Origin of the sequence: Polaribacter cellanae, assembly GCF_017569185.1 — a bacterium.
In the GTDB taxonomy this organism is placed as follows: Bacteria; Bacteroidota; Bacteroidia; order Flavobacteriales; family Flavobacteriaceae; genus Polaribacter; species Polaribacter cellanae.
In genome coordinates this window covers 1,230,001-1,460,686 of record NZ_CP071869.1, presented here as the reverse complement: position 1 = coordinate 1,460,686, position 230,686 = coordinate 1,230,001, and the positions used below count along the sequence as shown (strand labels likewise).

General features: G+C 30.5%; 209 protein-coding genes, 2 tRNA genes, 1 rRNA gene, 3 pseudogenes and 1 CRISPR repeat array (2 of these 216 running past the window's edge). Of the genes and pseudogenes, 120 read left to right on the top strand and 95 right to left on the bottom strand.

Annotation, left to right across the window (positions count from 1 at the left end; translation table 11 throughout):
• From J3359_RS06630 to J3359_RS06615, 4 genes are all read left to right on the top strand, one after another.
• Positions 1-30: the 3' portion of a citrate synthase gene (locus J3359_RS06630; protein ID WP_208079931.1), read on the top strand. Its footprint begins 1,257 nt before the window's first position; 30 of the gene's 1,287 nt are visible here — the last part of the coding sequence; its start codon lies off the left edge, out of view; its stop codon occupies positions 28-30.
• 173 nt (positions 31-203) lie between these two features.
• Positions 204-1,118 carry a dimethylarginine dimethylaminohydrolase family protein gene (locus J3359_RS06625; protein ID WP_208079930.1) on the top strand — a complete coding sequence of 305 codons (915 nt, stop codon included), beginning with the start codon at positions 204-206 and terminating at the stop codon, positions 1,116-1,118.
• 161 nt (positions 1,119-1,279) lie between these two features.
• A complete protein-coding gene (gene ctlX, locus J3359_RS06620) occupies positions 1,280-2,212 on the top strand; it encodes a citrulline utilization hydrolase CtlX (protein WP_208080425.1) in 933 nt (310 codons plus the stop codon).
• Between the two features lie 3 nt (positions 2,213-2,215).
• Positions 2,216-2,893, top strand: a complete 678-nt coding sequence (locus tag J3359_RS06615; protein ID WP_208079929.1) for a PrsW family intramembrane metalloprotease — start codon at positions 2,216-2,218, stop codon at positions 2,891-2,893.
• Positions 2,894-3,098: 205 nt separating this feature from the next.
• Here J3359_RS06615 and pafA read toward each other — a convergent pair whose 3' ends face one another.
• Positions 3,099-4,736 carry an alkaline phosphatase PafA gene (gene pafA, locus J3359_RS06610; RefSeq protein ID WP_208079928.1) on the bottom strand — a complete coding sequence of 546 codons (1,638 nt, stop codon included), beginning with the start codon at positions 4,734-4,736 and terminating at the stop codon, positions 3,099-3,101.
• 108 nt (positions 4,737-4,844) lie between these two features.
• On the opposite strand from pafA, the gene J3359_RS06605 reads away from it, so the two are divergent.
• The 5 genes from J3359_RS06605 to J3359_RS06585 all read left to right on the top strand — a co-directional run bounded on the left by J3359_RS06605 (position 4,845) and on the right by J3359_RS06585 (position 8,781).
• Positions 4,845-5,585: an MlaE family ABC transporter permease gene (locus tag J3359_RS06605; RefSeq protein WP_208079927.1), complete on the top strand. Its 741-nt coding sequence runs from the start codon at positions 4,845-4,847 to the stop codon at positions 5,583-5,585.
• A 4-nt stretch (positions 5,586-5,589) separates the two neighbouring features.
• Positions 5,590-6,357 (top strand): ABC transporter ATP-binding protein, encoded by a 768-nt coding sequence (locus J3359_RS06600; RefSeq protein ID WP_208079926.1) that lies wholly within the window; start codon positions 5,590-5,592, stop codon positions 6,355-6,357.
• Between the two features lie 59 nt (positions 6,358-6,416).
• Positions 6,417-6,489 (top strand) — tRNA-Lys (locus tag J3359_RS06595).
• A gap of 243 nt (positions 6,490-6,732) precedes the next feature.
• Complete coding sequence (locus tag J3359_RS06590) at positions 6,733-7,230, top strand: CIA30 family protein (protein WP_208079925.1); 498 nt, start codon at positions 6,733-6,735, stop codon at positions 7,228-7,230.
• A 63-nt stretch (positions 7,231-7,293) separates the two neighbouring features.
• Positions 7,294-8,781 carry a DUF389 domain-containing protein gene (locus tag J3359_RS06585; RefSeq protein ID WP_208079924.1) on the top strand — a complete coding sequence of 496 codons (1,488 nt, stop codon included), beginning with the start codon at positions 7,294-7,296 and terminating at the stop codon, positions 8,779-8,781.
• Positions 8,782-8,836: 55 nt separating this feature from the next.
• Here the strand turns inward: J3359_RS06585 and J3359_RS06580 are convergent, their stop codons facing one another.
• From J3359_RS06580 to J3359_RS06560, 5 genes are all read right to left on the bottom strand, one after another.
• Positions 8,837-9,919, bottom strand: coding sequence for a mannose-1-phosphate guanylyltransferase (locus J3359_RS06580; protein ID WP_208079923.1), 1,083 nt, complete (start codon positions 9,917-9,919; stop codon positions 8,837-8,839).
• On the bottom strand, positions 9,909-10,526 hold the full coding sequence (locus J3359_RS06575) for a SprT-like domain-containing protein (RefSeq protein ID WP_208079922.1): 618 nt from the start codon (positions 10,524-10,526) through the stop codon (positions 9,909-9,911). The genes J3359_RS06580 and J3359_RS06575 overlap by 11 nt, the downstream gene beginning before the upstream one ends.
• A 104-nt stretch (positions 10,527-10,630) precedes the next feature.
• Entirely contained in the window at positions 10,631-11,311 is a 681-nt protein-coding gene (locus J3359_RS06570) for an SDR family NAD(P)-dependent oxidoreductase (protein WP_208079921.1), read from the bottom strand.
• A gap of 23 nt (positions 11,312-11,334) precedes the next feature.
• Entirely contained in the window at positions 11,335-12,858 is a 1,524-nt protein-coding gene (locus tag J3359_RS06565) for a right-handed parallel beta-helix repeat-containing protein (protein WP_208079920.1), read from the bottom strand.
• Between the two features lie 109 nt (positions 12,859-12,967).
• Positions 12,968-14,008, bottom strand: a complete 1,041-nt coding sequence (locus J3359_RS06560) for a glutaminyl-peptide cyclotransferase (RefSeq protein ID WP_208079919.1) — start codon at positions 14,006-14,008, stop codon at positions 12,968-12,970.
• Positions 14,009-14,270: 262 nt separating this feature from the next.
• Here J3359_RS06560 and J3359_RS06555 point away from each other — a divergent pair, with 262 nt between their 5' ends.
• The 3 genes and pseudogenes from J3359_RS06555 (at position 14,271) to J3359_RS06545 (ending at position 17,321) form a co-directional block, all read left to right on the top strand.
• Positions 14,271-14,525, top strand: a complete 255-nt coding sequence (locus J3359_RS06555; RefSeq protein ID WP_208079918.1) for a type B 50S ribosomal protein L31 — start codon at positions 14,271-14,273, stop codon at positions 14,523-14,525.
• A 296-nt stretch (positions 14,526-14,821) separates the two neighbouring features.
• Complete coding sequence (locus tag J3359_RS06550) at positions 14,822-16,345, top strand: FMN-binding glutamate synthase family protein (RefSeq protein ID WP_208079917.1); 1,524 nt, start codon at positions 14,822-14,824, stop codon at positions 16,343-16,345.
• Between the two features lie 3 nt (positions 16,346-16,348).
• A pseudogene (locus J3359_RS06545) lies at positions 16,349-17,321 on the top strand (YpdA family putative bacillithiol disulfide reductase).
• 164 nt (positions 17,322-17,485) lie between these two features.
• On the opposite strand, the gene J3359_RS06540 reads toward J3359_RS06545, so the two are convergent.
• On the bottom strand, positions 17,486-18,091 hold the full coding sequence (locus J3359_RS06540) for an outer membrane beta-barrel protein (RefSeq protein ID WP_208079916.1): 606 nt from the start codon (positions 18,089-18,091) through the stop codon (positions 17,486-17,488).
• A 39-nt stretch (positions 18,092-18,130) separates the two neighbouring features.
• Entirely contained in the window at positions 18,131-19,069 is a 939-nt protein-coding gene (locus J3359_RS06535) for a helix-turn-helix transcriptional regulator (protein ID WP_208079915.1), read from the bottom strand.
• A 121-nt stretch (positions 19,070-19,190) separates the two neighbouring features.
• On the opposite strand from J3359_RS06535, the gene J3359_RS06530 reads away from it, so the two are divergent.
• From J3359_RS06530 to cas2, 8 genes and pseudogenes are all read left to right on the top strand, one after another.
• Positions 19,191-21,551: a TonB-dependent receptor gene (locus J3359_RS06530; RefSeq protein ID WP_208079914.1), complete on the top strand. Its 2,361-nt coding sequence runs from the start codon at positions 19,191-19,193 to the stop codon at positions 21,549-21,551.
• Between the two features lie 14 nt (positions 21,552-21,565).
• Complete coding sequence (locus tag J3359_RS06525; RefSeq protein WP_208079913.1) at positions 21,566-22,801, top strand: DUF4374 domain-containing protein; 1,236 nt, start codon at positions 21,566-21,568, stop codon at positions 22,799-22,801.
• A gap of 126 nt (positions 22,802-22,927) precedes the next feature.
• Positions 22,928-24,049 carry a PepSY-associated TM helix domain-containing protein gene (locus J3359_RS06520; RefSeq protein WP_208079912.1) on the top strand — a complete coding sequence of 374 codons (1,122 nt, stop codon included), beginning with the start codon at positions 22,928-22,930 and terminating at the stop codon, positions 24,047-24,049.
• A 759-nt stretch (positions 24,050-24,808) separates the two neighbouring features.
• Entirely contained in the window at positions 24,809-25,024 is a 216-nt protein-coding gene (locus tag J3359_RS06515) for a hypothetical protein (protein WP_208079911.1), read from the top strand.
• Between the two features lie 18 nt (positions 25,025-25,042).
• Positions 25,043-26,055: pseudogene (locus J3359_RS06510) on the top strand (IS110 family RNA-guided transposase).
• 276 nt (positions 26,056-26,331) lie between these two features.
• Entirely contained in the window at positions 26,332-30,903 is a 4,572-nt protein-coding gene (gene cas9 / locus J3359_RS06500) for a type II CRISPR RNA-guided endonuclease Cas9 (RefSeq protein WP_208079910.1), read from the top strand.
• 8 nt (positions 30,904-30,911) lie between these two features.
• Positions 30,912-31,805 carry a type II CRISPR-associated endonuclease Cas1 gene (cas1, locus tag J3359_RS06495; protein ID WP_208079909.1) on the top strand — a complete coding sequence of 298 codons (894 nt, stop codon included), beginning with the start codon at positions 30,912-30,914 and terminating at the stop codon, positions 31,803-31,805.
• A gap of 5 nt (positions 31,806-31,810) precedes the next feature.
• Positions 31,811-32,149: a CRISPR-associated endonuclease Cas2 gene (gene cas2 / locus J3359_RS06490; RefSeq protein ID WP_208079908.1), complete on the top strand. Its 339-nt coding sequence runs from the start codon at positions 31,811-31,813 to the stop codon at positions 32,147-32,149.
• A gap of 406 nt (positions 32,150-32,555) precedes the next feature.
• Here cas2 and J3359_RS06485 read toward each other — a convergent pair whose 3' ends face one another.
• On the bottom strand, positions 32,556-32,822 hold the full coding sequence (locus tag J3359_RS06485; RefSeq protein WP_208079907.1) for a hypothetical protein: 267 nt from the start codon (positions 32,820-32,822) through the stop codon (positions 32,556-32,558).
• 94 nt (positions 32,823-32,916) lie between these two features.
• Here J3359_RS06485 and J3359_RS06480 point away from each other — a divergent pair, with 94 nt between their 5' ends.
• Both J3359_RS06480 and J3359_RS06475 read left to right on the top strand, forming a co-directional pair.
• Entirely contained in the window at positions 32,917-33,306 is a 390-nt protein-coding gene (locus J3359_RS06480) for a hypothetical protein (RefSeq protein ID WP_208079906.1), read from the top strand.
• 61 nt (positions 33,307-33,367) lie between these two features.
• Entirely contained in the window at positions 33,368-34,045 is a 678-nt protein-coding gene (locus J3359_RS06475; RefSeq protein ID WP_208079905.1) for a tRNA1(Val) (adenine(37)-N6)-methyltransferase, read from the top strand.
• Positions 34,046-34,094: 49 nt separating this feature from the next.
• On the opposite strand, the gene J3359_RS06470 is transcribed toward J3359_RS06475, so the two are convergent.
• Positions 34,095-35,465 (bottom strand): saccharopine dehydrogenase family protein, encoded by a 1,371-nt coding sequence (locus tag J3359_RS06470; RefSeq protein ID WP_208079904.1) that lies wholly within the window; start codon positions 35,463-35,465, stop codon positions 34,095-34,097.
• Between the two features lie 73 nt (positions 35,466-35,538).
• Here J3359_RS06470 and J3359_RS06465 point away from each other — a divergent pair, with 73 nt between their 5' ends.
• The 9 genes from J3359_RS06465 (at position 35,539) to J3359_RS06425 (ending at position 42,374) form a co-directional block, all read left to right on the top strand.
• Complete coding sequence (locus J3359_RS06465; RefSeq protein WP_208079903.1) at positions 35,539-35,919, top strand: DUF423 domain-containing protein; 381 nt, start codon at positions 35,539-35,541, stop codon at positions 35,917-35,919.
• A gap of 87 nt (positions 35,920-36,006) precedes the next feature.
• Positions 36,007-37,617 (top strand): phosphoenolpyruvate carboxykinase (ATP), encoded by a 1,611-nt coding sequence (gene pckA, locus J3359_RS06460; protein WP_208079902.1) that lies wholly within the window; start codon positions 36,007-36,009, stop codon positions 37,615-37,617.
• A gap of 88 nt (positions 37,618-37,705) precedes the next feature.
• A complete protein-coding gene (locus J3359_RS06455) occupies positions 37,706-38,932 on the top strand; it encodes an Nramp family divalent metal transporter (RefSeq protein ID WP_208079901.1) in 1,227 nt (408 codons plus the stop codon).
• Between the two features lie 89 nt (positions 38,933-39,021).
• Complete coding sequence (gene pxpA, locus J3359_RS06450; protein WP_208079900.1) at positions 39,022-39,750, top strand: 5-oxoprolinase subunit PxpA; 729 nt, start codon at positions 39,022-39,024, stop codon at positions 39,748-39,750.
• Entirely contained in the window at positions 39,743-40,474 is a 732-nt protein-coding gene (gene pxpB, locus J3359_RS06445; RefSeq protein WP_208079899.1) for a 5-oxoprolinase subunit PxpB, read from the top strand. Before pxpA ends, pxpB begins: the two co-directional genes overlap by 8 nt.
• Positions 40,467-41,318, top strand: coding sequence for a 5-oxoprolinase subunit C family protein (locus J3359_RS06440; RefSeq protein ID WP_208079898.1), 852 nt, complete (start codon positions 40,467-40,469; stop codon positions 41,316-41,318). The genes pxpB and J3359_RS06440 overlap by 8 nt, the downstream gene beginning before the upstream one ends.
• 104 nt (positions 41,319-41,422) lie before the next feature.
• Positions 41,423-41,809, top strand: a complete 387-nt coding sequence (locus J3359_RS06435; protein ID WP_208079897.1) for a YtxH domain-containing protein — start codon at positions 41,423-41,425, stop codon at positions 41,807-41,809.
• A gap of 3 nt (positions 41,810-41,812) precedes the next feature.
• Complete coding sequence (locus J3359_RS06430; RefSeq protein WP_208079896.1) at positions 41,813-42,160, top strand: hypothetical protein; 348 nt, start codon at positions 41,813-41,815, stop codon at positions 42,158-42,160.
• 13 nt (positions 42,161-42,173) lie between these two features.
• Positions 42,174-42,374: a hypothetical protein gene (locus J3359_RS06425; RefSeq protein ID WP_208079895.1), complete on the top strand. Its 201-nt coding sequence runs from the start codon at positions 42,174-42,176 to the stop codon at positions 42,372-42,374.
• Positions 42,375-42,654: 280 nt separating this feature from the next.
• Here the strand turns inward: J3359_RS06425 and J3359_RS06420 are convergent, their stop codons facing one another.
• Positions 42,655-43,695 (bottom strand): helix-turn-helix domain-containing protein, encoded by a 1,041-nt coding sequence (locus tag J3359_RS06420; RefSeq protein WP_208079894.1) that lies wholly within the window; start codon positions 43,693-43,695, stop codon positions 42,655-42,657.
• A 158-nt stretch (positions 43,696-43,853) separates the two neighbouring features.
• On the opposite strand from J3359_RS06420, the gene J3359_RS18280 reads away from it, so the two are divergent.
• The 6 genes from J3359_RS18280 (at position 43,854) to J3359_RS06390 (ending at position 48,912) form a co-directional block, all read left to right on the top strand.
• Positions 43,854-44,036, top strand: coding sequence for a hypothetical protein (locus J3359_RS18280; RefSeq protein WP_243765994.1), 183 nt, complete (start codon positions 43,854-43,856; stop codon positions 44,034-44,036).
• Positions 44,037-44,132: 96 nt separating this feature from the next.
• Positions 44,133-45,026, top strand: coding sequence for an IS1595 family transposase (locus J3359_RS06410; RefSeq protein WP_208079893.1), 894 nt, complete (start codon positions 44,133-44,135; stop codon positions 45,024-45,026).
• Positions 45,027-45,054: 28 nt separating this feature from the next.
• Positions 45,055-45,504 carry a ferritin-like domain-containing protein gene (locus J3359_RS06405; RefSeq protein ID WP_208079892.1) on the top strand — a complete coding sequence of 150 codons (450 nt, stop codon included), beginning with the start codon at positions 45,055-45,057 and terminating at the stop codon, positions 45,502-45,504.
• Positions 45,505-45,977: 473 nt separating this feature from the next.
• Positions 45,978-47,984 (top strand): hypothetical protein, encoded by a 2,007-nt coding sequence (locus J3359_RS06400; RefSeq protein ID WP_208079891.1) that lies wholly within the window; start codon positions 45,978-45,980, stop codon positions 47,982-47,984.
• A 1-nt stretch (position 47,985) separates the two neighbouring features.
• Positions 47,986-48,426, top strand: a complete 441-nt coding sequence (locus tag J3359_RS06395; RefSeq protein WP_208079890.1) for a hypothetical protein — start codon at positions 47,986-47,988, stop codon at positions 48,424-48,426.
• Between the two features lie 324 nt (positions 48,427-48,750).
• Entirely contained in the window at positions 48,751-48,912 is a 162-nt protein-coding gene (locus J3359_RS06390) for a DUF1328 domain-containing protein (protein WP_208079889.1), read from the top strand.
• Between the two features lie 160 nt (positions 48,913-49,072).
• Here the strand turns inward: J3359_RS06390 and J3359_RS06385 are convergent, their stop codons facing one another.
• The 5 genes from J3359_RS06385 to J3359_RS06365 all read right to left on the bottom strand — a co-directional run bounded on the left by J3359_RS06385 (position 49,073) and on the right by J3359_RS06365 (position 56,926).
• Complete coding sequence (locus tag J3359_RS06385; protein ID WP_208079888.1) at positions 49,073-50,077, bottom strand: App1 family protein phosphatidate phosphatase; 1,005 nt, start codon at positions 50,075-50,077, stop codon at positions 49,073-49,075.
• 82 nt (positions 50,078-50,159) lie between these two features.
• Complete coding sequence (locus tag J3359_RS06380; protein WP_208079887.1) at positions 50,160-52,607, bottom strand: sodium-translocating pyrophosphatase; 2,448 nt, start codon at positions 52,605-52,607, stop codon at positions 50,160-50,162.
• A gap of 120 nt (positions 52,608-52,727) precedes the next feature.
• Positions 52,728-53,255: an inorganic diphosphatase gene (locus J3359_RS06375; RefSeq protein ID WP_208079886.1), complete on the bottom strand. Its 528-nt coding sequence runs from the start codon at positions 53,253-53,255 to the stop codon at positions 52,728-52,730.
• A 121-nt stretch (positions 53,256-53,376) separates the two neighbouring features.
• Positions 53,377-55,878 (bottom strand): DUF5686 family protein, encoded by a 2,502-nt coding sequence (locus tag J3359_RS06370; RefSeq protein WP_208079885.1) that lies wholly within the window; start codon positions 55,876-55,878, stop codon positions 53,377-53,379.
• Positions 55,879-55,948: 70 nt separating this feature from the next.
• Positions 55,949-56,926 carry a pyruvate dehydrogenase complex E1 component subunit beta gene (locus J3359_RS06365; RefSeq protein WP_208079884.1) on the bottom strand — a complete coding sequence of 326 codons (978 nt, stop codon included), beginning with the start codon at positions 56,924-56,926 and terminating at the stop codon, positions 55,949-55,951.
• Positions 56,927-57,151: 225 nt separating this feature from the next.
• Between J3359_RS06365 and J3359_RS06360 the strand changes: the two genes are divergently transcribed.
• The 5 genes from J3359_RS06360 (at position 57,152) to J3359_RS06340 (ending at position 62,596) form a co-directional block, all read left to right on the top strand.
• Positions 57,152-57,898 carry an electron transfer flavoprotein subunit beta/FixA family protein gene (locus J3359_RS06360; RefSeq protein WP_208079883.1) on the top strand — a complete coding sequence of 249 codons (747 nt, stop codon included), beginning with the start codon at positions 57,152-57,154 and terminating at the stop codon, positions 57,896-57,898.
• Between the two features lie 245 nt (positions 57,899-58,143).
• A complete protein-coding gene (locus J3359_RS06355) occupies positions 58,144-59,106 on the top strand; it encodes an electron transfer flavoprotein subunit alpha/FixB family protein (protein WP_208079882.1) in 963 nt (320 codons plus the stop codon).
• Positions 59,107-59,520: 414 nt separating this feature from the next.
• Positions 59,521-60,135, top strand: coding sequence for a bifunctional nuclease family protein (locus tag J3359_RS06350; RefSeq protein WP_208079881.1), 615 nt, complete (start codon positions 59,521-59,523; stop codon positions 60,133-60,135).
• A gap of 12 nt (positions 60,136-60,147) precedes the next feature.
• Complete coding sequence (locus J3359_RS06345) at positions 60,148-61,575, top strand: NupC/NupG family nucleoside CNT transporter (RefSeq protein WP_208079880.1); 1,428 nt, start codon at positions 60,148-60,150, stop codon at positions 61,573-61,575.
• Between the two features lie 196 nt (positions 61,576-61,771).
• Positions 61,772-62,596 (top strand): thymidylate synthase, encoded by an 825-nt coding sequence (locus J3359_RS06340; protein WP_208079879.1) that lies wholly within the window; start codon positions 61,772-61,774, stop codon positions 62,594-62,596.
• 66 nt (positions 62,597-62,662) lie between these two features.
• On the opposite strand, the gene J3359_RS06335 is transcribed toward J3359_RS06340, so the two are convergent.
• Positions 62,663-62,959 (bottom strand): isoamylase early set domain-containing protein, encoded by a 297-nt coding sequence (locus J3359_RS06335; RefSeq protein WP_208079878.1) that lies wholly within the window; start codon positions 62,957-62,959, stop codon positions 62,663-62,665.
• Positions 62,960-63,262: 303 nt separating this feature from the next.
• On the opposite strand from J3359_RS06335, the gene J3359_RS06330 reads away from it, so the two are divergent.
• Positions 63,263-63,751, top strand: coding sequence for a dihydrofolate reductase (locus J3359_RS06330; RefSeq protein ID WP_208079877.1), 489 nt, complete (start codon positions 63,263-63,265; stop codon positions 63,749-63,751).
• A gap of 272 nt (positions 63,752-64,023) precedes the next feature.
• Here the strand turns inward: J3359_RS06330 and J3359_RS06325 are convergent, their stop codons facing one another.
• Together J3359_RS06325 and J3359_RS06320 are read right to left on the bottom strand one after the other, a co-directional pair.
• Positions 64,024-65,271: a transposase gene (locus tag J3359_RS06325; protein ID WP_496559661.1), complete on the bottom strand. Its 1,248-nt coding sequence runs from the start codon at positions 65,269-65,271 to the stop codon at positions 64,024-64,026.
• A gap of 231 nt (positions 65,272-65,502) precedes the next feature.
• A complete protein-coding gene (locus J3359_RS06320; RefSeq protein ID WP_208079876.1) occupies positions 65,503-65,937 on the bottom strand; it encodes a DUF6146 family protein in 435 nt (144 codons plus the stop codon).
• A gap of 100 nt (positions 65,938-66,037) precedes the next feature.
• On the opposite strand from J3359_RS06320, the gene J3359_RS06315 reads away from it, so the two are divergent.
• A complete protein-coding gene (locus J3359_RS06315; RefSeq protein ID WP_208079875.1) occupies positions 66,038-66,595 on the top strand; it encodes a DNA-3-methyladenine glycosylase I in 558 nt (185 codons plus the stop codon).
• Positions 66,595-67,350 carry a hypothetical protein gene (locus J3359_RS06310; protein WP_208079874.1) on the top strand — a complete coding sequence of 252 codons (756 nt, stop codon included), beginning with the start codon at positions 66,595-66,597 and terminating at the stop codon, positions 67,348-67,350. The genes J3359_RS06315 and J3359_RS06310 overlap by 1 nt, the downstream gene beginning before the upstream one ends.
• Before the next feature lie 75 nt (positions 67,351-67,425).
• Here the strand turns inward: J3359_RS06310 and J3359_RS06305 are convergent, their stop codons facing one another.
• Positions 67,426-67,632 (bottom strand): hypothetical protein, encoded by a 207-nt coding sequence (locus J3359_RS06305; protein WP_208079873.1) that lies wholly within the window; start codon positions 67,630-67,632, stop codon positions 67,426-67,428.
• Positions 67,633-67,754: 122 nt separating this feature from the next.
• On the opposite strand from J3359_RS06305, the gene J3359_RS06300 reads away from it, so the two are divergent.
• From J3359_RS06300 to J3359_RS06275, 5 genes are all read left to right on the top strand, one after another.
• Complete coding sequence (locus tag J3359_RS06300) at positions 67,755-68,432, top strand: SDR family NAD(P)-dependent oxidoreductase (protein ID WP_208079872.1); 678 nt, start codon at positions 67,755-67,757, stop codon at positions 68,430-68,432.
• A gap of 111 nt (positions 68,433-68,543) precedes the next feature.
• Positions 68,544-68,930: a pyrophosphohydrolase domain-containing protein gene (locus J3359_RS06295; RefSeq protein ID WP_208079871.1), complete on the top strand. Its 387-nt coding sequence runs from the start codon at positions 68,544-68,546 to the stop codon at positions 68,928-68,930.
• 185 nt (positions 68,931-69,115) lie between these two features.
• Positions 69,116-74,934: direct repeats of the CRISPR family, unit length 46 nt; unit sequence CTTGTGAATTCTCACGTAAAAATACAATTTGAAATCAATTCACAAC.
• A gap of 569 nt (positions 74,935-75,503) precedes the next feature.
• Complete coding sequence (locus J3359_RS06285; RefSeq protein ID WP_208079869.1) at positions 75,504-75,863, top strand: hypothetical protein; 360 nt, start codon at positions 75,504-75,506, stop codon at positions 75,861-75,863.
• An 86-nt stretch (positions 75,864-75,949) separates the two neighbouring features.
• On the top strand, positions 75,950-76,660 hold the full coding sequence (locus tag J3359_RS06280; protein WP_208079868.1) for a DUF2490 domain-containing protein: 711 nt from the start codon (positions 75,950-75,952) through the stop codon (positions 76,658-76,660).
• A gap of 11 nt (positions 76,661-76,671) precedes the next feature.
• On the top strand, positions 76,672-77,493 hold the full coding sequence (locus J3359_RS06275; RefSeq protein WP_208079867.1) for a carbonic anhydrase: 822 nt from the start codon (positions 76,672-76,674) through the stop codon (positions 77,491-77,493).
• Between the two features lie 195 nt (positions 77,494-77,688).
• Here J3359_RS06275 and gcvP read toward each other — a convergent pair whose 3' ends face one another.
• Entirely contained in the window at positions 77,689-80,574 is a 2,886-nt protein-coding gene (gcvP, locus tag J3359_RS06270) for an aminomethyl-transferring glycine dehydrogenase (RefSeq protein ID WP_208079866.1), read from the bottom strand.
• A gap of 165 nt (positions 80,575-80,739) precedes the next feature.
• On the opposite strand from gcvP, the gene J3359_RS06265 reads away from it, so the two are divergent.
• Complete coding sequence (locus tag J3359_RS06265; protein ID WP_208079865.1) at positions 80,740-81,561, top strand: UbiA prenyltransferase family protein; 822 nt, start codon at positions 80,740-80,742, stop codon at positions 81,559-81,561.
• Between the two features lie 138 nt (positions 81,562-81,699).
• Positions 81,700-83,592 (top strand): phosphoglycerate dehydrogenase, encoded by a 1,893-nt coding sequence (gene serA, locus J3359_RS06260; RefSeq protein ID WP_208079864.1) that lies wholly within the window; start codon positions 81,700-81,702, stop codon positions 83,590-83,592.
• Between the two features lie 223 nt (positions 83,593-83,815).
• Here the strand turns inward: serA and J3359_RS06255 are convergent, their stop codons facing one another.
• Entirely contained in the window at positions 83,816-85,003 is a 1,188-nt protein-coding gene (locus tag J3359_RS06255) for a C40 family peptidase (protein WP_208079863.1), read from the bottom strand.
• A gap of 108 nt (positions 85,004-85,111) precedes the next feature.
• Here J3359_RS06255 and kynU point away from each other — a divergent pair, with 108 nt between their 5' ends.
• The 12 genes from kynU (at position 85,112) to J3359_RS06195 (ending at position 94,998) form a co-directional block, all read left to right on the top strand.
• Positions 85,112-86,410: a kynureninase gene (gene kynU, locus J3359_RS06250; RefSeq protein WP_208079862.1), complete on the top strand. Its 1,299-nt coding sequence runs from the start codon at positions 85,112-85,114 to the stop codon at positions 86,408-86,410.
• A 36-nt stretch (positions 86,411-86,446) separates the two neighbouring features.
• Entirely contained in the window at positions 86,447-86,983 is a 537-nt protein-coding gene (locus J3359_RS06245) for a DUF6557 family protein (RefSeq protein WP_208079861.1), read from the top strand.
• Positions 86,984-86,997: 14 nt separating this feature from the next.
• Positions 86,998-88,479 carry an FAD-dependent oxidoreductase gene (locus J3359_RS06240; protein WP_208079860.1) on the top strand — a complete coding sequence of 494 codons (1,482 nt, stop codon included), beginning with the start codon at positions 86,998-87,000 and terminating at the stop codon, positions 88,477-88,479.
• 47 nt (positions 88,480-88,526) lie between these two features.
• Complete coding sequence (locus tag J3359_RS06235; protein WP_208079859.1) at positions 88,527-89,048, top strand: DUF1697 domain-containing protein; 522 nt, start codon at positions 88,527-88,529, stop codon at positions 89,046-89,048.
• 89 nt (positions 89,049-89,137) lie between these two features.
• Positions 89,138-89,545, top strand: coding sequence for a RidA family protein (locus J3359_RS06230; RefSeq protein WP_208079858.1), 408 nt, complete (start codon positions 89,138-89,140; stop codon positions 89,543-89,545).
• A 45-nt stretch (positions 89,546-89,590) separates the two neighbouring features.
• The gene (locus J3359_RS06225) at positions 89,591-90,283 is read left to right on the top strand and encodes a phytanoyl-CoA dioxygenase family protein (RefSeq protein ID WP_208079857.1); all 693 of its coding nucleotides are present in this window, start codon (positions 89,591-89,593) and stop codon (positions 90,281-90,283) included.
• Between the two features lies 1 nt (position 90,284).
• Positions 90,285-91,727: an aldehyde dehydrogenase gene (locus tag J3359_RS06220; RefSeq protein WP_208079856.1), complete on the top strand. Its 1,443-nt coding sequence runs from the start codon at positions 90,285-90,287 to the stop codon at positions 91,725-91,727.
• Positions 91,720-91,872 (top strand): DUF6500 family protein, encoded by a 153-nt coding sequence (locus tag J3359_RS06215; protein ID WP_208079855.1) that lies wholly within the window; start codon positions 91,720-91,722, stop codon positions 91,870-91,872. Before J3359_RS06220 ends, J3359_RS06215 begins: the two co-directional genes overlap by 8 nt.
• A gap of 147 nt (positions 91,873-92,019) precedes the next feature.
• Positions 92,020-92,292 carry a GIY-YIG nuclease family protein gene (locus tag J3359_RS06210; protein ID WP_208079854.1) on the top strand — a complete coding sequence of 91 codons (273 nt, stop codon included), beginning with the start codon at positions 92,020-92,022 and terminating at the stop codon, positions 92,290-92,292.
• An 86-nt stretch (positions 92,293-92,378) separates the two neighbouring features.
• Positions 92,379-93,158: an SDR family oxidoreductase gene (locus J3359_RS06205; RefSeq protein WP_208079853.1), complete on the top strand. Its 780-nt coding sequence runs from the start codon at positions 92,379-92,381 to the stop codon at positions 93,156-93,158.
• A gap of 113 nt (positions 93,159-93,271) precedes the next feature.
• On the top strand, positions 93,272-93,805 hold the full coding sequence (locus J3359_RS06200; RefSeq protein WP_208079852.1) for a 3-hydroxyanthranilate 3,4-dioxygenase: 534 nt from the start codon (positions 93,272-93,274) through the stop codon (positions 93,803-93,805).
• A gap of 62 nt (positions 93,806-93,867) precedes the next feature.
• On the top strand, positions 93,868-94,998 hold the full coding sequence (locus tag J3359_RS06195) for an amidohydrolase family protein (protein ID WP_208079851.1): 1,131 nt from the start codon (positions 93,868-93,870) through the stop codon (positions 94,996-94,998).
• 84 nt (positions 94,999-95,082) lie between these two features.
• On the opposite strand, the gene J3359_RS06190 is transcribed toward J3359_RS06195, so the two are convergent.
• From J3359_RS06190 to J3359_RS06160, 7 genes are all read right to left on the bottom strand, one after another.
• Positions 95,083-95,706: a hypothetical protein gene (locus J3359_RS06190; RefSeq protein ID WP_208079850.1), complete on the bottom strand. Its 624-nt coding sequence runs from the start codon at positions 95,704-95,706 to the stop codon at positions 95,083-95,085.
• A gap of 23 nt (positions 95,707-95,729) precedes the next feature.
• Positions 95,730-96,149, bottom strand: coding sequence for a DUF2141 domain-containing protein (locus J3359_RS06185; protein WP_208079849.1), 420 nt, complete (start codon positions 96,147-96,149; stop codon positions 95,730-95,732).
• Between the two features lie 151 nt (positions 96,150-96,300).
• Positions 96,301-98,478 carry a TonB-dependent receptor gene (locus J3359_RS06180; RefSeq protein WP_208079848.1) on the bottom strand — a complete coding sequence of 726 codons (2,178 nt, stop codon included), beginning with the start codon at positions 98,476-98,478 and terminating at the stop codon, positions 96,301-96,303.
• Between the two features lie 100 nt (positions 98,479-98,578).
• Positions 98,579-99,211 carry a GyrI-like domain-containing protein gene (locus tag J3359_RS06175; protein ID WP_208079847.1) on the bottom strand — a complete coding sequence of 211 codons (633 nt, stop codon included), beginning with the start codon at positions 99,209-99,211 and terminating at the stop codon, positions 98,579-98,581.
• 15 nt (positions 99,212-99,226) lie between these two features.
• Positions 99,227-100,144: an AraC family transcriptional regulator gene (locus tag J3359_RS06170; RefSeq protein WP_208079846.1), complete on the bottom strand. Its 918-nt coding sequence runs from the start codon at positions 100,142-100,144 to the stop codon at positions 99,227-99,229.
• Positions 100,145-100,495: 351 nt separating this feature from the next.
• Positions 100,496-100,804, bottom strand: a complete 309-nt coding sequence (locus tag J3359_RS06165) for a hypothetical protein (protein ID WP_208079845.1) — start codon at positions 100,802-100,804, stop codon at positions 100,496-100,498.
• Complete coding sequence (locus J3359_RS06160) at positions 100,797-102,101, bottom strand: NAD(P)/FAD-dependent oxidoreductase (RefSeq protein ID WP_208079844.1); 1,305 nt, start codon at positions 102,099-102,101, stop codon at positions 100,797-100,799. Before J3359_RS06160 ends, J3359_RS06165 begins: the two co-directional genes overlap by 8 nt.
• Before the next feature lie 229 nt (positions 102,102-102,330).
• On the opposite strand from J3359_RS06160, the gene J3359_RS06155 reads away from it, so the two are divergent.
• From J3359_RS06155 to J3359_RS06140, 4 genes are all read left to right on the top strand, one after another.
• On the top strand, positions 102,331-103,008 hold the full coding sequence (locus tag J3359_RS06155; protein WP_208079843.1) for a hypothetical protein: 678 nt from the start codon (positions 102,331-102,333) through the stop codon (positions 103,006-103,008).
• A gap of 50 nt (positions 103,009-103,058) precedes the next feature.
• A complete protein-coding gene (locus J3359_RS06150) occupies positions 103,059-103,901 on the top strand; it encodes a hypothetical protein (RefSeq protein ID WP_208079842.1) in 843 nt (280 codons plus the stop codon).
• 30 nt (positions 103,902-103,931) lie between these two features.
• Positions 103,932-104,387 carry a hypothetical protein gene (locus tag J3359_RS06145; RefSeq protein WP_208079841.1) on the top strand — a complete coding sequence of 152 codons (456 nt, stop codon included), beginning with the start codon at positions 103,932-103,934 and terminating at the stop codon, positions 104,385-104,387.
• A gap of 291 nt (positions 104,388-104,678) precedes the next feature.
• Positions 104,679-105,134, top strand: coding sequence for a hypothetical protein (locus J3359_RS06140; protein WP_208079840.1), 456 nt, complete (start codon positions 104,679-104,681; stop codon positions 105,132-105,134).
• Between the two features lie 9 nt (positions 105,135-105,143).
• On the opposite strand, the gene J3359_RS06135 is transcribed toward J3359_RS06140, so the two are convergent.
• Positions 105,144-105,668 carry a hypothetical protein gene (locus J3359_RS06135; protein ID WP_208079839.1) on the bottom strand — a complete coding sequence of 175 codons (525 nt, stop codon included), beginning with the start codon at positions 105,666-105,668 and terminating at the stop codon, positions 105,144-105,146.
• 194 nt (positions 105,669-105,862) lie between these two features.
• A complete protein-coding gene (gene dnaK, locus J3359_RS06130; RefSeq protein ID WP_208079838.1) occupies positions 105,863-107,773 on the bottom strand; it encodes a molecular chaperone DnaK in 1,911 nt (636 codons plus the stop codon).
• 253 nt (positions 107,774-108,026) lie between these two features.
• Here dnaK and J3359_RS06125 point away from each other — a divergent pair, with 253 nt between their 5' ends.
• Both J3359_RS06125 and J3359_RS06120 read left to right on the top strand, forming a co-directional pair.
• Positions 108,027-108,368 (top strand): DUF2853 family protein, encoded by a 342-nt coding sequence (locus J3359_RS06125; RefSeq protein WP_138536036.1) that lies wholly within the window; start codon positions 108,027-108,029, stop codon positions 108,366-108,368.
• 90 nt (positions 108,369-108,458) lie between these two features.
• Positions 108,459-109,883, top strand: a complete 1,425-nt coding sequence (locus tag J3359_RS06120; protein WP_208079837.1) for an L-serine ammonia-lyase — start codon at positions 108,459-108,461, stop codon at positions 109,881-109,883.
• A gap of 71 nt (positions 109,884-109,954) precedes the next feature.
• Here J3359_RS06120 and J3359_RS06115 read toward each other — a convergent pair whose 3' ends face one another.
• The 3 genes from J3359_RS06115 to yaaA all read right to left on the bottom strand — a co-directional run bounded on the left by J3359_RS06115 (position 109,955) and on the right by yaaA (position 111,439).
• Positions 109,955-110,359 carry a PIN domain-containing protein gene (locus J3359_RS06115; RefSeq protein WP_208079836.1) on the bottom strand — a complete coding sequence of 135 codons (405 nt, stop codon included), beginning with the start codon at positions 110,357-110,359 and terminating at the stop codon, positions 109,955-109,957.
• 7 nt (positions 110,360-110,366) lie between these two features.
• Complete coding sequence (locus tag J3359_RS06110; protein ID WP_208079835.1) at positions 110,367-110,606, bottom strand: hypothetical protein; 240 nt, start codon at positions 110,604-110,606, stop codon at positions 110,367-110,369.
• 74 nt (positions 110,607-110,680) lie between these two features.
• Positions 110,681-111,439 carry a peroxide stress protein YaaA gene (gene yaaA / locus J3359_RS06105; protein ID WP_208079834.1) on the bottom strand — a complete coding sequence of 253 codons (759 nt, stop codon included), beginning with the start codon at positions 111,437-111,439 and terminating at the stop codon, positions 110,681-110,683.
• Between the two features lie 149 nt (positions 111,440-111,588).
• On the opposite strand from yaaA, the gene J3359_RS06100 reads away from it, so the two are divergent.
• On the top strand, positions 111,589-112,704 hold the full coding sequence (locus J3359_RS06100) for a DUF2914 domain-containing protein (protein WP_208079833.1): 1,116 nt from the start codon (positions 111,589-111,591) through the stop codon (positions 112,702-112,704).
• On the opposite strand, the gene J3359_RS06095 is transcribed toward J3359_RS06100, so the two are convergent.
• Entirely contained in the window at positions 112,701-113,111 is a 411-nt protein-coding gene (locus tag J3359_RS06095; RefSeq protein WP_208079832.1) for a hypothetical protein, read from the bottom strand. The two genes, J3359_RS06100 and J3359_RS06095, sit on opposite strands and share 4 nt — an antisense overlap.
• Positions 113,098-113,679, bottom strand: coding sequence for an RNA polymerase sigma factor (locus J3359_RS06090; RefSeq protein ID WP_208079831.1), 582 nt, complete (start codon positions 113,677-113,679; stop codon positions 113,098-113,100). The genes J3359_RS06095 and J3359_RS06090 overlap by 14 nt, the downstream gene beginning before the upstream one ends.
• A gap of 140 nt (positions 113,680-113,819) precedes the next feature.
• Between J3359_RS06090 and J3359_RS06085 the strand changes: the two genes are divergently transcribed.
• The 3 genes from J3359_RS06085 (at position 113,820) to J3359_RS06075 (ending at position 116,947) form a co-directional block, all read left to right on the top strand.
• Entirely contained in the window at positions 113,820-114,203 is a 384-nt protein-coding gene (locus J3359_RS06085) for a DUF6249 domain-containing protein (protein ID WP_208079830.1), read from the top strand.
• Between the two features lie 81 nt (positions 114,204-114,284).
• Positions 114,285-115,604, top strand: a complete 1,320-nt coding sequence (locus J3359_RS06080; RefSeq protein ID WP_208079829.1) for a hypothetical protein — start codon at positions 114,285-114,287, stop codon at positions 115,602-115,604.
• 17 nt (positions 115,605-115,621) lie between these two features.
• Positions 115,622-116,947: a M28 family peptidase gene (locus tag J3359_RS06075; protein WP_208079828.1), complete on the top strand. Its 1,326-nt coding sequence runs from the start codon at positions 115,622-115,624 to the stop codon at positions 116,945-116,947.
• Between the two features lie 215 nt (positions 116,948-117,162).
• On the opposite strand, the gene J3359_RS06070 is transcribed toward J3359_RS06075, so the two are convergent.
• Positions 117,163-117,792, bottom strand: a complete 630-nt coding sequence (locus tag J3359_RS06070) for an HmuY family protein (RefSeq protein WP_208079827.1) — start codon at positions 117,790-117,792, stop codon at positions 117,163-117,165.
• A gap of 49 nt (positions 117,793-117,841) precedes the next feature.
• A complete protein-coding gene (locus J3359_RS06065) occupies positions 117,842-119,890 on the bottom strand; it encodes a TonB-dependent receptor plug domain-containing protein (RefSeq protein WP_208079826.1) in 2,049 nt (682 codons plus the stop codon).
• A gap of 99 nt (positions 119,891-119,989) precedes the next feature.
• Between J3359_RS06065 and J3359_RS06060 the strand changes: the two genes are divergently transcribed.
• The 7 genes from J3359_RS06060 to J3359_RS06030 all read left to right on the top strand — a co-directional run bounded on the left by J3359_RS06060 (position 119,990) and on the right by J3359_RS06030 (position 128,538).
• On the top strand, positions 119,990-120,889 hold the full coding sequence (locus J3359_RS06060) for a DUF6607 family protein (RefSeq protein WP_208079825.1): 900 nt from the start codon (positions 119,990-119,992) through the stop codon (positions 120,887-120,889).
• Positions 120,890-121,018: 129 nt separating this feature from the next.
• Entirely contained in the window at positions 121,019-123,433 is a 2,415-nt protein-coding gene (locus J3359_RS06055) for a TonB-dependent receptor (protein WP_208079824.1), read from the top strand.
• Between the two features lie 11 nt (positions 123,434-123,444).
• Positions 123,445-124,932 (top strand): ankyrin repeat domain-containing protein, encoded by a 1,488-nt coding sequence (locus J3359_RS06050; protein ID WP_208079823.1) that lies wholly within the window; start codon positions 123,445-123,447, stop codon positions 124,930-124,932.
• 3 nt (positions 124,933-124,935) lie between these two features.
• A complete protein-coding gene (locus J3359_RS06045) occupies positions 124,936-125,409 on the top strand; it encodes a DUF2271 domain-containing protein (protein WP_208079822.1) in 474 nt (157 codons plus the stop codon).
• A gap of 21 nt (positions 125,410-125,430) precedes the next feature.
• Positions 125,431-127,626: a PepSY domain-containing protein gene (locus J3359_RS06040; protein WP_208079821.1), complete on the top strand. Its 2,196-nt coding sequence runs from the start codon at positions 125,431-125,433 to the stop codon at positions 127,624-127,626.
• An 11-nt stretch (positions 127,627-127,637) separates the two neighbouring features.
• Positions 127,638-127,991 carry a DUF6686 family protein gene (locus tag J3359_RS06035; protein WP_243765993.1) on the top strand — a complete coding sequence of 118 codons (354 nt, stop codon included), beginning with the start codon at positions 127,638-127,640 and terminating at the stop codon, positions 127,989-127,991.
• A 58-nt stretch (positions 127,992-128,049) separates the two neighbouring features.
• Positions 128,050-128,538, top strand: a complete 489-nt coding sequence (locus tag J3359_RS06030) for a YdeI/OmpD-associated family protein (protein ID WP_208079820.1) — start codon at positions 128,050-128,052, stop codon at positions 128,536-128,538.
• 74 nt (positions 128,539-128,612) lie between these two features.
• Here J3359_RS06030 and J3359_RS06025 read toward each other — a convergent pair whose 3' ends face one another.
• Both J3359_RS06025 and J3359_RS06020 read right to left on the bottom strand, forming a co-directional pair.
• Complete coding sequence (locus J3359_RS06025; RefSeq protein ID WP_208079819.1) at positions 128,613-130,079, bottom strand: magnesium chelatase ATPase subunit I; 1,467 nt, start codon at positions 130,077-130,079, stop codon at positions 128,613-128,615.
• Positions 130,080-130,233: 154 nt separating this feature from the next.
• Positions 130,234-131,355, bottom strand: a complete 1,122-nt coding sequence (locus J3359_RS06020) for a vWA domain-containing protein (protein WP_208079818.1) — start codon at positions 131,353-131,355, stop codon at positions 130,234-130,236.
• Between the two features lie 227 nt (positions 131,356-131,582).
• On the opposite strand from J3359_RS06020, the gene J3359_RS06015 reads away from it, so the two are divergent.
• Together J3359_RS06015 and J3359_RS06010 are read left to right on the top strand one after the other, a co-directional pair.
• Positions 131,583-134,213, top strand: a complete 2,631-nt coding sequence (locus J3359_RS06015; RefSeq protein WP_208079817.1) for a zinc-dependent metalloprotease — start codon at positions 131,583-131,585, stop codon at positions 134,211-134,213.
• 62 nt (positions 134,214-134,275) lie between these two features.
• Entirely contained in the window at positions 134,276-135,151 is an 876-nt protein-coding gene (locus J3359_RS06010) for a TIGR01777 family oxidoreductase (protein ID WP_208079816.1), read from the top strand.
• Positions 135,152-135,203: 52 nt separating this feature from the next.
• Here the strand turns inward: J3359_RS06010 and J3359_RS06005 are convergent, their stop codons facing one another.
• Genes J3359_RS06005 through rsfS form a run of 7 tightly spaced genes read right to left on the bottom strand, consistent with a single transcriptional unit; the run spans position 135,204 to position 140,552 of the window.
• Positions 135,204-135,827: a YceI family protein gene (locus J3359_RS06005; RefSeq protein WP_208079815.1), complete on the bottom strand. Its 624-nt coding sequence runs from the start codon at positions 135,825-135,827 to the stop codon at positions 135,204-135,206.
• Between the two features lie 5 nt (positions 135,828-135,832).
• Positions 135,833-136,099 carry an acyl-CoA-binding protein gene (locus J3359_RS06000; protein WP_208079814.1) on the bottom strand — a complete coding sequence of 89 codons (267 nt, stop codon included), beginning with the start codon at positions 136,097-136,099 and terminating at the stop codon, positions 135,833-135,835.
• Positions 136,100-136,756: a phosphatidylserine decarboxylase family protein gene (locus J3359_RS05995; protein WP_208079813.1), complete on the bottom strand. Its 657-nt coding sequence runs from the start codon at positions 136,754-136,756 to the stop codon at positions 136,100-136,102. It abuts the gene before it with no gap.
• A 3-nt stretch (positions 136,757-136,759) separates the two neighbouring features.
• Positions 136,760-137,554 carry a phosphatidate cytidylyltransferase gene (locus J3359_RS05990; RefSeq protein ID WP_208079812.1) on the bottom strand — a complete coding sequence of 265 codons (795 nt, stop codon included), beginning with the start codon at positions 137,552-137,554 and terminating at the stop codon, positions 136,760-136,762.
• A 1-nt stretch (position 137,555) separates the two neighbouring features.
• Positions 137,556-138,140 (bottom strand): LUD domain-containing protein, encoded by a 585-nt coding sequence (locus tag J3359_RS05985; protein WP_208079811.1) that lies wholly within the window; start codon positions 138,138-138,140, stop codon positions 137,556-137,558.
• Between the two features lie 22 nt (positions 138,141-138,162).
• A complete protein-coding gene (gene ftsH, locus J3359_RS05980; protein ID WP_208079810.1) occupies positions 138,163-140,151 on the bottom strand; it encodes an ATP-dependent zinc metalloprotease FtsH in 1,989 nt (662 codons plus the stop codon).
• 32 nt (positions 140,152-140,183) lie between these two features.
• Positions 140,184-140,552 (bottom strand): ribosome silencing factor, encoded by a 369-nt coding sequence (rsfS, locus tag J3359_RS05975; protein WP_208079809.1) that lies wholly within the window; start codon positions 140,550-140,552, stop codon positions 140,184-140,186.
• An 87-nt stretch (positions 140,553-140,639) separates the two neighbouring features.
• Between rsfS and J3359_RS05970 the strand changes: the two genes are divergently transcribed.
• A complete protein-coding gene (locus J3359_RS05970) occupies positions 140,640-141,371 on the top strand; it encodes a biotin--[acetyl-CoA-carboxylase] ligase (protein ID WP_208079808.1) in 732 nt (243 codons plus the stop codon).
• On the opposite strand, the gene J3359_RS05965 is transcribed toward J3359_RS05970, so the two are convergent.
• The gene (locus tag J3359_RS05965) at positions 141,368-141,757 is read right to left on the bottom strand and encodes an SRPBCC family protein (RefSeq protein WP_208080423.1); all 390 of its coding nucleotides are present in this window, start codon (positions 141,755-141,757) and stop codon (positions 141,368-141,370) included. The two genes, J3359_RS05970 and J3359_RS05965, sit on opposite strands and share 4 nt — an antisense overlap.
• Positions 141,758-141,767: 10 nt before the next feature.
• Positions 141,768-142,409 (bottom strand): orotate phosphoribosyltransferase, encoded by a 642-nt coding sequence (gene pyrE, locus J3359_RS05960; protein ID WP_208079807.1) that lies wholly within the window; start codon positions 142,407-142,409, stop codon positions 141,768-141,770.
• A 7-nt stretch (positions 142,410-142,416) separates the two neighbouring features.
• Between pyrE and J3359_RS05955 the strand changes: the two genes are divergently transcribed.
• Together J3359_RS05955 and J3359_RS05950 are read left to right on the top strand one after the other, a co-directional pair.
• Positions 142,417-143,013: an NUDIX hydrolase gene (locus J3359_RS05955; RefSeq protein WP_208079806.1), complete on the top strand. Its 597-nt coding sequence runs from the start codon at positions 142,417-142,419 to the stop codon at positions 143,011-143,013.
• Between the two features lie 55 nt (positions 143,014-143,068).
• Positions 143,069-144,961, top strand: a complete 1,893-nt coding sequence (locus J3359_RS05950) for a SulP family inorganic anion transporter (RefSeq protein ID WP_208079805.1) — start codon at positions 143,069-143,071, stop codon at positions 144,959-144,961.
• 28 nt (positions 144,962-144,989) lie between these two features.
• On the opposite strand, the gene J3359_RS05945 is transcribed toward J3359_RS05950, so the two are convergent.
• The 9 genes from J3359_RS05945 to J3359_RS05905 all read right to left on the bottom strand — a co-directional run bounded on the left by J3359_RS05945 (position 144,990) and on the right by J3359_RS05905 (position 156,413).
• Positions 144,990-145,637 carry a hypothetical protein gene (locus tag J3359_RS05945; protein WP_208079804.1) on the bottom strand — a complete coding sequence of 216 codons (648 nt, stop codon included), beginning with the start codon at positions 145,635-145,637 and terminating at the stop codon, positions 144,990-144,992.
• A complete protein-coding gene (locus J3359_RS05940) occupies positions 145,637-146,335 on the bottom strand; it encodes a PleD family two-component system response regulator (protein WP_208079803.1) in 699 nt (232 codons plus the stop codon). The genes J3359_RS05945 and J3359_RS05940 overlap by 1 nt, the downstream gene beginning before the upstream one ends.
• Positions 146,332-148,932: an ATP-binding protein gene (locus J3359_RS05935; protein ID WP_208079802.1), complete on the bottom strand. Its 2,601-nt coding sequence runs from the start codon at positions 148,930-148,932 to the stop codon at positions 146,332-146,334. The genes J3359_RS05940 and J3359_RS05935 overlap by 4 nt, the downstream gene beginning before the upstream one ends.
• A complete protein-coding gene (locus tag J3359_RS05930; RefSeq protein ID WP_367890388.1) occupies positions 148,929-150,158 on the bottom strand; it encodes a DNA cytosine methyltransferase in 1,230 nt (409 codons plus the stop codon). The genes J3359_RS05935 and J3359_RS05930 overlap by 4 nt, the downstream gene beginning before the upstream one ends.
• A gap of 107 nt (positions 150,159-150,265) precedes the next feature.
• Complete coding sequence (locus J3359_RS05925; RefSeq protein WP_208079801.1) at positions 150,266-152,482, bottom strand: xanthine dehydrogenase family protein molybdopterin-binding subunit; 2,217 nt, start codon at positions 152,480-152,482, stop codon at positions 150,266-150,268.
• Positions 152,479-152,943, bottom strand: a complete 465-nt coding sequence (locus J3359_RS05920) for a (2Fe-2S)-binding protein (protein WP_208079800.1) — start codon at positions 152,941-152,943, stop codon at positions 152,479-152,481. Before J3359_RS05920 ends, J3359_RS05925 begins: the two co-directional genes overlap by 4 nt.
• Positions 152,944-153,165: 222 nt before the next feature.
• Positions 153,166-154,911 carry a M14 family metallopeptidase gene (locus J3359_RS05915; RefSeq protein ID WP_208079799.1) on the bottom strand — a complete coding sequence of 582 codons (1,746 nt, stop codon included), beginning with the start codon at positions 154,909-154,911 and terminating at the stop codon, positions 153,166-153,168.
• 6 nt (positions 154,912-154,917) lie between these two features.
• Entirely contained in the window at positions 154,918-155,373 is a 456-nt protein-coding gene (gene coaD, locus J3359_RS05910; protein ID WP_208079798.1) for a pantetheine-phosphate adenylyltransferase, read from the bottom strand.
• Positions 155,374-155,435: 62 nt separating this feature from the next.
• Positions 155,436-156,413 carry a D-alanine--D-alanine ligase gene (locus tag J3359_RS05905; RefSeq protein WP_208079797.1) on the bottom strand — a complete coding sequence of 326 codons (978 nt, stop codon included), beginning with the start codon at positions 156,411-156,413 and terminating at the stop codon, positions 155,436-155,438.
• 93 nt (positions 156,414-156,506) lie between these two features.
• Here J3359_RS05905 and J3359_RS05900 point away from each other — a divergent pair, with 93 nt between their 5' ends.
• Entirely contained in the window at positions 156,507-157,064 is a 558-nt protein-coding gene (locus tag J3359_RS05900) for a PASTA domain-containing protein (RefSeq protein ID WP_208079796.1), read from the top strand.
• Between the two features lie 74 nt (positions 157,065-157,138).
• A complete protein-coding gene (locus tag J3359_RS05895; protein WP_208079795.1) occupies positions 157,139-158,176 on the top strand; it encodes an RluA family pseudouridine synthase in 1,038 nt (345 codons plus the stop codon).
• A gap of 406 nt (positions 158,177-158,582) precedes the next feature.
• On the opposite strand, the gene J3359_RS05890 is transcribed toward J3359_RS05895, so the two are convergent.
• From J3359_RS05890 to J3359_RS05870, 5 genes are all read right to left on the bottom strand, one after another.
• Complete coding sequence (locus J3359_RS05890) at positions 158,583-159,830, bottom strand: transposase (RefSeq protein ID WP_496559661.1); 1,248 nt, start codon at positions 159,828-159,830, stop codon at positions 158,583-158,585.
• A 330-nt stretch (positions 159,831-160,160) separates the two neighbouring features.
• Positions 160,161-160,937 (bottom strand): diadenylate cyclase CdaA, encoded by a 777-nt coding sequence (gene cdaA, locus J3359_RS05885; protein WP_208079794.1) that lies wholly within the window; start codon positions 160,935-160,937, stop codon positions 160,161-160,163.
• A 53-nt stretch (positions 160,938-160,990) separates the two neighbouring features.
• Positions 160,991-161,596, bottom strand: coding sequence for an ExbD/TolR family protein (locus J3359_RS05880; RefSeq protein ID WP_208079793.1), 606 nt, complete (start codon positions 161,594-161,596; stop codon positions 160,991-160,993).
• A gap of 249 nt (positions 161,597-161,845) precedes the next feature.
• Positions 161,846-162,670: a dihydropteroate synthase gene (folP, locus tag J3359_RS05875; RefSeq protein WP_208079792.1), complete on the bottom strand. Its 825-nt coding sequence runs from the start codon at positions 162,668-162,670 to the stop codon at positions 161,846-161,848.
• Entirely contained in the window at positions 162,670-163,251 is a 582-nt protein-coding gene (locus J3359_RS05870) for an LOG family protein (protein WP_208079791.1), read from the bottom strand. The genes folP and J3359_RS05870 overlap by 1 nt, the downstream gene beginning before the upstream one ends.
• A gap of 88 nt (positions 163,252-163,339) precedes the next feature.
• Here J3359_RS05870 and J3359_RS05865 point away from each other — a divergent pair, with 88 nt between their 5' ends.
• From J3359_RS05865 to J3359_RS05850, 4 genes are all read left to right on the top strand, one after another.
• Positions 163,340-163,873 (top strand): DUF1599 domain-containing protein, encoded by a 534-nt coding sequence (locus J3359_RS05865; RefSeq protein ID WP_208079790.1) that lies wholly within the window; start codon positions 163,340-163,342, stop codon positions 163,871-163,873.
• Positions 163,874-164,012: 139 nt separating this feature from the next.
• A complete protein-coding gene (locus tag J3359_RS05860; protein ID WP_208079789.1) occupies positions 164,013-164,978 on the top strand; it encodes a BT_3928 family protein in 966 nt (321 codons plus the stop codon).
• Positions 164,975-165,346, top strand: a complete 372-nt coding sequence (gene crcB / locus J3359_RS05855; RefSeq protein WP_208079788.1) for a fluoride efflux transporter CrcB — start codon at positions 164,975-164,977, stop codon at positions 165,344-165,346. The genes J3359_RS05860 and crcB overlap by 4 nt, the downstream gene beginning before the upstream one ends.
• Before the next feature lie 54 nt (positions 165,347-165,400).
• A complete protein-coding gene (locus J3359_RS05850; RefSeq protein ID WP_208079787.1) occupies positions 165,401-166,105 on the top strand; it encodes a crotonase/enoyl-CoA hydratase family protein in 705 nt (234 codons plus the stop codon).
• Positions 166,106-166,450: 345 nt separating this feature from the next.
• On the opposite strand, the gene J3359_RS05845 is transcribed toward J3359_RS05850, so the two are convergent.
• Positions 166,451-167,065: a DUF1684 domain-containing protein gene (locus tag J3359_RS05845; protein ID WP_208079786.1), complete on the bottom strand. Its 615-nt coding sequence runs from the start codon at positions 167,063-167,065 to the stop codon at positions 166,451-166,453.
• Between the two features lie 360 nt (positions 167,066-167,425).
• Between J3359_RS05845 and J3359_RS05840 the strand changes: the two genes are divergently transcribed.
• Positions 167,426-168,643 (top strand): MFS transporter, encoded by a 1,218-nt coding sequence (locus tag J3359_RS05840; protein ID WP_208079785.1) that lies wholly within the window; start codon positions 167,426-167,428, stop codon positions 168,641-168,643.
• On the opposite strand, the gene J3359_RS05835 is transcribed toward J3359_RS05840, so the two are convergent.
• From J3359_RS05835 to J3359_RS05815, 5 genes are all read right to left on the bottom strand, one after another.
• Complete coding sequence (locus J3359_RS05835; protein WP_208079784.1) at positions 168,631-169,092, bottom strand: DMP19 family protein; 462 nt, start codon at positions 169,090-169,092, stop codon at positions 168,631-168,633. The two genes, J3359_RS05840 and J3359_RS05835, sit on opposite strands and share 13 nt — an antisense overlap.
• Positions 169,093-169,096: 4 nt before the next feature.
• A complete protein-coding gene (locus J3359_RS05830; protein ID WP_208079783.1) occupies positions 169,097-170,173 on the bottom strand; it encodes a VOC family protein in 1,077 nt (358 codons plus the stop codon).
• A 72-nt stretch (positions 170,174-170,245) separates the two neighbouring features.
• Entirely contained in the window at positions 170,246-170,524 is a 279-nt protein-coding gene (locus J3359_RS05825) for an SRPBCC family protein (protein WP_208079782.1), read from the bottom strand.
• 185 nt (positions 170,525-170,709) lie between these two features.
• The gene (locus J3359_RS05820; RefSeq protein ID WP_208079781.1) at positions 170,710-172,527 is read right to left on the bottom strand and encodes a Xaa-Pro dipeptidyl-peptidase; all 1,818 of its coding nucleotides are present in this window, start codon (positions 172,525-172,527) and stop codon (positions 170,710-170,712) included.
• 17 nt (positions 172,528-172,544) lie between these two features.
• The gene (locus tag J3359_RS05815) at positions 172,545-174,479 is read right to left on the bottom strand and encodes a CocE/NonD family hydrolase (protein WP_208079780.1); all 1,935 of its coding nucleotides are present in this window, start codon (positions 174,477-174,479) and stop codon (positions 172,545-172,547) included.
• 371 nt (positions 174,480-174,850) lie between these two features.
• On the opposite strand from J3359_RS05815, the gene J3359_RS05810 reads away from it, so the two are divergent.
• From J3359_RS05810 to J3359_RS05800, 3 genes are all read left to right on the top strand, one after another.
• Complete coding sequence (locus J3359_RS05810; RefSeq protein ID WP_208079779.1) at positions 174,851-175,600, top strand: DJ-1/PfpI family protein; 750 nt, start codon at positions 174,851-174,853, stop codon at positions 175,598-175,600.
• 177 nt (positions 175,601-175,777) lie between these two features.
• Entirely contained in the window at positions 175,778-176,275 is a 498-nt protein-coding gene (locus J3359_RS05805; RefSeq protein ID WP_208079778.1) for a hypothetical protein, read from the top strand.
• 371 nt (positions 176,276-176,646) lie between these two features.
• On the top strand, positions 176,647-178,611 hold the full coding sequence (locus J3359_RS05800; protein ID WP_208079777.1) for a YgiQ family radical SAM protein: 1,965 nt from the start codon (positions 176,647-176,649) through the stop codon (positions 178,609-178,611).
• Positions 178,612-178,972: 361 nt separating this feature from the next.
• On the opposite strand, the gene J3359_RS05795 is transcribed toward J3359_RS05800, so the two are convergent.
• From J3359_RS05795 to J3359_RS05775, 5 genes are all read right to left on the bottom strand, one after another.
• Positions 178,973-179,545 carry a PAS domain-containing protein gene (locus J3359_RS05795; RefSeq protein ID WP_208079776.1) on the bottom strand — a complete coding sequence of 191 codons (573 nt, stop codon included), beginning with the start codon at positions 179,543-179,545 and terminating at the stop codon, positions 178,973-178,975.
• Positions 179,546-179,627: 82 nt separating this feature from the next.
• Complete coding sequence (locus J3359_RS05790) at positions 179,628-180,173, bottom strand: sigma-70 family RNA polymerase sigma factor (protein ID WP_208079775.1); 546 nt, start codon at positions 180,171-180,173, stop codon at positions 179,628-179,630.
• Positions 180,174-180,682: 509 nt separating this feature from the next.
• Positions 180,683-181,210: a DUF8685 domain-containing protein gene (locus tag J3359_RS05785; protein ID WP_208079774.1), complete on the bottom strand. Its 528-nt coding sequence runs from the start codon at positions 181,208-181,210 to the stop codon at positions 180,683-180,685.
• Between the two features lie 213 nt (positions 181,211-181,423).
• A complete protein-coding gene (locus J3359_RS05780; protein ID WP_208076828.1) occupies positions 181,424-182,431 on the bottom strand; it encodes an IS110 family RNA-guided transposase in 1,008 nt (335 codons plus the stop codon).
• 384 nt (positions 182,432-182,815) lie between these two features.
• On the bottom strand, positions 182,816-186,331 hold the full coding sequence (locus J3359_RS05775) for a methylmalonyl-CoA mutase family protein (RefSeq protein WP_208079773.1): 3,516 nt from the start codon (positions 186,329-186,331) through the stop codon (positions 182,816-182,818).
• A 371-nt stretch (positions 186,332-186,702) separates the two neighbouring features.
• Between J3359_RS05775 and J3359_RS05770 the strand changes: the two genes are divergently transcribed.
• The 12 genes and pseudogenes from J3359_RS05770 (at position 186,703) to J3359_RS05715 (ending at position 198,922) form a co-directional block, all read left to right on the top strand.
• Positions 186,703-187,440 carry a LytR/AlgR family response regulator transcription factor gene (locus tag J3359_RS05770; RefSeq protein WP_208079772.1) on the top strand — a complete coding sequence of 246 codons (738 nt, stop codon included), beginning with the start codon at positions 186,703-186,705 and terminating at the stop codon, positions 187,438-187,440.
• Positions 187,441-187,831: 391 nt separating this feature from the next.
• A complete protein-coding gene (locus tag J3359_RS05765) occupies positions 187,832-189,394 on the top strand; it encodes a DUF8693 domain-containing protein (RefSeq protein WP_208079771.1) in 1,563 nt (520 codons plus the stop codon).
• A 35-nt stretch (positions 189,395-189,429) separates the two neighbouring features.
• The gene (locus J3359_RS05760) at positions 189,430-189,615 is read left to right on the top strand and encodes a hypothetical protein (RefSeq protein WP_208079770.1); all 186 of its coding nucleotides are present in this window, start codon (positions 189,430-189,432) and stop codon (positions 189,613-189,615) included.
• Between the two features lie 35 nt (positions 189,616-189,650).
• On the top strand, positions 189,651-191,327 hold the full coding sequence (locus tag J3359_RS05755) for a phage tail-like protein (protein WP_208079769.1): 1,677 nt from the start codon (positions 189,651-189,653) through the stop codon (positions 191,325-191,327).
• A 433-nt stretch (positions 191,328-191,760) separates the two neighbouring features.
• A pseudogene (locus J3359_RS05750) lies at positions 191,761-192,635 on the top strand (IS1595 family transposase).
• 122 nt (positions 192,636-192,757) lie between these two features.
• The gene (locus J3359_RS05745; protein ID WP_208079768.1) at positions 192,758-194,425 is read left to right on the top strand and encodes a phage tail-like protein; all 1,668 of its coding nucleotides are present in this window, start codon (positions 192,758-192,760) and stop codon (positions 194,423-194,425) included.
• Between the two features lie 201 nt (positions 194,426-194,626).
• A complete protein-coding gene (locus J3359_RS05740; RefSeq protein ID WP_208079767.1) occupies positions 194,627-195,970 on the top strand; it encodes a TlpA family protein disulfide reductase in 1,344 nt (447 codons plus the stop codon).
• A gap of 624 nt (positions 195,971-196,594) precedes the next feature.
• On the top strand, positions 196,595-196,876 hold the full coding sequence (locus J3359_RS05735) for a hypothetical protein (protein ID WP_208079766.1): 282 nt from the start codon (positions 196,595-196,597) through the stop codon (positions 196,874-196,876).
• Positions 196,877-197,116: 240 nt separating this feature from the next.
• On the top strand, positions 197,117-197,662 hold the full coding sequence (locus tag J3359_RS05730; protein WP_208079765.1) for a DUF4136 domain-containing protein: 546 nt from the start codon (positions 197,117-197,119) through the stop codon (positions 197,660-197,662).
• Between the two features lie 70 nt (positions 197,663-197,732).
• Positions 197,733-197,897, top strand: a complete 165-nt coding sequence (locus J3359_RS05725; RefSeq protein ID WP_208079764.1) for a C1orf53 family protein — start codon at positions 197,733-197,735, stop codon at positions 197,895-197,897.
• Between the two features lie 51 nt (positions 197,898-197,948).
• Entirely contained in the window at positions 197,949-198,659 is a 711-nt protein-coding gene (locus J3359_RS05720) for a DUF4197 domain-containing protein (RefSeq protein ID WP_208079763.1), read from the top strand.
• Positions 198,660-198,724: 65 nt separating this feature from the next.
• A complete protein-coding gene (locus tag J3359_RS05715) occupies positions 198,725-198,922 on the top strand; it encodes a Lacal_2735 family protein (protein WP_208079762.1) in 198 nt (65 codons plus the stop codon).
• Here the strand turns inward: J3359_RS05715 and J3359_RS05710 are convergent.
• A complete protein-coding gene (locus J3359_RS05710; RefSeq protein WP_208079761.1) occupies positions 198,905-199,687 on the bottom strand; it encodes an ABC transporter substrate-binding protein in 783 nt (260 codons plus the stop codon). The genes J3359_RS05715 and J3359_RS05710 overlap by 18 nt on opposite strands.
• Positions 199,688-199,691: 4 nt before the next feature.
• Entirely contained in the window at positions 199,692-200,504 is an 813-nt protein-coding gene (gene pyrF / locus J3359_RS05705) for an orotidine-5'-phosphate decarboxylase (RefSeq protein ID WP_208079760.1), read from the bottom strand.
• Positions 200,505-200,604: 100 nt separating this feature from the next.
• Between pyrF and J3359_RS05700 the strand changes: the two genes are divergently transcribed.
• The 6 genes from J3359_RS05700 (at position 200,605) to J3359_RS05675 (ending at position 203,929) form a co-directional block, all read left to right on the top strand.
• Positions 200,605-201,090, top strand: a complete 486-nt coding sequence (locus J3359_RS05700) for a TlpA family protein disulfide reductase (protein ID WP_208079759.1) — start codon at positions 200,605-200,607, stop codon at positions 201,088-201,090.
• A 119-nt stretch (positions 201,091-201,209) separates the two neighbouring features.
• Positions 201,210-201,968 carry a triose-phosphate isomerase gene (gene tpiA, locus J3359_RS05695; protein WP_208079758.1) on the top strand — a complete coding sequence of 253 codons (759 nt, stop codon included), beginning with the start codon at positions 201,210-201,212 and terminating at the stop codon, positions 201,966-201,968.
• A 165-nt stretch (positions 201,969-202,133) separates the two neighbouring features.
• Positions 202,134-202,970, top strand: a complete 837-nt coding sequence (prmA, locus tag J3359_RS05690; protein ID WP_208079757.1) for a 50S ribosomal protein L11 methyltransferase — start codon at positions 202,134-202,136, stop codon at positions 202,968-202,970.
• Positions 202,971-202,993: 23 nt separating this feature from the next.
• Positions 202,994-203,269 carry an ATP-dependent Clp protease adaptor ClpS gene (locus tag J3359_RS05685; protein ID WP_208079756.1) on the top strand — a complete coding sequence of 92 codons (276 nt, stop codon included), beginning with the start codon at positions 202,994-202,996 and terminating at the stop codon, positions 203,267-203,269.
• Positions 203,270-203,272: 3 nt separating this feature from the next.
• The gene (locus tag J3359_RS05680; protein WP_208079755.1) at positions 203,273-203,545 is read left to right on the top strand and encodes a hypothetical protein; all 273 of its coding nucleotides are present in this window, start codon (positions 203,273-203,275) and stop codon (positions 203,543-203,545) included.
• A gap of 195 nt (positions 203,546-203,740) precedes the next feature.
• Entirely contained in the window at positions 203,741-203,929 is a 189-nt protein-coding gene (locus J3359_RS05675; protein ID WP_208079754.1) for a PID-CTERM protein-sorting domain-containing protein, read from the top strand.
• 276 nt (positions 203,930-204,205) lie between these two features.
• On the opposite strand, the gene J3359_RS05670 is transcribed toward J3359_RS05675, so the two are convergent.
• From J3359_RS05670 to J3359_RS18275, 3 genes are all read right to left on the bottom strand, one after another.
• Positions 204,206-204,279, bottom strand: a tRNA-Arg gene (locus tag J3359_RS05670).
• Between the two features lie 57 nt (positions 204,280-204,336).
• Positions 204,337-204,567 carry a putative signal transducing protein gene (locus tag J3359_RS05665; RefSeq protein ID WP_208079753.1) on the bottom strand — a complete coding sequence of 77 codons (231 nt, stop codon included), beginning with the start codon at positions 204,565-204,567 and terminating at the stop codon, positions 204,337-204,339.
• Positions 204,568-204,578: 11 nt separating this feature from the next.
• Positions 204,579-204,731 (bottom strand): SsrA-binding protein, encoded by a 153-nt coding sequence (locus J3359_RS18275; RefSeq protein WP_243765992.1) that lies wholly within the window; start codon positions 204,729-204,731, stop codon positions 204,579-204,581.
• Between the two features lie 491 nt (positions 204,732-205,222).
• Between J3359_RS18275 and J3359_RS05660 the strand changes: the two genes are divergently transcribed.
• Positions 205,223-206,173 carry a calcium/sodium antiporter gene (locus tag J3359_RS05660; protein ID WP_208079752.1) on the top strand — a complete coding sequence of 317 codons (951 nt, stop codon included), beginning with the start codon at positions 205,223-205,225 and terminating at the stop codon, positions 206,171-206,173.
• Between the two features lie 77 nt (positions 206,174-206,250).
• Here J3359_RS05660 and J3359_RS05655 read toward each other — a convergent pair whose 3' ends face one another.
• On the bottom strand, positions 206,251-207,270 hold the full coding sequence (locus tag J3359_RS05655; protein ID WP_208079751.1) for a glutamine synthetase beta-grasp domain-containing protein: 1,020 nt from the start codon (positions 207,268-207,270) through the stop codon (positions 206,251-206,253).
• 169 nt (positions 207,271-207,439) lie between these two features.
• Here J3359_RS05655 and J3359_RS05650 point away from each other — a divergent pair, with 169 nt between their 5' ends.
• Entirely contained in the window at positions 207,440-209,623 is a 2,184-nt protein-coding gene (locus tag J3359_RS05650; RefSeq protein WP_208079750.1) for a glutamine synthetase III family protein, read from the top strand.
• A gap of 255 nt (positions 209,624-209,878) precedes the next feature.
• Here J3359_RS05650 and J3359_RS05645 read toward each other — a convergent pair whose 3' ends face one another.
• A complete protein-coding gene (locus J3359_RS05645) occupies positions 209,879-210,886 on the bottom strand; it encodes an IS110 family RNA-guided transposase (protein ID WP_208077854.1) in 1,008 nt (335 codons plus the stop codon).
• A 456-nt stretch (positions 210,887-211,342) separates the two neighbouring features.
• Between J3359_RS05645 and J3359_RS05640 the strand changes: the two genes are divergently transcribed.
• A complete protein-coding gene (locus J3359_RS05640) occupies positions 211,343-212,521 on the top strand; it encodes an AIR synthase related protein (RefSeq protein ID WP_208079749.1) in 1,179 nt (392 codons plus the stop codon).
• Between the two features lie 193 nt (positions 212,522-212,714).
• On the opposite strand, the gene J3359_RS05635 is transcribed toward J3359_RS05640, so the two are convergent.
• The 4 genes from J3359_RS05635 to J3359_RS05620 all read right to left on the bottom strand — a co-directional run bounded on the left by J3359_RS05635 (position 212,715) and on the right by J3359_RS05620 (position 213,904).
• Positions 212,715-212,861, bottom strand: a complete 147-nt coding sequence (locus J3359_RS05635; RefSeq protein WP_208079748.1) for a hypothetical protein — start codon at positions 212,859-212,861, stop codon at positions 212,715-212,717.
• Positions 212,851-213,078, bottom strand: a complete 228-nt coding sequence (locus J3359_RS05630) for a PIN domain-containing protein (protein WP_208079747.1) — start codon at positions 213,076-213,078, stop codon at positions 212,851-212,853. The genes J3359_RS05635 and J3359_RS05630 overlap by 11 nt, the downstream gene beginning before the upstream one ends.
• A gap of 54 nt (positions 213,079-213,132) precedes the next feature.
• Positions 213,133-213,306: a hypothetical protein gene (locus J3359_RS05625; protein WP_208079746.1), complete on the bottom strand. Its 174-nt coding sequence runs from the start codon at positions 213,304-213,306 to the stop codon at positions 213,133-213,135.
• 163 nt (positions 213,307-213,469) lie between these two features.
• On the bottom strand, positions 213,470-213,904 hold the full coding sequence (locus J3359_RS05620) for a DUF6265 family protein (protein WP_208079745.1): 435 nt from the start codon (positions 213,902-213,904) through the stop codon (positions 213,470-213,472).
• Between the two features lie 95 nt (positions 213,905-213,999).
• Between J3359_RS05620 and prfA the strand changes: the two genes are divergently transcribed.
• Positions 214,000-215,076 carry a peptide chain release factor 1 gene (prfA, locus tag J3359_RS05615; protein WP_208079744.1) on the top strand — a complete coding sequence of 359 codons (1,077 nt, stop codon included), beginning with the start codon at positions 214,000-214,002 and terminating at the stop codon, positions 215,074-215,076.
• Between the two features lie 131 nt (positions 215,077-215,207).
• Entirely contained in the window at positions 215,208-215,387 is a 180-nt protein-coding gene (locus J3359_RS05610) for a hypothetical protein (RefSeq protein ID WP_208079743.1), read from the top strand.
• Positions 215,388-215,710: 323 nt separating this feature from the next.
• Here J3359_RS05610 and J3359_RS05605 read toward each other — a convergent pair whose 3' ends face one another.
• The 10 genes from J3359_RS05605 to thrS all read right to left on the bottom strand — a co-directional run bounded on the left by J3359_RS05605 (position 215,711) and on the right by thrS (position 229,110).
• Positions 215,711-218,116, bottom strand: coding sequence for a glycoside hydrolase family 31 protein (locus J3359_RS05605; RefSeq protein WP_208079742.1), 2,406 nt, complete (start codon positions 218,114-218,116; stop codon positions 215,711-215,713).
• 265 nt (positions 218,117-218,381) lie between these two features.
• Entirely contained in the window at positions 218,382-220,289 is a 1,908-nt protein-coding gene (gene glgB / locus J3359_RS05600; RefSeq protein ID WP_208079741.1) for a 1,4-alpha-glucan branching protein GlgB, read from the bottom strand.
• Between the two features lie 3 nt (positions 220,290-220,292).
• Entirely contained in the window at positions 220,293-222,230 is a 1,938-nt protein-coding gene (locus tag J3359_RS05595; protein WP_208079740.1) for an alpha-1,4-glucan--maltose-1-phosphate maltosyltransferase, read from the bottom strand.
• A 37-nt stretch (positions 222,231-222,267) separates the two neighbouring features.
• Positions 222,268-223,542, bottom strand: a complete 1,275-nt coding sequence (locus J3359_RS05590; protein ID WP_208079739.1) for a glucose-1-phosphate adenylyltransferase — start codon at positions 223,540-223,542, stop codon at positions 222,268-222,270.
• 4 nt (positions 223,543-223,546) lie between these two features.
• Positions 223,547-224,752 (bottom strand): glycogen synthase, encoded by a 1,206-nt coding sequence (gene glgA / locus J3359_RS05585; RefSeq protein WP_208079738.1) that lies wholly within the window; start codon positions 224,750-224,752, stop codon positions 223,547-223,549.
• A 206-nt stretch (positions 224,753-224,958) separates the two neighbouring features.
• Positions 224,959-225,552 carry a hypothetical protein gene (locus J3359_RS05580; protein ID WP_208079737.1) on the bottom strand — a complete coding sequence of 198 codons (594 nt, stop codon included), beginning with the start codon at positions 225,550-225,552 and terminating at the stop codon, positions 224,959-224,961.
• Between the two features lie 90 nt (positions 225,553-225,642).
• Complete coding sequence (rplT, locus tag J3359_RS05575) at positions 225,643-225,987, bottom strand: 50S ribosomal protein L20 (protein ID WP_036823323.1); 345 nt, start codon at positions 225,985-225,987, stop codon at positions 225,643-225,645.
• 166 nt (positions 225,988-226,153) lie between these two features.
• Entirely contained in the window at positions 226,154-226,351 is a 198-nt protein-coding gene (gene rpmI, locus J3359_RS05570) for a 50S ribosomal protein L35 (RefSeq protein ID WP_088354787.1), read from the bottom strand.
• A 184-nt stretch (positions 226,352-226,535) separates the two neighbouring features.
• Entirely contained in the window at positions 226,536-227,054 is a 519-nt protein-coding gene (infC, locus tag J3359_RS05565) for a translation initiation factor IF-3 (protein ID WP_298782467.1), read from the bottom strand.
• 115 nt (positions 227,055-227,169) lie between these two features.
• Positions 227,170-229,110, bottom strand: a complete 1,941-nt coding sequence (gene thrS / locus J3359_RS05560) for a threonine--tRNA ligase (protein ID WP_208079736.1) — start codon at positions 229,108-229,110, stop codon at positions 227,170-227,172.
• A 1,141-nt stretch (positions 229,111-230,251) separates the two neighbouring features.
• Between thrS and J3359_RS05555 the strand changes: the two genes are divergently transcribed.
• Positions 230,252-230,686 (top strand): 16S ribosomal RNA (locus tag J3359_RS05555); it runs 1,085 nt beyond the window's last position.

Genomic DNA, 230,686 nt, shown 5'->3' with positions numbered 1-230,686 from the left:
AGACCATTTAAATCTATAGACAATAGATAATTTATTATTTTTTACATAAACAAGAGAGGCTGTCTTAAAAGTATTAGAATTTGTCATTTCGACTGTAATGGAGAAATCTTAATTATTGAATTTCAGTATTTTAGGTTTTTCGACTTCGCTCAAAATGACAGCTAAATTTACTTTTAAGACAGTCTCTTTTTTATCACTTTTATATGTTACAACTCAATATTAAAAACGAAACTTCAAAATTAAAAGCAGTAGTTTTAGGAACTGCAAAAAGCAATGGTGGAGTACCAAAAGTTGAAGATTGTTACGACCCGAAAAGCGTACAACATGTTATTGCAGGAACCTATCCAAAAGAAGAAGACATGATTTTGGAAATGGATGCTGTAGAAAAAGTTTTAAAAAAGTATAACGTTAAAGTTTTTAGACCCAAAGTAATTGAAAATTACAATCAGATTTTTTCGAGAGATATTGCATTTGTAATTGATGATACATTTGTAAAAGCAAATATTTTACCAGACAGAGATCAAGAAATTGAAGCAATTAGTCACGTAATTTCTCAAATAAATCCAGAAAACATCATAAAATTACCAGAAGAATGTCATGTGGAAGGTGGAGATGTTATGCCTTGGAACGATTACATTTTTGTGGGAACCTATTCAGGGGAAGATTATTCTAACCATATAACTGCTCGTACAAATATAGATGCTGTAATTGCTTTACAAGAATTATTTCCTAATAAAACTTTAAAATCTTTTGAGTTAAGAAAAAACAACACAGACCCAAAAGAAAATGCCTTACATTTAGATTGTTGTTTTCAACCCATAGGAAAAGACAAAGCCATACTTCATAAAAACGGATTTTTAGTAGAAAAAGAATACGAATGGTTGGTTAATTTCTTCGGAAAAGAAAATATCTTTGAAATTACCAAAGAAGAAATGTACAACATGAATAGCAATATTTTTTCAATTTCTGAAGATGTTATTATTTCAGAAAAAAACTTTACAAGATTAAATACTTGGTTAAGAGAAAATGGTTTTATTGTAGAAGAAGTTCCTTATGCAGAAATTGCAAAGCAAGAAGGTTTATTACGTTGCTCTACAATGCCCTTAATTAGAGAGTAGGTTTTATTTGTATTTTACCCTTTGATATTTATAATATTAATTAGTCGTCGGTTTAAATAAATTTCAAAGAAAATAATTTCTTAAACAGACCAAATTATTTTAAGACCATAATTCTTATCACCATAAAAAAAGCTAATTTTGTGGTTTATACATTATTAAAAATGCAACAAACTACCAATACAATTTTAATGGTTCGTCCTATACAATTTCGTATGAATGAACAAACAGCTGTAAATAATTATTTTCAAGAAGATATTGATTTAAAAAATACTGAAATTAACAGAAAAGCACAAGAAGAATTCGACAATCACGTAAACACTTTAAGAAGTTTTGGAATAAATGTAGTTGTAGTTTCGGATACTTTAAAAAATGATACTCCAGATTCTATTTTTCCTAATAATTGGGTTTCTTTTCATGCAGATGGAACTGTAACTTTATACCCAATGTTTGCAGAAAACAGAAGGTTAGAAAGAAGAGAAGATATTATAGAAACATTAGAAAAAGAAGGTTTTTTAATTGAGAATATTGTGGATTATACATCTGCAGAAGAGGAAGATGTTTTCTTGGAAGGAACAGGAAGTGTTATTTTAGATCGCGTAAATAGAAAAGCATATTGTGCATTATCTCCAAGGGCAGATGAAGAATTATTTATAGAATTTTGTGAAGATTTCGAATATACCCCTGTAATTTTTGTAGCAAACCAAACTGTAGAAGAGAAAAGAGAAGCCATTTATCATACAAATGTTATGATGTGTGTTGCAGAAACATTTGTGGTTATTTGTTTAGATACGATTGATGACAAAATAGAAAGAAAAAATCTACTAAGACATTTTAAAGAAGATAGAAAACAAGTAATTGAAATTTCCGAGGAACAAATGAATAATTTCGCAGGAAATATGTTACAAGTTCGAGGAAAAGAAGATGAGTTATTTTTAGTAATGAGTAAAGCAGCATACGATTCCTTAAAACAAAGTCAAGTTGCTAAAATAAACAATCATTGTAAAATTATTTCGAGTTCTTTAGATACCATAGAAACTTGTGGTGGTGGAAGTGCACGTTGTATGATGGCAGAAGTTTTTCTGCCAAAAGCATAATTTATGAGTTTACTCTTATTAGCATTCGCTCCAATTTTTGTTATTATTATTTATATTTATGTTAAAGATAAATACGAAAAAGAGCCCATTAGTATTTTAACCAAAAGTTTCCTCTTAGGAGCTACTGTAAGTATTATTTTAACTATTATTTTAGGATTTGTTGCAGCTAGAATTTTTCCCTTAACTGATGCTGAAAATATATTACAACAATTTTTACAAGCATTTTTTGTGGTGGCTTTGGTAGAGGAGTTTTCTAAATATGTTATTGTAAAGTTTTATGCACAAAGAAATGCTGCTTTTAACGAACCTTTTGATGGAATCGTATATGCAGTAATGGTTTCTATGGGTTTTGCAGCTTTAGAAAATGTATTGTACACCTTTCAGCATGGAGCAGAGACTGGGCTAATGAGAGCTTTTACAGCAGTACCAGCACACGCAACTTTTGGTATTTTAATGGGGTATTTTATGGGGAGAGCAAAATTTTCTAATAATAGAATTACACTTAATCTATTAGGTTTGTTATTGGCAACTTTATTCCATGGAGCGTATGATTTCTTTTTATTTATCAACTTTATTCCAGGGATTTCTATTGGTGCTTTTGTTTCGCTAATTATAGGAATTGTACTTTCTAATAAAGCCATTAAAAGCCATCAAAATAGTTCAAAATTTAAAATAAAATAAGCATTATTAAGGTTATAATAATGCTTATTTATTAGATTTAAGCTTTCTTAAAAGTCAGTCTTACTGTAATTTAAAACGCATATGAAAAAATCAGGTATTTAAACGTTTAATTAACTTTCGCATTACAGAGGCCTACATTGCCGACAAGCAAGGATTTTTTTTAATAAATACCCTTTATATTTTTAAGTGCTATAAATATAATAAATTATTCTAAAGCTTCTTCAATTACTTTTCCAGAAGTTCCATTTGGTGCTTCAATTTTTAATAAATTAGAAATTGTAGGAGCGATGTCTATAATTTCATATTTTTTTGCAGAAGAACCTTTTCTAATACCATTTCCATAGAAAATAACAGGTACGTGGGTGTCGTAAGAATAACCAGAACCATGGCTTGTTCCTTTTCTCGATGAAATTAAAGTAGCAGGATAAGGAACCATTAAAACATCACCAGAAAATTTTTGATTATAACCATTTTGTAGTGAGTTTAAAATACCATCTGTAAAAGATGTGGTTTGCAAGGTTCTTGCAGTTACAGCCTTGTAAATTTTATCGAAATTAACAACTTCGTCTGCCAGTTTTTGAGCTACCGTATTTTTATTTAAACCAAGAGATTCAATTTTCTTTTGGTCTAAAAAAATCTGATAGTTAGAAACATTTTCAATCAATTCTGTAGAATTAAAATACTTTTTAGTAATTTTTAAAATAAAATCTCTAAACTTTTTAATATCCATATAATGTGCAGGAATTTTTAAAGATTGCAAATAAGCAGGAACGTGTACAGCAGCATGATCTGCAGTTAAAAATAAAGTGTAGTTTCCTTTACCAACTTCAACATCTAAAAAATTAAAAAAATCTGCCAAATCTTTATCCAAACGTAAATAAGTATCTTCAGTTTCTACAGCAGAAACACCATATCTATGCCCAACATAATCTGTAGAAGAAAAACTAACCGCTAAAAAATCTGTAAATTCGCTTTTTCCTAATTTTTCTGCTTTTATGGCGGCTTTTGCAAAATCGACAGTATATGTATTTCCAGCAGGAACTGTTTTTATCAAACTAAAATTACCATTTTTTTCTCGTAATTTTTTTAAATCTTTAGGAAATGTAGGTGTTTTATTTCCTTTTAAAGTATTTTCAAAAATATTATCATCGGCTCTACTTTGGGTGTACGTTTTTATGTCATATAAAGTTTCCCAAGGTGTATTTAAATACGTGTCTGCATTATTGTTAGCATTAAAATCTTTTACCCAAGTTGGCAATTCATTCATATAAAAAGAACTTGTAATCCATTGGTTTTTATCAGAACCATCATACCAATAAGCAGCGTTTGCAGTGTGCCCAGCAGGTAAAATTGCAGAGCGATCTTTTATAGAAATTCCTATTGTTTTTCCTTTCATATTTTGTGCTAAATGCAATTGATCTGTAACTGTAGTTGTATATAATCTAAAAGGAGACTTTTGCCCAACAGTACCATTGTTACCAATGGTTTTATAGGTATTATCATCTACACAATAAATAGATTTTTTTAAGAATTTATCGTACCAATTATTAGAAATTATTCCATGATTCGATGGTGTTGTTCCTGTATAAATAGAGGTGTGACCAACTGCAGTATATGTAGGTATATAATTGTAATGTGCATTCTCTAGAGAAAATCCGTTATTTAATAAACGTTTAAAACCACCTTCTCCATATCTACTTTCGTAACGAGTTAAATAATCGTATCGCATTTGGTCGATAACTATTCCAATAACAAGCTTTGGTTTTTCTTGTTTTATAGGCTTTTTATTACAGTTCGAAAATAAAATAATAGCAGATAATAGATAAAAAATAGTACTCTTCATTTTATATAATATATTAATATGTGTAAAAGTAATTATTTTTTATTTTGATGTGAGATAATTAACACAGAATTAATGATATTTTAATACTTTAGCATAAAATTACTTTGAATGAATTATTTAGAACATATTGGTAAATATTTTATCATGTTAGGGCGTGTTTTTAAAAAACCACAACGTTCTCGCATTTTTTATCAAGCATTAATAAAAGAAATAGAAGATTTAGGATTGAAATCTATAGGCATTATTATGTTTATTTCTTTCTTTATTGGAGGGGTAATCGCCCTACAAACATCTTTAAATTTAGAGAGTCCTTTTATTCCAGATTCTTTAATTGGTTTTGCTGCTAAAAGATCCATTATTTTAGAATTTGCACCAACATTTTGTTGTATAATTTTGGCTGGTAAAGTAGGTTCTTACATTACCTCTAGTATTGGTACAATGCGTGTTACAGAGCAAATAGATGCATTAGATGTAATGGGAATAAACTCCATAAGCCATTTGGTTTTACCAAAAGTAGTTGCAACCCTATTCTTTTATCCATTTTTAATTCTTTTGGCTATGTTCTTAGGAATTTTTGGAGGATGGGTAGCTGGAGTGCTTTCTGGATTATTTGCTGGAACAGATTATATTATAGGGCTTCAAACAGATTTTAAACCCTTTCTAATCGTTTATGCAATGATAAAAACATTAGTGTTTGCTTTTTTAATTGCCACAATTCCATCATATCATGGGTATTATGTTAAAGGAGGTTCCATTGCTGTGGGTAGAGCAAGTACACAATCTGTAGTTTGGACCACGATTTTAATTGTAATAATGAATTATATTTTAACTCAATTACTACTAACTTAAAGCTATGATAGAAGTAAAAAATTTACATAAGGGATTTGGAGATGTTCAGGTTTTAAAAGGAATTACAACAACTTTTTATCCAGGAAAAACCAATTTAATTATTGGGCAAAGTGGATCTGGGAAAACGGTTTTTTTAAAATCGTTAATTGGGTTACACACTCCAGAGAAAGGAACAGTTTCTTTTGATGGAAGAATAAATACAAATTTTACAGAAGAAGAAAAACAAGAATGGCGACAAGAAATAGGTATGGTTTTTCAAGGAAGTGCACTTTTCGATTCGCAAACAGTAGAAGATAATGTAATGTTTCCTCTTAAGATGTTTACAAAAAAATCACGTGAAGAAATGTTAGAACGTGTGAATTTTGTTTTAAAAAGAGTAAAATTAGAAAATTCTAATGACAAATTACCGGCAGAATTATCTGGAGGTATGCAAAAAAGAGTTGCAATTGCGAGAGCGATTGTTATGAATCCTAAATATTTATTTTGTGATGAACCAAACTCTGGTTTAGATCCAAGAACTGCCATTGTAATCGATAAATTAATCCAAGAAATTACGGATGAATATCAAATTACAACCGTAATTAACACGCATGACATGAATTCTGTAATGGAAATTGGAGAAAAAATTGTTTTTTTAAATAAAGGAAAAAAAGAGTGGGAAGGAAACAGTGAAGATATCTTGAAAACTGAAAATGAAGCTGTTGTGGACTTTGTATATTCTTCTAATTTATTCAAAAAAGTAAGGGAAGCATATTTAAATGAAACAAAATAAACTTCAAGTTTGTTTTTTATAAAATAACTACTATATTTGCACCCGCTAAGAAAAACAATGACCTGGTAGCTCAGTTGGTAGAGCATCTCCCTTTTAAGGAGAGGGTCCTGGGTTCGAGCCCCAGCCCGGTCACAGTAGAACGTCTAAACTTAATTGTTTAGACGTTTTTTTATTTAGAAAATTTAGCTAAATCTTAATCTTTAACATATTCTAAAAGGTTTAATTTCTACAAAATTTGGTGTTTTTTTATATAATTACAAGAAGCTTTTTTAACAGTATCTCAACAGTTTTTCCTTAAAATATAGTGTATTTTTGTTTAAAGAAAACCCTTAAACAGTAAACAGGTATTGTTTTTGTATAATTACCTTCCTAATTATGAGTGAAACAAATAAAACTATTTTCGATTTTAATTTAAATTCCGATGTTTCTCAGTGGAAAGTTGTAGATGATGTTGTTATGGGAGGAAGATCTAATGGAAACTTTAAAATTAACAAAAAAGGCGATGGAGTTTTCTATGGAGATGTTTCACTAGAAAATAATGGAGGTTTTTCTTTATTACGATATCGTTTTTCTTCCATAAAAGTAAAAGATTTTAAAGAAGTAGTTTTAAAAGTAAAAGGAGATAAAAAGAAGTATCAATTTAGAGTAAAAGATAAAACAACTAATTATTATTCTTTTATTTTAACTTTTGAAACAAATGGAGCCTGGCAAACCATTAAAATTCCACTTGCGGAAATGGAACCTGCTTTTAGAGGAAGAAAGTTAAAAATGGATAATTTTTCATCAGAAAGTGTTGAAGAACTTGCTTTTTTAATAGGAAACAAAAAAGAACAACATTTTAAATTAGAAATTGATAAAATCTACTTACAGTAAATTCAATTTATGCTTTATCAGTAAACTTTTTTTGTATCTTTCCAGCTTTCTAAATTATGGAATATGGAAGAAGATATAGAGAAGAATATAAAGCCACATCCACCAGAAGAAAATTCGAAACCAGAAGATTCTAAGCAAAGTGTTAAGAATGAGGCAAAAGGTTTGTTTGAAAGTATTAAACATTTTTTAAATGAACTTTTCGATTTTAGGCACGACACAGATCACGAAGCAACCATAGAAGCTATAAAGGCAGATATTCCGTTTAAAGGCGCAACTGCTTGGATTCTAATTTTTGCCGTTTTTGTGGCTTCTATTGGTTTAAATGCGAATTCTACAGCAGTTGTTATTGGAGCCATGTTAATATCTCCACTAATGGGACCAATTTTGGGCTTGGGAATGTCTTTTGCTTTAAATGACATTAATACGTTTAAAAAGTCGCTTATTAATTTAGGTACTATGATTGGGCTGAGTTTATTTGCTTCTTTTATGTTTTTCTATTTTTTTCCATTAAGTGAAGATACCTCAGAATTATTAGGACGTGTAAGTCCAGATATTCGAGATGTTTTAATTGCTTTTTTTGGAGGTTTGGCTTTAATGGTCGCAAGAACTAAAAGAGGTACAATTGCCTCCGTAATTTTTGGAGTTGCAATTGCAACTGCCTTAATGCCACCTTTATGTACAGCTGGTTATGGTTTGGCAAAAGGTAATTTTTCTTACTTTTTTGGAGCCATGTATTTGTTTACAATTAATACAATTTTTATTGCTTTGGCAGCATTTATTGTATTAAAAATGTTGCGTTTTCCTATGTATAAATATGCAAATGCAGCGAAAAGAAAGCGTTATGCAACAATTGCTTCTGTAGTAGGTGTTGCAGTAATGATTCCTGCAATTTTTACATTTATCAACGTATTTAAAGAAAACCAAATTAATACAGAAATTAGAAACTTTATTAAAAATGAAATTAGTTCTAATCCCTCTTATTTGTTAATGGAAAGTCCTTACGAAAAAGAATCAAAAACGTTAGAATTAAAATTTTTTAACGAAGTAAGCGAAGCAGAAGAAAACTCGTTAAAAAATAGATTGTTAACCGATCCAAGATATAAGAACCTAAAAGAAGTTTCTTTAAAAGTAAGAGATAGCGATACTAAAAGTTTCGATTTAATTACAACTGCTTATAAAGAAAAACGTGAAGAACTTCAAGAAAGTAAAAATATAATTGCAGGTTTACAAAAGCAAATAGCAGAATTACAAGAAACAATAGCTACCTTAAATTTAAGAATTGAGCAAGATGCTTTAAATAAAAATCATAAAGTAATTGCATTTAGTAGAATTGCCAAAGATGCAAAAATAAGATATGTAGATATCGAACAAATTAGTTTTGCCAAGAAACTATCGTCTAAAGATTTTATTAATATAGACACGATTCCAGTGGTTACTATTAAATGGAATAAAAGATTAAACGATAGTGTAATTAAACCAAAAGAAAGAGAACTTAGAAATTGGTTGCAAAAAGAAATGCGATTAGATACTTTATTTATAAAAAGAGATTAGTAAAGATAGAAAGCTCCTAAAATGGAGCTTTTTTTATGATTAAAATGATTAAATTCTAAACAAATTCATCGCCAAATGTAGCTTTTACAGTTGCACTAATTTGTTTAATGTCTTGTTCGTCTTTTTTAGGGCAAATTAAAAGTACATCGTCTTTTTCTATAATAATAAAGTCACTTAAACCTTGAATTACTACTTTTTTACCAGATTGTGTGCGAACCATATTACCATTCGCATTTCTAAAAATAGTATTGGCACCAACAACAGCATTGTTCGTTTCGTCTTTTTCTAACTTGTTGTGCAGAGAGCCCCAAGTACCTAAATCGCTCCAGCCAAAATCTACAGGTAAAACGTGTACGTTGTTCGCTTTTTCCATAATTCCAAAATCAATAGAAATACTCTCGCATTTTGTATAATTATTTTTAATAAAATCGTCCTCGAAATCGGTATTGTACACATTGTTACCATCATCTAAAATAGCTACCATTTTTGGCAGATATTTTTTAAATGCATTAATTATACTTTTAGCAGACCAAACAAAAATACCTGCATTCCAAAGATAATCTCCACTTTCTAAAAAATTTTCGGCAGTTTGTAAATTTGGTTTTTCAGTAAAATTGCTAACTTTTTTTATTTCTGAAGTTTCTTTTTCAAATTGAATATAACCATAACCCGTATTTGGTGTATCTGGCTGAATTCCTAACGTCATTAAAATATCTTTTTCTGCACAAGCATCAAAAGAGGTTTTTATATTTTTTATAAACTCATTTTCATTATCTATCCAATGGTCCGAAGGTGCGACTAGTAATACTCCATCTGGGTTTTGATTATATATTTTTAAGGCTGCATATAAAATACAAGGAGCAGTATTTTTTATTACTGGCTCTAATAATAACTGATTCTTATTCACTTTTGGTAATTGCTGTAAAACCAAATCTTCGTAATTTTTATTCGTAGCAATTAATATATTTTTAGAAGGAACTAAATCGTTAATTCTTTCGAAAGTACGCTGTATTAAACTTTGTCCTACTCCCAAAACATCGTGAAATTGCTTTGGATATGTAGATGTGCTTATTGGCCAGAATCGAGTACCAATTCCGCCAGCCATAATTACTGCATAATAATGTTTATTATTTGTCATACACTTCTATCTCTACATTTTGGTTGAATAAATAAACCTTTTTATTGCTCATATTCAAACATTCGAATCTTGTTCTGCGTTTATTGCCTCTTTTATAAATAACGTTTTTAAAGATAAATAAACTTCCATAAGGAATTTCAAAGATAAAACTCTTTCCAGTTTCTGCAATATTTCCCTTTAAAGCTAATGATAAATTAACATCTGCATCTGTACTTGCTTTCGGGTTTTTTAAGTAATTAGCAAGATAAGGCAGTATTTCTTTCGGGTAAATTTCAGGATTTAAAAAAGGCAACATTAAATGCTGAAAAACAGCTTTCCATTCTTTTCCATGAGGTTGTACTCTCCCAAATTTCTGGTGTGTTACATGATGTGCAATTTCATGTACTAACGTTAATAAAAATTGATATTTGTTGAGGTTATTATTAACTGTAATTTGAAAACTTCCATCTGGTAATTGTCTAAAATCTCCATGTTTTGTAGCACGTTGGTTTACAATTTTAAGTGTAAAGTTGTGTTTTTCAATTAAAAACTGAAGAAAAGGTACTGCTTTAGCTGGAACAAAAACAGCCCATTCTAACCCTCCTAAAGGGATGGGACTTTTACTCATGCTTGAAAAATCGTCTTTATTAGAAATAATTTAAAATTTTACTTAGTTTTTTTAGAGCTTACAATTTATTCCTCTCTTTTGAGGAGGTTACTTGAGGTTCTTTTTTAAGGGGTGCTTGAAGAAACCTGTAGAACTTTTCCGTTGTAAAACTTATTTCCAGTTAATGCGAAGTTAAAGAGGTAATCTGCCATTTCTTTAGCAGAAAGTGGCGCTTCGTAACCAGGGAAAGCTTCTTCTAACATTTCAGTTTGTACTGCTCCTAAAGCTAAAACGTTAAAAGCGATTTGTTGTTCTTTGTATTCTTCTGCTAATAATTCAGAAAGTGTAATTACTGCACCTTTTGCAGAAGAATAAGCAGCTAAACCAGGAAACTTCATGCTTCCTTGGATTCCTCCCATAGAACTTATGGTAACTACATGACTTCCTTTTTTCAAAAAGGGAATCATTAATTTGGTAATTTCTGCAACTGCAAAAACATTTACTTTATAAACCTCTAAGAAATCTTCCGAAGAAATTTCCGTAAAAGGTTTATTTACTAATTTACCAGCATTATTGATAAGAATATCAACTTTATTCCAAGTTTTTTCTACAAATTGAGTTACTTTCTGTAAATCTTTATTACTTGAAATGTCTATAGAAAGTGCTGTTATATTTTTATGATTGATGTTTGTTAAGGGTTTAGAATTTCTAGAAATGGCTAAAACTTGATGCCCATTTTTTGCGAATTGTTGTGCCAATTCGAAACCAATTCCTCTACTGGTTCCAGTAATAACAATGTTTTTCATTTTTTAAAATTTAAAAAGGCAAATTAAGGATTTTTTTCCTTAAACTTAATGTGTTGATATGCGCCAACATCAGGGTTCGAACTTCTATTAACGCCTAAAATATCGGTCGTAAAAGGAGTTGAAATGGCTTTATTAATGGCATCACTTTTTTCGCCAATAATAAAATCTTCTTTTTGAGGGTTTCTAAAAACAGGGTTTCCGTTTGTAATTATATTTTTATAAAAAAGACTATTTGTAAAATCCATTTCTGGCAATTTTTTTAAATTTTCATTAGAAGGATTGTACTTTATTAAACTATTACGAACGGAATAATTAAATAAGCTACCCTCAACTTTATCAAAAAGTAACTCAAAGTTATTATTTCCATCAAAAATACAATTGGTAAAATTGGCAGCTTTTAAATCTTTTAGCACTCTTGTTTCTGGTTTATCTTTTTCTTTAAAATCTTGAAAATTATTGACTAAAACAGCTGGGTTTTGGCGAATTCCATTATTCCAAAAATTAGCAAAAGTGCTGTGTGTAAAATTGTAAGTACCACCAAGTGTTGTTGCTAAAGAAGCTTCCCCAGCATTGCCAATAACTAAATTGTGCGCTACAATTTCGCTATTTCTTGCCCAAATACCATATGCAGCATTATTATAAATTTCTGAATTTTTAATGGTTAATTTGGTCTTTTTATTTGAACCCAACAAATCTCCCATTAAAATACCTGCCACACCATTTTTTATAATTGTATTTTCTATTAAATTATTTACGCTTCCTGGCCTGATAAAAATAAAACCCCACTGTCCAGGGATTTCACTAAAACTGTGTTCTAATCGATCTCCTTCAATAATTACTTTTTCTGTTAAAGTTCCATTAACTTTTAATGTGGCTTTATTATCTACAATTAAACCAGAATTATCATGAAAATGGACTCTTGCACCAGCTTCAATAGTTAATGTTTTATTTGCAGGAACTGCTGCATAGCCATAAATTACTGTTGGTTTGGTTTTGGAGAAAGTAAGTTCGTTAGGTTCTAAAAAGCGTCCCTTAACTGTCGTTTGTTTTCCATCTAAAATTAAATTGTCTACTTTCATAGAAGTAGGATTTCTTTCAGGAAAAATAAAATTGGCATCTTTTACCAAAGTTACTAAATCTACATCTTGTTGGTTGTTTCCGTTGTCAAATAAAATACGATCTGTGTATAAAGGGTTGGTTTCTTTGGCAACGTTTACTGTGGTTTCTATAAATACAAAAATACTATCTTTTGCAAGAATGTCTATATTGCTAAAATCTTTTCCAGGAATGCCATCGACATTTAATCTGTAGTTAGAAGAAGTTCCTTTTTCTAACTTTATTTTAGGAATGGTAATTGCGTTATTACCTCTATTGTAAACTTTTAATTTGTAGGTAGAAGAACCAATATTTGTGAAAATAGTATCTAAAAAAACAGTATCTTTAGAAAACTCTAAATTTCCAGAACTAGGAATCGTAGAAAAATCTTTTCTACAGGAACTGATAGAAATGAGTGCAATACAAATTAGAAAAGTTAAGAAATAACGCATAGATTTAATTTCTGTCTTCTCGATCGCAGTCGATAAATTAATTTAGGCATCGACTGCGATCGACTAGATATTGTTGTGTAAACAATATAACTTATAAAATTGTTAGATATTACTTTTTAATTAATTTTATTTCAAAGAGCTTTCCCCAATTTTTACCTGTAACAAAAAGTCTTTCGTTTTCTTTGTCGTAGGCAATTCCATTTAAAACTTCATCGTTTTCAACCAGTTTTTGAGTTTTTTCCATTTCCTGTTCTAAATGTCTTAAATCTGCCAAACCTTCTACAATACCTGTTTTAGGATTTATAATTGCAATAGCACTTTTTTGATAAATATTACCATAAATCTTTCCGTTAATTAACTCCAATTCATTTAAACTTTCTAAAGCTCTATCGTGTGTATACACTTGTATAGAATGTTTTTCTTTAAAAGTTTTCTTGTCTAAAAACCAAATTTTATTGGTACCGTCAGATTTTATAAGGTTGTTTTTATTTTGTGTTAAACCCCAACCTTCTTTACTTTTATTATAAGCAAATTCTTTTTCTTGCTTAAAAGTTTCTACATCGTACACAAAACCCTTTTTGTTTTCCCATGTTAACCAAATAATTTTGTTGTTAACAATGGTCATTCCTTCACCAAAATATTTTTTATCTAAATCTACTTTTTGAAGCACTTTTCCCGTTTTAATTTCTACTTTTCTCAAAGAAGATTGTCCTCTTCTTCCAGTAGTTTCATATAAAAATCCATTGTGGTATTCTAATCCTTGTGTATATGCTTTGGTGTCATGAGGGTATGTGTTTACAATTTTGTAATCGTAAATTGCTGGTTTTCTGTTTGCAAAAACTTCAATAAAACTATTTTTCTTTTTTGTTTTTCCTTTAAAAAAAGCCAAGGCAGACACACTGTGTTTTCCAACTCCTAAATTTGTGGTATTTATAGTTGCAGTATTGCCTTCTCTAGCAATTTCTTTTCCATTTATGTAAAACTGAATTTTATCAACAGGTTTTCCGTTTTTCTCTAACATTTTTACAGTTACAGATTCGTTTAGAATTATTTTAGCTGGCTTTTCGATAGAAAATTTATAAGGATCATCGCAAGAAACTGCAAGTAATAAAATGGATAAAAAGGATATTAAAGTAGAAAAATTCTTCATTATTTATATAGGTTTCAATGTTTTGGAGTGTAAATATTCAAAAAAAAGGTGATAAAAACCAATTTTTAAGCACTAAAAGAACTTTAAAATTGTAGAATCTCTGAAGATCTTCAAATAAAAACAATTTATTTATTTGTAAATTAAAAAATAAGGTTAAATTTGCATCCTCAAAATAGTTAAAAACAGCTATTTAGAACTTAGAGTAGAACCTTACCAATTTTACTCATGCAAACATAACATTAAAGTATTAAAATATAATAAAATGAAAAAAGGAATTCATCCAGAGAATTATAGAATGGTAGCATTTAAAGATATGTCTAACGACGATGTATTTTTAACACGTTCTACAGTAGACACGAAAGAAACTTTAGAAGTTGATGGTGTTGAGTATCCTTTAGTAAAATTAGAGATTTCTAGAACTTCTCACCCATTTTACACTGGTAAATCTAAACTTATTGATGCTGCAGGACGTATCGATAAATTTAAAAACAAATACAAAAAATTTAAAAAAGACTAATTCTTTTAGAATTTTAACCATACTTAAAACTCCAACATTTATTTGTTGGAGTTTTTTTATGCTGCATTTATTTCAGTATTTTTTAATTTATCAGTATCTCTATTAATTGGGGCGTTCCCTAAAGGTCGTCCTTTCATTACTCGTTATTTTTTCTGAAAAAGAAAAAAGAGCTCAAACAATTAGCTTGTCTTGAGCGAAGTCGAAAGGCTCAATCTCTAACGAAACATATTTGGTAACTATTTTTCTATCTCAAAGGAATAGGTTATTTTTAACTTCTTTAAGTTATAAATAATTACATGAGAAACACAATACTTTCCATATTTATCCTAGCTACAATTCTTTGTGGAGTTTTAGTTTATTTTATCCCACAAACAGGATCTGTAATTTTGTTATCTATTTCTGGACTATTAACGCTAATTGCAATTTACGATAGTTTGCAAACCAAACATTCTTTATTAAGAGCATTTCCTTTAGTAGCAAGGTTAAGATGGTTTTTCGAAGAAGAGAGAGATAAAATTCAGCAATATTTTATAGAAGACAATTTAAACGGAACACCTATAAATAGAGAAAAAAGAAGTTTGGTGTACCAACGTTCCAAACAACAAATAGAAACCGTTCCTTTTGGAACGCAACACAATGTTTATAAAAAAGGATACGAATTTGTAAAACATTCTATCTTTCCAAGAGACCATCATCACATAGCAGGTGAAAGATTGGTTTTTGGGTCAGATAAATGTATTCAAAAATATAGCGGTTCTATTATAAATATTTCTGCGATGTCTTTTGGTTCGTTAAGCAAAAATGCAATTATGGCTTTAAATCAAGGAGCAAAAATGGGCAATTTTGCGCATAATACTGGAGAAGGAGCAATCTCTCCTTATCATTTACAGGGAGGAGATTTAATATTTCAAGTTGGTACAGGATATTTTGGAGCAGGAAGATTCGATGGAGAAGGAAAACGTGTTTTCGACGATAAAATTTTTAAGAAAAATGCCATTCGCCCAGAAGTAAAAATGATTGAAATTAAATTTTCGCAAGGAGCAAAACCTGGACATGGAGGTATTTTACCAGCCAAAAAAAACACAGAAGAAATTGCAGAGATAAGGGCTGTAACTCCGTTTACAAAAGTAGATTCGCCTCCAGGACATTCTGCCTTTTCTAATTACGATGAAATGGTTGTTTTTATTCAGAAAGTAAGAGATTTATCTGAAGGAAAACCAGTAGGAATTAAATTATGCGTGGGAAATAACGACGAAATCGCAGACATGATTAAAACCTTTGCACTTACTGGTAATTATCCTGATTATATTGCTGTAGATGGAGGAGAAGGAGGAACTGGAGCAGCGCCTTTAGAATTCTCTAATTATATAGGAACTCCATTAATTGAAGGTTTGGTTTTTATTAATAAACTATTAATTGAATATGGTTTAAAAAATCAAATAAAAATAATTGCAAGCGGAAAAGCAATTGATGCTTTCGATGTTGTAAAATATTTAGCTTTGGGTGCAGATGCAGTTGGAATGGCAAGAAGTTTTATGCTTAGCTTAGGCTGTATTCAAGCAAGAGAATGCAATTTAGATACATGCCCAGTTGGAGTGGCTACACAAGATATAGATTTGGTAAAAGCTTTGGTGGTAGAGAAGAAAAATATACGAGTAAAAAATTATCATAACAAAACAATCGCAGCCATTAAAGAAGTGGTTGCAGCAATGGGAATTAGTGATATTAATGATTTAAAACCAAAACATATTTTTAGAAGACGAAAAGAAAGCGTGGTTAATTTAGAAGAGGTTTATTATTTAGAAAAGGAGTTGGTTTAATATATGGATATTTTAGATGTTGTTATTATTGGTGGAGGCCCCATAGGAATTGCTTGTGGTTTAGAGGCTCAAAAAAAAGGATTAAAATACCTTATTTTAGAAAAAGGACCGATTGTAAATTCCTTATATAATTATCCAGTAAATATGCAATTTTTCTCTTCTTCAGAAAAGTTAGAAATCGACGAAATTCCGTTTATTAGCAAAGAAGCAAAACCAAGAAGAAGCGAAGCTTTAGAATATTATCGAAGAATTACAATGTCAAATAAACTGAATATCAGTTTGTTTGAAAAAGTAACGGAAGTTTCTAAATCGAAAGACGAATTTATGGTTACTTTCAGATAAAAATACTTATAAATCTAAAAACGTAGTAATTGCTACAGGTTTTTACGACATTCCGAATATGTTAAATATTCCAGGAGAGAATTTACCAAAAGTTTCTCATTATTACAACGATCCTCATTTTTATGCTGGGCAAAAATTGGCAATTGTTGGTGCAAGTAATTCAGCAATCGATGCTGCTTTAGAATGTTATAGAAAAGGAGCAGAGGTAACCTTAATTATTAGAGGAGATGAGGTTGGGCAACGTGTAAAATATTGGGTAAGACCAGATATTATTAACCGAATTGAAGAAGGGAGTGTTAAGGTATTTTATAGTTCGACTATAAAAGAAATTTCAGAAGATAAAATTAGTATCAATACTAAAAATGGAGAAAAAACTATTAAAAACGATTTTGTTTTGGCTTTAACGGGTTATAAACCAAACTTTAATTTTTTAGAAAAAATCGGTGTTAATTTTTCAAATGATAAAAAAAGAATTCCAACTTATAATGAAGTTACAATGGAAACCAATGTGAAAGGAGTTTATTTAGCGGGCGTTATTTGTGGTGGAATGGAAACACATAAGTGGTTTATAGAGAATTCTCGAATTCACGCTAAAATTATTGTTGAGGCTGTTTTAAAAGAATTAGAAGTTTAAAAAATAAGAGGCTGTTTCAAAAGTAAATTTAATTATCATTTTGAGCAATTCCAAAGTTTCAATAAGAATCTGAAACACTAAAATTAAAAATATAAAATTTTTTATAACAGTTAGAAATTACAAATTCTAATCCTTTTAAGACAGCTTCTTATTTTTGTTGTTTTTTATAAATAGTAAGCAATTCCAAGAGAAATATTATTACCATTTACGTTGAAGCCAAAAGTGTTGTTTTTGATATCTTTAAAAGTTTTACTTTTAGATGTTGAGGTTGTATAAACCAGAGCACCTAAATTTGCGTTTAATGCAATATGCTTAGTTACAAAATAAACGAATCCTGGTCTTAAAGCAACTCCATATTGTCTCATATCTAACTCATCAGATTCTGTAGATGAATCTCTGTAGGATTTACTGTAACTAACTTCACCAATTAAATGAAATGCAAATTTTTCGTTTATTGGAAAAAATTTTTTGGTATAAGGAGCAATAATAGTTGTAATGAATTTATCTGAAGTGTTCGAGAAAATACTCGCTTGTTCGCTTTGCGCATATCCTAAACCAAGACCAATTTCAAAGTTCGTTTTTATAAAAATATAACCTAATCTTGCTAAAATTGTAAATTGAGTGTTATCGCTTTCGGAATTGTTGCCTTGTAAATATTCAAGGTTACTATTACTGTAACCAACTTCTCCACCAAACACCCAAGTGTTTTCTTGTTGAGCAGAAATTAAAGAACTGGCTAGTAAAAGGGTTAAAAGGGCTAATTTTTTCATCATGTTAATTTTTAAATACAATTTCTTCAATTATCTTATTTAACCATTTCTCATTTGTCTGGCAGTTATACCAAAATGTTTCTTAAAAGCAGTACTAAAATGGCGTTGATTCTTATAGCCTAGTTTAAAAGCAATATCTCCAATCGCATTTTCGGTATTTAGAAGAAATTGTTTTGCTTTTTCCATTTTTAGTTCATTCCAAAGTCCAAAAACAGTGGTGTTAAAAACTTCTTTAAATCCTTTTTTTAAAGTAAATTCATTCGTGCCAACATGTTTTGCTAATTCTACCAAAGAAATGGTTTTTGTAATATGTTTTTCTATATAAGATTTTGCAAGTACTATTTTTTCTAAATTATCTTTATTCAGAGAGTTTTTTTTAGTTTTTTCTTCGGAAGAAAATTGAGATAACTGCAAAACTAAAAGGTCTAAAATTTTAGACTCTAAAGAGATTCTTTTTAAAATTCCTTGATGACTGTTATTTAAAATTTGTTCAATAATTAAATGCATTTCGCTTGAAATGTTTTGACTTTCAGAAACGATAGAGCTATTCTTTTTTGAAAGAATTTGCTTTTTAAAATTTTGAAAAACAAGAATATCATCATCTAAAAATTTTAGAAAACTTTTTGGGGACATACATAACTGAAAAAAATGACATTCTTTAGAAGTTGCGTTGCAATGTATTGTTCTTTTCTGTTTGTTTAAATAGCTAATATTATGTGTATTTAATGTGTGTTTAATTCTTTTTTTAGAATTAGAAGATTCACATTTACAGCTTCCTTTTAAAGAAAATTCCATCACAACGATTTCCTTATCTAATTCATAGTTAATTGCAGTTTTTGTGTCAACATTTAAAATAATGTCTTTAATATGAAAATTACCAAAATAAATTTCCGTTAAAAGCCCTTTAGAGTCGCCAAATGTTATTTCGCTCTTTTGTTCTTTAATTCCACATTTATTATAAAAGTAAAGTTGTTTCATTTTGCTTTTCGAAAACAATTAAAATTCCTTTTAACGGATTTTTTTCTCCTTTTAATGGAAAAAATAAGGGTTTTTAAATATTAGATTTGCGCTTTTTTAGATTAAGTCTAAATAAAAACAAATGTATAAAAAATATTATTTTCTTGTTACTTTTTTTCTTCTTGGTTATCAGGTTTTTAGTCAATCTACTATTGCAGGGACAGTAAAAGACAGTCAAGGTGTGCCTTTATTTGGAATTAATGTGTACATAAAAAGTCTTAACAAAGGAATGGTTACAGATGATAAAGGAAATTTTAGAATTTCTAATATTCCTTTCGGAAAATACAATGTTCAAGTTTCGAGTATTGGTTTTAAAAAACAAACAATTACTGTTTTGCTTCAAAAAGGAAAAAAGGTTTTTCTAAGAGTTGAAATGCAAGAAACCAACGAATCTTTAGAAGAAGTAGTTGTAAAAGGAAAAACGAAACGTCAAAAAAAAAGAGAAAATCCAATAAAGATAGAGGTAATTAATGTAGATAAAATTATTGAAAGAGCCACACCTGTTGCAACAATAATTAACCAGACTTCTGGTGTAAAAGTTAGGCAAAGTGCAGGTGTTGGAAGCCCAACAATTGTAAATATAAATGGTTTACAAGAAAATGCCATTCGGTTTTTTAAAAACGGAATTCCATCTAATTATTTAGGCAGAGCGTTTCAAATTGGTGTAATTCCAACAAATTTAATTTCAGATATCGAGATTTATAAAGGTGTTTTACCAATAGAATTAGGGGCAGATGCTTTGGGTGGCGCAATAAATATTGTAACAAAATCGCCAGATACAGAATTTTTAACGGCTTCTTATGAAGTGGGTTCTTTTAACACACATACTGCAAATATTACAGGAAATTATTTAATTCCAGATTCGAATTTCCATGTTGGTTTTAACTCATACTATATTTCTTCAGATAATAATTACGAATTTGATGCGCCAGTTTTAGACCCAAATACACAAAATTTTAAAAAGCAGAAATTACCAAGATTTCACGATGGATTAGAGACGTATTTTATTCAAGGAAATTTTGGAATTCACGATACAAAATTTGCAGATTTATTAAATTTCGAAGCTTCTTATTTTAAATTTGATAAAGAAATTCAAACAGGAATTAGCATTAATGTTCCTATTGGAGAAGCTACTTTTAAAGAAATAAACAAAATTGCAAGTGTAACTTACGAGAAAATTTTTACCAATAATTTAGAGCTGAATTTTTTTATGGCTTACAGCAAATTAAACTTGCAACGTAAAGATGTTTCTAACAATAAGTACAATTGGTTTGGTGAGATTATTAGTTCGGACAATTTTTCGAGTGGAGAAACAGATGGTAGAAAAAGCGATAGTGATATAGACCAAGATAATTTTGTATCAAGATTGTTTAGCAAATATAAAATTAGCAACAATTTAAATGTAAAAGTCAGTTCTACATTTACGAGCCAAAATAGAGTTGGCACAGACCCTTTTCAAGAAAAAAACGTGGCAACAGGTATTCAGCCAATCACTATTCCTTCAAAATATAAAAAAGTAATTTCTGGAATAGGAGTAGGGTTTAAATTGTTAGACAGAAAAATTACAAACGAGTTTACTTTTAAGCACTTTTATTTAAATACAGAATCTGCAAATTTATCTGCAGTTCCGCCAACAATAACAAAGAATGTAAATAAATTTGGCTGGGGAAATTCTATAAAATATAAGTTTAACAATACCTCTTATGCACGAATTTCATTCGAAAATACAACCAGAATTCCGGAAGCAGAAGAATATTTTGGGGATAATTTATTCACTTTAAATAATCCTGGTTTAAATCCAGAAAAAAGTAAAAATTTAAACGTAGGTTTTTCTACCAGTTTAAATAAAAATAAAACGCTATTTATTGATGTAAATACGTTTTACAGAGATACAGAAAACTTTATAAGAAGATTGCCTGTTGGTTTTGTTTTTACCAGAAACGAAAACACAAACACACAAATTACCAAAGGAATTGAAACTACTTTTAAGGTAGATTTAAACAATGGTTTTAAGGCAAATACGTCAATTACGTATCAAAATATGCGAAGAACAGATACAAAGGGTTCTGCATTGGAAGGCTCAAGAACACCAAATACACCGTATTTTTTTACCAACGTAAATGTTGCGAAAAGTTATGTAGAGCCTTTTAATTTACCGATTTTATTAGACGTGTATGCCAATTATAATTTTACAGAACAATATTTATTAAGGCCTACTCCAAAAATTTTAGAACCAGCGTTATTTGAAAGAGATTTAGGTTTTACGGACTTAATTATTCCAGAACAACATAAAATTGATTTTGGTGTAACTGTAAACTTTCAAAAATTACCAATTAGTATAAATACGGAAATTTCAAATATTGCAAACGCTAAATTATTTGATGAATTTAGAATTCAAAAACCATTAAGAGCTTTCAGATTAAAAATAACGTACAAATTATAATTAAAAATTAAATTATGAAACGATTAAAATACACATTTTTACTACTAACAATAGGATTTACCCTTTTAACCTCTTGTAATAAAAATAAAAGTTCAATAGATGTTGAAGAAAGTACAGAAAATTACGCATTATTTATTGTAACAGATGTGTCTACAAATAGCGGATTGTTAGTTCCGTTTACAGAAATGCCTTCAGGAACTATAGACGTTTCTAAAATTACAAATGGGCTGCAATTAGGAAGCACAAGATCTGCAGGAATTGCTTTTGATGGCGCAATTTATCACACTTCAAATACGGCTGGAGATGCAGGCATTCAAAAATTTGAATTAGGTACAGATGGAAAGTTTTTTGATGCAGGTTTTATTCCAACCAATACACAATATGCGGGCGGAAATATGTTTGGTTTGGCAACAAAAACAAAAGGATATTATTCTAACGATGGTTTAAGTCAAACAGCTTTGCAAATCTTCAATCCACAAACAATGCAAAGAACAGGAGAAGTAGATTGTTCCGCTGAAATTAACAAAATTAAAGCGGGTTTAACAGGAGTTGTAACTACAAGTTTTGGTGGCTTTGTGGTAGAAAGAGATGGTAAAATATTTACTGAAGTTTATTTTTCTGATAAAGATAAAAATCAAGTGGTAGATAAAACCTACGTAGCAGTTATTGATGTTGCTACAGATACTTTAGATAAAATTATTGTTTGGGACGATTTTTTATTGTTAGGTTATGGCTTTAAGAATACAAATTATATCAATTTTGATGAAAATAACAACTTGTATTTAGGAGCTTTTATTGGAAACTTTAACGACCCTGAAGGACCTTATTTTAGAACCATAAGAATTAAAAGTGGCGAAACAGATTTTGATACCACTTGGAGTATAGATGGTTCTAAAGATTTTAAAAACGGAGAAAATTTTGCACTTGGAGGTGGAATTATAAACGGAAAAATGTATGTAAAAATGATGGGAAATACAATTGATAATACTTGGGCAGGTTTAAGTAAATTGGATTATTATGCTTATGAAATTGATTTAACTACAAAAAAGCTAACCAAAATTACAGATATTCCTGTTGGGTACTGGAAAAGTGTTTACGGACCTTCTGTTTTTAATAACAAACCTTATTTTGTGGTTGAAAATGACGATGCAGGAAAAGCGTATTTCTATTCTTATAATCCGCAAACAAAAAAATCGAAAATTGAAATTACAGTTGTTGGTGGTCAGCCACAGCAAATCGTTAAATTTTAAGAATACGATACAATCATTTTAGTTTGAGCTTGAAGTTTTTTATCTATGAATAAATATCTTCAAGCTCAAACTTATTTTAATTTATTTCTCAATATAACTTCATAGGTTTTAAAAATAAATAAACAAATGGTATCTAAAAAAATAGTTAGAAAACTACATTTATGGCTTGGGTTATCTTCCGGAATTATTGTTTGTTTATTATGTTTATCTGGTGCAACTTTTGTGTTTGCAGAAGAAATAATGCATGCTTATAATAAAGAAAATTTATATGTAGAAGTTGAAGGAAAACGTGTAGAAATAGATAGCATTGTAGCGAAGTTTAAAAAGAATCATCCAACAGAACAATACTTTTGGATTAATACCTACAACAACCCTAAAAGGTCTTTTGATGTTGTAAGTGGAGTGATGGAAGAAGGGGCTTCTATGCCTATTTTAAAAATTACTTTTATAAACCCGTACACAAATAAAGAAATTGCAGATGATGCAAAATCGATTCACTTTTTCTTTTTAGTAGCGCATTTTCATTCACAATTATTGCTAGGAAATTTTGGTCTTTGGATTATTAGAATTGCTTCGCTCATTTTTCTTGTAGAACTTATATTCGGGCTTGTTTTATGGTGGCCAAAAAGCAAAAATGAAGCACGTTCTGCTTTTAAGCCAAAATATCCTGCATCTAGAAAAAGAATGAATCACGATTTTCATAGAGTCTATGGTTTTTATGCTTGTTGGCTTCTATTAATAAGCGTTGTTACAGGTTTGGTTATGTCTTTTGAATGGGTAGAAAAACCTGTAATAGCTCTTTTTGGTGGTTATTCAGAACTGGTAGGAGAAAATCCACCACAAGCAGATTTTAACGAAAATAAACAGTTTAAGAGTCTCCAGTTTATTTATAATGAATTTGAGAAAACAGCACCAAAAGATTACAAATTAACATTAATGGCAATTCAAGAAAAAATGCCAACTTCTCAGTTAATTTTGTTAGATAAAGGCAATCGTTTTTTGCATTTGTATGGCGATAATCAAGTTGTAGATAGATATACAGGAGTTCAATTAGACAAACCATTAATTGCTAAGTTTGAGAAAAATCAAAGTATCTTAGACACCAATTTAGATATTCATATGGGAACTATTGGGGGTTTGCCAACCCAAATTTTGGCTTTATTAATTGGTCTTTTTGGAGCAAGTTTACCAATAACAGGTTTCTTTATTTGGTGGGGAAGAAGAAAGAAATTGAAGAAAGAGAAGTAGGGGTTTAGGAAAATAATTTTTAAAAAGAAAACGAATAAAATTAAGTTATTACGTGAACCCGTAAAAACAATTAAATAATTTACTTTATATTTGTAGTACAATTTGAAATCAATTCACAATAAGGATTATTCCGTTGTGAAAACATTTAAAGCGGCAACATGGTTTACTATGTTGTCGTTTTCCTTTTTTATATACTATAGTTTTAGAAGAATATAAGATCATTGCAAGATGTAATTACTCATAAAAAGAGAGGTTAGTCTTCATCTTAAAGCATGTAAAGCTTTGGTTGTGAATTTTTTATTTTTTTAAAACAAATTTTAATTCATAATTAATTATCAGCTACTTTTCTTTGAAATGGTTTTAATATTTTTATTTACGGATTTCCGTAAAGAAGATTTTTCAATAATTATTACTTTTAGATTTATAAAAAAGAAGGCTTCCAAAAAAAATCAGAAGCCTTCAAAATTTGAAATCAATTCACAGTATACATTATATGTAAAATGAATCGAGATTAATCACAAATTTTAAATGTATTAGTTTTGGACGCTAATCCCAAAAACCAGTTTAATAAGTCTTTAATTAAAGCTTTGGAGGTTTTAAAAAAAATATTAAAAAAGTAATCTTTAAAAATTTGCATTGCAAATATAGAAATAAAATTATATATTTACAATTATATAATGTATAAAAACATATTATGAAACATCCATGGCAAAGATTTTGCCACCCAAGGTAATGACTTTAACAAAAAGAGATACAACCATGAAAAAACAACAAATTGAGTTTGAACAACTCATCGAACGAGGTTGTGGCATTGATGTACATAAAAAAATTATTGTTGCTACAATCCGAGGCACAGGGATTAAAGAAGAAACACGAACCTTCGACGGATTCACAGAATCAATAGAAAAGCTACGAGATTGGTTAAACAAACATAAGATTACCCACGTAGCTATGGAAAGTACTGGGGTTTATTAGAAACCAATTTACAATATATTGGAAGATAGTTTTGATATTTTATTGGTCAATGCAAGGCACATAAAGAATGTTCCAGGACGAAAGACCGATAAGAAAGACAGTAAATGGATTGCCAAACTATTATTAAGTGGATTATTAAAAGGCAGTTTTGTTCCACCAAAACCAACAAGAGAGTTGCGAGATTTAACCCGTTACAAGCGAAAAGTAATAGAACAAGTTTCGGCAGAGAAAAATAGGATTCAAAAAATACTGGAAGATGCAAATATCAAAATATCTAGTGTAGTGAGTAGTACAAGTGGGGCAACAGCTACCAAGATTATAGATGCCATGATAGCAGGAGAACAAGACATTAATGAACTCCTTAAATTTCGACATAGAAGCATACAATCAAGCATCGAAGATATGGTCTCTGCATTGAAAGGCAATTTAACAGCACATCATAAATTTATGTTACAAACGATAAAAGAGTCTATAAATGATAAACAAAACTTACTCGAAAAAATAGATAAACAAATAGAAAATCACTTAAAAAAGCACGAGTTAGAATTAGATTCAGAACTGTTGCAAACCATTCCAGGAGTCGGAAAAGATGGCGTAGCCTATTTATTAGCAGAAATAGGATCAAATATGGAACAATTCCCCGATGAAAAACACTTAGCCTCTTGGGCAGGAATGAGTCCTGGCAGTAATGAGAGTGCTGGTAAAAAAAAAGTAGTAGAATAACACATGGCAACAAATATTTAAGAACAATGTTGGTCCAGTTTGCTTGGGCAGCCACAAGAACAAAAGGAACATATCTCAGAGCAAAATATGATAGCTTAGTCATAAGAAGAGGTAAAAAGAGAGCACTAATAGCAGTAGGACACAAGATCCTGATAGCCACCTATTTTATCTTAAAAAACAAAGTTGAATATCAAGAACTTGGATATGATTATTTACAGAATTTAAAAAAAGATAAGAAGATAAATCGCCATATCAAAATCCTAAAAGAATTAGGCATTGAAGTGGAGATAAAAAACAAAGTAGCATAAATAAAAAAAGGTCGATTTTTACTGGAGGTTGAAATATCTTAGGTCTTGAACCATTTAGAAACCCCGATTATGAAACTGACAACAAACGTTAAGCACCCAAGAGTATTGCCTAGAGCATGAACATGAAATTTTGATTTTCTTAACGTGTTGCTACTTATTAAAAATAGAGAAAATACCAAACCCCATAAATGGGTAAGGGTTTTTATACTTAAAAAACACTTGAAAATAATGCTAACTATTGAAAATCAAAATATTAACGAAACAAAAGAAAGACACATGAAAAAAATATTAGGCTTAGATTTAGGTACAAATTCTATTGGTTGGGCGTTAACAACACAAGATTTTGATAAAAAAGAAGGAGAAATTAATGGTCTTGGTAGTAGAATAATACCAATGTCTCAGGATATTTTAGGGAAGTTCGATTCTGGACAATCTCATTCCCAAACATCAGAAAGAACAGGTTATAGAGGTGTAAGAAGGTTACTTCAAAGAAATTTATTAAGGCGAGAAAGACTTCATAGAACTTTAAATGTCATCAATTTTTTGCCCAAACATTATGCAAATGCAATTGATTTTGAGAAACATTTTGGGAAGTTTAAAAATAATGAAGAAGTAAAATTAAATTATCGTAAAAATACAGAAGGAAAACATGAGTTTATTTTTATGGATTCTTTTAATGAAATGATTTTAGATTTTAAAGAAAAAAATCAACAAACAAAAATTCCTTTAGATTGGACTATTTATTTCTTACGAAAAAAAGCACTCACTAAAAAAATAAGTAAAGAAGAATTAGCGTGGATTTTATTAAACTTCAACCAAAAAAGAGGCTACTATCAATTAAGAGGAGAAGAAGAGGAAGAAAGTAATGGGAAAGAAAAAACATTTGAAACGTTATTAATTTCTGAAGTAAGAGATTCTGGCGAAATTATTAAAAAGTCAGGAGAACTACTTTTTGATATTTATTTTAAAAATGGATGGAAATATGATAAGCAAACCACAAAACCTAATGATTGGTTAGGTAAAACTAAAGAATTTATCGTAACAACTTCGGAACTTAAGAACGGAGAAACCAAAAGAAGTTTTAAAATAGTAGATTCAGAAAAAGATTGGATTGCTATTAAGAAAAAAACAGAGCAAAATATCTTAGAGAGTTCTAAAACTGTTGGAGAATATATTTATGATACACTTTTGGAAAAACCTTCGCAAAAGATAAGAGGTAAACTCGTAAAAACAATCGAACGTAAATTTTACAAAAAAGAGTTACAGAAAATTTTAGAATCTCAAATTACTTTTCATCCAGAATTGCAAGATAGAAAATTATATAATGATTGTATAACTGAATTATACCTCAGAAACGAAGCACATCAAAATAACATAAAAGACAAAGGTTTCGATTATTTATTTATAGAAGATATTATTTTTTTTCAAAGACCTTTAAAAAGTAAAAAATCTACCATTTCTAATTGTCCTTATGAAGAAAGATTTTTTATTAAAGATGGAGTTAAGAATACACAACCCGTAAAATGTATTCCTAAATCTCATCCGTTATTTCAAGAATTTAGATTGTGGCAATTTATTAAGAATTTAAAAATTCATCAAAAGGAAAATATCGAAAACAATAAAAAAGATGAAGATGTAACAGGTTTATTTTTTAAGACTGACGATGATTGGGTTCAATTATTCGATTTTATAAATACTAAAAAAGAGATTGAGCAAAAACATATCATAGAACATTTAATAAAATCAAAGAAAATAGAAAAAACAGAAAAAGATAATTTTAGATGGAATTATGTTGAGGATAAAAAGTATCCAGCAAACGAGACTAAATATTCACTTTTATCAAGATTAAAAAAAATAGAAAACTTGAATGAAAATGAGTTTTTATCAAAAGAAAGAGAGTTTTTGTTATGGCATATCATCTATTCTGTAAAAGATAAAAATGAGTATAAATCAGCTTTAAAAACCTTTGCTAGAAAAAATAGTTTAGAAGAAGATTCTTTTGTAGAAAGTTTTATGAAATTTCCTCCTTTTAAAAATGAATACGGAGCTTATTCAGAAAAAGCAATTAAAAAATTATTGCCTTTAATGAGAATGGGCAAGTATTGGAATGAAGATAAAATACCTGAAGAAGTAAAGGATAAAATTGCGACTATAAAAGAGCGCTTAGAGTCTATAAATTATAATGCTGAGGTTTTTAAAAAAGATAAAAATAACCTTTTAAAAACAATTGCAGATGATGAAGTTCCTAAACAATTTTTGAAAAGTTTTTTACCATTTAAAGGTAAAAATCACTTGACAGGACTAAATACATATCAAGCATGTTATGCTGTTTATGAAAGACACTCTGAATTAGGCACCATACAAAAATGGAACTCTCCCAAAGATATTACTAATTATTTACAAGAGTTTAAACAGCATAGTTTACGAAATCCTATTGTAGAACAAGTGGTAACAGAAACGTTAAGAGTTGTTAGAGATATTTGGCTTCATTTTGGAGAAAGTAAAAAAGATTTTTTTGATGAAATTCATTTAGAATTGGGTAGAGAAATGAAAAACTCATCTAAAAAAAGAGAAAGTATTTCTAAACGAAATTTAGAAAAAGAGAAAACAAACGTGAGAATAAAATCGCTTTTAGAAGAATTAAAAAATGATTCTACAGATGATATTAGAGCATATTCTCCAAGTCATCAAGAAATACTGAAGATTTATGAAGAAGGAGTTTATCAAAACCCGAATGTTAGTTTTAGTAAATTAAGTGAAGAAGATGTCGAGAAAATTAGAAAGAATATTTCTCCCACTAAAAATGAAATTATAAAATATAAATTATGGTTGGAACAAGGTTATATTTCCCCTTATACAGGTTTAATAATTCCATTAAGTAAGTTATTTTCTATTGATTATCAAATAGAGCATATTATACCACAATCTCGTTATTTCGACAATTCATTATCAAATAAAATAATTTGTGAAAGTGAAGTTAATCAACTGAAAGACAATAAAACAGCTTATGAATTTTTGAAAGAAAAAGGAGGTTCTATTATAAATGGTTTTCCTCTTTTAAAAATAGACGATTATGAAAAGCATTGTAACCAATATTTCAAGAAGAACAGAACTAAACTTAAAAATTTATTGTCAGAAGAAATTCCTGAAGGATTTATAAAAAGACAATTAAACGACAGTAGATATATAAGTAAATTTATAAAAAGCCTATTAAGTAATATTGTTAGAGAAGAAAATGAGAAAGAGCCAACAGTTAAAAAATTATTGCCAGTAAATGGAGCTGTTACCTCTAAACTAAAACAAGATTGGGGTTTAAATGATAAATGGAATGAAATAATTGCTCCGAGATTTATAAGATTAAATGAATTAACAAACTCCAAAGATTTTGGAGAGTGGGATGCTAAAATAAATGCATTTAGAACAAAAGTTCCTGATGAAATATCTAAAGGTTTTAGTAAAAAAAGAATAGATCATAGGCACCATGCATTAGATGCTTTAGTAATTGCTTGTTGTACCAGAAAGCATATAAATTATTTAAGTTCTTTAAATTCTGAAAAAGAAAATTATGGATTAAGAGACAGTTTGTTAATAAAAAATAAACAAGGAGATTATACAAAACATTTTCAAAAACCTTGGAGTAATTTTACAGTTGAAGCAAAAGATGGTTTAGATAAAACCGTGGTAAGTTTTAAACAAAATTTAAGAATTATAAATAAAACAAATAATAAAACTTGGCAATGGAAACAGCAAAATAATGGAAGTTATAAAAAGGAATTGGTAAAGCAAAAAGGACCCGAGAACTCTAATAATAAAACAAATTGGGCAATAAGAAAGCCAATGCATAAAGAAACAGTTTCTGGTTTTGTTAAAATTAAAAGAATAAAAAAAGGTTTTAGTAATCTTACAAGTTATTTAGACAAACCTGAGTTGATTTTAAACAAGAAAATTCGTTATAAAGTTCAGAATTTATTGGAGGTGTTTAATAATGATTTGAAAAAAATTAGAAAGCATTTAAAGGAAAATCCATTATTAGTCGAAGAAAAAGAAATTTCAAAAATTAAAGTTTTTGAATGGACTGAAAATGCTACAGCAACAAGAGTTTTATTAAATGAAAAATTTACCAGAAAACAATTAGAATCAATTACCGATAGTGGAATACAGAAAATTTTAGAAAATCACATAAAAAATTATGTGGATGAAAATAACAAAGAACAATTCGATTTAGCATTTAATTCAGATGGAGTTGAAACTTTAAATAAGAATATAAAAGAATTGAATGGTGGTAAAAATCATCATCCCATTTATAAAGTTAGATTGTATGAAGAAGGTAGTAAATTTAGTATTGGAGAAACAGGTGCAAAAAGCAAAAAATTTGTAGAGGCAGCTAAAGGAACAAATTTGTTTTATGCAGTTTATTATAATGAAAGTAAAAAGAAAAGAGTTTTTGAAACAATTCCTTTAAATGATGTTATTGCCCATCAAAAACAAACGGCAAATTTACCAAAGAGTAAAAGATTACCAATTCAGCCAGATTTTACCAAAGGAAATTTCCTATTTACACTTTCTCCTAATGATTTGGTTTTTCTACCAAATGACGAAGAATTGAATAATAAAGCATTAGTTAATTTTAATAACTTATCTAACGAACAGGTTTCAAGAATTTATAAAATTGTAAGTTTTACAGGAGGTAGATTATATGGAATTCCAAATAATATAGCAAAACCTATTCAAAATAAGTTTGAATTTACTTCATTAAATAAATTAGAATCAGATTTAGATAAAAGATCAATTAGGGAGATTTGTGTAAAATTAAAAATTGATAGAGTTGGTAATATTACTTCTTTTTAAATATTAAAATGATTAAAAGAACCATTTACATAGGCAATCCATCTTACTTAAAACTAAAACAAAAACAATTAGTAGTTCAAGAACCAGAAAGTAAAGAAATAGTAGGAACTGTACCCATAGAAGATATTGCTTTGTTACTATTAGATCATTACCAAATAACAATTAGCAATCAACTTTTAATAAAATTACAAGGAAATAATGTAGCTGTAGTAAGTTGCGATGAACATCATTTACCATTCGGAATGATGTTGCCTATTTATGGACACTCAGAATATTCAGAAAGAATAAAACACCAATTATCTGCCTCAGAACCCTTAAAAAAGCAATTATGGAAACAAACGGTTGAGCAAAAAATAGCAAATCAAGAAGCATTATTAAATTTAAATAATAAGCTTTCTGAACCTTTAGCTGAATATAAATTGACGGTAAAAAGTGGAGACACCACCAATAGAGAAGGAATGGCAGCACAACATTATTGGAAACATTTGTTTGATAATTTTTCGAGAGAGCGTTTTGGGTCAGCGCCGAACAATTTATTAAATTTTGGGTATGCCGTTTTAAGAAGTATTGTGGCAAGAGCTTTGGTAAGTAGTGGAATGTTGCCAGTTTTGGGGCTTTTTCATAAAAATAAATACAATGCCTATTGTTTGGCAGACGATATTATGGAACCTTACAGACCCTTTGTAGATAAATTGGTTTTTAATTATGTGAATAATAGTTATCGAGATAATTTTGAATTAACAAAACAAACAAAAGCACATATTTTAACAATTGCAACACAAGATGTTTTTATAGATGGAGTTGAAAGACCTTTATTTGTTGCAGTTACAACAACAACAGCAAGTTTGTATAAATGTTTTACAGGAGAATTAAGGCAAATTAAATATCCAGAATTGGATTAATATAAATGTCAGAAAATAGATATAGCGCTTATAGAATTATGTGGGTATTAGTTTTCTTTGATTTACCAACAGAAACCAAAAAAGAACGAAAAGCTGCTGGTTTATTTCGTAAAAAACTAATTGCAGACGGTTTTACGATGTTTCAATTTTCTATCTATTTAAGACATTGCCCAAGTAGAGAAAACTCTAAAGTACATACAAGGCGTGTAAAAAGAAGTTTACCCAAACATGGTAAAGTTTGTATTTTGGAAATTACAGACAAACAATTTGGAAATATGGAACTTTTTCATGGAATAAAAGAGGTGGACTTGCCACAGCCAACACAACAGTTGCAATTATTTTAGCAGATACTTTTCCACCAAGTGTGTAAGTTAAAAATTACAGAATCAGATTTTTCATAATTCAACCCTTTTTTCAAATATAGCCAATAATTGGTTAAGAATAATTCCCTTCCCGAAGTTTCGGGACTAATTGGCATTGTTCATTTTCTAGTTAAAAACACTGATTATGACTGTTTTATAAAGAATGATATTGGCTTTCATAAGAGGGAGCAAGTTTCTGATAATCAGTTATTAATATGTCTAACACGTTAATTATTTACAGGGCAAGTATCAGGAAAATAAACCCAAAGATAATTTTAAAAAAAAAATAGTACATGAAGAAAAGTGTTTTCACTTAACAACACATACTATTTTAACCCCTAATTAATAAAATTACTTAGGTTCCTCAAAAGTATACATCCCCCAATGTTTACCTTTTAAGGTTCTTTAATATTTTTTGTTTTTCTAATTTTTGAAATTCAAACTGTTTTTTTTTAATAGAAGCAAATTTCCATATTGCATCTTCCACATCTGCATTATTTCTAATTCCTTGAAAAACCATTCTTACATATTGTGCATTATGAGGATTTCCATTTCTATTTTTAATTTTTTTTGCATTTAAAATCTTTAAAATATCGTTAGTGTAATGGCCCTTAAAAAGATCTCTTAATTGTTTTTGTTCTAAATCAGTAATCATAGTAATTGCCTTTTGCTGTTGTGATAATTGTTGCTATCTTGTTATTGTTTTACGTGCTACAATGTACGTAAATATATCTACTAAACAAAGTAAAATGGAAAATAAATTTACAAGCATTAAAGATAGAGTTGTTCGAATTGCAGAGAAGCTCCCTATAAGCAAGGAAAGTTTCTTTAAAAGTATTGGCATGACTTCTGCTAATTTTAGAGGAAAAGCCAAAGAAACACCTTTAAATTCTAATGCAATTGTAAATATAATTACGAAGTATCCTGAGGTAGATTTACATTGGTTATTAATGGGTTCTGCCGATAAAGAGCAACCTAACAGAAGTATTTTTGTAAATGAAACTGCAGATGAGTACAAAAAGCATTGTAGAAATTGTGATGAAAAAGATAAATTGATTGTATTTTTACAACAACAAGTAGTAGATTTGAAATCCGATAAAGAAGATTTGAGGAATCTATTAGGACTCAAGAATAATTAAAAAAAATAATATCAAAGCCTTCCATTTTAAACAATTTACCATAAATCAAGATAAAACCGCTATGAAAATTGGCACAGATGGCGTTTTATTGGGTGCTTGGTGTGCTGTTGATAATTATTTTAATACCATTTTAGACGTTGGTTCTGGAACAGGAGTAATCTCTTTAATACTTGCACAACGTTCGGATGCTATGACGATTGATGCTGTTGAGGTTGATGAAAATGCATACGAACAAACTGTAGAGAATTTCGAAAATTCAGACTGGGGAGATCGTTTGTATTGTTACAATGCCACTTTTCAAGAATTTGCTGAAGAAATTTCCGAAGAAGAAGAAGAAGAAGAAACCTACGATTTAATTATTACGAATCCACCTTTTTATAATGATAATTTTGAAACAGAAAACGAGGCAAGAAACAAAGCACGTTTTACATCGTCTTTATCTTTTGAAGAGTTAATAATTGGAGTTGCTAAAATTTTATCTAAAAACGGAACATTTGCAACCATTATTCCTTTTAAAGAAGAAGAAAGTTTTATCAATTTAGCCAAAGAAAATAATTTATTTTTAAATAGAGTTTGTCGAGTTCAAGGAAATAAAACATCAGCAATTAAAAGAAGTTTGTTAGAGCTTTCTTTTCAGCAAAAAGAAATCAAAGAAGAACATTTAATTATTGAAATTGATAGACATCAATATACAGAAAAATATATTAATTTGGTGAAGAATTTTTATTTGAAAATGTAAAGCTTTTTCAGCCCCTTCAGGTTTTTAAAACCTGAAGGGCTTTTAAGTTTTACCCAATCACGTGATTAGGATTATATCCCAAATAAGGTACTTTTCTCTCAACAAATTTAATTCCATGTGCTTCTAATTCCTTCAAAATAGGTTCATACACTTCTTTAGAAATAGGAATTTGAACTCCAGGAGTTTTAATTTCTCCTTTTAATATCTTTAAAGTGGCAATTGCAACAGGTAAACCAACAGTTTTAGCCATTGCAGTATAGGTTTGGTTTTCTCCAAGAACAACTAAACTGCTTTCAATCTGTCGCTTTTCTCCATCAATTTCATAGCCGAAAAGATGTTGCATTACAATCATGTCTTTATCATGTTCTTGTAAAGTCCAAGAATCTTCGAGAATTCTTTGTAGCATTTTTGCTGGAGTTGCATTTTTAATACCAATTTTTTTCTTCGGATTAAAAATATCCAATTCTAATAATTTTTCCCACATAACATCGTCTTGATCTATTTTTAAATAGGAGCGTAATTTTAATTCCACAGAATCAGATGGAGAATAAGCTAAAAATAAATTAACAAAATCTCTGTAACTCATGTTTTCAGAATTTTCAATCGTATAAGAATCATCTGTCATACCTAACTGAACAAAAATATTCCAAGCTCTCGAAAAACCAACTTTTCTAATGGTTCCTCTATACATTGTTGGTATTTGTTCCAAACCATAAACACTTCTGTACTTTAGAGAATTTCTATTTGCGTAGGCTTCAAAATTTCCACTTCCGTTTATTTTTAAAAACTCTGTTCTTCGAAATAATTTATGATACGGAATGTATTTATAAGTACCTTCTTGAATAAACATTGCAGCGCCTCCTTGACCTGCTAAAACCACATTTCTCGGATTCCAAGTAAATTTATAGTTCCACAAATTATTGTCACTTTCTGGAGCAACCAAGCCACCTGTAAAAGATTCAAACAATAACATTTTTGCGTTATTTTCTCGAATTCTATCAATTATTTTCATGGCACTCATATGATCTAAACCTGGGTCTACACCAATTTCATTCATAAAAACCAATCCTTTTTCTTTTACTTGAGTATCAAGCGCTTTCATTTCGTTAGAAACATAAGAAGCAGTTACCATATTTTTACTATATTTTACACAGTCTTTAGCAACTTCAATATGAAACCTTGCAGGCAACATAGAAACTACAATATCTGCTTTTTTAATTTCTTTTTCACGTTGGCTTTTATCAAAAACATCAAAAACAATCGTAGTTGCATTTTTATGGTTATTAATTAATTTAGTTGCATTTTCAATAGAAATATCTCCAATAGTTAAAAAAAGATTTTCTGTTTCAGACTTCTCTAAAAGATATTTTATTAAAGATGAACTCGATTTTCCTGCGCCAATAATAAATATGTTTTTCATAAACGAAAAGATGTATTTTTGTATAATTACGAAGATACATTAATTGTTTAAAATTTAACAAAAATCATTAAAAATGTTTAAAAATATTATTTTCACTTGTTTTTTAGGAATGTTAGCGATTATTTTAGGAGCCTTTGGAGCGCACGTTTTAAAAGAAACTTTAACTGCAGATCAATTATTAAGTTTCGAAACCGCAGTTCGTTACCAAATATATCACGTAATTGTGTTGTTAATTGTAAATATGTATGCAGGATTTTCATCAAAACAAAAAAACACGATTAGTTATTTATTTTTCGCAGGCATCTTTCTTTTTTCTGGTTCTATTTATGCAATTCAGTTAACAGCTATTTCTGCAAAGTCCATTTGGTTTGTAACACCTTTAGGAGGTTTGTTTCTAATAATAGGTTGGATTTCTATGATTATTATATTCTCAAAGAAAATGAGAAATAGATAAAAAATCAATATTTTTCACCTAAATAGAAGTCCGTTTTAAAATATTGCTTAATTTTGTAACACATTTAAAAATAATAATAATATTGATATGGTAGATACAAATACGAAATCGATTTCGTTAAATAGTCTTGGAATCAAAAATGCAACAATTCGTTATCAACTGTCTTCAGACGAATTACACAATGAAACTTTAAAAAAAAATCAAGGAGTAGAATCTTCTTTAGGAGCAATTGCTGTAAACACAGGTGAGTTTACTGGGCGTTCTCCAAAAGATCGTTTTATTGTAAAAGACAAGGTTACAAAAGACGAAGTTTGGTGGAGTGACATAAACCTTCCTTTCGATGCAGATAAATTCGATGCACTTTATGCTAAAGTAACAGATTATTTATCAGGAAAAGAAATCTTTGTAAGAGATTCGTATGCCTGTGCAGATAAAAATTATAAATTAAACATTAGAGTTATAAACGAATATCCATGGAGCAATATGTTTGCTTACAATATGTTTTTACGACCAACAACAGAAGAATTAAAAGATTTTTCTCCAGAATGGACGGTAATTAACGCACCAGGATTTATGGCGGACCCAAAAATAGATGGAACTCGCCAACATAACTTTGCAATTTTAAATTTTACAAAGAAAATAGCTTTAATTGGTGGAACAGGTTACACAGGAGAAATCAAAAAAGGAATTTTTTCTGCCTTAAATTTTATACTTCCAGTATTTAAAAATACCTTGCCAATGCATTGTTCTGCAAATGTTGGTAAAGATGGAGATACAGCAATCTTTTTCGGACTTTCTGGAACAGGAAAAACAACACTTTCTACAGATCCAAACAGAAGTTTAATTGGAGATGATGAGCATGGTTGGACTGCAGAAAACACCGTTTTTAATTTTGAAGGCGGTTGTTACGCAAAAGTAATTAATTTATCGCAAGAACAAGAACCAGAAATTTTTGGAGCCATTAAAAAAGGTGCGATTTTAGAAAATGTAGTGATGAATAAAGATGGAGCAATCGATTTTACAGATACTTCTATCACTCAAAATACAAGAGTTAGTTACCCAATTTATCATATAGAAAATATACAAGAGCCATCTATTGGTAAAAATCCTAAAAATATATTTTTCTTAACTGCAGATGCTTTTGGAGTTTTGCCTCCAATTTCTAAATTAACGCCAAATCAAGCAGCATATCACTTTATATCTGGTTATACAGCAAAAGTTGCAGGAACAGAAGCAGGTGTTACAGAGCCAACACCAAGTTTTTCAGCTTGTTTTGGTGCCCCTTTTATGCCTTTACATCCTACAAGATATGCAGAAATGTTAAGCAATAAGATGAAAGATGCTGGTGTAAATGTTTGGTTGATAAATACAGGTTGGTCTGGAGGTCAATATGGAGTAGGTAGAAGAATGCCTTTAAAATATACAAGAGCAATGATTTCTGCTGTTTTAAATGGCGATTTAGGTAGTTACAGATATGAAGATTATCATATTCATTCTGTATTTGGTGTGGCACAACCAAGAAGATGTCCAGGAGTTCCAACAGAATTGCTAAGTCCAAGAGCCACTTGGAATGATGATGAAGCGTACTATAAAACCGCATTTAAATTATCGAACGCTTTTAGACATAATTTTAAGCAATTCGAAGAAGTTGCCAGCGAAGATATTCGTAGAGGAGGCCCTCAACGTTATGCTTTTTAATACTATTTTTTAAATTTTAATTCAAGAAAACACCTCAATTTGGGGTGTTTTTTTATTTTTAGAGTATATTTAACCAACTTTATATTTTATGATTAAAAATTGGTTTAAAAACATTGGGCCAGGAACATTAGTAGCCGCTGCTTTTATTGGACCAGGAACTGTTACCGTTTGTACATTAGCAGGTGTAAATTTCGGATTCCATTTGTTGTGGGCAATGTTGCTTTCTATAATTGCAACAATTATTTTACAAGAAATGGCAGCAAGATTGGGTATCATTTCTCAAAAAGGTTTGTCTGAAGTAATTAAAGAAGAAATTAAAATTCCGTTTTTAAAACACTTTGTAACCTTGTTAATTTTAGCAGCAATTGTTGTTGGAAATGCTTCTTATGAAGCAGGAAATATTAGTGGAGGAATTTTAGGCTTAGAAACCATTTTTGGGAAATCGATTTTAAATTTTAATAATATTTCTATCAATTTAATGAGCTTTGTAATTGGTTGTATTGCATTTGTGCTTTTATATATTGGAAACTATAAGTTTTTAGAAAAAGCGTTGGTAACATTGGTTTTACTGATGAGTATTTCCTTTTTAATAACTGCAATAGTTACAAAACCAGACGTTGTAGAAATCTTAAAAGGATTGTTTATTCCAAGATTTCCAGAGAAAAGCTTATTAACAATTATTGGTTTAATTGGTACAACTGTGGTGCCTTATAACTTGTTTTTACACGCTTCTTTAGTAAAAGAAAGATGGAACAAAACCGAAGATTTAAAATTGGCAAGAAAAGACACCATTGTTTCTATAATTTTAGGAGGCTTTGTTTCTATGGCGATTATTGTTTCTGCAGCAGCAATTCCTTTTAGTGATATTACCAATGCAGCAGATTTAGCAAAAGGTTTGGCGCCTTTGTATGGCGAATTCGCAAAATATTTTTTGGCTTTAGGTTTATTTGCTGCAGGAATAACATCTGCAATTACAGCACCTTTAGCGGCTGCTTACGTAGCTAAAGGTTGTTTGGGTTGGAGAGGAGGTTTAAGATCTAAAAAATTTAGAAGTGTTTGGATAATCATTCTGGTTTTAGGAGTTGTCTTTTCATCAATCGGAATAAAACCGATAGATATTATAAAATTTGCACAAGTTGCAAACGGAATGTTGCTACCAATAATCGCAGGAATTTTATTGTGGATTATGAATAAAAAATCTGTTTTAGGAACTTTTATAAATTCTAAAATACAGAATATTATTGGTTTTGTAATTTTAGCTATTACCCTATTTTTAGGAGCAAAAGGAATTTTAAAAGTTTTTAATTTTATCTGATTTAAAAGAAAATGTCACGAATTCATAAATTTTAAAATTCGTGAATTCGTGACAAAAAAAATGACTAAATTATAAGCAAAAGATTTAAAATGAAAATCGATTTGAATTGTGATGTTGGAGAAGGAGTAGAAAACGAGCATTTATTAATGCCACATATTTCTTCTTGTAATATCGCTTGTGGAGGTCATTTTGGAACTACACAAACCATTGACAAAACGATTCGATTTGCCATCGAAAATAAGGTATTAATTGGAGCACATCCATCTTTTCCTGATAGAGAAAACTTCGGGAGAAAATTGATGGATATTTCTCATGAAGAATTACAGAAAAGCATCGAAAATCAATTAGATTTATTGACACATAGATTGCGTTTTACGGAGGAGAAACTACACCACATAAAACCTCATGGAGCTTTGTATAATTTAATAGCTGTTGATGAAAAATTTGCGAAAACTTTCTTGAAATCAATTAAAAAATATAGTAAAGATGTCTTTTTATACGTTCCTTATAATTCTGTTATCGAAAAATTAGCGATTAGAAAAAACATTAACATAAAGTATGAAGTTTTTGCGGATAGAAATTACAACAACGATTTGACTTTGGTTTCAAGAAGTTATAAAAAAGCTTTAATTACTGATGAAGTAGAGGTTTTTAATCATGTCTTATCAATCTATAAAGGACAGGTAAAAACAATTTCAGGGGAATTGAAATCTATAAAAGCCGATACTTTTTGTATTCATGGAGATAACAAAAATGCGGTTTTAATATTAGAAAATTTATCAGAAAAACTAAAAAAAGTAGGAATTAGAATTGCATAAACCACCCACATACAAACCTTTTGGAAATACTGCTATTTTAATTGAATGGCAAGCAATTATTAGTGAAGAAATTCTCAATGATATTATCCTTTTTAGAGATAAAATTCAAAAAGAAAAATCTACATTAATTGCCGATTTTATAATTGGTTACAACTCTTTGACTTTGAAATATACCAATGAAATCTCTAATTATTCTGATGAGACGCAACAGTTACAATCCATATATCAACAAGATCTCAAACGACAACAAACAGAAAAATTTCTCTGGGAAATTCCTGTTTGTTACGATTTGGAATTTGGGATTGATTTGAGAGAATTGTCAGAAAAATCAAATATCAATATTGAAAAAATCATTAAAATTCATTCAAAAAAAATATACACCGTTTTTTTTATTGGTTTCTTACCAGGTTTTCTTTATTTAGGAGGTTTAGATTCTCGATTATATTTCGATAGAAAACCCAACCCAAGATTAAAAGTGCCAAAAGGCGCTGTTGCAATTGGTGGAAAACAAACAGGTGTTTACCCACAAGAATCTGCTGGTGGTTGGAATATTATTGGAAGAACTCCTATTCATTTTTTCAACATAAAAAACGAAAACCCGTGTTTTGCAAAGGCTGGCGATCAAGTAAAATTCAAGGCTATTTCTTTAGACGAATTTTATCAAACTGAAAAAGAAATTACAGAAAACAAGTACTTAATCTCTAAAAAGTTGCTGAATGATTAGGGTTTTAAAAGCAGGTTTTTATACGTCAATTCAAGATAGAGGTAGAGTAGGTTTTGCTTCTAAAGGTGTTCCTGTTTCTGGAGTTATGGATAGTTATTCTGCGGATTTAGCAAATCGTATTTTAGATAATTCTTTAGCAAATGCACTTTTAGAAATTACTTTTGGTGGTTGTAAATTAGAGTTTTTAGTTGAAACCACTATTTGTATCTCTGGTGGCGATTTTTCAGCAATGATAAATAACAAACCCATTGTATTAAATTCAAGGATAAAAATTAACAAAAACGATGTGTTGAGTTTTGGAAACATAAATTTCGGAGCAAGATGTTATTTGGCAGTAAAAGGTGGTTTTTTAACAGAGACAATTTTAGGAAGCAGAAGTTTTTATCAAAATATAACAAAACAAATGATCCTTAAAAAAGGAGATGTATTACCAATTTTAAGTTTTAATAATAATTTAGAAGCATCAAACTCAGTTATAAAAGTGTCTTGTTCTTATTTTAAATCAATAGAAATAAATTGTTATAAAGGTCCTGAATTTGAGTTGTTAAACAATCATCAAAAAGAACAATTGTTAAACACCATTTTTACAATCTCGAATGATAATAATAGAATGGGTTGTCGTTTAAATGAAGTAATAGACAATAATCTACCTTCAATTTTAACATCTGCGGTTTTGGTGGGTACTGTGCAATTAACGCCTTCAGGAAAATTAATTGTGCTTATGAGAGATTGCCAAGTTACTGGTGGTTACCCCAGAATTCTACAACTTACCACGGCTGCTATTAATAGATTGGCACAAAAAACAACGCATCAGAATCTAAAATTTATACTTAAAAGTATTTGAGTCAAGATTTAACGTTATACAGTCAAATTAAAGTGTGTTATGGGTGTATATTTGTAGTGTATTAATCAATACATCACGAAAAAGTATAATTTAAAAAAATAAAGATGAAAAATTTATCAGGAGTATTACTAGGAACGATAGTGGGTGCAGCAGCAGGCATTTTATTTGCACCAGACAAAGGAGAAAACACAAGAAAAAAAATTAAGAACGAAGCTTTGTCTGCAAAAGATAAAATTTCTGAAACAGCGTCTGAATATTCAGAAAAAATTAGTGCAACAGCATCTGATTTAAAAGAAAGAGTAAGTGCTACTTACAATGCAAAAAAGCAAACTTTCGATGCGCAATTAGAAGATGTAATGTCTAACGTAAGTTACAAAGCAGACGATGTAATTTCTACTTTAGAGAAGAAATTAAGCGAATTAAAAGAACAGAACAAAAAGTTACAAAAAGACGTAAGTTCAGATAAGAAAGGAAAAATACAATCTGCATAATTTATGAGTGTATTTGAATCTTTAAACAATTCGTCTGAAAATGGAGTTGAAAAGGGAAAAAAGTATGTAGATGCCACTTATAAATACTATAAGTTAAAAGCATTTTATGCCTTAACATTATCTTTTAGCACAATTCTAAAGCTCTTAATTATTGGAGGTTTAATAGCAGTAGGACTATTATTTGCGTCGATTGCTTTGGCAATTACTTTGGGTAATTCTTTAGAAAATGTAGCTTTAGGTTACCTATCAGTAGCAGGAATTTACATTTTATTTGGCATTATATTCTTTTTGCTTAGAAAGAGTATCGACAAGCAAATAATTTCTAAAATGGCAAATAAATTCTCAAAATAAAAGACACGTAAAGATGAGAAAATACACAAATTTTGTTGATATGGAAAAAGACTTAAAAGTGTTAAGTCTGGAAAGGCAGATAGCTTTAGAAGAACTAAAAATTGTAAAAAGCGATTTCGAAAACCAACTAAAACCGCTAAGCTTAATAGGTAATTTCCTAAAATTCGTAAGTAAGTACGGATTATTAGTTCTTATAAAGAAAATATTTAAATAAAATAGAAAGAATTTATTGGGTTATTTAGCGATAAGTAACCGATAAGTGGTTGGTTGATTAATAACCTCAATGTGAAAGCATTGAGGTTTTTTTTATATTGAATTTGTTTTAGTATCTGTAATTTAAAAAAAGATTTTAGATTTTTTTTTGGGCGTTTTAACGGGCTGGAATTTATCTTGAGCGAAGTCGAAAGGTTACTCGCTTTTTTTCTGAAAAAGAAAAAAGAGCTCAAACATTGCATTCCCTAACGCGTTCACTCAATCTTATAAAAAAATGGAATTTATTTTACTTTCTCGTCTGTAACCACTAAAATTTTCTTTTTAAATTCATTTGGCGAAATATTATATTTTTCTCTAAAAATTTTAGAAAAATAACTTCTACTGCTAAAACCAATGCTGTACACAATTTGCGAAATATTTAAATCGGAATTTTTTAGCAGTTCTCTGGCAGATTCCAAACGAACGTGTCTAATATATTCTGTAACGGTTCTGTTGTAGAGAAACTTAAAGCCGTCTTGTAATTTTGCTTGTGTTAAGCCACTTTCTGTGGAAAGTTGGTCTAAAGAATAATCTTTTGCGGGGTTTTTTAATATTTTGGCGCTAATTTTTCGAACCAATTTAAGTTCTGTTTTTACCAAAGAAGTTGGCAAAGGAACACCAGCCAATAATCTATTGTGTTGCTGAATATGTATGGATAAAATCTCGTAGACTTTAGCTTCGATTTTTAAAATTCTAAGCATTCCTTTTCCTTTTACTTTGGCTAATTTCTCGACTAAATCTGCCATTTTAAGATTTAGTGTTCCGAAGTTTGCAAACCTGTTTTCGTGGTCTGTATCTACAAAAACTTCGTATAACTTTTTATTTAAACTAGATACGTTTGTGGTTCTTTTTTGAAGAAAATGTTTGCGAACAATTTCAATCATATTTATACAAACCGTTTCGTTTTTTGGGAAATGTAAATAATCGTAACCACCTGTTTTGTTAGTGAAAATTAAAGATTGAAACTGGTCTATTTTTCTTTCATTATTATTTACTCCAAAACGATGTGTTAAATAACCTTGTGCAGGGTACAAAAAACGAATAGGACTAAACTCAGGAATCGATTTGAATTTAATTATAAATTCTTTACGAAGCGTTAAGTTAAAATCTAACAAATGCACACCCCAATCAAACTGAATAAATCGTAAATCTCCTTTACCATTTTCGTTATCTATAGAAAGTATGTTTTCGCTCCATCGACTTGTAATCGAGCCTCCAATCGCATCTTTAATTTGCTCTAATAAAGTTTTAGAGCTATCTGGAATAATTTCAAAAGTTATCATAGAGTATTAAATTAGGGTAAACTCTCAACTAAAAAGAGGTTGTAAATGTACTACAATAAAGATAGTAAATTTTATGATATCGATTAACATTTAAATTTATTGAGATAAGAAATAAATTAATTTCACACTAAGTTTGATAAATCTAAAACTAAACGAATATGAATATTTACGAAGAAATAAGAAAAGACCACGATAAACAAAGAGAATTGTTAAATAAATTAGTAAAAACGTCTGGCGATACCAAAGATTGTATTAAAAATCAATTTTTTAAATCAACATTTAGTCTTATTCAAATACAGCTTTATAAGGTAAAAATAGTAGAAAACTATAGAGAGATGTAGTGTGTTCGACATCTATAAATTAAACAAACACATCATTTAAAATTATTGAGGTCAGTAGATAATTTCATATATTGTAGTCAATAAAATAAGGGAATTATGGATGTTTTTCAAGGAAGAAACCTTTTAGAGTTTACTGAACGCTTCAAAACAGATGATTGTTGTAAAGAATATTTAGCAACTATTAAGTGGAAAGATGAATTCAAATGCATAAAGTGTAGAAACAAAACGAGTCAAATTCGCAAGAATTTTGCACGTACTTGTAATAAATGTAGCCATACAGAAACAGCTTCTGCCAACACTTTATTTCACAAAGTAAAGTTTGGTTTACGTAAAGCTTTTTTTATCTGTTTTGAGATGTCAACCACTACAAAAAGTTTATCAGCAAGTTATATGGGAGTTCGTTTTGGAATCACGGAAAAAACGGCTCGTTTATTTATGCATAAAGTAAGAGAAGCTATGAAATCTAGCGAAAATCATCCAATGAAAGGTAATGTTCATATCGATGAATTTGTAGTTGGTGGTTATGAAAAAGGAAAACCTGGAAGAAGTTATGATAGTAAAAAGAAAAAGGTCGTAACTGCAGTAGAATTAACTGATAAAGGAAAAATAAAAAGAATGTATGCCTTGAGAATAGATAATTTTTCAGCCAAAGAATTAGAGAAAATATTTACCAAACATATTGATGAAAATGCAACAATAACAACTGATTTATGGAAAGGGTATCGTCCTTTATCTAAAGAATATAAGATTACACAAATAGAGAGTGATAATGGTAAAAATTTTATGGCTTTACACACAATGATACATCAAGTAAAATCTTGGATTAGAACAACGTATTCTTGTGTAAGTGACTTTAATATAAATAGGTATTTAGATGAATTTTGTTATCGTTTAAATAGATCTCAAAGCAAGATAAATATTTTTGATAATTTAATTCAAAGAATGGTCAAATCTGATAAAATGTATCAAAACAAAATGATATGTTCTTAACTACTGACCTCAATAAAATTAATAGGTTATGAGTACATATACAAAAGAAGTAGGAAAAAAACTAAATGCATTATTAGAAAAAACTTATGATGCAGAAAAAGGATTTAAAAAAGCGGCTGAAAATGTAAAAAATAATTCTCTTAAAAAATATTTCGAGTTGAAAGCACAAGAGAGATATAGTTTTGGTTACGAATTAAAAACAGAAATAAGAGCTTTTAATCAAGAAATTGATAAAGGAGGAAGCTTAACAGGAACAGCTCATAGAGCTTGGATGGATATAAAAGCAATGTTTTCGATGGGCGATGAAGAATCTATGCTAGAAGAAGCAATTACTGGAGAAAAAGCTGCAATTGAAGAATATAAAGAAGTGTTAAAAGAAATTAGTTTGCCTTCAAGCACAAAAAGTTTACTGGAAGCACAAAAAAATAAAATCGAAAATGGATTGCATAATATTAAGGTTTTAGAAGAGATTAGTTAAGATTCTTTTTTTGTGGAGACTGTAAATTCAACTTTGTCTAAAAAGTTTATTTAAATGTTATTTCGACTGTAATAGAAAAATCTAATTATAAATTATATAGGTTTTTCAATAGCTCTTAAAATAACAGATAATGTAATTTTTTAGACATTTTTTTTTGACTTAAAATGAAAGAAAGTAAAGACTTAAAATGATTTTAAACATTTTAACTGTTTATTTTTTGTTAATAATGAGTTAAGGTGCTATAAACATGATAATTATCATGTTTTTTAAAAGAGAAGAATTTTATATTTGTTTAGTAAATGTTTAAAACGCTATCTAACAAGTGATTACACCTTTTTTTAGTTACAAAAAGTAAATAATTCTCTTTTTGTAACCAATTCGTTTTATGATACCTTGTGGTTCAAACGACCGAATAGCATATTACCATAAATTACTACTCATTAAAAAAAAATTAATAATTAAATCTATTTTTTATGAAAACTATTATTTATTCTCTAAAGAAATGGAATAAATTATGGCTCTTATTCCTATTATTATTTCTATTAACTTGCCAAGAAGAAGATTACTTGAATCAAACTTCGCCGCCTGCAAAAGAAAAGAACTCTTATACATTAAATCGTGTTGCTAAAAATAAATTGCCAGAAACGGTACAACAAAATATAGCTTCCATTTTTAAATCTAACAATAATTCTTTTCAAGCCAAACCTACAGGAGGTAAACCAATTGACACCTATAGAATATCTCCTGTTTTAGATATCGTACTTTCTGGAAGATTTGGTAAAAATTATTCTTTAGACCTCGATTATACGAAAACAGTTGTTTTAACAAACGAAACTACCAATAGCAAAACCTATTCTATACCCATTAATATTAATAGCGATGCTAATAATTTTGCTTTTGGTTCGTATGTTATTACCCCATCTACAACAAAAAATAAAGAAGATTTTACAGGAAGCATTCATATTTTTATACCAGAACCTAAGTGGTTTTCAAAAAATGTAAAAAACCTAGAAATGAATACTTTTACAGGAATACAAATTAGTGAAAATTTTCCTGTAGATAAACAATTAATTTCTAACAACGTACTTACAAACTACTACATTGCAGGAAATGTTACAACAAAAGAAAAATACAAATTACAATACAATCCAGATATGTTTTTTGCAGATGGTGGTACAACTACGCTAGTAAAAGAAGCCATTATGGATACAGATACAGGTAGAGACCCATGTGAAGATGATGATGTTCCTTGTAAAAAAGAAAGAGTAATTATGCTTGATGAAATAATTATTGTTGCAAAAAGAAGAAGCACAGGAGCATCTAACAGTTTTGGTTTCTCAAATAAACTTGCCTTAGAGCTTGGGCTTCCTAGAAGGATAAGCATACCTCCAATTTATTCAACAAACAATACTTTAAACGGAGGTTTTGGTGTTACACCTATTGGTGGTGGTGGCGCTCCTGTAACACCTATATCGTTACCTTCTTTGGGTGTTACTTTAAATCCTTTAAGTTTAAATTTTGCGACTCCTGTGTTAAAATTAATGGGAATTAAAAATACGAAAGTGAGCAAAGTTTTTACTCAACCTCAAAAAGATTGGTTGGCAGCAAACCCTGTAATAGCTGCAAGAGTTGCACAATTTTTAAACAATGCCAACTACAGTTTTTCTGCTTTAAGTTTTACCACAAAAGCTATCAACGCTTTAAAAGGAGGTAGTGGTGCAAATACAACTGTTAATTGGGAAAATAGAATTATTAATGAACTTACTGGAAAAGCTCTTTGTGTTTATAAAAAGTTAGAACAATTGAATTCAACATTTTTTTCAAATCTAATTAACGAATTTTTTAAAAGTTCTAAAAATGCACATATTAAATTTGAAGTTGGAGATATTCCAGATGATAATAATTTTAAATATAAAGCAAGAACTTACCCTTCTTATAATAGCGCTCAAAGATTTTATAGAGTTAGACTAAAAACTAGTTTTGTTAAAAATGCTTCATTAATTGAAATTGCTTTAGCAATAATACATGAAACGATACATGCAGAATTACTTGATAGGAGTATTCAGTCTGGTCTTATTTTAAACATCAAACCTAATGGCAGTTATACTTTTCAAAATTATGGCAATATTAGTACTTATAATAATATAACTATTTTCAATGCTCTTACTACTTACTATAAAAATTTAGGAAATGGTAACCCTCAATGGAACCATGATCAATTTAATATATTTGGTTATAGACAAAAGTTGAGTGAAAATTTAAACCAAATTCATCCATGGCTAGATGACTTAAATAATCCTTTAATAAATTTTATAAATTCTGATTCAGTAATAACCGATTTAGATGATTTTTTCGATTATTTATCGTGGGAAGGTTTAGAAGGTACACAAGAGTATATTAACTTGAATGATGATAGTAAAACTAAAAAAGATTATATTTCACAATATGTTAGAAGTGAATACAATAAAAAATGTAAATAATATGAAATATATACTTATTATAATAAGTTTTTTATCCATATCTATAACTTTTGGACAAAACAAAAAAAGTCCATTATATTTAAGGGATTATAACCCCATTATAAACAGTGATGAGCTTGGGAATTTATATTATATTTTTAGCATTAAATCTATTGACAAAACATTTAACAATGATGCATATAAATTTATTGTGCCTAATAAAATCGGATTTGATAAATTTAAAAAATTAGAGGAAGTAGAAAACAAAATTGCTATTGATACATTAAGCAATTTGATAAATGTAACTCATCTAAAAAAATATAATCCTTGTGAATTACATAAAAATTTAAGTATCAGAAGAACTATTTTTTTAGTATATAAAAATAAGTATTCAGAAAATGTATTTATTCCTCTAATCTATGAGGGTACTCAAAAGAATATTGAAGTATTAAAATTTAAATAAATACAAACCACATCAAGGTATATAAAAAATAGCAGTCAAGTGCGAACTAGACACTATCCTATAAAGTGTGTAATTAAATTTTCTAAGCGATCTATTATTCTTAAAGAATTTTATGCATTGCGTCTTACTTTTGGAAAAATATACTTGTAGTAGAATAAGTTGTATGGTTAACTAGATTTTTTTAACTTAAATTGTCTAATAAATATTCGTTTGAGTTAATAATGAATTTGTTAGCGTTAAATAAAGCTCTGTAAATCAATTAAATTTGTAGTATCAGGAAATAGTTAATAACTATTTATACATTAACCATTAAAACTTAAAATTATGTTACGTTGGACAATTACATTTGTAATAATCGCATTAATTGCTGCAGTATTAGGGTTTGGAGGAATCGCTGGGACTGCTGCATACATTGCAAAAATTATATTTTTTATTTTTATAGTACTATTTATACTTTCTTTAATTAGAGGCGGAGTAAAAAGATAATAACCATATAACTATGGAAAAGAAAAAAAACTGTTTGATGTATTTCAAACAGTTTTTTTGTCTATTTTGTTAAATAAATGATGAGAAAATTAATATGAAAATCGTTAGACCTGTCCGTTTTTAAAAATCTGACAAATCTTTTAACACTATTTGAGTAAAATTATTTTATAAAATTATGTTTTTTAGCGTGTTCGATCGCTTCTTCACTTGAGTGAACCATTAAAATTGGTGTGTCGTAATAATCTTTAATCAGTTCTTTTATTCTTGCCATTTTTCTTGCGTGTCTTACGCTTCTTAAGTAAATGGCTTTTATTCTATTTGGGTATAATTTTACAATTTTTATATAAATATCGGCATCGTGTTCGCCTGCATCTCCAATTAAAATAAAGGATAAATTTGTATATGTTTTTAAGATGTTTACAATTTCTTTTTGTTTTTGAGGAATGGTTTCTGGCGTTTTTTTCTGAAACATATTTCCGAAAGTTCTTAATAAAATAGCTCCTTTTGGGAAGTTGTTTTTCTTTAGAAAAACTTCTAAATATCTGTATAAATTCCAAGGACTATGACTCACATAAAAAAGCGGATTTGCATTTTCGCCAGACTTTCCTAAGTGCAATAAACTGTAAAATTTTGATGCTCCTTCCAACGCTTCTCTCTTTGTTGGAGATTTAAAAAAGGTATTTATTAAAAGTTTCCACTTGAATTTTGATACGACTCCTGTATGTAAAATGGTATCATCTATATCGCTAATTACACCAAATTCTGCAGTTTCTGAAGGGATTAATAATTCTCCTAAAAATTTATTTTTATTATTGATGGCTCTACCTACGTTTTCATTGGTGTAAGAAACTTCAAAATTTAGCCAACCTTCATCATTTGCTAATGCAACAAGATTTTCTATTTTTTCATCAACAATAAAATAACCTGCATCGTCTGTAACTGTATTTATTTTAAAGTTATTAGGTAATGTAATTGTAATCGCTGTATTTTTAACTTCATCAGTCTCAAAACGCTTCCAAGTATTTATTAATAAACTGAAGAAATTTTCTCGTTCTAAATTTATTTTTTCGTCTTGTAAAGCTCTTCCTCGTGTATAAAAATGGGTATTCGTTCCATAACTTTGAAAAACAATAATTTGTAGTGAATCTTTACTAAAAACGCCCATTCTTTTTTTATTACAAGATACAAAAAAGACATAAAAAAAGCCACAGTTTCCTGTAGCTTTTCTACGATTCTATTAAGTTAATTTAGCTTTTATCTTTAATTTTTATTTTAATTCCTTCTACATCTTTTAGTTGAGCTCTTACTTCATCTTCTGTTCCTGTAAACGTTTTTGTAATTACTGTAGTTTTTCCGTTCACAGTTTTTCTAATCTCTACATTTGCGGTTACCCTTCCATTTGCATCGTTTGTAAGCATTTCTACAGTTGTTTCTGTTTTGTTGTTTAAGTTTTCTCCACCAGTAATTCCTTTGTAATTGCTAACAACCTCAACTTCTACAACTTCTGTATTATTGCCTTCTTGAGTATGTCCTCCTAAAATAGGAGCAATTACCAATCCAATTAAACAAGTTAATTTAATTAAAATATTCATAGAAGGTCCAGAAGTATCTTTAAAAGGATCTCCAACTGTATCTCCAGTTACAGCTGCTTTATGTGCTTCCGAACCTTTATAGGTCATTTCTCCATCAATTTCTACACCTGCTTCAAAAGATTTTTTTGCGTTATCCCAAGCTCCACCTGCGTTATTTTGGAAAATTGCCCAAAGAACACCAGAAACTGTAACACCAGCCATATAACCACCTAACATTTCTGCGATTGCTAATTTATCCATTCCAAATGCTAAAGGAGCAAAAGCAATAATTAGAGGGAAACCAATAGTTAATAAACCTGGTAACATCATTTCTCTTAGAGAAGCCTCTGTAGAAATTGCCACACATTTATCGTATTCTGGTTTTCCAGTTCCTTCCATAATCCCTGGAATATTTCTAAACTGACGTCTAACTTCGTTTACCATCTCCATAGCTGCTTTTCCAACAGCATTCATTGCCAAAGCAGAAAAGACCACAGGTACCATTCCACCAACAAATAACATGGCTAAAACAGGTGCTTTAAATATGTTAATTCCGTCAATTCCTGTAAAAGTTACATAGGCAGCAAATAAAGCCAACGATGTTAAAGCAGCAGAAGCAATTGCAAAACCTTTTCCTGTTGCTGCAGTTGTGTTACCAACTGAATCTAAAATATCTGTACGTTCTCTAACGATTGGTTCTTGTTCGCTCATTTCAGCAATACCACCAGCATTATCCGAAATTGGTCCAAAAGCATCAATTGCTAATTGCATAGCTGTTGTAGCCATCATTGCAGAAGCTGCTAAGGCAACTCCATAAAAACCAGCAAAGGCATAAGAAGCCCAAATTGCACCTGCAAATAATAACACAGATGGAAAAGTAGAAATCATACCAGTTGCCAAACCTGCAATAATATTTGTACCAGCTCCTGTAGAAGACTGTTGTACAATTTTTAAGATTGGTTTTTTACCTAAACCTGTATAATATTCAGTAACAGATGATATTACAGCACCTACAATTAAGCCTACTAAAGTTGCACCAAAAACTCTTAATGAAGAAATTTCTTGTAAACCTTCACCGAAAAATTCCATTTTCATAGTTTCTGGTAACATCCAAGTTACTAAACCATAACAAGAAAGCGCAACTAATATAATAGATGTCCAGTTTCCTTTATTTAAAGCGCCCATTACTTGAGACTCTTTTGCACTATTGTCTTTTATTTTAACCAGCATAGTTCCAATGATAGAAATAATAATTCCTGCACCAGCAATTGCCATTGGTAATAAAATGGGTCCAATACCGCCAAAAGCATCAGTAATAGAACCTCCCATATCTTTAATAACGTAGTTTCCTAGTACCATTGCAGCTAAAACTGTTGCTACATAAGAACCAAATAAATCTGCTCCCATTCCAGCAACATCACCAACATTATCACCCACATTATCTGCAATTGTTGCAGGGTTTCTTGGATCGTCTTCAGGAATTCCTGCTTCTACTTTACCCACTAAATCTGCACCAACATCTGCTGCTTTTGTGTAGATTCCTCCACCAACTCTTGCAAATAAAGCAATAGATTCTGCGCCTAAAGAAAAACCTGCTAAAGTTTCTAAAACGATTGTCATATCCATAGTGTTTGTCCACTCACTTCCCATAAAATACCAGAAGAAAAAGATAAAAAATGCAGTTAAACCTAAAACAGCTAAACCAGCTACTCCAAGCCCCATTACAGTTCCACCACCAAAAGATACTTTTAAAGCATTTGGCAAACTTGTTCTTGCAGCTTGTGTTGTTCTAACATTTGTTTTTGTGGCGATCTTCATCCCTATATTTCCTGCAAAGGCAGAAAAAACAGCTCCAAAAATAAAAGCAACCACAATTAGAACGTGTGTTGTTGGTACTATAAAAGAAACAGCTGCTAAAGCAACACTTACAATTACTACGAAGATTGCAAGTAATTTGTATTCTGCACTTAAAAAAGCCAAAGCTCCTTCGTAAATGTAATCTGAAATTTCTTTCATTTTACCATCTCCTGCATCTTGTTTCATTACCCAAGATTGTTTAATCCACATATAGATTAAACCTAAAACTGCCATCGCAATTGGCATCCAAATCATCATTGATTCCATATATTATTTTTAATTTGATTAGTTTAAAACGGCGGTAAAAGTAAGAAAATCATAATGAAATAAAAAACCTCTTAAAATGTTTAATTTTAAGAGGCTCAAATTATTAAGGTAGATAATTTATTAAATTTTGAAACTACCTGCCTTTTTATGTTCGCTATTTTCGTATCTATCAACACAGTCGACGTAGATTTTTCGAGCTTCTTTAGCATCTCCCCAGCCACCAACATCTACTTTTTTCTTTTCTAAATCTTTATAAACTTTAAAGAAATGTTCGATTTCTTTTAATCTATGTGGGTTCAAATCAGTTAAATCTTCTTTATCATTCCAAATAGGATCAGAAACTGGTACACAAATAACTTTTTCATCTGGTCCTTTTTCATCTGCCATATGGAAAACTCCAATTGGTTTTACTTCAACAACACACATTGGAAATGTAGGTTCGTGTCCTAAAACTAATACATCTAAAGGGTCTCCATCTAAGGCTAAAGTTTCTGGTACAAAACCATAATCTGCAGGATACATCATCGAAGAGAACAACATTCTGTCGAAACGAATTTTATTTAAATCGAAATCATATTCATATTTATTTCTACTTCCTTTGGGAATTTCTATTAAAACATCAAATGTTTTTTTCTCTTTCGGACTCATATTTTCTAGTTTGTTATTTTATTATTTTCGTTGCAAAAGTAGTTAATTTATGAAGTTTTTCAATAAAATAGAGATTGTATTTACGCAATGGTTTTCTTATAAATTAATTTATGAAGGGTTTTTAAAAATCTACTTTTACACCTATTCTTACTGCAAATTTTGGAGATGGTAATCCGTTTACGCTTTTATGGTCTCCTCGCCAAATAAAGTCTACTCTTAATGGACGAATATCTTTATATCCAATATTTTCGAAGCCAAAACCATATTCATAATACATATTTGTATCTGGTGCTTTATAAATAATATTAGATTTATTTATAGCAATATTTTTATCTGAGATAGTACCATATACAGTTTTAAAAGTTATTAAACTTCTTAATTTTAAGTGTTTTAAAAGTGGTAATCTATTCATTATTAACCCGTTAAAGTGTTGTTCGAAATGTCCAGAAATATACGTATCTGTTACAAAATCGTAATAGTTTATTAATGAAAATGTGTTTTTTGTAATCCAAAAAGTTTGGTTTGCGGGTATTGGGTTTAATAAAGGAAGTGGTACTGTTCCAAATGTTTTTCCACCATCTAAAGAAGCTAATAAGAGACCTAATTTTCCTGTTAAAATAGGGTGGGTGTAACTAAAAGAAAGCTTGTCGTAATTAAAACTTCCGTTTAAAAAACCTTTGTATCCTTTTCTGTAATTTAATATTATTGATGGGTATAAATTTTTACCAATTCTTTGTTCTATTCCAAACCCAAATTCGAATCTGCCAGGTGTGTAGGTAATATAAAAATCTTGAGAAACATTGGTAAGTTCAGTTTGTATATTTCCATTATTATCTAGATAATCTATTGTAAAATCTTTCCTGTTTGCTGCACTAGAAATATTGTTGTGTGCAAAAGAAGTACCAATATGAAGGTTTTTCTTTAGTTCAATATCAAATTGAATAACTTTTCTGTTAACCGAAGATAAAAAGAAATTGTTTCCACGTGAGAAGAGAGCGTTAGGGTCAAAAAGTTTTGCATTTAGCCCATTTGTACTTAAGAGTTTTGCACCTAATTGTTCGGTGTCATTTAGGTATGAAATACCTACACCGATTCTAGGCTTATAACTTAATAAGTATTTTGCATCTAGATAATATTTTATTTTTTTATCTTTTATTCCATAACCAATAAAGCCGTTAATTCTAAATCGATCATTTTGCGTTTTAAAGGTTCTAAAGCCCAATTTAAGCTTTACACCTTCTACACTGTTTTTAGAAAAAGTATTCCAATATTGACCTATTTGAAATTTAGGTGTAACTGTAAAATAACCAGTGGAAAGCGTATTTATTATTCCTGTAATTTTACGAATTTGATTATCGTTTTTAACATCATTAATTAAAGTGTATTTTTCTGATTTTAAATTGTTGTTGTTAATAGAGTCCCAATAACTTTCTTTTTTACGAAACTGGTTGGGTTTAAATCGTATAATTTTACTAGTATAAAAATTATTTTGTTTAGGTTTATCGAATTCGTATTTAGAAAACTCTGCTATCTTTTTTACTGTAATTCCTATTTTCTTGTCATCTTTATCATTTAAAGTAAAATTTGCATTGTAAACATCTCTTTTTGGTAGATAAATTGTGTCTTTTTTTATAAGGTATTCTTTTTCTAAAGAAAGCCTTCTTACAAAATTAAGATTGATGTCTTTATTTGTTTTCATCTTAATTTTGGTAATAGCAAAAGTTTTATTTGTTACCCAAAAATTACCTTCAAATGCCAAATCATTTCTTCTTGGAAAAAAATAAATATTGTATAAAGTGTGGTCTTTTTTTACAATGCTATCTTGTAAAACATAATCGTAAGTATCAAAACCTCCTCTAGATATTGGGCTTACAAAAGATTTTTTAAATAACTGAAAGTTGTCTTCATAAATATTTATATTATTAAAAGCGGTAGAAACTCTCTCAAAGATAAAACCTTGCCTATCCATACCATTACTTTTTTCTGCTTCGACATCTATTCTTTCTTTGTTTGTAATATTGTTTCCATAAATATTTGTAACAGTTTCACTTATAAAAAGAGGTAAGTAAAAATTTACACCAGTATCGTTGTAGGGTAATTTTGCTAAAATATTTTTATAGCCTTTTTTAAATATTTTTTTTAAAAAAATAGTATCTAAATTATTTAAACCAATTTCGGTAGTTAATAATTTTTTGTATTTATAATAGTTAAATAGCTTTAGGCCATTGGTTTTTTTATTTTTCCAAATTTGTTTTAATATTGGGTAAGCAGGGTTTTCTTTTTTTGGAAGTCTTTTTTTTGGTTTGGTTACTAGTACTATTTCTTCTAACTGATTTGACGCTTCTTTTAAAACAATTTTTAAGTAAGTTGTTTTTTTATTAACTTTAATTTGTTGCGACAAAAAGCCTAAAAATGAAATTTCTATTTTTGCTCTTTTTTTAGAAAGATGCAAAGTAAATTCACCATTATCATCTGTTACTGTTCCTTGTGTGGTTTTTAAAGCAAAAACGTTTACAAATGCAAGTGGACTTCCGTTTTCGTCTACCACTTTTCCTTTTATGGTTAATTGGGCATTAACAACAAAACTTAAAAAACTAAAAATTAGGAAAATGATGTATCTCATTAATGTAAAATTCTTCTATGTACAACTCGTAATAAAAGGATTTATTATATGATTTTTTAATATTTAATTTTTATAAGTATAATACTTCTTTTACAGCTTTTACAACATCATTAGAGTTCGGAATCCATTTTTCGAATAAAACAGGTGAATAGGGGGCAGGAGTATCTGCAGTTGTTAATCTTTTAATTGGAGCATCTAAATAATCGAATGCTTCATCTTGTATTCTATACGTAATTTCCGATGCTACACTTGCAAATGGCCAAGCTTCTTCTAAAACGACTAATCTATTTGTTTTCTTTACTGAATTAATAATTGCATTATGATCCATTGGACGAACGGTTCTTAAATCGATAATTTCAACAGAAATATTTTCTTTTGCCAATTCTTCAGCAGCTTTGTATGCTTCCTTAATAATTTTACCAAAAGAAACAATAGTTACATCTGTACCTTCTCTTTTAATTTCTGCAACTCCAATAGGAATAATGTATTCTCCTTCAGGGATTTCCATTTTATCTCCATACATCTGTTCAGATTCCATAAAAATTACTGGATCGTCATCGCGAATCGCAGCTTTTAATAAACCTTTCGCATCATAAGGATTCGAAGGAACAATTACTTTTAAACCAGGTGTATTTGCAAACCAGTTTTCAAAAGCTTGTGAGTGTGTTGCACCTAATTGACCAGCAGAAGCAGTTGGCCCTCTAAAAACAATTGGGCAATTAAACTGTCCACCAGACATTTGTCTAATCTTGGCTGCATTATTTATAATTTGATCAATTCCTACCAAAGAGAAGTTAAACGTCATATATTCTACAATAGGTCTGTTTCCATTCATAGCAGAACCAATTGCAATACCTGCAAAACCTAATTCAGCAATAGGAGTATCAATAACTCTTTTTGCACCAAATTCATCTAACATTCCTTTACTGGCTTTGTAAGCACCATTATATTCGGCAACCTCTTCTCCCATTAAATAAATGCTTTCGTCTCTGCGCATTTCTTCGCTCATTGCTTCGCAAATAGCCTCTCTGAATTGAACTGTTTTCATCTATTATTAATTATTAATTATAATTTGTAATTTTTAAATGCAAAAGTAAGGAATTAATTGCCATTTTTTTAGACACAATTGTACAAAGTAAAAGAAATATTAGGTATTTATTTCTCAATCGTTTTCGAAAACTGTTAAATAATTTAAAAAATACTATGCACGCATAGTATTTTAAAAAAAAAAGCGTAATTTCGTTCTCGGTAATAAAATAAAAAACGAGAATTTATGAAAATATTGGTATGTATTAGTCATGTGCCTGATACCACTTCAAAAATTAATTTTACAAATAATAATGAAGATTTCGATACGAATGGAGTTCAGTTTGTAATTAATCCTTATGATGAATTTTGTTTAACAAGAGCAATGTGGTTTAAAGAAAAACAAGGAGCAACAGTAACTGTTATAAATGTAGGAGAAGCAAACACAGAGTCTACCTTAAGAAAAGCATTGGCGATTGGGGCAGATAACGCAATTCGTGTAAATGTAAACCCAACAGATGGTTTTTTAGTTGCGAAAGAATTAGCAGCAATCGTAAAAGACGGAGGTTATGATATTGTTTTAGCAGGAAAAGAATCTGCAGATTATAATGGACAAATGGTACCAGGAATGTTGGCTTCGTTAATCGATTTTAATTTTATAAACGGTTGTGTTGGTTTAGAAGTAGAAGGAGATAATGTAACTGCTGTTAGAGAAATTGATGGTGGAAACGAAACAGTTGCAACCAATTTACCAATTGTTATTGGCGGACAAAAAGGAATTGTAGAGGAGAAAGATTTACGCATCCCAAATATGCGTGGAATTATGATGGCTCGTAAAAAACCTTTACAAGTGGTTGAAGCAACTGGTGCAGATGCGAAAACAATTGCACAATCTTTCGAAAAACCAGCACCAAAAGGAGCAGTTAAATTAGTAGATGCAGATAATTTAGACGAGTTAATTAACTTACTTCATAACGAAGCTAAAGTGATTTAATTTTTCTCAAAAATTAAATCACCCTAAACTCGTTTCAGTATCCAATCTTAAAGATGAAAAATTAGATTATTCTGAACTTATTTTCAGAATTAAAAAAAAACATCAGAAAATAATAATAAGATTCTGAAACAAGTTCAGTATAAAAAAATAAAAAATAACGTGTGTTAATTAAAGTGTCTGAATTCTAATGTATTAAGAATAGTTATCTCACAATTAAATAATTACACATTAAAACAATACAAAATATGTCAGTTTTAGTTTTTGCCGATTCAACAGACGGAAAATTTAAGAAAACAGCTTTCGAAGTAGTTTCTTACGGAAAAAAAGTAGCAGAACAATTAAGTAGCAACTTGGTTGTTTTAACAATAAATGCAAACGATGTTTCGCAACTATATACCTATGGAGCAGAAAAAGTATTAACAGTTTCTAGCGATAATTTATCAACATTTAATGCAAAAGGATACGCTTCAGCAATAAAACAAGCAGCAGAAGCAACCGATGCAAATGTTGTAATTGTAGATTCTAGTATCGATGGTTTATATGTAGCGCCTTTAGTGGCAGTTGCTTTAGAAGCTGGTTATGCTTCTAACGTAGTTGCAGCGCCTTTAAGTACAGCACCATTTACAGTAAAAAGAAAAGCATTTTCGAACAAAGCGTTTGCAAATACTACGATTTCTACTGAAAACAAGGTAGTAGGAGTTGCTAAAAACTCATTTGGAATTCACGAAAACCCAGTCTCTGGAACTTCAGAAAATTTTAATGTAAACATTTCTGATGCAGATTTAGCAGTAAAATCAGAAAAAATAGATAAAGTAACAGGAAAAGTAACCATTGCAGATGCAGATATTGTTGTTTCTGCAGGAAGAGGTTTAAAAGGTCCAGAAAACTGGGGAATGGTTGAAGAATTAGCAGAAGTCTTAGGCGCTGCAACAGCTTGTTCTAAACCAGTTTCCGATTTAGGTTGGAGACCACATTCAGAGCATGTTGGGCAAACAGGAAAACCAGTAGCTTCGAACTTGTATATCGCGATTGGAATTTCAGGTGCCATTCAACATTTGGCAGGAATAAATGCTTCAAAAGTAAAGTTAGTAATCAACACAGATCCAGAAGCCCCATTTTTTAAAGCAGCAGATTATGGCGTTGTTGGAGACGCTTTTGAGGTGGTTCCAAAATTGATTGAAAAATTGAAAGCTTTTAAAGCTTCGTAGTTCGATAATTATTTTTTGGGCGTGCCCAAATTATTTTAATATAGAGTTTTAAAAAACGAATCAGAATATAAATTTGGTTCGTTTTTTGTATATACATCAGTAAAAGTTAAAAATAATTTCGTCAGGCTTTCAGCACTCGCTTTTTATTTTGTTTCATTTCAATCAACAAAATAAAAGAGCTCAAACAAATGCTTCAATCCTTCACGCGAACCTTAGTTAACATAAAATAATAAATTCAGAAAAAATAACCATTTTCACTCTATATTTTTTAGTAAATTGTGCCACGCAAAAAAGATGTTTATTTATTAAAAAAGTAAATAGCTAATATCTTAAGAACCCTTAAAGGGTTTAAAACTCTTTAAGGGTTGACAAATAGTAAATTAAAAGAAAAAATCTTTTTTGCAAAAAAAAAATATGAGTTTAATAAAATTAACGATAAAAGGAATTTCTTACAGTCAAACTCAAAGTGGAGCTTATGCTTTAGTTTTAAGTGAAATGGAAGGAACAAGAACATTACCAATAATAATTGGAGCATTTGAAGCACAATCTATTGCCATCGCTTTAGAAAAAGAAATTCGACCACCAAGACCATTAACACACGATTTATTCAAAACATTTTCCGATCGGTTTTTAATTACCATTAAAGAAGTAATTATTCATAAATTGGTAGATGGCGTCTTCTTTTCCAGTTTGATTTGCGAAAGAGAAGGAGTAGAAGAAGCAATAGATACAAGAACATCAGATGCAATTGCAATCGCAGTTCGTTTTCAAGCACCAATTTATACATACGAAAATATTTTAGACAAGGCAGGAGTTTATCTAAAAATAGAAGAAGAGTTGGCGATTAACGAAACTACAGATATCGAAAGCAATACAATAGATATCGAAGATTTAGAATCGAACACTGTAAAAAGTAACTTTTCAAATTTATCGATTCCCGAATTAAACGAGCAACTAAATAAAGCTGTAGAAGACGAAAATTACGAATTAGCAGCTAAAATTAGAGATGAAATTAGCAAACGCTCATAATCTAAAAACTGCATGAAAAAATTATTAGTTGCCTTGTTTTGTTTCTTGTCTGTAAATGTGTTTTCACAAACAGCAGATCCACTTGCTAAAGGAATTATCGAAAGCGAAGGTTTTACGTTTAGTAGCCTTTGGCGAGGTGTTTTAGGAATGTTTGTTTTAATCGTAGTTTCATTCTTATTTAGCTCCAATAAAAAAGCAATTGATTGGAAAAAAGTTGGAATTGGATTAGCACTTCAATTAATAATTGCAATTGGAGTTTTAAAAGTAAAATTTATACAAGTAATTTTCGATTTTGTAGGAAGTATTTTTATAGAAATATTAGAATATACCAAAGCAGGAAGTAAGTTCCTATTCGCAGGTATGGTTGGCGATATGAATACTTTTGGGTACATTTTTGCTTTTCAGGTATTGCCAACAATTATTTTCTTTTCTGCATTAACATCTTTACTCTTTTATTTAGGTGTTATTCAAAAAATAGTAAAAGTATTGGCGAAAGTTTTGTCTAAATTCTTAGGAATTTCTGGAATGGAAAGCCTGTCTGTTGCAGGAAATATTTTCTTAGGACAAACAGAAGCACCACTTTTAATAAAAGCGTATTTAGAAAAGATGAATAAATCTGAAATGCTTTTAGTAATGATTGGTGGAATGGCAACTGTTGCTGGTGCAGTTTTAGCAGCATATATTGGGTTCTTAGGTGGAGGAGATAAAGAATTAGAACTTATTTTTGCGAAACATTTATTGGCAGCTTCTGTAATGGCGGCTCCAGGTGCGATTGTAATTTCTAAAATATTGTATCCACAAACAGAAAAGGTAAATACAGATGTAACTGTTTCACAAGAAAAAATAGGTTCTAACGTTTTAGATGCCATTGCAAACGGAACAACAGAAGGTTTACGATTGGCAGTAAATGTGGGAGCAATGTTGTTAGTTTTTGTTGCTATTATTGCAATGATAAACGGAATTTTAGGTGGTATTGGGAGTTTTAACGGAATCGAATATTTTAGTTGGAATTTTACTTCTTTAAACGAAATTATCGCAGCAAACTCCTCTTACAAAGCATTGTCTTTAGAATTTATTTTAGGAACTATTTTTGCACCACTAATGTGGTTAATTGGAGTAAATTCAGCAGATGTTTCAATGATGGGCCAATTGTTAGGAATCAAACTAGCTGCCAGTGAATTTGTTGGATATATCCAATTAGCAGAATTAAAAAATGTTGCAAATGTAGTACACTTAAATTACGAGAAATCTGTAATTATGGCGACTTACATGTTGTGTGGTTTTGCGAATTTTGCCTCTATTGGAATACAAATTGGAGGAATTGGTTCTTTAGCTCCAGGACAACGAAAAACATTATCAGAATTTGGCATAAAAGCCTTAATTGGAGGAACCATTGCTTCTTTAATGTCTGCAACAATTGCAGGAATGATTATTGGGTAAAAAGAAGCTCCTTTGTCCAAAAGGACATTTCCCAAAGGAGAAAATTTAGCTAGTTTGTAAATACTTTTAAATAGTTAATAAACTATTAATAAAAATTTCACTTTATTAATTAAAATAATTTTATCATTCTTAATTTTACAGACAATATCTAATACAAGAGTATTTCTTCCCTTTGGGAAGATTAAGATGGGCCTATATGAAACAATACCACGATTTAGTAAAACACGTTTTAGAGAACGGAAACGAAAAAGGAGATAGAACAGGAACTGGAACAAAGAGTGTTTTTGGACATCAAATGCGTTTCGATTTAAGCGAGGGTTTTCCAATGGTTACCACAAAGAAATTACACTTAAAATCGATTGTTTACGAATTACTTTGGTTTATTAAAGGAGATACAAATATTAAGTATTTGCAAGAAAATGGTGTTAGAATTTGGAATGAATGGGCAGACGAAAATGGCGATTTAGGACCAGTTTACGGACATCAATGGCGTAATTGGAATAGCGATGATATCGATCAATTAAAAGAAGTAATTTCAACATTAAAAAAGAATCCGAATTCGAGAAGAATGTTAGTTTCTGCTTGGAATCCTTCTGTTTTACCAGATACTTCTGTTTCATTTTCAGAAAATGTAAAAAAAGGAAAAGCAGCATTACCTCCTTGCCATGCATTTTTTCAATTTTATGTAGCAGATGGTAAATTATCTTGTCAGTTATATCAAAGAAGTGCAGATATCTTTTTAGGAGTTCCTTTTAACATTGCTAGTTATGCATTATTTACAATGATGATGGCACAAGTTTGTGGTTATAAAGCAGGAGAATTTATCCATACTTTTGGCGACGCTCATATTTACAACAATCATATAGAACAGTTAGAATTACAATTATCCAGAGAAATTAGAGCTTTACCAAAAATGAAAATTAATCCAGAAATAACAAGCATTTTCGATTTCGATTTCGAAGATTTTGAGTTGATAGATTATAACCCTCATCCTCATATTAAAGGAAAAGTTGCAATATAATTACAATAAAAAAAAGAGTTCTCATTAATTAATGAGAGCTCTTTTTATTTTTTATAAGAAATTCTGTTATAGTTTTATAACACAGTTTTCTGCGCCAGCATAATCGTTCCAAGCGAAAGCATCTGCTTCTGCTTCGTTTACGAATTTACCATCTACTAAATATCTAAACTCGTAAGAATTGCCTGTTTCTAAATTAACAGTTCCTTTAAAAGAACCATTTTTTAATTTTTTTAAAGGAGTAGATGCTGCATTCCAATCGTTAAAACTACCAACTACTGCTACATTATATGCATTTTCAGAGGGTACTGTAAAAGTTACTTTACAAACTGGTTTGTTTTTTAAAAATTGTTTTTTAATAGCCATAATATTTTGTTTTCAAAATTTTTGGTAAATTTATAGAACAATTATCAGTCTTCAAACAATATAGTATTGAAAACGAAAGAATTATCGTTTTAATAATATGAAACACTATAACAAAGCTAATTATAAATAAACAGTGTAAATAATTACTATATGTTTAAAAATGATTAACATTTTCTTTTACCTGATTTTCATGTATTTTACCTCGAAAACGGTTTCGTAAATTGTTGTTTATGAACAAAAACTCTTAAAAGCTATAAATCTCTAACCATTTCTATTATTTTTGTTGAAAATTGATTTTACTTTATGATTACAATAATTGCTGCTATTGCTAAAAATAATGCTTTAGGGAAAAACAACGATTTAATTTGGCATTTACCTGCAGATTTAAAGAGATTTAAAAAGGTTACTACTGGTCATCATATTTTAATGGGTAGAAATACATTTGAGTCAATTGGAAAACCATTGCCAAATCGTACTACAATTATTATTACCAGAAATAATAATTATTTTAAAGATGGTTGTTTTGTAGCAAATAGCATTGAAGAGGCTATTGAATTAGCAAAAGACGATTCTGAAATTTATATTATTGGAGGTGCACAAATCTATAAACAAGCAATTGCAAATAACTTAGTAGATCAATTAGATATAACTTTGGTACATCACGAATTTAAAGCAGATGTTTATTTTCCAGAAATAGACCCAAAAGTTTGGAAAGAAGTTTCAAGAGAAGATTTTAAAGCCGATGACAAAAACAAATACGACTATAGCTTTGTGAGTTATCAGAAGGTTTAATAAATTAGTTTCTTAGTTTATGATTTTCAGTATTTTATGCAGGTCGTTTAAGGTTTTTTCTCTTTAAAATTTGTGCATTCGCAGTATCAGTTTTATTTTTTAAGGCACATTCAGAAAATAGGTTATTTTTAAAAATGCAGCTAAAATTGCGGGCAGAATTATTTAAATTCTACCCTCAATTTTTGTTTTAAAGCTGTTTTAAGTGTTCAGTTTCTTAAAAACTTCCCAACAAGACATACCTCTCCCATAAAACTATATTCAATGCTTCAAATTTAGACTACTTGTTGTGCTGTTTTAGCTATTTTTCTTCGGCCAATTTCAAGAGCATTCCCTGTGTGTATTCCAAAGAATATCCATAGAATTTCATTCTTTTTAGTTTTGGCTTTTATTTTTCGTAAGTGATAATATTCTTTATCCTTTCCAAAAGAACCTTCTAATCTTGTAGCTCTTTCTTTTGCGATAATAGCTCTAAGTTGCTTTTTTTCTTTATGATTTTTCGGCTTTTTTCCCTTGGGGATAAAGTCTGTTTCTATGTTCTTAGAACTACAGTGTTTTCTATTTTTATTGGTGGCATAAATTTTATCTGCTCCAGCTATTTTTACTTTTTTTCGAGTTAATCCTTGTGCTTTTTGGACTGTTTGAATAAAACGATTTCCTTCATGAAATGCATTAAAGTTAATATGTTCGATAAAGCTAATTCCATCAATTTGAACTTTGTTAACTTTTGCTCCAAATTCAACAGGTTTTACTTCCTTTCCTCGAACAATAGGACGAATATAATCCTTTTGAATGCTTACAATTCTATCTTTGATTTTTTCTCCTGTATCAAAATGATCTTTTTGTTGTTTGTAAATCCTTTGAATTGTATTTATTCGCTTATAATACAAAGCTATAAACTCAATATTGTGATTTTCTGACAACTCTTTTTCAAAGTTGATAAATTTACTTAACAGATTGAGTAAACCTCGGGTTAATGAAATACGTTTCGACTTGGTTTTTCTTCGCATTTTACTAAATCCTTGATAACGTTTTTTCCACTTGATATATTTACTTCTAATCATTTTAACCCCTAATATAGAGCAGGTTTTACGTAATTGATTGTACAACCAATGAACCGACTCCCAAAGTAATTTTTGGATGCTAGGGTAACGAACTTCACTTTCATAACAAGTAGCATCCATTACAATTTGATTGGGGTTTTCAATTTCGTTTTTCCAAGAGTTGAATAGAATTTTTTCTATGGAATTAATATCGAGTTTCTCTGCTAATTCACAACGTATTTGGCTCACTATTTTATAGTTTGTTAAGCGTTCAAAACCTAGTTCTATATCACAGAAAAATTGATAGTCTAAATTCGAGTTTAGTTGCTCAATCAATTTTCTATCTGAACAATTAGCATAATGTTTTAAAAACATTAAACCTAGTCTTCCTTTAGGACTAAAAAGATAGTTTCTCCCTTTTGATTGTTCAGAAATACCAAAAGAGCTAACTAAATCATTCCAAGGAATTGCAGAGTAGATTTTACCTAAATCTCCCTCTAAAAATCGCGCATAATGAGCATCATAATTCTCGCTGAGGGGAAAAAATTGAAATGCGGTGTTGCATTTCAGAAATTCTTCGTACTTTCATAATTGTCGAAATTAAAACCCCGTTTTTTGCCTATATTGGCCATTTTCGGGGTTTATTATAGCTACAAAATACAACAAATCCCTCGTAAAAACAAGGGATTCGTTGTTTTATGAAAGCGCCTTTTAATTAATTCTGCCAGACCGAAAACCACCACCTAAATTCATCTTATACTTTCTTTGTGCGAATAAAAAATAGTTAAAAAGTTTGTAATTTACTTCATAGCCATAATTTATATTTGGCTGATAATCAATAATGTTTTCGTAAATATTATTATTAAAACGTGATGGGTTTTGCGCTCTAATATTCCAAGTGGTAACCCAAACTCTATTTCTAGCTTCTAAATATTGTTGTGTATAAAAACCTTCTGGTTGCGCAACAGAATTTAGGAATAAATTAAAACCAGGATCTATAATTATAATTTCGTATTCTAAACTATCATTGGCAATTACCACAGGTTGTTCTTCTTGGGTATCTTGTTTTTTTATTGGAGAAGAACCACAAGCCCAAAAGCAGCAGGAAAAGATGGTTAACAATAAAGTGTATTTTAAAACTTTCATAATCAGGATGTTTTAGGATAGTAAAGTTGCAAAAATTATTCCAAAATACGTTGATTTTTAATTCATTTAACACTAATTTTCGCTTTTAAAAATAGAGAAGATGAAAAATAGGTGTTTTTGGGTTACAGACAGCGAATTGTATAAAGATTATCATGATAAAGAGTGGGGAACACCCGTTTTTGATGACGCAACTTTGTTCGAATTTTTAATTTTAGAAACTTTTCAGGCGGGTTTAAGTTGGATTACCATTTTAAATAAAAGAGAAAATTTTAAAAAAGCATTCGATAATTTCGACTATCAAAAAATCGCAAAATATCCCGAAAGCAAATACGAATCTCTTTTGCAAGATGCAGGAATCATCAGAAATAAATTAAAAATAAGAAGTGCCATTACAAACGCACAATTATTTATGGAAGTGCAAAAAGAATTTGGCTCGTTTTCTAAATTTATTTGGAGTTATGTAGATGGAAAACCAATTATTAATAAATTTAATAAAAAAGAAGAAGTTCCTGCAACAACACCTTTGTCGGATAAAATTTCGAAAGATTTAAAAAAACGAGGCTTTAAATTTGTTGGTTCTACAGTTATGTATGCATATATGCAAGCTGTTGGAATGGTAAACGACCACACAACAGATTGTTTTAAATATCCTAATTAATGAAAATAGTATACGTTCCAAAACCCGATTTACAAAAAATCATTTCAATTTTTAATAGAGAAATTGGGCGCTTTGTTATTTTTGTTTTTGTCTTATTTTTTGATAGTATTTGGTTTGCAGAAAATGTAACCAGTTCGCAAATCCTTATTAATATTCTAATGATTGCTGGTTTTCTTAAAATGTATTTAAGATCTACACCCAGAGTAAAAGAATTAATGATTTATGCTGTTATTATTGGTTTTGGTGGAGAATATTTATTTTCCAGAGGTTTAGATATGTACACTTACAGGTTAGAAAATGTGCCTTTTTATGTTCCTTTAGGACATGCTGCTTTATATGGACGAATTTTTATGTTTAGTAAAGCCTCTGTAGTTCGAAAACACCATAAAGCAGTGGAACAATTGTTTGGTGTTTTTATAGCTTTATTTGCCACAATTTATTTAATTTTCTTTACAGATGTTTTTGGTTTTGTAATGACCATTTTCGTTTTTCTTTTACTTTGGAAAAGACCCAAAGATCGCTTGTTTTTCTTTTCGATGTATATTTTAGTCGCAATTTTAGAAATAGGAGGAACAGCTTTTGGAGCATGGAAATGGCCTAACATAGCATTTGGAGTGTTCGATTTTTTACCAAGTAACAATCCACCAAGTGGAATTAGTTTGTTTTATTTTTTGTTAGATGTAACTTGCTTTTTTATCTATAAAGGAAGACATAAAATTGCGTGGAAACGTTTAAAGAGAATAAAAAATGATTAGTTATGACGATTCGAGCATAGTCGAGAACTCTTTACTAATACAAATTAGTTCTGCAACTAACCTAAAATAAAGGGTTTAATTTCCAGCTAAAAGACGAATCATAACAAAAATCACTATAATTAAACCACCATAAATTAGTACTTTTTTACCCGCATTTTTATAGTAACGTTCGTGGTTTTTAATATCTTTTCTGTAGCTATAAATCATTAAAGCGATAAATGCTAAAACGAAAAAAATAATAAAAATAATTCTACCTGTTGTAAAATATGCGCTTAAAAACATAACTTAATTCTTTATATCTTCTTGATTAATAGATAAAAATCTACCTTAATTTTTGATAAAGTTTCTATATATTGTCTATCTAAAAATCAGTAAAATCTCGATTTTACAAAATTACAAATTAAATGAAGAATGTCATCGTTTTTGGAGCAACTTCAGGAATAGGAAAAAGGTTAACCGAACTTTTGGTGAAAGACGGGTACAAAGTAGCCATTACAGAAAGAAGATTAGAGAAATTGATGGAAGTGAAAAATCAATTTCCAAATCATATTTTAGTAAAACAAAACGACATTCAAGAAGTAGATACTGTAGAGATTGTTTTCAACGAAATTGTTGCTGAATTTAAAACGATAGATTTGGTGGTGCAATCTTCTGAAGTTGCATATATAAACCCAAAATTAGAATGGACTAAAGAGAAGCAAAGCATAAACACCAATGTTTTAGGCGTTACAAAGTTGTATATTTTAGTATATAATTTATTTAAAAAACAACAATTTGGGCATTTAGTTGGAGTTTCGTCCATAGCATCTATAAGAGGAAATCGATCTGCACCTGTTTATTTTGCTTCAAAAGCCTATCAAAAAGCATATTTAGAAAGTTTATATATTAAGACGAAAACGATAAAATCTAAAAAAGTTTTTATCACGAAAATAAGACCAGAATTTTTAGATACAACCATGGCCTTGGCAGGCGATCTTTTTTGGTTGGTTCCATTAGAAAAAGCAACTAATCAAATTTATACAGTTATAAAAAATAAAAAACGAGTTTCTTACGTTTCCAAACGTTGGAGATTGGTGGCTTAGATTTTAAAAATTGCTCCATCTTGGTTGTTAAAGAAAGTGTTGTAATACCAAGTGATACTTTACTAAAGAAATAACTTACTTATAACAAATAAAAAATAAATAACATATATAATGAAAAATAAAATAGCAGCAATTCATGCATTTCACACGGCTTTTAAATTGAATATCCAAGATACAGCAACTGTAAATATTTCTGACGAAAGAAAAAAATTACGTTTCGAATTGATGAAGGAAGAGAACGAAGAATATTTAGAGGCAGCACAAAATAATGATTTAGTAGAAGTTGCAGATGCTTTGGGAGATATGTTATATATTTTATGTGGAACGATTATAGAACATGGAATGCAAGATAAAATAGAAGAGATTTTTAATGAAATACAACGTTCTAATATGAGTAAATTGGGCAAAGATGGAAAGCCAATCTATAGAGAAGATGGTAAAGTTTTAAAAGGTCCAAATTACTTTAAACCAAATATTAAAGAGATTTTGGATAGATAGGTTTTTAGGGTTTTATTTTTTTCATTAACTGGTAAGTTAAAATTCCATTTTTAAAATCTACAAATTGTCAAAATAGAAATAAAAAAAACATTAGATTTATCACAAATTCTATATAGTCATAGAATTTTATAAGTTCTAAAAAGGAATCCCAAAGTATTGGTTTTACTCAATATTTTGGGATTGACCTTGTGAATTCTCACGTAAAAATACAATTTGAAATCAATTCACAACACATAAAACACCACCCACTAACATCTGAATCTTGTGAATTCTCACGTAAAAATACAATTTGAAATCAATTCACAACTGGTTCTACCTTATCTGATAGAACTGCATTCTTGTGAATTCTCACGTAAAAATACAATTTGAAATCAATTCACAACTAATGCAGTAAAACATATTGGTTCACCTAACTTGTGAATTCTCACGTAAAAATACAATTTGAAATCAATTCACAACGTAATAGCCGCTTTACAAACCACTTGTTCACTTGTGAATTCTCACGTAAAAATACAATTTGAAATCAATTCACAACTATTTGGAATTTACCAAAATCTACAGATGACTTGTGAATTCTCACGTAAAAATACAATTTGAAATCAATTCACAACTAAATCATTTGGTAATATTTAAAGATTCTACTTGTGAATTCTCACGTAAAAATACAATTTGAAATCAATTCACAACGGCTGTTTTTTTAGATAACTGTTCTAAAATCTTGTGAATTCTCACGTAAAAATACAATTTGAAATCAATTCACAACGATAGCTACAAAGTAGAACATTTTAAGAAGCTTGTGAATTCTCACGTAAAAATACAATTTGAAATCAATTCACAACACTCCCTTCACTTATAAATCATCATCAAATCTTGTGAATTCTCACGTAAAAATACAATTTGAAATCAATTCACAACCACGCCAGTGTATTTGATGCAGGTGCATTACTTGTGAATTCTCACGTAAAAATACAATTTGAAATCAATTCACAACAATCAATTTATGAGCCATCCAAAAATTGTCTTGTGAATTCTCACGTAAAAATACAATTTGAAATCAATTCACAACGTAACTCTTACAACACATAAGCAATCACCACTTGTGAATTCTCACGTAAAAATACAATTTGAAATCAATTCACAACAGTTTCATTAGTTGGATTGATTATTTTGTACTTGTGAATTCTCACGTAAAAATACAATTTGAAATCAATTCACAACTGGTAATAAATTAAGCTATTGTTAAATTATCTTGTGAATTCTCACGTAAAAATACAATTTGAAATCAATTCACAACACTTATGATGAAACTATTAAATCCTACACACTTGTGAATTCTCACGTAAAAATACAATTTGAAATCAATTCACAACACACGTGAATCATTACTTAAACGAATCATTCTTGTGAATTCTCACGTAAAAATACAATTTGAAATCAATTCACAACATGTATTTGAAACATTAATATTTAGTTTTTCTTGTGAATTCTCACGTAAAAATACAATTTGAAATCAATTCACAACACGGTTGCTGTAGATGCTACATTTGTTATTCTTGTGAATTCTCACGTAAAAATACAATTTGAAATCAATTCACAACGTGATATATTCTATTGTATCTTTAATTATGCTTGTGAATTCTCACGTAAAAATACAATTTGAAATCAATTCACAACAGAATTATAATGTTTAATTGCTTTTTCTAACTTGTGAATTCTCACGTAAAAATACAATTTGAAATCAATTCACAACGATATTGCAGCCATAGCGCCAGATACGCCTCTTGTGAATTCTCACGTAAAAATACAATTTGAAATCAATTCACAACGTTGGTAAAATGAAGCGAAAGAATTGAGCGCTTGTGAATTCTCACGTAAAAATACAATTTGAAATCAATTCACAACAAAACTGTGTTAAATAAGTGTCTTTTTGAACTTGTGAATTCTCACGTAAAAATACAATTTGAAATCAATTCACAACTTTACTCATATTATGTATTTAGGTTTAGTACTTGTGAATTCTCACGTAAAAATACAATTTGAAATCAATTCACAACATAGACAGCCATATCGAACCGATTAGAGGACTTGTGAATTCTCACGTAAAAATACAATTTGAAATCAATTCACAACTAGTAGACCCAACATTAAATAATAGAAACTCTTGTGAATTCTCACGTAAAAATACAATTTGAAATCAATTCACAACAATTAGTTGTATTCGGCATCCATAAAGAACCTTGTGAATTCTCACGTAAAAATACAATTTGAAATCAATTCACAACCAAGTTTTATTAAAATGGTTTTTCCAACACCTTGTGAATTCTCACGTAAAAATACAATTTGAAATCAATTCACAACAAAAATATATCAATGTTTTTCCGGATCAGGCTTGTGAATTCTCACGTAAAAATACAATTTGAAATCAATTCACAACTAATATGGATGCAGTTATTTTATTAGGTTTCTTGTGAATTCTCACGTAAAAATACAATTTGAAATCAATTCACAACAATTTTAATGGAAAGAAATTTGGATACATACTTGTGAATTCTCACGTAAAAATACAATTTGAAATCAATTCACAACACCCTCCGTATTTGTAATAAATTTCTTTACTTGTGAATTCTCACGTAAAAATACAATTTGAAATCAATTCACAACAAAAGCGTTCCATTTCTATTTTTAGCAACACTTGTGAATTCTCACGTAAAAATACAATTTGAAATCAATTCACAACTGAAATGATTGGTAGAAAATTTATAATAGGCTTGTGAATTCTCACGTAAAAATACAATTTGAAATCAATTCACAACTGGTTCTGGTACAGCTTTAATAGCTTGTGACTTGTGAATTCTCACGTAAAAATACAATTTGAAATCAATTCACAACGAAACAAATATGTTAACATTTATTTCTTCTCTTGTGAATTCTCACGTAAAAATACAATTTGAAATCAATTCACAACTTGTACTGGTTACAACACAACAACAAAAACCTTGTGAATTCTCACGTAAAAATACAATTTGAAATCAATTCACAACTACGATAGAATTATTAATTTTAAAGGGCAACTTGTGAATTCTCACGTAAAAATACAATTTGAAATCAATTCACAACAAGTAATGGCTTTCGATGTAAAACACGATGCTTGTGAATTCTCACGTAAAAATACAATTTGAAATCAATTCACAACGAGGATAGCGATGCTCTTAAAAAATCATTTCTTGTGAATTCTCACGTAAAAATACAATTTGAAATCAATTCACAACTAAAATACCTATTCCATTTCAAAGAAAGGTCTTGTGAATTCTCACGTAAAAATACAATTTGAAATCAATTCACAACGGATTATCTCCGTTAAAAAAACAATGTGATCTTGTGAATTCTCACGTAAAAATACAATTTGAAATCAATTCACAACATTTTGTTGTCGTACCAATCGACATCCAATCTTGTGAATTCTCACGTAAAAATACAATTTGAAATCAATTCACAACTGTAGAACGTACACCGTTACCGAGGCCATACTTGTGAATTCTCACGTAAAAATACAATTTGAAATCAATTCACAACATGATGATGGTTATGTTGTTGTTGAATTTTCTTGTGAATTCTCACGTAAAAATACAATTTGAAATCAATTCACAACTGAACCACCATTCATAGAATCTCCCTTGGACTTGTGAATTCTCACGTAAAAATACAATTTGAAATCAATTCACAACACAGTTGCGAATATTAAAAACCAGAAGGTACTTGTGAATTCTCACGTAAAAATACAATTTGAAATCAATTCACAACAAATTAAACAAAGGCGAGGTTTTGAATATTCTTGTGAATTCTCACGTAAAAATACAATTTGAAATCAATTCACAACAATTATGGACTACAACCCAAGACGAAAGTTCTTGTGAATTCTCACGTAAAAATACAATTTGAAATCAATTCACAACGCTTTTATTGTGTAGGTTGACAACGTGGTCCTTGTGAATTCTCACGTAAAAATACAATTTGAAATCAATTCACAACTCTTGTTTGTTTGTTTTATTTTGTTTTACTCTTGTGAATTCTCACGTAAAAATACAATTTGAAATCAATTCACAACTTACGTCGTTAAAGTCTATCGAAAGACTTGCTTGTGAATTCTCACGTAAAAATACAATTTGAAATCAATTCACAACTTTATGCCGCTGCAAATTTCGGTCTTGGTGCTTGTGAATTCTCACGTAAAAATACAATTTGAAATCAATTCACAACACCTATGGGTAGGGAAATATCAAAAGAAGCTTGTGAATTCTCACGTAAAAATACAATTTGAAATCAATTCACAACATGGTTATGCTACAGAAAGTTGGGTAAATGCTTGTGAATTCTCACGTAAAAATACAATTTGAAATCAATTCACAACTCTGCTGGAGTAGATAATTTAGAGTTAGACTTGTGAATTCTCACGTAAAAATACAATTTGAAATCAATTCACAACTGTAGAATTCTTTAGGTTTCCAGCCTTTAGCTTGTGAATTCTCACGTAAAAATACAATTTGAAATCAATTCACAACCATATTGTTTGCATGCATTGCGCCTAATGCCTTGTGAATTCTCACGTAAAAATACAATTTGAAATCAATTCACAACAATCCATTAATAGTCTGGTCGCCAGTAAGCCTTGTGAATTCTCACGTAAAAATACAATTTGAAATCAATTCACAACAATTGGCAGTTGCTACTAAGAAATGGAAAGCTTGTGAATTCTCACGTAAAAATACAATTTGAAATCAATTCACAACAGTTGGAAGTTTTATAAATATAGATAATGTCTTGTGAATTCTCACGTAAAAATACAATTTGAAATCAATTCACAACAATGATAGCACACGGTGTAACTCCAGTTTACTTGTGAATTCTCACGTAAAAATACAATTTGAAATCAATTCACAACAAAAGAGTTGATGCTAATGTAGGTCAGTTTCTTGTGAATTCTCACGTAAAAATACAATTTGAAATCAATTCACAACAGTTAGTTTCATATTCTATTATATTTTTCACTTGTGAATTCTCACGTAAAAATACAATTTGAAATCAATTCACAACTAACAAACCTTTATCTAAATACAATTTTCTCTTGTGAATTCTCACGTAAAAATACAATTTGAAATCAATTCACAACAGTATAGCAGTTATTTATGAACATTCATTACTTGTGAATTCTCACGTAAAAATACAATTTGAAATCAATTCACAACGATGATTTGGTAAATGAGCAATTGAAGTCGCTTGTGAATTCTCACGTAAAAATACAATTTGAAATCAATTCACAACTAGCATTACTGCTATGCCCTGTAATAATAGACTTGTGAATTCTCACGTAAAAATACAATTTGAAATCAATTCACAACAACATATTACGAGTTCATAACCAAAGTATTCTTGTGAATTCTCACGTAAAAATACAATTTGAAATCAATTCACAACAGTCTATGCTATCGCCATTTTTTAAAGTTACTTGTGAATTCTCACGTAAAAATACAATTTGAAATCAATTCACAACAGGTGTGCAATGTTTGTGATAAATGAATTCCTTGTGAATTCTCACGTAAAAATACAATTTGAAATCAATTCACAACGATACAACGATGCTCAATTAATTGAATTTGCTTGTGAATTCTCACGTAAAAATACAATTTGAAATCAATTCACAACAACGTTAGAACCAGTCTTGTAATTTTCGTACTTGTGAATTCTCACGTAAAAATACAATTTGAAATCAATTCACAACGTGAGTAGTAGTAGGTTAAGACTTGCTAAACTTGTGAATTCTCACGTAAAAATACAATTTGAAATCAATTCACAACAATAACAGACCAAGAATTGCACGAAATTGACTTGTGAATTCTCACGTAAAAATACAATTTGAAATCAATTCACAACATAATCATTTAGACAATGGCATTTTAGCCTCTTGTGAATTCTCACGTAAAAATACAATTTGAAATCAATTTACAACCCTAAACCATTATTCCTTTTAGCTTGCTTTTTTGTTTTTTTTAATTTATTTTTGTTTCCTGTAACCTCGTAACCATGACTTGCGATAGGGGAATTTTCGCCTAACGATGTGGAGCGAGGTTTTTTATTTCTTCAATTTTATTGTCGCAATCAATTACACCATTTTCGCCCTCTCTTACTTGTGAATTCTCACGTAAAATACAATTTGAAATCAATTTACAATAATGATTTAATCAAGTTGTAGATAGATTTACAGGAGTTCAATTAGACAAACCATTAATTGCTAAGTTTGAGAAAAATCAAAGTATCTTAGACACCAATTTAGATATTCATATGGGAACTATTGGGGGCAACCCAAATTTTGGCTTTATTAATTGGTCTTTTTGGAGCAAGTTTACCAATAACAGGTTTCTTTATTTAGTGGGGAAGAAGAAAGAAATTGAAGAAAGAATGTGTTTATCATTTGTGAATTCTCACTTAAAAAAAACCAAATGCCTTGTTAAAAATTATGTTAAAAAGAATTATCAGGTAAAATAAAACTGATAAACTACTGTACATTTGTTATCTCAAATGAAACATTTACTTACATATTCTTATTTTAAATTATTTCTTACTGTTTTATTTACGTTTGTATTTAATAATAAATTACAAGCAAATACTTTACCAGTAAGCTCTAATTTAAATTCAATATCTTTTTCAACTAATAATTTAAATGAAAATGATAGTGATGTATCTGTAGGTGTTGTTGCTTTAGAGGAATTGGAAAAAGAAGAAAAAGGTTTTTTTAAGAATTTTTCAGGTGCTTTTTCTAGTAATATTGCTTTTATCCAAAACAATATTGATTTTCATCAATGCGTTAATGGACATTTATTTTCTTCAGTAAAAAAGCGATTTTACATTTTATACTGTCAGTTAAAAACACATTTCTAAGTTTATTATTTATTCGTTTTTATATATTTAAAGGGTTCCGGTTTTGGGATTCTTTCAAACCAATATTTAATTTAAATAATAATACATTGAAACACATATTAATTATACTATTTTTAATACCTATAGCGGTATTTGGGCAGAGTAAAACAGTAAAACAAAGCAATAGTTCTTGGAATTCTGTTATTATAGATTATCGTATCAACAATCAATTTTACTTGAAAAATGAAGCCCATTTTAGAAGGACTAATTTTTTAGAGGATTGGCAACAAATTTTAATAAGACCTTCCATTCATTATAATCTAAATAAATCAGTTGATTTTGCAGTAGGTTACACCTTTGCTAAAAACTATAGAGAAACTCATAATTTTAATGAAAATGATGTTTGGGAGCAAGTAATGTTATCACATGTGTCTGGAAAATCAAATTTTAAACATCGTTTTAGGTTAGAGCAACGTTTTATAGACCAATTTGTACAACAGCCCAATGCTAGTTTTACTAAAAATGGCACAGATTTTAAAACGCGTTTTAGATATCGATTTACTTGGGGAATGCCATTATTTAAAGTTACTGACACTAAAAAAGTGAATATCACTGCATTTGATGAAATTTGGTTGAACACTGGTACTGGAATAGTGCCAGAATCTTTAAATCAAAACTGGTTTTATGTAGGATTGTCTTACCCAATATTTAAAAATGCATCGTTAGGTATGGGATACTTAAATGACTATGCACCAGCTGGTGTAAATACTTTTAGAAACAATAATATATTACAAACAACATTAAAATATCACCTATAAATAAATTCAAAATGAATATTAAAAACAGCATATTCGTAGTCGTGTTATTTGCAATTACATTCACATCTTGTAATAAAAGCACAAAAACAGAAAAAAAATTAGAAACAACTTCAAAAAATGAGGGAGTTTCAAATGCAAATCATAAAAAAAAGCATTGGAGTTATGCAGGCGAAACAGGACCAGAGCATTGGGCAGAGATTGAAAAAGACTCAGAATGTGATGGAGAATTTCAATCTCCAATAAACATTGTAAGTGTAAATGCAATGGCAGATGTGGCTTTAAAACCATTAGATATCCATTATGCTCTAAACACGAAAATTCATGATGTAAAAAATAACGGGCACTCAATTCAATATAATTTCGAAGCAGGAGATTATATAAATTACAAAGGAGAAAAATTCGATTTAAAGCAAATTCATTTCCATGAATCTTCTGAGCATACTATAGACGGAATTAGATATCCATTAGTTATTCATATGGTACATGTAAGTAAAAAGGGAGAATACTTAGTGTTAGCAGTTATGGCAAAAGAAGGTGTTTCAAGTGCTCCTTTCGATTTTTTAGAAAGTTATTTACCGCTTAAAAAAGGAGAAATGAAAACGGTTGACACGTCTTTTAATCTCAATTTAAATCTTCCTAAAAATAAAGGGTACTATAATTATGTTGGTTCACTTACAACGCCACCTTGTACTCAGGGTGTAAATTGGTTTGTTTTTAAAGAACCAATTACAGTTTCTTTAGAGCAGGTTAATAAATTAAAAAAGTTAATGCCAATTAACAATTATAGAAACGAGCAACCATTAAATGGTAGAAAAGTAAAAATGACAAAATAAAATTAAATTTTAGTTTTTTGATTGATGGAAAACCGTCTAAACAAAACCTTTGTTCAGGCGGTTTTTTTAAATTTAATAAGAACTCATATTTCTCAAATTTCAATTGTAATTAAACGAGAATAAAAAAACCATTCCCCAAGACTGATAAAATTCAGCAAAAAGAAATGGTTTTAAATACTTGAAAACGCTGTGCGTTTACATATAATCTTCAATTGGGTTGCAAGAGCAAATTAAGTTTCTGTCTCCAAAAGCATCATCTACTCTTCTTATAGTTGGCCAGAATTTGTTATCTGCAATATATTCCAAAGGAAAAGCCGCTTGTTTTCTTGTGTAAGGTAAAGTCCAATTATCTGCAGTTAACATTGCTTGCGTGTGAGGTGCGTTTTTCAACGGATTATTTTCATCCTCTTTAGAAGCATTTTTAATTTCTTCACGAATAGAAATCATAGCTTCACAAAATCGATCTAATTCAGCTAAAGATTCAGATTCTGTTGGCTCAATCATCATAGTTCCTCCAACAGGGAAAGAAACTGTTGGTGCATGAAAACCATAATCCATTAAACGTTTTGCGATGTCAACCACTTCGATTCCGTTATTTTTAAACTCACGACAGTCGATTATCATTTCATGTGCAGCACGTCCTTTTTCTCCAGTATATAAAGTTTCATAATGCCCTGTTAAGCGCTCTTTTATATAATTTGCATTTAAAATGGCATTTTTTGTAGAATTTGTCAATCCACTACAACCTAACATTGTAATATATCCGTAAGAAATTAAACACGCCAAAGCAGAACCCCAAGGAGCTCCAGAAATAGCTGTAATTGCTTGTTTGCTTCCTATTGAAATTAATGGGTTTGATGGTAAAAAAGGAACTAATTGAGGAGCTACACAAATTGGGCCAACTCCTGGGCCTCCACCACCATGTGGAATTGCAAATGTTTTATGTAAATTTAAATGACAAACGTCTGCACCAATCGTAGCAGGATTCGTTAAACCAACTTGCGCGTTCATATTTGCGCCATCCATATAAACTTGCCCACCATTATCGTGGATAATTTTGGTAATCTCTTTAATTTCACTTTCAAAAACTCCATGAGTTGATGGATAGGTTACCATTAAAGCCGCTAAATTATCTTTATGTAATTCGGCTTTTTCACGTAAATCAGCTACATCTATGTTTCCATTATCTGCAGTTTTGGTAACCACAACTTTCATTCCAGCCATTACAGCAGAAGCAGGATTTGTTCCATGAGCAGAAGCAGGAATCAAACAAATATTTCTATGAGAATCTCCTTGACTTTGGTGATAAGCTCTAATCGTCATTAAACCAGCAAACTCTCCTTGTGCACCAGAATTTGGTTGTAAAGAAGTACCAGCAAAACCAGTAATAATATTTAATTGATGCTCTAATTTCTTTAAAACAATTTGGTATCCTTCAGCTTGATTTAAAGGCACAAAAGGGTGAATATTTCCCCATTGAGGATTGCTTAAAGGCAACATTTCTGAAGCAGCATTTAATTTCATTGTACAAGATCCTAAGGAAATCATAGAATGATTTAATGCTAAATCTTTACGTTCTAATTTTTTAATATAACGCATCATATCTGTTTCAGATTGGTACGTGTTAAAAATATCGTTTTCTAAGAAAGGTGTTGTTCTTTTTGTGTTTTCTGCAATCACTTCAAAATCAGAACCAAAAGACTCTTGTGTTAAGATTTGATGAAAATCGCCATAACTTTCTGCAGTAGAGGAATCTGGTTGTTTTTTTAACTGGCCAAAAATAGTGAAAAGCTTCATTAAATCTTTTTGTGTAGTTGCTTCATTTATAGAAATCGAAATAAGATTGTCTGTAATATAATTGAAGTTTACTTTGAAAGATTCTGCAATTGGTTTTAAACGAACTGCATCAATTTCTACTAAAAGTGTATCGAAATAAGCTGAGTTTAATTGTTTAAAACCTGCTTTTTCTAAATAACTTGCTACTAATTTTGTTTTGTTATGAACAGCGTCTGCAATAAATTGGATACCATTTTTTCCATGATACACAGCATACATTCCTGCCATAACTGCTAACAAAACTTGTGCAGTACAAATGTTCGAAGTCGCTCTTTCACGTTTAATATGTTGTTCTCTGGTTTGTAATGCCATTCTTAAAGCAAAACCACCATCTGTATCTTTTGTAACTCCAATAATTCTTCCTGGAATACTTCTCTTATACGCTTCTTTTGTTGCAAAATAGGCTGCATGAGGTCCTCCATAACCTAAAGGAATTCCAAAACGTTGTGTAGTTCCAACGACTACAGATGCTCCAAATTCTCCAGGTGCTTTTAATTTTACTAAAGATAAAATATCTGCAGCAACTGCTACTTTAATATTATTTTCATTTGCTTTTGCGACAAAACCTGCATAATCGAATATTTGTCCGAATTTTCCTGGATATTGTAAAATGGCTCCAAAAAAGTCATCACCAAAATCAAAATCTTCGTGATTTCCAACGACCAATTCAATTCCAATAGGGGTAGAACGTGTTTGTAATAAAGATAATGTTTGTGGTAAAATTTCTTCAGAAACAAAGAATTTATTGGCTCCAGATTTTTTTTTAGCACGTTCTCTAACATCAAATAATAAAGCCATTGCTTCTGCAGCAGCAGTACTTTCATCTAAAAGAGAGGCGTTTGCCAATTCCATTCCTGTTAAATCGCAAATCATGGTTTGGAAATTTAATAAAGCTTCTAATCTACCTTGTGCAATTTCTGCTTGGTAAGGCGTGTAAGCAGTGTACCAACCTGGATTTTCTAATATGTTTCTTTGAATAACACTTGGCACAATTGCTTCATGATATCCTAAACCAATATAACTTTTAAAAACTCTATTTTTTTTTGCAAGTTCAGTAATATGAGCCAAATACTCGTATTCGCTCATTGCAGGACCTAAATCTAAATTGCTTTTTAGACGAATGTTTTCTGGAACGGTTTCATTAATTAACTGATCTAAACTATCAGCTTTTATAGTTTTTAACATTTTTTGTTGCTCCTTTTTATTAGGACCAATATGTCTAAGTTGAAACGAGTTTGTATTCATTAAAATAAAGTTTTTTATGTCTTTTCTCAAACGATTGAGTGGTGCTTTTTAAAGCAGGACAAAAATAGGGAATTTAATAGATTCTTATTTGATAGAATATTAATAATAATAAGTTAATTATTAACCAAACAGCGATGTTATTAACAGAAAAGCTATTTTTGTAAAATGAAAATTTTAAAGACCGCTTTCGATTTTTATATAAATGCCAGTATTCATGTAGCATTTGCTGTGTTATGTTTAGTGAGAATCACTGAATTCTATTTGGATTTATCGTACAACGAAAACTTAGATATTTTTATATTTTTAGGAACAATAACAGGTTATAATTTTGTAAAATATGCAGGCGTTGCAAAATTGCATCATAAAAGTTTAACAAACGGGTTAAAAAATATTCAGATTTTTTCTTTTTTATGCTTTCTAATATTGTGTTATTATACGATTTTAATTCCATTTAAAACATTGCTTTTTGGAGTGCCTTTTATCTTATTAACAGTTTTATATGCAGTTCCTTTTTTAAGCGGATTTCATAAAAATTTACGTCAGGTTAGTTATTTAAAAATAATTGTAGTTGCTTTAGTTTGGGTAGGTTTTACTGTTTTAGTTCCAGTTTTTGATGCTAATAGAGTAATAGATTTTAATACTGTTTTAATTGCAATTCAGCGCTTTTTAATTATAGTCGCTTTAATATTGCCTTTCGATATTAGAGATGTAAAATACGACGCAATTTCACTACAAACAATTCCGAAGAAAATAGGCGTTCAAAAAACAAAAAGATTGGGGTTAATTTTAATGATTTTTTCTCTGTTGTTAGAGTATTTAATTGTGCCACAAATAGATGCAAAAAATGCATTTATGATTTTCTTTTTTCTGGTAATTATTTTCTTAATGCGAGCAAAAACGAATCAATCTAAATATTATAGTTCGTTTTGGGTGGAAGCATTGCCAATTTTCTGGTGGTTCATTCTTTTGGGAATTCATAATATTTAAAGAAATTTATACGGTTTTTTATGGACTTCAATATTATTGATATCAAATAAAATCGATATGATAAAACTTTAAAATAACTTTCTAATAACCTACTATATTTGTAGATTTACAGCTTATAAATCAACCAAGATTTAAAAGATGATTACTAGCAAAAGAAACTATATTTTCGATTTCGACAGCACTTTAACAAGGGTGGAAGCATTGGATGTTTTAGCAGAAATTACGCTCGAAAATAATCCAAAGAAAGAAGATGTTATTCGAGAAATTATCGATATTACTAATTTAGGTATCGATGGCGAAATCTCCTTTACAGAATCTTTAAAAAGAAGAATAAAATTATTAAAAGCCAATAAAGCCGATTTAAGGGGGTTGGTGGAAGCTTTAAAAAAACAAGTTTCTAAATCAATCGAAAGTAATAAAGAGTTTTTCGAGAATTTCGCAGACGATATTTACGTAATTTCATGCGGATTCAAAGAATTTATAGATCCAATTGTAAAAGAATACAACATTCCTTCCGAAAGAGTATATGCAAATACTTTTGAGTTCGCAAAGGATGGAGAAATTATTGGTTTCGATGCAGACAATGTTTTATCGAAACACAATGGAAAAATTCAATGTTTAAAAGACATGAATTTAAACGGAGAAATACAAGTTATTGGTGATGGTTATAGCGACTACGTAACTCGAGAAGCTGGTATTGCAGACAAGTTTTTTGCGTACACAGAAAATGTTTCAAGAGTAAAAACTACGGAAAACGCAGACCATATTGCACCAAATTTAGATGAATTTTTATACATAAACGATTTGCCAAGAAACATATCTTACCCAAAGAACAGAATTAAAATTTTATTATTAGAAAACGTACATTCAGATGCTTTTAAAAAGTTATCTAAAGATGGTTTTTCTGTTGAAATAGTTTCTAAAAGTTTGTCGGAAGAGGAGCTGATAGAAAAAATAAAAGACGTACACGTTTTAGGAATCCGTTCTAAAACAAACGTCACACAAAAAGTGGTGGACGCTGCAGAAAAATTGATGGTCGTAAGTGCATTTTGTATCGGAACCAAACAAATCGATTTAGAAGCGTGTAAAGAAAAAGGAATTGTTGTTTTTAACGCGCCTTATAGTAATACACGTTCTGTGGTAGAATTGGCAATTGGAGAAATAATTATGTTAATGCGTTCGGTTTTTCAACGAAGCACAGAAATTCATAATGGACAATGGAATAAAACAGCAGAAGGTTCTAGAGAAGTTCGTGGTAAAAAATTAGGAATTGTAGGTTATGGAAATATAGGTTCTCAACTTTCTGTTTTAGCAGAGGCTTTAGGAATGGATGTTTATTATTACGATGTAGAAGATAAATTGGCATTAGGAAACGCTACTAAAATTAGCGATTTATCGGAATTATTAGCAATATCAGACGTGGTTACTTTACATGTAGATGACAATGCTGCTAACCAAAATTTCTTCGGAGAAAAAGAAATTTCTCAAATGAAAGATGGTGCACATTTAATTAATTTGGCAAGAGGATTTGTGGTGGATATTCCAGCATTGGTTGCCGCTTTAAAAAGCGGAAAATTAGCAGGTGCAGCTGTAGATGTATATCCAGAAGAGCCAAGGAAAAATGGAACGTTTTATACAGAATTAAAAGGGTTGCCAAACGTAATTTTAACACCTCACGTTGGTGGAAGTACAGAAGAAGCACAAAGAGATATTGCCGATTTTGTACCGAGTAAAATTATGGCATACATAAATTCTGGAAACACAGTAGATGCTGTAAATTTCCCAAATATTCGTTTGCCAAGACAAACCAATGCACATCGTTTTTTACATATTCACAAAAATGTTCCTGGAGTTATGGCAAAAATCAATAAGATTTTGGCAAAATTCGACTTAAATATTACTGGGCAGTATTTGTCTACAGACCCAAAAGTAGGATATGTAATTACAGATTTAGACAAAGAATACAACACAGAAGTAATCGATAAATTAAGAAAGGTAGAAGGCACAATTAAGTTTAGAGTCTTGTATTAGTTAGTATTCAGTTTGCAGTCTCAGTTTTCAGTTGCTTACTGTTGATTGTATTTAAAATAAATATGCAGCCTTTCAATTTTTTTGAGAGGCTTTTTTAGCTTTTCATTATATCTTTTTGTGAAAAACAAAAAAGGATGTCATTTCAGTCTGTGCTAAAGTTGCCAAATAATTTTCAGCATTAAAACAACTCTGTGAATCTCTGCGAATTTCTCTGCGTAAAACGCTAAAACTTCAAACCTTCCTTTAAATCTAAAATATGAATATCTTTTACACCTAAATATCTTCTACTTCCTAAATACCTATTCTTATTAAATTCGTCATAATTAGGTTGCAGAGAATCCATAGAACTCAAATGCACGTTTCCAGAAGCATGAATAAATTCCATTTTGCCATTTCCTAACCAAATACCAACATGAACGACTCTCTGTTTTTTGTTTTCAGTTGCTTTTGTTCCAAAAAATAATAAATCGCCTTTTTCTAAATCCTTAAAAGTTAGCTTTTTACCTACAACTTTACCAGCATTTATTTGTTGCGAAGCATCTCTTGGAATTACCAAACCATTCATTAAATACACCATTTTTGTAAATCCGCTACAATCCATTCCTTTAGATGAAGTTCCTCCCCATAAATAAGGGAAGCCATCCATTTTTTTAGCAATTGCCTCAATATTTTCCTGTGAAGGTTGAAGATTTTGTAGCCAAGAATTAAAAATTACACCTTCACTTTTTTTAATGAATCCAGTTCTATCATCAGGATATTTTACTTCGTAAAAAGAAGCGTCTTCAGATAAGTATTTTAAAAGTCCGCCCAAAGTAATATCAGAAACAATATCAGAATTTGAATTTCTTTTCGAGTACACATACCCAAAATTCTGAGTAAAAAGTACTTTTTTAGACGTGTTCCAATTCTCATATTCATTTTTGGTCATTAAATGAATTCCACCTTTATCAACCCAAGAAATATACCTGTCTGGAGTTTGAATTCTATAAAAATCACCTTTTTTATCTAACACTTTTAGAGGCATTCCTAGCAAACCCTGTGTGCCTAATTCTGCAGAATGTTTGGGTGCAGAACGAATATTAATTACTGAATTTCTGGCAATTGCAAACATTTTATCTCCAACAACAGCATCTGGTAAAACTCTAATTTTATTTACAATTTCGACATTTAAAATTTTAAGACTATCTAATAATTTTACGTACGCTTCTTTGGAATCTGTTTCTCCTTCAACAATAATTTTATCATTATAACTATCAAACTCAATGGTATAAATAGCCACTCTTTTATCTGGAGCATACTGGTTTTTAAAACTATCATTTACACCTTTTAAACCACCAATTAATATGGAATTGTTATTGCAAGAAACAATAAGAATTACAGCAATAAGTAGTACGTATTTTATCAATTTCATAAATTATATTTAAGAGCAAATTTAAAAATAAAGATAGTAATTAATTATTTTAAATTTAATTCTAAAGTAAGATTGTTTTATATTTGAAGACACTCATTTTTTTAGTTGATGAAATATCAGAATAATTTAGCATTTGCAAAACAGCAAGATAGAGAAGATACACTTTCTCATTTACGAAGTCAATTTCATATTCCGAAAGACAAATCAGGAAAAGAATGGCTTTATTTTACAGGAAATTCGTTGGGTTTACAACCAAAATCAACCAAAGAATACATCAACCAAGAATTAGAAGATTGGGCAAATTTAGGAGTTGAGGGGCATTTCGAAGCAAAAAACCCGTGGTTGAATTATCACGAATATTTAACCGATAAAATGGCAAAAATAGTGGGTGCAAAACCCATAGAAGTTGTGGTGATGAATACACTAACCACCAATTTACATTTATTAATGGTTTCGTTTTACAAACCCACAAAAGAAAAATATAAAATTGTTATTGAAAGTGATGCTTTTCCTTCAGATAGATACGCAGTAGAGTCGCAATTAAAATTCCACGGTTTTTCAAAGGATGATATTATCGAATGGAAACCCAAAAAAGGAGAGGAATTATTACAGATAGAAGATTTAGAAAAAATTGTTTTAGAGCAAGGAAACGAAATTGCTTTACTATTAATTGGAGGTGTAAATTATTATACAGGTCAGTTTTTAGATTTGAAAAGAATTGCAGCAATTGGGCATTCAAAAAACTGTGTCGTTGGAATCGATTTAGCTCATGGAGCAGGAAATATTCAACCTAATTTACACGAGTCTGGCGTTGATTTTGCAGCTTGGTGTACCTACAAGTATTTAAATTCTGGTCCTGGAAGTTTAGCAGGATTATTTGTTCACGAAAAACATGCGAAGAATAAAAATTTGCCACGTTTTGCAGGTTGGTGGAATCATAACAAATCCACTCGTTTTAACATGCGACAGCCATTTGATGTGATGGAAGGCGCAGAAGGCTGGCAATTATCAAATCCGCCAATATTATCGATGGCAGCCATAAAAGCGTCTTTAGATGTATTTGATGAGGTTGGTATGGAAACTTTAAGAGAAAAATCAGAAAAACTAACAGGTTATTTCGAGTTTTTAATCAATAAAATTGGTTCAAGTGACATTAAAATCATCACACCTAAAAACCCAAAAGAAAGAGGTTGTCAATTATCCATTCAAGTAAAAAATGCGGATAAAAGTTTACATCAAAAATTAATGAAAAAACATGTAATTACAGATTGGCGAGAACCAGATGTAATACGTTGTGCGCCAGTGCCAATGTACACTTCGTTTGAAGATGTTTATGAGATGGTGGAAATCCTATCCCTAACCCTTTCCGAAGGAAAGGGAACTTATGTCGATAATGAGAATGAATAAATTATTGGAAGAAAATACAATTAAAATTTAATAGTTATGGGAACTATAATTTTTAGAGATTTACTTCATCAAACAGAATGGTTAAGTATTGAATATACGCTCTTGGAATTGTATCCTGATATTAAAGAGGATATGGAAGCTCATAGAACTGCTTACGAGAAAATAAAACGATTAGAAGCCAATAATATTGATATGGAAATTGTTTTGGATGAAATTAAAGATGATTTTGAGGATGATTTTGAGGATGAATTAACTACATATTTTGATGTTTCAGGTAAAAAAAATGATAAAAAAGATTCTCAGAGTTATGCTTTAGAATTTATGCCTTGGCAAGATTGGTTAGGAATGCGAATTAGTCAAGATTCTTTAAGAAATTTTAATGAATTAGAGATAGTAGCACATTGTCTTTATGAAATGACTTTTATCGATTTTGATGATGAAGAGATTGCAAATGAAAAAAATAAATTAAACAATATTATTGATAATTTTCAAAATTTATCAGAAGAAGAAAAACAAGATAAAACGATTTCAATAGAAGAAGTTTTAAAGCGTTTTAAAGATAATAATGAATAGATTGTACTACATAAATGAACAAAAAAGAAAATAATTTAAGCCAGTTTGGAAAAGCCCTTCCCTTTGGGAAGGGTTGGGATGGGAATAGGATTTTAATCATCGGAGCAGGATTATGTGGTTCCTTACTAGCTTTAAGACTTGCGCAAAGAGGTTATAAAGTTGAGGTTTACGAAAGCAGACCAGATTTAAGAACTGTAGATATTTCTGCAGGGCGTTCCATAAATTTAGCATTATCAGATAGAGGTTTAAAAGCCTTGCGTTTATGTGGAATGGAAGGAAAAGCAAGAGAAATTTGTATCCCAATGTATGGTAGATTAATGCACGATAGAGAAGGAAATACCTTTTCATCAAATTATTCTGGGAGAGAAAATGAATACATCAATTCAATTTCCAGAGGAGATTTGAATGCTATTTTATTAGATGAAGCAGAAAAACACGAAAATGTAAATATTCATTTTAATAAAAAATGTAAAAAAGTTGATATTGAAAAAAATATCGCACATTTTAAAGATTACAATACCAAAGAAGAATTCCCTGTAATTGCAGACGTTATTTTTGGAGCAGATGGTGCAGGTTCCTCTTTACGAAAAAGCTATATCTCTGAACGCAAATTCTTATTCAGTTATTCTCAAAATTACTTAAATCACGGTTATAAAGAGTTGGAAATTCCTGCAGATAAAAATGGAAATCATCAAATAAGTAAAGATCATTTACACATTTGGCCAAGAGGCGATTTTATGTTAATTGCACTCCCAAATATGGATGGTAGTTTTACAGTAACCCTCTTTTTAAGTTATGATGAAGGTGAATTCAATTTCGAAAATTTAACATCCGAAGAAAAAATAACCCAATTTTTCGAAAAAGAATTCCCAGATGCTTTGGCGTTAATTCCGAATATAAAAGAAGAATTCATTAACAACCCAACAGGAGCTTTAGGAACTGTAAAATCTTCTCCTTGGTTTTATCAAAATAAAAAGTTGTTAATTGGTGATGCTGCACATGCAATTGTTCCTTTTTACGGACAAGGAATGAATGCCTCTTTCGAAGATGTTTTTGTATTGGACGAAATTCTTTGTCATTTCGAGCAGAGTCGAGAAATCTTTGATTGGAAAGCAATTTTTAAAGCTTATCAAAAAGCAAGAAAACAAGACACAGATGCCATTGCAGATTTAGCAATTGATAATTTTCACGAGATGAAAAACCATGTTGCAAATCCGCTTTTTAAAGAAAAAAGAAAAATAGAAATGGATTTGGAGAAACATTTTCCAAATCAATATTTTTCTAAATATTCGTTGGTAACTTTTAATGAGAACATTGGGTATAATGAAGCAATGAAAAGAGGAAGAGCACAAGATAAAGCACTATTAAATTTAATTTCTGGTGATGAGGTTCATACGCATTTAAATATGACAAAAGAAGAATTGAAAGCCATTTTAGAGAAAGTAATTGATGAAACAAACGCGATTTTACAAGAGGACAAAATCGCTGGTTTATAGAAACTAAACCTCAAAGGTTTTTAAAACCTTTGAGGTTTGCAAAGTGTATGAGAAAATATATAGTTTTATTACGAGGAATAAATGTATCAGGAAAAAACAAAATTCCAATGGCAGATTTACGTGATTTATTATCTAGTTTACAATTTCAAAATATACAAACCTATATTCAAAGTGGAAATATTGTTTTAGAATCCAATGAAGATAAATCAGTAATTTGTAATAAAATTAAAGAAGGAATTCAAAATAAATTTGGTTTTGATGTTCCAGTTTTAGCAAGAACTATTCAAGAATGGAAAAAGGCGATTGAAAATTATCCTTTTTCAATTAAAAATGAAAAAATAGTTGCATTTACGTTTTTAAATAAAGCTTCAAAAGAAAGTGTAATTGAAGTCAAAAATATAGGAGAAGACAAATATAAAATAGTAGACGATGTGGTGTATTTATATTGTCCATTAGGTTTTGGAAAAACAAAATTGACGAACAATAGTATCGAGAAAAAATTGAATGTAATTGCAACAACAAGAAATTTAAGGACAGTGAAAAGGTTGTTAGACTTGTCGAAACTATAATCAAATGTCTCCTCGAGCGCAGTCGAGAGGTCATTAAAAGTAAGAAAGAATAAATTTAGGTCTCGACTGCGCTCGACCAGACAAGAGATATGGCACAAAAAAAAGTAACACCAAGAGGCGCTTATCCACATGTAAAAGTTGTAGGCGATTTTATTTTTGTTTCAGGAACAAGTTCTAGAAGAGCAGATAATACGATTGCTGGAGTAGATATTATTGACGAAATGGGAACAAAATATTTAAATATTGAAACGCAAACTAGAGAAGTTTTAAAAAATATCGACAAAAATTTAAAAACAGTTGGAGCAAGTATAAAAGATGTGGTTGATGTTTCTACATTCTTGGTAAATATGAATGATTTTGCAGGTTACAACAAAGCCTATGCAGAATTTTTCGATACAAAAACTGGACCCACAAGAACAACAGTTGCTGTGCATCAATTACCACATCCAGATTTGGTGGTGGAGATTAAGGTTACTGCTTATAAACAACAAGAATAATTAAGTTGTTCTGTCATTCCTGCGCAGGCAGGAATCCATGAAGTTATGATAGATTTTAATCGAGATAAAATAAAATTAGAAGAAAACGGTTTTTCAATTGTTGAAGGAGTTTTTCAACAAGAAGAATTAAATAAAATTATTCATTTTATTGAGCATCATAATTTCGATTTTTCAGAAAGACAATTGTTAAATAGATTTCCAGAACTTCAAAATATTATTTTTGAAAGTAAGTCATTCAAGAAATTATATAGTACAATTTGCGATAAAAATTACTTTTTATCAAAAGCAATATATTTTAACAAACCAAGTAAATCGAATTGGTTTGTGAGTTATCATCAAGATTTGAGTATTAGTGTTAAAAATAAAATAGAAAAAGAAGGTTATAATAGTTGGACAAATAAAAAGGGTCAGTTAGGCGTTATTCCACCTTTATCAATTTTAGAAAACTCTGTAACTTTTAGAATTCATTTAGATAAAGCAGATAAAACAAATGGCTGTTTAAAAGTGATTTCTAAATCTCATAAAAAAGGAATTATAAGAGTCGATACTAATTTTGATGCAAATAATCAAGGGAGTGAAGTTACTTGTAATATCAAAAAAGGTGGAGTTATGTTGATGAAACCATTATTATTACACGCTTCTCAAAAATCGATTTCAGAAAGTGATAGAAGAGTAATTCATTTAGAATTTTGTAATCAAGAAATTCCTATGGAATGGTTGGAGAAAAAAGTTATTTAAAATGAACATAAAAAACTACATCAACGGAAAATTCGAAGACCCAATACATGGAGCATATATTGATAATTACAATCCATCAAGAGGAGAAATTTACGGACAAACTCCAAATTCATCCAAAGAAGATGTAGAAAAAGCATACAAATCTGCAGCAAAAGCATTTCCAAGCTGGAGTAATACTACTTTGGATGAAAGAAGTAAAATACTATCAAAAATTGCAGATTTAATTTTAGAGAAATTAGAGGTTTTAGCAGCAGCAGAATCAAAAGATAATGGGAAACCAATCAGTTTAGCAAAACAGATAGATATTCCAAGAGCAGCTAGTAATTTTCAGTTTTTTGCAAATGCAATTACGCAGTTTTCATCCGAAAGTCACGAAAGTGTGGGTTTAAATGCGGTTAATTTTACTTTACGTCAGCCTTTAGGAGTTGTAGGCTGTATTTCTCCTTGGAATTTACCTTTGTATTTATTCACTTGGAAAATTGCGCCAGCAATTGCATCAGGGAATTGTGTCGTTGCAAAACCGAGTGAAATTACCCCAATGACTGCTTATTTGTTAGGCGAAATATGTAACGAAGCTGGTCTCCCAAAAGGCATTTTAAATATTGTGCATGGTTTAGGAACTTCAACAGGACAAGCAATTGTAGAGCACCCAAATATAAAAGCGATTTCTTTTACTGGTGGAACAAAAACAGGAGCACATATTGCCAGAGTTGCAGCACCAATGTTTAAGAAACTGTCTTTAGAGTTAGGCGGAAAAAACCCAAATATTATTTTTGCAGATTGCGATTATGACAAAATGTTAGCAACCACAATTCGTTCTTCATTTGCCAATCAAGGTCAAATTTGTTTATGTGGAAGTCGAATTTTTGTAGAAGAAAAAATTTACGAGAAATTTAAAAACGATTTTATTAAAAAAGTAGCTGAATTAAAGGTAGGAAATCCATCAGAAGAAACCACAAATATTGGGGCAATGGTTTCCAAAGAGCACTTAGAAAAAGTAAAAAGGTATATAGATATTGCAGAACAAGAAAATGGAAAAATTCTTTTTGGCGGAAACAAAGTAGAGGTAAGAGGAAGTGAAAATGGTTATTATTTACAACCCACAATTATAGAAGTTTCCGATAATAATTGCAGACTAAATCAAGAAGAAATTTTTGGTCCAGTGGTTACTGTTATGTCATTTAAAACAGATGAAGAAGTATTACAATTAGCAAATGATGTAAAATACGGATTATCAGCAACTTTATGGACAAATAATTTAAGCAGAACCATGCAGTTTTCTAAACAATTACAAACAGGAATTGTTTGGGTAAATACATGGATGTTACGTGATTTAAGAACCACATTTGGTGGCGCAAAAGAGAGTGGAGTAGGAAGAGAAGGGGGTTTTGAAGCTTTGCGTTTTTTTACAGAGCCAAAGAACATTTGTATCGAATATGAATAAAGAAATCAGAAAAAAAATAATACAAGTTTGTAACGAGAAAATCGCTAAAAAAGGAGAAAACGTAGGTTTGTCTTTTTATGCATTTTTTAAAAATAAAAATGAGAATCCAAAGTTGTTAATGGAAGTTGCAACTTGGTGGATTTAAACCCATAAATTAGATCATTTCAAAAAAGCGGTTAAGATTAAGAAAATGATAGAAGTTTAATTAATATTAAAATTTCTCCTCGAGCATTACTGAAATTAAAAGGTATTTTAATTGAAAGTAGTTTTCAAAGCAAAACGAGAGGTTAATATGAAAACGTATTTTATTTATATTTTAAAATGTTCTGATGACTTGCTTTATGTTGGAGTTACAAATAATATTGAAAGAAGATTTGAAGAACATCAAAGAGGATTAAATAAAAGTTGTTTCACCTATAAAAGACGCCCTTTAGAATTAATATTTCATCAAGTTTTTAATGATATAGAGCAAGCAATTTATTTTGAAAAGAAAATAAAAAAGTGGAGTAGTAAAAAGAAATTAGCTTTGGCAAATAACGATTTTGATATGTTAGAAATCTTATGAGAATGTAGAAATGCAACACATTATAAATATAATCTAGATAATTAATTAGGTCTCGACTGCGCTCGACCAGACATAGAAAAGATAAAATGAATTTAGAACTAAAAAACAAAAACGCATTAGTTTGTGGTAGCACACAAGGTATAGGAAAAGCCACTGCATTACTATTAGCAGAAGAAGGTGCAAATGTTACTTTGCTTGCCAGAAATGAAAAAAAACTACAATCCGTTTTAAAGGAATTGACAAATAAAGGAAACCAAAATCACAATTATTTAATCGCAGATTTTTCGAAACCCAATGAACTGAAACAAGTTTTAGAGAAAACAGAATTGCAGTTTCATATTTTGGTAAATAATACTGGAGGTCCTGCAGGAGGTCCAATTTTTAATGCAAAAATCGAAGAATTTGAAAATGCTTTTACGCAACATTTAAAGTGCAATCATATTTTGGTGCAGGCAGTTGTTCCATTTATGAAAACCAAATCTTATGGTAGAATAATTAACGTAATTTCCACTTCTGTAAAGCAACCTTTAGACGGTTTGGGTGTTTCAAATGCCATTCGTGGCGCAGTTGCAAACTGGTCTAAAACCTTGGCAAATGAGTTGGGTGAATTTGGTATTAACGTGAACAATGTTTTGCCAGGAGCCACATATACAGAACGTTTAAACGAAATAATCAAAAATAAAGCAGGTAAAACAGGTTTGTCAGTAGAGGAAGTATCTAAAAATATGATGAATGCTTCCCCAGCAAAACGTTTCGCTAAACCAGAAGAAGTAGCCAACGCAATTGTGTTTTTGGCGAGTAAAAAAGCCAGTTTTATCAATGGGATTAACGTTCCTGTTGATGGTGGAAGAACGAAAAGTTTGTAAATTTAACGAAATTTCGCGTTAGGGATTGCAGTGAAAATCCTTTTGCCTTTTTTAAGGCAAAAGATTGAAGCGAAAAGCCCGACCTTTTTAGGTAACGCCCAAAAAATAATATTATGAGTAATTTAGTACAACCTTTAAATTTTAAAAAGTGGATTGAAGAACATCGTCATTTATTAAAACCACCAGTAGGTAACAAGCAAGTGTGGGATAATGGCGAATATATTGTTATGGTTGTTGGTGGACCAAATAACAGAAAAGATTATCATTATAACGAAACTCCAGAATTTTTCTATCAAGTGGAAGGAGATATGATTTTAAAAATCATAGACGATAAAGGTAAAATGATTGATGTTGAAATTAACGAAGGAGATATTTATTTGTTGCCTGGAAAAGTACCACATTCGCCACAGAGGAAAGAAAATACAGTTGGTTTGGTAATTGAATATCCACGCTCAAAAGGAATGTTAGATGCTTTAGAGTGGTATTGCGAAAATTGTGGAAACCAATTATATAGAGAAGAATTTGCATTAGATAACATAGAAACAGATATGCCAGTTATTTTTGATACATATTATTCCGATAAACAAAAATGTACTTGCGACAATTGTGGAACTGTGATGCAACCACCAAATAAAATTCCATCCTAACCTTCCCTAAGGGAAGGAACTCATACTTAATAAAAAAGCCAAATTTAAAAATCAAAAAAGTAATGTCAAATCCATTAGAAAATAAAAATGTTCTTCCTTTGGGGGAAAGAGGGCTTCGCAAACTTAGAATTAACGGACATTCACATTTATTGCCTTATCCAGAGCAAATTCCTCAATTTATGAAGGAGAAAGAAATTTTTTGGGTAGATGATGAGCGTAAACATATGTTACAAAAAGGTTGGAAAAGACCTGTAACAGATTCCAGTTTTTTCTTGGATGAGAAATTAAAATGGATGGAAAAAAACAACATAGACCACGCTGTTGTTTTAAACCTTTCTCAATTATATGGTAATGGTTTGCGATTAGAAGAAATGAAAAAAGCGCTGCGTTTTCAGAACGATTTTAATGCGAAAGTCCAGCACAATCATCCAAATAAATTTACTTGTGGTTTTGTGGTGCATCCTGGTTTTATTTATGGTGCTCTGTATGAAATGGAACGTTGTGTAGAAGAATTAGGTTTAAAAGTTTTGTGTTTGCCAACTCATTTTATGGATTCTATTGGTCAGTGGAGATGTGTTTTTGATAAAGAAAACAATCGAATTTTCGAATTGGCAGACAAGTACAAATTGGCAATTGAAATTCATCCTTATGATGGAGATAAAATGATAAAATTAGAAAACACCAATTGGCGTTTTCACTTAATTTGGATGCTAGCACAATGTGGAGATGCATATCATTTTTATACGCTAAATGGAATGCAAGAACGCTTTAAAAATATCAGGACTTGTTTTGCACACGGAGGTCAATTAGCACAAATGAATTTAGGAAGAAGAATTCAGGGTTTTGATGGAAGACCTGATTTATTTGAAGGAAAAACGCATCCAAGAAAAGCAATCGGACATAAAAATATCTTTTTTGATACGTTGGTTCACGACACAGATTCTTTGCATTTAATGTTTAAAAGACAAGGAACCAGTCAGGTTTTAATGGGCTTGGACGACCCTTATCCTTTAGGAGAAATGGAAAGTGATGCACAATCTTCGTATCCAGGAAAAATTTTAGATTTAGCCATCGAAAAAAATATCATTACAGAAAAAGAAAAAGCAGAAATTTGGGAAAACAATGTATTGCAATGGTTGTTTGGCGATGATGAAAAAGCGAAACAAGATTTGGTGAGCAAGATTCTTGGTTAAAGTTAGCAGTCTTCAGTAAGCAGTTAGCAGTTGGCAGTCAAATATCTGACTAGAAGACTGCTGACTGAATACTGCCAACTAATTCTACTTTTCACACTGCTTCAAAACCTCCAAAGCTCTCGATTCTAAAAACTTCGGATAAAATTCTTCCTCAATTTTTTCTTCTTTTCCTAATTTTATGGCTCTTTTAATTTCATCGCAATAAGGTTTTGTAGATTTTCCGAAGAATTTTGCTGCACCCATATTCCATTCTGCATTACTCATAATTACTCTTGGGTTATTTGGTGCAATGGCTAATGCTTTTGCATACAATTGTGCGTTTTTTCCAGATAATGTCATTCCGTATTTTTGTCCGTCAAAAGCAATATATGCTGTATTTAATAAAGCTTGAGTGATTATAATTTCAGGATTATTTTCTGAATTAGACTTTGCAACATCTAAAAATTCTTGTGCTTTGGTTAATTTTGTCTTTAAAGTAGTTTCGTCTTTAAGGCCAAAACTGCTTAAAATTTCCACAGTTGCTGCATAGTATGCAGGTTTCCATTTTTTTGGCTCAGCTTTTGATATTCTTTCAAAGAGTTGAGAGGCTTTTACCATTTCTCCTTTTTTCCAATGAGAAAAAGCTTTTTTCATTCCATTTTGATATTTGGACTGTGCAGAAATTGTTACTGTAAAAATAACTGCAAAAAATAGTATTATTTTTTTCATTTTATAGTGTTTTGAGATGTTTATTATATCTCTATACTAATTGTTTTATTTTCTGACAATTGAAATTTTGCGTCTTTGTATTTTGGAGGTCCCATAAAACCTCTTGCATTATTAGAACAACCATAATCTTCTTTTGGAATTCCGAAGAAATTTGTGTCCATTTTATCGTTATCGTTTTCATCATGAAAAAAAGAAACAGCATATTCTCCTTTTGGAATATCTTTTAAAGTATAAGTTGCTTTTTTATCGGTAATTTTTGCAATTCCGCTTTTAAAACGTTTTTTTAAAAACTGACCTTCTTCGTTATATAAAGCAATTAAAATTTTTCCTTTATTAGAGTCTAATCCAGAAATATTAACCGTTAAATGGAATGTTGTTTCTTGTGCATTTGTGGCAAAAATTCCTCCGAAAATTATGGTTATTGTTAAAAGTAATTTTTTCATAATTGTTTATTGTTTTTGTTTAATAATGTAAATATCGGTTGTTTTTTAAACTTTAAAACAAGAAACATACCGAATTGTAATTTTTTAATGCTGAATTGTATTTTTTCTTTAAGTTTTAAAGTTTCAGAAAGTTTAAAATAGCTCCAAAATATTATAAATTATCTAACTGATTCGATTTATTATCGTCGCTAATTGTCCAGAAGAAACCTACGAAAAAGAAACTATCTGCATTAGGAATTCTTGCTTGTCTTTCGAAATTTCCGTTTATATCTGGGGTGTTTTTATAGTTGTAACCAAAGACGTTTTTTGTACCCAAAACGTTGTTTACAGAGAAATATAAGAATTTCTGCTGGTCTATTAAATACGTCCAATTGAAACTTAAATTATTAAAATTTTTGGTTTGGTTATTTAAAAAACCTGACTCATTGGGGTTTGTGTAATTTCTACCAGAGGCAAATTGATAACTCAACCCAACTTGACTTTTCCAATCTGTAATAAAATGTTTGGCAACAACTGATAAATTATGTTTCGATGCAAAGTTTGGTCTTGCAGCATTTGGGTAATTTCTGTAATCTCTTTCTGTATCTAAATACGAATAAGAAATCCAATAATCGGTGTTTTTAATTTTTCCATTTTGTCTCCAAAAAATATCTATTCCTTTGGCAAATCCACTTCCATTATTGTTAAAAGTTGAATTAAAATTCGGCTGGTTGTCATTAAAATTTGTTGAGTTATTATCGAACTTAACCAAACTATTGTAGTTTTTGTAATAGGCCTCGATTCTAAAAATTTGTCCCTGTTTTACAGATTGATAATTGGCAATTAAATGCGATGTATTTTGCGCTTTTAAATTTTGTGTAAACTTTAAATATTCGTTATTCGGATTTTGATAAAATTGCCCATAAGCCAAAGAAAACTGTGAGTTTTTACCTGATTTATAAGAAATAGAAGTTCTTGGGGAAATTGTAAATTCGTTTAATAATTCAGAGTTTTCTGCTCTTACTCCAATTTTTGCAGCCAAATTTTTCGAGAAGAAAATATCGGTTTCTACAAAAGAAGCAAAAATATTATTATCGAAACCATAATCGAATTTATTGCTATTTTTTGGAGTGTAACTTTCGTCGAAATTTGTTATAAAATATTCTGCGCCAAAATTTAAACGAAATCTACTTGAAAAGCGCTTTCTTAATTTTGCTTTAAAGTGATAGGAATTATCGTTGCTATTTATTTTGTCTTCCATAAACTTAACATTCGTATTATCGTTTGTGTAACTTAAAGCGGTTTCATATTTCCAATTATTGCCAAATTTATTTTTGTAAGAAGCATTAAAATAAAGATTCCTGTTTTGTAATCCGAAACGCAAACCATTATCAAAATTGATATCATCTTGCACAACATCAAAATCGGAATAACTGTAAGCACTGTATAATTTTAACAGAGAATCGTCTTTGAATTTTTGTCTAAAAACCATTTCTCCACTTAAAGATTGGTAAGGTTTTTTCCAAGTATTTCTATCTTTAAAAATGGCATTATAAGGCGCTAAATTGATGTAAGAAGTATTAATACTAAACGAACTTTTATTCCATTTTTGTGTGTTTCCAACTCCTAAACCAACTGTCATTAAAGAGATGTCTGTTTTTTCTTGGTCTGGCTCATCTATAGTTTTTAAAGCTAAAATACTGGATAATGCTTGTCCATATTCTGCAGAATACCCACCTGTAGAAAACGTAATTCCTTTAAATAAAAATGGCGAATATCTTCCTCTTGTTGGAATGTTGTTTGTTGTTGGTGTAAATGGCGTAAAAACTCTTGCTCCGTCTATAAAAATTTGAGTTTCTTCTGCTTCTCCACCTCTTACAAATAAACGTCCATCTTCTGCAACAGCAGAGGTTCCTGGCAAGGTTTGCAATGCGCCTACAAAATCGCCCAAAGCACTTGCTGTGGTTACAATGTCTAAAGGTTTTAAAACAGTTACTTTACCTTTATCTCCAGCCTCAAAAGTTCCTGCATTTATAACAACTGCTTCTAACGAATTTACATCGTCTCTTAATTTTACTTTTAATTTATTTAATGTTTTTACATCAGCAGTTTTTGTATAAGTTTCGAAAGAAATAAAAGAAATTACCAACGTTTGAGTGCCTGTTTCTTCGGTTTTAAAAGAGAATTCTCCTTTTTCGTTTGTAGAGGTTCCATCGTACGTTCCATCTAAATACACATTTGCTCCTAAAATAGGATTGTTTTTAGAATCGGTAACTTTTCCTGAAACTGTGGTTTGTGCAATTAAAGAAAATTGGCAAAGTGTAATTAATAAAAATAGAATACGTTTCATCGTTTTGGTTTTTTTGATGGTACAAAGATGAAATAGTTTGTTGCGGAAAAATAAAAACAAATACTGAGTTGTAATTTTTTTGTGATGAATTGTAGAACGATTATTTTGTTTTAAAACGTAAAGCCGTTTTTAGTTTTTCTGTTGCAACTTTCCTAAAATCAGATAAATAAATTTCTCTATGAAGTTTAGATTCTCTTTCTAAACCTTGTTTTTTAGCAAATTCTCCCATAATTTTAAAAGTAGTAGCTTCATTGTCATAAGACCCAATGTGTAACATTTGTATGCAAGAACCTTCTTCTATTTTTTCAAATTTTACTTTGTTAATTAATAAATCTGGTTTTTTAATTTTTACTTTTTCGATAACATCTAAAGCATATTCTTCTGTTACAAAATTTGGTTGACGAATCATTAACGTGAAAACTAAATCGTCTTTGTTTATAGGTAAATTTGGGTTGAAGTTTTTCTTTGCTTCATCAGAAATATCCCAAACACCTTCCAAAGGATACACTGTATAATCGTAATAACTATCTAAAACAGGATTCTTTTTTAAACCCATTTTTACAGCATATGAAAGTGCGTATAAAGGAGTAATATAATTAGCAAAATGAGGATTATTTGGATCTCCTTTTCCAGAAATGGTAAAGAAATTATACTCAGGAACTTTAATTATTTCTGGCTTTGCTTTAGGAATATATACATCTTTTTCCTTTTTTCTCCATTCGTGTTTCATCATAAAAAAAATAAAATTTTATAAAATAGGAATGCATAAATCTACAATAAACTTGTTTTCGGGATGTTCTGCAGCATTGTTGTAATAAATTTCAAAAGGAGAAGTTCCCGATTTTTTATAGCCTTTTTCTATCATCCAAGCAAAGGAAGATTCCCAAGCTTGTTGAAACTGAAAAGGTGTAATTTCGAAACGAGAAACAATACATTTTGTAGGCACTAAAACTTTTAAACTTACTTCTCCATCAATTTTAACAGGATTGTTTAAAACAATACAAGCACTTATTCTTAAGTTATTTGGTTCTGTAATTTTAGGGCTGTCGTGATAAATGGTAAGCATTCGTGTTTGCTCATTTATCAAACCTTTTGGAGTTGCCCACTTTACTAATTTATTATAAACGCTACCAATTGCTTCCATTTTTCCTTTATGAGAAATAAAAGCCAAATCTAACTTTGGAGTTTTTTTAATCTCTGTTTTTGCATTCATTTGTAACCAATTAATAGCGTTATTTACATTACAAATGTATTGTTCGAAAGTAACTTTTACTTGTCCGTTTTTGCTTTCGGTTTTGCAAATCTTGCTAAATTTATTAGGACTTTTTTCCTTAAATTGGTTGGGAGAAATACCATAAAATTTCTTAAAAGCTTTTGAAAATGAGGATAAGTTACCAAAACCAACAGCTTCTGCAATTGCTGTAATTGTTTTTTCTTTTTGATGCAATAAAGATGAAGCTGCACTTTCAATTCTCTTTCTAATGATAAAATTATTCGGAGTTTCTTCAACAACCAAAGAAAACAGACGATGAAAATGAAAAGGAGAAAAATGGGCTTTTTCAGCAATAATAGCTAAAGTAAGTTTGGTATCTAAATTTTCTTCAATAAATTGAATGGCAACATTTAATCGAGCAATATTTTCTTTCGCAATTTTAGTGGTTTTCAATTTTCTAATTTTTGAAGTTGGTAGAATACAATTCCGCCTGCAAAGTATAAAAGAATATCTATATAGTCTTTGGTATATCTTGCTAAATAATTAGGGAAAACAAATTCAAAAAGAATACTATATAAAAAACAACAATATAAGATTATTAAAAAGGGTATTTTATAATTTGGATTGTTTTTAGTTCGTTTTAAAACCTGTAAACAAAGAAATAAAACAATTGGAATGATTAAAAAATCATTTACATAAAAGCGAAAAATTCGAGGTAAATAAATATTATAAAAAGAAGAAAAATAAATAAAACCACCTAAAAGAAGTGAGAAAACAACATATTTAAAAAGTATGTTTTTCATCTTAACCAGCGGCAACCATTGCTATAAACCAAGCCAAACCTGCACCAATTGCGCTAACTACCATAATTGCTGAATACAAAATACAACCTGCAATTCTATATAAGAAAAAAGGATGCTTTTTTAAACGTTCGGCTAAATTGGGGTTTTCTTTTTCGTAAATAGCTTCTTCAACTCTTTTTTGTTTGCCAGCTTCAGCTTTAATTTCTTGCTTTTTTTGATGAGAAATTAATATATTACAATTCGTGCAATACTCTTTATTTGTGTTGAAAGTACTACAATTTGGGCATTTTACAATTCTTTTTTCACTCATAATGCTCTTTAAAAGAATATTTATTTTTCTTTTTATAAGGACGAATAATTAAACGAGTTTCTCTATCAAAACGAATATAATTATACACCCAATTTAAAAACACAATGGCTTTATTTCTAAAACCGATTAAAGAAAAAAGGTGTACAAACATCCACACAAACCAAGCAAAAACTCCTTGAAATTTCCATTTTTTTAAATCTACAACTGCTTTATTTCTTCCAATTGTAGCCATGGCACCTTTATCTTTATAAACAAATGGTTTTTGTTTTTTGTTGAATAATTTTGCTAAAACATTTTTAGCAACTAATTTTCCTTGTTGCATGGCAGGTTGTGCCATCATTGGATGTCCGTAAGGATTTTTTTCTGAAGACATGCAAGCAACATCGCCAACTGCATACATATTTTCGTAGTTTAAAACTTTGTTATATGCATCCACTTTTATTCTTGCGGCTCTTTCTATTACACATTCTGCTTGTAAACCATCGATTGTTTGTCCTTTAACACCTGCAGCCCAAATAACGGTTTCGGCTTTAAAATGGTCTAATCCGTTTGTGGTAACTATTTTTCCATCGTAATCTAAAACACGTAAATTTTTCCAAACATTTACACCTAAATCAATTAGGAAATCTTCTGCTTTTTCAGAAGCTTTTGCACTCATTCCTTTTAAGATTTCGCCAGAACTTTGTATCAAATTTATTTGCATTTGACGAATGTCTAAATCTGGATAATCTTTTGGTAAAATTCCTTTTTTCATTTCTGCCAAAGCACCAGCCAATTCCACTCCTGTGGGACCACCGCCAACAATTACAAAATTCATTAGAGCATTTCTTTCTTCTATGTTTGAAGTTAAAAGCGCTTCTTCAAAGTTTTCTAAAACTAAACTTCTAATATTTAATGCCTGCGGAACAGATTTCATTTCCATTGCATATTTTTTAATATTAGTGTTCCCAAAAAAGTTGGTTGTTGAGCCTGTTGCAATTATTAATTCATCATAATCTAATTCTCCTATGGAGGTTTCAATTGTGTTTTTTTCTGGATTTATTTTAGTGACTTCTGCCAATCGAAAATAAAAATTAGCTACATCATTAAAACGTTTTCTTAAGGGAAAAGCAATAGAATCTGGTTCTAAACCACCAGTTGCCACTTGGTATAATAAAGGTTGAAAGGTATGATAGTTGTGCTTGTCTATTAAAACAACCTGCAATTCTTGTTTTTCTAAGCCTTTTGCGGCAGCCAAACCAGCAAAACCTCCACCAATAATTACAACTCTTGGAAAACTTGTTTGTGGAATGTTCATATGAAATCTTTGGGTTGTTAGATGTTAGGTTTTAGAAATGCAAATTTACTGAAAAGGAATTTATAATTAATATGTATGCTTTTAATTTTAATCGTGTAAAACCCTAAAGGCTCTTAAATATTGATAGTTATTTTTAAATAAAAAATAAGTTTTTATAAAATACAACAACAAAAGTTTGGATGGAGACATATATATATATATATATATATATTGCAAAAAATAAAAAATTATGAAAAATACGTTAATCTTATTCTTACTTATACTATTCTTATTATCAAATTGTAAAAAAGTAGACTTAGCTAAACAGCCAATTATACCGGTTTGTGAATTTGGTTCGAAAGAATATATAAACTTCTATGATTTAAAACTAAGACATCCTGATGGTTTAAGTGCAGCTCATCTAAATTCAATTCCAATAGATAAAATTTATAGAAATTTAGAAAGCGTTTTTGAAGGACATGGTGCAGCAGATTATGCTTCTTCGATAATTAAAGGGAAAGTAATATCAGACGGGTCTTTTTGTAAAGGGTTTGAAAAGTTTAAATTTGAGAAAGGTGATAAAAAGATATCAGGAAGTACTTTACAAATCCCTTTCGTATCAAATTCAGGTTTTAAAGGAGAGGTTAGTGTAAAAATGCGTAGCCCAACATTCTACAACGAAAAAGGAAGCGCATCTTATTATTATGTATTATGGGAAAAATCTAGTAATGAATTGAATAATATTGTTGGGGATATAACAGGGAAAAAAATGACAATTAATTCACTTAAAAAAAGTAGAAAAGAACCTAGGGTGTTTTATGCTCAAAAGGATAACCCTGAAATAATGGTAGAAGGTGAGCCAATACCTATGGGCAAAGCAACTGAAAAAGATTTAAATGAAGAAGTAACTGAAGAAGCAGAGGGTTAGAAACTACATAAAATTGCTAATTTAAAAGATTTAATACAAAAAATTAATACATGAAAAATACTACATTTATACCATTTATAATCCTTTGTGTTTTAGGGTTTACATCTTGTGTCGAACCTCATTTAGAGGTTGGTAACGATAACAATTTAGAAAGTAATACTAAGTTAGAAGAAACAAAATACAATATATTAAACAACGATGCAGGAATTTATTTAAACTATTTTTTACAGTCAGATTTTTCTGCGGGGTATTCTTCATTAAAAGCCAATTCTTTACAACCCCATAATGTTGTAGAATTTATAGATTTTAAAAATGCTGAAATGAAGTTAAGCATAAAAAAAGAGCCTAAAAACGATTCGTATTTATACAAAACGGAGAAAAAAAGCAAGCATGGTGATATTTTTGGCAAAGACATCACATTTAAATTACAGCCTATTAGTTCTAAAAACGGTCATAAAAAAGAGGCTGGGTTCGAAACTACTTTTTACGTTCCAAATTTGGTAGAAATTACAAATCCAAAAGTAGAAAAAGAAATTAAACTTTTTCCGAATTGCTATGCTAAAAACTTTGTTTTAGAGTGGAATTCAGATCCTAAAAACGAAAATGGATTAATGGTTATTGTTCAGTACAATGGTTTAAATGCTCACCCTAGTTACGATACTAATAAACCTGTAATTAATATAGATGTTATTAAGGAAGATAATGGGAGAACAGTTCTAAATGACGATTTGTTTAAAGATATACCCAATTTAAGTATTGTAACTATTATTTTATTACGAGGGCATGTTACTTTAGAAGAGGTACAAGGTAAATATTATAAGTTTTTTGCAGAATCGCATGTTAAATTACCAATTGTCTTAGTAAAAGATATAAACTCTGTAAAAGCGATATAATTTTTTATATATTGCTTTAAAATTAATAAAATGAAAACTCTTATACCCTTTATTTCTGTTGTACTTTTATTTTTTTCTTGTACCGAAGAAGAAAAATTTACCCCACTTTCTAGTTTAGATGATTATGTTTTTGAAATTACGGTAAATTTTGAAGATTCAGATAAGGATTCGAAGTTTAAAATTGTTAAATATTATACGAATGAATTCGATAGATTAGAGTCGTATCCTTTTTCGTCTTATTCTGGTACATCTATAACTAAAGATCAGATACTTTTAGCTTTTAAAGAATATAAAATCGTGGGTATTTCAATTGAAGCAGTAGCGAATGTAAAGAATTTTTCTGTAGAGCTAAAACAAATTTTTAGTAATTCTTTTGAAGCTTTTCCAAAATTTCAAATTATAAATGAGAGTTTAGATACTAAGAAATATATTTTCTACAACTTCGAAACGAAAGAACTTTCTAGAGAAAACCTAGCAGCAAATTAGAAACATATATTATTTTTTGGTGTATTTTATTTCCTGAAGCGTTTTATCAGAATTTATAAAATCCGTAATAATTTTAAAATGTAATTCTTCAACTTCCAAATCGAAATATTGTGCCCATTTATCTTCTTTAAATAAATGTGTTATTTGTTTTATTCTTTTTTGTGCTTTAGAAAATGAAAATATTATAAGTTTTTTGCAGAATCGCATGTTAAATTACCAATTGTCTTAGTAAAAGATATAAACTCTGTAAAAGCGATATAATTTTTTATATATTGCTTTAAAATTAATAAAATGAAAACTCTTATACCCTTTATTTCTGTTGTACTTTTATTTTTTTCTTGTACCGAAGAAGAAAAATTTACCCCACTTTCTAGTTTAGATGATTATGTTTTTGAAATTACGGTAAATTTTGAAGATATAGATAAGGATTCGAAGTTTAAAATTGTTAAGTATTATACGAATGAATTCGATAGATTAGAGTCGTATCCTTTTTCGTCTTATTCTGGTACATCTATAACTGAAAGGCAATTACTTTTAGCTTTTAAAGAATATAAAATCGTAGGCATTTCAATTGAAGCAACAGAAAATATAAAAAATTTTTCTGTAGAGCTAAAACAAATTTATAGTAATTCTTTTGAAGCTTTTCCAAAATTTCAAATTATAAATGAGAGTTTAGATACTAAGAAATATATTTTCTACAACTTCGAAACGAAAGAACTTTCTAGAGAAAACCTAGCAGCCAATTAGAAGCATATATTATTTTTTGGTGTATTTTATTTCCTGAAGCGTTTTATCAGAATTTATAAAATCCGTGATAATTTTAAAACGTAATTCTTCAATTTCCAAATCGAAATATTGTGCCCATTTATCGTCTTTAAATAAATGTGTTATTTGTTTTATTCTTTGTTGTGCTTTAGAAAATGAAAACAGAAAAGCAGTTGTTTTTTCTTTTTTAGGTTGAAGTTTCGCTGTTTTTTCTTCAAAATTCACTTCAATATAAAATATTTTTTCTTTTGAATTGATAGGGAAGAAGTCCCTCCATTTTGCAAAACCAATTATAATGTTCTGGTTTTTATATGTAGCATTAGCAATTAATTTCCATCGACAGTTGGCAACTCTTCCCCAATGATTCGATTTTCTATACACACCTTTTTCTGTATAAAAATACATACTTTCAGATTTACTTTTGTAGTTTGTATTTTCTGGAAATTGAAAATTATTTACTTGTTTGAATTCACAAAAAGTATGTTTAAAGAAGTTGGTTTGGTTGTAGGTTTTCAAGCAGAATATTTCTGTAAATATAATTAAAAGAAAAAAACGCAACCAAATTAATGATTGCGTTTTAAATATTTATAGAAAATTAAATTTCTTTTGAATAGTCTCATTCAAGTTTATTTAAAACTATTTTTTGAGATTCCGCTTTTCAGCGGGATAAGTTCAATTATGTATTTTGTTTTTACAAAATACTATTTCACTTACTTTACTTCTTCAAAATCTACATCTTCAACATTGTCTCCACTATCTGCATTTCCAGCTTCTGGTTCACCTTGTTGTTGTGCCCCTGCATTTGCGCCTTCAGCACCACCTTGTGCAGCATACATTTCTTCAGAGGCAACTTTCCAAGCTTCGTTAATTTTTTCCATTGCAGCATCGATTTGTGCTAAATCTTTAGATTCGTGTGCAGCTTTTAATTCTACTAAAGCAGCTTCGATTGGCTCTTTTTTATCTGCAGATAATTTGTCTCCAAATTCTTTTAATTGCTTTTCTGTTTGAAAAATCATAGAATCTGCTCCATTTACTTTTTCTGCAGTTTCTTTAGCGGTTTTATCTGCATCTGCATTTGCTTCTGCATCACGTTTCATTTTTTCGATTTCTTCTTCAGACAATCCAGAAGAAGCTTCGATACGAATGTCTTGCGATTTTCCTGTAGCTTTATCTACTGCAGATACTTTTATAATACCATTGGCATCTATATCAAAAGTTACTTCAATTTGTGGTACACCTCTTTGTGCTGGAGGAATATCTGTTAACTGAAAACGCCCAATTGTTTTATTGTCTGCAGCCATTGCTCTTTCACCTTGTAAAACATGAATGTCTACTGAAGGTTGGTTGTCTACTGCTGTAGAGAATACTTGCGATTTTTTTGTAGGAATGGTTGTGTTTGCATCAATTAATTTTGTGAAAACATTTCCCATTGTTTCGATACCTAAAGATAAAGGAGTAACGTCTAATAACAATACATCTTTAACGTCTCCAGATAAAACGCCACCTTGTATTGCAGCTCCTAAAGCAACAACTTCATCTGGGTTTACACCTTTACTTGGTGCTTTTCCAAAGAATTTTTCTACAGCTTCTTGTACAGCAGGTATTCTTGTAGAACCACCAACTAATACAATTTCATCGATATCTGATTTAGATAAATCTGCATTTTTTAAAGCAGTTTCGCAAGGTTCTATTGTTCTTTTTACTAAATCGTCTATTAATTGTTCGAATTTAGATCTAGACAAAGTTCTTACCAAGTGCTTTGGTCCGCTAGAAGTTGCAGTAACATAAGGTAGATTAATTTCTGTTGAAGTCGAAGAAGATAATTCTATTTTTGCTTTTTCAGCAGCTTCTTTTAAACGTTGTAAAGCCATAGGATCTTCTCTTAAATCCATATTTTCGTCGGCTTTAAACTCATCTGCTAACCAATTGATAATTTTCTCATCAACATCATCTCCACCTAAATGCGTATCTCCATCTGTAGCTAATACTTCAAAAACGCCATCTCCTAATTCTAAGATAGAAACATCATGTGTTCCTCCACCAAAATCAAAAACAACAATTTTTTTATCGTCGTTAGATTTGTCTAATCCATAAGCTAATGCAGCAGCAGTAGGTTCGTTTATAATTCTTCTTACATTTAAGCCTGCAATTTCACCAGCTTCTTTTGTAGCTTGTCTTTGTGCATCGTTAAAATATGCAGGAACTGTAATTACAGCTTCAGCAACATCAGAGCCTAAATAGTCTTCCGCTGTTTTTTTCATTTTTTGCAATACCATTGCAGAGATTTCTTGTGGTGTATATAAACGACCATCAATATCTACTCTTGGTGTATCATTATCTCCTTTAACTACTTTATAAGGCACTCTTTTTGCCTCTTTTGAAGATTCAGAAAATTTATTTCCCATAAAACGTTTTATAGAAGAAACTGTTTTTGTAGGGTTTGTAACTGCTTGTCTTTTTGCAGGATCACCAATTTTACGTTCTCCACCTTCAACAAAGGCAACAATAGATGGTGTCGTTCTTTTTCCTTCTGAGTTAGGTATAACAACTGGCTCATTTCCTTCCATTACAGAAACACAAGAGTTTGTTGTACCTAAATCGATTCCAATTATTTTACTCATAATACTTATTTTATAATTTTAAATTCGTTTTTCAATTTTACAATTACAGTTAGTCAAAGTGTGTGCCAACCGTTTTTTCTTTGGAAAATGTCAGTTTTTAAAAACAATTTTAATTTTTGATGTGACATAATGACACAAAACAGTGTCTAAAGCATTGAATAGAAGAATATTTGAAATGAATAATTATTTTTCATATATTTGAATTGTTCTTTTAGAATGAAATTAAATACAAATAATAAAACCACAGAAAAACATGAGTAAATTCGACGAAAAAGTAGCACTGTACAAGAAATTTATGGACGATAGAAACTTACGTTCTAATACAGAATTATTAGCTGCTGTAACAAAAGGTCTTGGACCATCTATTTATAAAGCAGATGCAGAAACTGTTTCTGGTTCTGATGCAAAAGAATTGGCAACTGTAAAAAATAACTTTTTAATTAAAAAGTTAGGTTTAGCAGATAGTAAGGAGTTAGATGAAGGTATTGAGGAAGTAATGGAGAGAATTGGAAAATCTGAAAGAAAAAAGTACAGAGCAGTAGTTTACTATATGTTAGTTAAAAAGTTTGATAAAGAGTCGGTTTACGGAATGTAGAAATAAATTCTTTTTATATTATATAAAAAAATCCAACTCATTGAGTTGGATTTTTTACATTTACAGCAAACTTTTAAATCATTTTTAAGAATGTCGCAATTTATTAGTATTTTTGATATGTTAAAGATTGGTGTAGGTCCATCAAGCTCACATACATTAGGTCCTTGGAGAGCTGCAGAAGCTTGGGTTCAAAAAATTAAAGAAAACAAAAAGTTCGATTTAATTGATAAAATAAAAGTCGATTTATATGGTTCTTTATCTTTAACAGGAAAAGGACATGCCACAGATTTGGCAATTCTTTTAGGACTGAGTGAGGCAGACCCAGAATATGTGCCTATTGAAGATGTTTTTATAATTGTTGATAGAATAAATACACAAAAAGAAATTCTTTTTAAAGGAGGAAAAACGGTAGTTTTTCCTGAAAATTCCATTCGTTTCAATCGAGATTTTTTACCTTTTCATTCCAATGGAATGACGTTTAGAGGTTTTTCTAAGGGAGAAGAAATATCTACACAAACCTATTTTTCTATTGGTGGAGGATTTATCGTTCAAGAAAACGATAATTTAGAGTCAGCAATAGAAATTAATAAAAAGAACTTTCCTTTTCCAGTAAATAAAGCGACTCAGTTAGAAGAATATTGCGAAAAAAATAACTTAATGATTTCTGATATTGTTTTTAAAAACGAATTAGAATTAAGAGACGCAAAAGAAATCGATTTTGAGCTCAACAGAATCTGGGAAACCATGTTAGAATGTATGTACATTGGTTGCCATACAGAAGGAAAACTGCCTGGAGGTTTAAATGTAAAAAGACGTGCTTACGATACACATTTGAAACTAATAAAAGATACAACTTATACCAATCCAAAAGAATGGATTACTTCCATAAGAAGTACAGAAGTAAAATTCCGTGAAATTTTAAAATGGGTAAGTTGTTTTGCACTTTCTGTAAATGAAGTAAACGCTTCTTTAGGAAGAGTAGTAACTGCACCAACAAATGGAAGTGCAGGCGTAATTCCTGCTGTTTTAATGTATTATTTGGTAATAGAAAATCACGACGCAGATTTCGAACACGTTAAAAAATTCTTATTAACAGCTGGCGAAATTGGCAGCATTTTTAAGAAAAATGCCACAATTTCTGCAGCAATGGGTGGTTGCCAAGCAGAAATTGGTGTTTCTTCTGCAATGGCTGCAGCTGCTTTAACAGAATTATTAGGTGGTACAGCTGCACAATGTTTGGTTGCCGCAGAAATTGCAATGGAGCATCATTTAGGGCTGACTTGCGATCCAATTGGAGGTTTGGTACAAATACCTTGTATCGAAAGAAATGCAATGGGCGCAATTAAAGCAATTAATGCAGCAGAAATGGCTTTAGAAACCGACCCAAAAGACGTAAAAGTTCCTTTAGATAAAGTAATTGATACGATGTGGGAAACCGCAAAAGACATGAATAAAAACTACAAAGAAACTTCGGAAGGTGGTTTGGCAGTGACTGTTAGAATGGTGGATTGTTGATTTTTAGTCTGTTGTTAACTGTAATTTTTAATTTACAAGTTATTTTAATATAATAAGGCTTGGAGTAAAAATTATTCTCGTTGAAACCAATTATCAATTTTGAGATCATTTAAATATTTGAAATCTTTTACATTATCAGTCACTAATGTCAAGTCATTTACAATTGCTGTTAATCCAATTATCAAATCAAATTCATCATGCATTGGTGTGCCTTTTTTTCTCAATTTAACTTTTTCTTCAGCATATTTTTCAACGACTCCAAAAATTGGAATAATTGATAATCCACTAACAAATTTTGAGACAGCTTGATGAGATTTCTTTCGATTCTCACTATTTTCTGCACCAAATTTTAATTCAAAAACAGTTAATTCTGATATAAAACAATTTTCTACACCTTTATTTTTAATTATTTCGTCAAGATTCAATTTACCACGAAGAAAAAATATACAGATATTAGTGTCTAACAAATACTGCATAAGTAGGTTATAATTTTAAATCTTTAGATGTAAATCTTCTATTTTTTTTAATTTGCTCCGAGATTTCTTCTGCTGGTTTTTCAGAACCAAAGGCACCAAAAGATTTAAAAAAATCTTCATTTTTATTCTTTACTTCTTTTTTTAAAGATTTTGCAAGTTTCTCTAATAATTCAATTTTACTTATTGAATTTAAACCTTCAAAAAGGTTCGAATATGTATTTACGATGTATTTTTCAGCAACAGTCATAATTATAAGTATTTATTCAAATATACTGAATTTTATTTTAGGTAGCTATTGGTAATGAAGGGTTATCGATATTTCTACCTCGTAAAAACCAATTCATTTTCTGATGACATTTCCTCAGAAAAACCATATCCTTCAACATTAAAACCTTTTAATTCTTCTAATGTTTTTACGTTATTTTCTATAATATAACGTACCATAAATCCACGAGCCATTTTAGCATACGTCATTATAGTTTTGTATTGTCCGTTTTTAAAGTCTTTAAAAACAGGTGTAATCATTGGCACTTTTAATACCTTTTTGGGTAAGGCTTTAAAATATTCTGCACTTGCTAAATTGATTAATAATTCGCCTTCTTCCAATTCTTCATTTAAAGATTTAGCCAAAGTATCATCCCAAAATTTATATAAGTTTTCTTTTCTACCAACTTTAAGTTTTGTGCCCATTTCTAATCTGTAAGGCATAATTAAATCTAAAGGCTTTAACAAACCATACAAACCAGATAAAATTCGCAAGCGTTTTTGTAAAAGTGGTAATTTTTTTTCGTCAATAGTATTTACATCAATTCCTTGAAAAACGGCTCCAGTAAAAGCATAAATAGCTTGTTTCGCATTCTTTTCTGTAAAAGGGGTTTCCCATTCTTGGTTTCTTTCATAATTTAAGGAAGCCAAATCATCGGAAATTTTCATTAAATCTGCTAATTTATTTTTTGAAAGCGTTTTTAATTTTTTATTCAATTTTTCAGATTTATCTAAAAAACGAGGCTGTGTATGTAAACTTGTTGGTACTTTATTTTCGAAATCTAAAGATTTTGCTGGAGATATAATTATTTTCATTTCTATAAAATTGAAAAATGTTTGTTCTTAAATTCGACCTTAAAAATACAAATGATCGCTGTATTACTTCAAAAAAAAAATGATTTTATATTTATTATCGTATTGATAAAATTTATGTATATTTCTTATCCTCAACATAGCACCAATTCATGGATAATAAATTGTTAAAATACAAAGACAGTAAGTTTGGTCTTTTTTTAATAAGACGAAAAAAATATGCGCCTCTTTTATTTTTTATTGCCGGTTTTACTTGGGATTCTCTCACCTTAGGAAGAATTGATAGGTTGTATGATAATGTTATTTTATGTACGTATATGACATTGCTTACCATAAGTATCTACTTTTATAATTTAGTAGACAGTGAGAAATGGAAAAATAAATTTATACAACTTTATGGAAAATATTTGCCTTTGGCGGTTCAGTTTTTTTTAGGAGGGTTATCGAGTGCGTACGTTATTTATTTTTCGAGAAGTGTTTCAATATCTAAAACGGCTTCTTTCTTTTTAATTTTAATCTTTCTTTTAATTGCAAACGAACTTTTTAAGAAAAGAATTTCAAATAGATATTTGCAATTTTGTGCTTATTTTTTCGTCAATTTTACTTTTTTAAGCTTTTTTGTTCCTGTAATTTTAAAGGAAATGAATACCAACATTTTTATAATTTCAGGAATTTTAAGTTTGGCATCTACTTTACTTTTAATTGTTTTGGTGTACAGAAGCAGTGCCTCTACAAGAATAGAAATTGTAAAATGGAAGATGTTGGGAATGATTTTAGCGATATATATATTAATTAATACATTTTATTATTTTAGGTTAATTCCTCCAGTTCCATTGGCTTTAGATAAAGGTTTGGTGGCACACAGTATTGCTAAGAAAAATGGTAAATATATTGTAACGTATGAAGTGGACGATTGGTACATTTTTTGGCGAGATCATAAGGTAGATTTTTATAGAAAATCAAACCAAAAAGTATATGTTTTTACTTCCATTTTTGCTCCTACAGATTTAAAGAAAAAGATTTACCATGTTTGGAAATGGTACAATCCAAAAACCGAAAAATGGAAGACTTTAGATAAAATTGGTTTCGAGATTGTTGGCGGAAGAGATAGTGGTTATAGAGGTTATAGCTATAAGAGTAACCTAATAAATGGCGAATGGAAAGTAGATGTAATAACCGAGGAAGGTTTGGTTTTGGGAGTTGTAGATTTTAATATAAATATTAACAAACCTAATTTAAAACCGCACATAATTACGAGAGAATTTTAATTCGTTCTTTTTTCGAAATATTTTTTTAAAAACACAAGTTGAAATAACAACATAAACCCAAAGAAAAATACGGAATAATAAACGGTATTGGAAATTGTAATTCCTTCAAACATATTAACATTTTGAAATTTTTCTAAAAAAGAGAAATCTATTTTTAGAAACGAAAGTGTGTTTTCTTTTGAATTTGTAAAAGGTATAAAAACAACTGAAATTAAAGAAGCAGCGATTAAAAACCACCCTTTTTTAGAAATTAATGTAGAGGTTTTAAAAACGGCATTTCTTTTCTCTTCTGCAATCGTATTTATTATAGAAGATGTAAAATCTGCTGGTGCTTTTTCTATTTTAATTTCTTTTACATACTTTTTTGCAAAAGCGTCTAATTCGTCTATATGTTTATTTTTTTCCATAATGTGCTATATTTTCTGGTTCGAAAGTGTCTTTAACAATCGTTAATAATTTCTTTCTACCTCTGTGTAATTTCACTTTTATATTTGCTTCCGACAACGAAGTTACTTCAATAATTTCTTTCAAACTTAATTCTTTGTAATAAAATAACCATAAAATAGAACGCTCGTCTTCAGGTAATTGTAATAAACATTTGTCCATTATTTTTGCACGTTCTTTTCTTTCTAAAGCTTGCAAAGCATTATCTGTTGTTTGTATTTGATGTAAAGTAATCTCATTAAACTCAAACGAATTGGAATGCTTTTTATTTTTCTTAAGAGCATCTAAACACGTATGGTATGTAATTCTGTATAACCAAGTAGAAAATTTAGAGTCTCCTTTAAATTTACTCAAATTTTTATATGCTTTTATAAATGTATCTTGACTTATTTCTTCTGCTTCTTCTCTGTTTTTAGTCATTTTTATTGCCAACGAAAACACCAAATCCTTGTAGGTGTCTATTAATTCTGAAAAGGCGTTTGTATTTCCTTTTAGAACTTTGTTAATAATTAGTTGGTCGTTGTTAGTCATTTTATACTTAGACTGTGCTTGTTAAAAATAGGTTACACTTTTTGCTAAAAAAAATAATTTCAATTTTTTGTAACCTTCTTTCAAAAGTAATCGTCAAAGCTACAAACACAATAAAATTAATCATTTTAAAACATTAAATTATGGGACCAGAAATAGTATTTATATTTTTATTTGCGGTAATCTTTGGAGTATTCTATTTGTATTTTTCAACAAGAAATAAAGAACGTTTGGCATTAATAGAAAAAGGAGCAGATGCTTCTATTTTTATAACGGCTCGAAACAGAAAAGCAGCGCCTTTTTGGAAAGTTTTAATATTAAACTTAGGTTTATTGGCAATGGGAATTGGTGTGGGTGTTTTATTGGGAGCACTTTTAAGTTATAATTTCGGTTATACTGGAGGTTACCAAAATAGACCAAGTAATTATATACAAACCGAAACTTTTTACTTAGCATCTATTTTTTTATGTGCAGGAGCCTCTTTGTTAATAGGTTTTAACATCACTAAAAATTTAGACAAAGAATAACATAATTTTAAACCACTTTTTATTTTAGAAGTGGTTTTTTTGTGTTTCATAAAGTTACTATCTTTAGAAAAATATTTTTAAATGAGTAACAATTATAAAGATAGTAAATTTAGAGAGTTACTGGATAAGCTACAGCAAGAAAGCTGGCAGTTAGAACTGCTAATTTCTGGGTTTGCCATTTTTGGGTTGTTTACTGCAATACCATTGCTTATTACAGAAATGAGTATTGCCGAAAATAACAAAGAAATTTATTCTTACAGTATTTTAATAGTTAGTTTTATTGCTTGCTCTATTTTAATTTTTAATCTTTTAGTACATGTAGTTTTAAGAGGTTTATGGATTGGTGCTCTTGGTTTAAGATACGTTTCTGGAGATATAGATTTCGATACTTTAAACTACCATAATAGATTTACAAAATACTTACAAAAACGCATAGTTTCTTTTGATAGATATGTAGGTAATTTAGAGAATTATTGTAGCGTTTTATTTGCAATTTCTTTCTTATTGATATTCTATGTAATTACTATTTTTATTATAGTATTGTGCTTTGTTGGTATTGCCACTTTAATTTTGTCTAACGATAGTTTACCAGAAACTCTAAGAACAATTGTTGGTGTAACTTTAATGATTTTGCTGGGAATTGGTACATTTTTAATGTTTGTTGATTTTGTTACACAAGGTTATTTAAAGAAAAAAAAATGGCTTTCTAAAATTTATTTTCCTTTCTATAAAGTTTTTAGTTTTTTAACGCTAACTTTTCTATATAGACCTTTAGTCTACAATTTTTTAGATAATAAATTTACTAAGAAAATTAGTTTTTTCTTAGTGCCTTCTTATATATTTATTTTAATACTTATTTCATTTAAGTATAAGAATACTAATTATTTAGAAAATGTAGAATATGTTTCTTCTGTATACGTAAACCCTGTTAATTACGAAGATTTACTTTTAAAAAAAGGAGAATTTGTTAAAAGAGCGAGTATACAATCGAAGGTAATTACAGGCTCTTACATTAAGGTTTTTAAAGTGTATTCAGAAAGGGTAGAAAATCAAATTTTTAAATTTTACCCAGCTTTAAAACCAGAAGAAGATCGAAGAGGATTACATACAACTATTATTCAATACGATTTAAGATCTTCAAAGAAAACAGATAGTCTCACAAAAAAATATCTAGAAATTTTTAATAAAATGCATCAAGTTTATATAGATACTTTAAATGTCGATGAAGATTTTGTAGTAACCAAAAATAGGAACAAACAATTAGGTTTCGAAACTTTTATTAGCACTAAGAATCTTTCTGAAGGAAAACACAATTTAATTATTAAAAGATTAAAAGAAGATACAGAAAATGCTGTTAAGACCATAGATATTGTAATTCCATTTTGGTATTTTAAAGAATAAAATAAGAAAAAATAAAGATGAAAAAAATAACTTTTCTGCTCATGCTTTTCACAACAATTGCATTTGCACAAACAAATGCTAAAATTTACGATATTATAAATAACGTTTCTGAAAGTAGAATAAAAACAACTGTTAAAACCTTAACAGAGTTTGGAACAAGAAACACATTTTCAGATACTATTTCTAACACACGTGGAATTGGCGCCGCAAGACGTTGGATAAAATCGGAATTTGAAACTATTTCTAAAAACTGCAATAATTGTATTGATGTTTTTTATCAGAAAGATTTTGTAACTAAAAAAGGAAATAGCAGAGTGCCACATGATGCATGGATTGTAAATGTTGTGGCAATCCAAAAAGGGACAAAATACCCAAACAAATATATAATTATGAGCGGAGATATCGATTCTCGCGCAAGTAATACGATGGATTTTACAACAAATGCACCAGGAGCTAACGACAATGCTTCAGGCATGGCAGGAACCATTGAAGCAGCAAGAGTTTTATCTAAATATAAATTTGAAAATAGCATTATTTACGTAGGTTTATCTGGAGAAGAACAAGGTCTCTTTGGAGGTGCAGGTTTGGCAAAATATGCTAAAGAAAAAGGTTGGGATATTATCGGAATTTTAAATAATGATATGATTGGAAATATTGAAGGTGTAGATGGCGTAATTGACAATAGAAGTTTTAGAATTTTTTCTGAACCAGTACCAGCAAACGAAACTGAAAAACAACGTAAAATGCGCCGTTTTTATGGAGGTGAAGTTGATGGAATTTCAAGACAATTGGCAAGATATATTCATAAAACCACAAAAACATATATGCCAGAAATGAACCCGATGCTAATTTATAGATTGGACAGATTTGGTAGAGGAGGACATCATAGACCTTTTAACGATTTAGGTTTTGCAGGAATTAGAATAATGGAAGCCCATGAAAATTACACGCAACAACACCAGGATATTAGAACCGAAAACGGCATTAAATACGGAGATACTTTCGAACATGTAAATTTTGGATATGCTAAAAAATTAACTGCGGTAAATGCAATTAATTTGGCAAGTTTGGCTTGGGCGCCTCCAAGTCCAACCACAGTAGAAATTGGTGGAATTGTAGAAGCATCTGCCAAATTAAAATGGAATAAAGTAGAAGGCGCAAAAGGCTATAAAATTTACTGGAGAGATACAACTTCGCCAACCTGGAATTATAGCAGATATGTGGAGTCTACAGAATTTACTTTAGAAGGAATTGTAATTGATAATTTCTTTTTTGGAGTAGCTTCAGTTGGCGAAAATGGGTATGAAAGTGTGGTGGTTTTTCCAAATAAAATTTGGAGATAAATGTTTAAAAAATCAAAAATCTATTTTAAAAACAATGTTAAAAGATGTAATTGGTTGTTTAAAATCAGGCTAAAAAAGGTGTTAAAAGAAAAAAAAGAATTACCGAAATTATTGCTCTTTGGGAGAGGAATATAAAATCGAGAGATTCAAGATAGAAAAAAGCCATTCAGACTTTCGTCCAAACGGCTTTTTCCATTCATAATATTTTTAAAAATTTACTGTAAACTCTTATCTCCTTTATTTGGGTTGTATACGTAGTTAAAAGTGTAATATCTCGCATTTGCAGGCTTTGAAGAATCACTGTCTTTATAATAGCTTAAGATTTCTACTTTTGCATAATGTCCATCATTTGTTTTTATAACAAGCACTTTTCCTGCAATAGGACTAATTGTGTGTGTTGGTGGTCCTGAGTAAGAATACCAGCCATTATTACTACCAGTTAATAAGGCATAAGCACCAGGTGCATCTTGCTTAAAGTTATTGTTAGTTGGTGCTTCTAATATGCTGCCAAAAGTACTAGTTTCTAAAGCTAATGCTCCATCTCCAGTTCTTTCTGGTTCATCTACTAAACCTATTTTTTTACCACCATTTACTAAAATAGTAGTTGCTCTAAAAGCAATATCCCAGCTATTATCTGTAACAACTGTGCCTGTTTTAAAGCTAAATTTAGTGAATTTTCCAGATTCTACAGGAGGATTTACACTTCTATCTGAAGTTGCAGGAGCATAGATGTTTGTTGCTTTTTTAGAAACTACTGGTTCTACAGTTGGTTCTTCATTTTTACTACAAGATGTAGCGATTATGGCAAAAAAAGCCAGCACTAAAATTGATTTTAAATTTCTCATGACTAATTGTTTAATTGATTTTTATTTGTGTTTAAATTATATGTGTTTTCTACAAATTGAATCGTATGCGTGTGTAAAAATTTCTTCCTAATAATAAGACTGCATCATTATTTTTAAAAGTTTCTTTGTTTATTAAACCTTTTTCATCAAATAAATTATCTATACCAAATTGTACATTCATTAAATTAAAAAAAGTTTTTTCTACGGCTACATTTATTTGTGTATTTCCTGCAACAAAATCATCATAAACATCCACAATACCTTGACTATTATTGGTGTCAAAAAGCGCGTATTTACTTCTAAAAATGGCTCTTATGTTTGCAGAAAAATTGTGTGCTAAATTTTGATAAAAAAGTTTTGCATTTACAGTATGTTTAGATCGGTTAGATAAGCCAAAATAATCTGACAATTTTAAAATTTCGGAAGGAGATGAAGGGGTTCTTCGAAAGAAAATATTGCCAGATTTAATTTTACTAATGTCTTCTTTGTCTTTGGCTTCTAAATATTGATAACCACCAATAAATCTAAAATTATTTGAAATTTTATAGTTCAAATCCAACTCAATTCCTTGTGTAAAAACTTGGTCTCTGTTTTCGTAATAAAAAACAGAAGTGCCTGGATTTAAACTTGGTAAACCTCCTTTTAAAGCAACCGTATTTATTAAATCTTTAATATCATTTCTAAATCCGTTTATAGATATTTTTAAGTTAGAAATTGGTTTTATTTCAAAACCAAAATTGTAACCAATCGAATTTTCTGGCTTTAAATCTTTAGAAATAGCTTGTACACTGGGTACATTTCCATATAATTCGTGCAAGGTTTTTATTCCTAAAACTACATAACCACCAGCGTTATTATTAAAATTGAAAAAAAGTTGTCTAAAATCTGGCGCTTTAAAGCCATAACCCACAGAACCTTTTGCTTTTAACCAATCGTTAATTTTATAGCTAGATGAAATTTTAGGACTTAAAGCAGATTTGTATTTATTATGGCTGTCGAAACGTGTACCAACAATCGTATTTATTCTTTCTGTTGGATGAAAATCGTATTGAGCAAAAATATATTTGGCGTTAAAAGTTTCCTTTTTAGCGAAAAAAGTTCTGTCTAAAGCATCAAGATTAACTCCAATTCCACTGATTAAAGAACTGTTGCTAAACTTCGCGGTTACTCTAATTTCTGGACGCATTAAAGTTTGCTTAAATTCAGACACTTTTCCATTAAATTTGCTTTCCGTTTTAAATTTAGTTGCATAAAAAGAATAATTAATATTCCAAGTATCATTTAATTGGTGATGTAATTCTACATTCGAATTCCAATCACTTTGTACGTTATTTTTAGCCTGTTCTTCGTAAAAATATCTTTGAGAAATCAAAAATTTTAATTGATCAGAAAAATCATACGTCAGTTTTAAGTTTCCAGTATAATTTTGGTAAGCTTTTGTTGTTTTATAGGTGGTTTCTGGGGTCAAATCAAAACCATCACTCGAATTTAAGTTGATGCCAGCAACAACTCCAAACTTCTCTTTTCTATATAAAAAGTTGGTGTTTATATCTAATTCGTCTTGTGAACCAGATCTTACAAAATAGCTAACATTACCTTTTAAAGTATTCTTTTTTGGCTTTTCTGTGATAATATTTATAACACCACCTAACGCTTCAGAACCATATAAAGAAGAAGATGGTCCCTTTACAATCTCTATTTGTTTTATGTTATTTACACTAATTCTATTTAGGTCTAAGTTTCCAGATCTTCTACCTACAAGTGGAACTCCATCAATCATAATCATAGTGTATTCTGCAGATAAACCTTGCACTTGTACTCCTGTAAAGCCACTATGGTTTGTTACAAAATTAATACCTGTTTGCTCTAATAATATATCTTTTAATCTTGTTGCACCAGATTTTCGAATCTGTTTTTTAGAAATTAAAGTAACTGGCATTGGTAAAGAAGATAATTGCCTAACTGTTCTTGTTGCAGTTACAATTACTTCATTTAAAGTATTTATTTTAAGAGAATCTTTTTTTACCACTTTTTCTTGAGTAAACATAAAAGTAGTTGTACTTAAAAAAAGAATACAAAAAAGTCTATTTAGAAACATTCTTAATAATTTTTGACAAATATATGTTTTATTTTTATTCAGTCTAAATAAATTTTATATTTTTGTCAAAAAAATATTTAGAATCAAATACGCCAACAAATGAAAAAATTATTTTTAGGAAGTTTATTTCTTATTATCGCAATTTCTGCGAACGCTCAAAGCAAAAAAAGGAAAGACAAAAATGCCATTAAAGAAATGTGTGGCTGTTTTGAAGTAACATTTAATTTTGCAGAAACTTTTAATTATAGTAAAGATTCTACTTACAGACCCTCAAAAACGAAAGTCGATAAAGGTTTAGAATGGGCTGGTTTAGTTGAAGACGAAAACAACAAAATTGTTATTCAGCACATACTGCAAGTTGGTAATCCTGCAAAACCAATGATTATAAAACATTGGAGACAAGATTGGTTATATCAAAATAGAAATTTTTACATGTATAATGGAAATAATAACTGGACTTTTAAGCAAAAAGGCAGGAAAGATGTAAAAAGACAGTGGACGCAAAAAGTATATCAAGTAGATGATAGCCCACGTTACGAAGGTTCTGGAACGTGGATTCATGTAGATGGAAAAAGCTATTGGGAAAACCAAACAACTGCGCCTTTACCAAGAAGAGAATACACCCAAAGAAGCGATTACAATATTACTTTAAGAGGAAATAGACACGAAATTACCAATTATGGTTGGGTTCACGACCAAGACAATAGCAAAATATTGCGTGAAAACGGAAAAGATATAATTATTGCCAAAGAAAAAGGCTACAATACTTACAAAAGAGTTGCGGATAGTAGATGTAAAACTGCCAAAGATTGGTGGCTTGCAAATGCAAATAAATGGCAATTAGTTAGAAATAAATGGGATGAAATTTTTAGTAGAAATACCAATTTAACTTTAGAAAAAAAAGTGGATAACAAACCGTTATACAAACATTTATTTCCTGAGAAAGTTACTGAAGAAAAAGAAATGAATAAAATTATTGAATCTTTTGTAAAAAAATAAAATCAGAAAAATTATTTTAAAAAAAGTAGAGAAATAGATACTTAAAAGCCAAGTAAACAATTATCATTTTACAAGTATTTATTTTTTGAAGACAATTATAAACTCAAAAAAACAATAAAATATATTACAATGAAAAGCTTATTATCTCTATTACTATTATGTTTTTGTGTAACCACAATTTATGGGCAAGTAACAATAAAGGGAGTTGTAAAAAATGAAATTAATGAAGTAATTCCGTATGCAAACATATATTTAAAAGATACAAAATTAGGTGCTTCTGCAAATGAGAAAGGTGCATTTGTAATTAACAAAGTACCTTATGGTAGTTATAAAATTATTGCCTCTAGTGTGGGGTATAAAAAAGCATTTTTAAATATTACAGTAAAAGAAAATATGTCTAACATTATTTTTACTTTGCAAAGTAACACACAGCTAGATGAAATTGAGCTTTTCGGTTCAAGAAATAAAAGAGCCGAAAAATTAGAAACTTTAACTCGTTTACCTTTAGCGCCTAACGAGCAACTGCAAAGTATTTCAATTTTATCGCATAAACTTATAGACCAACAAAATGCTTTAACACTTAGAGATGTTACCAAAAATGTGGCTGGTGTTTACACATTTGCTACCTATGGTAACACTAAAGAAAGTATGTCTTTAAGAGGTTATCGAGGAATTCCTTTATTAAAAAACGGTGTTCGCATCAATTCAGATTTTAGAGGCGTTGGTGTAATAACAGACATGGCTGGTGTAGATAATGTTCAGGTATTAAAAGGTGTTTCTTCTATTAGTCAAGGTTTGGGTGGCGATTTAGGTTCTGCTGGTGGCGTAATTAATGTGGTCACAAAAACACCTAAATTTTATAATGGAGGCGAAGTAAGTTTTAGAACAGGAAGTTTCGGACAAATACGCCCAACATTCGATTTTTATGGACCTTTAGATGCCAAGGAAACCGTTGCTTTTAGAATTGCTGGGTCTTATGATAGAGCAAATAGTTATAGAACAAGCGTAAGTTCAGAGCGTTTCTATATTAATCCGTCTTTTGCTTGGAAGCCAAATGATAAAACCAATATCATTTTAGAAATGGATTATATGGATGATAGTAGAACGCCAGATCAAGGAACGATTAATCTAGGAGGTTACGATGTGAATAACATCCTTAAATTATCCGACAATAAATTTATGGGATTTGCTTCCGACAGAAGCAACTCTGTAAACACCACCTATGCTATTCGTTTTGATAGAGAAATTAATGACAAATTAAGTGTCAAAGCAGGTTTGTTTGCGTCTAATTTACAAACCTATGCAGAAAAGTCTTATGCTTTTCAAGGAAGTTCAAGAAACAAACTCCCAGTATTATTGAATACACAGCGATATAGAGAATACAATGCATCTGGTAGAAGTGATAAAAACAGCGTTTTACAAATAGATTTAGTTGGTAAAGATGTAGAAACAGGTTCTTTAAAACACACGTTTCAAATAGGTGTAGATTATAGAACTTCAGAATTTGATAACACTGCCTACAAAACAACCTATGCAGACGCTACGAAACCTTATGTAGACGTTATTGATCTTTCAAAATCTATACCTAATGTTTTACCTTCTGGAGTTAGTGTAGCCCCAAACCCAGCAAGAGCTTCTGGTTCTAAAACAAAATCGTATGGATTTACAATACAAGATAAAATTACCTTAACAGATTGGGCTGATGTGTTTTTAGGAATACGTTATACTTCTTTAGAAAGAACAAAAGGAAACTTTATTGGTAGAAGTTTGGCGGGTTCTAAACGAGATGATGCTTTTAATCCGCTAGTAGGTTTTAACATAAAACCAATAGAAAATATTATTGTATTTGGTTCTTACGCAAGTAGTTCTAACCCAAGAACTTCTTTTTATACTGATATTAATGGAAACGAATTAGGAACAGAAACATGGAATCAATACGAAACAGGAATTAAATCTACTTGGTTAAACAATGCATTACGCTTTAATGTAACCTATTTTTCTACCTCAAGTAAGAATTTAAACCTAAAAGCTTTACAAAACGATGGAACATTTTTAGGCTACTATTTAAAAGGAGGAGAAGATACAAGAAAAGGGGTCGAGTTAGAGTTAATTGGTCGTGTTCTTTCTAAATTAGAAGTTATTGCAGGGTATTCCTATTTAGATGCCAAATATAAAAATCACGCTTCTTATTATTTAAATTCTAGTCCCTTAAATACTCCTAAACACACCGCCAATTTATGGTTAAGATATGCATTTAAAAAACTATCATTAGGAACCGGAGTTTATTATTTAGGAGAGCGTCCGCATAATATTTGGTCTAGAAATTACACACATACAGGTGTGGTTCCTGGAGTAAAACCATTTAATTTAAAGGCATACACTACCGTAAACCTACAGGCATCATATAAGTTTAATGAGCAATTAAGTTTAGATGTTTTTGGTAACAATATTTTTAACGAATTAGGTTATAATGCCTATCGTACAGTATACTTAAATAGGATTACACCCGCTAGTTTTGGCACTACTTTACGTTATAAATTCTAAATTAAAAAAAAATGAAAAAACCAATATTTATAATAATATTTGTTTTGCTTGCAACATTTATACAAGCACAAACAAAAAATGTATTTTTGGGTAGAGATTTTTGGAAATCAAACCCAACAATTGATAAAGTTGAACAAAAAATAAATGAAGGAAATAGTGCTACTGCATTAAATTCAAATGGATTTGATGCGGTTGTATATGCTATTTTAGAAAAGGCACCCAATACTGTAATAAAACATTTACTTACCAAAAAAGGGAACGATGTAAATAAACTAACGCACGACAAAAGAACCTATATCTTTTGGGCTGCTTACAAAGGAAATATTGAGTTGATAAAACATCTCCTAAACCATAATGCTCGGTTAGATGTAAAGGACTCGCATCATTTCTCCCCCTTAACTTTTGCTGCTGTTGCAGGACAAACCGATACGAGAATTTATGATTTGTTTATAAAAAATGGTATTGATATTAAAAGTGATGTAGATGAAAAAGGGGCAAATGCCTTATTGCTGTTGATTGGGCATTTAAAAGACTTTAAAGTCGTAGATTATTTTGTACGTAAAGGACTAGACCTCAATAGCACAGACCATTATGGAAATGGAGCTTTTAACTACACCGCGTATAAAGGCAACAAAACCATGTTAGAGTTATTGATAAAAAAAGGATTGCCCTATAAAGACGAGAGCTCAAATGGCGACAACGCTATTTTGGCGGCAACTATAGGTTCGCGTGGTGGTTACAATCCATTGAGTTTTATTAAATACTTAGAAGGTTTGGGCATTAACCCCAACGTTAGCAATAAAGATGGAATAACGCCCCTTCATAACATATCTTATAACAATAAAGATTTAGCGGTTTATAACTATTTTATTGATAAAGGGGTAAATGTAAACCAGCAAGACAAATACGGAAATACACCTTTAATAAATGCTGCAGGAAGAAATTCTTTCGAAGTCATAAAACTCCTAGCCTCGAAGACTAAAAATATTAATGTTTCTAATAAAAATGGAGAGTCTGCACTTACAAAATCTATTAGAAACAAACCAGAAGTGGTACAATTTCTCTTAGAAAAAGGGGCAAAAACTTCAATAATAGATAAAAACGGAAACAATTTATCCTATTATCTTTTTAAAACATTCCATTCGAAAAATTTAAAAGATTTTCAGAAAAAACTAACACTTTTAAAAGCAAAAGGATTAGTTATTAATACACCTCAAAAAGATGGAAATACCTTGTATCATTTGGCCGTTAAAAAACAAAGTATCCCAATGTTAGATTTTATCAAACAGTACCCTATTAACATTAATGTTAAAAATAAAAATGGATTAACGGCATTACAACAAGCAGTTATGACAGCTAAAAACGATAAAATTATCAAATACTTAATTACAGAAGGTGCAAACAAAACTGTAAAAACAGATTTTGATGAAACTTTGTACGACTTAGCAAAAGAAAACGAAGCATTAAAAAATACAGATATTAATTTTTTAAAACCTTAAATAATGAAAAAAAAAATAATAACCCTCTTAACCCTATCCTTGGGTGTAATGGCATTTACAACTTCTACTACTACATATAAATGTATGATTCAATTGAAAAATTATACAGGTGAAGGTGCTTATGTTGTCATATCTTTATTAAACCCAAAAGGCGACTACGAAAAAACTTTGTATGTGCAAGGAGACGACGAAGAATGGTATTCGGATATTACACAATGGTGGAAATTTCAAGGAAAAGTGCGTGCAGATATTGATGCCATAACTGGAGCAACTATTAGTGGCGGAAATAGAGCGATTAGCGTTCTTGAAATACCCGATGATAAGATAGACCAAGGCTACAAGATCCGCTTTGAAACTGCTGTGGAAGACCAAGAATATTATAAAGATGATGTTGAGTTTGAATTGACCTCAGAGAATTTAACATCAAAAATCGAAGGAAAAGGATTTATTCGTTATGTAAGAATGATGCCTCAGTAAAAAGATAAGACACCAAACTAAATGACAATTTCTATATGGAGATATAGCCATTTGACTCTGGCTATATCTTCTGCTTTATTTATTATAATAGCTTCCGTTACAGGGGTTATCTTGGCTTTCGAGCCTATCTCAGACCAGCTAAAACCCTATGAAGTTGTAGATATTAGCACCCTATCAATATCCGAAACCATCGCTACTCTACAAAAACAGTATGATGAAATTATCGACATAGCAGTTGACGAAAACAATTTTGTTTCGACTTCTGTAATTACAAAAGAAGGCAAAAGTGAGACGTTTTATATAAATCCTAAAACGGGTTTAAAAATCGGCGAAATCATTCAAAAAGAACCCATTTTTGAGTTTGCAACCAATTTGCATCGTTCTTTATTTTTAAAATCTACAGGACGTTTTTTAATTGGTTTTGTATCTTTTTTGCTCTTTTTAATTGGGGTGACAGGGGTTATTTTAATCGCCAAAAGACAAGGAGGGATTCGTAAATTTTTCTCTACAATTGTCAAAGAAAATGGTAATCAATACTATCATATAATCATTGGGAGATATGCTTTAATTCCAATTATAATCATCACTTTAACAGGAGTTTATTTGTCTTTAGAAAAGTTTTCTTTGTTGCCAAAAGATACTAATTATCATCAAAAAACAGCACAAAAAGCAGTAACTAAAAACTTAAAAGTAACTGATTTTATAATTTTTGAAACCATAAATTTAAATGAACTAAAAAAGATTGAATTTCCTTTTTCTACAGACAAAGAAGATTACTTTTTTGTAAAACTTCGAAATAAAGAATTGGCAATTCATCAATATAATGGCACAATTGTTAGTGAGAAAAAAATAGGTTTCGTTACTTTAGGTTCTTACTATAGTTTGCTTTTACATACAGGAAAAGGATCTATTCTTTGGTCAATAATTTTAGTGTTGGCTTGCTTTGCCATTTTATTTTTTGTCTTTTCAGGATTTTCGATGACATCAAATAGGAGAAAAAAAACAGTAGCGATAAAAAACAAAACCCATGAAACAGCAGCAGAATATATCATTTTGGTGGGGTCAGAAACAGGCAGCACTTTTCGTTTTGCAAATGCTTTTAAAAACGCACTAATAAATGCTGAGAAGACTGTTTTTCTTGCAGCTCTAAATAGTTATAAAACCTATAAGAACGCAAAAAACATCATTATTTTTACGGCAACTTATGGAGATGGAGATGCTCCAGCAAATGCAAATAAATTTATCAAATTAATAGATACTGTTCAACAGCATCATTTGTTAAAATATACTGTTGTAGGTTTTGGATCTAAAGAATATCCAGCATTTTGCAAGTTTGCTATTTTAGTGCATGCATCTTTACAAATTCACCCAAAATTTATTCCTGAATTGCCTTTATTAAAAATTGATAATCAAGACATAAACGTTTTTAAAAAATGGGTAAATGAATTTGAAAACCTTACCCATTGCTCCTTAGAAATTGAGGAGGCAGAACTGTCAGAATCCTCAAAAAAAGAAGTAGAATTTAATGTTTTAGAAAAAACGAATATTAATAAAGACGATACTTTTTTAATTTCTCTACAGCCTAAAAACAAACTAAAATTTGTTTCAGGAGATGTCATTGCCATTACTCCAAAAAATGAACATAGAAGCAGGTTGTATTCTATTGCAAAAATGGACAAGAACATTTTGTTGAGTGTCAAAAAACACGAATTCGGAGTTTGTTCTAACTATTTAGAGCAGCTCCAAAAAGGCGATTTTGTAAACGGCACAATTCAACAAAACCACCATTTTCATTTTCCAAAGAAAGTAAAAGAGGTTATTTTAATTGCAAACGGAACAGGAATTGCTCCTTTTTTAGGGATGATTCAAGAAAGCAAGAAAACAAAAATTCATTTATTTTGGGGTGGAAAAACCAAGCATTCTTTTGAAGTTTATCATAAATTTATTGTTAAAGCTTTAGAAAACAAAAAACTAACTTCTTTTACCATTGGATATTCACAGGAGCATAAAGTTAAAATGTATGTTCAAAACCTTGTCGAAGATAAACCAGAATTGATTATAAAAACATTACAAAATGAAGGCTGTATTTTAATTTGTGGGTCTTTAAAAATGCAAAAAGGAGTAGAAGAAGCAATTGATAAAATAGTCAAAGAAAAACTGAATTCAAGTATTGAAATCTTAAAAGAAAAAGGACTTATTAAAACAGATTGCTACTAAAAAATTAACTTATGTGTAATAAAACAAAAGTAATATCGAGAGTTAAAAACGGAGAACTTTCTATGTGTAAAGTTTGTAAAAGCTACAATTTGATCTATAATAATGTCTTTTTTCAATTTGATGAAGACCAATTAAACCTGTTTAAAGATTATATTGCTAAAATAGATGTAGATTATTGGTTAGACTTTAGTGCTTGTACTACACAAAGAAGAAAAATACCTGTACAAACGTTTAATCATAATTTATTTTTAGTTTTTGATTTGCATGAAATTAATGAGTTAAAAACACTTTTAGGAATTAAAAAGAAGCAATTAAATAAAAAATTATCTCCTGCAGATATCGAATATATTTTGGTTTTGAATTAACAACTTTAATTTTAGATACTTATTTTTATTATCTCAAAAATTGAAATCGTCATTTAAAATGAAAACAGAAAAACTCAAACTAACACATGTAAACCCTTATAATATTTTTATCCCAAAGTCCATTTTTAAACCTTTTGCTGATAAAAAAATGAGTCGTGTAAAAGTAGCACTCATTTTTAATAATATAAAACTCGATTTTTATGCGGCTGTAAAAAAAGACAAAATTTCTGGAGATTATAAAATGATGATTTCCAAACAAAAACAAAAAGAATTGGGTTTGTCTTTGGGAGATAAATTTCAAATGCAACTTTTTGAAGATACCTCTAAATACGGAGTAGAAATGCCAGAAGAATTAGAAGCCGTTTTACTAAGCGATTACGATGCCTACCAAATTTTCGAAAGCTTAACTGCAGGAAAAAAACGTAGTATAATTTATGGAGTAATTCGTTATAAAACGAGTCAGCAAAAAATCGATAAATCTTTAATTATGTGCGAAAATTTAAAGCGTGGAAATCACGAGCCGATTAAAATGTTTAAACTTGATTAAAAATATAGGTTTCCATGAAAAGCCCCTTCAGGTTTTTTAAAACCTGAAGGGGCTTATTATTTTAAGTTTACTTTTTACAATCCACTAATAAAACTCCCATAAGGATCTTTAAACTGTGTACCTTCTGTAAAACGATGTTTGCTTAATTTCTTAAACTCAACCAACGCCCACAGCACAAATTCTTTCATAAAATAAGTGTCAGTTTCATTTAAGTTTGGCTGTTGTTTTTTTATAAAATCGTCTAAAGGTTTTATTTTGTCTAACTCACTTTTGTATTGGTATTCTGTATACTCGTCTAACAATTCGAAATCTTCTGCAGCATTAAAAAACCAAGAAATTATGTTATCGTAAGGAGTTTCTGCATCTTGTTTTTCTAACTTTTTAATTTCAGGGAAATAAGCTGGAAATAAGGTTTTAATCGCGTTTTTAATTAATGTTTCTGCAACAACATGTGCGCCTTCTTGTTCACCTTCATACACCAATTCTACTTTACCTGTAATGGCAGGAATAATTCCATCGAAATCACTCAAACGAATCATGGTTTGTTCGTCACCAGAAACCAATGCGCGTCTTTCTGCTGTACTCAACAAATTCTCGAAAGCAGAAATGCTTAAGCGAGCACTTACACCACTTTTAGCATCTATATATTCGCTTTCTCTAGCCTCAAAAACAATTTGCTCCAATAAATCTTTCGCCAATTCAGGCACTTCTATAAACTCTTTTTGAGAACTCGCTTTATTTGCCTCTTGTTGTGTAATTATTTTGGCAGTTTCTATATTTACTGGATAATGCGTTAAAATTTGCGAACCAATTCTATCTTTTAAAGGGGTTACAATACTTCCTCTATTGGTATAATCTTCTGGGTTTGCAGTAAATACGAATTGCATGTCTAAAGGCAAACGCAGTTTAAATCCTCTAATTTGAATATCGCCTTCTTGTAAAATATTAAAAAGTGCAACCTGAATTCTTGCTTGTAGATCTGGCAATTCGTTAATTACGAAAATACATCTGTTTGCGCGTGGAATCATTCCATAATGTATCACTCGATCATCTGCATAGCTCAGTTTTAGGTTTGCGGCTTTTATAGGGTCCACATCACCAATAATATCTGCAACTGTTACATCTGGAGTGGCTAATTTTTCTGCAAAACGTTCGTTTCTATGCAACCAAAAAATAGGAGTTTCATCTCCTTTTTCTTTAATAGTTTCAATGGCAAATCTCGAAATCGGATTCAATGGATCGTCATTAATTTCGGAGCCTTTCACAACAGGAATATATTCATCCAATAAATCGACCATTAATCTTGCCAAGCGCGTTTTTGCTTGTCCTCTTAAACCTAATAAGTTAATATTGTGCTTACTTAAAATGGCACGTTCCAATTCCGGAATTACAGTATTTTCATAACCATGAACTCCTTTAAAAACGGTTTCTTTACTCATTATTTTACTAATGAGATTTTCTCGTAATTCGTCTTTAATGGATTTCGATTTGTAACCTGATTTTTTTAATTCTCCTAATGTTTTTATATTTTCTAAATTCATATTTCTATCCTTAATCCTTTCTATTTCGTCTGCGCTCAGTACAAGCTCTAGAAAAGAAACATGTTGTGTTTATCTCTATGTTAATTAATATTTTTATTTTTCTTTTTTCCTCAAACCTGCTAAAAGCCTTCCCTTAGGGAAGGTTGTATGGGGTTTATCTTATTTTTTTCTTTCTATTCGTTTCATAATCTTCAAAAATCATTTCTCCCAAACCTTTTAAGCCAGTGTAAAATGCTTTTCCTTGGTTTGCTTGTGTAAAAGCTCTTACAAATTGCATTAAATATGGATCTTGTGCAATCATAAAAGTGGTAATTGGAATGTGCAACTTTCTGGCTTGTTGCGCCATTGCATAGCATTTGTTTACAATATGCGTATCTAAACCATTACTGTTTTTATAATATTGTCCATCAGGCAAACGTAAACAACTTGGTTTTCCATCTGTAATCATAAAAATTTGTTTGTTGGTATTTCGTTTTCTGCGCAATAAATCCATCGCTAAATTTAAACCAGCAACTGTATTTGTGTGATAAGGTCCAACTTGCAAATAGGGCAAATCTTTAATTTTAATGGACCAAGCATCGTTTCCAAAAACAATAATATCTAACGTGTCTTTAGGGTAACGAGTGGTAATTAATTCGGCCAAAGCCATTGCCACTTTTTTGGCAGGTGTAATTCTATCTTCACCATATAAAATCATAGAATGACTAATGTCTATCATTAAAACGGTGCTCATTTGACTTTTATGAAGTGTTTCTTCTACAACCAAATCGCTTTCTGTTAAATTAAAACTGTCAATTCCGTTATTAATTTGCGCATTTTTAATACTTTCTGTAATAGAAACTTTGTTTAAATCATCTCCAAATTGGTAGGCTCTAAAATCGCCTATGTGTTCGTCGCCAATTCCTGGAGATTTACTTTTATGACTTCCTGCGCCACTTCTTTTTATCTTTCCAAAAATATGGTTTAACGCTTGTTGGCGAATGGCACGCTCCGTTTTTGGGGTGATTTTTGTACCTCCAGTTCCATCACCTTTTACCTCTTCTTTAATGTAGCCTTTCTTTTTTAAATCTTCAATAAAATCGTCAATGGTATAATTTTCATCCGTTAGTTTATATTCCTTATCCAAAGAACGCAACCAGTCTATGGCTTCATCAAAATCGCCAGAAGTATGTGTTATAAGTTCTTTAAAAATTTCAAAAAGCATTTCAAACGGAGATTGACTCTCTGCTTCATACGTTTTAAAGACAAATCCTTTTCTGTTTTTTTTATTTTTCATCACTATAAAAATACGGCTTTATTAAATGCATAAAAAAAGATTAACATAGCTTTAATAGATTTAAGTATTGGATGTGTTTATAATTTATTTCGAAAAAAATATTTTAAAATGTAACTAATTCAAAAAAAGAGCGTCTTTTAATTGTAAAACTTATTTTATCATAATATTAACAATCAATAATTATATATAATTTAATTTAACGGTTTTTTAATCAATACAGTAATTACATGAAAACAAACACTACAAGATCATTTAAAATAATTTGTTCTTTGTTCTTAACGTTGGCAGTTGCAGGAGTTCAAGATTCCAATGCTCAATTTTGGAAAAAGAAGAAAAAAGAAGACGCAAAAGCAGAAATGGCAGCTAAGAAAAAAGCGCCAAAAAAGAAAGGGAAATCTATTAAAGACCTTACAAAGAGCAGTAAGAAAATAGAAGGTTTATTTACTATTTTCCAAGATACGATTACTGGTTCAACAAAATTATTAGTTAAAAAAGATCAATTAGATAAAGACTTTATTTACTTCTCTCAAATTGCAGATGGAGTAACAGAGGCTGGTCAATTTAGAGGGTCTTACAAAGGATCAAGTGTATTCAATTTAAAAAAATATTTTAATCGTTTAGAATTTGTGGTACCAAACACTGCTTTTTATTTTGATAAAAAGAATGCAATTTCTAAATCGTCTAAAGCAAATATTAGTGATGCAGTTGTAGCAGCAGGAAAAATTTTGGCAGAAGACGAAAAAACTGGAGAGTTTTTAATTGATGCAGATGGTTTATTCTTGTCGGAAACATTTACAAGAGTTAAAAACCCAAGATTCCCAGGACAGTCTCCTCTTTCTTTTAGTTTAGGTAGATTCGATAAAAGTAAATCTAAAATTGAAGAAATTAAAAATTATCCAGAAAATACAAATGTTAAAACAGAATATGTGTATAGTAATCCTTCTGCTTTTAATGGTGGAGGTCCAGCTATTACAGATGGAAGAAACGTTTCTATAAAGGTTTTTCATACGTTTATGAACATGCCAGAAAAAGATTATAAACCAAGGTTAGATGATCCTAGAGTTGGTTATTTCTTAACGGAAACGAATAATATGACATCTACAGACGTTGTAAATTATAGAGATTTTATCCATAGATGGAAGTTGGTAAAGAAAAACCCTAACGCAACAATATCTGATCCTGTAAAACCAATAACCTGGTGGATAGAAAATACAACACCTGTAGAATTTAGAGAAACTATAAAAGAAGGTGTTTTGGCATGGAATACAGCTTTTGAAAAAGCAGGATTTAGCAATGCAATGGTTGTAAAAGTACAACCAGATACCGCAAAATGGGATGCTGGAGATGTAAGATACAATGTTTTACGTTGGACGTCTTCTCCAAAACCTCCTTTTGGTGGTTATGGACCAAGTTTTGTAAACCCAAAAACAGGGGAAATTTTAGGTGCCGATATTATGTTAGAATTTGTACATTTTACAAATAGAGTTTATTACGATAGAATTTTTGATAATGCAAGTGCTTTAAGTTTAAATATCTTAACTGAAGAGGAAGAAAAGGCGAAATTCTTTAAAAATAAAGAGAACCATTTATATTGTTCTATGGGGCATTTAATGCACGAAAATACTTTGTTTGGGCAAACTGTACTTTCTGCAGCTGGAGCTTCTGATTTAGAAATGGAAGGCATGAAAAAAGAAGGAATGAAATCTTTAATTATGCACGAAGTTGGGCATACTTTAGGGCTGAATCATAATATGAAAGCGAGTCAGTTATTTTCTCCAGAACAATTAGCAGATGCTAACTTTATTAAAGGAAAAGCATTAACGGGTTCTGTAATGGATTATGCTGGAATTAATTTAACTACAGATAGAACCAAGCAAGGGCAATATTACGATATGGCTGTTGGACCTTATGATATTTGGGCAATTCAATTTGGTTATACACCTTTTAAAACGAAAGCAGAAAGAGATAAGTTATTACAAGCATCTACAAAACCAGAATTAATTTTTGGAAATGATGCAGATGATATGCGTGCTCCAGGAAAAGCAATTGATCCAAGAGTTATGATTGGAGATTTATCTAGCGATCCAATAAGATACTCTGTAGATAGAATTAAGTTGGTAAATAAAATGATGAAAGAGATAAAAACACGTTTTGGAAATACTGGAGAGTCTTATATGCAATTAAGACAAGCATATTATATTTTAAGCGGACAATCTGCAACTGCAGCTAGCGTAATTTCAAGATTTATTGGAGGTGTTTATGTAGATAGAGCAGCACCAGGTCAAGTAGGTGGAACGCAACCTTATACACCTGTAAGTTTAAAAGATCAAAAAAGAGCAATGGACGCATTAAAAAAATATGTTTTTGCCCCAGATGCATTTACGGCGCCTAAAGATTTATATAACTATTTAGCAAAACAAAGAAGAGGTTACAATTTCTTTATTGGAACAGAAGACCCTAAAATTCATGAACAAATTTTAAGCTATCAAACCAAAGTTTTAGCACACATTATGCACCCACGTACATTGCAAAGAATTTCAAATTCAGAATTGTATGGGAATAAATATAAGTTAGCTACTTTTATGACAGACTTAAACAATACCATCTTTAAACCAGATATTTATAGAAACGTAAATTCTTTCCGTCAGAATTTACAAGCAGCATACACAAAAGGTTTAATAAGTATGATTTCTGGTAGAACAAGTAGTAGATATAGTGTAGCTGCAAGATCTATGGCTATTTATAACCTAAATACCATTAAGTCTTGGGTTAGCAACAATAAAGGTAATATAGCAACAAGAGCACACAAAGCGCATTTAAAAACGTTAATTACAAATGCACTTAAAGAAATAAAATAATCTCATAAAGATTTTTTATTGGAACCGCAATCTTTTCGATTGCGGTTTTTTTATCTTTACCCATGGCGAAAATTTTAATTACAGGAGGTACAGGTTTGGTGGGGTCTAAACTCACAGAACTATTCATAGAAAAAAAACATACAGTTCGTATATTAAGTAGAAGTCCCGAAAATAAAAATGAGTTTAAATGGAACATTTCTAAAAATTATATAGATGAAAAAGCGTTGGATAACATCGACTATATCATCCATTTAGCAGGAGCAGGAATTGCAGATAAGCGTTGGACAGACGAAAGAAAAAAAATAATTATAGATAGTAGAGTAGATACAGCAAATCTAATTTTTAATAAAGTGAAGGAATTAGAAATTCCTTTAAAAGGTTTTATATCTGCATCTGGAAGCAATTATTATGGAGCCAAAACTACCGATAAAATTTTTAAAGAAACAGATGCTGTTGGAGATGATTTTCTAGGAGAAGTGTGTAAGAAGTGGGAAGATGCTGCAAACCAATTTAAAGAATTAAATATCCCTGTAACTGTCCTTAGAACTGGAGTTGTACTTTCAGATAAAGGTGGAGCATTAGATAGAATGAAAACACCTATTATTTCTCCATTAGGCTCTGGAGAACAGTATATGTCTTGGATTTATATTAACGACTTATGTAACTTATATATAAAAGCTGTTGAAGAAGATTTCTTTGGAACTTTTAATGCAGTTGCTCCAGAATTTCATACTAGTAAAACATTTTCGAAAATTTTGGCAAAATCTATTAAACGACCTTATTTACCAATTGCAGTACCTAGTTTTTTATTGAAATTATTTTTCGGAGAATTGGCAATTATTCTTTTAGAGGGAAGTAGGTTGTCTTCAGAAAAAGTAAACAAAGAAGGTTTTGTTTTTACCCACCCAAAACTTAAAAGTGCGTTGGAAAGTTTGTAGCAAAAAAAGGCTATCCATTAAGACAGCCTTTGTATATGATTAGGATAAAAGTTTAAAATTCTGATGTAATATTTAATGCAACATCGCTCCAAGTTTTAGATACTCCATCCGAACCTGTGTGTAAAGCTTCGCAAATTTTATTTAAAGAAGCAAGAGCCTTTGTCGCATTCCAATTGGTAACATCCATATTTGCTTTCATTGCAAATGTCTTGTTTGTAATTGTATATGTAAAAGGAACCTTTTCTGTAACTCCGTTCATTTTTATGTTTGCATATCCAATAGAATCATTTTCAATAACTAATTTACCAGACAATAATTTTGTTTGATCCATTACACCAAAAAAGAATTTTTTAATTTTGTAATCTCTACTAGAATCTTTTGTAAAAATACTACTTACAGGAATTGAAAATTCTGTATTGTTTATCGCTTCTTTAATCGTGTTTCCTAGACCACCAGAAGTAATATTTACAGTTTTAAACTGTCCTGTAACAGGTACTTTTTCTGAAGTTTTATAGGCAGTAAAGTTAACCTCGTTTGTAGCCTCTTTTAGAGAGAATACTGCAGAGCTTTTTTTAGCTGTTGATGTTTCTTTTGTGTTGGTTTTCTTTTCTGATTTACAAGCTGTAAAGTTTAAAGAAAGTACAAATATTAAAATAATGTAAGCTGTATTTTTCATGAGTTTTATTTTTTTCTATTAAGAATTGAGTTTGCTAAATTTATATATTCTTGTTTTGCTTGGTCTGGAGACATGTCTTTTAATTGCATCCAGGCATTTGCTTTAAAGGCATTTCTAACATCAAGTTCGTTATTAAATGTAAAAGTGCTTCCGTAATTCGCTTGTTTGTAATAGGCATAAAATTTTAGCATAATATCTGGAGCAAGTGCTTCTTTTAATTGAGACATTTTGTCAAATGCTTCAGAAAATTCGATGTCTAAATTGGTATTCATTTATTTCTGGGCAATCACTTGTGTTCCACCTTTTACTTTGTCTCCGAGTTTTACATTTAATGTGGTTCCTATTGGTAAAAATAAATCTACTCTAGAACCAAATTTTATAAACCCAGCATCTGTACCTTGTACAATTTCTTCACCTTCTTTGGCATAATTTACAATTCTTTTTGCCAAAGCACCTGCAATTTGTCTATATAAAATTTCTCCAAAAGTAGCATTCTCTAATACGATTGTTGTTCTTTCGTTTTCTGTAGATGCTTTTGGGTGCCAAGCAACCAAGTATTTTCCTGGATGATATTTGCTATATTTTACAACTCCACTCATAGCATACCTTGTTACGTGCACATTAATTGGAGACATAAAAATAGAAACTTGTAATCTTTTATCTTTAAAATATTCTGGTTCTTCTACTTCTTCAATTACCACTACTTTTCCATCTACAGGAGCTACAATAGTGGCTTCATCTAAATTGGTAAGTCTTTTTGGATTTCTAAAAAATTGAAGAATTACCACCAAAAAGAAAATGATAAAAACCTGAATGGATTTAATAATCCAATTTGTTTCTAGTAACTTTTCTGCCATTAAAATACCAGTAATGGCAATAATAAAAGCAATAACAATTATTTTGTAACCTTCTTTATGGAAACGAATCATAAGTTAAATTATATAATTAATATACAAATATACAAACGGAGCAGCAAACAACAAACTATCTAGCCTGTCTAAAATTCCTCCATGACCAGGCATAATATTTCCACTGTCTTTTATATTGGCTTGTCTTTTTAATTTCGATTCTATTAAATCGCCAATAGTACCAATTATAGATACAATTATTGCGATTATCAACCAGTTTAAAAATGTAAAATCGGTATTAATTCGGCTTATTACATAGGCTGTAATCATAGAGAAAACAAGACCTCCAATAAAACCTTCTTGTGTTTTTTTGGGAGAAACCGATACAAATAGTTTTCTGCGACCTACATTTTTTCCTACCAAAAAAGCAAAACTATCATTCACCCAAATAAGAACGAGTATCGAAATCATTAAATAAGGAGAATAACTTTGGTTATAAAATGGGAGTAAAACTAAAAAGCAGATAGAAAATATAGGATATCTAATGGTAAAACCTAATTTAGATCTATCGTTCGCAAAAGTAATTTCCTTTTTTGCGAATAGTTGATAAATTAAATAGATAGAAGATAAAATATTTATGATTAAAATTCCTGTAATAGCATAACTAAAAGGTCTTTTAAGCATCAAAAAAAGTGTAAGTCCGAAAAAAATATAAGGAATTACATTTTTATTTTTAATCATTTTAGAAAATTCCCAAATACACAAAACCCCAAATATAGATATAAGTGTAATATAAGATTCTTTTGAAAAAAGAATTGCAGCTACAAATATTAAAACGTAAATAATTCCAGAAAGACTCCTTCTTAAAAGGTTGCGCATATTATAAATCTTCTAATAAGAGCAAATATAAGTTTTTTGAGTTACTGTTACCATAGTTTAAAAAATTATCATCATTATTATTAATATTATAATTTTTTATGGAAGATATATTGGTTGGTAATGAGTCTTTACTGTTTGTTTTAATACCAGTTAAACCTTGGCCAGTATCTTTAACTAGTTGGCTAGTTGTAGCGTACACGATAAAGTTTTTTGAGAGTTCAGATAATTTGGTGCTTTTTAGCTGATTGGAAGAAAAAAGAATGTCTCCATTATCTGCAATTAAATGCTCGCAAGTTGTAAAAACAGGTGTAGTATTATTAAACTTAGAGATGGTATTTACAGTTTTATTTTTTATAAGACTGCTAGCAGTGTTGTCTAAAAGTAACAATTCATTCCAGTTATTTTCTAATAAAACTTTTTCTAAACTTTCAGAAATTTCTTCTTTTTTTAGGCAGTAAAGAAATTTACCACCTTTTTCTATAAAATTATGCACAAAAAGGTCATCTAAAGATAAATCGACCTCTTGTTTTTGAATCTCTTTATCCTCTTTTACAGGAATGTTTAATAGTTTCTTTAAAAAATTCATTCTTTAAATTAAAGAGTTTTAATTACTCTAAAGTTTTATCTACTGGAGGAGTAGTTGCTTCTTCTTTAACTTTTTCTTCAATTTTTACTTCTACGTCTAATGCTTCGAAGGGTCTTTTTCCGAATATTTTTAATAAATCGTCTTTAAAAATTACTTCTTTTTCTAAAAGTAATTCTGCTAATGTCGTTAATTTTTCTTTATTCTTAGTTAATAATTCGATTGCTCTTATATATTGGGCTTCGATCATCTTAGATATTTCTGCATCTATTTTTTTTGCAGTATCATCGCTATAAGGTTTTACAAATGCATCGTTTCCAGAAGAATCGTAATAGGTAATATTACCAACTTCGTCATTTAAACCATATACAGTAACCATGGCTCTTGCTTGTTTGGTTACTTTTTCTAAATCACTTAAAGCTCCTGTAGAAATTTTATTAAAAATAATTTTTTCTGCGGCTCTACCACCTAAAGTAGCACACATTTCGTCTAGCATTTGTTCTGTTTGAACAATCATTCTTTCTGCTGGTAAATACCAAGCTGCACCTAAAGACTGGCCTCTTGGAACAATGGTAACTTTTACCAAAGGAGCAGCGTGTTCTAGCATCCAACTTACAGTTGCATGACCAGCTTCGTGATACGCAATTACTTTCTTCTCTTTTGGTGTAATTACTTTATTTTTCTTTTCTAAACCACCAACAATTCTATCTACAGCATCTAAAAAATCTTGATGATGAATTGCCTTCTTTCCATTTCTCGCTGCAATTAAAGCAGACTCATTACACATGTTTGCAATATCTGCACCAGAAAATCCTGGAGTTTGTTGTGCTAAAAACTCTACATTTACATCATCTGCCAATTTTAAAGGCTTAATGTGCACTTCGAAAATTTCTTTACGTTCGTTAATGTTTGGAAGATCTACATAAATTTGTCTATCAAAACGTCCTGCACGCATTAAAGCACTGTCTAAAACATCTGCTCTATTGGTAGCTGCAATTACAATTACATTTGTATCGGTTCCAAAACCGTCCATTTCTGTTAATAATTGATTCAGCGTGTTTTCGCGTTCGTCATTACCACCAGTCATACTATTTTTTCCACGAGCACGTCCAATGGCGTCAATCTCATCAATAAAAATAATGGAAGGCGATTTTTGAGCCGCTTGTTTAAATAAATCTCTAACTCTAGAAGCACCAACACCTACAAACATTTCTACAAAATCTGATCCTGATAAAGAGAAAAAAGGAACACCAGCTTCACCTGCAACTGCTTTTGCTAATAAGGTTTTACCTGTTCCTGGAGGTCCTACTAATAACGCTCCTTTTGGAATTTTACCTCCTAAAGAAGTATATCTTTCTGGGTTTTTTAAGAAGTCTACAATTTCTTGCACTTCTTCTTTTGCACCTTCTAAGCCAGCAACGTTTTCGAATGTGGTTTTAACTTTGGTATCTTTATCGAATAATTTTGCTTTCGATTTTCCGATGTTAAAAATTTGTCCTCCACCACCAGAACCTGCGGCTCCACCAGACATTCTTCGCATAAAAAATAACCAAACAGCAATAAGAATAATAAACGGTAAAAAACCAATGAGTGTATCGAACATACTTGTTCTGCTTTCGTTTTTTAAATCGTAATCTAAACCTTGTTCTTTTTTAACTTCTTCTAAATGATTTTCGAAATTTTGTAAATCACCAAAATTGTATTCGTACAAAGAAGCTCCATCTCTATAAAAAGCAGAGTTTACCAATTTTTGATATTTAGGTTTCTTTAAAGCTTCTTTTTTTATGTAAATATGTGCGATGTTTTTATTTACTACAACAATTTTAGAGATATCGTTTTCTTTTAGAACTTCGTTAAATTCGTTTTTTGAAATGCTTTTAGTAGCTAAATCTCCACTACTAAAAAATTGAAAACCAATTAACAGTAGAAATATTCCGCCATAAATCCAATACATGTTAAATTTAAATTTAGGCGTATTGTTGTTAGTATTGTTATCTTTATTAGAATCTTTCATCTTTAATTAATAATATTTTTTTTGAATATTGTTTAGGCTGGTTTAATCTCGGTAATTTTAGCATCACCCCAAAGGCTTTCTATGTCGTAAAATTCTCGTATATGTTTTTGGAAAACATGCACCACAACATTTACATAATCCATTAAAATCCATTCGGAATTTCCTTGCCCTTCTATATGCCAAGGCTTGTCTTTAAGTTGTTTGCTTACTACTTTTTGTACGGAACCAGAAATTGCGTTTACTTGTGTATTAGAATTTCCTGAGCAGATTATAAAATAATCGCAAACAGTATTTTCTATTTCTCGTAAGTCTAGTAATTGAATATTTTCTCCTTTAACGTCTTCAATACCTTGAATGATTACAGCGATTAAATCGTCTGTGCTTACATGTTTTTTAGTCATTAATTTTTTCTCTAATTTATCGCAAAGTTATTATTTTTTTGCGAGTATTTTGTGTAATATTGAACTAGTTTACACATTATTTAACAGTTGAAAATAATCAAACTTAATGCCATTGATTCTACCAATTCTTTTTTGAAGGAAATGGTTACAGATTCTGTGGTCGAAAATTTCACAGTGGTTGTTGCAGAAAGCCAAGTAAATGGTAGAGGGCAGCAAGATAGTGTTTGGTTGTCTGAACCCTTTAAGAACCTTACTTTTAGTGTGTATATTTCTTTTAAAAACTTTAAAATTCAACATAAAAAAAACTTACTTTTTGCAGTTTCTTTGGCTGTTTATGGAGCTGTAAAAGAAGCAACAAATTTACAGATTTCTATAAAATGGCCAAACGACATTCTGTCAGGAAATAAAAAAATATGTGGAATTTTAGTAGAAAATAGCATTCAAAAAGATAAAATTAGACATTCTGTAGTAGGAATTGGTTTAAATGTGAACCAAACTAATTTTTCTGAGGCAATATATAAAGTAAGTTCTTTAAAATTATTAACTCAAAAAAACTACGATTTAGATGCGTTGTTAAAAGTGATTGTATCTAAATTAAAAGAAAGAATTAATCAATTAGAGAATAAACAGTTCGAACAACTCGAAGGAGAATATTTAAAAGTGTTGCATAAAAAAAACACCCCAGCTATGTATAAAGATAGTAAAGGTGTTTTATTTATGGGGTTTATTTCTGGAATTTCTAAGGATGGTTTGCTTCAAATTAAGTTGGAAGACGAAACCATTAGAGAATTCGGAATTAAAGAAGTGTCTTTTGCTTAAAGTTTACCAATATTTTCCGATAATGTATCTACAAACTTCGTTAATGGTTTTTTAATCATCATTGCCATCATAGGGTTAAAATCTCCTTCAAACGTAAGTTTTACTTCAGTTTTGTTTTTTGCAATTTCTTGCATATCTGCTGCTAAAGTAAAAGGCAATTTACTACTTGCGGCACCTAAAGTAATATTAGAATATGGTGTTTTTTCTTTCAGTACCAATCTAATTTCTGGCATTCCAGGCAACCCAAAAATAAAAGATTCGCCATCGACCTCAAATTTATTAATGTTTTCTGGCATAATTTCTTTAAAATTCTCTAATTTGCTAAAAAAATTAAAAACCTCTTCTGCCGATTTTTCTACAATTACTGTATTTCCGTCAATATTCATCTTTCTTATTTTATTGGTTCCACTCATTTGGGTTTTTTCTCCATTCGTGTAATGTAATTAGTTCTTTATCAGAAATGTAATTACTGTCTAATGCTTGTTCTAATAAGTTTTCGTAATTACTTAAAGTAGATAAATGTACATTTTTCTCTTTAAAATTTTTATCAGCAACCTCAAAACCATAAGAAAAAATGGCAACCATTCCTTTTACAACTGCACCAGCTTCTTTTAAAGCAGCAACTGCATTTAAACTACTGTTTCCTGTGCTAATTAAATCTTCGATAACAACCACATTTTGTCCACTTTCTAAATGTCCTTCAATTTGGTTTTTACGACCATGTTTTTTAGGCTCTGGTCTCACATAAATAAATGGAACACCTAATTCTTGGGCAACCAAAATTCCTATTGCAATTGCTCCTGTAGCAACACCTGCAATAACATCAGGTTTTCCATAATCCTGTTCTACAATCTTAGCAATTTCTTCTTTTAAGAAAATACGAACTGGAGGGTAGGAAAGCGTTACTCTGTTATCGCAATAAATTGGCGATTTCCAGCCAGAAGCCCAATTGAATGGTGTTTTAGGGCTCAGTTTTATTGCTTTTACTTGTAACAAAAGCTCGGCTGTTTTTTTTGCTGTATCTTTGTTTAAAATCATAGCGCAAATGTATAAAGTTTTTGTAAATGATAAACCAATAATTATTACATCTTCTCAAAAAAAAGAAAATAATTTTCCCATTCATATTCTTAGGAATACTGTTTCCGACGAAATCGTACATAAATTAAGAAATAGGAATATAAAAGGGGTAAATTTATATACGCCAGATTTAGAAAAAGGATGGCAAGAGTTTCTACATAGTTTTAAAATAGTTACTGCAGCTGGTGGTTTGGTGTTGAATGATAAAAAAGAAGTTTTATTTATTTTTAGAAATGGTGTTTGGGATTTGCCAAAAGGAAGAATAGAAAAAGGAGAGCAAATAGAAGAAACTGCTATTAGAGAAGTAGAAGAGGAGTGTGGTATTTTCGATTTAAAGATTGTAAAACCCCTATTAACAACCTATCACGTTTATTTCCAAGATGGAATGAAACTAAAAGAAACATTTTGGTTTTTAATGACTTCTGCATACAGTAAAGAGTTAGTACCTCAATTAGAGGAAGGGATTACAAAAGTTGTTTTTAAAAATGATGAAGAAATTGTCGAAGCATTTAAAAATACCTACAAAAATATAGAATTGGTGTACGATACTTACAAAGAAGGGTAGTTTTCTAAAAAAACCTACTATCTTTGCCGACTTCAAAAATAGGCGCCAATATATTATGACTGATTTTATTAAAAAAATAATTCCGAATGCAAAAGACGACGTTTTAGCGGGGGTAACTGTATCTCTTGCAATGATTCCAGAAGTGGTAGCATTTGCTTTCGTTGCACAAATTAGCCCAATTGTAGCTTTGTTTGGGGCTTTTATGGTTGGTATTATTTCTGCACTTTTTGGAGGAAGACCTGGTTTAATTTCTGGTGCTGCAGGTGCTGTTGCCGTAATTTTTGTAACTATGATTCAAGAAGGGCATGCAAAGGGTTTGCTTTTTGATAATCCTGTAGAAAATATGGGCTATTTTTATTTACTAGCAGCTGTAGTTCTAATGGGAATCATTCAAGTTTTTGCAGGTGTTTTTAAATTAGGGAAATTTGTGCGTTTAATACCACATCCAGTAATGATGGGGTTTGTAAACGGTTTGGCAATTGTTATTTTTATGGCGCAATTGGGCATGTTTAAAGAAAATAAAAAAGATTTTTTCGGTCAGAATATGCGTAAAACACAATCAAAAGAGTTGATTTATAATGTTTCTGATAATAAAGTAAAAGATATTACCTCTAACACTGTTTTGTTTACTATTGAAGGAAATTCTATAAAAAATAGTAGCACAGGTAAAGAGGTGTTTTTTCTTTCAGAAGGTCAGGTTTTTGATGCAAAAACTAAAAAAGTTGTGTTTAATGCCACTGATAAAGGTTTCTATTCCGTGAAAGATAAAGGTGTTGTAAAAACAACTATGCAAGGAGAAACCTTGTATATAATGATTGGTTTGGTGTTATTAACCATGCTTATTGTTTGGGGTTTGCCTAAATTAACGACAAAAGTACCAGCTGCATTAACAGCCATTTTAATTGTAACTTTAATTTCTGTTTTTAGCGGATTAAGTTCTATAAATGTTGGTGATTTTATAAGAGATGGAGGAGGAGCAGGTTTAAATGGAATTGATGAAATTTCAAGTAAATTAAATATCTTAGAACTTTGGAGTCACCTTCCTTTTAATTTAGATACCTTAAAATTTATTGCACCTTATGCTTTTTTAGCAGCATCTGTTGGTTTAATAGAAACCTTAATGACCATGAATTTGGTAGATGAATTAACAGAATCTCGCGGAAATGGAAATAGAGAATGTGTTGCACAAGGAGCAGGAAACATTTTTAGCGGTCTTTTTGGAGGAACAGGTGGTTGTGGAATGATTGGACAAACTGTTATTAATATTAATGCTGGTGGTCGTGGACGTTTATCTGGTGTTATGATGGCTTTAACCTTATTAACTTTTATATTATTTGCAGATAAATATATCGAGCAAGTACCAATTGCAGCACTTGTGGGTGTAATGTTTATGATGGTAATTGAAACTTTTGCATGGTCGAGCTTTAGAATCTTAAAGAAAATACCAGTTTCAGATGCTTTTGTGTTAATTATTGTTTCTGCTGTTACCGTGTTTTTTGATTTGGCAATCGCAGTTTTTGTAGGAGTTATTATTTCTGCTCTATCTTTTGCGTGGACAAGTGCCAAGAAAATTAGGGCAAGAAAGCGTTTTAAAGAAGATGGAACAAAAATTTATGAAATTTGGGGACCATTATTTTTTGGAAGTATCACCGATTTTAATGCAAAATTCGATGTTAAAAACGATCCAGATACTATAGAAATTGACTTTGTTGAAGCGCGTGTTTCAGACCATTCTGCCATTGAAGCCATTTTTGGTTTGGTAGAAAAATACCAAGCTGCAGGCAAAAAAGTAACTTTAAAACATTTAAGTGAAGATTGTAAAATATTACTATATAAAGCTTCTCCTATTTTTACGGATATCATTATAGAAGATATAGACGATCCTCGTTATCATTTAGCAGCAAATCCAGAGAAGTTTCCGAAACCTTTGGGAGATTATAAGTTTTAGGATTTTGAATAAAAAATAAAAGATAGTTTTAGTATATAACCATATCATTTTTCATATTGAATAATAAATCGGCTAAATTCCTATTATTTTCTTCAAGAATTGCTTTATTGATTCTTTTATTTAAGTGTAAGTTTAAATAATCCTTTAAAAATATAAAGTCTTTAGATTCATCTTTAAAGAATTTTAGTAAACTTAAGATAACAGTCTCATTTATTGCTTGTTTAAAAAGCTCAATAGTGTCTAATGTAATTCCTTCATTTGCAAGTTTTTTATCACTTTCTACTTCTTCAATTTCTGTTGGTAAAGGACCAAATCCGATAGCTTTATTAGTTTTAGCAATACGAAATGAACTTTTTATTAAACTGGCAGAATCACAAGCAAGTAAAAATATATTCTGGTTTTTGAAAATGCCCATTTCATTTCTTTTTACGAAAGGTTGCTTTGGAAAATCATCAAGTAATTCACCACCGTAAATTTGGTCATCCTGACCGTGTCCTAAAAATAGAATTGTACTATTTTCTGGAAGTTTGGCAATATTGTCAAGACAACTTTTGTATGAATCTGTGTTAGGGTGAATTTCAATTAATTCAAAATCAATGGAATTAGATTTTAAGCAATCTACAATATCAAACAGAAATTTTGTTGAGGGGTCAATCGAAATAATAACTGTAATCATCACTCCTCAAATTTATTTAAGTCAACTAAATGAGCTATGGTTAGTTCAACCAAATTTTTCTGGAAATCAATGCCGTTCGGTAAATCTTTATCAATTTCGTGTGCTATGTCTGAAAGTTTTTTCCCTTTAAACTTTGGATAGACACTGTTAAAAACTAAGTCTGGGTATTTTTCTAAAAATTTAATCAGGTGATCTTTATGCTTATATACTTCTTTAGGGGCAACAGTCAGTTTTGTTAACTCTTCAGGTATCCTATCCCTATCTATAAATTCATCAATTTTTAGCTTTATCAAGCTTTTTACTTTTTTTGGAGTGTCAAATTTTTTTGCAACTTTATCCTGTTCAGATGAATAAAGACAAAACTTTGCTCGTCTTAATCTATATTTTTTTGAAGTACATTCGTTTTTAATCCATTTAAGTAATTCGAATCCATCTAAATTTGGGTCTTTAAAATCATAATCTGAAGCAACTATATCAAAATTATCATTCATATAATTGTCATTAACATAAGATTGAATTTTGGCCTTATCTAATATCACTTTTCCAGTAGATTCATCTCTTTTCTTATAATGATCGTTACTTAAATCCAAAAAAGTTTCATCAAGGTCAAAACCAACATTTTTTAGTTTTTTCCTTAGATTATCTATTTGAGAATTTATCTTATTATCATCTATGTATAATAACCTTACTACACTCATATTGTATTGAAAATAAGTTTAAAAGATGCTCCAGATAATTTTAAGTTATTACCTATAAAGTCGATTTCAGAATTCATATCATTTAAAAGATTTTTTGTGTAAAATAACCCTATACCAGACCCATTCATACCGCTTAAAGGAATGTCACGTACAGAAAGCTCAAAAATGCGTTCGTGTTTGTCTAAAAATTTATCAGATAAACCATCACCATCATCCGAAAAAACAAATTCTAATTGTTTATCGCTTGTGTTGTTAAACTCAATCAGAATATTTTCTGCTCCCCATTTGATAGAATTGCTTATTAGATTATCAAGTATGATTGATAAATTCAAGACACTAATATTTTTGTTTAGATATGAGTTGTTAACTTTAAATTCAAATGATATCTTATCAGAAAAAGTTTCTCCATATAATGAAATATATTCCTGAATATATGATACTAAATCAACGTCCTTTTTTTCGATATCTTCTTTAAGGTCTGATCTAGTAACAAACTCGGACATTTTTAATGAGCGTTCGGCATTGAGTTTTAAAAAACCTAGTCTTTCAATTAGGTTGTTTATATCGAAATCATCTTCTGTTAAATCGTCAATTACATTCTCAATACCATCTCTTATTTCGATATTATTAATTTTTATGGTATGAATTAGTCCATCTGCATCTGGACTTAGAGTTCTTCTTGTTGCAAGAAGGTATAGGTTTTTTTCTTTTTCAATTGATAAGTCTACTTCAGCTTTATCAGCTTTATCTTTATATTCTTTAGCAGTCTTTTCAGCACTCTGTTTTTGATTTTTTAAATCATCTAATTCATATTGAAGTTTTTCTATTAGAATAGTTTGTTCTTCAACGGTTTTTTTGTAATTCTGTAACTCTAGAATTGCCTTTGTAGTAGCTTCATTGGTTGAATATCTAGAAAACTCCTTGAGTTGTTTTTCTAATTCTGCATTTTGTTCAGCTTTACGTTGTAAAATTCGACCCAAAGTTTCTGAGTCTATTTTTTTATTATCGAAATCTTCAATTAACTGTTGAAATTCTCTTTCGGACTTTTGCCTTTCTTCTTCAATCTTTTGTGTAATTAAATTTTCATTAATATATAATTCTATTACGTCATTAACTCTAGCAGATATAATTGAATGTATCGCACTATATGTTCTTTTTTGTTTTGTCTGGTCATCTTCACGAAAAATCAATTCATTTTCTTTCGCTTTTCCCGAAATGATTTTTTGTTCAATTTCTTTAAACTGAGGATCTTTATTGTCATAAATAGAGCTATCCCAATTAAGTCCTTCTACTACATATCTTTCAAGTCTTCTATGTGCTTTATAATAGAAACTATCGTTTCTTTCTGAATTAGTTAAATCTTTGTAATTATCATTTCTTACAATTCCTTCTCTACTGGATATGATTTGAAAATCATTTAGCTCATCAAGAATTTCAATTTGACCAATGATATCTCTAAGCCCCAGAAAGCTTCTTGTTTTTTGTGCTTTTCTTTGATCTAATCCGAGCCAATCATTACCTACCTCTCCATATGGGGAAATTCTAAATCCATTAATAAACAAAAATATAGACCCGTAGTTAACTGATTGTATTCCAGTTTGTTTTGTGAAAAAAGCTTTAGCATATGGATTTAAATAATAGATGGAAATCTTTACATTCTTAATTGACGGATAATACGGATTTCTTTCCTTTAGCCAAAAAATCGTATCACCTTTATCTTTAAGTTCTGTATAGATAATTTTACCTCCATCTTGAGTTCTAGTTTCAATACTAGTTGACTTGAAGTCCAATTTATCGAAAATTCGATTCTCTACTTTACCAATGAATTTTTCATACTCATTTCTTAAGTCGTTCTCTTTAATAAACTCAGGTGTACTGATATAAATGCCGAAATCATCATCTTGAAATGCTTGATTAGGATTGATTAGTTTTTCTAAATATTTTTTTAAATCAACGAATTTTTCTGTATCCCATTTTATGGTATTTCCGCTTTTGTCTTTAATTGGATAAGCCCAAGAACTTCTTAGTTTTATAACCTCCAGTAGCACACCATTTTCAAAGGCTTTGAAACCAAGGTTTTCAATTTCATTTTTTGATAGGTACTCAAACTTTAAGGGTATAGATTGAATTTCCTTTTTTTCATCTTCAATTTCGAAAAGCTTCCAATCTATACTAAGTTTTACATATTTTTTATCATCTTTTGTTTTTGCATATAGATTTAGATATTCGCCAAGTCGATCACAAGAAAACCTTCCAACTCCTTTGGCTCCAGCCATTCTTCTATTATGCTGTGTCTTGTTTGATTTTTTTTCAGAATAAGCTATGTTCAACCATTTATCTTGAATGTCCTCTAAATCCATTCCTAAACCATCATCTTGAATAATTAATCTTGATGTTTTTTCCGAAAATGATTGAATAAGTTCATCATCATTATCCTTAAGGTTGAAATAAGTTACATTAACTCTTTTTGCATCTGCATCAAAAGAATTTTTCACCAATTCAAGAATTGCAATGTTGTCGTCATTGATAAGGTCTTTACCAATTATATTTTTTAACTGAACATTTGTTTTAAAATGTAATTCGTTTGGATTTGTCATTTGCTAATTAGTTTGTTTAAAACCAATCCGCTTTGTTCTCCAAAAAGAGGTGGTATCGCATTGCCTATTTGTGAATAACGAGGAACCTCCTGTGTTCTTCTTTTTCCACCAGTTGTGTATTTACCTTTAAACTCGTACCAATCGTTGAATGATTGTATTCTTGCATACTCTCGAACTGTAAAAATTCTAGGTTCACAATAATGCACATAATCATCTGGTAAAGTGGTAATTGTTGGAGTAGGAGTAGATCCACATAACGGAATTATAGTTCTTTTTTTAAGATTAAATCTTTCTTTTATTTCGTCTGATAGTGTTTTATTTTTATCGGCATTTTCAAGTATATATTCAAATTTTTCAATTGTAGAAGGATTGTGTTTTGCAAATCTATGGCTATCAGGGATTTTTTCTGAATAGTTTCCTTTTAATAATTTTTGATATTCTGATTTAGGTTTGTTGTATAAACCTGCCTTAAAAGAAGCTGTATCTGGTGATATTGTTTCATTAATTCTTAATAAATCGGATATTGCATCTTCCAAACTATTTGTTAGACCAATACCTTTGTTTACTAGGAATTTTTCTCTTTCGCTTCTTATTGAATCAAAAAAATCTGTCGGTTTTGTATTATTTGCGATATCTTTTCTAATTCCTACTAAAATGAAACGTGTTCTTTTTTGCGGAACACCATATTCCGAAAAATCAACTAGACGACCTTCTACCTTGTAGCCTAAATATTTTCCGTCTTTTGGAGTATATTCTAGTGCACTCTTTACATATTCAGAATACACTTTTCCTTGGATTTTATTTTTATCAAACTTTTGAGTAAAACCTTTTACATTTTCAAAAAAGATAACTTTTGGTTGTACTTGACGAATAAATCTTATGTATGATTTAATTAATTTATTTCGTAAATCATTTTCATTTCTTTTTCCAGCCGTAGAAAAACCTTGACAAGGTGGTCCGCCTGCGACCATATCAATTTTACCTCTTAATGATTTGAGCTCATTTGGATAATTCTTGATTATTGCATTAATATCGTGGTTGGATTTTGGTAACCAATTTGGCCAATCAAAATGATTATTATTTTCAATTAAATTATGGTTAAAAGTTTCAAATGCGTCAGGACTTTTTTCTATTGCAAAGTGACCTTTCCATAAACCAGTATTATATAAACCTAATGATAGTCCACCACAACCAGCAAATAAATCAATATATGTTTTCTTTTTCAAATTGTTAATTATTTGTAAATCAAGTTATTATGTTTTGAGTTTATTCTTTAAGCATAAAAACTAATATACAATAATCTTTTAAGAAAAAATAGGGTAATTTTAACGACCTAAACCATCCCCAAATCTACCAAAGGCAAACTTCGAACTCGTTTTCCAGTTGCATTAAAAATAGCATTACAAATTGCAGGTGCCATAACAGGAACTCCAGGTTCGCCAACTCCAGTGGGTGGTTCGTGCATTTTGTCCATAATTTCTATGTAAATTTTTGGAGTGTCTTTCATGCGTGTCATTTGATAATCGAAGAAATTATTTTGTTCAACTGCGCCATCTTTTGCAGAAATTTTTCCATACAAAGCAATAGACATTCCAAAAATAGTTGCACCTTCCAATTGATTTTTAATGTTGTCTTTATTTAAAGCCAAACCACAATCTATGGTGGTCCACACATTTTCTATTGTTACTTTTGCATTTTTTACTGAAACTTCTACAATAGTGGCTACATAACTATAAAAACTATAATGAATTGCAACTCCCAAACCGTGGTTTTTGGGTAATTCTTTTCCCCAATTTGCCATTTTAGCAGTCTTGTTTAAAACATCTTTTAAGCGTTTGGAATTAAAAGGATAATTGGATTTTCCTTTGATAATTCTATCTTTTCCTAACAAATTTAAATGAAACTGAACCGGGTCTTTTTTGGCAGCAAAAGCCAATTCATCTACAAAAGAATTAATTCCGAATCCACTATGAATATGAACCACAGAACGCAACCAACCAATTCTTAAATTTGCTTCGGCTTTTATGTTTTCTAATCTAAAATTTTCTAAAGAATAAGGATTATTGGTAAAACCTTGCCCAAGTTCGAAACCAGAAGCATAGTTAGATAAAGGTTTAAAAGAAGACACAATAGAAGGGAAGCCAACTCTTTGTAACCAACCCGTAACTTTTCCGTTTTTATCTAAACCACCTTTTAAATATTGCACACTTGTAGCATGATAAAAACTATGTTTTATATCGTCTTCTCGGGTCCAAACCACTTGAACTGGCGCATTTATTTCTTTGGACAAAGCAACAGCTTCCACCACAAAATCAGACTTTGATTTTCGCCCAAATCCGCCACCTAAAAAAGTAACATTTACTATAATATTTTCAACAGCAATATTAAAAAAGTGAGCAAGTTCGCTTCTGGCAGTTTGTGGGTCTTGTACTGGCGCCCAAACTTCAATTTTATCTTTTTGAAACCAAGCAGTCGCATTTGGTACTTCCATTGGAGCGTGTACCAAAAAAGGAACATGATATGTAGCTTCTACAGTTTGTTCTGAATCCTTAAAAGCGGCACTTACATTTCCTCTACTTCCAGGAACCAATTTCCCTGTTTTTTTTACGCGTTCTGTAAGTGTTTTTGTAAATTCTTTCGTATTAAAACTTTCATTTTCTCCAGGACTCCATTCGATATCTAAATCTAATTTTCCTTGAAAAGCAGACCATGTGTTATTTGCAATTACAGCAACTCCACCCAACATTCCAAAGAATTTTCCTGTTGGAGGAACCAATCTATCTAATTGAATTATTTTTTCTACACCTGCAACTTTTTCAGCTTTGGCTTTATTAAAGTTTTTTACGGTTCCAAAAGTAACAGGACATCTTGCAACTGCAGCGAATTTCATGTTAGGAATGCGAACATCGATTCCGTAAGTTGCAGTTCCGTGTGTAAAATCTTTTAAATCGACACTTTTTAAGGTTTTTCCAATAAATTTAAAATCTTCAACTTTTTTAAGTTGTAAAGTTTCTTCAGCAGGGATTTTAATTTTTGATGCTTCCTCCACCAAATCTCCAAAGAAAATTTTATCGTTATTATTGATGTTAATTATATAATGATTCTCAGCTTTACAAGCACTCTCTGCAACATTCCATTTTTGTGCGGCAGCAGAAATCAACATTAATTTTGCAGTGGCGCCCATTTTACGCATTGGCTCTAATTTCGTGCGTACACTTCTGGAACCATCTGTATTCTGATTTCCATATTTTTCGTGTCCAGTGGCTTGTTTTACGGAAATATATTTCCAATCTGCTTCCATTTCATCTACGATTGCAGAAGCCAAAGAAGTTCTAATTCCTTGTCCCATTTCCGAACGAGAAGCAATTAAGGTTACATTTCCGTTTTTCTCTAAATGAATGAATAAATTTGGTTCAAAAAAGCCTTTATTTATTGTGGGTTTAAACTTTTTTTCAACGGTTGAAGAATTACAACCTAAAATAATTCCACCTGTTGTTAAACCAAATAATTTTACAAAATCTCGTCTGTTTATTTGTTGAATTTTGCTCATATTTTCTCTTTTTTAAGTGCAACAGCTTCGTGAATTGCTTTTTTAATTCGTGAATATGTTCCACATCTACAGATGTTCGAACTCATGGCATTATCTATATCTTCATCCGAAGGATTTTCATTTTTATCTAACAAAGAAGTGGCTGCAATTAATTGTCCAGATTGGCAATAACCACATTGTGGCACATTTCCATCATTCCAAGTTTGTCTTAAAAGTTCTAAATTTTCGGAACTCCCTTCTATGGTAAAGATTTCTTTTCCAATGGCAGCTGAAACTGGCGTTCCACAAGATTTTGTGAGATTTCCATCAATTAAAATAGAGCAAGCACCACATTGACTTACGCCACAACCAAATTTTGTGCCTGTTAAGCCAATAATATCTCTAATTGCCCAAAGTAATGGCATATCTTCTTGTGTCTTAATAGTATAGGGTTTTCCGTTAATTGATAAATTTAAATTCACGTGTAAAAGTTTTAAAAACTACAAGTTACAAATAAAATAAAACAGAAAAAATCTTTTAACTTTTTTTAAATAGAGATATTACTTCCATTTTAAAGTTTGATTTTTAAGCAGATTGTAAACTGTAACTAAAAACAGAGACTTTTTACCACATAGATTCTGTTTTAGACGTTTTGCAACTAAAGGCTATACTTAAAGTAAGGAGTAAGAAGCGTTTTTTTATTATTAAAATACTTTAAAAATGGGTAAAACTAAATGTGCAGGTTCGTAGTAAGGTGAATTCTTATACACAAAATCTAACTGCATTCTTGGGTTTTTTGCGAAAGTTTCATCACTTTTCATCTTCTTATTAAAAGCCTTTTTTATATCAGTATTTTCTGCTAATAATTTTTCTGCAATATCTTCAAAAACGTAGGCAGAATAGCCTTCTTTCTTCTGTAAAATGGTATCGAAAAAGTTCCAATTAAAAAAGGAGTCAGTCGCTTCTGCTTCCAATGTTTCTAACAAATAACGAACGCCATTTTGGTGGGTTGGAATGTATAAATCTCCTTTTCTGAACTTCATTTCTTTTGTCGACTTTTCAACTTTTGTATTATAATGTAAATAGTGACCTTCGTAAGCAGAAGTTCTTGTTTTATAATCTGCAATGCGATGTACTTCCACAGAGATTGTGGTATCTTTTTCGAACTGTGTAAATTTAATATTATTTATTTCAAATCTATCAATTACTTTGTGCCAACCTTGTGGTAAAATATAGGCTTTCGGAATGGCAATTTCTTTATCAGCGAGAAAATTGTTGTAATAATTTACTTCTTTTGTAAACGGTTTTTTTGTGTCGTAAAAAAGACGTTTACCATTGGTTACTTTACTATCAATTATTGTTGCTTCATACCCTTTAAATTGTAAAGTGGTCGGGTTTTCTCTATCCACTTTATACGTAATAGGATATGTTTTTTTAGACAAAATTTCTTCAACAGATTTGGAGCGAAAATCTTTAATTTTTTCTGAATTATTTTCTCCAAAATCCAATGCAGAAAATAACAATTCGTAGGTTTGTTCTACTCTAATTTTATAGGGTTTTAACATATGTGTTTCCACCATTAAACCCAATGTATTAAACAAAGTTGTATAACCAGTTGAATATCTTGGAGAATCGAAAAACTGAGAAAAGCCAGCTTCAGGAGTATTGCCCCAAACATTTACGTAAGGTGTAATTATAATATTTTTTTCTTTCAGAGATTTTTCCATTTGAGGACGCATTTCATTTTCTAAAAAAGACCCTAAATTGCCACCTAATTTGTTGTGCTGTGTAAATAAATGTGTAATTGCATATTGATAATCTGCACCATTACTCACATGATTGTCTATAAAAATATCAGGATTTACTGTGTGAAAAATTTCAGCAAAAGCAGCCGCATTTTTGGTGTCTTGCTTGATAAAATCTCTATTTAAATCGAAATTCCTTGCATTTCCTCGAAAACCATATTCTAAGGGGCCATTTTGGTTTGCTCTCGTGTGTGAATTTCTATTTAAAGCGCCACCAATATTATACACAGGAATTACAGCAATTAAAGAGTTTTTATACTTTTTCTTTAAAGAATCATTCTGCACAATGTCTCTAAGCAACATCATGGAAGCATCAATTCCATCTGATTCTCCTGGGTGAATTCCGTTATTTATTAAAATGCTGTTTTTCTTAGAATTTGTAATTTCTTTCACATTAAAAATACCTTCTTTATTGTAAACCACTAAATGTAATGGTTCACCAGCATCTGTTTGCCCAAATGAAAACATAGAAATTTCTGAATATTCGTTTGCCAAATCTTCATAATAAGAAATTACGTCTTTGTATTCTGGGGTTTCTTTTCCTTTTGATTTTTCGAATTGCGTTGTAAAATCAACTTCACTTTTAGATGAATTTTTACAAGAAAAAGCAAGAATTAGTAAAGTTAGAAGTAGTAGATTTTTCATTATATATTATTTTACACGAACAGGTTTTGGAACTAATTTGGTGTAATCTCCATGATTTCTAATAACATCTCTAACAATGGAAGAAGAAATATAAGAAGTACTTGCAGCCGTTAATAAAAAGACGGTTTCAATGGGTGCTAAATCTCTATTTGTATGTGCGATTGCTTTTTCAAACTCAAAATCTGCCGGATTTCTAAGTCCTCTTAAAATAAAATCGACGTTGTTTTTCTGACAGAAATCCACTGTTAACCCTTTGTAAGTAACCACTTTTATTTTTGGATTGTGCTTAAAGCATTCCTCGATAAATTTTTTGCGTTCCTCTAAAGTGAACATGTATTTTTTATCGGAATTTACACCAATGGCAATAATTAATTCGTCGAAAAGCGTAACTCCTCTTGCTATAATATCAAAATGCCCTAATGTAATAGGATCAAAAGATCCTGGAAAAATTGCTCTTTTCATTGTTTTTATTTTTGATGAAACTGCCATGAATTTATAAATTTTTATAACAGTTTTTTGAATGCTTATTTATTTAATGCTTCCTGAATTGAATTATCAAATAATTCAGACAAAGAAATTCCTGCCACTTGCGCTTGTTGAGGTAAAATACTTTCTTCGGTTAAACCAGGCACTGTGTTTATTTCTAAGAAATACGGTTCGTTATTCACGAAAATATATTCTGCTCTCGAAAAGCCAGACATGTTTAAAATCTCATAAACCCTTTTGGCAACTTTTTCTACGTTTTCTTTTTCTTCGGAAGAAATTCTTGCAGGCGTAATTTCTTGAGATTTTCCTTCGTATTTTGCTTCATAATCGAAAAAATCGTTTTCTGAAACAATTTCTGTAATTGGTAAAACTTTTGTTTTTCCTTTATATTGAATAACACCCACAGAAACTTCTTTTCCGTCTAAAAAAGACTCAATTAAAATTTCTGAATCTTCTGCATATGCTTTTTCAATTGCTGGTAAAATCGCTTCTTTATCGTAAACTTTAGAAATTCCGTAACTGGAACCAGCATTATTTGGTTTTATAAAACATGGTAAACCCACTTTTTTTATGATGGAATTCTCGTCAATTTTATCGCCTTTATTTAAGAAAATAGCAGTGGCAGTTTTAATACCATATGCTTTTACAACACTTAAAGTATCGCGCTTATTAAACGTTAATGCCATTTGATAAAATGGGGCAGAAGTGTGTTTTAAATTCAGCAAATTAAAATAGGCTAATAATTGGCCATTTTCTCCTGGAGCCCCATGAATAGCGTTAAAAACACAATCGAAATTAATTTTATTTCCATATAAAATAAACGAAAAATCGTTTTTATCAATTGGGTATTCCTGATTATTTTCATTTAAAGCAACCCATTTTTCTTTTAGAATATGTACTCTAAAAGAATTGTATTTCTCTTTGTTAAGATGCTTATAAACAACATTACCGCTTTTTAGTGAAATGTTAACTTCGGATGAATAACCACCCATTACAATGGCAATATTTTTCTTCATTTACGTAAAAATAATAAAACAAATTTATCAAAATATAAATAGAAACAGCAACGTTTACTTTTTATATATTTGTACGATTAAAAATATCTAAAAATGAGTGTTTTTCAGTTTATAAAAAGTAAATCTTTTTTTATTCAAATTGTAATTGCTGTAGTTGGTTTATTATTATTTGTTTTCATATTAAAATTTTGGTTGGGCGTTACTACAAATCACGATCAGAAAATACAGGTTCCAGACTTGCAAAAAATGTCTTTGGAAGAAGTAGATAGAAAATTAAAAGAAATGAACTTAGATTTTAAAATAATCGATAGCGCAAGTTACAACCCCGATTATCCAAAAAAATCGGTGATTGAACAAACGCCGCAAGCAGGAGATTTTGTAAAAGAAAAACGTAAAATATACCTAACACTAAACCCTTCTAAATATAGAGATGTAACCATTCCAGATTTAAACGGACGTACAAAAAGACAAGCTTCTTCTCAGTTGAGAGCCATAGGTTTAAACGTTGGTACGAATTTTACCTACGTAAATGATATTGGTAAAGATGTGGTTCGTGGTTTGCGACACAATGGAAAAATTTTAAATGAAGGCGATAAATTACCGCTAAATTCTATTGTAGATTTGGTTTTGGGTGATGGAAATGGGCGTTAAGTAAGTTGGCAGTGTTCAGTTGGCAGTTTTTAGTCTCAGTTGTGAGTTAATAATAATAAGTTAGAAGAAATATTGTGCAGGAAGAACAGAATCAAGATTTAGAGAAAGAAGAGTTGTACGAGCATTATAATTTTGTTGCTAGTGAAGGGCAAGAACCTTTACGAGTAGATAAATTTTTAATGAACTTTATCGAAAACGCCACCAGAAATAAGGTACAACAAGCTGCAAAAGCTGGGAACGTTTTAGTGAATGATGTTGCTGTAAAATCGAACCATAAAGTAAAACCAAAAGATGTTGTTAGAGTTGTTTTGGCATACCCACCAGCAGAAAACTTGTTGGTTGCAGAAGATATTCCTTTAGATATTATTTATGAAGACGATACTGTAATTGTTGTAAATAAACCAGCAGGAATGGTGGTGCATCCAGGTCATGGAAACTACTCTGGAACTTTGGTAAATGGTTTGATTTATCATATAGAAAATTTACCTACAAATTCTAATGAACGCCCAGGTTTAGTGCACAGGATTGATAAAGATACTAGTGGTTTATTAGTCGTCGCAAAAACAGAGTTTGCAATGGCGCATTTGTCGAAACAATTTTTCGACAGAACCACAGAGCGTTTGTATTATGCTTTAGTTTGGGGAAATATAGAGGAAGATGAAGGCAGTATTGAAGGAAATATTGGTAGAAGTTTAAAAAATCGTTTGCAAATGGATGTTTTTCCAAATGGCGATTTTGGAAAACATGCAGTTACGCACTTTAAAGTATTAGAAAGATTAACCTACGTTACTTTGGTGCAATGTAAATTGGAAACTGGAAGAACACATCAAATTAGAGCGCATTTTAAACATATTGGTCATACACTTTTTAATGACGAACGTTATGGAGGAAATGCAATTTTAAAAGGAACAACATTTACAAAATACAAGCAGTTTGTACATAATTGTTTTAAAGTATTGCCAAGACAAGCTTTACATGCAAAAACGTTAGGGTTTACGCATCCAAAAACGGGAGAATTTATGCAATTTAATTCTGACGTTCCTAAAGATATGTTAGATTGTTTAGAAAAATGGAGAACGTATTCCGAGAATTCTAAGGAGGAGTTTGAGTAGAAGAAATTCTTAGCTTATTTTTTTCTTGATGTTTTTCAAGCAAAAAATTTAATAATTTATCTTCCCAAACAGCTTTAGGTATTTTTATTTCATCAAATATTTTGTTTAACAATTCTAATTTATCAAATTATTACTAAAGAAAATATAGAGCCAGAACCTGCAATGATAAGACGATTTTTCATCAATTGAATTTTTCAATATTAAAAACATAAATTTCCGTATTTGTTTGACTAAAAAGGCACATTCAGAAAATAGGTTATTTTTAAAAATGCAGCTAAAATTGCGGGCAGAATTATTTAAATTCTACCCTCAATTTTTGTTTTAAAGCTGTTTTAAGTGTTCAGTTTCTTAAAAACTTCCCAACAAGACATACCTCTCCCATAAAACTATATTCAATGCTTCAAATTTAGACTACTTGTTGTGCTGTTTTAGCTATTTTTCTTCGGCCAATTTCAAGAGCATTCCCTGTGTGTATTCCAAAGAATATCCATAGAATTTCATTCTTTTTAGTTTTGGCTTTTATTTTTCGTAAGTGATAATATTCTTTATCCTTTCCAAAAGAACCTTCTAATCTTGTAGCTCTTTCTTTTGCGATAATAGCTCTAAGTTGCTTTTTTTCTTTATGATTTTTCGGCTTTTTTCCCTTGGGGATAAAGTCTGTTTCTATGTTCTTAGAACTACAGTGTTTTCTATTTTTATTGGTGGCATAAATTTTATCTGCTCCAGCTATTTTTACTTTTTTTCGAGTTAATCCTTGTGCTTTTTGGACTGTTTGAATAAAACGATTTCCTTCATGAAATGCATTAAAGTTAATATGTTCGATAAAGCTAATTCCATCAATTTGAACTTTGTTAACTTTTGCTCCAAATTCAACAGGTTTTACTTCCTTTCCTCGAACAATAGGACGAATATAATCCTTTTGAATGCTTACAATTCTATCTTTGATTTTTTCTCCTGTATCAAAATGATCTTTTTGTTGTTTGTAAATCCTTTGAATTGTATTTATTCGCTTATAATACAAAGCTATAAACTCAATATTGTGATTTTCTGACAACTCTTTTTCAAAGTTGATAAATTTACTTAACAGATTGAGTAAACCTCGGGTTAATGAAATACGTTTCGACTTGGTTTTTCTTCGCATTTTACTAAATCCTTGATAACGTTTTTTCCACTTGATATATTTACTTCTAATCATTTTAACCCCTAATATAGAGCAGGTTTTACGTAATTGATTGTACAACCAATGAACCGACTCCCAAAGTAATTTTTGGATGCTAGGGTAACGAACTTCACTTTCATAACAAGTAGCATCCATTACAATTTGATTGGGGTTTTCAATTTCGTTTTTCCAAGAGTTGAATAGAATTTTTTCTATGGAATTAATATCGAGTTTCTCTGCTAATTCACAACGTATTTGGCTCACTATTTTATAGTTTGTTAAGCGTTCAAAACCTAGTTCTATATCACAGAAAAATTGATAGTCTAAATTCGAGTTTAGTTGCTCAATCAATTTTCTATCTGAACAATTAGCATAATGTTTTAAAAACATTAAACCTAGTCTTCCTTTAGGACTAAAAAGATAGTTTCTCCCTTTTGATTGTTCAGAAATACCAAAAGAGCTAACTAAATCATTCCAAGGAATTGCAGAGTAGATTTTACCTAAATCTCCCTCTAAAAATCGCGCATAATGAGCATCATAATTCTCGCTGAGGGGAAAAAATTGAAATGCGGTGTTGCATTTCAGAAATTCTTCGTACTTTCATAATTGTCGAAATTAAAACCCCGTTTTTTGCCTATATTGGCCATTTTCGGGGTTTATTATAGCTACAAAATACAACAAATCCCTCGTAAAAACAAGGGATTCGTTGTTTTATGAAAGCGCCTAAAAATTGTTGATGAAACTGGAATAAATAGAGAGAATATTTTTTTTATAATAAGAATAGGTGTTCAAAGTTTTAAAAGAGTAACTTTATTTTTAAAATGGCTACATAAAGTCTTTTTTCATTTTATCATTTAACTCTTCAAAATCTTTATAAAGCACAAATTCGCCATCTTTTATATAAGAAATTTCTCCTGTTTCTTCAGAAACTAACACACAAACTGCATCTGTTTTTTCTGAAACGCCAATTGCTGCTCTATGTCTTAAACCAAACCTTGCAGGAATCTTGGTGCTGTCAGAAATTGGTAAAATAACTCTGGTTGCCACAATATAATTGTCTCTAATAATTAAAGCACCATCGTGTAAAGGACTATTTTTATAAAAAACACTTTGTAAGATGGCTTCATTAACTAGAGCATTCATAGTATCGCCAGTATTTATTAAAAAATCTAAAGCATTTGTTCTTTCAATAACAATTAAAGCACCTGTTTTTGTTTTCGACATTTTTTTACAAGCTTCTAAAATTACGTCTGTATCTATTTCGGAACTAATTTCTGTTTGTAAGAATTTTAATTGTTTTAAAAAACTCCGTTTATTGGTAAAATTTGTGGTACCAATCATTAATAAAAATTTTCGTATTTCTTGCTGAAAAACAATGATTAAAGCAATAACCCCACCAGAAAGTAAATAGCCTAAAATACCACTTAGCATCTCCATTTTTAGAGCTTGTGTAATTTTCCAGATTAAAAAAATAAACGCAATTCCTATAACAATATTAATGGCGACAGTTCCTTTTAAAAGTTTGTAAATATAATAAAGTAGCGTTGCTACCAACAAAATATCTAATACATCTAATAAAGAAAACTCAATAAAATCGAACATAAAAAATAAACAGATTTTAGGCTAAAATACTAATAAATTTGTTGATAAGAGAATCAATTATTTATTTCTGCATCAGATAATAATAAAGGATATTTTTCACGAATCAGTTTTATTTTATCTTTAAGATTTTTATTGCTATAATTCGTTTTCTTAAAATCTTCTAATAAGCTCTCGTAATTACGATCAAATAGTTTTACAGATAATTTATTTCTTAAATGCAAATACGCAGAATTTAAAATATCTAAAGTAGCAATGTAGGTTTCGTAATTTGTTATTCTGTCTGTTTTTATCGAAATAATTGCTTTTGTTGGATGATCTGAAGAGGTTTTTAACTTAGCGCCTTCACACCAATCGCAACTTTTTTTGTTGATGTCCAGTCCACCACCATTGTCTATAAAATCGATGGCAATTTGTTTCAATTCACTCAATGGAATTGTTCTCCCATCTGCAAAAATTTCGTTGTTTTTGTTAATGTTTACCTCTAAAATATTTCTTTCGTTTACAAGAATGTCTGACGGAATTTCTTCTTTTGGAGGAATTTTTCTTGCAATTCCTGCATCTACATTCATGGTTGTGGTAACCAAGAAAAAAATTAATAATAAAAATGCGATGTCTGCCATGGAACCAGCGTTAATTTCTGGAGATTGTTTTCTACTCATAATGATTGTTTTTAAAAGTTAATAATTTAGATTTTAAATGTCCCTTCGAGCGCAGTCGAGAAGTTATTTATTATTAAAGTTTAAGTTGGTAGATTTTTGGCGTTAACATTTATTTAACAAAATTGATGCCAGAAAAAAAATGTAATTTACAGACCCTTCAGGTTTTTAAAACATGAAGGGTCTTCAAAACTATAAATTGATTTAAAAAAAAAAGAGAAATTTGCAGAAGTTACTAACCTTTCGTCAAGCTCAAGGTGAAATCTGATTCACAATTTTAACAGCCTCAACAGCTTCTTTTACATCGTGCACACGTAAAATATTAGCGCCATTTAAAAGCGCAATTGTATTTGCAGAAGTAGTGGCATTTAAAGCTTCTTGTGCAGATATATCCAATGTTTTATACAACATCGATTTACGTGAAATTCCTGCTAAAATTGGTGCATTTAAACTTTTAAAAAGGTCTAAATTCTTCAAAATTTCAAAATTATGAGCAACTGTTTTTCCGAAACCAAAACCAACATCAATTATAATATCGTTTAGTTTTAATTGATGTAATTTATAGATTTGCTCTGCAAAAAAAGAAATAATTTCTTGGGTTACATCTTTATAAACGGGATTTTTTTGCATGTTTTGTGGAGTGCCCAACATATGCATTAAAATATATGGAACTTGCAATTTCGCAACAGTTTTAAACATATTTGCATCCATTTTTCCGCCAGAAATATCGTTTATAATTGCCACCCCATTTTCTACACTTTCTTTGGCAATTTTACTTCTAAAAGTATCGACAGAAATAATAATTTCAGGGATTTTTTTTATCAATAAATTAATAATAGGTAAAATCCTTTGCAACTCTTGTGTTTCAGAAATATGAGTAGCGCCAGGTCTAGAAGAATAGGCACCAATATCAATAAAAGTAGCACCTTCCAAAAGCATTTTTTCAGTCTGATTTAGAATATCTGCTTCGTTTTTATATTTTCCACCATCGAAAAAAGAATCTGGGGTAATATTTAAAATTCCCATTACTTTTGGTGATGATACATCCACTAAATTTCCCTTGCAATTTATGGTCATTAATTTACAACTTTGTTAATTATATGTGTTATTTCTGGTGCTTTGTAATTAATCATTTTTTGTAGTAATTCACTTACAGAAGTGCCAACTAAAAGCATATTTCTATTGGCTTGTTTTAAATAGCCTTCTTCTACCATTTTGTCTAATTGCAATAAAATAGCATCAAAAAATCCGTTTATATTTAGCAAACCAACTGGTTTTTGTTCAATTTGTAATTGACTTAAAGTTAAGGCTTCGAAAAGTTCGTCTAACGTTCCAAAACCTCCAGGAAGTGTAATGTAACCATCGACTAATTTGCTCATAATTACTTTGCGTTCGCTCATGGTTTTGCAAACAATCCTATTTTTTACACCTATATGAATCACTTCCTCTTTGTGTAACAAATTAGGAATTACGCCGATTACTTCTCCGTTTTTTTCTAAAATTGTGTCTGCTAAAACACCCATCATTCCTACTTTTCCTCCGCCAAAAACCAAACCTATTTTATGGTCGGCAAAATAATTTCCCAGTTCAATCGCACTTTCTTTATAAATAGGATTGAAACCTAAACTCGAGCCACAAAAAACGACAATTTTATTCAATTGTATGATTTTAAAATTCTTTTGTAAAAATAAATGAAAAGCATATAGGATTTAGTATTTTTGGGCAAATACTTTTTAACAAGAGAAAATGCAAGATACTTCAAAACAATACGATGCTGTAATAGATGAATGTAGAAGTTTATTCATCAAAAAAATGAGCGATTATGGTTCTGCATGGAGAATTTTACGATTACCATCTTTAACCGATCAGATTTTTATAAAGGCACAAAGAATTCGTCAATTGCAAGAAAATGAGGTAAGAAAAGTGGATGAAGGAGAAAAATCGGAATTTATTGGAATTATAAACTATTCCATAATGGCATTGATTCAGTTAGAAAATGGTGTGGTGGAAAACCCAGATTTAAACACAGAAGAAGCAACAGTTTTATACGATAAACACAGTAAAATTACTAAGGATTTAATGTTGAACAAAAACCACGATTATGGTGAAGCTTGGCGTGAAATGCGTGTTTCGAGTTTAACCGATTTAATTTTACAGAAATTATTACGCGTAAAACAAATTGAAGATAATAGAGGGAAAACATTGGTTTCTGAAGGAATTGATGCGAATTATCAAGACATGATTAATTACGCAGTTTTTGCGATGATTCATTTGGGGTAAAGTATTTTATTTAAAAGTTAGAAAAGATGAAGCGTAAAAGTTTAACAGATAAAATTGAAATTTTCTACGCATTGAGTAGACAATTTTGAACGCATTGTGTGCACAATTTATATCTCCAAAGTTTATTAAAATAACAATTATGAAAATATTAGTCCAAATCTCAAGAATAATAGTAGGTGCCTTATTTATATTTTCGGGCTTTGTAAAATTGGTAGATCCAATAGGTTCTCAATATAAATTTCAAGAATACTTTTCTGCCAGTGTTTTAAATATGGAATTTTTAGTGCCTTATGCATTGCCTTTTGCAGTGTTGCTAATTGTTGCAGAAATTCTTTTAGGAGTTATGGTTTTAATTGGCTACAAACCAAAATTTACAGTGTGGAGTTTGTTAATGCTTACAGGAATATTCTTGTTTTTAACATGGTATTCTGCCTTTTATAATAAAGTAACAGATTGTGGCTGTTTTGGAGATGCCATAAAACTAACACCTTGGGAAACCTTTTACAAGAACGTAATTTTAATCGTTTTAATTCTTTTATTATTGATTAAAATAGAATACATCAAACCAATTTTTAAAGGTAAAATTCCAAAAATAATTACATTTTTATCCTTAGGAGTTTTCTTATTTATCGTACAACATGTATTAACGCATTTACCAATTATCGATTTTAGAGCCTATGCTGTTGGAAAAAATTTAAAAGAAGGAATGAAATATCCAGAAGATGGAAGTATACCTCCTGTACACGATTTTATGTTAGAAGACACACAACAAGATTTATTGCCTGTTTTATTGGAGAAAGAAAAAGTAATGTTAATCGCTGTTTATAATTTAGACAAAGCAGATAAAAAAGGGTTTCCTGCAATTAAAGAAATTGCAGAAAAAGCAATCGCAAAAGGATATACAGTTTATGGAGCATCTGCTTCTTTTACAGACGATTTATTGTTAGCGCAAAAAGAATATAATTTGCCTTTCGAGTTTTTGTTTTGTGATGAAACAACCATAAAAACAATGATTCGTGCAAATCCAGGAGTTATAATTTTAAATAAAGGAACCATTACTCAAAAGAAAAATTGGGTAGATGTAGATGAATTAGAATTGAAATGAAACAATTAGTACTCGTTTTTATTGGTGGAGGTTTTGGAAGTGTTTTACGTTATTTAATAGGTAAATTCTTAAATAGTTCTGAAACAGGAATTCCTTATGGAACTTTTGTTGCCAACATTTTAGGAAGTTTATTAATTGGTCTTGTTTTGGGATATGCTAGTAAAAACGAAACATTAAGCCTAAATACAACCTTGTTATTGGCAACTGGTTTTTGTGGTGGATTTACAACGTTTTCTACATTTGCCTACGAAAATCACGTGTTTTTAAAATCAGGAGATTTTACCAGTTTTGCATTGTATACCATTGCCAGTTTTATCATCGGTTTTTTAGCTGTTTTTGCAGGTATGTATTTGGTGAAGTTTATTTAATTTAACCCATATAAGTTCGAGCGCAGTCGAGAACAATAACAAACAATCTTACTTATGAACAACGATCTTGTAATTTATAAATCAGAAGAAAATTATGCAATAATAACCATCAAAAACGGAAAAGCAAATGCAATTTCCCATGAGGTAGTAGATGGTTTAAACGAAAGCTTAGACAAAGCTGTAAAAGAAAATAAAGTAGTAATTCTTACTGGACAAAATGGAATATTTTCTGCAGGTTTCGATTTAAAAGTGATGACAAAGTCACCTGAATCTGCCAAAGAATTGGTAACAAAAGGTTCTAAATTGTCATTAAAAATGTTGTCTTTTCCACAACCTATAATTGTGGCTTGTTCTGGTCATGCGATTGCAAAAGGAGCATTTTTACTACTTTCTTCGGATTATAGAATTGGAGTAGAAGGCGATTTTAAAATTGGTTTAAATGAAGTGATGATTGGTATGACCATGCACAATGCAGGAATTGCTATTGCAAAAGCTCGTTTGTCTGAAGTGTATTTAAACAGAAGTGTAAACAATGCAGAGATTTACAACCCAAAACAAGCAATTGACGCTGGTTTTTTAGATTTAGTGGTTCCTGAAAGTCATTTATTGCCAACTGCAATTAAAGTTGCAGGCATGTTTTCTAAATTAAACAAGAAAGCACATGCCGAAACTAAATTAAAGGTTAGAAAACAACATTTAGAAAATTTAGAAAAGGCCATTGAGTTGGATTTAGCAGGAGATATTTCTATAAATCCATAATATATAGAATTCAATTACTAAACGAAATTTATCAAAATTAAATATGGTCTTTTAATTGCTTGTCGTTCGAACGCAATACAACAAAGTTGAGAAATTTTTTATCTAACGTCCTTTGAGATTTCTCCATAAAGTAGAGATGATATCTAGAATTTATTTAACCTTAGGAAAAATAAAAAAGCCACCAGACAAAATATGATTCTTGATTGAAACGACACCTTTTTTTACTGTCAGTTCGAGTGATTTTTCTGACAAAAGAAGAAAAATGATATCGAGAAGAGAAGTAAAAAAGATATAGCCTTTCGACTTCATTCAAGATAAATTCTAAGAAGGAAATAGCTCCAAAAATTAATGCTTCTTAAAAACTTTAATACCAGCTTTTATTTCTATATCTAAATGATTTTTTCTTGGCGTTAATGGGCAAGAATATTTATCGTTATAAGCACAATAAGGATTGTAGGTATTGTTGAAGTTTAATACAACCGTATTTTTTTTAGAAATATCTGTGGTCATTACATCCATGTAACGTCCACCACCATAAGATTCGTCGCCAGAAGTATTGTCTGTAAAAGGTAAAAATAAGTAATTTTTATATTTTTCGTCACGCGTATCATCTTGACTTTGGTAAATCGTTAACTCCAAATTTTTACCTTTTAAAGTGAAATTTAGTTTACCAAATTCTTTGTACAAAGGTTTTCTATCTGTGGTTGTTGCCATTTCAAAAATTGGAGCATTTTCTGTACGAGTCAATTTCGCAGTAACAATAAAAGTAGTATCTACAGGAAAAAAATCTAAGCCTTTAAACTTCTTTAAATCTTTCTTTTTTAAAGGTGAAATGGAAGCGTCTTTAAAACGAATATTTTCTTCTTTTTGATATTCAGTTTCTCCAGGAATAGGTCTTTTTCCTTGTGAATTACAAGAAATTATAAAAAATATAGAAAAAAGAATGATATATTTTTGCATTTTAATGAGCTATTAGTTATTGTTTTTATGTTGTAGGTATATTTTTTGAGTTTTATAAGAAGCAAAAGTAATTAGGAAAAAATACCAATAAAAATCTCATATTATATGTTTTGAATATCAAAAATACAACTTTCAATTATTTTATGTAGATTTGAAACGAAAATAAGAAGTTAAAAAAATGAGAAATGTTATTACATATATTACCAAGCAATCGTATTTGTTACGAGAAGTTCGGTCTGTTTATATGTTTTGACGATATCTATATAAAATCTAACAGTTATAAAAAGTCCGACTTTAAAGTCGGACTTTTTATTTTTACACAATTCTGAATTTCGATTCAGTATTAAAAATCAACCAACTATGAATACCTTACTTAAAAACTACATTAACACTTTTAGGGGGCTCTCTATTGAAGTTTGGTGGCTTTCTCTAATAACTCTAATCAATAGAGCAGGAACTATGGTAATTCCTTTTTTAACTATTTATTTAGACGAAGATCTTCATTTTTCAAAACCAGATATTGGCTGGATTATGTCTTTTTTTGGAATAGGATCTCTGGTAGGAACTTGGTTAGGAGGAAAGTTAACAGACAAAATAGGGTATTATAAAGTAATGTTTTTTAGTTTATTTCTTACGTCAATTTTCTTTGTTTTACTACAATATGCAACTGCTTTTAATGAGTTTTGCCTTGGTATTTTTGTAGTAATGTTGGTAGCAGATGCTTTTAGACCTGCAATGTTTGTGGCTTTAAACGCATATAGTAAGCCAGAAAACAAAACACGTTCTGTAACTTTAATTCGTTTGGCAATTAATTTAGGTTTTTCTGTTGGACCTGCAATTGGAGGAATTATTATTGTAAGTATTGGTTATAAAGGTTTATTTTGGGTAGATGGAATTACCTGTGCATTAGCAGGAACTTTATTATTAAATGTTTTACATCCTAAAAAAGCAAAGATTTTAGATGTAGTAAAAGTAGAAAACCCAGTTTCAGCATATAAAGACAAAGCTTTTTGGGTATTTTTTATTGCGATGTTTATTTTTGGTTTTACCTTTTTACAATATTTTTCTACCATGCCTTTATATTATAAAGACGTAAGAATGATGTCTGAATTAGACATTGGTTTGTTAATGGCTTTCAATGGGTTTTTCATCTTTGTTTTTGAAATGCCCTTAATTAAGTGGTTAGAAAATCTTAACAACTCGAAAATTAAATTGGTAGCAATTGGTTTATTTTTAGTGGCTATTAGCTTTTTTCTTTTAAATGCAACTTCTTGGATTTGGATTATAGTTTTTGGTATGTTATTTATGACAATAGGAGAAATGATAGCTTTTCCTTTTTCAAACGCCTTTGCTGTGGAAAGAGCTAAGAAAGGAAATCAAGGAGAATACATGGCTTTGTATGCAATTGCGTTTTCATTATCGCACATTTTTAGTCATAACTCAGGAATGCAAATGGTAGATAAATTTGGGTTTGAAACAACTTTAAATGTGCTTACAATTTTTGCTTTAGTAGGTGTTTTTATTTTATGGTTTTTGATAAAAATATTAAAGAAAGAAAAAGAAATTCAATCGAAATGAGCAAGGTTTTCACGAACATAATCGATTGTAAGTTGAATGATGTTATCTTCATATTTTTCGAATTGAAGGTCTAATTCGTCCCACAAATCCATATTAGATTCTTTTTGTATTAAAAGCGTTTGACGAACTTTTAAATTTTTTGGAACAGGAATTTCAGGAAATAAGAAAATAGCTTTTGTAAGAATATTTACAGTTTTCTCTGCTTTGATTGCCAAATACGCTTGAAAAATTTCGTGTGTAAATTGTCCAGAAGAATTAAAAAAGAACTGAATAAAACCACCTTCAGTAACATTTTGCTCTAAAATATCGATATAAATAAAGTTTTTTTCGAATTTGTTTAAATTTTCGAAATGATCTTTTTCAGGTATTTTCTTGCCAATAATTTCTCCAATTCTGGTAATTTTTTCTAAATCGTTATTCAATAATAAAGCAATTTCTGTTGAAGTCATTTTTTTAGTTGAATTTCTTTACACGTTTTAAACTCATTGCTTTTATCATCCAATTTGGCAATGGTTTTTTAGGGGCTCTATTTTTTAAGTTTATGTTTATTCCCAATTTTTTAATCAATGGAACTTTGTGTGTTTCTATAAATTCTATTAAAGTTCCATCACAATCTTCAATATACCCCCAATGTCCATTTGCATCTCCCATATCAAAAGACTCCGAGCTAATTACTTGAAAAGGAAAGCCCATTTCTTTACATTCTTCGGATAGTTTTTTCATATTTCTAATATCGAAACACAAATGAATATAGCCTAAATCTCCCCAATATCTATCTTCGAAAATGGTATTTGGTTTGGTGTCAATTGCTTCAATTAATTCAATTTCACTATCTCCAAAAAGTTCACAAAAACCACCCACTCTTTTTTTAGAATGTGTTAATAATATGCGTCTAAATTTTTTATTTCCATTCTTAAAAGAAGCTAAATCTTTAAAAACTCCAGTTTTATCGTACACAACTTTGTCGTAACCTAAAATGCTCGAATACAAAGGCAATGCATTTGCAATATTAGAAACGCCAATTACAGCACCAGAAATTCCGCCAACATCTAATTTGTTGTTTGCATACCAAGAATTAAATTCTTTAATTTTTAAAATATTTTCGTAAGGATCTTGCACATAAAAACTTTTAGAACCATTTATTTCTGTACAAATTTCTGAAAGAATATTTTCGTTTAATGTTTTTAATCGATTAAAAGTAGCAGAAATATTTCTTGTTTTAATACACGGAAAATTAATTCCTAAATCGCCAAGTTGAAATTTTTTTTTGGGTGCAACAGGTTCTCTATCTAAATATTGCCAAATTTCGTAACCACCTCCACCTTGCATATTTAAACCCAATAAAGCTCTTTTGTTTCTTGGTTTTCCACCCATATATTTTGCCATATATGTAGCTTCGTTATTATCATCAAAAATAAGTGCATCTGCACCCAATCTCGTGGCATACCATTTAAAAGCTTCGTCCGCATTTTTTACACCAATTCCTATTTGTTGAATTCCGTAAATTAGTTTTTCTTCTGATTTTAACAAATTAGTTTTATTGATTAGTAGTTTCTATTTTATTTACGAATTTAATTAGTTTGTAGTTTTAATTTTTAGAATTTAATTCTTTTTTTTAACAAATACTTTAAAGTTATCTAACCATTTCTGAACCTGTTTTTTAAACATATCTGGGAATAAAGACTTCATCACTTTTACCATAAAACCTTTAAATGCAGTATAGTTAATTTCTGCACTATATTCTGTTGTGTTATCATCAATAACAGTAAAAATTGATGCCATTGTGTTTTCTGTATGTTTATGAAAATAGAAAGCAGAAAAGAAATCTGGTAAATCGTTTTTTAATACTGTTTCTATGAGTTCCATTTCTCCTTTACCCATTTTATAATAGATTTTAGAAACAGTATTTACTTCTCCAACAGTCCCAGAAATTAGATTTTTTTCTTAAAAAACCTTCTTGATATTCACCTAATAAGTCTTGGTTTTTAAATATCTCAACAACTTTTCCTTTTGGTTTATTAATGATAACTGAACATGTAAATTTCATATATTAAAAATATTGAATTTTATTCAACAGCTTTTTTAAAAGCTTCTTTTCCGCCAACAATAGGAATTGTAATTTTTGTTCCTGTTAAATCTACCGTTAATTCTGTACCTGGTTTTGGTAATAAAGTAAATTCAGAATCACTTGAGAAAATCATCAAACCAATTTGTTGTCCTTTTCTAATAATTTGATCGTCTGGTTGCAAATCGAAACTCATTTCGTAAAATTTTCCTTTTTTAAGAGGCTTACTTTTGGTTAATGATTTATAATTCTGTAAATCTGCCCAACTACGTGTTATTATATTGTCTGTAATCTTTGTTCTTCTACTAGAATTCCAAGGTAAAGAAACTAAATATACAGATAAGTTAACAGCGGCTTTAGAACTGGCTGCTTTAATGGTGATTTTTGGCAATCCAGAGATATGAACATCTTTTTTTAAAATTGGTGTTACATATAATAAACGATGGTTTGTATAATCTGCTTTCGCTAAAGATTCTGCAGAAAAAGAATAATTATCTACCAAGGTTTCTTTTCCTTTGGAAGCAGATTTAGTAAGGTGTAAGCTTCCAACACCTGGTGCTGCACCACTTAAATAAAAAGTAACATTTTTTGCTTTTGGGTTTGGGTATTCAGGGTAAGCAGTTGGTTCGTTTTGTTTATCATTTTCTCTTACAATCCAAGCTTTTGCATCATTTTCCACACCATTATCTACACCAAATAAATAATGTGTAAACCAACGGTTCATTATTTTCATTGGAGGTGGTCCTCCATGTCCATTTTGGTGATAATAAATTTGAGTTGGTAAACCCATTTCCGATGCTTTTTTATAAATTCTATAACTGTGTTCTGGCATCACATTCCAATCGTTAAAGCCATGAGACATTAACAAGGCAGCTTTCATTGGTTTCATATCATTTATATAATCTCTTCCTGCCCAAAAATCGTTGTAATCTCCAGTAATTCTGTCCATTCCATTCGCCATTTCTGTATCTCTAATAATTTTGTTGTTTCTGGCTCTGTTTTCTTCTTTTCCACTATGAATAAAATCGTATAAAACATCGATATCTTCTCCTAAATATCCACCAGGAGAACGTACCAAGCCATTCGAACGATAATAATGATAATAAGACGTATTAGGTGCAACAGGAATTATTGCTTCCAAACCTTTAACACCTGTTGTAGCAGCTGCTAAAGGAATGGTTCCATTGTAAGAAGTTCCTGTCATTCCTACTTTTCCTGTAGTCCAATAAGCTTTAACTTCTTTATTTCCTTCTCTTTTAGTGTAGCCTTTTGCACGTCCATTTAACCAATCGATTACTGCTTTTGGTGCTAAAGATTCGTTGTCTCCACCAACTGTTGGAGCACCGTCAGACAATCCAGTTCCTGGCGAAGAAGAATGTATCACAATATAACCTCTTGGCACCCAGGTTCTAATTTGAGAATTCGAAATAATAGGTCTTTTTCCTCTTCTTATTACATTTGGATGCACAGGATTTGGAACTTTTTCACCCAACTCGTGTTTTACATTCCAAAATAATTCTTTTCCACCACTGGCTACTCCTGCATAATATGGGCTTGATTCATAAACCACAGGTAATTTTAAACCTTCTGTTTCTGTTTGTGCAGGTCTAGTTACATCTACATGCATTCTGTCTAGTTTTCCATCTCCATCAGAATCGAAAGTGGTTTCTACCCATAAATCGTGGCGAATCCACTTACTAGAATCTTTAAAACCTTCTACAACCTGTGCTTCTCCATCTTTAAATACGGGTACTATTTTTTCTTGTGCGTGTATTTGCGCGATAAAAGCAAATAATAAAATTAAAATTGTTTTTTTCATTTTTTAATGTTTGATAATTATTTTAGTACAGAAAATTCAATAGAAGAATCTGTAAAAACGGTGTGTGTTTGCGTTTTAAAATCTTTTTCGTCTGCTTTATAAATATTATCTACATACGTTTGCGGATTCAAATCAATTAAAGGAAACCAAGTACTTTGTACTTGAACCTGTAATTTATGACCTTTTTTAAACGTATGAAAAACATCTTGTAACTTTATATTTACAGCTGTTTTTTTATTCGGAATAAATGGTTCTGGTTTTTCGAAACTATTTCTAAATCTACCACGTAAAACTTCACTTCTAACCATTAAATGATAATTGCTCATTTTTAAATGATCTTGTAACTTATCGTTGTTTTCTTTAGTATCATTAGGGTGTACATCAATTACTTTAACGATCCAATCTGCTGCAGTTCCTGTGGTTGCTACTTTTAATTTTGCTAAAATATCTCCAGCTAATGTATAATCTTCTTTTAAAACATCCGTTTCAAAAACCAAAACATCGGGTCTTCTTGCAGCGAAACGTTGGTCGTCTGTCATGTATTTTCTGGGTGTAAAAACTGTTTTTATGTCTTCGGAATAGGGTACAGGACGTTTAATATCGCTAATAAAATTAATTTTACTTGGTTTTGTTTTCGATTTAATATTTGGGTTTCTGTATATTAATTTTTGATTTTCAGACAAAACCCAATCTTCCTTTACCACATTTTTTGGAGGCCAAGCATCGTAAGATTTCCATTCTTTTTTTCCAGAATCATATACATACGCTTCTGGCAAACCAGAATTTTTATCGCCATTTCCTTTTAGAAAATGATTAAAAAATTTTGTTTCAATATTTTTCTGAAAATTGATAGAAATAGAATCTCCAAAATAATAATTACCCACAGAATTTTTTACACCAGAACTTGCCCATTTTCCATGATCCCAAGGCCCAAAAACAAGCGTGTTATAATTGTCTTTTCCATATTTTTCGATTCCTTTATAGGTTTCTAAAGGACCATATAAATCTTCAGCATCGAACCAACCACCAACAATCATGGTTGCTACTGTAGCAGGTACTTTATCCATGTGCTGAATAATTCCTTTACGCTGCCAAACAGAATCGTAATTTGGGTGTTCTATAATTTCTTTCCAGAAAAAATCATCAATCTTATCTTTATTTTTAGCCGTTTTTGCATCTATTTTATCATACTGAAAATATTCGTTTAAGTTTTTTAAAGGACCTTTATCTAAAAAAAACTGATATTGATCCTGCGAATCCATTTTCGGAAAAGAATACCAAGCAGAATCTGTTGGGGTGTCTTTATACGTTCCAAAAAGAGAAATGGCTCTAAAATAACTCAATAAAAAAGCACCATTGTGATGAAAGTCGTCAAAGAAAAAATCGCCAATACATGCTTGTGGAGAAGCCGCTTTTAATGCAGGATGCGCATCTATGGTAGAAACTGTGGCATAATGTCCAGGATACGAAATTCCCCAAGTTCCCACATTTCCATTGTTGTTTTCTACGTTTTTTACTAACCAATCAATCGTGTCGTAAGTATCTGAAACTTCGTCAGATTCGTTTTCTTTTTTGTTAGGAATGTACGCACGCATATTATCATAAACACCTTCGCTCATCCAACGTCCACGTACATCTTGATATACTATAATGTTTCCCTCTTTCATTAAATGAACATTTGGGCCAATTTTGGTTTTCATTTTTCCCTCTCCATAAGGCCTAGAACTATAAGGCGTTCTTTGCATTAAAATTGGGTATTTTTTAGAAGTATCTTTTGGAGAATAAATGGTAGTGTGCAATTTTGTTCCATCACGCATTTCTATGTTTACCTCTTTTTTCGTGTAATTATCTGCGACATACGTGTTTTTTTTCGGTATTTCTTCTTTTTTAGCTTTATCGCAATTGGTAAATAATAAAAAACTAAAAATAGAAAGAATAAGGTATTTTTTCATGGTAAGGTTGGTTTATTTTGAGTGCTAAATTTACAAAACTAAAAATGGTTGCTAAAAAATGTTTTGTTAAAAAGAGGTTTTTCTCGTAAAGTTGTAAAATCGCAGATTTTAAATTATAAAAGTTATTTTTTTTTTGGAGCTATTTCCAGCTTTTCGCACTCGCTTTTTTTCTGAAAAAGAAAAAAGAGCTCAAACAAATGCTTCAATCTGGGCTCAAACTTGTTTGCAAGCTTTTGTGAATTGTTAATAACAAAAGTTTTTTTAAGAAATGCATAGACCCTTCAGTTTTTAAAATCTGAAAGGTCTCTAAACCGCAATAATTTTAGACATTTAAAAAGTAAACACTAATTTTACAAAAAACATTTTATAAGATGAATAAATTCTTTTGTATAATAGGTTTAATCCTTTTTGTTGGTTGTGTTTCTAAAGTTGAAGAAAAAAAATCTGTTGAGGTACTAAAACCAGTTCAACATAAAAAAATATTTGCAAAATTAGAAAAAGACAGATACAATGTTGCTTTTCTAATAATGGATGGAACTTTCAATACAGAATTAACAGCACCTTTCGATATTTTTCAGCATACTATTTTTAGAGAAAACATAAAAGCGATGAATGTTTTTACAGTCGCAAATACAAACAAACCAATAACCACTTTCGAAGGAATGCGAATTCTGCCCGACTTTAATTACTTAAAAGACAGCCTGCCAAAAATAGATATTTTAGTAGTTCCTTCAGCCGAACATCATTTAGATTCCGATTTAGAAGACAAGGAAATGATTGGCTTTCTACAAAAAGTAGATAAAGAAGCAACATACGTAACATCTCATTGCGATGGTGCATTTGTATTAGCAAAAGCAGGTTTGTTAAAAGACAAAGTTTCCACAACTTTTCCTAGTGATATTAATAAAATGAGAAAAATGTTCCCAACTTTAGATGTTAGAAAAGATGTTTTATTTGTCCACGATGGAAAATACATAACATCTGCAGGAGGCGCAAAATCTTTCGAAGCGGCTTTGTATTTGTGTGAATTTCTTTATGGAAAAGAAGTGGCGAAATTGCTTGCTGGTGGTTTGGTAATTGATTGGAATGTAGATAAAGTTCCTCATTTGGTTGTTAAGTAATTTTCTCTCGCAAAGCTCCAGAGGTGCAAAGGTTGTAAGTCGTAATGTATTTTGATGACCTCCTACAAGGTTTTCAAAACCTTGTAGGTATAAATTGAGAATTATATTTTCTCTACACTTACAAGGTTAAAAAAAAAAATTAAAATTTACTTATTTTTACATTAAAACCAAATAAAAATGGACGAAAGACTAAAGAAATCGCCACTTTTTTTAAAAGCCCAAGAAATTTATGAATTGGTTCGTAAAGTTTCACTACTTATAGAAGATAATGGAGACGAAGACGATTTTGATAATCATTTATTAAATGAATACAAAAATCAGTTGAACGAAAGTGCTTTGATTATTCCTGCAAAAATAGCGGGTGTTTTTAATGAAGATACTTTGTATGATCTTAGAATGGAAAATGCGGCTATCATTAGAAGAGAAGCACGTACTATTTTAGTAACAACTTCTGGTTTAAGAATGGTAAAATTTAAAGAATTAGATTATTTAGAATTGATTAGAAACGAAATTGAAGAATTTAGAATTCTCTTTGCAGAATGGGTAAAAACATTTGACGAATGGAATTACATTATTGACAGATGGGGGCTTTTTAACCCTCCAGGAGTTAATTACGACGATTATGATATTGATGACGATTTACCTTTTAAGAACCCTTTTGATGATGAGGTTTAAAAGGTTTTTCGTAAAGTTTTACCCAGTTTGTCATCCTAAAAGGATTCCACGTGAAATTGCTCACTGTTTTGAAAATGAAGCTTCTAGCGTGACAAAACTGTTTTTTTGTGTGAGAGAATTCAATTTTGAGATTTTCTAAAATACATAGATCTCGACTGCACTCGACCAGACATTTTAATAAAAACATAGTTTTAGCATTGCAATAAGTTTGCAAACAAGTTTAGCCGTGATTGAAACGACATCCTTTTTGTTTTTCACAAAAAGATATAGTGAAAAGCGCGAAATAGCTCCAAAAAAAAAGATAAAACGTCATTTTTACTTCCTCAAAAAAAACGTTTTTTTCAAATAAAATTCTCGTATTTTTGCAAACTATGCAAGAAAATAAAAAACATCTATTAACAGATTGGTTACCAACCACAAACAAGGAAGTAAAAATTCGTGGGTGGGAAGAATTGGATGTAATTTTATTTAGCGGAGATGCGTATGTAGATCATCCGTCTTTTGGACCTGCTGTAATTGGAAGAATTTTAGAAAGTTACGGTTTAAGAGTCGCAATTGTGCCTCAACCAAGTGTGAATGACAATTTGCAGGATTTCGAAAAATTAGGAAGACCAAGATTGTTTTTTGGCGTAACTGGTGGTTGTATGGATCCCATGGTTTCTAACTATACTGCCAGTAAAAAAAGGCGTGACAAAGATGCCTATACACCTAATGGTGATAAGGGGTTTAGACCAGATTATGCAACTTCGGTTTATTCGAAAATATTAAAAGAAAAGTTTCCAGATATTCCTGTTTTAATTGGTGGAATTGAAGCTTCTTTAAGACGAGTAACGCATTACGATTATTGGTCGGATACGTTGTTGCCAACAATTCTGGAGACGTCAAAAGCAGATATGTTGGTGTATGGAATGGGCGAACAACCTTTGCGTGAAATTGTGGAATTATTACAAAAAGGAGTACCATTTTCGAGTTTAAAAAATATAAAACAAACCGCTGTTTTAATTGATAAAAAAACAGAAAAAATGCCTTTGGTTAAGGGTTGGGAAGATGTAACAATTAATTCTCATGAGGCTTGTTTGAAAGATAAAAAAACGTTTGCTTCTAATTTTAAAACGATAGAACAAGAGTCGAATAAGTTAAAAGCGAGAAGAATTTTACAAGATGTTGCTGGAAAAACGCTGATGATAAATCCGCCTTTTCCTACAATGACAGAAAAGGAAATTGATGGTTCTTTCGATTTACCCTTTACACGTTTACCACATCCAAAATACAACAAGCGTGGGCCAATACCTGCGTTTGAAATGATAAAATTTTCGATAAATATTCATAGAGGCTGTTTTGGTGGATGTAGTTTTTGTACAATTTCTGCACATCAAGGAAAATTTATTGCAAGTAGAAGTAAAGAATCGGTTTTAAAAGAAATTGATAAAGTGGCAAATATGCCAGATTTTAAAGGATACTTGTCTGATATTGGTGGGCCTTCTGCCAATATGTATCAAATGAAAGGAAAAGTACAATCTATTTGCGACAAATGTGTGGCTCCAAGTTGTATTTCGCCTGTAATTTGTTCTAATTTAGATACTTCACACAAACCTTTAACGGAATTATATCAAGCAGTTGATAAGCATCCGAAAATTAAAAAGTCTTTTATTGGAAGTGGAATAAGGCATGATATGTTGGTGCCAGAATTCAACAAAAATGCAGACCCAAAAGAGTTAGATGCGTACACAGAGGAAGTAATGACAAAACATGTTTCTGGTCGTTTAAAAGTAGCACCAGAACATACTTCTGATCCCGTTTTAAAGTTGATGCGTAAACCTTCTTTTAAATATTTTCATAAGTTTAAAGAGCGTTTCGATAAAATAAATAGTAAGAAGAAATTAAACCTTCAATTGATTCCTTATTTTATATCAAGTCATCCTGCAAGTGAAGTAGAAGATATGGCAAATTTGGCTGCAGAAACAAAAGATATGGGTTTTCAATTGGAACAAGTTCAGGGTTTTACGCCAACTCCAATGACAGTTGCCACTGTTATTTATTATTCAGGATATCATCCTTATACCTTAAAACCAACCAAAACTCCGAAAACAAAAAAGGAGCGTGAAGACCAACATAAATTTTTCTTTTGGTACAAAAAAGAAAATAAAGATTGGATTCGAAATACCTTAAACAAGGTTGGTAGACAAGATTTGCTTCAAAAATTATTACCAGAAAATAATTCTTGGAAAAGGAATAAAAAGGCAAAAGCTGTAAAAAATACTTTTGATGATGCTGTGCCTTTTAATAGAAGAAAGAAGAAGGCGAGTAGAGCTCCTAAAAGTAAGAAGAGGAGGTAGGTAGGATGTTTTTAAAACTTATTAATTGCATTCAGCTTTAGCTGGATGTTACAAATAAGTTACATAGATGGCTTTAGCCAAAACCTTCATTTTCTTTGAAAACATTTCGTTTAAAGCCAACTTTTTATTTAAAACATATTTACAATGGGTTGAATTGCTATTGAGTTTTTTTTGATATTTTAAAAGTCAGTCTTTAGTATTCCAATTTCAACCTATTCATTTTACCATTTTCATCGAAAGTAAGTTTATCAAAACGAACAGATTTTCTAAAATTTTTATCAGAAAGTGTTGTAATGTAAAAAAAAAGATGCTATTCGCCCTAAAACTGTGTAATTAAAGTTGATTTGAAAAAAATACCAACCTAAAACGAAGCTACAGATTTCTCTAAAGCAATAAAATGCGTTGTTTCTTCGTTGTATAGTGGAAAGATTTTCAACTTACATTTATAGGGAGTTTTGTCTTTTTTATAATTGATAATGATATCAGAAAAAGGGGTGTTTTTTACAATTTTTTCTCGAATTCTTTTTTTAGTTTCCACAGAAGTTTCTTTACCTTGTAAAAAAGATGGCGTTTTTTTTAAGGCATAATTTTTAGAAAACCCAGTCATTTTTGTAAACCCTTCATTTACCCAAACGATATTTTGATGGATGTCTGTAATTACAATTGCCTCAAAATTTTGCTCATTAAATAATGTATCGAAATTATTTTTCCAGTCGAATTTAGAAGCCAATTCTTTTACTTGATTGATATCGTTTTTAATATCTAAAAGTTCCATTTTCGTAGAAAAATAATTGTTGTATAAATCGAAACTAACTAAAGGTAGTTTTTTAGAATCTTCAGGGGTAATAGATTTTTTAAGTGTTTTGTAATCTGTAGTTTCTTGAGAAGATAAAAACAAATCTAAACACATCATATTTGCTAATTTATTTTTCATGGAACTTTAATTTTATTAAAATTTATAGAGCGAAACTACTAAAATTAAGACAATGTATATAAAAATGAGCACTAAATTTCTGTTAATTGCAGACTTTACAGTCTTCTTTATCTTGAATTTCGCCAACCAAATTTCCATCTTCATTCATTACAAAACCGCAACAATCCATAAAACCTTGTGCGATTAGTTTTCGCGCTCGCTGAATTTGAGATTTTGTGGTAGATAAAGTTTGATTCAATTGGTCTGCAACTTCTTGTTGTTTCAATCCTTTTATATCGGAAAGAAATAGGGGAGTTCTATATTTTTTAGGAAGATTACCTAAAATTTTACGCAAACAATCTTCTTCAGTATGTTTATTTGTATTAATTTCTGAAGTAGTTTCACTTTCAAAACTAGCAATTTCTACAGTTTTATTGTTTGCTCGCCAATAGTTTAATATTGAATTTCGGGCAATAGAGAAACACCAAGATTTTAATTTACGATCTTCTTTTAAAGTATGTAGCTTTGTATGAATTTTCAAAAAAGTGTCTTGTAATAAATCATCAGCAATGGTGTTGTTCTTTACTTTGCTGATGATGAATTTTTGGATGTCTAAATGATACGTATTCCAAACTTTGTGAGTTGTCATTTTATTTTATTATTTGTCTATTCGAGCACAGTCGAGAACTATTAAAAACCTTTCGACTGCGCTCAAGGTGACAGCTTAAATTATAGATACTTAAACGAGTTCAGCATTAATATTAAAAATTCGTTTTAATACTAACAATTACAATTGCTACAAGTACAATTTGTACACGTGCAATTTTTACAGCCTCCTGTTTTGCAACCTTCACAGTTACAAGTACAATTATTATTTTTCATGATGTTTATTTTTAATGTTCATAGAGTAGACAAACAAGTTTTAAAAAAGATGCATACTTTTTAATTTTTTTTTAATTTCGACCTTGAGTAAAAATCTTAAATTAAGCTAAATGATTCATTTACTCTAATTTTAATATCTAAAATAAAGATTTTTCGACTACACTATGTTTCGCTCAAAATGAAAAACAAAATGTCATTTAGACCTTGAGGAGAAATTTTTAATTTCTGATTATAGATTTATCTACTCTAATAAGGCGTCCGTTTAAAAAAATAAATTTATTTAGATTTAGCACCCACAAAATAATCTGCCTTTACTTTGAATAAGACATTAAAAGTGGTTAAACTTCCGTAAATTCTGGTAATATATTGTTGCAAATCTATTTTATCTTGATCGTTTAACGTTTTACTTGAATTTATTTTTTGTTCCATTACACGAATTCGATCTCTTACCATAACTATTTTATGAAAAAATGTATCAATGGGGATTTCTTTGTTTGATAAGTCGGAATCTGCAGGTTGCATAATTAACGTTCCTTTTTTCCATTTATCTGCAATGGGTGCAATTTCTGTAACGTCGGACCATTGTCTTAAAATCTTTTTCAAACTACTTTCTACGTCCATAAAAGAAACTGAATCTACTTCATTTTCAACCGCTTCAATAATTTCAAACTCGTCATTTAACGGAATTGTTTCCAATCCGTTTTCTTGAAAAGTTACCCAATATTGTTTACTATCTACATTTGTTACAACTCCAAAACCATAATTAGTATGATTAATTCTTGAACCTATTCCTAATAATTTCATTGATTTTATTTTTTGATTCCTGTTTTCACAGGAATGACAGTTTATTTGAATCTTGAGGAAAATTCTCAAGAGACTTAATTTTAAATGAAAATACGAAAACCTCACAGATACTGTGTTAAAATCCTAATTTATTTATATTAATTTTCTATTTTTATATTTCATTTAGGAAATCAATTTTATGATTATCCTGTGGGCGATTCATTTCGCCCTTTTTTATTTCCATTGATATTCTGGATTATACTGTTGCTCATTTTTCCATAAGGTATAAATTACAATTAATAGTTTTCTCATCACAGCAATAACTCCTTGTTTTTTAGTATTTTGTTTTTCATTTAATCTTTTATAGAAAGTTTTCATTCTCTGATCAAATCTAGAAGCACAAAGTGCTGGCATATACAACGCTTCTCTTATATGCGAGTTCCCTTTTTTTGAAATTCTAGTTCGCCCTGATTTAGTTCCAGATTGATTTTCTACAACATCTAAACCAGCATAACTGACTAATTTACGAATACTACTACATTTTCTAAAACCATCTGTTTCTGCTAATAATTTAACAACAGTAAGCATTTGAATGCCTTTAATTGCTGTTATTCTATTAATTTTTTCTTCTAAATCTTTGTCTTTTGAGACCCATAATTTTATTTCTTTTTCACACTCATTTATACTATCTTCTTGCTGAACCAATAGCTTATTCATAATTGTAAGCACTTCTTCCAAAACACCGTGTTTACTCTCAAACGCATGCAATTGAGATTGTGTTGCAGATTTAGATTTTTTTAATTGTGATAACATTCTACACAAGTCTTTTATGGCTTGAAAATGTTCACTAATTGGTTCCCATAATGCTACTGAAAATGAAAACCCAAAAAGAGCGATTAATTTAGCATCAGCTTTATCTGTTTTTGTTTTTTGATGTAAACTTTTTCCAAAATATTTTATCTTTTGTGCTAATTGTACACTTACTTTTTCTTGCTGTTCAAATAAGAAATAACATAAATTCTCATGATAAACACCTGTAGCCTCCATAATATGAACTAAATAAACTTCCTTTTTACGTTTAGAAAACCATATTAAATAGTCTTTAAAGCCTTTTAGATCATTACTAAAACTACGTGTGCCTTTAATACTTAAACTTCCTGTTTGTGTTTGCTCTTGAAAACATACATCAAATTTCTTACAAGAAACATCAATGCCTACTACTTGTTTAATTACTTTGTCCATTTTGTTAGATTTACAAAGAATTCTTCCCACAGCCTAACCTCGTAATAATACTGGATATAATTATTGAAATTATTCCTAAAATACTGTTCAGGTTCTAAAGAAAGAAAGCTAGGTAAGAGGATATTCTGAAAGACGATATATGCAAATGCATTATCAAGGTTTGTTTCTTGCACTTACCTAGTTCTTTGTTTGTTTAAGTATCAAAACAAAACATTTTTATCCTTTTTTCAATGAACTTTATGTATTTTTATTCTTCAATTTAATCAAACACAAACATACGAGGTTTTCAGTATCTGTGAGGTCTGGATTTATAATTAAAAGGTATCTCCCAAAAGCATCTTAAGCGATTCCCAAAAAAAATTTATTTAAATTTTGGTTCTCTGTTTACATGTTTCTCCTATATTGCCCACCAACTTTAAACAAAGCTTCCGTAATTTGCCCTAAAGAACAAACTTTAGTGGCTTCCATTAATTTGTCAAATAAGTTTTCATTTTGAATTGCCGCTTCTTGTAAAATAGCAATTTGTTCTACAACCTTATTAGGATTTGCTTTGTTCAGTAATTCTTTTGTCTGAATTTGGAATTGCTTCTCTTCTTCAGTAGCACGAATTACTTCTGCAGGTTGCACTGTAGGCGAACCTTTAGAACTTAAAAATGTATTTACACCAATAATTGGAAATTTTCCATTGTGTTTCAATGTTTCATAATACAAGCTTTCTTCTTGTATTTTAGAACGTTGATACATGGTTTCCATCGCTCCTAAAACGCCTCCTCTTTCTGTAATTCTATCGAACTCTTTTAAAACTGCTTCCTCTACTAAATCCGTTAATTCTTCAATAATAAATGCACCTTGAATTGGGTTTTCGTTCTTCGTTAATCCTAATTCTTTATTAATAATCAATTGAATTGCCATGGCTCTTCTTACAGATTCTTCAGTAGGGGTTGTAATGGCTTCATCATACGCATTTGTATGTAAAGAATTACAATTATCGTTAATGGCATACAAAGCTTGTAGTGTGGTTCTAATATCATTAAAATCAATTTCTTGTGCGTGTAAAGAACGCCCAGAAGTTTGTATATGGTACTTTAACATTTGTGCTCTGGAGTTGGCTCCGTATTTATTTTTCATCGCTTTTGCCCAAATTTTACGAGCCACTCGTCCAATTACAGAATATTCTGGGTCAATTCCGTTGGAAAAGAAGAAAGATAAGTTGGGTCCGAATTTATTAATATCCATTCCACGACTTAAATAATATTCTACATACGTAAATCCGTTAGATAATGTTAATGCCAATTGTGTAATTGGGTTTGCACCAGCTTCTGCAATATGATAGCCAGAAATAGAAACCGAATAAAAGTTTCGTACTTGTTTTTCGATGAAATATTCTTGCACATCTCCCATTAACCTTAAAGCGAATTCTGTAGAGAAAATACAGGTATTTTGCGCTTGATCTTCCTTTAAAATATCCGCTTGTACTGTTCCTCTAACTTGCGCTAAAGTATCTTTTTTTATTTGTTGATATACATCCGCAGGTAAAACCAAATCTCCAGTTAAACCTAACAATAGTAAACCTAAACCATTATTTCCTTCAGGTAATTTTCCTTGATAAACGGGTCTGTTTAAACCTTTAGCATCGTAAATTTCTTTAAATTTTGCTTCGACTTGTTTTTCTAATTTGTGTTCTTTAATATATTTCTCGCAATTTTGGTCAATGGCAGCATTCATAAAAAAGCCTAACAACATGGGTGCTGGACCATTTATGGTCATAGAAACAGAGGTCATATGGTGGCTTAAATCGAAACCAGAGTACAGTTTTTTGGCATCGTCTAAACAGCAAATAGAAACACCAGCGTTTCCAATTTTCCCATAAATATCGGGTCTGTGTCCAGGATCATTTCCATATAGAGTAACAGAATCGAAAGCAGTGGAAAGACGTTTTGCATCCATTCCTAAACTTACATAATGGAATCTTCTGTTGGTTCTTTCTGGACCACCTTCACCAGCAAACATTCTTGTTGGATCTTCACCAGTTCTTTTAAAAGGATATAATCCTGCAGTAAAAGGAAATTCTCCAGGCACATTTTCTTGTAAATTCCAACGTAATAAATCTCCCCAAGCCTGATATTTTGGCAAGGCAACTTTTGGGATTTGAGAATGAGACAGCGACTCGCTATGAGTTTGTATCTTAATCTCTTTATCACGAACTTTAAATGTATAAATAGGGTTTTTATATTGCTGAACTTTTTCTGCCCAGTTTAAAATAATTTCCCAATTTAATGGATCGAAATTCAGTTTTACTTTTTCGAATTGTGCTAAAAGTAATTTTACGAAAGGAATTTCGTCAATCTGAACTTGTTTCAAAATCTCGTCTTCATCTAAACCACTTTTAGTTAATAATGAGGTTTCAACTGCGCTCGACCAGACATTTTCACCTAAAGATAAAATGGTTTGATAAATTCCATATAATTTTTGAGCAACCACAACTTGATTGTTAACTTTTTTATCATACGCTCTATTATTTTCTGCAATTTCAGACAAATAACGAACTCTACTTGGTGGAATGACAAAGATTTTTTCAGACATTTCTTTGGTAATTTTCATCGACGATTTTAAATCTGCCTTTGTTTTTTCTACCAAGGTATCCATAATATGTTTGTACAACGTATTCATTCCTGGATCGTTAAATTGTGATGCAATTGTGCCAAAAATAGGCATTTCATCCATAGCAATATCCCACAAATTATGGTTGCGCATGTATTGTTTTTTTACATCACGAATGGCATCCAAAGCGCCGCGTTTATCGAACTTGTTAATGGCAACTAAATCTGCAAAATCTAACATATCAATTTTTTCTAACTGCGTTGCAGCACCAAATTCTGGCGTCATCACATATAAAGAAGTATCTGAATGTTCTATAATTTCGGTATCAGATTGCCCAATTCCAGAAGTTTCTAAAATGATCAAATCGAATTCAGCAGCTTTTAAAACCTGAATCGCTTCATTTACATATTTAGACAAGGCGAGATTAGATTGACGAGTAGCCAAAGAACGCATGTAAACACGTTCGTTATTAATGGCATTCATGCGAATTCTATCGCCCAAAAGCGCACCACCTGTTTTTCTTTTAGATGGATCTACAGAAATTAAACCGATTGTTTTTTCGGGAAAATCTATTAAAAACCGACGAACTAACTCATCTACCAAAGAAGATTTTCCAGCGCCACCAGTTCCTGTGATTCCTAGAACTGGAAAATCTCCTTTTAATTTTCCCAAAGGCGAAAAAATGGTTTCGAAATCTGTATGATTATTTTCTGCAAGTGAAATTAACCTTGCAATAGTATTAACGTCTTTATTTTTTAAATTTTCTAAAACTTTCTCATTTCCTAGCTTCAACAACCAATCTCCATCTTCATTACAAATTTTAGGAGTTTGAGTTCCCTTCCCTTTGGGAAGTGTTAGGGATGGGATTTCAGATTTCATTACAAGATCATTTATCATTCCTTGCAAACCTAACTCACGTCCATCATCTGGAGCATAAATTCGGGTAATTCCATAATCCATTAATTCCTTAATTTCTTCAGGAAGAATTACGCCTCCACCACCACCAAAAATTTTGATGTGATTTGCACCTTTCTCTTTTAATAAATCGAACATGTATTTAAAATACTCATTATGGCCTCCTTGATAAGAAGTAATTGCAATTGCATTGGCATCTTCTTGTATGGCGCAATTCACGACTTCTTCCACACTTCTATCATGTCCTAAATGAATGACTTCAACCCCAGTAGATTGTATAATTCTACGCATAATATTAATGGCGGCATCATGGCCGTCAAATAATGCTGCTGCAGTTACAATTCTTACTTTATGTGTAGGTTTATAAGGTTTTATTTGCTCCATTCGTAATAAATGTTGGTTTTTAGGTTGGCAATTTACGGAATTTTCAAAAAATAACGATTGTTTTGTGAAAGTCTTAAGAATTTAAAATTGTAGTATGAATTCCATTTACATAATTTTTACTGATATTTAGTTCTTTTTGTGTATGCAGCACCCTTAAAAGCAGCAATATTGTTACTGCAATATGTGTGTTGTAATTGTTTATTTTTTTTGGTAAAAGTGATAAATTCATCCAATAATATATCATTTATACCTTGTAAGATACATTTATTCTTTTATTTTACCAGATATTACTTTTAGTCAGAAAGTCGTTTAAAAAACTCGTTTTTACTATAACTTTGGTCTAATGTTAATTTAATTAATTTAGTTGTGATATGAATACAAAAATACGAACACTTATTGTAGAAGATGATGTTATGCAGGTTACACTCCTAAAATTTCTTATTAAGAAGTATTTTCCAGAAATAGAACTTGTTGGAGAAGCCGTAAATTCTGTAAATTGTATTGATCTTTTATTAGTAAAAAAACCAGATTTACTACTGTTAGATATTCATTTAGGTAAGGAAATAAACACGTTAGAAATTTTGTCAGAAATTAAAGACATTACTTGCAAAATTATAATTATAAGTTCTTGTGAATCTTTTGCTGTAAAAGCGATTAATTATTTTAATGTTGCAGGTTATATTGTAAAACCTGTAGAAATCATAGAATTAAAAAATGTAATTTCTAAAGTTGTGAAAGAATTTAAAATTAAAAAACAATGCAACATTCTATCAAATAAAATTTCAAACGAGTTGATAGCCATTTCTACCACTAAATCTATAGAGCTTTTATCGGTTAAAGATATTATTTATTTAGAAGCAGATGGTAAATACACTGTTTTTCATTTAGTTAGTGGTAAAACAAGAGTAGTTTCTAAAAATTTGGGAGAATATGAGAAAATTTTACCTAAGCACATTTTTTTTAGAATTCATCATAAATACATTGTCAACTTACAAAATGTAATAAATATTAACAGGGCAGATGGTAATTATTGTTATTTAATAAACGGCAAGTCTCTATCTATAGCAAAAAGAAGACAAGAATCTCTTCGTAATTTTTTACATTTATAAAACAAATATGTTGTATAAGTAACTCTCTGTTGTATTTTATGGGTCTCAAACTTACTTGAAGCACTGTACATTTCGTTTTAGTTTCTAAACATATTTTACCGCGAATTTGCTAGAGTAATTTAGGTTTACTTCACATATTTCATAAAGCAAACTTTTAATCTACAGACCAACCCTATGTACTTCCAGTCCATAGGGTTTAGCTTATTTAGTTATTCGTAAAAAACTAGCATTAAAAATAATTATGGAATAAATTCAAGGTTTATAAAAAACGCTGTATGCTTTTTTATAAACGATTATTACAAATATCGACCATTTATTTATTTTCAATACAGGCAATCGTTTATATGTGGCAACTTTGTCATCTACTTAAATGTAAAATAAATATTGAATTATGAAGAAAATTAACTTTTTAATGTTTTGTATGCTAATTTCAGGTACCATATGGTCTCAGGATTTTTATGTGGCTTCTGGAGAAGAGGTAACAACGCTACCTGGGAGTGTATTATATGCAGGTAATGATGCTTCTGTTGCAGGAGTTTTAACAATAGAGTCTAACGCAACACTTAGTGGATCTTTTATTGTTAAAAACAATGCAACAGGTAATATTACTTACAAGCGCTATGTGCCAGATGTAGATTGGCATTTAATCTCGGCACCAGTAGCAACGTATGGTGTTTCTAATTTTATTGCAGACGCTACTAATAGCTTAGCACAGGGTAGTACGTCTGGTAATTATGGGGTTTCGTATTATAAGAATACAAATACATCTGGAAAAAGATGGACTTATTACAACACCTCTCCAACGAAAGAGAATCAAGAAACTTTAACTAATTTTGAGTCCGGTGTTGGGTATGGTCTTAAAAGAACAGCTGCTGGCGATTTTACTTTTACAGGTTCTTTAGCCGATACAGATGTTGTAGTGCCAATACCTAAAGCTTCTAGTGGCACTAATTTTTGGGCATGTATTGGTAACCCTTATCCTTCTTTTATACCTGCGAATAACAGTGCCAATACAACTACAAATGTTTTAAAAAATAACATAAATAAGTTAGATGCAAATTTTGCTTTCTTATACTTGTGGGATGGTACTACATATAAACCATTAAGACATTCGGATCCAGCACTTCAGTTAGCTCCAGGACAAGCCTTTTTAGTAAAAGCAAAAAGTGTAAATGAAACGTTCTCTTTTTCTAAAGCTTTGCAGAATCACCAAAATGGTACAGCAACTTTTTACAGAACAAGCAATACCATACCAACAGTTTCTTTGTATTTATCTAACGGGGCTGTTAATAAAACGACAACCATAGAGTTTTTAAAAGAAGCCACTACAGGTTTAGATGTTGGTTATGATGCTGGAGCATATCGAGGAGATGGTGAACCTAATTTTTCTATAGATACGCATTTGGTATCTGATAGTAAAGGTATAGATTTTACAATACAGAGCTTGCCAACGAGTGGTTTAAATACGGATACTGATATGGCAATACCTTTATCTGTAAGAGCCGCAGCTAACCAAGAGTTAAGCTTTAGCGTTTCTGCTAATAATTTACCAAAAGGAGTCGCTGTTTATTTAGAAGATACACAAAAGAAGACTTTTACAAAATTATCAGAAACTTCTTATAAAGTAACATCCTCTAAAAAGCTAAATGGTATAGGTCGTTTTTTCTTACACACTTCTAATAACGTGTTAAGTGCAGAAGATACACTTTTAGCAAACAACCTAAGCCTTTATAAAACAGAAAACAATACACTTAAAATTGTTGGCTTGCAAACACAAAGTAATACAACGTTAAACATGTATAGTATTGTAGGTAAAAAGATATTTGCAAGTAAATTTATTGCAAATCAAAAAGTAAAAGAAATTAAACTACCAACAAATTTAACAACAGGAGTTTACATTGTAAACATTGTTTCAAAAGATGGAGAATACACTAAAAAGTTAATTATAGAATAATTTCTTGAAAACTTTAAATTTAAAAATTATATAAAATGAAAGATAATAAAAAACAAAAAGAAAACCAAATTACAAGAAAAGAGGCGATTTCTAAGATTGGTACTTACGGAAAGTACGCTGCCTTAACTGCGTTAGGAACTTATATGATTTTAAATCCTAAGAAGGCACAAGCACAAAGCCCAGCTAGCCCAGTTACAGATGAACCAGGGGCAGATTTTTAAAAAAATAAAAAAATAAAAAATTAAAGAATACAATTATGAAAAAAATTTTATTTAGCGTTGCATTTATTGCAGCAAGTTTTACAAGTATGGCGCAGGTAGGTGTGGGTACAACAACTCCACACAGTTCTGCTGCTTTAGAAATACAAAGTACCACAAAAGGTTTCTTACCTCCACGTGTAACCTTAGCACAATTAAATGCCATAGCATCACCTGCAGAAGGCTTAATCGTATATTGTTTAGACTGTACCACAAAAGGTTTGTATGCATACAATGGTCTCGAATTTATAGATTTTATCAATGGTCAAAGCACATTTAAGGCGTCAGTTGATGCTTTTGTTGCAGCATCTACCAATCCAGCAGCTGGGGGTACACCAACTTTAGCAGAATTAGCAGCAATTGGTATTACTGGGCTTACAGGAAGACAAACATCTTACGAAGTGGCTATTGCAGATGCTGCTCCTGCACCAACTACGTTTGCCGAGTTGCAAACAATAGTAAATGATGTAAATACAGCTGAACTTAATGCCATTCTTACAGCTTCTACCACCCCAGCATCTGGAGGTACACCAAGTTTAGCAGATTTAACAGCAGTTGGTCTTACAGGAATTACAGCAGCAAGTCAAGCAATTTACGAGGAGGCTATTGCAGAAGCTTCTCCTACACCAACTACCTTGGCAGAGTTGCAAACAGTAATCAATAGAGCAAATACAGCTGCAATTAATAATATTGTTACAGCTTCTACCAACCCAGCAGCTGGGGGTACACCAAGTTTAGCAAGTTTAACAGCAGTTGGTGTTACAGGACTTACAGCAGATCAAACAATTTACGAAGAGGCTATTGCAGATGCTTCTCCTGCACCAACTACCTTGGCAGAGTTGCAAGTAATTATCGATAGAGCAATTCCAGATGCAATTAATAATATTGTTGCAGCTTCTACCAACCCAGCAGCTGGGGGCACACCAAGTTTAGCAGATTTAACAGCAGTTGGTGTTACAGAAGCTAATTTAACTCAAACAGCTTACGAAGAGGCTATTGCAGATGCTGCTCCTGCACCAACTACGTTGACCGAGTTGCAAGCAATTATCGATGCAGCAAACGTTGCTAGTGGTAAAGATGTCTCTACAGCAGTAGTAGAGTTTACAGGGCCTAATGGACGTGTGTGGATGGATCGTAATTTGGGAGCGACACAAGCAGCAACAAGTATGAGAGATGCAGCTGCTTTGGGCGATTTGTACCAATGGGGTAGACGTAAAGATGGACATGAGAAAAGAACGTCTACAGTAACCAGTACACAAGCTACAACTGCAAACCCTGGACATGGAAATTTTATTACGAATGCTGGTAACTGGACAACCTTTGCTAATAGCGATACGTTTTGGCAAGCAGGTTTAAACGATCCTTGTCCTCTAGGATATAGAGTGCCAACAGAAGCGGAGTTTACTGCTTTGGGGGCAACCAATGCTAATGATGCTTTTACAATTTTAAAGCTTACAGTTTCAGATTTCCGAGTAAACACTACTGGTGCGCTTAAAGCTACAACTAATGCTGATGGTCGAGGTGCTTCTGGTGCTTACTGGTCTAGTACAGTAACTGGCACTAGTTCTCGTAGCTACGAATTTAGTCCGGGAGCAACTCCTGGTTCTCCAGATGCAGCAAAGATGTACAATAGCGCTCGTGCGTATGGGTTAGCAATACGTTGCATTAAGAATTAAGTACTACTTATACTTTGTGCAATTTAAACCTAAACTGGTTGTCCTTCGGGGCAACCAGTTTTAACAATACTGGTTTAGGGGTAATTTAAAAAAATAAAATATAAGAAAAAATAAGTTAGGCAGTACAACCCAATAAGTTGTACTTTTTTTAAGAGGTGATGTTTTATAAAGTGTATAACCAAAATGTAGTATGGTTTGTACCATAAATTAAACTTTATAAAAAAGCTGTTAAATGCCTAAAAATATACAACAAGAGATATTGCTTTAGAAGATTATATAGGGCTTACAGGTATTTAACAATAGGAGGGGTAAAAATTTTAATACAATGCTTCTCGCACCTTACTAGTGTTGCGAAGCACTAAGCAATCTGTCGATAAAAAAAAAGTTGAGCTATCTATTTAATACCTGTCTTTAGCAAACAAAACCTAGTATTATGGAATCGTTAAAAAATAAGGGTATTATTGATTTTTTTGACACTTATAAGACCGATCTTGATTGTTTAAGATATTTAGCAACTGTAAAATGGCAAGATGGTTTTGTTTGTGTGAAGTGCAAACATACTAAATGTACAATTCGAAAATCTAATTATGCACGCGATTGTAACTTATGTCATCATATAGAGAGTCCAACAGCAAATACCTTATTTCATAAGGTTAAGTTTGGAGTTCGTAAAGCATTTACCATTGTTTTTGAGATGAGTGCTACAACAAAAAAGATCTCTTCGTCTCAAATGGCAAGACGTTTAAAAGTTACAAGACAAACAGCTTGGTTATTTATGTGTAAAATACGCATAGCCATGAAAATCAGTGAATTAAAATCTATAGCAAATCATGTATTGATTGATGAGTTTGTTTATGAAGGTAACGAATATTTACAACAAGGAAGAAGTAACAATAATAAAAAGAAGAAAATTCTTGTTGCTATAGAAGTTGATAATAAACGAAGTGCTAAACGTGTTTTTTTTAAACGAATAGATAATTACTCGTCAAAGGAACTAAGTAAAATTTTTGTTAGCCATGTCTCTACGAATACAAAATAATTACAGACAAATGGAAAGGCTATTTGCCACTAAAAAAAACTACAACATCACTCAAATAAAGAGTAATGTTTCAGTTTTTTTTGAAATAAACACAATTATTCATCAATTAAAAGCTGGATTATGAAGCATATAGTCTTGGATGCATAAGGAGCTATTGAAAAGTATTTAGATGAGTATAGTTATCGTTTAAACAGGTCTATTCATAAACAAACTATTTTTACAATCTAATAAATAGAATAATTAAAAACAAACATATTAATTATCAATAAATTAAAACAGAACCTAAGTAGACATCTCTAATAATTAACTTATACACAAATAGTATAAAGAAGGCTTTGATAAAAAAGACTTGAGAAACGATTAATCGGTTAAAGAATTAAAGAATACAAGTGTGAAAAAAATTTTATTTAGCGTTGCATTTATTGCAGCAATCTTTACAAGTATGGCGCAGGTAGGTGTGGGTACAACAACCCCACACAGCTCTGCAATTTTAGAAGTGCAAAGTACTACAAAAGGTTTCTTACCCCCACGTATGACTTTAGCACAAATAAAAGCCATAGCAACACCTGCAGAAGGTTTAATAGTATATTGTTTAAACTGTACCACAAAAGGTCTTTATGTATACAATGGTTTCGAATTTATAGATTTTTTCTATGGTCAAAACACATATATGAAGCCAGTTAATGGTGTTGTTGCAGCTTCTACCAACCCAGCAAATGGGTGTACACCAAGTTTAGCAGATTTAGCAGCAACTGGTCTTACAGGACTTACAGGAACTAAAACAGCTTACGAAGAGGCTATTGCAGATGCTTCTCCTGCACCAACTACCTTGCTCGATTTGCAAACAATAGTCAATGAAGTAAATACAGCTGCACTTAATGCTATTGTTACAGCTTCTACCAACCCAGCAGCTGGAGGTACACCAAGTTTAGCAGATTTAACAGCAGTTGGTCTTACAGGACTTACAGCAGCAAGTCAAACAATTTACGAAGAGGCTATTGCAGAAGCTTCTCCTACACCAACTACCTTGGCAGAGTTGCAAACAGTAATCGATAGAGCAACTCCAGCTGCAATTAATCGTATTGTTGCGCTTTCTACCAACCCAGCAGCTGGAGGTACACCAAGGTTTGCAGATTTAACAGCAGTTGGTCTTACAAATTTAGAAGCTAGAGTAGGTCAAATAGCTTACGAGGAGGCTATTGCAGATGCTTCTCCTGCACCAACTACCTTGGCTGAGTTGCAAACAGTAATCAATAGAGCAAATACAGCTGAACTTAATGCTATTGTTACAGCTTCTACCAACCCAGCAACTGGGGGCACACCAAGTTTAGCCAATTTAACAGCAATTAGTGTTACAAAAGTAAAAGCTAGAGTAGGTCAAATAGCTTACGAGGAGGCTATTGCAGATGCTGCTCCTGCACCAACCACGTTGGCAGAGTTGCAAGCAATTATCGATGCAACAAACGTAGTTTATAGTAGAGATAGAACTACAGCAGTAGTAGAGCTTACAGGACCTGATGGACGTGTTTGGATGGATCGTAATTTGGGAGCGACACATGCAGCAACAAGTAGATCCGATGTAGCTGCTTATGGCGATTTGTACCAATGGGGTAGACATAAAGATGGGCATGAGAAAAGAACTTCTACAGTAATTAGTACACAAGCTACAACTGCAGACCCTGAACATGGAAATTTTATTAAACATGCTTCTAACTGGACAACCTTTGCTAATAGTAGTACATTATGGCAAGGAAATTTAAACGACCCTTGCCCTGTAGGATATAGAGTACCAACAGAAGCGGAGTTAACTGCTTTGCGAGCAAACTTTAATCCTAATAATACGGATGGTGCCTTTACAGCTTTAAAGATTCCATCTTCAGGTTTTCGACACTATACTACTGGTCAATTTCTACATGTAGGCAATTACGGTTACCTTTGGTCTAGTACAGTAAGTACTACTGCTAATAAATCAAAGAGTTTGGACATTGCGAATCAAGGTTCAAAGATGTATGATAGCCCTCGTTCGTACGGGTTATCAATACGTTGCATTAAAAATTAAGTGCTTTGTACAATTTAAACTTAAACAGGTTGTCCTGTAGGCAATCAGTAAAAAAAACCACTAAGGTGGTTGGTTTATTAAAAAAATATAAAAACAAGAATAAAACGAATATAAACAATAACAGTCGTGCAATTAGCCTTTGTTTTTACGTTGCATTAAGGAAAATAATTTTTGCCATATTTTACAATAAATAAGATTAAAATGAAAAAAACATTTCTAATAATACTCTTACTAGCAAATACATTACAAGCCCAAGTTCAAACCTTAATTGGTACACTCACAAAACATGCAGGGCAAAAAATAACCTTAACAGGTTTTAACTATTACAAAACATTAGATTTAGCTACAACCGTGGTAGATAGTCTGGGTAATTTTAGCCTAAATTACTCAAAAGACTACAAGGGTATGGGGGTCTTAAAAACCCAAGACAATAGTAGTTTAATAGTTGTGCTTACAGGACCTAAAACACAAATTATAGGCACACATTTAAACGAAGTAGATGGTTTACAGTTTCTAAATAGCTTAGAAAACAACCAATTTGTAAAGTATGCCAAAACACATATACAAAGTAAGCAAGTTTACAAAGCATGGCGTTATTTAAAGCCCAAATATAGCAGTGAAGCTGCTCTACAAACACAAAAAAAAGCACTAAAAACCATAAACAAAGAGCTACAACGTTTAGAGCAGGTAGATAGTATCGCTTTAAAATTAATACCAGAAAACAGTTATTTGCATTGGTTTTTACCCCTACAAACTTTGGTAAACAACATGCCAGAAAATATATATAATTATACAGAGCGTTTGCCTAAAAACATACAACAATTTAGAAGTATTAATTTTAACCACCCAAATTTTAAAACCAGTGGTTTATTTAAAGAATTAATAGAAGGGCATTATTTTTTATTAGAAAATAGGGGGCCAAATTTAGATAGTGTGTATGTGCAAATGAATATAAGTACAGATTATTTAATTAAAAACTTAAAAGAGAACGATAGTTTGTTAAACACAGTATCAGAACACTTATTTAAGTATTTCGAAAAGCGAAGTTTATACCCTGCAGCTGCACATTTAGCAAACCAAATGCTAAGCCAAAACCAATGTGTATTAAATACTAGCTTAGCCAATACAATGCAAAAATATAAAGATTTAAAAGTAGGCAATAAGGCACCAGATATACAACTAAATACAACTACGAAATTAAGTACTATTAAAAAACCAATATTGCTTGTGTTTGGAGCTAGTTGGTGTAGTCATTGTAAAGAAGATGCACAAAAATTACTTAAATACTATACAACATGGAAAGCTAAAAAAAATCTAGAAGTAGTATATGTAAGTCTAGATACAAACAAAAAAGAATTTAAAAAGGCATACCAAAATAAACCTTGGCAAACCTATTGCGATTATAAAGGTTGGGAAACCCAAGCAGCAAAAAAATATTATATAAACGCAACACCAACCTATTTTTTATTAGATAAAGATTTAAACATATTGCTACATCCAAGATCTTTAGAACAAGTAGATGTTTGGGTAAACTATAAACTATAAATAGTACTTTTTTAATTTGTTAAACATAGCTTTTAAGCTTCTTTATTTTCAGTTGTTGCTTAATACGCCCGTTTATTTATTCTTAACACAAACAATCGTTTATATGTAAGAACTTTGCCACAGTATCAAACATAATTTATTAGGAAAACTAAGAGAAAACAGAAGAAACGTGCAATAAAAATTTTAAAAATGAAATGTCTATTTTGCTATAATACTAATTTACAAACAAGAATTCGCAGGAAGTGGTATTTTAAAATAGTTCCATATAGCAAAGCTTATAAATGTTATAATTGTGAATCTAAATATCTTTTTTTTCTTTTTATTGGAATTCCTTATAAAATTAGAAGACAAATTAAACACAAACAAAAAAAAGTATAATAATAATAATAATAATAATACACTACTGCAGTTTGTTAGTCTTTTTTTTGTTTTTAAAAAACTTAATTATTGGAAGTAATTATTATAGGGGGGGTGTCTATTTAAAATCAATGGTTTTATTATGTTTTTTTCAGAAGAAGTCCCCCCACCCCCCTTTTTTCTAAAATTTGTAACTAAGTTTTTTTGATATGTTTATAACATTTAGGGTATACAAGTAATTTTCAATTTCTTAACAAAAAAATAGGAATGGCATTTTTAATAAAAAATTTGGGGAAATTAAATAAGGGAAAAAAAATAGAAATAAACTGGAATTATAAAGAATATTATTTGGAGTTGATAAAAAAAAACGATCTTCATTGTTTTTCATATAATAAATCTAAAGTCCCTTTTTTTGTTCTAAAAGTTACCGATTATAAAACAACAATTACAATTCCTGAAAATGGATTTTGGCAAGTGTTGGCTCGAAAAATAAATATAGAACAGCAACCTCCTGTAGTAGACATTAGACTTTTGATTTCTAAAAAGTAAAACTTTGCTATTTTTTTAATTTAATGCTTTACATCTTACAAAAAAATAAAAAGAATTTTTTTCCTAAAAAAACTTCTTGAAACTACGTGTCTCGAAAATAAAATCGTACTTAAAAAAAGGTTTGGCATATTTATTGATTGTATTTAATAAGTAGTACTAAATTAATAAAAACTGGTGTTAATTTGGAATGAAATGAACTGAATTTCCAAATTATAATCGGCAATTAAAAAATATACTCTTATGAAATTATTAAAACTTTTTATTTTAATTTTTGCGGTTGTACTGTCTTCTTGTAGCTCCATAAAAGTAGCTACAGATTACGATTCTAAAGTAAATTTTTCTAAATACAAAACCTTTGCATTTTATAAAACAGGAATCGATAAAGCAGAAATTTCTGATCTAGATAAAAAAAGAATTTTACGTGCAATAGAGTCTGAGTTGCTCGCTTTAGGTTTTACAAAATCTGAAAACCCAGATATGTTGGTAAGTATTTTTACAAAATCGAGAGAAAAAGTAAATGTATCTCAGAATAATTTTGGTTATGGTTTTGGCTGGGGCTGGAACCCTTGGATGTGGAATGGAATGAATAATAATGTAAATGTTTCGCAATATACAGAAGGGACTTTATTTATCGATTTTATAGATAAAGATAGGAAAGAATTGGTTTGGCAGGGTGTTGGAACAGGTGCTTTAAAAATGAGCAACAGAGAGAAAAAAGAAGCCAGAATTAAAGAGTTTGTGAAGGAAATTGTTTCTAAATTTCCTCCAGGAAAAGAGAAAAAGTAAAAATTAGCGTTCTTAAGAACGCTTTTTTTATGGATTAAAGTTTTACTTTTGCAATAACAAGTTAATTATAATGTACAATAAAATACTACCTTTAGAGGAGGGAGATTTTTACTTGAACGAACAAGGTTACAAAGTTTTTACAGAAAAATTCCATTTAAAAAGAGGGTATTGCTGTAAAAGCGGTTGCAAACACTGCCCTTATGGATATGATAAAAAAACCGATAGTTTTAAATAAAAGTGACTTTTAGTTAAAAGAAGTTTCTTAATAGTAAATAATTTAGAAAAGATGATAAAGAGAATTTTAGTTTTATTAGTAGCAATTAACTTTGTAGGATGTGCAGAATTGCAAAATGTTGTAAATAATTTACCAAATGGAGGTGGTTTAAGCCAAGAACAAATAGGTAAAGGATTAAAACAGGCATTGGATAATGGAATTAAAAATCAGGTTTCGAAATTAACTTCTAAAGATGGTTTTTATAGAAACGAATTAGTAAAAATAGTTTTACCTAAAGAATTACAAGCTGTAGACAAAGGTTTACGTAAAATAGGTTTAAGTAATTTAGCAGACGAAGGCATTAAAGTTTTAAATAGGGCTGCAGAAGATGCCGTAAAAACGGCAACGCCAATTTTTGTAAACGCAGTTAAAGAAATTACGTTTGCAGATGCCAAAGACATTTTATTAGGAGACCAAAATGCGGCAACTACTTATTTAAAAACAAAAACTTCGCAGAATTTATTTGCAAGTTTTAGTCCAGTTATAAATAAATCTTTTGCTAAAGTTGGCGCAGATAAAATTTGGAATAACTTAATTTCTCGTTATAATTCTATTCCTTTTGTAAGTAAAGTAAACCCAGATTTAACCCAATATGTTACAGAAGAAGCTTTAAAAGGAGTCTTTACGATGATTGAAGTAGAGGAAAAAGGAATCCGTGAAAAGGTTGGTTTAAGAAATACAGCTTTGTTAAAGCAAGTTTTTGCGTTGCAAGATAATAAATAATTATAGCTGTTTTTTATTTTTGAAGGAAATATTCGTTATATTTAAGTCTCCAAAAAAAAAATATAATGTCACGAATTAACCAATTACAAACTTACAGAAAGCACTTAGAAGATAGGTACAGCAAGTTATTAGAAAAGTCTAACGACTATAAATATATAGATGAATCGAAAAGTGATTTTGCAGCTTTTAAAGCGATGAAAATTTTAGATAAAATAAACAGAGTAAGTTATTTAGATAGAGAAGTCTTACATTCGCTTTCGTAATTCTTTAAAATAATCAAAGGCTTTTAAAAGTCTACTTCCATACCAAGAAAAATATTCGCCATCCACTAAAATAATTTTAGCGTTTTTAGCATATTTTTTAATTTCTACAATATGTTTATCTTTAAAAGGATAAGGCTCAGAAGAAAGTAGAATTAAATCAGACTCCTTTAAATTTTCTATGGTAATTTCTGGGTATCTTGGTAGATTCTCATACACGTTTTTAAAATTATTTAATGCCAACAAATAATTGATAAACGTAGTATTTCCAGCAATCATCCAAGGATTTTTCCAAATAAAATAAATAACTTTTAAAGTGGGTTTGTTTTTTATAAATTGATTAAAATCTTCAAGAATTGCATGTAGTTTTAAAACTAAATTTTGGGCTTCTTTTTGTTTTGAAAAAATGGCTCCATATTGTTTAATTACTTCAATAGAATCGTTAATTGTATAAATATCTGAAACATGAGTTGGCGCAATTTTTTGACAGATTTCAACAATTTCTTTGGTGTTTTCTTCCTTATTACAAAGAATAATATCTGGTTTTAATGCTTTTATTTTATCAATATGTATTGTTTTTGTTCCACCAACAACAGTTGTTGTTTTTCTAATATTTTTTGGATGCACACAAAATTTAGTGACTCCTACAATACAATTTTCCAAGCCTAAATCGACTAATAATTCTGTTTGGCTTGGTACTAAAGAAATAATACGTTTTGGCGTTTTTTTTAATTCAAAAACATTGTTTATTTGGTCTTTAAAATTCATAGAATTAATTTAAAACAGCAGCCATTTGAACTTGTAATTCTAATGCTTTTTTAGCAGCCTCTTCAGCAAAATTAGGCTCTTTAGAAGCATAAATAATTCCTCGAGAAGAATTAATTAACAAACCAATATTTTTTGAAAGTCCATATTTACAAACCTCTTGCAAATTTCCTCCTTGTGCACCAACACCAGGAACTAATAAAAAAGAATCGGGAACTATTTTTCTAATTTCCTTAAAATATTCAGCTTTTGTAGCACCTACAACGTACATTAGGTTTTTAGCATTTTTCCAAGATTTAGAAGTTTCTAAAACGTGTTTGTATAATTCCTTATCATCAATCTGTTTTGTTTGAAAATCGAAAGCACCTTCATTGGAAGTTAAGGCTAACATAATGGTATGTTTATCTTTAAAAGCTAAAAAAGGCTCCACAGAATCTTTTCCCATGTAAGGAGCAACTGTAACAGAATCGAAGACCAAATCCTTAAAAAAAGCTTTTGCATACATCGTGGAAGTATTTCCAATATCGCCACGTTTTGCATCTGCAATTGTAAAAATTTCTGGATAGTTTTCATTTAGATAATTAATGGTTTTTTCCAAAGATTTCCATCCTTTTAAACCATAAGCTTCATAAAAAGCAATGTTTGGTTTGTAAGAAACACAAAGGTGATGAGTCGCATCTATAATTGCTTTATTAAAAGCAAAAATAGGATCTTCCTCCTTTAATAAATAAGGAGGAATCTTGTCTAAATCTACATCTAAACCAATGCATAAAAAAGATTTTTTCTTTTGAATCTGAGCGACTAATTCTTGTGTGGTCATAATTTTTATATAGTTCCACAAAAATACTTAAATTCGTTTTTAATTTGTAAGTTTTTAAGGGTAAATAAGACAAATTTTTTGAAACTATTCTAATTCAATAATGAAAAAAACACTTCTATTATTTATAATTTTAATGTCTAGTTGCACTTTCGAAAAACCTACAGAGTTTTCTAAATTGGCCTTAAACGACAAAGCATATACATTATCTAACGAAGAGATTTCTATTCTAGAAATTTTAAGTAAATACAAAGGAAAAAAGATTTTAATTGATCTTTGGGCTTCTTGGTGTGGAGATTGCATGAAAAATTTGCCAAGCGTTAAAAATCTTCAAAAAGAATTCCCAGAGGTTGTTTTTTTATTTTTATCTGTCGATAAAAGCAAAAGAGCATGGAAAAACGGAATTACAAGATTTAATATAAAAGGAGAACATTACAATCTAAGAAAAGGAATGAAAGATGGCGAATTCGTAGATTTCTTAAACTTAGGCTGGATTCCTAGGTATTTAGTCATAGACGAAAAGGGAAAAATCAAGTTATTTAAAGCCACAAGAGCATCAGATCCAGATATCCTTGGAGCTTTAAAATAACCCTTATAAATCGTTTTAGTAACTATTTTTATTTCCTGAACTATTTTAAAGATGATTTCTTAAATTTACCACTTAGAATTTAATAACAAACCTCTGTAAAAAGAACCAAATTTATACACATGAGAACTAAGATTGTAGCAGGAAACTGGAAGATGAATAACGATAAAGAACAGACTAAAAAATTGATTAAAAGTTTAAAAAAATCAATTAAAAATATGTCTCTTAAAAACACAAGAGTAATTGTTGCACCAACATTTGTAAACCTTTCTTCTGCAGTTAAAAAAGCAAAAAACTCTAAAATAGAAGTGGTTGCACAAAACATGCACCAAGCCACAAATGGCGCTTACACAGGAGAAATTTCTGGAGACATGTTAAAGGCAATTGGTGTAGAAACGGTTATTTTAGGACACTCAGAAAGAAGAACTTATTTTGGTGAAACAGACGAGAAATTAGCAGAAAAAGTAAATACAGTTTTAGAAAAAGGAATGGAAACAATTTTCTGTTTTGGAGAATTGTTAGAAGATAGAAAGACCGATAATCATTTTGCAATGGTAGAAAGCCAACTAAAAAATGCACTATTTCATTTAGAAGCAAAAGATTGGAAAAGCATTATTTTAGCATACGAACCAGTTTGGGCAATTGGAACAGGAGAAACTGCAAGTCCAGAACAAGCCCAAGAAATGCATGCTTTTATTAGAAGTATTATCGAGAAAAAATACGATGCAAAAGTAGCAAAGAACGTATCAATTTTATATGGTGGAAGTGTAAAACCAACAAATGCAGAAGAAATTTTTTCTAAGCCAGATGTAGATGGAGGTTTAATTGGTGGAGCAGCGTTACACGTAGACGATTTTACAGCAATTATTGCTGCTATTTAGTAGCTATAGAATCAAAAGAAAACAATAAATTTGCCTGAAATTTTTAGGCAAAACAATATTTTATTAGAATTTGCCCGAAGTTTTACTTCGGGTTTTTTAATTTACCTTTCCTTTGGAGAGGTCAGAATTTCCGTTTCAGGAAATTCTGCAAGAGGAAGAATAATTATGGACAACATTTATATTGAGTACAATTTTACAGTAAATCCAAAAGAACCAGCTACAGAAATCTTAATTGCAGAATTAGGGAATGTAGGCTTCGAAAGTTTTGTGGAAACAGCAACTGGAGTTACTGCATATATTCAAAAAACGGATTGGCATGCTGAAATTTTAGCATCGATTTTTGTATTGAATTCAGGTGAGTTTTCAATTGAATTCAATCAGAAAGAAGTAGAGCAAACCAATTGGAATGCAGAATGGGAAAAGAATTTCGAGGCAATTCAGGTGAATAATTTGGTAAGTATTCGTGCCCCTTTTCACGAGAATCCAAATTTAAAATACGACATTGTAATTGAGCCAAAAATGAGTTTTGGAACTGGGCATCACGAAACCACTCATATGATGATTCTGCACTTATTACAATTAGAATTGCAAGAAAAAAAAGTATTAGACATGGGTTGTGGAACTGGAATTTTAGCAATTTTTGCTGAAATGAGAGGAGCAAAACCCTTAGATGCAATAGATATTGATAATTGGTGTTACGAAAATTCATTAGAAAATGTGGCACGTAATAATTGTAGTAATATTTCCGTTTATAAAGGAGATTCCTCTTTGTTAATCAATAAAAAGTACGATATAATTATTGCAAATATCAACAGAAATATTTTGTTGATGGATATAAAAGTCTACACAAATTGTTTAAACGAAAAAGGAATTTTATTGTTAAGCGGATTTTATCAAGAAGATATTCCAATTATAGATGCAGAAGTTTCTAAATACGGTTTAACTTTAGATACCTCTATAGAACGCAATAATTGGGTTGCGTTAAAATACATAAAAGAGTAAATAAATTTTTTTATTTTTGCAATATGAGTACAAAAGAAAAAAATCAAGAAGAAGTAAGTGTTTTAGAACAAGAAACATTTCAACATGAAATCGTTTTACATAACGATGATGTTAATACATTCGATCATGTAATCGATTCTTTGATAAACGTTTGTGAGCATACTTTAGAACAAGCAGAACAATGTGCAACTTTAGTGCACTATAAAGGAAAATGTACTGTAAAGTCTGGAGAATATAAAGATTTAGAGCCTAGATGTTCTAAGTTATTGCAATTAGGTTTATCTGCAGAATTGGTATAAATAATGAATAATATTTTAGATTATTACGAGTTTTCTAACTTTTTTAAAGACGAAAGTGGTTCGTTTTCTGGAAATGAAATCAGTTTTACAGAATTAAATGAAACCCATTTTTTAATTTTTGAAAAAGAAAAAGAACAATTTAACTTGTATGTTTCTAAATATTCTGGGAAGAAAGATATTGGTAAAAAAGAGCCAGAAATATTGGAGTTGGTTGTAAAAAATTACGATAAAAGTATCTCAGAACACAGAGTTGCACTTCGAAAATACGTAGAATGAGGCTGTCTTAAAAGTATTAGAATTTGTCATTTCGATTGTAATGTAGAAATTTTATTTATTGAAATTTAGTGTTTTATATTTTTAACTTCGCTAAAAATGATAGCTAAATTTACTTTTAAGACAACCTCTTTTTTATTTTAAAAAACTATGTGACTTTTTTTTACGTATGTGTCTTAAAAGAGAGAATAAGATAAAATGAGCTTTAAAAATATTTTAATAATAACCTTATTAGTGCTTCCCTTTACAGGGTTTGCGCAGGTTGTGCCACCACCAATGCCACCACCACCTCCACCAGGTTTACCAATCGATGGTTTTTCTGGGTTTTTAATTGCTTTGGGAATTATTTATGGGGTTAAAAAAAAATATAAAGATAGTAGTAGTTAGTGTTTTATATACTAAGTTTGGTTAGATAAAAAGACCTTAAGTATTTGCTTAGGGTCTTTTTAATTTAAATAAAAATGACGAACCTGTAATTTAGAGATAGGAGACTTTTTATTAAGTTGATACTTTAATCTATTAAATTTGGTTTTAGAAAATGCTTAGTTACAACAAGAATTAAATTTAAATATCCATCACGTTTTTTTATGAAGGGAGGAATGAAGAGTTGCTATCAAAATAAAAAGTAAAAAAAAACTCATCTAATTTTAGATGAGTTTTTTGTGACCATGGCAGGATTCAAACCTGCAACCTCTTGAGCCGTAATCAAGTGCGCTATTCAGTTGCGCCACATGGCCTTTTGCGGGTGCAAATATAGTAGAGTTTTTTGAAATTAGAAAGCAGATTCACTTTTTTTATGAATTTATTTCTACCTTATAAGCATCTACAATTGGTTGCGCTTTTTTTAAATCAGAATTTAATATAAGTAACTCAATAGAGTTCCCTAGAGGTCCAAAACCTGCTAATTGGCTAGAATTAATATTGTCTTTAACTATTGATGAGATGTTTTCTTCCTCTAACAATTGTCTTAATCTATTTATTAAGATAGAAGATCCTGTAAAAATTTTAATATGTTCGTCTTTCATAATTACGTTTTTTAGTTAAGTGAATTCTTTGTTACGATAGCTTTCCAACCAATTATTGCTAATTGAAATTTAGTTGCTTTAGAAATATCTAATCCTTTCTTAGTGTAAGAAGGTAGTATGGCTTTATTAATTTTGGCAAGAATTTTAAAAAATTTCTTTTTCATCTTATGTCGAATTCTAATCAAATTTAATAAAAATAAACAACTCTTTTAAAAAGTTGCTTAAAGTTGGTTGATTAGAATATAATTGTAAAAATAATTTCTGAAATTTCTTTGATGGTTTTAAGTGCGACTACGATCATAATTGTGAGTTTTTTAAATTAGTAATTTGAGGTATTTTTTTTATTGTTTTGTGAATATATGTAGATTAAAACAACACTACCAAACAGGTTTTTAATTATTAATTAAATTAATATTACATTTATAACTAAATAGACGATATTTGTTTTAATGTGTAATAACAATTCCTATAAAAATATTTTAAATTTAAATCTATAGTTTGTTTTTAAGATTTTACTGTAAGTAAATAAAGGGGCAAAAAAATGAAGGATTCAAAAGCAAAGGAAATCTCATTATTTTAAGGTCAATTTTATACGTTTTCATTATTTCTTTTTTCGAAAGTCTATAAAAATGTATCTTCGTAAAAAATAAAATTTATGAGTATTTTTTATGTGGTGATAGGACTTGTTTTGTTAGTTCTTGGTGGTGAGTTTTTGGTAAGATCTTCAATAGGTTTGTCATTCAAATTAAACATCTCTAAAATGGTTATTGGTATGACAGTCGTTTCTTTTGCGACTTCTGCACCAGAACTTTTGGTAAGCTTACAAGCTGCTTTAGATGGTTCTCCAGCCATATCTATAAATAATGTAATTGGTTCTAATATTGCAAATATTGGTTTGGTGTTAGGAATTACTGCGATTATTGGTCCCATTATAGTTAGTAAAGATTTTTACAAGCTAAATTGGCCAGCAATGATGTTATTTTCTTTAATTCTCTATTACTTTTTATATAATGATAATGTTTTAACGTTTATAGAGGGTTTAATTCTTTTAGCAAGTTTATGTGTTTTCTTAATAATTTTAATACGTAAAGCAAGAAAAGAAGAGGTTTCTTTGGATGAAGTAGATGATGCTTTGGCAGAAATAGGCTATGGAAAAATATTTATTTGGTTAATTATTGGAGGTGTTGCCTTGTATTTTGGTTCGGATTTATTAGTTGCTGGCGCTAAAGATATTGCACAAAATATGGGGGTAAGTGAAGGAGTAATATCTATTACGATGATTGCTATTGGAACCAGTGTGCCAGAATTAGCAGCATCTATAATTGCAGCGATAAAAGGAGAAAAAGCAATTTCTTTAGGGAATTTAATTGGCTCTAATATCTTTAATATTGCATCTGTTTTAGGATTTACTGCTCTTATAAAAGAAATACCAATTACAGAACCTCAAATATTATCGAGAGATATTTTTTGGATGTTAGGCTTTGCAGTGGTTTTACTTCCTTTGGTTTTTATGCCAAAGAAATTTGTTTTAAGTAGGTTTAAAGGCGTCTTTCTATTTTTAGGATATGGACTTTTTATTTATTTAGTTTTTAAAACAACAATTTAAAAAAAAAACACTTTATTAAAGCATAAAAAAGCTCGCAAATTTAACTTGCGAGCTTTTCAATTTTTATATAATACTTTCTAGCTAATATTAGCAGACTTTACAGTCTTAATAATTCTACCAGCAATTTTATATGGATCTCCATTAGAAGCAGGTCTTCTGTCTTCTAGCCAGCCTTTCCAACCTTTTTCTACTGTAATAATAGGAATTCTAATAGAAGCTCCTCTATCTGAAACACCATAAGAAAAATCAGAAACATGAGCTGTTTCGTGTAAGCCTGTTAAGCGTTCGTCGTTAAACTCTCCATAAACATCCATGTGTTCATCAGTAACTGGTCTAAATGCTTCACATATTTTGTTATAAGTTTCTTCAGAACCACAAGTTCTTAAAGTAGTGTTAGAGAAATTAGCATGCATTCCAGAACCATTCCAGTCTCCTTTTACAGGTTTTGGGTGATACTCAATATAGTAACCGTATTTTTCAGTTAAACGATCTAGTAAATAACGTGCTACCCAAATTTCATCACCTGCTTTTTTAGCACCTTGAGCAAATAATTGAAACTCCCATTGTCCTGGAGCAACTTCTTGGTTAATTCCTTCGAAGTTTAAACCAGCATCTATACATAAATCTGCATGTTCTTCAACAAAATCTCTACCCCAAGTATATCTTCCTCCTACAGAACAGTAATATTGTCCTTGTGGGCCAGGAAATCCACCACGAGGGAAACCTAATGGTAAATCTGTTTTTGCATCCATTAAAAAATACTCTTGTTCGAAACCAAACCAGAAATCTCCATCATCATCATCTATTTTTGCTCTATGATTTGTTGGGTGAGGTGTGCCATCTGCACTTAAAACTTCAGACATCACTAAAAAACCATTTCTTCTTGCAGGATCTTTATAAATTGCAACTGGTTTTAATATACAATCAGAAGCGCCACCAGAAGCTTGTTCTGTAGAACTACCGTCAAACGACCAATTACCTAATTCTTCAATTGTTCCTTTAAAGTTTTCATGTTCTTCGACTTTGGTTTTACTTCTCATGTTTTGAGTTGGGAAATGACCATCGAGCCAAATGTATTCTAATTTAATTTTTGCCATAATAAATAATTGAATGTGTGATGTTAACACTGCAAAAATGAAATTTTTTCTATAGATATCAAAAAAATAAGGGGTTAAATGTTTATTTTTGCTTAAAAATAATTTTATCCCTAATTTTTACAGGGGTATATTTGATTATAAGTAAAAATAAACAGCAAAAATTAATAATATGTCAAGGATTAGATTTAATGCTTTACAAGAAACCAGTAATAGAAGTCCTTTAAAGGTACTTCAAACCGAAAAAAGGTCGTCTTTATTCGGAAAAAACGTGTTTAATAAACATGCGATGCAACAATATCTTACACGTTCTGCTTATGATAGTGTAATGAATGCGATTGAACATGGTACAAAAATAGATCGTAAAATTGCAGACCAAGTTGCAGTGAGTATGAAAGATTGGGCAATGTCTAAAGGCGCAACACATTACACACATTGGTTTCAGCCATTAACAGGCGCAACAGCAGAAAAACACGATGCCTTTTTCGAATCGATTAATGGTAGTTTGGCGATGGAGAAATTCGATGGCGAACAATTGGTACAACAAGAACCAGGAGCTTCTAGTTTTCCTAATGGAGGTATTAGAAATACTTTCGAAGCAAGAGGTTATACAGCTTGGGATCCAACATCACCAGCATTTATTTATGAAACTACTTTATGTATTCCAACAATTTTTGTGGCTTACACAGGAGAAGCATTAGACAATAAAACACCTTTGTTAAGAGCATTACAAGCCATAGATACACATGCAACAGCCGTTTGTAAATATTTCGATAAAAATGCTTCTAAAGTAAGTGCAACTTTAGGTTGGGAACAAGAATATTTTTTAATCGACGATGCTTTGGCAAATTCAAGACCCGATATTCTGCTAACAGGAAGAACTTTAATTGGGCATTCTCCAGCAAAAGGTCAACAGTTAGGAGACCATTATTTTGGAACCATTCCTGCAAGAGCCATGGCTTTTATGCAAGATTTAGAACAAGAATGCATGTTGTTGGGTATTCCAGTAAAAACAAGACATAATGAAGTGGCTCCAAATCAATTTGAGGTGGCTCCTATTTTCGAAGAAGCAAATTTGGCAGTAGATCACAACTCCTTATTAATGGATGTGATGGAAAAAGTTTCTCGAAGACATAAATTTAAAGTATTATTTCACGAAAAGCCGTTTGCAGACATCAATGGTTCAGGGAAACATAACAATTGGTCTTTATCTACAGCAGATGAAACAAATTTGTTAAGTCCAGGGAAAACCCCAATGAAAAACTTACAATTCTTAACCTTTTTTGTAAACACAATAAAAGCGGTTCACGAAAATGGCGAATTGTTACGAGCATCAATTGCATCTGCAAGTAACGACCATAGGTTAGGAGCAAACGAAGCGCCTCCAGCAATTATTTCTGTTTTTATTGGAAGTGAACTTTCGGCGGTTTTAGACGAGTTAGAAAATGTAACGAAAGGAAAACTATCTCCACAAGAAAAAACAGATTTAAAACTGAATATTATTGGTAAAATTCCAGAGATTTTATTAGATAATACCGATAGAAATAGGACTTCTCCATTCGCATTTACAGGAAATAAATTCGAATTAAGAGCAGTGGGTTCTTCCGCAAATTGTGCAGGTCCAATGACGGTTTTAAATACTATAGTTGCCAAGCAATTAAAGGAGTTTAAGATAGAAGTAGATAAGTTAATCGATACCAAAAACCTTAAAAAAGACGAAGCAGTTTTTAACGTTTTAAGAGAATATATAAAAGAATCTAAAAAGATTCGTTTCGATGGAGATGGTTATGGAGAGGCTTGGGAAAAAGAAGCAAAAAAACGGGGCTTAAGTAACAATAAAACCACTCCAGAAGCATTAAAAATACAAATTGCCAAAAAAACAATTGATTTGTATGAAGAAATGGAAGTAATGAGCAAAGTAGAAGTAGAGGCGCGTTACGAAATTGCAATTGAAGAATACACAAAAAGACTACAAATTGAGGGTAGAGTTTTGGGCGATATTGCTAGAAACCATGTAATCCCAACAGCCATAATTTATCAGAATACATTGTTGGAAAACACTAAAAATTTAAAAGAGATTTTTGGCGAAGACTATAAAAATATCGCCAAAGAACAAATTGAGTTAATAATGACGATTTCGAATCATATTACAGAAATTAATGCATTAACTTTAAAAATGGAAGAACAACGTGCAAAATCGAACCAGCAAAAAGGATTAAAATCTGCGGAAATGTATTGCGAAAACGTAAAACCATTTTTCGAGGAAATCCGTTTTCATTGCGATAAATTAGAAACAATGGTAGACGATAATTTATGGCCATTAACCAAATACAGAGAATTGTTGTTTACAAAGTAAAATTATTTTTTGGGCGTTTTTACGGGCTTTCCATTATATCTTTTTTTGAAAAAACAAAAAAAGGATGCCACTGCAATCCCTAACGCAAATCGAAAAACCGAAAAGGAAGTTTTTTAAAATTTACCAATAGATATTTTCAGACCTCACAGATACTGTGTTAAAATCCTAATTTATTTATATTAATTTTCTATTTTTATATTTCATTTAGGAAATCAATTTTATGATTATCCTGTGGGCGATTCATTTCGCCCTTTTTTATTTCCATTGATATTCTGGATTATACTGTTGCTCATTTTTCCATAAGGTATAAATTACAATTAATAGTTTTCTCATCACAGCAATAACTCCTTGTTTTTTAGTATTTTGTTTTTCATTTAATCTTTTATAGAAAGTTTTCATTCTCTGATCAAATCTACAAGCACAAAGTGCTGGCATATACAACGCTTCTCTTATATGCGAGTTCCCTTTTTTTGAAATTCTAGTTCGCCCTGATTTAGTTCCAGATTGATTTTCTACAACATCTAAACCAGCATAACTGACTAATTTACGAATACTACTACATTTTCTAAAACCATCTGTTTCTGCTAATAATTTAACAACAGTAAGCATTTGAATGCCTTTAATTGCTGTTATTCTATTAATTTTTTCTTCTAAATCTTTGTCTTTTGAGACCCATAATTTTATTTCTTTTTCACACTCATTTATACTATCTTCTTGCTGAACCAATAGCTTATTCATAATTGTAAGCACTTCTTCCAAAACACCGTGTTTACTCTCAAACGCATGCAATTGAGATTGTGTTGCAGATTTAGATTTTTTTAATTGTGATAACATTCTACACAAGTCTTTTATGGCTTGAAAATGTTCACTAATTGGTTCCCATAATGCTACTGAAAATGAAAACCCAAAAAGAGCGATTAATTTAGCATCAGCTTTATCTGTTTTTGTTTTTTGATGTAAACTTTTTCCAAAATATTTTATCTTTTGTGCTAATTGTACACTTACTTTTTCTTGCTGTTCAAATAAGAAATAACATAAATTCTCATGATAAACACCTGTAGCCTCCATAATATGAACTAAATAAACTTCCTTTTTACGTTTAGAAAACCATATTAAATAGTCTTTAAAGCCTTTTAGATCATTACTAAAACTACGTGTGCCTTTAATACTTAAACTTCCTGTTTGTGTTTGCTCTTGAAAACATACATCAAATTTCTTACAAGAAACATCAATGCCTACTACTTGTTTAATTACTTTGTCCATTTTGTTAGATTTACAAAGAATTCTTCCCACAGCCTAACCTCGTAATAATACTGGATATAATTATTGAAATTATTCCTAAAATACTGTTCAGGTTCTAAAGAAAGAAAGCTAGGTAAGAGGATATTCTGAAAGACGATATATGCAAATGCATTATCAAGGTTTGTTTCTTGCACTTACCTAGTTCTTTGTTTGTTTAAGTATCAAAACAAAACATTTTTATCCTTTTTTCAATGAACTTTATGTATTTTTATTCTTCAATTTAATCAAACACAAACATACGAGGTTTTTAAAACCTGTGAGGTCTTTTCACACAAACACAAACACTATGTTTTCTATGTTCCAATGTGGTAAAAAACACAAACTATTTGATACAAATTTTCAACAACAAAATTCATGCTAATTTTCCACTGTTTTTTTAAGCAAAAGACTAAATTTGCATTCATAACAACACATAATATGAGTCAAGAAGTTTCCAAAAGATACGCACAAAGAGGTGTTTCTGCATCCAAAGAAGACGTGCACAATGCCATTAAGAATATAGACAAAGGTTTATTTCCAAAAGCATTCTGTAAAATTGTACCAGATTATTTAACAAACGATAGCGATTATTGTTTAATAATGCATGCAGATGGTGCAGGAACAAAATCTTCTTTGGCATATATGTATTGGAAAGAAACTGGCGATATTTCTGTATGGAAAGGTATTGCACAAGATGCATTAATCATGAATATTGATGATTTGCTGTGTGTTGGAGCAACCGATAATATTATGTTGTCTTCTACTATTGGAAGAAATAAAAGTAAAATTCCTGGCGAAGTTTTATCAGCAATCATCAACGGAACAGAAGAATTAATTGAAGACTTAAAAGGTTTTGGAGTAACCATCCATTCCACAGGAGGAGAAACTGCAGATGTTGGCGATTTAGTGCGAACGATTATTGTAGATTCTACTGTAACTGCAAGAATGAAACGCTCTGATGTTATAGACAACGCAAACATAAAAGCAGGCGATGTAATTGTTGGTTTAGAATCTTTCGGACAAGCAACCTACGAAACGGAATATAATGGAGGAATGGGTTCTAACGGCTTAACTTCTGCAAGACACGATGTTTTTCATAAATATTTAGCAGATAAATACCCAGAAAGTTTCGATGCTGCAGTTCCTGAAGATTTAGTCTATTCTGGTAATACAAAACTGACAGATAAAGTAGAAAACTCACCTATTGATGCTGGTAAATTAGTGTTATCGCCAACAAGAACCTACGCACCAATTATCAAAGAAATTTTATCGAAATTTAATTCAGATACAGTCCATGGAATGATCCATTGTTCTGGTGGCGCTCAAACAAAAATTTTACATTTTGTAGACAATTTACACATTGTAAAAGACAATATGTTTCCAATTCCGCCTTTGTTTAAATTGATACAAGAACAATCGAAAACCGATTGGAAAGAAATGTACCAAGTTTTTAATTGCGGACACAGAATGGAAATTTATGTTTCTCCAGAAATTGCTGAAAACATAATTTCAATCTCAAAATCGTATAATGTAAATGCACAAATTGTTGGTAGAGTAGATGCTTCTGATAAAAAGAGACTTACTATTAAAAGTGAGTTTGGGGTTTTTGAGTATTAGTTTTTTTGTTTTTCGCTAACGAGTTTATTTATGAAAAGTAGTGCGGAAAAAACGCACGAACTATTCGGTTAAGAAAAAGTCGAATTTTTAAATTTTACTTATTATTTTTCTTTTCTCAATAAGCCAAATTTAAAATTTGGCAATCTCGAAAAAGTGCCAAAACCTTTCTGTTTGTGAAGATTTGCACTATTTTTTATATGCGTCCTCTTTCCAAACTTTTCTTCTTTAAATATTCTAAAATTTCCTCTTTGGTCATTTTTGCAAAAATTGCACTCAATCTGTCTTTTTGCTCTCTCGCAAATTTTACAGCGTCAAAATCTTTTTTTGTTTTAGTTCCCATAATTCATTAATTCTCTTGGCGAGCGAATATCCAATTGTTTATATCCATTTCTGATGTTTATCGAATTGTAACCTCGTATTCGCTCTACGTTTACAATGTGTTTAAAATTCCAGCTAACAAGTAAATCAGCTTGATAAATAGTAGCTATCGCAATATGCAAACAATCGGCATAACTTGTTTCTCCCACAACTTTTTCATTAATATATTCAGTCGCCAATTCTATTGCCTCTTTTTTATCTTTTAAAAACTCGGTATAGCCATCATCAAGTTTTTAGATTAGTTCTTTTATTCTTTTTGGTGCGAATTCCAATTCTTCGTCCAACATAGTTGATAAAAGAACAGTAAATTCGCCATCATTTATTCTTTCAAATAGTGGTTTAGTCCATTCTTCAAATTCCTTATCAAAATATCCGCCAAAAACTGAAGTATCTAAATATATTCGCATTTTTTTCATAGTATAAAGTCACGAATATTGGCGAGATGTTAAGTTTAAACAGAATGTTTTTTTCGCCTTGTGACTAATAGCACGATTATGAAGTCCGTTTTAACGACTTATATTTGGCATTAGCGAAGTTATGTTTTTTTTTTAGGTTTAGAAACAAATTAAATTATTTTACACTCTCAAAAACAAAATTAATACTAAAATCGTCATTAGAAACCACAGCTTTCAATTGTTCGTTTTCTAAATAGTATTTTATCTTTTTTGGGAATTTATTTTTCGGATTTTCAGCAGTAAAAGAAGAATCAGTTTGAGAGGTAAATATAAATAGGGTAGGGGTTTCATTTACGCCAGCAACTTTTAAATTTAAAGTGTTATTTATAGAAACAATACTTAATATTTCTTTAAAAGTGGTATCCTTTCCTTTTAAAGTGTAGCCTAAACCAGTAAAATTAGTATTCCAATTTTCGTAAGTTTTGTTACCCTTTTTATCATTTAAACGAATCCATTTTCCGATTAAGAAAGAAGGCTTTTTTGTTTTTTCTTTTTCAGTTTTGCAGGAAATTATCAATAAAATTGAGCATATGAATAGGAAATATTTCATAATAAATAAGTTTGAATTCTTCAAATATACTCAAAACGAAACATTTAACTTTCCGATAAAATTTGTAAATTCGCATTCCAAGAAAAGAGTAGCAAATGTTAGAAAAAATAAGAATTGTTAAGCAGCGTTATGATGAGGTTTCGGATTTAATTATTCAGCCAGATGTAATTACAGATCAAAAACGGTATGCGCAATTAATGAAGGAGTATAAAGATTTAGGCGATGTCGTTAAAAAAGGCGAAGAATACCAAGAATTAACAGACAATATAGAAGAGGCGAAGGAGATAATTGCTGATGGTTCTGATGCAGAAATGACAGAAATGGCAAAGATGCAATTGGAAGAAGCCAATACTCGAATTCCGCAATTAGAAGAGGAAATTAAGTTTTTGTTAATTCCAAAAGATCCAGAAGATTCTAAAAATGCAGTGGTAGAATTGCGTGCAGGAACTGGTGGAGATGAAGCTAGTATTTTTGCTGGAGATTTGTTTAGAATGTATTCTAAATATTGCGAAAACAAAGGTTGGAAAGTGTCTACTGTAGATTATTCTGAAGGAACCAATGGTGGATTTAAGGAAATTCAGTTCGAAGTAACTGGAGACGATGTTTATGGAATTTTAAAGTTTGAAGCTGGTGTGCATCGTGTACAAAGAGTTCCGCAAACAGAAACACAAGGACGTGTGCATACTTCTGCAGCAACTTGTATGGTGTTTCCAGAAGCAGAGGAGTTTGATGTGGAAATAAACCCGAAAGATGTAAGAATTGATTTTTTCTGCTCTTCAGGTCCTGGAGGTCAGTCTGTAAATACAACTTATTCTGCAGTTCGTTTAACGCACATTCCAACTGGTTTGGTGGCACAATGTCAAGACCAGAAATCGCAACATAAAAACAAAGAGAAAGCATTTAAAGTTTTGCGTTCTCGTTTGTATGATATGGAACTTGCCAAGAAAAACGCAGAAGACGCTCTAAAACGTGGTTCTATGGTTTCTTCTGGAGATAGAAGTGCGAAGATTAGAACGTATAATTACGCACAAGGTAGAGTTACAGACCATAGAATTGGTTTGTCTTTATATGATTTGCCAAATATTATGAATGGAGATATTCAAAAAATTATTGATGAATTAATGTTGGCAGAAAACACCGAGAAATTAAAAGAATTAGGAGACGGAATTTAAGCGATTTTCACTTTTAAAATAATTATAAACCTCAGAATTTTCTGAGGTTTTTTATTTGCGTTACTTTTTGTAGTATATGAATTAATGAGTCTTTTAGTTCTAATATATCTTTGAAATGTAAAAGAAAAAAAATGATAGCAACAAAACTTTTAGGTTTCTCTGCAGCTTTAACGAAAAGCAAAAAAATTAAAATTTCGATACTACTTTTAGAAATTGCGATACTTGCTTACGCGTACAAAAAGAACAAAGAGGAACAGGAAGAACAGCTAAAAAGAGAAAAAAAGCAGAAACAGTTGCAAGAAAAAGAATAAAGTTCCCCTGAAAAAAAAAGAAAAGAAATTAAGCTATTGAAAAAATAAAACACTATAAAGAAGATGCTATAAAAAAATAGTACTGCGAATTAGAAGATAAAAAGCGATTAAAGTTAGGGGAACTTTTAATCGCTTTTTTGCTTAAATAAATGTTTCGAAAGTCTAAGTTAACTAATTAATTATACAAATGGGGAAAATATAGAACTTACGAACACTACAAAGATATTGTAGAATCTAATACCAAACAATCCCTGAACTCCGTATATTTTTTATATCCCTGAGCTCAGGGATACATATCCCTGAGCTCAGGGATATAAAATAATTTATTTCCCGAACAAATGGAGCTCTGTAAACTCTTTATTTATAGTGATAGCTTTTGTTTCAGAGCAATTTACTCTGTCTAATTCAATTTCCACATTATCGATTTGAACTGACGTAATTTCGAACGGTAAATTGTGGAATACAATTTTAAAGTTAGAGTAGTTAGCGTCAAAATCGCCACGTTTGTGTTGTTGTAAGATAAACTCTTCTTTTTTTCCTGTTACTTTAAAAGTACGCAAACTAAACCTTCCTTTTTTGTAATCATAGCCATCATGTGCATCGTCATATAATTTAGAAGATTCTTTGCCTTCTTTATAGTACACATCTAAAGTAATTTCGTCGAAATCTTTTTCTCCTACATATTGTTGTACAGGATATTTTGGGATAACTGCACCTTCTTTTACAAAGATTGGCATGCTATCGATATCTGCATCAACCCACATTTCTTTTCCACCTTCTACAACTTCGTTGGTCCAGAAATTATACCATTTACCTCTTGGAATGTACATTCTTCTTCCTTTGGCATTTGGCTCTATAATTGGGCAGGCTAAAATTTGTTCTCCAAAAACAAACTCATCACTTCTGTAATGTGTTTGATGATCTTTTTGGTCATATAGCACTAAAGATTTTAGCATTGGTGTTCCGTCATTTAAATATTTCCAGAAAGAAGTATATAAATAGGGTAAAAGTTGATATCTAATTTCTACGAATTTTCTTACAATATCTGTAATTTCATCACCAAAAACCCAAGGTTCTTGATCTCCATGATCTCCAGAAGAGTGTACTCTACAGAAAGTATGGAAGATTCCTAACTGAATCCATCTTGCAAATAATTCTCCTTGAGGTTGTTCTGCAAATCCACCAATATCGCTTCCTGCAAAAGAAAAACCAGACATTGCCATTCTTTGTGCTTGGTTGTTTGCTACAGCTAAATGTTCCCAAGTTGCCACATTGTCTCCAAACCAAGTAGATGTATATCTTTGGGCACCAGCATAAGCAGATCTTGTAATTACAAAAGGTCTTTTTGGATACGCATATTTCTTTAAACCATGGTAGGTTGCACGTGCCATTTGTGTTCCGTAAATATTGTGTGCTTTTCTATGAGAACAAGGGTTTCCATCATAGTCATGACGAACATCGTTTGGAAATGATTTGTTAGGAACGTCCATAACTGCAGGTTCGTTCATATCGTTCCAAACACCTTTTACACCAATATCTTCAATTAATTCTTTAAACAAACCTGCCCACCAATCTCTTACTTCTGGTCTTGTGTAATCTGGGAAATAACATTCTCCAGGCCAAACTTTACCTTTCATGTAAGGTCCATCTGCACGTTTACAGAAATAATCTTTGTCTAATGCTTCTTTAAAAACATCATATTCCAAATCAATTTTAATTCCTGGATCTATAATAACCACCGTTTTAAAACCATCGTTTTCTAATTCTTTTACCATTTTTTTGGGGTTAGGAAAATGATTTTTATCCCAAGTAAAACAACGGAAACCATCCATATAATCGATGTCTAAATAAATAGCATCACAAGGTATTTTTAAATCTCTAAACGTTTTAGTAACTTCTTTAACATTACTTTCTGGATAGTAACTCCATTTACATTGGTGGAATCCTAAAGCCCATAATGGAGGTAAAGCATGCGGTTTTCCAGTTAAATCTGTGTAATTTCTAACTACGTCGTTCATATCTGGACCGTAAATAAAATAATAATTCATCTCTCCACCTTGTGCCCAAAAACTAGTTACATTTCTTCTCTCGTGCGCGAAATCGAAATGAGATTTAAACGTATTGTCGAAGAAAATTCCATACGCTTTGTTATCTTGGATAGCTGTGTAAAAAGGAATTGCCTTGTAAATAGGATCTGTATTTTTACCAAAAGCGTAAGAATCTGTTGCCCAGTTTTCGAAACGTTTCCCTTTCATATTTACATCTACAGGCTTGTCTCCTAAACCATAAAAACTTTCTGCTTTTTGGCAAGTTTTACTCATTTTTACGATGTCTCCACCATATTCGTAACTTTCTTCCCAATGAAAACCAATTTCGTCTTCGTTAATTAGTTTCATGTCTATAGCATCGTATAAACTAACTTGTAAACTTTGCTTTTTTACTTTACAAACTAATTTTGCAGTTGTAATTACGTAGTGTGTCTCGTTTTCTGTAACTTTTAAAAAGCTATATCCTCTACTTGCATGAATTGTAACTCCGTAAGAAAAGTCGTTGTCGAATTTTCCAGTAGTGGAATAACGAAAACGAATAACACTGTCTCTAATAACAGTTAATTGAAGAACTACATTGTTATTAGTCGTAAAATAAAGTGTATCTACGTCTTTTTTGTATTTTATTATTTCTGAAGGAAAAAGATTTCCTTTTTGTTCTAATTCAGTATTAACAATCATATATATTTGCTTGTTTTTTTAATCGTGTAAAAGTCGTAAAAGTTTAGAATAGAATTATCTGGAAAGTTCTTTTTTTACGATAACGTTTTAGTTTATTTATGATAAATAAAATGCTAAAATACTATAAAAATAAGAATAAAATTGAAGCGTTTATATTATTCAGAATCCTATAAAAATAGCGGGTATATATTTTGAAGAATTAAAAAATAGCTGTTTATTTTTACCAATACTATAGTAAAAATAAACAGCTATTTAATTGGTTTTCTTATTGGTATTTAAAAGCAATCATTGCCAAAGGTGGTAAGTTTAGTTCAATAGAGTTTTCTCTATTATTCCACTTCTTTTTTTCAGATACAGAAATTTTATTTTTATACAAGTTTGTTCCATGAAACTTTTTATCATCACTATTAAAAACCTCTTTTAATTCACCTGCTTTCGGTAAACCAATTCTGTATTTTTCTCTAGGAATTGGAGTCATATTCAGCACAATAATTACATTGTCTTTTTCATTTTTTCCTTTTCTCATATAAGATAACACCGAATTTTGATGATCTCTATAATCTATCCACTCGAAACCTTCGTGAGAAAACTGTTTTTGATGCAATGCTTTTTCTTTTTTGTAGAATTTATTTAATTCTTTTACCAAAGTTTGTGCTCCTTTATGTACATCGTATTGCAATAAATGCCAATCTAAACTTCCTTCGAAATTCCATTCGGAAGTTTGCCCAAATTCGCCACCTTGAAACAATAATTTTGTTCCAGGATGTGTAAACATATAACTGTACATTAATCTTAAATTTGCGAAACGTTGCCACTCATCTCCAGGCATTTTAGAAACGATAGATTTCTTTCCATACACAACTTCGTCGTGCGAAAGTGGTAACATAAAGTTTTCTGTAAATGCGTAATTTAAACTGAAGGTTACATCGTTTTGATGATGTTTTCTATACAAAGGTTCTTTGGCAAAATACTCTAAAGTATCGTGCATCCAACCCATCATCCATTTCATTCCAAAACCTAAACCACCATCGTAAATTGGTCGAGAAACTTTTGGGAAAGAAGTAGATTCTTCTGCGATTGTTTGCACATCAGGGAAAGTTTCATAAACAGCTATATTCATTTCTTTTATAAAATCTACAGCTTCTAAATATTCGTTTCCACCATACATATTTGGTTCCCACTCGCCATCTTTTCTAGAATAATCTAAAAATAACATAGATGCAACTGCGTCTACTCGTAAACCATCTGCATGATATTGGTCTAACCAAAAAATGGCGTTACTAATTAAAAATGCTTTTACTTCGTTTCTTCCGTAATTAAAAATTAAACTTTTCCAATCTTGGTGATATCCTTTTCTTCTATCTGGATGTTCGTATAAATGAGAACCATCGAAAAATCCTAAACCATGGTCATCTGAAGGGAAATGAGAAGGAACCCAATCTAATAGAACACCAATTCCGTTTTCGTGAAATTTATCGACCAGAAATTTAAATTCATCTGGAAAACCAAAACGCGATGTTGGAGCAAAATATCCTGTTAATTGATACCCCCAACTTGGGTCGTAAGGATATTCCATAATTGGCATAAATTCTACGTGGGTAAAATTCATGTCTTTTACATAGTTTACCAATTCGTCTGCCAATTCAGTATAACTTAAAAAACGATTTTCTTCAACTTGCTTTTTCCAAGAACCTAAATGAACTTCATAGACAGAGTAAGGCGCATCTAATGCGTTATTTTTCTTTCTGTTTTTCATCCATTTTTTGTCTTTCCAAGCATAATTATCTTCCCAAACTACAGAGGCTGTTTTTGGTGGATGCTCACATCTTCTGGCAAATGGATCTGCTTTTTCGGTAATTACATTGTTACTAGAATTGCGAATTTTGTATTTGTAAATTGCTCCTTTGCCAACATTAGGAATAAAACCTTCCCAGATTCCACTTCCATCCCAACGTACATTTAAATGATGTTCGTTTTCTTGCCAAAAGTTAAAGTCTCCAATTACAGAAACGGCTTTTGCACTTGGTGCCCAAACTGCAAAATACGTTCCTTTTACACCATCTACAGTAATAATGTGTGCACCGAATTTTTCGTATAAACGATAATGTTTTCCTGCTTTAAATAAATCAATGTCAAAATCTGTAAAAAGACTGTGTACTTTTGTTTGTGTCATAATTTATTTGTTAATTTTAAATATATGAAAGGGTATATATGGATTTAGTTCCACATAATTCCACTCGTTATACCAATTGTAAGAGTTGTTTGTAATTAAATCGTGTACTTCTATTTTTTGCCCTTGATGTACATTTAATTGTTGCAGAGGTACTTGAACAGAACCAGATTGTGTATGATAGGCATCTAAACTAATAACCGTTAAAGTTTCGTTGGTTTTGTCTTGATTCCATTTATAGAAAGCGATTAAATTATCGTTTCCTGTTTCACAAAATTGTATATTATTTGTTTGCTGAAAAGATTCGTTATTTTTTCTGATAGAATTGATTGACGAAATAATTTCTGTTAATCTATTTTGTTTGTTCCAGTTATAATGGCAAAGTTGAAACTTTTCTGACATATAATATTCTTCTTTTCCAACAATTGGCTCACTAAGCATTTGTTCGAAAACGGGTCCGTAAATTCCAATATTAGAACTTAAAGTTCCTGCCAAAGCATATCGTAAAAGGAATTTTGCTTCTGGTGCGTTTTGCAAATGAAACGGATTTATATCTGGTGTATTTGGCCAGAAATTCGGACGCATATATTCTTTTTGATCTGTCTTTGTCAATTCATTCATATACTCGATAATCTCGTGTTTCGATTCTCGCCAGGTAAAATAAGTATAAGATTGTGTGTAGCCTTGTTTTGCTAATTGTTGCATTATTTTCGGGCGCGTAAATGCTTCTGCTAAAAATAATACATCTGGGTGTTTTTTCTTTACTTCTGTAATAATCCAGCCCCAAAAATAGTAAGGTTTTGTGTGTGGATTGTCTACTCTAAATACATTAATTCCACAGTTTATCCAGTAAAATAAAGTGTCTAAACATTCTTGCCAAAGATTTTTGTAATCTGCAGTTTCCCAGTAGATTGGTAAAATGTCTTGGTATTTTTTTGGCGGATTTTCTGCATATTGTACAGTTCCATCGGGTCTCCATTTAAACCAATCTGGGTGTTCTTTTACCCAAGGATGGTCTGGAGCTGCTTGTAAAGCATAATCCATGGCAACCTCAATTCCTTGTTTTTTTGCTTCTTTTACTAATTCTTTAAAATCTTCTAAAGAACCCAATTCTGGATGAATATCTTTATGTCCTCCATATTTAGAACCAATTCCCCAAGTAGAACCCACGTCATTTTTTTCTGCTTCTGTAGTATTATTTTTTCCTTTTCTGTTTATTGCTCCAATTGGATGAATAGGAGGGAAGTACAAGGTGTCAAACCCCATTTGTGCGATTCTAGGTAACAATCTGTGGCAATCTTTAAAAGTACCATGTTTGCCTTGAGTTTTAGATGCTGATCTTGGGAAAAATTCGTACCAAGTACTAAAACGCGCTTTTAATCTATCTACATAAACAGATAAAGATTTGCTTTCTTGTACTAATAATTTAATAGGATATTTTGTTAGAATTTCTTTTAGTTGATTAGAAACTGCTTCTTTTATGGCTTCTGCATATTTTGCTTCATCTTTAAAAATGGCAATTAAAGAATTTAAATATTTTTTTTCTTCTGCTGTTGCTTTTTTAACGATTGGTTTTAGTAATTCTGCTCCTTCTAAAAGTTCTGATTTTACATGTTGATAATCATCTATTTTTCTGTCAATTCCATATTGCCAGTTCAAAGGATAATCTACCCAACCTTCTAATTTATATTCGTAAAAACCTTGTTTTGTTACTTGAAAACTTGCAGTATATTCGTCGTTATTTGTTGAATGCATTCTTGTTTCTTTCCAGGTTTTTTCGCTTTTATGTTTGTATAATAAACTTGCTTGGATAACATCATGTCCATCTACCAAAACATTTGCAGTTACAGTTACAATTTCGTTTACAACACGTTTTATAAAAACAGCTCCACAGTTTAATTGAGGAGCTATGTTTTCTATTACAATTCTACTTTGATTTTGCATTAATTCGTTTTTCTTTTAATGTTTTAAGAATTTAAAATTAGTTCATTCCAATAATGGTTCCTTTAGGAATTGTAGCCTCTTTTTTAATAACTACAATACCATCTTTTATAAAATAAGTGTCTGTTTCTGCATCTTCTAAATGAGGGCCTCCATTAATTTTGGTGTCGTCTCCAATTCTGCAATTTTTATCAATAATACAATTATTTATGTGACATCTATCTCCAATTCCCATCATAATTTCTATTTTATTATTGGCAACTTCTTCTAAAGATTCAAAACTATCATTACCCATCATGTAGGTATTCGAAACAACTGCTTCTTTTCCAATTCTAGAACGAATTCCAATTACACAAGTGTCTATTTTGGCTGCATTTATAATACATCCTTCTCCAATAACGGCTTTGTGAAGCATTGTTCCAGAAACTTTAGAGGTTGGTAAAATTCTCGCTCTTGTATAAATTCTGTTTTCTTCGTCGTACAAATTAAATTTCGGCACATTTTCTGCCAAGCCAAGGTTTGCTTCAAAGAAAGAGTCTATATTTCCTATGTCTGTCCAATATCCTTCATATTGGTAACTTAAGGTTTTATGTTCTCCAATAGCTTGCGGAATAATTTCTTTTCCAAAATCTACAGTATCTGGGTTGGTCATTAATTTTACCAGAAGATCTCTGTTAAAGATATAAATTCCCATGGAAGCAAGATAGTGTCTACCTTCATTTTTCATTTGTTGGCTAACGTCGGAAGTCCAATCTGGTAATAAATCTTCACTTGGTTTTTCTATAAAAGACGTAATTGTGTTTTCGTCGTTAGTTTTTAAAATACCAAAAGAAGTTGCATCTTTTGCATTTACAGGATAGGTTGCTATAGAAATTTCTGCGTTACTTTCTCTATGTTTTTTAATCATATCATTAAAATCCATTTGATATAATTGGTCACCAGAAAGTATTAATGCATATTCGAAATCGTTTTGTAAAAAATGATGCATACTTTGCCTTACTGCATCTGCTGTTCCTTGGAACCATTTGTCGCTATGTATCGTTTGTTCTGCAGCCAAAACATCTACAAAAGCTGAACTAAAAAAACTAAAATGATAGGTATTTTTTATATGTTGATTTAGAGAGGCAGAATTAAACTGCGTTAAAACATACATTCTTTTAATATTTGAATTAATGCAGTTAGAAATAGGAATATCTACCAACCTATATTTCCCTGCAATTGGTACAGCTGGTTTCGATCTATCTTCTGTTAAGGGATATAGTCGAGAACCTTGTCCTCCTCCTAAAATAATTCCTAATACTTTATCGTTTATCATCTGGTTAGTTTTTTAGTGATTTGTATAATTCTTCTACTTGTTTTGCAATTGCAACCCAATCGAAATGTTTTTCAACTCTTTGTCTTCCTTTTTTTGCCATCGATGTTCTTAATTCAGGATTATTAATAACTTTATTAACTCCATCTGCTAAATCTTTGGCGAATTTATCTGGGTCTACAGGTTCGAATGGTGCCGATTTTTGTTGTTCAACAGGAATTAATATTCCAGTTTCATTATGTACAACTACTTCTTTTATTCCACCAACAGCACTTGCAACAACTGCTGTGTCACACGCCATAGCTTCGATATTTATAATTCCAAAAGGTTCGTAAATAGATGGGCAACAAAAAACATCTGCATGAGAATATAGTTGAATAATTTCTTTTTTAGTTACCATTTTATCAATCCAAATAACATTACTGCGTGTTTTTTGAACTTCGTTAACAGCATTTTTCATTTCTTCTCCAATTTCTGGAGTGTCTGGAGCTCCAGCACAAAGTACAATTTGGGTATCTGGATCTATATACTTTATGGCGTTTACTAAATGAATAATTCCCTTTTGTCTTGTAATTCTTCCTACAAAAAGTACGTAAGGTTTATTTTTATCAACTCCATATTCATCTAAAGTATTGCTATCGGAAGTAGTTACATATTCTTGTAAATTAATTCCGTTGTAAATTACTTTTACTTTTTTTTTATCGACATTAAAATATTTTAAAACATCTTCTTTGGTTTCTTTTGAAACAGCAATAATAGCATCTGCCATTTCAATTGCGGTTTTTTCTATCCAAGAAGAAGTATCGTAACCACGACCTAATTGTTCTCTTTTCCAAGGGCGTAAAGGTTCTAAAGAGTGTGTGGTAATTACTAATGGAATTCCATAACAAAGTTTGGCTACAATTCCTGCAAAATGTGCGTACCAAGTATGGCAATGAACTACATCTGCATTAATTGGAGCAGCATTCATGTGGAGTCCAGTACTTAGTGTTTTAAATACTGCTTTTAATTTATCGTTAGAATTATTAAAAATAGGGTTTTCATAAGGAAAACCTTTTACAGTTAAATTATTGCCTTTCGAGTCTTGATCACCAAAACACCTTATATCAACTTCCATTAATTTAGCAAGTTCATTTGCTAAATATTCAACATGAACTCCAGCTCCACCATATACGTATGGAGGGAACTCTCTTGTAAAAAAAAGTACTTTCATAGGCTTAAAAGATAATTTAATGATTAATAAACGTGGTTTGTTTATGAATTAACGACGTTAAATTAACAAAAAAATATCAGGTATTACCTACTGAAGTATTATTATTATCACTTTAATAACATAAAGGCATAATATATAGAGTATAATAAAGATTTATTAGCAATAAGAAGCATTGCTTAATATATTATTAAGATAAAAAAAACAATTTAGTTATTTCGCTGTTTGTTAATTTCATCTTGAAGTTGTCTTCTTAATTTTTGTTCTCTTTCCAAAGACTTTTTACGATGCTTTTCAAATTCTTGTTCTATCTCTAAAAGATTACTTTGTGCATCTTTTGTAATAATATGGCTTCTAGAAAATTTAAAAGCAAAATAAGATAATGCTAAAGTTAGTGCTAAAATAATGCCCCATAAAATAAGGTTATAAGTAATTTTACTAAGCTGTAAGCCAAATAAAGAAATTGAATTTTCTTTGTTAGTAGCCGTCTCTAAATCTAATTGAGTTTTAGATAAATTAGTTTGAATTTTCTGAACGTTATCTCTCTCTATTTTTAGTAAATTTTCTTTTTCTGAAATGAGTTTTTGAGAAGCTTTAATAGAGTCTAAAACATCTCGTTTTAATTTTTGAAATTTCTCTTTACTAATTACTTTATAGGCTTGGTAAGAAGTGGAGGTTCTGTAGATTTTATCAAATTGCCCTTCTAAAGAGCTGTCTTCTTTAACTGTTTCTTGAGATGTTTCTTGTGCAAATGAAAACATTGTGCTAATTAATAAACAAAAAGTGATAAATTTTAATTTCATTTTAAAGTTTTTTTTGACGTATTTACAAATCTATAAAAAAAACCCAAACGATTATGTTTGGGTTTTTATTATATAAGCAAGTATTTATATTTATTTTATTTTCTCTACAACTGCCTTAAAAGCGTCTGGGTTGTTTACAGCTAAATCTGCTAAAACCTTACGGTTTAATTCGATGTTGTTCGCTTTTACTTTTCCCATAAACTGAGAGTAAGACATTCCATGTAAACGAGCTGCAGCGTTAATACGTACAATCCATAAAGAACGGAAGTTTCTCTTATTGTTTTTACGGTCTCTATATGCATAAAGCATACCTTTTTCAACCGCATTTTTTGCTACTGTGTAAACGTTTTTTCTACGTCCAAAGTAACCTTTTGCTGCCTTCAAGATTTTTTTTCTTCTTTTTCTTGAGGCTACTGAATTTACTGATCTTGGCATAATTTTAATGTGTTTTGTAGTAGGCGATTTTTTTAGTTGATAGTCTTTAGGTTTTAGTTGTTAGTTATTTTAGACTGAAACTCATAACTTAAAACTTATAACTTAAAATTCTTTTATTTGCCTAACTCCATGGTTAATAATTAAATTCCCTTATTAAACTTAAAACTTATTTTAAGTTTAACTGTTGCTTAATGTTAGACTCGTCTGCTTTGTGTACCAAAGTATCGTGAGTTAACTTTAATTTACGTTTTTTAGACTTCTTTGTTAAAATGTGACTTTTAAACGCGTGCTTTCTTTTAATTTTTCCAGTACCAGTAACTTTAAATCGTTTTTTGGCGCTAGATTTGGTTTTCATTTTAGGCATTTCTCCTTCGTTTTTATCTTGCTTATAAACTTTTATGCTGAACTTGTTTCAGTATCTAAAACGTATTCAGTATTCTTTATATCCTAAGAGTTTCTTGTGCTGAGTTTGATTCAGTATTAAAAACTTTGTAGGTGTTTTAATTTAAAATAATCCAAATTAACTTGTAAAAGGGTTGTTTTAAATTTTATTTTACTTTTTTAGGAGCAATAAACATAATCATACGTTTACCTTCTAATTTTGGTAACTGCTCTACCTTACCATATTCTTCTAACTCTTGCGCTAATTTCAACAAAAGAATTTGCCCTTGTTCTTTAAAGATAATCGAACGTCCTTTAAAGAAAACAAATGCTTTTAACTTAGCACCATCTTGTAAGAATTTTATGGCATGTTTTTTCTTGAATTCGTAATCGTGCTCATCTGTTTGAGGTCCAAAACGAATCTCTTTAATAGTCACTTTTGTGGCTTTAGATTTTAATGCTTTCTCACGTTTTTTCTGCTCATACAAGAATTTCTTGTAATCAATAATTTTACAAACAGGGGGTTTCGCTTTTGGTGAAATTTCTACCAAATCTAACTCCTGTTCTTTGGCCAATTCTTTAGCTTTATCTAAAGGATATACACCAACTTCCACATTATCGCCCACGAGACGAACTTCGTCAACATATTTTATTTTTTCATTAATCCTATGTTGATCTTCTTTGATTACTCTTAACGGTCTTCTCGACCTACTTCTACGTATTGCTATGACTTAAAATTTTTAAATTTAACTTATGGTTGTTTTCCAACCTTTATTATTTTTTATTGAATTTCAAAATTAATTAAAATTTCTTCAATGTTTTACTTTCTTCGGCTTTAATTAAAGAAATAAATTCTTCAATGGTAAATGTTCCAATATCTCCTTCGCCATGTTTTCTCACAGAAACTGTGCCATCTTGGGCTTCTTTTTCACCAACAATTACCATAAATGGAATTTTGCCAACTTCTGCATCCCGTATTTTACGTCCAGTTTTTTCACTTCGGTTATCTACGAGGGCGCGAATTTCGGAATTTTCTAACGATTCTAAAACTTTTTCTGAATATTTTTGATATTTATCGCTGATTGGCAATAAGATAACTTGATCTGGTGTTAACCAAAGTGGGAAATTTCCACCTGTATGTTCTAGCAATACTGCAATAAAACGCTCCATAGAACCAAATGGCGCTCTGTGAATCATTACAGGTCTGTGAGATTGATTATCGGAACCAGTATAGGTTAAATCGAAACGTTTTGGTAAGTTATAATCAACTTGAATGGTTCCTAACTGCCAGCTTCTGCCTAAGGCGTCCTTTACCATAAAGTCTAATTTAGGTCCATAAAAGGCAGCTTCACCTTCTTCAATCACAAAATCTAAACCTTTATCAGTTGCTGCATTTATAATTGCTTGTTCCGCAATTTCCCAGGTTTCTGTGTCTCCTATATATTTATCAGGATTGCTTTTGTCTCTAATTGAAACTTGAGCAGTAAAATCTTCAAAACCTAAAGAACCGAAAACATATAAAACTAAATCAATAACATCTTTAAATTCCTGATCTAATTGTTCTGGAGTACAAAAAATATGCGCATCATCTTGTGTAAATCCTCGAACACGTGTTAAACCATGTAACTCTCCACTTTGCTCATATCTATAGACCGTTCCAAATTCTGCAAAACGTTTTGGTAAATCTTTATAAGAATAAGGTTTAAAATTGTAAACCTCACAATGGTGTGGGCAATTCATTGGCTTTAATAAAAACTCTTCATCCATTTTCGGAGTTTTAATTGCCTGAAAACTGTCTTCACCATATTTTTCATAGTGCCCAGAAGTAACATATAATTCTTTCTGACCAATATGAGGCGTCATTACCATTTCGTAACCCGCTTTTTTCTGTGCTGCTTTTAAGAAATCTTCCAATCGAGCACGCAACGCAGCACCTTTTGGTAACCACAAAGGCAAACCAGCACCCACTTTTTGCGAAAAAGTAAACAATTCTAATTCTTTTCCTAACTTTCTATGATCTCTCTTTTTAGCTTCTTCTAATATCTCTAAATATTCAGTAAGCATTTTTTGCTTCGGAAAACTAATTCCGTAAACACGCGTCAACTGATTATTCTTTTCGTCACCTCGCCAATAAGCACCAGCAACACTCATTATTTTAACGGCTTTTATAATTCCAGTGTTTGGAATATGGCCTCCTCTACATAAATCGGTAAAATTGCTGTGGTCGCAAAAAGTAATATCTCCATCAGTCAAGTTTTCAATCAACTCAATTTTATACTCATTATTTTCTTTTTTATATAAAGACAAAGCATCCGCTTTAGAAATAGAACGAATCGAAAATTCGTGTTTTCCACGTGCAATCTCTAAAAATTTCTTTTCAATCGCAGGGAAATCTTTATCAGAAATAACAGCATCACCAAGATCTACATCATAATAAAATCCATTATCAATTGCAGGCCCTATGGTTAACTTTGCATTTGGATAAAAACTTAAAATAGCTTCCGCTAAAACGTGAGCCGAAGAATGCCAAAAAGCTTTCTTACCATCATCATCATTAAATGTGAATAAAACTAAAGAACCATCCGTGGTTAATGGAGTAGAGGTTTCAATGGTTGTTCCGTTAAAACTTGCAGATATAACGTTTCTTGCGAAACCTTCACTAATGCTTTTTGCAACATCCATAGGAGTGCTATTTACTGCAAACTCCTTAATACTTCCGTCAGGTAAAGTAATTTTAATCATTTAATATATAATTTTTTGAGACTGCAAAGATATTAGAAAACAACTTTTTACACAATATATATATGTACTTATTATATAAGAGTATTTTTTAGGGTGTTTCCTCGCGAAAAAGCGAGGTCGGGCTTTCGCTACTCGCTTTTTATTTGCCTTCAGGGCAATAAAAGAGCTCAAACAAGCCGCTTAATCCCTAACACTGGCATCTTAATACAATTTATAGTTTACAGAAAAGCATCACTAATCATATATAAAGGTAAAATTCACTCACTTTATTACAAAGATTTGATTTTAAAACAGTCATAGTTTCCAACCACATTCCGCACTAAATCTATGTTTTCTATGTCTTTATGTGGTAAAAATACGTTGAAAGCAATCAAATTCAATGAAGTTTTAAGAGGTTTGCAATCCAAATAAGTTTAATAAGAGTAATTATTTACACTGTAAATAGGATCTATTTCGAATACAATTAGGTCGTATCAAAGTCATTCTCTAAAACCTTCAAAAAAGTAAAAAAAAACTTTAGATTCTAACGATCATATTTTCAATGAATTAAAACTGTATAAAAACAATTTTAAAAAGAATTCAAAAAAAAGGTTGTGTATGTAGAAATGAGTTGTATATTTGCACCCGCTAACGGAAATACGATTTCTTAGCGGAGTTCATTGAGATGTTGTTTTTAGCTTTGTTAACTGTGCAGGGAGTGTTGCTTTAAGTTCATTTTTTAGCAATAAAAAAAAGAATAAAAAAACTAAACTTTAATTAGGTTGATAAATAAAAAAGGTTGTATCTTTGCCGTCCGTTTTAGCGGGGAGTAAAGTTCATTTTTTAGGGGTTAAAAAAAGTAAAATTTATTTTATTTTTTACTTGTCAAATCAAAAATAAGTTTTAGATTTGCACCCGCTAACAGAAATAGCAAAAACGATCAGAGAAATTTTGGAATAATAGTTAGTATAATTATTAGTTAGTTCAAGTCTAACGTTTCTACAAATTAGGATTTATAACGAGTGCGATAAGTATGAGTGCGATACCCTAAGAAGTTCATTGAAAATATTGAAATTGACAGCGTAAACAAAGAGTAGAATAACCACATTATTAAATAATGTAAATTCTTTTGAAACTTATTCATTCATATTATTAAAAATATACAATGAAGAGTTTGATCCTGGCTCAGGATGAACGCTAGCGGCAGGCTTAACACATGCAAGTCGAGGGGTAACATTGGTGCTTGCATCAGATGACGACCGGCGCACGGGTGCGTAACGCGTATAGAACCTACCTTTTACAGGGGAATAGCCTTTAGAAATGAAGATTAATGTCCTATAGTATTGAGAAATCGCATGATTTCTTAATTAAAGATTTATCGGTAAAAGATGGCTATGCGTCCTATTAGTTAGTTGGTAAGGTAACGGCTTACCAAGACATCGATAGGTAGGGGTCCTGAGAGGGAGATCCCCCACACTGGTACTGAGACACGGACCAGACTCCTACGGGAGGCAGCAGTGAGGAATATTGGGCAATGGAGGCAACTCTGACCCAGCCATGCCGCGTGCAGGAAGACGGCCCTATGGGTTGTAAACTG

What these genes read in the sequence shown, in the direction of transcription:
- J3359_RS05825 (WP_208079782.1), bottom strand. Translation starts at nt 170,524, where the DNA reads ATGGGTAAAGGAGAAATGGAACTCATAGAAACAGTATTAAAAAACGAT.
- J3359_RS06210 (WP_208079854.1), top strand. Translation starts at nt 92,020, where the DNA reads ATGAAAACGTATTTTATTTATATTTTAAAATGTTCTGATGACTTGCTT.
- J3359_RS06235 (WP_208079859.1), top strand. Translation starts at nt 88,527, where the DNA reads ATGAGAAAATATATAGTTTTATTACGAGGAATAAATGTATCAGGAAAA.
- J3359_RS06570 (WP_208079921.1), bottom strand. Translation starts at nt 11,311, where the DNA reads ATGAAAAACATTGTTATTACTGGAACCAGTAGAGGAATTGGTTTCGAA.
- cas2 (WP_208079908.1), top strand. Translation starts at nt 31,811, where the DNA reads ATGTCAGAAAATAGATATAGCGCTTATAGAATTATGTGGGTATTAGTT.
- J3359_RS06065 (WP_208079826.1), bottom strand. Translation starts at nt 119,890, where the DNA reads ATGTTTCTAAATAGACTTTTTTGTATTCTTTTTTTAAGTACAACTACT.
- J3359_RS05840 (WP_208079785.1), top strand. Translation starts at nt 167,426, where the DNA reads ATGAATACCTTACTTAAAAACTACATTAACACTTTTAGGGGGCTCTCT.
- J3359_RS06370 (WP_208079885.1), bottom strand. Translation starts at nt 55,878, where the DNA reads ATGAGATACATCATTTTCCTAATTTTTAGTTTTTTAAGTTTTGTTGTT.
- J3359_RS06375 (WP_208079886.1), bottom strand. Translation starts at nt 53,255, where the DNA reads ATGAGTCCGAAAGAGAAAAAAACATTTGATGTTTTAATAGAAATTCCC.
- J3359_RS06395 (WP_208079890.1), top strand. Translation starts at nt 47,986, where the DNA reads ATGAAATATATACTTATTATAATAAGTTTTTTATCCATATCTATAACT.
- J3359_RS06255 (WP_208079863.1), bottom strand. Translation starts at nt 85,003, where the DNA reads ATGAAATTGATAAAATACGTACTACTTATTGCTGTAATTCTTATTGTT.
- J3359_RS05815 (WP_208079780.1), bottom strand. Translation starts at nt 174,479, where the DNA reads ATGAAAAAATACCTTATTCTTTCTATTTTTAGTTTTTTATTATTTACC.
- J3359_RS05795 (WP_208079776.1), bottom strand. Translation starts at nt 179,545, where the DNA reads ATGAAAAATAAATTAGCAAATATGATGTGTTTAGATTTGTTTTTATCT.
- J3359_RS05665 (WP_208079753.1), bottom strand. Translation starts at nt 204,567, where the DNA reads ATGAAAGACGAACATATTAAAATTTTTACAGGATCTTCTATCTTAATA.
- J3359_RS05660 (WP_208079752.1), top strand. Translation starts at nt 205,223, where the DNA reads ATGAGTATTTTTTATGTGGTGATAGGACTTGTTTTGTTAGTTCTTGGT.
- J3359_RS06030 (WP_208079820.1), top strand. Translation starts at nt 128,050, where the DNA reads ATGAAAACAGAAAAACTCAAACTAACACATGTAAACCCTTATAATATT.
- J3359_RS05775 (WP_208079773.1), bottom strand. Translation starts at nt 186,331, where the DNA reads ATGGAGCAAATAAAACCTTATAAACCTACACATAAAGTAAGAATTGTA.
- J3359_RS05610 (WP_208079743.1), top strand. Translation starts at nt 215,208, where the DNA reads ATGATAGCAACAAAACTTTTAGGTTTCTCTGCAGCTTTAACGAAAAGC.
- J3359_RS06470 (WP_208079904.1), bottom strand. Translation starts at nt 35,465, where the DNA reads ATGAAAAACATATTTATTATTGGCGCAGGAAAATCGAGTTCATCTTTA.
- J3359_RS06305 (WP_208079873.1), bottom strand. Translation starts at nt 67,632, where the DNA reads ATGTTTTTAAGCGCATATTTTACAACAGGTAGAATTATTTTTATTATT.
- J3359_RS06345 (WP_208079880.1), top strand. Translation starts at nt 60,148, where the DNA reads ATGAAAAAATTATTAGTTGCCTTGTTTTGTTTCTTGTCTGTAAATGTG.
- J3359_RS06185 (WP_208079849.1), bottom strand. Translation starts at nt 96,149, where the DNA reads ATGAAAAAATTACTTTTAACAATAACCATAATTTTCGGAGGAATTTTT.
- pxpA (WP_208079900.1), top strand. Translation starts at nt 39,022, where the DNA reads ATGAAAATCGATTTGAATTGTGATGTTGGAGAAGGAGTAGAAAACGAG.
- J3359_RS06100 (WP_208079833.1), top strand. Translation starts at nt 111,589, where the DNA reads ATGGATAATAAATTGTTAAAATACAAAGACAGTAAGTTTGGTCTTTTT.
- J3359_RS06215 (WP_208079855.1), top strand. Translation starts at nt 91,720, where the DNA reads ATGAATAAAGAAATCAGAAAAAAAATAATACAAGTTTGTAACGAGAAA.
- J3359_RS06035 (WP_243765993.1), top strand. Translation starts at nt 127,638, where the DNA reads ATGTGTAATAAAACAAAAGTAATATCGAGAGTTAAAAACGGAGAACTT.
- J3359_RS06295 (WP_208079871.1), top strand. Translation starts at nt 68,544, where the DNA reads ATGAAAAATAAAATAGCAGCAATTCATGCATTTCACACGGCTTTTAAA.
- J3359_RS05685 (WP_208079756.1), top strand. Translation starts at nt 202,994, where the DNA reads ATGAGTACAAAAGAAAAAAATCAAGAAGAAGTAAGTGTTTTAGAACAA.
- J3359_RS05810 (WP_208079779.1), top strand. Translation starts at nt 174,851, where the DNA reads ATGAATAAATTCTTTTGTATAATAGGTTTAATCCTTTTTGTTGGTTGT.
- glgB (WP_208079741.1), bottom strand. Translation starts at nt 220,289, where the DNA reads ATGACACAAACAAAAGTACACAGTCTTTTTACAGATTTTGACATTGAT.
- J3359_RS06390 (WP_208079889.1), top strand. Translation starts at nt 48,751, where the DNA reads ATGTTACGTTGGACAATTACATTTGTAATAATCGCATTAATTGCTGCA.
- J3359_RS05640 (WP_208079749.1), top strand. Translation starts at nt 211,343, where the DNA reads ATGAGTCAAGAAGTTTCCAAAAGATACGCACAAAGAGGTGTTTCTGCA.
- rsfS (WP_208079809.1), bottom strand. Translation starts at nt 140,552, where the DNA reads ATGACTAAAAAACATGTAAGCACAGACGATTTAATCGCTGTAATCATT.
- J3359_RS06020 (WP_208079818.1), bottom strand. Translation starts at nt 131,355, where the DNA reads ATGAAAAATAAAAAAAACAGAAAAGGATTTGTCTTTAAAACGTATGAA.
- J3359_RS06355 (WP_208079882.1), top strand. Translation starts at nt 58,144, where the DNA reads ATGTCAGTTTTAGTTTTTGCCGATTCAACAGACGGAAAATTTAAGAAA.
- J3359_RS06515 (WP_208079911.1), top strand. Translation starts at nt 24,809, where the DNA reads ATGAAAAAACAACAAATTGAGTTTGAACAACTCATCGAACGAGGTTGT.
- J3359_RS05605 (WP_208079742.1), bottom strand. Translation starts at nt 218,116, where the DNA reads ATGATTGTTAATACTGAATTAGAACAAAAAGGAAATCTTTTTCCTTCA.
- J3359_RS06165 (WP_208079845.1), bottom strand. Translation starts at nt 100,804, where the DNA reads ATGAGTGAAAAAAGAATTGTAAAATGCCCAAATTGTAGTACTTTCAAC.
- J3359_RS05765 (WP_208079771.1), top strand. Translation starts at nt 187,832, where the DNA reads ATGAAGAAAATTAACTTTTTAATGTTTTGTATGCTAATTTCAGGTACC.
- J3359_RS06310 (WP_208079874.1), top strand. Translation starts at nt 66,595, where the DNA reads ATGAAAATAGTATACGTTCCAAAACCCGATTTACAAAAAATCATTTCA.
- J3359_RS05755 (WP_208079769.1), top strand. Translation starts at nt 189,651, where the DNA reads ATGAAAAAAATTTTATTTAGCGTTGCATTTATTGCAGCAAGTTTTACA.
- J3359_RS06155 (WP_208079843.1), top strand. Translation starts at nt 102,331, where the DNA reads ATGAAAAATACGTTAATCTTATTCTTACTTATACTATTCTTATTATCA.
- J3359_RS06525 (WP_208079913.1), top strand. Translation starts at nt 21,566, where the DNA reads ATGAAACGATTAAAATACACATTTTTACTACTAACAATAGGATTTACC.
- J3359_RS05800 (WP_208079777.1), top strand. Translation starts at nt 176,647, where the DNA reads ATGCAAGAAAATAAAAAACATCTATTAACAGATTGGTTACCAACCACA.
- J3359_RS05905 (WP_208079797.1), bottom strand. Translation starts at nt 156,413, where the DNA reads ATGAAGAAAAATATTGCCATTGTAATGGGTGGTTATTCATCCGAAGTT.
- J3359_RS06475 (WP_208079905.1), top strand. Translation starts at nt 33,368, where the DNA reads ATGAAAATTGGCACAGATGGCGTTTTATTGGGTGCTTGGTGTGCTGTT.
- J3359_RS05850 (WP_208079787.1), top strand. Translation starts at nt 165,401, where the DNA reads ATGAACAACGATCTTGTAATTTATAAATCAGAAGAAAATTATGCAATA.
- ftsH (WP_208079810.1), bottom strand. Translation starts at nt 140,151, where the DNA reads ATGAAAGATTCTAATAAAGATAACAATACTAACAACAATACGCCTAAA.
- J3359_RS06050 (WP_208079823.1), top strand. Translation starts at nt 123,445, where the DNA reads ATGAAAAAACCAATATTTATAATAATATTTGTTTTGCTTGCAACATTT.
- J3359_RS06245 (WP_208079861.1), top strand. Translation starts at nt 86,447, where the DNA reads ATGGGAACTATAATTTTTAGAGATTTACTTCATCAAACAGAATGGTTA.
- J3359_RS05915 (WP_208079799.1), bottom strand. Translation starts at nt 154,911, where the DNA reads ATGAAAAATCTACTACTTCTAACTTTACTAATTCTTGCTTTTTCTTGT.
- J3359_RS05675 (WP_208079754.1), top strand. Translation starts at nt 203,741, where the DNA reads ATGAGCTTTAAAAATATTTTAATAATAACCTTATTAGTGCTTCCCTTT.
- J3359_RS05835 (WP_208079784.1), bottom strand. Translation starts at nt 169,092, where the DNA reads ATGACTTCAACAGAAATTGCTTTATTATTGAATAACGATTTAGAAAAA.
- J3359_RS06530 (WP_208079914.1), top strand. Translation starts at nt 19,191, where the DNA reads ATGTATAAAAAATATTATTTTCTTGTTACTTTTTTTCTTCTTGGTTAT.
- cas9 (WP_208079910.1), top strand. Translation starts at nt 26,332, where the DNA reads ATGAAAAAAATATTAGGCTTAGATTTAGGTACAAATTCTATTGGTTGG.
- J3359_RS18280 (WP_243765994.1), top strand. Translation starts at nt 43,854, where the DNA reads ATGAATATTTACGAAGAAATAAGAAAAGACCACGATAAACAAAGAGAA.
- J3359_RS06180 (WP_208079848.1), bottom strand. Translation starts at nt 98,478, where the DNA reads ATGAAACGTATTCTATTTTTATTAATTACACTTTGCCAATTTTCTTTA.
- J3359_RS05985 (WP_208079811.1), bottom strand. Translation starts at nt 138,140, where the DNA reads ATGAATTTTTTAAAGAAACTATTAAACATTCCTGTAAAAGAGGATAAA.
- J3359_RS06045 (WP_208079822.1), top strand. Translation starts at nt 124,936, where the DNA reads ATGAAAAAAAAAATAATAACCCTCTTAACCCTATCCTTGGGTGTAATG.
- J3359_RS06435 (WP_208079897.1), top strand. Translation starts at nt 41,423, where the DNA reads ATGAAAAATTTATCAGGAGTATTACTAGGAACGATAGTGGGTGCAGCA.
- kynU (WP_208079862.1), top strand. Translation starts at nt 85,112, where the DNA reads ATGAAATATCAGAATAATTTAGCATTTGCAAAACAGCAAGATAGAGAA.
- J3359_RS05725 (WP_208079764.1), top strand. Translation starts at nt 197,733, where the DNA reads ATGTACAATAAAATACTACCTTTAGAGGAGGGAGATTTTTACTTGAAC.
- J3359_RS05760 (WP_208079770.1), top strand. Translation starts at nt 189,430, where the DNA reads ATGAAAGATAATAAAAAACAAAAAGAAAACCAAATTACAAGAAAAGAG.
- J3359_RS06205 (WP_208079853.1), top strand. Translation starts at nt 92,379, where the DNA reads ATGAATTTAGAACTAAAAAACAAAAACGCATTAGTTTGTGGTAGCACA.
- J3359_RS06090 (WP_208079831.1), bottom strand. Translation starts at nt 113,679, where the DNA reads ATGACTAACAACGACCAACTAATTATTAACAAAGTTCTAAAAGGAAAT.
- glgA (WP_208079738.1), bottom strand. Translation starts at nt 224,752, where the DNA reads ATGAAAGTACTTTTTTTTACAAGAGAGTTCCCTCCATACGTATATGGT.
- J3359_RS05580 (WP_208079737.1), bottom strand. Translation starts at nt 225,552, where the DNA reads ATGAAATTAAAATTTATCACTTTTTGTTTATTAATTAGCACAATGTTT.
- J3359_RS18275 (WP_243765992.1), bottom strand. Translation starts at nt 204,731, where the DNA reads ATGAAAAAGAAATTTTTTAAAATTCTTGCCAAAATTAATAAAGCCATA.
- J3359_RS06440 (WP_208079898.1), top strand. Translation starts at nt 40,467, where the DNA reads ATGATTAGGGTTTTAAAAGCAGGTTTTTATACGTCAATTCAAGATAGA.
- J3359_RS06565 (WP_208079920.1), bottom strand. Translation starts at nt 12,858, where the DNA reads ATGCGTTATTTCTTAACTTTTCTAATTTGTATTGCACTCATTTCTATC.
- J3359_RS06560 (WP_208079919.1), bottom strand. Translation starts at nt 14,008, where the DNA reads ATGAAGAATTTTTCTACTTTAATATCCTTTTTATCCATTTTATTACTT.
- J3359_RS05620 (WP_208079745.1), bottom strand. Translation starts at nt 213,904, where the DNA reads ATGAAATATTTCCTATTCATATGCTCAATTTTATTGATAATTTCCTGC.
- J3359_RS06190 (WP_208079850.1), bottom strand. Translation starts at nt 95,706, where the DNA reads ATGAAAAAAATAATACTATTTTTTGCAGTTATTTTTACAGTAACAATT.
- J3359_RS06485 (WP_208079907.1), bottom strand. Translation starts at nt 32,822, where the DNA reads ATGATTACTGATTTAGAACAAAAACAATTAAGAGATCTTTTTAAGGGC.
- J3359_RS06600 (WP_208079926.1), top strand. Translation starts at nt 5,590, where the DNA reads ATGATAGAAGTAAAAAATTTACATAAGGGATTTGGAGATGTTCAGGTT.
- pyrF (WP_208079760.1), bottom strand. Translation starts at nt 200,504, where the DNA reads ATGACCACACAAGAATTAGTCGCTCAGATTCAAAAGAAAAAATCTTTT.
- J3359_RS06555 (WP_208079918.1), top strand. Translation starts at nt 14,271, where the DNA reads ATGAAAAAAGGAATTCATCCAGAGAATTATAGAATGGTAGCATTTAAA.
- J3359_RS05635 (WP_208079748.1), bottom strand. Translation starts at nt 212,861, where the DNA reads ATGGGAACTAAAACAAAAAAAGATTTTGACGCTGTAAAATTTGCGAGA.
- J3359_RS05845 (WP_208079786.1), bottom strand. Translation starts at nt 167,065, where the DNA reads ATGCAAAAATATATCATTCTTTTTTCTATATTTTTTATAATTTCTTGT.
- J3359_RS06335 (WP_208079878.1), bottom strand. Translation starts at nt 62,959, where the DNA reads ATGGCTATTAAAAAACAATTTTTAAAAAACAAACCAGTTTGTAAAGTA.
- J3359_RS05645 (WP_208077854.1), bottom strand. Translation starts at nt 210,886, where the DNA reads ATGGACAAAGTAATTAAACAAGTAGTAGGCATTGATGTTTCTTGTAAG.
- J3359_RS05865 (WP_208079790.1), top strand. Translation starts at nt 163,340, where the DNA reads ATGCAAGATACTTCAAAACAATACGATGCTGTAATAGATGAATGTAGA.
- J3359_RS06095 (WP_208079832.1), bottom strand. Translation starts at nt 113,111, where the DNA reads ATGGAAAAAAATAAACATATAGACGAATTAGACGCTTTTGCAAAAAAG.
- J3359_RS06340 (WP_208079879.1), top strand. Translation starts at nt 61,772, where the DNA reads ATGAAACAATACCACGATTTAGTAAAACACGTTTTAGAGAACGGAAAC.
- J3359_RS05740 (WP_208079767.1), top strand. Translation starts at nt 194,627, where the DNA reads ATGAAAAAAACATTTCTAATAATACTCTTACTAGCAAATACATTACAA.
- J3359_RS06060 (WP_208079825.1), top strand. Translation starts at nt 119,990, where the DNA reads ATGAAAAAATTATTTTTAGGAAGTTTATTTCTTATTATCGCAATTTCT.
- J3359_RS06055 (WP_208079824.1), top strand. Translation starts at nt 121,019, where the DNA reads ATGAAAAGCTTATTATCTCTATTACTATTATGTTTTTGTGTAACCACA.
- J3359_RS06385 (WP_208079888.1), bottom strand. Translation starts at nt 50,077, where the DNA reads ATGGGCGTTTTTAGTAAAGATTCACTACAAATTATTGTTTTTCAAAGT.
- J3359_RS06150 (WP_208079842.1), top strand. Translation starts at nt 103,059, where the DNA reads ATGAAAAATACTACATTTATACCATTTATAATCCTTTGTGTTTTAGGG.
- J3359_RS06615 (WP_208079929.1), top strand. Translation starts at nt 2,216, where the DNA reads ATGAGTTTACTCTTATTAGCATTCGCTCCAATTTTTGTTATTATTATT.
- J3359_RS06540 (WP_208079916.1), bottom strand. Translation starts at nt 18,091, where the DNA reads ATGAAAAAATTAGCCCTTTTAACCCTTTTACTAGCCAGTTCTTTAATT.
- J3359_RS05940 (WP_208079803.1), bottom strand. Translation starts at nt 146,335, where the DNA reads ATGAGTGTAGTAAGGTTATTATACATAGATGATAATAAGATAAATTCT.
- J3359_RS06585 (WP_208079924.1), top strand. Translation starts at nt 7,294, where the DNA reads ATGGAAGAAGATATAGAGAAGAATATAAAGCCACATCCACCAGAAGAA.
- coaD (WP_208079798.1), bottom strand. Translation starts at nt 155,373, where the DNA reads ATGAAAAGAGCAATTTTTCCAGGATCTTTTGATCCTATTACATTAGGG.
- yaaA (WP_208079834.1), bottom strand. Translation starts at nt 111,439, where the DNA reads ATGAAAATAATTATATCTCCAGCAAAATCTTTAGATTTCGAAAATAAA.
- J3359_RS06365 (WP_208079884.1), bottom strand. Translation starts at nt 56,926, where the DNA reads ATGAAAACAGTTCAATTCAGAGAGGCTATTTGCGAAGCAATGAGCGAA.
- J3359_RS06380 (WP_208079887.1), bottom strand. Translation starts at nt 52,607, where the DNA reads ATGGAATCAATGATGATTTGGATGCCAATTGCGATGGCAGTTTTAGGT.
- rpmI (WP_088354787.1), bottom strand. Translation starts at nt 226,351, where the DNA reads ATGCCTAAAATGAAAACCAAATCTAGCGCCAAAAAACGATTTAAAGTT.
- pckA (WP_208079902.1), top strand. Translation starts at nt 36,007, where the DNA reads ATGGTAGATACAAATACGAAATCGATTTCGTTAAATAGTCTTGGAATC.
- J3359_RS06520 (WP_208079912.1), top strand. Translation starts at nt 22,928, where the DNA reads ATGGTATCTAAAAAAATAGTTAGAAAACTACATTTATGGCTTGGGTTA.
- J3359_RS06315 (WP_208079875.1), top strand. Translation starts at nt 66,038, where the DNA reads ATGAAAAATAGGTGTTTTTGGGTTACAGACAGCGAATTGTATAAAGAT.
- J3359_RS05595 (WP_208079740.1), bottom strand. Translation starts at nt 222,230, where the DNA reads ATGCAAAATCAAAGTAGAATTGTAATAGAAAACATAGCTCCTCAATTA.
- J3359_RS05995 (WP_208079813.1), bottom strand. Translation starts at nt 136,756, where the DNA reads ATGATTCGTTTCCATAAAGAAGGTTACAAAATAATTGTTATTGCTTTT.
- J3359_RS06110 (WP_208079835.1), bottom strand. Translation starts at nt 110,606, where the DNA reads ATGACTGTTGCTGAAAAATACATCGTAAATACATATTCGAACCTTTTT.
- J3359_RS06125 (WP_138536036.1), top strand. Translation starts at nt 108,027, where the DNA reads ATGAGTAAATTCGACGAAAAAGTAGCACTGTACAAGAAATTTATGGAC.
- J3359_RS05770 (WP_208079772.1), top strand. Translation starts at nt 186,703, where the DNA reads ATGAATACAAAAATACGAACACTTATTGTAGAAGATGATGTTATGCAG.
- serA (WP_208079864.1), top strand. Translation starts at nt 81,700, where the DNA reads ATGATTACTAGCAAAAGAAACTATATTTTCGATTTCGACAGCACTTTA.
- J3359_RS06550 (WP_208079917.1), top strand. Translation starts at nt 14,822, where the DNA reads ATGAGAAACACAATACTTTCCATATTTATCCTAGCTACAATTCTTTGT.
- J3359_RS06230 (WP_208079858.1), top strand. Translation starts at nt 89,138, where the DNA reads ATGGCACAAAAAAAAGTAACACCAAGAGGCGCTTATCCACATGTAAAA.
- J3359_RS06465 (WP_208079903.1), top strand. Translation starts at nt 35,539, where the DNA reads ATGTTTAAAAATATTATTTTCACTTGTTTTTTAGGAATGTTAGCGATT.
- J3359_RS06120 (WP_208079837.1), top strand. Translation starts at nt 108,459, where the DNA reads ATGTCGCAATTTATTAGTATTTTTGATATGTTAAAGATTGGTGTAGGT.
- J3359_RS06005 (WP_208079815.1), bottom strand. Translation starts at nt 135,827, where the DNA reads ATGAAAAATACAGCTTACATTATTTTAATATTTGTACTTTCTTTAAAC.
- J3359_RS06420 (WP_208079894.1), bottom strand. Translation starts at nt 43,695, where the DNA reads ATGATAACTTTTGAAATTATTCCAGATAGCTCTAAAACTTTATTAGAG.
- J3359_RS05935 (WP_208079802.1), bottom strand. Translation starts at nt 148,932, where the DNA reads ATGACAAATCCAAACGAATTACATTTTAAAACAAATGTTCAGTTAAAA.
- J3359_RS05860 (WP_208079789.1), top strand. Translation starts at nt 164,013, where the DNA reads ATGAAAATATTAGTCCAAATCTCAAGAATAATAGTAGGTGCCTTATTT.
- J3359_RS06575 (WP_208079922.1), bottom strand. Translation starts at nt 10,526, where the DNA reads ATGAGTAAAAGTCCCATCCCTTTAGGAGGGTTAGAATGGGCTGTTTTT.
- J3359_RS06410 (WP_208079893.1), top strand. Translation starts at nt 44,133, where the DNA reads ATGGATGTTTTTCAAGGAAGAAACCTTTTAGAGTTTACTGAACGCTTC.
- J3359_RS06265 (WP_208079865.1), top strand. Translation starts at nt 80,740, where the DNA reads ATGAAAATTTTAAAGACCGCTTTCGATTTTTATATAAATGCCAGTATT.
- J3359_RS06605 (WP_208079927.1), top strand. Translation starts at nt 4,845, where the DNA reads ATGAATTATTTAGAACATATTGGTAAATATTTTATCATGTTAGGGCGT.
- J3359_RS06320 (WP_208079876.1), bottom strand. Translation starts at nt 65,937, where the DNA reads ATGAAAGTTTTAAAATACACTTTATTGTTAACCATCTTTTCCTGCTGC.
- cas1 (WP_208079909.1), top strand. Translation starts at nt 30,912, where the DNA reads ATGATTAAAAGAACCATTTACATAGGCAATCCATCTTACTTAAAACTA.
- ctlX (WP_208080425.1), top strand. Translation starts at nt 1,280, where the DNA reads ATGCAACAAACTACCAATACAATTTTAATGGTTCGTCCTATACAATTT.
- J3359_RS06025 (WP_208079819.1), bottom strand. Translation starts at nt 130,079, where the DNA reads ATGAATTTAGAAAATATAAAAACATTAGGAGAATTAAAAAAATCAGGT.
- J3359_RS06455 (WP_208079901.1), top strand. Translation starts at nt 37,706, where the DNA reads ATGATTAAAAATTGGTTTAAAAACATTGGGCCAGGAACATTAGTAGCC.
- J3359_RS06360 (WP_208079883.1), top strand. Translation starts at nt 57,152, where the DNA reads ATGAAAATATTGGTATGTATTAGTCATGTGCCTGATACCACTTCAAAA.
- prfA (WP_208079744.1), top strand. Translation starts at nt 214,000, where the DNA reads ATGTTAGAAAAAATAAGAATTGTTAAGCAGCGTTATGATGAGGTTTCG.
- J3359_RS05650 (WP_208079750.1), top strand. Translation starts at nt 207,440, where the DNA reads ATGTCAAGGATTAGATTTAATGCTTTACAAGAAACCAGTAATAGAAGT.
- J3359_RS06225 (WP_208079857.1), top strand. Translation starts at nt 89,591, where the DNA reads ATGATAGATTTTAATCGAGATAAAATAAAATTAGAAGAAAACGGTTTT.
- J3359_RS06425 (WP_208079895.1), top strand. Translation starts at nt 42,174, where the DNA reads ATGAGAAAATACACAAATTTTGTTGATATGGAAAAAGACTTAAAAGTG.
- J3359_RS06015 (WP_208079817.1), top strand. Translation starts at nt 131,583, where the DNA reads ATGAAAACAAACACTACAAGATCATTTAAAATAATTTGTTCTTTGTTC.
- J3359_RS05720 (WP_208079763.1), top strand. Translation starts at nt 197,949, where the DNA reads ATGATAAAGAGAATTTTAGTTTTATTAGTAGCAATTAACTTTGTAGGA.
- J3359_RS05780 (WP_208076828.1), bottom strand. Translation starts at nt 182,431, where the DNA reads ATGGACAAAGTAATTAAACAAGTAGTAGGCATTGATGTTTCTTGTAAG.
- J3359_RS05700 (WP_208079759.1), top strand. Translation starts at nt 200,605, where the DNA reads ATGAAAAAAACACTTCTATTATTTATAATTTTAATGTCTAGTTGCACT.
- prmA (WP_208079757.1), top strand. Translation starts at nt 202,134, where the DNA reads ATGGACAACATTTATATTGAGTACAATTTTACAGTAAATCCAAAAGAA.
- J3359_RS06200 (WP_208079852.1), top strand. Translation starts at nt 93,272, where the DNA reads ATGAGTAATTTAGTACAACCTTTAAATTTTAAAAAGTGGATTGAAGAA.
- J3359_RS06010 (WP_208079816.1), top strand. Translation starts at nt 134,276, where the DNA reads ATGGCGAAAATTTTAATTACAGGAGGTACAGGTTTGGTGGGGTCTAAA.
- J3359_RS05820 (WP_208079781.1), bottom strand. Translation starts at nt 172,527, where the DNA reads ATGAAAAAAACAATTTTAATTTTATTATTTGCTTTTATCGCGCAAATA.
- J3359_RS06430 (WP_208079896.1), top strand. Translation starts at nt 41,813, where the DNA reads ATGAGTGTATTTGAATCTTTAAACAATTCGTCTGAAAATGGAGTTGAA.
- J3359_RS05735 (WP_208079766.1), top strand. Translation starts at nt 196,595, where the DNA reads ATGGCATTTTTAATAAAAAATTTGGGGAAATTAAATAAGGGAAAAAAA.
- J3359_RS05680 (WP_208079755.1), top strand. Translation starts at nt 203,273, where the DNA reads ATGAATAATATTTTAGATTATTACGAGTTTTCTAACTTTTTTAAAGAC.
- J3359_RS06580 (WP_208079923.1), bottom strand. Translation starts at nt 9,919, where the DNA reads ATGACAAATAATAAACATTATTATGCAGTAATTATGGCTGGCGGAATT.
- J3359_RS05965 (WP_208080423.1), bottom strand. Translation starts at nt 141,757, where the DNA reads ATGAATATTGACGGAAATACAGTAATTGTAGAAAAATCGGCAGAAGAG.
- J3359_RS06175 (WP_208079847.1), bottom strand. Translation starts at nt 99,211, where the DNA reads ATGATGAAACACGAATGGAGAAAAAAGGAAAAAGATGTATATATTCCT.
- J3359_RS05990 (WP_208079812.1), bottom strand. Translation starts at nt 137,554, where the DNA reads ATGCGCAACCTTTTAAGAAGGAGTCTTTCTGGAATTATTTACGTTTTA.
- J3359_RS06625 (WP_208079930.1), top strand. Translation starts at nt 204, where the DNA reads ATGTTACAACTCAATATTAAAAACGAAACTTCAAAATTAAAAGCAGTA.
- J3359_RS05590 (WP_208079739.1), bottom strand. Translation starts at nt 223,542, where the DNA reads ATGATAAACGATAAAGTATTAGGAATTATTTTAGGAGGAGGACAAGGT.
- folP (WP_208079792.1), bottom strand. Translation starts at nt 162,670, where the DNA reads ATGACCATAAATTGCAAGGGAAATTTAGTGGATGTATCATCACCAAAA.
- rplT (WP_036823323.1), bottom strand. Translation starts at nt 225,987, where the DNA reads ATGCCAAGATCAGTAAATTCAGTAGCCTCAAGAAAAAGAAGAAAAAAA.
- J3359_RS06590 (WP_208079925.1), top strand. Translation starts at nt 6,733, where the DNA reads ATGAGTGAAACAAATAAAACTATTTTCGATTTTAATTTAAATTCCGAT.
- J3359_RS05900 (WP_208079796.1), top strand. Translation starts at nt 156,507, where the DNA reads ATGAGTGTTTTTCAGTTTATAAAAAGTAAATCTTTTTTTATTCAAATT.
- J3359_RS06195 (WP_208079851.1), top strand. Translation starts at nt 93,868, where the DNA reads ATGTCAAATCCATTAGAAAATAAAAATGTTCTTCCTTTGGGGGAAAGA.
- J3359_RS05945 (WP_208079804.1), bottom strand. Translation starts at nt 145,637, where the DNA reads ATGATTACAGTTATTATTTCGATTGACCCCTCAACAAAATTTCTGTTT.
- J3359_RS06140 (WP_208079840.1), top strand. Translation starts at nt 104,679, where the DNA reads ATGAAAACTCTTATACCCTTTATTTCTGTTGTACTTTTATTTTTTTCT.
- J3359_RS06480 (WP_208079906.1), top strand. Translation starts at nt 32,917, where the DNA reads ATGGAAAATAAATTTACAAGCATTAAAGATAGAGTTGTTCGAATTGCA.
- J3359_RS05625 (WP_208079746.1), bottom strand. Translation starts at nt 213,306, where the DNA reads ATGCGAATATATTTAGATACTTCAGTTTTTGGCGGATATTTTGATAAG.
- cdaA (WP_208079794.1), bottom strand. Translation starts at nt 160,937, where the DNA reads ATGTTCGATTTTATTGAGTTTTCTTTATTAGATGTATTAGATATTTTG.
- J3359_RS06080 (WP_208079829.1), top strand. Translation starts at nt 114,285, where the DNA reads ATGAGTAACAATTATAAAGATAGTAAATTTAGAGAGTTACTGGATAAG.
- J3359_RS05925 (WP_208079801.1), bottom strand. Translation starts at nt 152,482, where the DNA reads ATGAGCAAAATTCAACAAATAAACAGACGAGATTTTGTAAAATTATTT.
- J3359_RS05790 (WP_208079775.1), bottom strand. Translation starts at nt 180,173, where the DNA reads ATGACAACTCACAAAGTTTGGAATACGTATCATTTAGACATCCAAAAA.
- J3359_RS06115 (WP_208079836.1), bottom strand. Translation starts at nt 110,359, where the DNA reads ATGCAGTATTTGTTAGACACTAATATCTGTATATTTTTTCTTCGTGGT.
- J3359_RS05785 (WP_208079774.1), bottom strand. Translation starts at nt 181,210, where the DNA reads ATGAAATTATTAGGAATAGGTTCAAGAATTAATCATACTAATTATGGT.
- J3359_RS06405 (WP_208079892.1), top strand. Translation starts at nt 45,055, where the DNA reads ATGAGTACATATACAAAAGAAGTAGGAAAAAAACTAAATGCATTATTA.
- J3359_RS06145 (WP_208079841.1), top strand. Translation starts at nt 103,932, where the DNA reads ATGAAAACTCTTATACCCTTTATTTCTGTTGTACTTTTATTTTTTTCT.
- J3359_RS05715 (WP_208079762.1), top strand. Translation starts at nt 198,725, where the DNA reads ATGTCACGAATTAACCAATTACAAACTTACAGAAAGCACTTAGAAGAT.
- J3359_RS06075 (WP_208079828.1), top strand. Translation starts at nt 115,622, where the DNA reads ATGAAAAAAATAACTTTTCTGCTCATGCTTTTCACAACAATTGCATTT.
- J3359_RS05710 (WP_208079761.1), bottom strand. Translation starts at nt 199,687, where the DNA reads ATGAATTTTAAAGACCAAATAAACAATGTTTTTGAATTAAAAAAAACG.
- J3359_RS06040 (WP_208079821.1), top strand. Translation starts at nt 125,431, where the DNA reads ATGACAATTTCTATATGGAGATATAGCCATTTGACTCTGGCTATATCT.
- J3359_RS06240 (WP_208079860.1), top strand. Translation starts at nt 86,998, where the DNA reads ATGAACAAAAAAGAAAATAATTTAAGCCAGTTTGGAAAAGCCCTTCCC.
- J3359_RS06535 (WP_208079915.1), bottom strand. Translation starts at nt 19,069, where the DNA reads ATGAAACAACTTTACTTTTATAATAAATGTGGAATTAAAGAACAAAAG.
- J3359_RS06350 (WP_208079881.1), top strand. Translation starts at nt 59,521, where the DNA reads ATGAGTTTAATAAAATTAACGATAAAAGGAATTTCTTACAGTCAAACT.
- J3359_RS06400 (WP_208079891.1), top strand. Translation starts at nt 45,978, where the DNA reads ATGAAAACTATTATTTATTCTCTAAAGAAATGGAATAAATTATGGCTC.
- J3359_RS05880 (WP_208079793.1), bottom strand. Translation starts at nt 161,596, where the DNA reads ATGAGTAGAAAACAATCTCCAGAAATTAACGCTGGTTCCATGGCAGAC.
- J3359_RS05805 (WP_208079778.1), top strand. Translation starts at nt 175,778, where the DNA reads ATGGACGAAAGACTAAAGAAATCGCCACTTTTTTTAAAAGCCCAAGAA.
- J3359_RS06085 (WP_208079830.1), top strand. Translation starts at nt 113,820, where the DNA reads ATGGGACCAGAAATAGTATTTATATTTTTATTTGCGGTAATCTTTGGA.
- crcB (WP_208079788.1), top strand. Translation starts at nt 164,975, where the DNA reads ATGAAACAATTAGTACTCGTTTTTATTGGTGGAGGTTTTGGAAGTGTT.
- J3359_RS06275 (WP_208079867.1), top strand. Translation starts at nt 76,672, where the DNA reads ATGAATATTAAAAACAGCATATTCGTAGTCGTGTTATTTGCAATTACA.
- pyrE (WP_208079807.1), bottom strand. Translation starts at nt 142,409, where the DNA reads ATGATTTTAAACAAAGATACAGCAAAAAAAACAGCCGAGCTTTTGTTA.
- J3359_RS06330 (WP_208079877.1), top strand. Translation starts at nt 63,263, where the DNA reads ATGATTACAATAATTGCTGCTATTGCTAAAAATAATGCTTTAGGGAAA.
- J3359_RS06300 (WP_208079872.1), top strand. Translation starts at nt 67,755, where the DNA reads ATGAAGAATGTCATCGTTTTTGGAGCAACTTCAGGAATAGGAAAAAGG.
- dnaK (WP_208079838.1), bottom strand. Translation starts at nt 107,773, where the DNA reads ATGAGTAAAATAATTGGAATCGATTTAGGTACAACAAACTCTTGTGTT.
- J3359_RS06285 (WP_208079869.1), top strand. Translation starts at nt 75,504, where the DNA reads ATGAAACATTTACTTACATATTCTTATTTTAAATTATTTCTTACTGTT.
- J3359_RS06220 (WP_208079856.1), top strand. Translation starts at nt 90,285, where the DNA reads ATGAACATAAAAAACTACATCAACGGAAAATTCGAAGACCCAATACAT.
- J3359_RS05730 (WP_208079765.1), top strand. Translation starts at nt 197,117, where the DNA reads ATGAAATTATTAAAACTTTTTATTTTAATTTTTGCGGTTGTACTGTCT.
- J3359_RS06000 (WP_208079814.1), bottom strand. Translation starts at nt 136,099, where the DNA reads ATGAATACCAATTTAGACATCGAATTTTCTGAAGCATTTGACAAAATG.
- J3359_RS05950 (WP_208079805.1), top strand. Translation starts at nt 143,069, where the DNA reads ATGACTGATTTTATTAAAAAAATAATTCCGAATGCAAAAGACGACGTT.
- pafA (WP_208079928.1), bottom strand. Translation starts at nt 4,736, where the DNA reads ATGAAGAGTACTATTTTTTATCTATTATCTGCTATTATTTTATTTTCG.
- J3359_RS06160 (WP_208079844.1), bottom strand. Translation starts at nt 102,101, where the DNA reads ATGAACATTCCACAAACAAGTTTTCCAAGAGTTGTAATTATTGGTGGA.
- gcvP (WP_208079866.1), bottom strand. Translation starts at nt 80,574, where the DNA reads ATGAATACAAACTCGTTTCAACTTAGACATATTGGTCCTAATAAAAAG.
- J3359_RS06070 (WP_208079827.1), bottom strand. Translation starts at nt 117,792, where the DNA reads ATGAGAAATTTAAAATCAATTTTAGTGCTGGCTTTTTTTGCCATAATC.
- J3359_RS05655 (WP_208079751.1), bottom strand. Translation starts at nt 207,270, where the DNA reads ATGGCAAAAATTAAATTAGAATACATTTGGCTCGATGGTCATTTCCCA.
- J3359_RS05955 (WP_208079806.1), top strand. Translation starts at nt 142,417, where the DNA reads ATGTATAAAGTTTTTGTAAATGATAAACCAATAATTATTACATCTTCT.
- thrS (WP_208079736.1), bottom strand. Translation starts at nt 229,110, where the DNA reads ATGATTAAAATTACTTTACCTGACGGAAGTATTAAGGAGTTTGCAGTA.
- tpiA (WP_208079758.1), top strand. Translation starts at nt 201,210, where the DNA reads ATGAGAACTAAGATTGTAGCAGGAAACTGGAAGATGAATAACGATAAA.